At 65.9% G+C, this 230,686-nt stretch carries 189 protein-coding genes and 49 pseudogenes (2 of these 238 running past the window's edge); 117 read left to right on the top strand and 121 right to left on the bottom strand.

Features of this window, described 5'->3' with window-relative positions; genetic code table 11:
- A protein-coding gene (tap, locus tag OG331_RS50425; protein WP_406191017.1) for a telomere-associated protein Tap crosses the window boundary here: on the bottom strand, positions 1–14 show its beginning. Its footprint begins 2,107 nt before the window's first position; 14 of the gene's 2,121 nt are visible here — the first part of the coding sequence; the start codon lies at positions 12–14; its stop codon lies beyond the left edge, outside the window.
- Between the two features lie 266 nt (positions 15–280).
- Here tap and OG331_RS50420 point away from each other — a divergent pair, with 266 nt between their 5' ends.
- The 9 genes from OG331_RS50420 to OG331_RS50380 all read left to right on the top strand — a co-directional run bounded on the left by OG331_RS50420 (position 281) and on the right by OG331_RS50380 (position 9,139).
- A complete protein-coding gene (locus OG331_RS50420) occupies positions 281–976 on the top strand; it encodes a TnsA-like heteromeric transposase endonuclease subunit (RefSeq protein WP_406191019.1) in 696 nt (231 codons plus the stop codon).
- Positions 977–1,297: 321 nt separating this feature from the next.
- Entirely contained in the window at positions 1,298–1,450 is a 153-nt protein-coding gene (locus tag OG331_RS50415; protein ID WP_406191022.1) for a hypothetical protein, read from the top strand.
- 12 nt (positions 1,451–1,462) lie between these two features.
- A complete protein-coding gene (locus OG331_RS50410) occupies positions 1,463–2,128 on the top strand; it encodes a TniB family NTP-binding protein (RefSeq protein ID WP_406209596.1) in 666 nt (221 codons plus the stop codon).
- On the top strand, positions 2,125–3,096 hold the full coding sequence (locus OG331_RS50405) for a hypothetical protein (protein ID WP_406191023.1): 972 nt from the start codon (positions 2,125–2,127) through the stop codon (positions 3,094–3,096). Before OG331_RS50410 ends, OG331_RS50405 begins: the two co-directional genes overlap by 4 nt.
- Positions 3,097–3,703: 607 nt before the next feature.
- A complete protein-coding gene (locus OG331_RS50400; RefSeq protein WP_406209599.1) occupies positions 3,704–4,375 on the top strand; it encodes a TnsA-like heteromeric transposase endonuclease subunit in 672 nt (223 codons plus the stop codon).
- Positions 4,376–4,917: 542 nt separating this feature from the next.
- The gene (locus OG331_RS50395; RefSeq protein ID WP_406209602.1) at positions 4,918–6,468 is read left to right on the top strand and encodes a Mu transposase C-terminal domain-containing protein; all 1,551 of its coding nucleotides are present in this window, start codon (positions 4,918–4,920) and stop codon (positions 6,466–6,468) included.
- Positions 6,462–7,487 (top strand): TniB family NTP-binding protein, encoded by a 1,026-nt coding sequence (locus OG331_RS50390; RefSeq protein WP_406191024.1) that lies wholly within the window; start codon positions 6,462–6,464, stop codon positions 7,485–7,487. Before OG331_RS50395 ends, OG331_RS50390 begins: the two co-directional genes overlap by 7 nt.
- Before the next feature lie 9 nt (positions 7,488–7,496).
- Positions 7,497–8,732 (top strand): TniQ family protein, encoded by a 1,236-nt coding sequence (locus OG331_RS50385; protein WP_406191026.1) that lies wholly within the window; start codon positions 7,497–7,499, stop codon positions 8,730–8,732.
- 191 nt (positions 8,733–8,923) lie between these two features.
- A complete protein-coding gene (locus tag OG331_RS50380; RefSeq protein ID WP_406191029.1) occupies positions 8,924–9,139 on the top strand; it encodes a hypothetical protein in 216 nt (71 codons plus the stop codon).
- Between the two features lie 99 nt (positions 9,140–9,238).
- On the opposite strand, the gene OG331_RS50375 is transcribed toward OG331_RS50380, so the two are convergent.
- Both OG331_RS50375 and OG331_RS50370 read right to left on the bottom strand, forming a co-directional pair.
- Positions 9,239–10,516 carry an IS701 family transposase gene (locus OG331_RS50375; protein WP_406190343.1) on the bottom strand — a complete coding sequence of 426 codons (1,278 nt, stop codon included), beginning with the start codon at positions 10,514–10,516 and terminating at the stop codon, positions 9,239–9,241.
- Between the two features lie 63 nt (positions 10,517–10,579).
- Positions 10,580–11,713, bottom strand: coding sequence for an IS630 family transposase (locus OG331_RS50370; RefSeq protein WP_406191032.1), 1,134 nt, complete (start codon positions 11,711–11,713; stop codon positions 10,580–10,582).
- A gap of 269 nt (positions 11,714–11,982) precedes the next feature.
- Here OG331_RS50370 and OG331_RS50365 point away from each other — a divergent pair, with 269 nt between their 5' ends.
- From OG331_RS50365 to OG331_RS50350, 4 genes are read left to right on the top strand one after another with little or no spacing between them, the layout of a single operon-like run.
- Positions 11,983–12,360, top strand: a complete 378-nt coding sequence (locus tag OG331_RS50365; RefSeq protein ID WP_406191034.1) for a helix-turn-helix domain-containing protein — start codon at positions 11,983–11,985, stop codon at positions 12,358–12,360.
- Complete coding sequence (locus tag OG331_RS50360) at positions 12,345–13,031, top strand: IS630 family transposase (RefSeq protein ID WP_406210861.1); 687 nt, start codon at positions 12,345–12,347, stop codon at positions 13,029–13,031. Before OG331_RS50365 ends, OG331_RS50360 begins: the two co-directional genes overlap by 16 nt.
- Before the next feature lie 17 nt (positions 13,032–13,048).
- Entirely contained in the window at positions 13,049–13,327 is a 279-nt protein-coding gene (locus OG331_RS50355) for a TnsA-like heteromeric transposase endonuclease subunit (protein ID WP_406209608.1), read from the top strand.
- Positions 13,324–13,626 carry a hypothetical protein gene (locus OG331_RS50350; RefSeq protein ID WP_406191036.1) on the top strand — a complete coding sequence of 101 codons (303 nt, stop codon included), beginning with the start codon at positions 13,324–13,326 and terminating at the stop codon, positions 13,624–13,626. The genes OG331_RS50355 and OG331_RS50350 overlap by 4 nt, the downstream gene beginning before the upstream one ends.
- A 21-nt stretch (positions 13,627–13,647) precedes the next feature.
- Here the strand turns inward: OG331_RS50350 and OG331_RS50345 are convergent, their stop codons facing one another.
- From OG331_RS50345 to OG331_RS50330, 4 genes are all read right to left on the bottom strand, one after another.
- Positions 13,648–14,376: a hypothetical protein gene (locus OG331_RS50345; protein ID WP_406191039.1), complete on the bottom strand. Its 729-nt coding sequence runs from the start codon at positions 14,374–14,376 to the stop codon at positions 13,648–13,650.
- Between the two features lie 171 nt (positions 14,377–14,547).
- Positions 14,548–15,117, bottom strand: a complete 570-nt coding sequence (locus OG331_RS50340) for a hypothetical protein (protein ID WP_406191042.1) — start codon at positions 15,115–15,117, stop codon at positions 14,548–14,550.
- Positions 15,118–15,352: 235 nt separating this feature from the next.
- Positions 15,353–16,288, bottom strand: coding sequence for a terpene synthase family protein (locus OG331_RS50335; RefSeq protein ID WP_406191045.1), 936 nt, complete (start codon positions 16,286–16,288; stop codon positions 15,353–15,355).
- Complete coding sequence (locus OG331_RS50330) at positions 16,285–17,646, bottom strand: cytochrome P450 (RefSeq protein WP_406191049.1); 1,362 nt, start codon at positions 17,644–17,646, stop codon at positions 16,285–16,287. The genes OG331_RS50335 and OG331_RS50330 overlap by 4 nt, the downstream gene beginning before the upstream one ends.
- Before the next feature lie 234 nt (positions 17,647–17,880).
- Here OG331_RS50330 and OG331_RS50325 point away from each other — a divergent pair, with 234 nt between their 5' ends.
- From OG331_RS50325 to OG331_RS50310, 4 genes are all read left to right on the top strand, one after another.
- A complete protein-coding gene (locus OG331_RS50325) occupies positions 17,881–19,131 on the top strand; it encodes a cytochrome P450 (protein ID WP_406191052.1) in 1,251 nt (416 codons plus the stop codon).
- A 233-nt stretch (positions 19,132–19,364) separates the two neighbouring features.
- Positions 19,365–20,156 carry a UbiA family prenyltransferase gene (locus OG331_RS50320; RefSeq protein ID WP_406191054.1) on the top strand — a complete coding sequence of 264 codons (792 nt, stop codon included), beginning with the start codon at positions 19,365–19,367 and terminating at the stop codon, positions 20,154–20,156.
- A gap of 101 nt (positions 20,157–20,257) precedes the next feature.
- Complete coding sequence (locus OG331_RS50315) at positions 20,258–21,169, top strand: oxidoreductase (protein WP_406209611.1); 912 nt, start codon at positions 20,258–20,260, stop codon at positions 21,167–21,169.
- A gap of 186 nt (positions 21,170–21,355) precedes the next feature.
- Positions 21,356–22,660 (top strand): glutamyl-tRNA reductase, encoded by a 1,305-nt coding sequence (locus OG331_RS50310; RefSeq protein WP_406191056.1) that lies wholly within the window; start codon positions 21,356–21,358, stop codon positions 22,658–22,660.
- A gap of 247 nt (positions 22,661–22,907) precedes the next feature.
- On the opposite strand, the gene OG331_RS50305 is transcribed toward OG331_RS50310, so the two are convergent.
- Complete coding sequence (locus OG331_RS50305) at positions 22,908–23,111, bottom strand: hypothetical protein (RefSeq protein ID WP_406191059.1); 204 nt, start codon at positions 23,109–23,111, stop codon at positions 22,908–22,910.
- A 33-nt stretch (positions 23,112–23,144) separates the two neighbouring features.
- Between OG331_RS50305 and OG331_RS50300 the strand changes: the two genes are divergently transcribed.
- Complete coding sequence (locus OG331_RS50300) at positions 23,145–23,825, top strand: transposase family protein (RefSeq protein ID WP_406209523.1); 681 nt, start codon at positions 23,145–23,147, stop codon at positions 23,823–23,825.
- Positions 23,826–23,944: 119 nt separating this feature from the next.
- The gene (locus OG331_RS50295) at positions 23,945–24,790 is read left to right on the top strand and encodes a transposase (protein WP_406191061.1); all 846 of its coding nucleotides are present in this window, start codon (positions 23,945–23,947) and stop codon (positions 24,788–24,790) included.
- 194 nt (positions 24,791–24,984) lie between these two features.
- On the opposite strand, the gene OG331_RS50290 is transcribed toward OG331_RS50295, so the two are convergent.
- Positions 24,985–25,218, bottom strand: a complete 234-nt coding sequence (locus tag OG331_RS50290) for an ISAs1 family transposase (protein ID WP_406210858.1) — start codon at positions 25,216–25,218, stop codon at positions 24,985–24,987.
- A 130-nt stretch (positions 25,219–25,348) separates the two neighbouring features.
- Positions 25,349–25,654 (bottom strand): annotated as a pseudogene (locus OG331_RS50285) (transposase family protein); the annotation flags it as partial.
- Between the two features lie 232 nt (positions 25,655–25,886).
- Between OG331_RS50285 and OG331_RS50280 the strand changes: the two are divergent.
- From OG331_RS50280 to carB, 3 genes and pseudogenes are all read left to right on the top strand, one after another.
- Positions 25,887–26,114 (top strand): annotated as a pseudogene (locus tag OG331_RS50280) (IS6 family transposase); the annotation flags it as partial.
- Between the two features lie 356 nt (positions 26,115–26,470).
- Positions 26,471–28,201 (top strand): carbamoyltransferase N-terminal domain-containing protein, encoded by a 1,731-nt coding sequence (locus tag OG331_RS50275; protein WP_406191064.1) that lies wholly within the window; start codon positions 26,471–26,473, stop codon positions 28,199–28,201.
- 265 nt (positions 28,202–28,466) lie between these two features.
- On the top strand, positions 28,467–31,775 hold the full coding sequence (carB, locus tag OG331_RS50270) for a carbamoyl-phosphate synthase large subunit (RefSeq protein ID WP_406191067.1): 3,309 nt from the start codon (positions 28,467–28,469) through the stop codon (positions 31,773–31,775).
- A gap of 4 nt (positions 31,776–31,779) precedes the next feature.
- On the opposite strand, the gene OG331_RS50265 is transcribed toward carB, so the two are convergent.
- The 4 genes from OG331_RS50265 to OG331_RS50250 all read right to left on the bottom strand — a co-directional run bounded on the left by OG331_RS50265 (position 31,780) and on the right by OG331_RS50250 (position 34,719).
- Complete coding sequence (locus tag OG331_RS50265) at positions 31,780–31,923, bottom strand: hypothetical protein (protein ID WP_406191070.1); 144 nt, start codon at positions 31,921–31,923, stop codon at positions 31,780–31,782.
- A 193-nt stretch (positions 31,924–32,116) separates the two neighbouring features.
- Complete coding sequence (locus tag OG331_RS50260) at positions 32,117–33,409, bottom strand: IS701 family transposase (protein ID WP_406191072.1); 1,293 nt, start codon at positions 33,407–33,409, stop codon at positions 32,117–32,119.
- Positions 33,410–33,754: 345 nt separating this feature from the next.
- Entirely contained in the window at positions 33,755–34,471 is a 717-nt protein-coding gene (locus tag OG331_RS50255; protein ID WP_406191074.1) for a transposase, read from the bottom strand.
- Positions 34,468–34,719, bottom strand: coding sequence for a hypothetical protein (locus OG331_RS50250; RefSeq protein WP_406210856.1), 252 nt, complete (start codon positions 34,717–34,719; stop codon positions 34,468–34,470). The genes OG331_RS50255 and OG331_RS50250 overlap by 4 nt, the downstream gene beginning before the upstream one ends.
- On the opposite strand from OG331_RS50250, the pseudogene OG331_RS50245 reads away from it, so the two are divergent.
- Positions 34,642–34,818 (top strand): annotated as a pseudogene (locus OG331_RS50245) (SpoIIE family protein phosphatase); the annotation flags it as partial. The gene OG331_RS50250 and the pseudogene OG331_RS50245 overlap by 78 nt on opposite strands.
- A 14-nt stretch (positions 34,819–34,832) precedes the next feature.
- Here OG331_RS50245 and OG331_RS50240 read toward each other — a convergent pair.
- On the bottom strand, positions 34,833–35,396 hold the full coding sequence (locus OG331_RS50240) for a transposase (protein WP_406191077.1): 564 nt from the start codon (positions 35,394–35,396) through the stop codon (positions 34,833–34,835).
- Between the two features lie 131 nt (positions 35,397–35,527).
- Positions 35,528–35,971, bottom strand: a complete 444-nt coding sequence (locus OG331_RS50235) for a helix-turn-helix domain-containing protein (RefSeq protein WP_406191079.1) — start codon at positions 35,969–35,971, stop codon at positions 35,528–35,530.
- 125 nt (positions 35,972–36,096) lie between these two features.
- On the opposite strand from OG331_RS50235, the gene OG331_RS50230 reads away from it, so the two are divergent.
- From OG331_RS50230 to OG331_RS50220, 3 genes and pseudogenes are all read left to right on the top strand, one after another.
- Positions 36,097–36,663 (top strand): IS5 family transposase, encoded by a 567-nt coding sequence (locus tag OG331_RS50230; protein WP_406191081.1) that lies wholly within the window; start codon positions 36,097–36,099, stop codon positions 36,661–36,663.
- Positions 36,664–36,712: 49 nt separating this feature from the next.
- On the top strand, positions 36,713–38,470 hold the full coding sequence (locus OG331_RS50225; protein ID WP_406191083.1) for a transposase: 1,758 nt from the start codon (positions 36,713–36,715) through the stop codon (positions 38,468–38,470).
- Positions 38,471–38,545: 75 nt separating this feature from the next.
- Positions 38,546–39,142: pseudogene (locus tag OG331_RS50220) on the top strand (transposase); the annotation flags it as partial.
- An 854-nt stretch (positions 39,143–39,996) separates the two neighbouring features.
- Here the strand turns inward: OG331_RS50220 and OG331_RS50215 are convergent.
- Positions 39,997–41,316, bottom strand: coding sequence for a protoporphyrinogen/coproporphyrinogen oxidase (locus OG331_RS50215; protein WP_406210853.1), 1,320 nt, complete (start codon positions 41,314–41,316; stop codon positions 39,997–39,999).
- On the opposite strand from OG331_RS50215, the gene OG331_RS50210 reads away from it, so the two are divergent.
- Positions 41,227–41,433 (top strand): hypothetical protein, encoded by a 207-nt coding sequence (locus OG331_RS50210; protein WP_406210890.1) that lies wholly within the window; start codon positions 41,227–41,229, stop codon positions 41,431–41,433. The genes OG331_RS50215 and OG331_RS50210 overlap by 90 nt on opposite strands.
- A 6-nt stretch (positions 41,434–41,439) precedes the next feature.
- Here OG331_RS50210 and OG331_RS50205 read toward each other — a convergent pair whose 3' ends face one another.
- Positions 41,440–41,670, bottom strand: coding sequence for a hypothetical protein (locus OG331_RS50205; protein WP_406191086.1), 231 nt, complete (start codon positions 41,668–41,670; stop codon positions 41,440–41,442).
- 367 nt (positions 41,671–42,037) lie between these two features.
- On the opposite strand from OG331_RS50205, the gene OG331_RS50200 reads away from it, so the two are divergent.
- From OG331_RS50200 to OG331_RS50155, 10 genes and pseudogenes are all read left to right on the top strand, one after another.
- On the top strand, positions 42,038–42,250 hold the full coding sequence (locus OG331_RS50200) for a winged helix-turn-helix domain-containing protein (RefSeq protein ID WP_406191088.1): 213 nt from the start codon (positions 42,038–42,040) through the stop codon (positions 42,248–42,250).
- Positions 42,251–42,624: 374 nt separating this feature from the next.
- Positions 42,625–42,882 (top strand): transposase, encoded by a 258-nt coding sequence (locus tag OG331_RS50195; protein ID WP_406210850.1) that lies wholly within the window; start codon positions 42,625–42,627, stop codon positions 42,880–42,882.
- 437 nt (positions 42,883–43,319) lie between these two features.
- On the top strand, positions 43,320–44,762 hold the full coding sequence (locus tag OG331_RS50190) for a cytochrome P450 (protein ID WP_406191090.1): 1,443 nt from the start codon (positions 43,320–43,322) through the stop codon (positions 44,760–44,762).
- A gap of 157 nt (positions 44,763–44,919) precedes the next feature.
- Positions 44,920–45,668 (top strand): annotated as a pseudogene (locus tag OG331_RS50185) (transposase family protein).
- Positions 45,669–45,856: 188 nt separating this feature from the next.
- Positions 45,857–46,087: pseudogene (locus OG331_RS50180) on the top strand (IS6 family transposase); the annotation flags it as partial.
- A 385-nt stretch (positions 46,088–46,472) separates the two neighbouring features.
- Positions 46,473–47,687 carry an IS110 family transposase gene (locus OG331_RS50175; RefSeq protein ID WP_406209625.1) on the top strand — a complete coding sequence of 405 codons (1,215 nt, stop codon included), beginning with the start codon at positions 46,473–46,475 and terminating at the stop codon, positions 47,685–47,687.
- A gap of 316 nt (positions 47,688–48,003) precedes the next feature.
- Positions 48,004–48,385 (top strand): annotated as a pseudogene (locus OG331_RS50170) (IS110 family transposase); the annotation flags it as partial.
- Positions 48,386–48,728: 343 nt separating this feature from the next.
- Entirely contained in the window at positions 48,729–49,040 is a 312-nt protein-coding gene (locus OG331_RS50165; RefSeq protein WP_406191092.1) for a polyprenyl synthetase family protein, read from the top strand.
- Between the two features lie 117 nt (positions 49,041–49,157).
- Positions 49,158–49,604: a polyprenyl synthetase family protein gene (locus OG331_RS50160; RefSeq protein WP_406209627.1), complete on the top strand. Its 447-nt coding sequence runs from the start codon at positions 49,158–49,160 to the stop codon at positions 49,602–49,604.
- Complete coding sequence (locus tag OG331_RS50155; RefSeq protein ID WP_406191094.1) at positions 49,537–50,523, top strand: terpene synthase family protein; 987 nt, start codon at positions 49,537–49,539, stop codon at positions 50,521–50,523. Before OG331_RS50160 ends, OG331_RS50155 begins: the two co-directional genes overlap by 68 nt.
- A 223-nt stretch (positions 50,524–50,746) precedes the next feature.
- On the opposite strand, the gene OG331_RS50150 is transcribed toward OG331_RS50155, so the two are convergent.
- Both OG331_RS50150 and OG331_RS50145 read right to left on the bottom strand, forming a co-directional pair.
- Positions 50,747–51,265, bottom strand: coding sequence for a transposase (locus OG331_RS50150; RefSeq protein WP_406191097.1), 519 nt, complete (start codon positions 51,263–51,265; stop codon positions 50,747–50,749).
- Between the two features lie 121 nt (positions 51,266–51,386).
- Positions 51,387–51,710: pseudogene (locus tag OG331_RS50145) on the bottom strand (transposase); the annotation flags it as partial.
- 96 nt (positions 51,711–51,806) lie between these two features.
- On the opposite strand from OG331_RS50145, the gene OG331_RS50140 reads away from it, so the two are divergent.
- Positions 51,807–52,511, top strand: a complete 705-nt coding sequence (locus OG331_RS50140) for an IS3 family transposase (protein WP_406191100.1) — start codon at positions 51,807–51,809, stop codon at positions 52,509–52,511.
- Here the strand turns inward: OG331_RS50140 and OG331_RS50135 are convergent.
- Together OG331_RS50135 and OG331_RS50130 are read right to left on the bottom strand one after the other, a co-directional pair.
- Positions 52,483–53,703, bottom strand: coding sequence for an ISAs1 family transposase (locus OG331_RS50135; RefSeq protein ID WP_406191102.1), 1,221 nt, complete (start codon positions 53,701–53,703; stop codon positions 52,483–52,485). The genes OG331_RS50140 and OG331_RS50135 overlap by 29 nt on opposite strands.
- Positions 53,704–53,924: 221 nt before the next feature.
- On the bottom strand, positions 53,925–54,101 hold the full coding sequence (locus OG331_RS50130) for a transposase (RefSeq protein ID WP_406191104.1): 177 nt from the start codon (positions 54,099–54,101) through the stop codon (positions 53,925–53,927).
- Positions 54,102–54,207: 106 nt separating this feature from the next.
- Between OG331_RS50130 and OG331_RS50125 the strand changes: the two are divergent.
- Positions 54,208–54,675, top strand: a pseudogene (locus OG331_RS50125) (transposase); the annotation flags it as partial.
- Positions 54,676–54,739: 64 nt separating this feature from the next.
- A pseudogene (locus OG331_RS50120) lies at positions 54,740–54,922 on the top strand (transposase family protein); the annotation flags it as partial.
- A gap of 6 nt (positions 54,923–54,928) precedes the next feature.
- Here the strand turns inward: OG331_RS50120 and OG331_RS50115 are convergent.
- Positions 54,929–56,005, bottom strand: a complete 1,077-nt coding sequence (locus tag OG331_RS50115) for a family 2 encapsulin nanocompartment cargo protein polyprenyl transferase (RefSeq protein WP_406191107.1) — start codon at positions 56,003–56,005, stop codon at positions 54,929–54,931.
- 265 nt (positions 56,006–56,270) lie between these two features.
- Between OG331_RS50115 and OG331_RS50110 the strand changes: the two are divergent.
- A pseudogene (locus OG331_RS50110) lies at positions 56,271–57,522 on the top strand (IS256 family transposase).
- On the opposite strand, the gene OG331_RS50105 reads toward OG331_RS50110, so the two are convergent.
- On the bottom strand, positions 57,510–57,953 hold the full coding sequence (locus tag OG331_RS50105; protein ID WP_406191110.1) for a transposase family protein: 444 nt from the start codon (positions 57,951–57,953) through the stop codon (positions 57,510–57,512). The pseudogene OG331_RS50110 and the gene OG331_RS50105 sit on opposite strands and share 13 nt — an antisense overlap.
- Between OG331_RS50105 and OG331_RS50100 the strand changes: the two genes are divergently transcribed.
- Positions 57,931–59,111 (top strand): IS3 family transposase gene (locus OG331_RS50100; RefSeq protein WP_406191112.1). Its coding sequence is split into 2 segments (ribosomal slippage): positions 57,931–58,195 and positions 58,195–59,111, totalling 1,182 coding nucleotides; the frame shifts between segments, so codons are not numbered across the junction. The genes OG331_RS50105 and OG331_RS50100 overlap by 23 nt on opposite strands.
- A 42-nt stretch (positions 59,112–59,153) precedes the next feature.
- Here the strand turns inward: OG331_RS50100 and OG331_RS50095 are convergent.
- Positions 59,154–59,609: pseudogene (locus OG331_RS50095) on the bottom strand (transposase family protein); the annotation flags it as partial.
- A 200-nt stretch (positions 59,610–59,809) separates the two neighbouring features.
- Between OG331_RS50095 and OG331_RS50090 the strand changes: the two are divergent.
- Together OG331_RS50090 and OG331_RS50085 are read left to right on the top strand one after the other, a co-directional pair.
- Positions 59,810–60,560 (top strand): annotated as a pseudogene (locus OG331_RS50090) (transposase family protein).
- A gap of 290 nt (positions 60,561–60,850) precedes the next feature.
- The gene (locus tag OG331_RS50085) at positions 60,851–61,162 is read left to right on the top strand and encodes a winged helix-turn-helix domain-containing protein (RefSeq protein ID WP_406191114.1); all 312 of its coding nucleotides are present in this window, start codon (positions 60,851–60,853) and stop codon (positions 61,160–61,162) included.
- Positions 61,163–61,550: 388 nt separating this feature from the next.
- On the opposite strand, the gene OG331_RS50080 is transcribed toward OG331_RS50085, so the two are convergent.
- The 8 genes and pseudogenes from OG331_RS50080 to leuA all read right to left on the bottom strand — a co-directional run.
- Positions 61,551–62,939, bottom strand: a complete 1,389-nt coding sequence (locus OG331_RS50080) for an IS1380 family transposase (protein ID WP_406191117.1) — start codon at positions 62,937–62,939, stop codon at positions 61,551–61,553.
- 130 nt (positions 62,940–63,069) lie between these two features.
- Entirely contained in the window at positions 63,070–64,311 is a 1,242-nt protein-coding gene (locus tag OG331_RS50075) for a glycosyltransferase (RefSeq protein ID WP_406191119.1), read from the bottom strand.
- 324 nt (positions 64,312–64,635) lie between these two features.
- The gene (locus tag OG331_RS50070; protein ID WP_406191121.1) at positions 64,636–65,661 is read right to left on the bottom strand and encodes a mevalonate kinase; all 1,026 of its coding nucleotides are present in this window, start codon (positions 65,659–65,661) and stop codon (positions 64,636–64,638) included.
- Entirely contained in the window at positions 65,658–66,647 is a 990-nt protein-coding gene (mvaD, locus tag OG331_RS50065; protein ID WP_406191124.1) for a diphosphomevalonate decarboxylase, read from the bottom strand. The genes OG331_RS50070 and mvaD overlap by 4 nt, the downstream gene beginning before the upstream one ends.
- Positions 66,647–66,949, bottom strand: coding sequence for a hypothetical protein (locus OG331_RS50060; protein ID WP_406191126.1), 303 nt, complete (start codon positions 66,947–66,949; stop codon positions 66,647–66,649). The genes mvaD and OG331_RS50060 overlap by 1 nt, the downstream gene beginning before the upstream one ends.
- Before the next feature lie 20 nt (positions 66,950–66,969).
- Positions 66,970–68,145, bottom strand: a complete 1,176-nt coding sequence (gene mvk / locus OG331_RS50055; RefSeq protein ID WP_406191129.1) for a mevalonate kinase — start codon at positions 68,143–68,145, stop codon at positions 66,970–66,972.
- Positions 68,146–68,156: 11 nt separating this feature from the next.
- On the bottom strand, positions 68,157–69,377 hold the full coding sequence (locus tag OG331_RS50050) for a hydroxymethylglutaryl-CoA reductase, degradative (RefSeq protein ID WP_406209630.1): 1,221 nt from the start codon (positions 69,375–69,377) through the stop codon (positions 68,157–68,159).
- 192 nt (positions 69,378–69,569) lie between these two features.
- Positions 69,570–71,354: pseudogene (gene leuA / locus OG331_RS50045) on the bottom strand (2-isopropylmalate synthase); the annotation flags it as partial.
- Between the two features lie 663 nt (positions 71,355–72,017).
- On the opposite strand from leuA, the pseudogene idi reads away from it, so the two are divergent.
- Positions 72,018–72,528 (top strand): annotated as a pseudogene (gene idi / locus OG331_RS50040) (isopentenyl-diphosphate Delta-isomerase).
- Positions 72,529–72,694: 166 nt separating this feature from the next.
- Here idi and OG331_RS50035 read toward each other — a convergent pair.
- The 3 genes from OG331_RS50035 to OG331_RS50025 all read right to left on the bottom strand — a co-directional run bounded on the left by OG331_RS50035 (position 72,695) and on the right by OG331_RS50025 (position 73,824).
- The gene (locus OG331_RS50035; protein WP_406191131.1) at positions 72,695–73,012 is read right to left on the bottom strand and encodes a transposase; all 318 of its coding nucleotides are present in this window, start codon (positions 73,010–73,012) and stop codon (positions 72,695–72,697) included.
- Positions 73,013–73,222: 210 nt separating this feature from the next.
- Entirely contained in the window at positions 73,223–73,450 is a 228-nt protein-coding gene (locus OG331_RS50030; RefSeq protein ID WP_406191134.1) for a hypothetical protein, read from the bottom strand.
- The gene (locus OG331_RS50025; protein WP_406191137.1) at positions 73,447–73,824 is read right to left on the bottom strand and encodes an IS3 family transposase; all 378 of its coding nucleotides are present in this window, start codon (positions 73,822–73,824) and stop codon (positions 73,447–73,449) included. Before OG331_RS50025 ends, OG331_RS50030 begins: the two co-directional genes overlap by 4 nt.
- Before the next feature lie 164 nt (positions 73,825–73,988).
- On the opposite strand from OG331_RS50025, the pseudogene OG331_RS50020 reads away from it, so the two are divergent.
- A pseudogene (locus OG331_RS50020) lies at positions 73,989–74,124 on the top strand (IS6 family transposase); the annotation flags it as partial.
- Between the two features lie 681 nt (positions 74,125–74,805).
- On the opposite strand, the gene OG331_RS50015 reads toward OG331_RS50020, so the two are convergent.
- Positions 74,806–75,270, bottom strand: coding sequence for a hypothetical protein (locus tag OG331_RS50015; protein ID WP_406191139.1), 465 nt, complete (start codon positions 75,268–75,270; stop codon positions 74,806–74,808).
- A gap of 568 nt (positions 75,271–75,838) precedes the next feature.
- Between OG331_RS50015 and OG331_RS50010 the strand changes: the two genes are divergently transcribed.
- On the top strand, positions 75,839–75,979 hold the full coding sequence (locus tag OG331_RS50010) for a hypothetical protein (protein ID WP_406191142.1): 141 nt from the start codon (positions 75,839–75,841) through the stop codon (positions 75,977–75,979).
- A 128-nt stretch (positions 75,980–76,107) separates the two neighbouring features.
- Here OG331_RS50010 and OG331_RS50005 read toward each other — a convergent pair whose 3' ends face one another.
- Positions 76,108–76,563, bottom strand: coding sequence for a hypothetical protein (locus OG331_RS50005; RefSeq protein ID WP_406191144.1), 456 nt, complete (start codon positions 76,561–76,563; stop codon positions 76,108–76,110).
- Between the two features lie 290 nt (positions 76,564–76,853).
- On the opposite strand from OG331_RS50005, the pseudogene OG331_RS50000 reads away from it, so the two are divergent.
- The 6 genes and pseudogenes from OG331_RS50000 to OG331_RS49975 all read left to right on the top strand — a co-directional run.
- A pseudogene (locus OG331_RS50000) lies at positions 76,854–77,111 on the top strand (transposase); the annotation flags it as partial.
- Between the two features lie 24 nt (positions 77,112–77,135).
- Positions 77,136–77,570 carry a group II intron maturase-specific domain-containing protein gene (locus OG331_RS49995; protein ID WP_406210847.1) on the top strand — a complete coding sequence of 145 codons (435 nt, stop codon included), beginning with the start codon at positions 77,136–77,138 and terminating at the stop codon, positions 77,568–77,570.
- Positions 77,571–77,647: 77 nt separating this feature from the next.
- Positions 77,648–77,944 carry a hypothetical protein gene (locus OG331_RS49990; RefSeq protein ID WP_406191146.1) on the top strand — a complete coding sequence of 99 codons (297 nt, stop codon included), beginning with the start codon at positions 77,648–77,650 and terminating at the stop codon, positions 77,942–77,944.
- Positions 77,883–78,409, top strand: a pseudogene (locus OG331_RS49985) (transposase); the annotation flags it as partial. The gene OG331_RS49990 and the pseudogene OG331_RS49985, both read left to right, overlap by 62 nt.
- Before the next feature lie 314 nt (positions 78,410–78,723).
- Positions 78,724–78,954, top strand: a complete 231-nt coding sequence (locus OG331_RS49980) for a FitA-like ribbon-helix-helix domain-containing protein (protein ID WP_128127157.1) — start codon at positions 78,724–78,726, stop codon at positions 78,952–78,954.
- Complete coding sequence (locus OG331_RS49975; protein WP_406191148.1) at positions 78,951–79,373, top strand: type II toxin-antitoxin system VapC family toxin; 423 nt, start codon at positions 78,951–78,953, stop codon at positions 79,371–79,373. The genes OG331_RS49980 and OG331_RS49975 overlap by 4 nt, the downstream gene beginning before the upstream one ends.
- Before the next feature lie 112 nt (positions 79,374–79,485).
- Here the strand turns inward: OG331_RS49975 and OG331_RS49970 are convergent, their stop codons facing one another.
- The 3 genes from OG331_RS49970 to OG331_RS49960 form a co-directional block, all read right to left on the bottom strand.
- Entirely contained in the window at positions 79,486–83,049 is a 3,564-nt protein-coding gene (locus OG331_RS49970) for an Ig-like domain repeat protein (protein WP_406209635.1), read from the bottom strand.
- A gap of 372 nt (positions 83,050–83,421) precedes the next feature.
- On the bottom strand, positions 83,422–83,730 hold the full coding sequence (locus OG331_RS49965; protein WP_406191150.1) for a transposase: 309 nt from the start codon (positions 83,728–83,730) through the stop codon (positions 83,422–83,424).
- 132 nt (positions 83,731–83,862) lie between these two features.
- Positions 83,863–84,111 (bottom strand): transposase, encoded by a 249-nt coding sequence (locus OG331_RS49960; protein ID WP_406191152.1) that lies wholly within the window; start codon positions 84,109–84,111, stop codon positions 83,863–83,865.
- Positions 84,112–84,206: 95 nt separating this feature from the next.
- Here OG331_RS49960 and OG331_RS49955 point away from each other — a divergent pair, with 95 nt between their 5' ends.
- From OG331_RS49955 to OG331_RS49945, 3 genes and pseudogenes are all read left to right on the top strand, one after another.
- A complete protein-coding gene (locus OG331_RS49955; RefSeq protein WP_406191154.1) occupies positions 84,207–85,325 on the top strand; it encodes a hypothetical protein in 1,119 nt (372 codons plus the stop codon).
- A gap of 620 nt (positions 85,326–85,945) precedes the next feature.
- A complete protein-coding gene (locus tag OG331_RS49950; protein ID WP_406210893.1) occupies positions 85,946–86,296 on the top strand; it encodes a hypothetical protein in 351 nt (116 codons plus the stop codon).
- Positions 86,297–86,480: 184 nt separating this feature from the next.
- Positions 86,481–87,141, top strand: a pseudogene (locus OG331_RS49945) (IS6 family transposase).
- 209 nt (positions 87,142–87,350) lie between these two features.
- Here the strand turns inward: OG331_RS49945 and OG331_RS49940 are convergent.
- Together OG331_RS49940 and OG331_RS49935 are read right to left on the bottom strand one after the other, a co-directional pair.
- Complete coding sequence (locus OG331_RS49940; protein WP_406210895.1) at positions 87,351–87,494, bottom strand: hypothetical protein; 144 nt, start codon at positions 87,492–87,494, stop codon at positions 87,351–87,353.
- 75 nt (positions 87,495–87,569) lie between these two features.
- On the bottom strand, positions 87,570–88,541 hold the full coding sequence (locus tag OG331_RS49935) for an endonuclease/exonuclease/phosphatase family protein (protein WP_406191156.1): 972 nt from the start codon (positions 88,539–88,541) through the stop codon (positions 87,570–87,572).
- Between the two features lie 502 nt (positions 88,542–89,043).
- Between OG331_RS49935 and OG331_RS49930 the strand changes: the two genes are divergently transcribed.
- The 6 genes from OG331_RS49930 (at position 89,044) to OG331_RS49905 (ending at position 97,154) form a co-directional block, all read left to right on the top strand.
- Positions 89,044–90,264 carry an ISAs1 family transposase gene (locus OG331_RS49930; RefSeq protein WP_406191102.1) on the top strand — a complete coding sequence of 407 codons (1,221 nt, stop codon included), beginning with the start codon at positions 89,044–89,046 and terminating at the stop codon, positions 90,262–90,264.
- Positions 90,265–90,627: 363 nt separating this feature from the next.
- Positions 90,628–91,119 carry a hypothetical protein gene (locus OG331_RS49925; protein ID WP_406191158.1) on the top strand — a complete coding sequence of 164 codons (492 nt, stop codon included), beginning with the start codon at positions 90,628–90,630 and terminating at the stop codon, positions 91,117–91,119.
- Positions 91,119–93,404: a bifunctional serine/threonine-protein kinase/ABC transporter substrate-binding protein gene (locus OG331_RS49920; protein ID WP_406191160.1), complete on the top strand. Its 2,286-nt coding sequence runs from the start codon at positions 91,119–91,121 to the stop codon at positions 93,402–93,404. The genes OG331_RS49925 and OG331_RS49920 overlap by 1 nt, the downstream gene beginning before the upstream one ends.
- 10 nt (positions 93,405–93,414) lie before the next feature.
- Positions 93,415–95,571 (top strand): ABC transporter substrate-binding protein, encoded by a 2,157-nt coding sequence (locus OG331_RS49915; protein ID WP_406191162.1) that lies wholly within the window; start codon positions 93,415–93,417, stop codon positions 95,569–95,571.
- Positions 95,572–95,832: 261 nt separating this feature from the next.
- The gene (locus tag OG331_RS49910; RefSeq protein ID WP_406209520.1) at positions 95,833–96,117 is read left to right on the top strand and encodes a zinc ribbon domain-containing protein; all 285 of its coding nucleotides are present in this window, start codon (positions 95,833–95,835) and stop codon (positions 96,115–96,117) included.
- A gap of 317 nt (positions 96,118–96,434) precedes the next feature.
- Entirely contained in the window at positions 96,435–97,154 is a 720-nt protein-coding gene (locus tag OG331_RS49905; RefSeq protein WP_406191167.1) for a hypothetical protein, read from the top strand.
- 606 nt (positions 97,155–97,760) lie between these two features.
- Here OG331_RS49905 and OG331_RS49900 read toward each other — a convergent pair.
- From OG331_RS49900 to tnpA (OG331_RS49880), 5 genes and pseudogenes are all read right to left on the bottom strand, one after another.
- Positions 97,761–97,917, bottom strand: a pseudogene (locus OG331_RS49900) (AAA family ATPase); the annotation flags it as partial.
- A 53-nt stretch (positions 97,918–97,970) separates the two neighbouring features.
- Positions 97,971–98,783, bottom strand: coding sequence for an alpha/beta fold hydrolase (locus OG331_RS49895; protein WP_406191170.1), 813 nt, complete (start codon positions 98,781–98,783; stop codon positions 97,971–97,973).
- A gap of 416 nt (positions 98,784–99,199) precedes the next feature.
- The gene (locus tag OG331_RS49890; protein ID WP_406191172.1) at positions 99,200–99,646 is read right to left on the bottom strand and encodes a hypothetical protein; all 447 of its coding nucleotides are present in this window, start codon (positions 99,644–99,646) and stop codon (positions 99,200–99,202) included.
- A 908-nt stretch (positions 99,647–100,554) separates the two neighbouring features.
- Positions 100,555–101,712, bottom strand: coding sequence for a serine hydrolase domain-containing protein (locus tag OG331_RS49885; RefSeq protein ID WP_406191174.1), 1,158 nt, complete (start codon positions 101,710–101,712; stop codon positions 100,555–100,557).
- 533 nt (positions 101,713–102,245) lie between these two features.
- Entirely contained in the window at positions 102,246–102,674 is a 429-nt protein-coding gene (gene tnpA, locus OG331_RS49880; RefSeq protein WP_406191176.1) for an IS200/IS605 family transposase, read from the bottom strand.
- Between the two features lie 25 nt (positions 102,675–102,699).
- Between tnpA (OG331_RS49880) and OG331_RS49875 the strand changes: the two genes are divergently transcribed.
- The gene (locus OG331_RS49875; RefSeq protein ID WP_406191178.1) at positions 102,700–103,527 is read left to right on the top strand and encodes a hypothetical protein; all 828 of its coding nucleotides are present in this window, start codon (positions 102,700–102,702) and stop codon (positions 103,525–103,527) included.
- Here the strand turns inward: OG331_RS49875 and OG331_RS49870 are convergent.
- The 3 genes from OG331_RS49870 to OG331_RS49860 all read right to left on the bottom strand — a co-directional run bounded on the left by OG331_RS49870 (position 103,472) and on the right by OG331_RS49860 (position 106,412).
- Positions 103,472–104,299: an IS3 family transposase gene (locus tag OG331_RS49870; protein WP_406191180.1), complete on the bottom strand. Its 828-nt coding sequence runs from the start codon at positions 104,297–104,299 to the stop codon at positions 103,472–103,474. The genes OG331_RS49875 and OG331_RS49870 overlap by 56 nt on opposite strands.
- 80 nt (positions 104,300–104,379) lie before the next feature.
- The gene (locus tag OG331_RS49865) at positions 104,380–104,688 is read right to left on the bottom strand and encodes a transposase (RefSeq protein ID WP_406191182.1); all 309 of its coding nucleotides are present in this window, start codon (positions 104,686–104,688) and stop codon (positions 104,380–104,382) included.
- An 80-nt stretch (positions 104,689–104,768) separates the two neighbouring features.
- Positions 104,769–106,412, bottom strand: a complete 1,644-nt coding sequence (locus OG331_RS49860) for an IS4 family transposase (RefSeq protein WP_406191184.1) — start codon at positions 106,410–106,412, stop codon at positions 104,769–104,771.
- Positions 106,413–106,546: 134 nt separating this feature from the next.
- Between OG331_RS49860 and OG331_RS49855 the strand changes: the two are divergent.
- Positions 106,547–106,969 (top strand): annotated as a pseudogene (locus OG331_RS49855) (RNA-guided endonuclease InsQ/TnpB family protein); the annotation flags it as partial.
- Positions 106,970–107,031: 62 nt separating this feature from the next.
- On the opposite strand, the pseudogene OG331_RS49850 reads toward OG331_RS49855, so the two are convergent.
- A pseudogene (locus OG331_RS49850) lies at positions 107,032–107,286 on the bottom strand (transposase); the annotation flags it as partial.
- Positions 107,287–107,397: 111 nt separating this feature from the next.
- Positions 107,398–107,628 carry a hypothetical protein gene (locus OG331_RS49845; RefSeq protein WP_406191186.1) on the bottom strand — a complete coding sequence of 77 codons (231 nt, stop codon included), beginning with the start codon at positions 107,626–107,628 and terminating at the stop codon, positions 107,398–107,400.
- A gap of 161 nt (positions 107,629–107,789) precedes the next feature.
- Here OG331_RS49845 and OG331_RS49840 point away from each other — a divergent pair, with 161 nt between their 5' ends.
- Together OG331_RS49840 and OG331_RS49835 are read left to right on the top strand one after the other, a co-directional pair.
- A complete protein-coding gene (locus OG331_RS49840; protein ID WP_406191188.1) occupies positions 107,790–108,452 on the top strand; it encodes a LuxR C-terminal-related transcriptional regulator in 663 nt (220 codons plus the stop codon).
- 336 nt (positions 108,453–108,788) lie between these two features.
- On the top strand, positions 108,789–108,932 hold the full coding sequence (locus OG331_RS49835; RefSeq protein WP_406191190.1) for a hypothetical protein: 144 nt from the start codon (positions 108,789–108,791) through the stop codon (positions 108,930–108,932).
- Positions 108,933–109,334: 402 nt separating this feature from the next.
- Here the strand turns inward: OG331_RS49835 and OG331_RS49830 are convergent.
- Positions 109,335–109,522: pseudogene (locus OG331_RS49830) on the bottom strand (IS5/IS1182 family transposase); the annotation flags it as partial.
- An 862-nt stretch (positions 109,523–110,384) separates the two neighbouring features.
- On the opposite strand from OG331_RS49830, the gene OG331_RS49825 reads away from it, so the two are divergent.
- On the top strand, positions 110,385–111,530 hold the full coding sequence (locus OG331_RS49825; protein ID WP_406191192.1) for an acyl-CoA dehydrogenase family protein: 1,146 nt from the start codon (positions 110,385–110,387) through the stop codon (positions 111,528–111,530).
- A gap of 658 nt (positions 111,531–112,188) precedes the next feature.
- Here OG331_RS49825 and OG331_RS49820 read toward each other — a convergent pair.
- The 3 genes and pseudogenes from OG331_RS49820 to OG331_RS49810 all read right to left on the bottom strand — a co-directional run.
- Positions 112,189–113,106: an IS3 family transposase gene (locus OG331_RS49820; RefSeq protein WP_406191194.1), complete on the bottom strand. Its 918-nt coding sequence runs from the start codon at positions 113,104–113,106 to the stop codon at positions 112,189–112,191.
- Between the two features lie 66 nt (positions 113,107–113,172).
- A pseudogene (locus OG331_RS49815) lies at positions 113,173–113,476 on the bottom strand (integrase core domain-containing protein); the annotation flags it as partial.
- Positions 113,425–113,843 (bottom strand): annotated as a pseudogene (locus OG331_RS49810) (transposase); the annotation flags it as partial. The pseudogenes OG331_RS49810 and OG331_RS49815, both read right to left, overlap by 52 nt.
- A 518-nt stretch (positions 113,844–114,361) precedes the next feature.
- Between OG331_RS49810 and OG331_RS49805 the strand changes: the two are divergent.
- On the top strand, positions 114,362–114,802 hold the full coding sequence (locus tag OG331_RS49805; protein WP_406191196.1) for a hypothetical protein: 441 nt from the start codon (positions 114,362–114,364) through the stop codon (positions 114,800–114,802).
- A 126-nt stretch (positions 114,803–114,928) separates the two neighbouring features.
- Here OG331_RS49805 and OG331_RS49800 read toward each other — a convergent pair.
- A pseudogene (locus tag OG331_RS49800) lies at positions 114,929–116,026 on the bottom strand (RNA-guided endonuclease InsQ/TnpB family protein); the annotation flags it as partial.
- A gap of 83 nt (positions 116,027–116,109) precedes the next feature.
- Here OG331_RS49800 and OG331_RS49795 point away from each other — a divergent pair.
- On the top strand, positions 116,110–117,366 hold the full coding sequence (locus tag OG331_RS49795; protein WP_406209517.1) for an ISAs1 family transposase: 1,257 nt from the start codon (positions 116,110–116,112) through the stop codon (positions 117,364–117,366).
- Between the two features lie 9 nt (positions 117,367–117,375).
- On the opposite strand, the pseudogene OG331_RS49790 reads toward OG331_RS49795, so the two are convergent.
- A pseudogene (locus OG331_RS49790) lies at positions 117,376–117,504 on the bottom strand (helix-turn-helix domain-containing protein); the annotation flags it as partial.
- Between OG331_RS49790 and tnpA (OG331_RS49785) the strand changes: the two are divergent.
- From tnpA (OG331_RS49785) to OG331_RS49775, 3 genes and pseudogenes are all read left to right on the top strand, one after another.
- Complete coding sequence (gene tnpA, locus OG331_RS49785) at positions 117,503–118,006, top strand: IS200/IS605 family transposase (protein ID WP_406209514.1); 504 nt, start codon at positions 117,503–117,505, stop codon at positions 118,004–118,006. The pseudogene OG331_RS49790 and the gene tnpA (OG331_RS49785) sit on opposite strands and share 2 nt — an antisense overlap.
- A 287-nt stretch (positions 118,007–118,293) precedes the next feature.
- The gene (locus OG331_RS49780) at positions 118,294–118,563 is read left to right on the top strand and encodes a hypothetical protein (protein ID WP_406191200.1); all 270 of its coding nucleotides are present in this window, start codon (positions 118,294–118,296) and stop codon (positions 118,561–118,563) included.
- Positions 118,564–118,759: 196 nt separating this feature from the next.
- Positions 118,760–119,162 (top strand): annotated as a pseudogene (locus OG331_RS49775) (IS5/IS1182 family transposase); the annotation flags it as partial.
- 641 nt (positions 119,163–119,803) lie between these two features.
- Here the strand turns inward: OG331_RS49775 and OG331_RS49770 are convergent.
- The 17 genes and pseudogenes from OG331_RS49770 to OG331_RS49690 all read right to left on the bottom strand — a co-directional run bounded on the left by OG331_RS49770 (position 119,804) and on the right by OG331_RS49690 (position 134,749).
- Positions 119,804–120,997, bottom strand: coding sequence for a glycosyltransferase (locus tag OG331_RS49770; protein WP_406209641.1), 1,194 nt, complete (start codon positions 120,995–120,997; stop codon positions 119,804–119,806).
- A 450-nt stretch (positions 120,998–121,447) separates the two neighbouring features.
- The gene (locus OG331_RS49765; protein ID WP_406191202.1) at positions 121,448–121,609 is read right to left on the bottom strand and encodes a hypothetical protein; all 162 of its coding nucleotides are present in this window, start codon (positions 121,607–121,609) and stop codon (positions 121,448–121,450) included.
- Positions 121,610–122,005: 396 nt separating this feature from the next.
- Positions 122,006–122,144, bottom strand: a pseudogene (locus tag OG331_RS49760) (IS5/IS1182 family transposase); the annotation flags it as partial.
- Positions 122,145–122,234: 90 nt separating this feature from the next.
- On the bottom strand, positions 122,235–123,224 hold the full coding sequence (locus tag OG331_RS49755; RefSeq protein ID WP_406191204.1) for a tyrosine-type recombinase/integrase: 990 nt from the start codon (positions 123,222–123,224) through the stop codon (positions 122,235–122,237).
- A complete protein-coding gene (locus tag OG331_RS49750; RefSeq protein WP_406190751.1) occupies positions 123,221–124,150 on the bottom strand; it encodes a tyrosine-type recombinase/integrase in 930 nt (309 codons plus the stop codon). The genes OG331_RS49755 and OG331_RS49750 overlap by 4 nt, the downstream gene beginning before the upstream one ends.
- Positions 124,147–125,355, bottom strand: a complete 1,209-nt coding sequence (locus OG331_RS49745) for a site-specific integrase (protein WP_406191206.1) — start codon at positions 125,353–125,355, stop codon at positions 124,147–124,149. The genes OG331_RS49750 and OG331_RS49745 overlap by 4 nt, the downstream gene beginning before the upstream one ends.
- A 149-nt stretch (positions 125,356–125,504) precedes the next feature.
- Positions 125,505–125,849, bottom strand: a pseudogene (locus OG331_RS49740) (transposase); the annotation flags it as partial.
- Between the two features lie 76 nt (positions 125,850–125,925).
- Entirely contained in the window at positions 125,926–126,366 is a 441-nt protein-coding gene (locus OG331_RS49735) for a DUF6262 family protein (RefSeq protein ID WP_406191208.1), read from the bottom strand.
- Positions 126,356–128,608 (bottom strand): tyrosine-type recombinase/integrase, encoded by a 2,253-nt coding sequence (locus OG331_RS49730; protein ID WP_406190529.1) that lies wholly within the window; start codon positions 128,606–128,608, stop codon positions 126,356–126,358. Before OG331_RS49730 ends, OG331_RS49735 begins: the two co-directional genes overlap by 11 nt.
- Complete coding sequence (locus tag OG331_RS49725) at positions 128,605–129,723, bottom strand: tyrosine-type recombinase/integrase (protein WP_406190526.1); 1,119 nt, start codon at positions 129,721–129,723, stop codon at positions 128,605–128,607. The genes OG331_RS49730 and OG331_RS49725 overlap by 4 nt, the downstream gene beginning before the upstream one ends.
- Positions 129,724–129,840: 117 nt before the next feature.
- Positions 129,841–130,234, bottom strand: a pseudogene (locus tag OG331_RS49720) (transposase); the annotation flags it as partial.
- A 236-nt stretch (positions 130,235–130,470) separates the two neighbouring features.
- Positions 130,471–130,685, bottom strand: a pseudogene (locus OG331_RS49715) (IS5/IS1182 family transposase); the annotation flags it as partial.
- A 142-nt stretch (positions 130,686–130,827) separates the two neighbouring features.
- Entirely contained in the window at positions 130,828–131,394 is a 567-nt protein-coding gene (locus OG331_RS49710; protein ID WP_406191210.1) for a Uma2 family endonuclease, read from the bottom strand.
- 58 nt (positions 131,395–131,452) lie between these two features.
- The gene (locus OG331_RS49705) at positions 131,453–131,617 is read right to left on the bottom strand and encodes a hypothetical protein (RefSeq protein WP_406191212.1); all 165 of its coding nucleotides are present in this window, start codon (positions 131,615–131,617) and stop codon (positions 131,453–131,455) included.
- Between the two features lie 360 nt (positions 131,618–131,977).
- Positions 131,978–133,255: an ABC transporter substrate-binding protein gene (locus tag OG331_RS49700; protein WP_406191214.1), complete on the bottom strand. Its 1,278-nt coding sequence runs from the start codon at positions 133,253–133,255 to the stop codon at positions 131,978–131,980.
- A 196-nt stretch (positions 133,256–133,451) separates the two neighbouring features.
- Positions 133,452–133,607 (bottom strand): annotated as a pseudogene (locus OG331_RS49695) (IS6 family transposase); the annotation flags it as partial.
- Between the two features lie 395 nt (positions 133,608–134,002).
- Entirely contained in the window at positions 134,003–134,749 is a 747-nt protein-coding gene (locus OG331_RS49690; RefSeq protein WP_406191216.1) for a DUF642 domain-containing protein, read from the bottom strand.
- A gap of 454 nt (positions 134,750–135,203) precedes the next feature.
- Between OG331_RS49690 and OG331_RS49685 the strand changes: the two genes are divergently transcribed.
- The 6 genes and pseudogenes from OG331_RS49685 to OG331_RS49660 all read left to right on the top strand — a co-directional run bounded on the left by OG331_RS49685 (position 135,204) and on the right by OG331_RS49660 (position 143,793).
- Positions 135,204–136,502: an IS701 family transposase gene (locus OG331_RS49685; RefSeq protein WP_406191218.1), complete on the top strand. Its 1,299-nt coding sequence runs from the start codon at positions 135,204–135,206 to the stop codon at positions 136,500–136,502.
- Between the two features lie 1,777 nt (positions 136,503–138,279).
- Positions 138,280–141,030, top strand: coding sequence for a hypothetical protein (locus OG331_RS49680; protein WP_406191220.1), 2,751 nt, complete (start codon positions 138,280–138,282; stop codon positions 141,028–141,030).
- A gap of 89 nt (positions 141,031–141,119) precedes the next feature.
- Positions 141,120–141,510: pseudogene (locus OG331_RS49675) on the top strand (transposase); the annotation flags it as partial.
- Between the two features lie 84 nt (positions 141,511–141,594).
- Positions 141,595–141,684 (top strand): annotated as a pseudogene (locus tag OG331_RS49670) (IS5/IS1182 family transposase); the annotation flags it as partial.
- An 84-nt stretch (positions 141,685–141,768) separates the two neighbouring features.
- The gene (locus OG331_RS49665) at positions 141,769–141,909 is read left to right on the top strand and encodes a hypothetical protein (RefSeq protein WP_406210898.1); all 141 of its coding nucleotides are present in this window, start codon (positions 141,769–141,771) and stop codon (positions 141,907–141,909) included.
- A 1,050-nt stretch (positions 141,910–142,959) separates the two neighbouring features.
- Positions 142,960–143,793 (top strand): methyltransferase domain-containing protein, encoded by an 834-nt coding sequence (locus OG331_RS49660; RefSeq protein ID WP_406191222.1) that lies wholly within the window; start codon positions 142,960–142,962, stop codon positions 143,791–143,793.
- Between the two features lie 98 nt (positions 143,794–143,891).
- Here OG331_RS49660 and OG331_RS49655 read toward each other — a convergent pair.
- Positions 143,892–144,023, bottom strand: a pseudogene (locus tag OG331_RS49655) (IS30 family transposase); the annotation flags it as partial.
- A gap of 231 nt (positions 144,024–144,254) precedes the next feature.
- Between OG331_RS49655 and OG331_RS49650 the strand changes: the two are divergent.
- Positions 144,255–144,452 carry a hypothetical protein gene (locus tag OG331_RS49650; protein ID WP_406191224.1) on the top strand — a complete coding sequence of 66 codons (198 nt, stop codon included), beginning with the start codon at positions 144,255–144,257 and terminating at the stop codon, positions 144,450–144,452.
- Between the two features lie 27 nt (positions 144,453–144,479).
- On the opposite strand, the gene OG331_RS49645 is transcribed toward OG331_RS49650, so the two are convergent.
- On the bottom strand, positions 144,480–144,692 hold the full coding sequence (locus OG331_RS49645; RefSeq protein ID WP_406191226.1) for a hypothetical protein: 213 nt from the start codon (positions 144,690–144,692) through the stop codon (positions 144,480–144,482).
- Between OG331_RS49645 and OG331_RS49640 the strand changes: the two genes are divergently transcribed.
- Together OG331_RS49640 and OG331_RS49635 are read left to right on the top strand one after the other, a co-directional pair.
- A complete protein-coding gene (locus OG331_RS49640; RefSeq protein WP_406191228.1) occupies positions 144,691–144,870 on the top strand; it encodes a hypothetical protein in 180 nt (59 codons plus the stop codon). The genes OG331_RS49645 and OG331_RS49640 overlap by 2 nt on opposite strands.
- Before the next feature lie 42 nt (positions 144,871–144,912).
- A pseudogene (locus OG331_RS49635) lies at positions 144,913–145,193 on the top strand (transposase); the annotation flags it as partial.
- A 136-nt stretch (positions 145,194–145,329) separates the two neighbouring features.
- Here the strand turns inward: OG331_RS49635 and OG331_RS49630 are convergent.
- The 3 genes from OG331_RS49630 to OG331_RS49620 form a co-directional block, all read right to left on the bottom strand.
- The gene (locus OG331_RS49630) at positions 145,330–145,956 is read right to left on the bottom strand and encodes a methyltransferase domain-containing protein (RefSeq protein WP_406191230.1); all 627 of its coding nucleotides are present in this window, start codon (positions 145,954–145,956) and stop codon (positions 145,330–145,332) included.
- A 447-nt stretch (positions 145,957–146,403) separates the two neighbouring features.
- Complete coding sequence (locus OG331_RS49625) at positions 146,404–146,724, bottom strand: hypothetical protein (protein ID WP_406191232.1); 321 nt, start codon at positions 146,722–146,724, stop codon at positions 146,404–146,406.
- Complete coding sequence (locus tag OG331_RS49620) at positions 146,721–146,999, bottom strand: hypothetical protein (protein WP_406191234.1); 279 nt, start codon at positions 146,997–146,999, stop codon at positions 146,721–146,723. The genes OG331_RS49625 and OG331_RS49620 overlap by 4 nt, the downstream gene beginning before the upstream one ends.
- A 575-nt stretch (positions 147,000–147,574) precedes the next feature.
- Here OG331_RS49620 and OG331_RS49615 point away from each other — a divergent pair.
- The 4 genes and pseudogenes from OG331_RS49615 to OG331_RS49600 all read left to right on the top strand — a co-directional run.
- Positions 147,575–148,321 carry an isopentenyl transferase family protein gene (locus OG331_RS49615; RefSeq protein ID WP_406191236.1) on the top strand — a complete coding sequence of 249 codons (747 nt, stop codon included), beginning with the start codon at positions 147,575–147,577 and terminating at the stop codon, positions 148,319–148,321.
- A 12-nt stretch (positions 148,322–148,333) separates the two neighbouring features.
- Positions 148,334–150,394: a TIGR00730 family Rossman fold protein gene (locus tag OG331_RS49610; RefSeq protein ID WP_406209511.1), complete on the top strand. Its 2,061-nt coding sequence runs from the start codon at positions 148,334–148,336 to the stop codon at positions 150,392–150,394.
- A gap of 511 nt (positions 150,395–150,905) precedes the next feature.
- The gene (locus tag OG331_RS49605; protein WP_406191238.1) at positions 150,906–151,904 is read left to right on the top strand and encodes a hypothetical protein; all 999 of its coding nucleotides are present in this window, start codon (positions 150,906–150,908) and stop codon (positions 151,902–151,904) included.
- A gap of 93 nt (positions 151,905–151,997) precedes the next feature.
- A pseudogene (locus tag OG331_RS49600) lies at positions 151,998–152,118 on the top strand (IS3 family transposase); the annotation flags it as partial.
- A 195-nt stretch (positions 152,119–152,313) separates the two neighbouring features.
- Here OG331_RS49600 and OG331_RS49595 read toward each other — a convergent pair.
- Complete coding sequence (locus tag OG331_RS49595; protein WP_406191240.1) at positions 152,314–152,499, bottom strand: hypothetical protein; 186 nt, start codon at positions 152,497–152,499, stop codon at positions 152,314–152,316.
- A gap of 981 nt (positions 152,500–153,480) precedes the next feature.
- On the opposite strand from OG331_RS49595, the gene OG331_RS49590 reads away from it, so the two are divergent.
- From OG331_RS49590 to OG331_RS49575, 4 genes are all read left to right on the top strand, one after another.
- Positions 153,481–153,729 carry a hypothetical protein gene (locus OG331_RS49590; RefSeq protein ID WP_406191242.1) on the top strand — a complete coding sequence of 83 codons (249 nt, stop codon included), beginning with the start codon at positions 153,481–153,483 and terminating at the stop codon, positions 153,727–153,729.
- A 585-nt stretch (positions 153,730–154,314) separates the two neighbouring features.
- Complete coding sequence (locus tag OG331_RS49585; protein ID WP_406191244.1) at positions 154,315–154,656, top strand: hypothetical protein; 342 nt, start codon at positions 154,315–154,317, stop codon at positions 154,654–154,656.
- Between the two features lie 425 nt (positions 154,657–155,081).
- The gene (locus tag OG331_RS49580) at positions 155,082–155,501 is read left to right on the top strand and encodes a transposase family protein (protein ID WP_406191246.1); all 420 of its coding nucleotides are present in this window, start codon (positions 155,082–155,084) and stop codon (positions 155,499–155,501) included.
- A gap of 65 nt (positions 155,502–155,566) precedes the next feature.
- Entirely contained in the window at positions 155,567–155,668 is a 102-nt protein-coding gene (locus OG331_RS49575; protein ID WP_406209647.1) for a transposase, read from the top strand.
- On the opposite strand, the pseudogene OG331_RS49570 reads toward OG331_RS49575, so the two are convergent.
- Positions 155,654–156,143: pseudogene (locus tag OG331_RS49570) on the bottom strand (IS6 family transposase); the annotation flags it as partial. The gene OG331_RS49575 and the pseudogene OG331_RS49570 sit on opposite strands and share 15 nt — an antisense overlap.
- A gap of 37 nt (positions 156,144–156,180) precedes the next feature.
- Between OG331_RS49570 and OG331_RS49565 the strand changes: the two are divergent.
- Complete coding sequence (locus tag OG331_RS49565) at positions 156,181–158,976, top strand: helix-turn-helix transcriptional regulator (protein WP_406209650.1); 2,796 nt, start codon at positions 156,181–156,183, stop codon at positions 158,974–158,976.
- 17 nt (positions 158,977–158,993) lie between these two features.
- On the opposite strand, the gene OG331_RS49560 is transcribed toward OG331_RS49565, so the two are convergent.
- Positions 158,994–159,815: a transposase family protein gene (locus tag OG331_RS49560; RefSeq protein WP_406209652.1), complete on the bottom strand. Its 822-nt coding sequence runs from the start codon at positions 159,813–159,815 to the stop codon at positions 158,994–158,996.
- 250 nt (positions 159,816–160,065) lie between these two features.
- Between OG331_RS49560 and OG331_RS49555 the strand changes: the two genes are divergently transcribed.
- From OG331_RS49555 to OG331_RS49540, 4 genes and pseudogenes are all read left to right on the top strand, one after another.
- Complete coding sequence (locus OG331_RS49555) at positions 160,066–160,971, top strand: Fic family protein (protein ID WP_406191247.1); 906 nt, start codon at positions 160,066–160,068, stop codon at positions 160,969–160,971.
- 67 nt (positions 160,972–161,038) lie between these two features.
- Positions 161,039–161,239 (top strand): hypothetical protein, encoded by a 201-nt coding sequence (locus OG331_RS49550; protein WP_406191249.1) that lies wholly within the window; start codon positions 161,039–161,041, stop codon positions 161,237–161,239.
- Positions 161,240–161,603: 364 nt separating this feature from the next.
- The gene (locus OG331_RS49545) at positions 161,604–162,032 is read left to right on the top strand and encodes a subtilase-type protease inhibitor (protein WP_406191251.1); all 429 of its coding nucleotides are present in this window, start codon (positions 161,604–161,606) and stop codon (positions 162,030–162,032) included.
- A gap of 444 nt (positions 162,033–162,476) precedes the next feature.
- Positions 162,477–162,867: pseudogene (locus OG331_RS49540) on the top strand (transposase); the annotation flags it as partial.
- A gap of 159 nt (positions 162,868–163,026) precedes the next feature.
- Here the strand turns inward: OG331_RS49540 and OG331_RS49535 are convergent.
- The 9 genes from OG331_RS49535 to OG331_RS49495 form a co-directional block, all read right to left on the bottom strand.
- Complete coding sequence (locus OG331_RS49535) at positions 163,027–164,286, bottom strand: ABC transporter substrate-binding protein (protein ID WP_406191253.1); 1,260 nt, start codon at positions 164,284–164,286, stop codon at positions 163,027–163,029.
- Between the two features lie 1,173 nt (positions 164,287–165,459).
- Entirely contained in the window at positions 165,460–166,167 is a 708-nt protein-coding gene (locus OG331_RS49530; RefSeq protein ID WP_406191255.1) for a transposase, read from the bottom strand.
- A 140-nt stretch (positions 166,168–166,307) separates the two neighbouring features.
- Positions 166,308–166,535, bottom strand: a complete 228-nt coding sequence (locus OG331_RS49525; protein WP_406191257.1) for a hypothetical protein — start codon at positions 166,533–166,535, stop codon at positions 166,308–166,310.
- Entirely contained in the window at positions 166,471–166,659 is a 189-nt protein-coding gene (locus OG331_RS49520; RefSeq protein WP_406191259.1) for a hypothetical protein, read from the bottom strand. Before OG331_RS49520 ends, OG331_RS49525 begins: the two co-directional genes overlap by 65 nt.
- 225 nt (positions 166,660–166,884) lie before the next feature.
- Positions 166,885–171,363 (bottom strand): putative Ig domain-containing protein, encoded by a 4,479-nt coding sequence (locus OG331_RS49515; protein WP_406191261.1) that lies wholly within the window; start codon positions 171,361–171,363, stop codon positions 166,885–166,887.
- Positions 171,364–171,841: 478 nt separating this feature from the next.
- Positions 171,842–172,027 (bottom strand): hypothetical protein, encoded by a 186-nt coding sequence (locus OG331_RS49510; RefSeq protein ID WP_406191263.1) that lies wholly within the window; start codon positions 172,025–172,027, stop codon positions 171,842–171,844.
- Positions 172,028–172,787: 760 nt separating this feature from the next.
- The gene (locus tag OG331_RS49505) at positions 172,788–174,122 is read right to left on the bottom strand and encodes an LCP family protein (protein ID WP_406191265.1); all 1,335 of its coding nucleotides are present in this window, start codon (positions 174,120–174,122) and stop codon (positions 172,788–172,790) included.
- 80 nt (positions 174,123–174,202) lie between these two features.
- On the bottom strand, positions 174,203–176,323 hold the full coding sequence (locus OG331_RS49500) for a bifunctional polysaccharide deacetylase/glycosyltransferase family 2 protein (RefSeq protein WP_406191267.1): 2,121 nt from the start codon (positions 176,321–176,323) through the stop codon (positions 174,203–174,205).
- Positions 176,320–176,721: a hypothetical protein gene (locus OG331_RS49495; protein WP_406191269.1), complete on the bottom strand. Its 402-nt coding sequence runs from the start codon at positions 176,719–176,721 to the stop codon at positions 176,320–176,322. The genes OG331_RS49500 and OG331_RS49495 overlap by 4 nt, the downstream gene beginning before the upstream one ends.
- Before the next feature lie 490 nt (positions 176,722–177,211).
- Here OG331_RS49495 and OG331_RS49490 point away from each other — a divergent pair, with 490 nt between their 5' ends.
- The gene (locus OG331_RS49490) at positions 177,212–177,838 is read left to right on the top strand and encodes a hypothetical protein (RefSeq protein WP_406191271.1); all 627 of its coding nucleotides are present in this window, start codon (positions 177,212–177,214) and stop codon (positions 177,836–177,838) included.
- A gap of 427 nt (positions 177,839–178,265) precedes the next feature.
- On the opposite strand, the gene OG331_RS49485 is transcribed toward OG331_RS49490, so the two are convergent.
- Positions 178,266–179,108, bottom strand: coding sequence for an endonuclease I family protein (locus tag OG331_RS49485; protein ID WP_406191273.1), 843 nt, complete (start codon positions 179,106–179,108; stop codon positions 178,266–178,268).
- 653 nt (positions 179,109–179,761) lie between these two features.
- On the opposite strand from OG331_RS49485, the gene OG331_RS49480 reads away from it, so the two are divergent.
- Both OG331_RS49480 and tnpB read left to right on the top strand, forming a co-directional pair.
- Positions 179,762–180,613, top strand: coding sequence for an SDR family NAD(P)-dependent oxidoreductase (locus OG331_RS49480; protein ID WP_406191275.1), 852 nt, complete (start codon positions 179,762–179,764; stop codon positions 180,611–180,613).
- Positions 180,614–180,703: 90 nt separating this feature from the next.
- Positions 180,704–182,080 carry an IS607 family element RNA-guided endonuclease TnpB gene (tnpB, locus tag OG331_RS49475; protein ID WP_406191277.1) on the top strand — a complete coding sequence of 459 codons (1,377 nt, stop codon included), beginning with the start codon at positions 180,704–180,706 and terminating at the stop codon, positions 182,078–182,080.
- 30 nt (positions 182,081–182,110) lie between these two features.
- On the opposite strand, the gene OG331_RS49470 is transcribed toward tnpB, so the two are convergent.
- Complete coding sequence (locus OG331_RS49470) at positions 182,111–184,966, bottom strand: LuxR C-terminal-related transcriptional regulator (protein ID WP_406191279.1); 2,856 nt, start codon at positions 184,964–184,966, stop codon at positions 182,111–182,113.
- A 222-nt stretch (positions 184,967–185,188) separates the two neighbouring features.
- Here OG331_RS49470 and OG331_RS49465 point away from each other — a divergent pair.
- A pseudogene (locus tag OG331_RS49465) lies at positions 185,189–185,380 on the top strand (hypothetical protein); the annotation flags it as partial.
- Positions 185,381–185,615: 235 nt separating this feature from the next.
- On the opposite strand, the pseudogene OG331_RS49460 reads toward OG331_RS49465, so the two are convergent.
- The 8 genes and pseudogenes from OG331_RS49460 to OG331_RS49425 form a co-directional block, all read right to left on the bottom strand.
- Positions 185,616–186,002: pseudogene (locus OG331_RS49460) on the bottom strand (dihydrofolate reductase family protein); the annotation flags it as partial.
- A 233-nt stretch (positions 186,003–186,235) separates the two neighbouring features.
- On the bottom strand, positions 186,236–187,555 hold the full coding sequence (locus OG331_RS49455; RefSeq protein ID WP_406191281.1) for a helicase-associated domain-containing protein: 1,320 nt from the start codon (positions 187,553–187,555) through the stop codon (positions 186,236–186,238).
- Entirely contained in the window at positions 187,552–188,280 is a 729-nt protein-coding gene (locus OG331_RS49450; protein ID WP_406191283.1) for a hypothetical protein, read from the bottom strand. The genes OG331_RS49455 and OG331_RS49450 overlap by 4 nt, the downstream gene beginning before the upstream one ends.
- 96 nt (positions 188,281–188,376) lie before the next feature.
- Positions 188,377–188,685 carry a hypothetical protein gene (locus tag OG331_RS49445; RefSeq protein ID WP_406191285.1) on the bottom strand — a complete coding sequence of 103 codons (309 nt, stop codon included), beginning with the start codon at positions 188,683–188,685 and terminating at the stop codon, positions 188,377–188,379.
- Positions 188,686–189,496: 811 nt separating this feature from the next.
- Positions 189,497–190,027 carry a hypothetical protein gene (locus OG331_RS49440; RefSeq protein ID WP_406191287.1) on the bottom strand — a complete coding sequence of 177 codons (531 nt, stop codon included), beginning with the start codon at positions 190,025–190,027 and terminating at the stop codon, positions 189,497–189,499.
- 2,738 nt (positions 190,028–192,765) lie between these two features.
- Positions 192,766–194,075, bottom strand: a pseudogene (locus OG331_RS49435) (transposase).
- A 129-nt stretch (positions 194,076–194,204) separates the two neighbouring features.
- Positions 194,205–194,786, bottom strand: a complete 582-nt coding sequence (locus OG331_RS49430) for a Uma2 family endonuclease (RefSeq protein WP_406191289.1) — start codon at positions 194,784–194,786, stop codon at positions 194,205–194,207.
- 329 nt (positions 194,787–195,115) lie between these two features.
- A complete protein-coding gene (locus OG331_RS49425; protein ID WP_406191291.1) occupies positions 195,116–196,033 on the bottom strand; it encodes an RNA-guided endonuclease TnpB family protein in 918 nt (305 codons plus the stop codon).
- A gap of 165 nt (positions 196,034–196,198) precedes the next feature.
- Here OG331_RS49425 and OG331_RS49420 point away from each other — a divergent pair, with 165 nt between their 5' ends.
- On the top strand, positions 196,199–197,206 hold the full coding sequence (locus OG331_RS49420; RefSeq protein WP_406191293.1) for a hypothetical protein: 1,008 nt from the start codon (positions 196,199–196,201) through the stop codon (positions 197,204–197,206).
- A 493-nt stretch (positions 197,207–197,699) separates the two neighbouring features.
- Here the strand turns inward: OG331_RS49420 and OG331_RS49415 are convergent.
- Positions 197,700–198,110, bottom strand: a pseudogene (locus OG331_RS49415) (transposase); the annotation flags it as partial.
- Positions 198,111–198,279: 169 nt separating this feature from the next.
- Between OG331_RS49415 and OG331_RS49410 the strand changes: the two are divergent.
- The gene (locus tag OG331_RS49410) at positions 198,280–198,501 is read left to right on the top strand and encodes a hypothetical protein (RefSeq protein ID WP_406191295.1); all 222 of its coding nucleotides are present in this window, start codon (positions 198,280–198,282) and stop codon (positions 198,499–198,501) included.
- 651 nt (positions 198,502–199,152) lie between these two features.
- Here the strand turns inward: OG331_RS49410 and OG331_RS49405 are convergent.
- The 3 genes from OG331_RS49405 to OG331_RS49395 form a co-directional block, all read right to left on the bottom strand.
- Positions 199,153–200,580: an IS1380 family transposase gene (locus tag OG331_RS49405; protein ID WP_406191297.1), complete on the bottom strand. Its 1,428-nt coding sequence runs from the start codon at positions 200,578–200,580 to the stop codon at positions 199,153–199,155.
- A 145-nt stretch (positions 200,581–200,725) separates the two neighbouring features.
- Positions 200,726–201,328: a transposase gene (locus OG331_RS49400; RefSeq protein ID WP_406191299.1), complete on the bottom strand. Its 603-nt coding sequence runs from the start codon at positions 201,326–201,328 to the stop codon at positions 200,726–200,728.
- Positions 201,253–201,795, bottom strand: a complete 543-nt coding sequence (locus tag OG331_RS49395; RefSeq protein WP_406190674.1) for a winged helix-turn-helix domain-containing protein — start codon at positions 201,793–201,795, stop codon at positions 201,253–201,255. Before OG331_RS49395 ends, OG331_RS49400 begins: the two co-directional genes overlap by 76 nt.
- A 457-nt stretch (positions 201,796–202,252) precedes the next feature.
- On the opposite strand from OG331_RS49395, the pseudogene OG331_RS49390 reads away from it, so the two are divergent.
- A pseudogene (locus tag OG331_RS49390) lies at positions 202,253–202,951 on the top strand (ISAs1 family transposase); the annotation flags it as partial.
- 137 nt (positions 202,952–203,088) lie between these two features.
- A complete protein-coding gene (locus OG331_RS49385; RefSeq protein WP_406210901.1) occupies positions 203,089–203,508 on the top strand; it encodes a hypothetical protein in 420 nt (139 codons plus the stop codon).
- Between the two features lie 1,150 nt (positions 203,509–204,658).
- Here OG331_RS49385 and OG331_RS49380 read toward each other — a convergent pair.
- The 4 genes and pseudogenes from OG331_RS49380 to OG331_RS49365 form a co-directional block, all read right to left on the bottom strand.
- Positions 204,659–205,000, bottom strand: coding sequence for a hypothetical protein (locus tag OG331_RS49380; RefSeq protein ID WP_406191301.1), 342 nt, complete (start codon positions 204,998–205,000; stop codon positions 204,659–204,661).
- Positions 205,001–205,356: 356 nt separating this feature from the next.
- Entirely contained in the window at positions 205,357–206,127 is a 771-nt protein-coding gene (locus tag OG331_RS49375; RefSeq protein ID WP_406210844.1) for an ISAs1 family transposase, read from the bottom strand.
- A gap of 46 nt (positions 206,128–206,173) precedes the next feature.
- Positions 206,174–206,365, bottom strand: a pseudogene (locus OG331_RS49370) (transposase family protein); the annotation flags it as partial.
- Between the two features lie 310 nt (positions 206,366–206,675).
- Positions 206,676–206,906 (bottom strand): cold-shock protein, encoded by a 231-nt coding sequence (locus tag OG331_RS49365; protein WP_406191303.1) that lies wholly within the window; start codon positions 206,904–206,906, stop codon positions 206,676–206,678.
- A 210-nt stretch (positions 206,907–207,116) separates the two neighbouring features.
- Here OG331_RS49365 and OG331_RS49360 point away from each other — a divergent pair, with 210 nt between their 5' ends.
- Entirely contained in the window at positions 207,117–207,548 is a 432-nt protein-coding gene (locus OG331_RS49360; RefSeq protein ID WP_406191305.1) for a hypothetical protein, read from the top strand.
- 483 nt (positions 207,549–208,031) lie between these two features.
- Positions 208,032–208,430 (top strand): hypothetical protein, encoded by a 399-nt coding sequence (locus OG331_RS49355; protein ID WP_406191307.1) that lies wholly within the window; start codon positions 208,032–208,034, stop codon positions 208,428–208,430.
- A 115-nt stretch (positions 208,431–208,545) separates the two neighbouring features.
- On the opposite strand, the gene OG331_RS49350 is transcribed toward OG331_RS49355, so the two are convergent.
- On the bottom strand, positions 208,546–208,770 hold the full coding sequence (locus tag OG331_RS49350) for a hypothetical protein (RefSeq protein WP_406191309.1): 225 nt from the start codon (positions 208,768–208,770) through the stop codon (positions 208,546–208,548).
- A gap of 223 nt (positions 208,771–208,993) precedes the next feature.
- Here OG331_RS49350 and OG331_RS49345 point away from each other — a divergent pair, with 223 nt between their 5' ends.
- The 3 genes and pseudogenes from OG331_RS49345 to OG331_RS49335 all read left to right on the top strand — a co-directional run.
- Positions 208,994–209,308: an ABC transporter substrate-binding protein gene (locus OG331_RS49345; protein ID WP_406191311.1), complete on the top strand. Its 315-nt coding sequence runs from the start codon at positions 208,994–208,996 to the stop codon at positions 209,306–209,308.
- A 361-nt stretch (positions 209,309–209,669) separates the two neighbouring features.
- Positions 209,670–210,977 carry an ABC transporter substrate-binding protein gene (locus tag OG331_RS49340; protein ID WP_406191313.1) on the top strand — a complete coding sequence of 436 codons (1,308 nt, stop codon included), beginning with the start codon at positions 209,670–209,672 and terminating at the stop codon, positions 210,975–210,977.
- 52 nt (positions 210,978–211,029) lie between these two features.
- Positions 211,030–211,323: pseudogene (locus OG331_RS49335) on the top strand (phosphotyrosine protein phosphatase); the annotation flags it as partial.
- Between the two features lie 146 nt (positions 211,324–211,469).
- On the opposite strand, the gene OG331_RS49330 reads toward OG331_RS49335, so the two are convergent.
- Positions 211,470–212,666: a S8 family serine peptidase gene (locus tag OG331_RS49330; RefSeq protein ID WP_406191315.1), complete on the bottom strand. Its 1,197-nt coding sequence runs from the start codon at positions 212,664–212,666 to the stop codon at positions 211,470–211,472.
- 695 nt (positions 212,667–213,361) lie between these two features.
- Between OG331_RS49330 and OG331_RS49325 the strand changes: the two genes are divergently transcribed.
- A complete protein-coding gene (locus tag OG331_RS49325; protein WP_406191317.1) occupies positions 213,362–213,772 on the top strand; it encodes a hypothetical protein in 411 nt (136 codons plus the stop codon).
- A 186-nt stretch (positions 213,773–213,958) separates the two neighbouring features.
- Here the strand turns inward: OG331_RS49325 and OG331_RS49320 are convergent, their stop codons facing one another.
- The gene (locus OG331_RS49320; protein ID WP_406191319.1) at positions 213,959–214,417 is read right to left on the bottom strand and encodes a hypothetical protein; all 459 of its coding nucleotides are present in this window, start codon (positions 214,415–214,417) and stop codon (positions 213,959–213,961) included.
- Positions 214,418–214,474: 57 nt separating this feature from the next.
- Positions 214,475–214,597 carry a hypothetical protein gene (locus OG331_RS49315; RefSeq protein WP_406191321.1) on the bottom strand — a complete coding sequence of 41 codons (123 nt, stop codon included), beginning with the start codon at positions 214,595–214,597 and terminating at the stop codon, positions 214,475–214,477.
- 63 nt (positions 214,598–214,660) lie between these two features.
- Between OG331_RS49315 and OG331_RS49310 the strand changes: the two genes are divergently transcribed.
- Positions 214,661–214,939 (top strand): hypothetical protein, encoded by a 279-nt coding sequence (locus tag OG331_RS49310; RefSeq protein WP_406191323.1) that lies wholly within the window; start codon positions 214,661–214,663, stop codon positions 214,937–214,939.
- Between the two features lie 116 nt (positions 214,940–215,055).
- Here the strand turns inward: OG331_RS49310 and OG331_RS49305 are convergent, their stop codons facing one another.
- The 4 genes and pseudogenes from OG331_RS49305 to OG331_RS49290 form a co-directional block, all read right to left on the bottom strand.
- Complete coding sequence (locus OG331_RS49305; protein ID WP_406210904.1) at positions 215,056–215,418, bottom strand: hypothetical protein; 363 nt, start codon at positions 215,416–215,418, stop codon at positions 215,056–215,058.
- Between the two features lie 49 nt (positions 215,419–215,467).
- Positions 215,468–215,647, bottom strand: a pseudogene (locus OG331_RS49300) (ISAs1 family transposase); the annotation flags it as partial.
- Between the two features lie 315 nt (positions 215,648–215,962).
- Complete coding sequence (locus OG331_RS49295) at positions 215,963–216,565, bottom strand: transposase (RefSeq protein ID WP_406191324.1); 603 nt, start codon at positions 216,563–216,565, stop codon at positions 215,963–215,965.
- Complete coding sequence (locus OG331_RS49290; protein WP_406190674.1) at positions 216,490–217,032, bottom strand: winged helix-turn-helix domain-containing protein; 543 nt, start codon at positions 217,030–217,032, stop codon at positions 216,490–216,492. The genes OG331_RS49295 and OG331_RS49290 overlap by 76 nt, the downstream gene beginning before the upstream one ends.
- A gap of 306 nt (positions 217,033–217,338) precedes the next feature.
- Between OG331_RS49290 and OG331_RS49285 the strand changes: the two genes are divergently transcribed.
- The 3 genes from OG331_RS49285 (at position 217,339) to OG331_RS49275 (ending at position 219,860) form a co-directional block, all read left to right on the top strand.
- Positions 217,339–217,830, top strand: a complete 492-nt coding sequence (locus OG331_RS49285) for a hypothetical protein (RefSeq protein WP_406191326.1) — start codon at positions 217,339–217,341, stop codon at positions 217,828–217,830.
- A 2-nt stretch (positions 217,831–217,832) separates the two neighbouring features.
- A complete protein-coding gene (locus OG331_RS49280) occupies positions 217,833–218,918 on the top strand; it encodes a hypothetical protein (protein ID WP_406191327.1) in 1,086 nt (361 codons plus the stop codon).
- A gap of 285 nt (positions 218,919–219,203) precedes the next feature.
- Entirely contained in the window at positions 219,204–219,860 is a 657-nt protein-coding gene (locus OG331_RS49275; RefSeq protein ID WP_406191329.1) for a hypothetical protein, read from the top strand.
- A 194-nt stretch (positions 219,861–220,054) separates the two neighbouring features.
- Here OG331_RS49275 and OG331_RS49270 read toward each other — a convergent pair whose 3' ends face one another.
- Together OG331_RS49270 and OG331_RS49265 are read right to left on the bottom strand one after the other, a co-directional pair.
- Complete coding sequence (locus tag OG331_RS49270; protein WP_406191330.1) at positions 220,055–220,204, bottom strand: hypothetical protein; 150 nt, start codon at positions 220,202–220,204, stop codon at positions 220,055–220,057.
- Positions 220,205–220,300: 96 nt separating this feature from the next.
- On the bottom strand, positions 220,301–220,666 hold the full coding sequence (locus OG331_RS49265) for an Hpt domain-containing protein (protein ID WP_406191332.1): 366 nt from the start codon (positions 220,664–220,666) through the stop codon (positions 220,301–220,303).
- 815 nt (positions 220,667–221,481) lie between these two features.
- On the opposite strand from OG331_RS49265, the gene OG331_RS49260 reads away from it, so the two are divergent.
- The 5 genes and pseudogenes from OG331_RS49260 to OG331_RS49240 all read left to right on the top strand — a co-directional run.
- Positions 221,482–222,666, top strand: a complete 1,185-nt coding sequence (locus OG331_RS49260) for an FIST signal transduction protein (RefSeq protein WP_406191334.1) — start codon at positions 221,482–221,484, stop codon at positions 222,664–222,666.
- 57 nt (positions 222,667–222,723) lie between these two features.
- Positions 222,724–225,363 (top strand): response regulator, encoded by a 2,640-nt coding sequence (locus OG331_RS49255; protein WP_406191336.1) that lies wholly within the window; start codon positions 222,724–222,726, stop codon positions 225,361–225,363.
- Between the two features lie 266 nt (positions 225,364–225,629).
- A complete protein-coding gene (locus OG331_RS49250) occupies positions 225,630–227,444 on the top strand; it encodes a flavin-containing monooxygenase (protein WP_406191338.1) in 1,815 nt (604 codons plus the stop codon).
- Positions 227,445–227,805: 361 nt separating this feature from the next.
- Positions 227,806–228,004 (top strand): annotated as a pseudogene (locus OG331_RS49245) (hypothetical protein); the annotation flags it as partial.
- Positions 228,005–228,621: 617 nt separating this feature from the next.
- Positions 228,622–230,686, top strand: the 5' portion of a protein-coding gene (locus tag OG331_RS49240) for an ATP-binding protein (protein ID WP_406191340.1). The gene runs 743 nt beyond the window's last position; the window shows 2,065 of its 2,808 coding nt (coding positions 1–2,065); its start codon is at positions 228,622–228,624; its stop codon lies beyond the right edge, outside the window.

Genomic DNA, 230,686 nt, shown 5'->3' with positions numbered 1-230,686 from the left:
TCCTCTGATGCCATGCGTCTACCTCCACCCCGAACACTAACAGTGTTTATCCGTTTATTTAGCCCGCTTCTTTAACCCTGACTAAGTAGATTTGCGGCGGAGTGTGGACACGGAGCGGGCTGACTGTCGGGTCGCACGTGACCTGACGAATTCGCGTGAGATCTGGCGAAGGCGGTGGGGAGTTCTCATCTGATGTGGCGAGCCTGATCGGGTGACAACTCGATTGCGAAGCGTGGTGGGCGGGGCCCCGGCGAGGGTCGAGGGCTTCGAGGTGGGTTACTTGGGAGGTGACGGGGTGGAACGCCGGGTGCCGCTGGTCAGGGCCGCAGGGGTTCGGTTTGAGGACGGGCGTCCGGTGCGCGAGTTCCCCTCGTACCGCGGGCAGCGGAACTACCCGGGCCTGTATTGGTCTGCGACGGCCGGCATGCACGTCGGGTACGAGTCGTGGCTGGAGCGCGATCACGCGATGGCCCTCGACTTCGACCCGGCTGTGACCGCGTTGACCTCGCAGCCGCTGTGGCTGTTCTGGGCGAACGAACGGGGCAAGTCCCTCTCGCACGCGCCGGACTACTTCGTACGCCGCGCCGACGGCTCGGTGCTGCTGGTGGACTCCCGGCCCGAGAACCGGCGTCCCGCACGGGACTTGGCGAAGTTCGCCGCGACCGAGCGGGCCTACGCCGAGATCGGCTGGAGCTATGCCCTGTGGGGCGAGCTGGACCCGGTGGAGTCCGGGAACCTGCGCTGGCTGGCCGGCTACCGGCACCCGCGCTGCTTCAACGCCGAAGTCGCCGCACGACTGCGGGAGTTCTTCGCGGCCCCGGGACTGCTGATGGAGGGCGCCGAGGAGACCGGCGATCCGATCGCCGTGCTGCCGGTGCTGTTCCACCTGATGTGGCGCCAGGAACTGCTCTGTGACCTGTCGGTTCTGCTCGGTGACCGCACGGTGGTGCACCTCGCGGCGGAGGACATGCGGTGAGGCCGCGTCCGCTGCTGAAGGTCGGGGACCGGGTGGTCTTCGGCGGGCTGGAACACACCGTGGTGGCCGTCGCCGGAACGACGGTGCAGCTGCTGTCGGCCGCTGGTGAGCCCTCGACGGTGCTGGTGGCCTATCTGTTCGCGGCACCGGATTTCGAGGTGATCGGCTCCGCACCGGTGCCGCCGCTGACCTCCCAGGGGTTGCTGGATGGGCTGCCGAAGAAGGTCGCCGAGGCGGCCTGCCGATGGGAACGCCACCTGGTGGAGATCGAGACCGGGCTGCCGCCGGACGCCCCGGCCGGCGCCGTTCCGCGGCCGGAGTATGACCCGGCGTCACGGTCTCTGGCCGAGCAGGGAGAAGGCGAAGGCCGACGAGTTGTCGGCAGCCGGGCAGCGGACGGGCCTGCGCACGATCCAGCGGATGCGCCGACGCTACCGGGAACAGGGGCTGTGGGGTCTGGTCGACGGCCGCTAGCACCAGCTCAAGATCGAACGCACGGCCCCGGTCGACACCTCCGGCGAGCGCATCCCGGTCGTCTACATCGTCACCCCGCCTGCGGTGAAGCCTCGCGACCTGGTGGTCGAACTGGCCGCCTTCCTCGGCCTGCCCTACGCCTCCCGCGAGAGCCCGCAGGCGATCACCCACAACGTGATCTCCGTCCTGCACAAAGTCCGCTGCCGACTGATCGTCGTAGACGAGATCCACAATCTCGACCTCACCACCCGCAACGGTCAGGACGCATCCGACCAGCTGAAATACCTCTTTGAACAGATCCAGGCGACGTTCGTCTACGCAGGCGTCAACGTCACCGAGAACGGCCTGTTCTCCGGCCTGCGCGGCCGCCAGCTCGCCGGACGCTTCATCACCCTCAATACCGGCCCGTTCGAGCACGACACCCCGCAGCAGCGCGAGGACTGGGAACGCGTCGTCCTGACCATGGAATCCACCCTCCGTCTGCACCGGCACACCCCGGGCACCCTCCGCAGGCACGAGCCCTACCTGCACAAACGCACCGGCGGCATGATCGGCAGCCTTGACCAGCTCATCTACGAAGCAGCCAACGACGCTATCGCCGACGGCACCGAAAAGATCACCAAACGGCACCTCGAAGCCGTCGTCCTCGACACCGCTGCCGAGGAGGTCCGCTCATGAAGCGCTGGCAACGCACCGTCCGACCGCTGCCGCTGCGGGCCCGGCCCATGCAGGACGAATCGGTGGTCTCCTTCGTCATGCGGCTCGCCGCCGCGAACGACTTCCCGCCCACGCTCCTGTTCCGCATCATCGGGGACTGCGTCCCCGGCAAGCACGTCCTGCACCGCGACGCCATCCTCAACGCCCCCGCCATAGACCGGCTCGGCATCGTTTCCCGCACCCCGGCCGACCACCTCAGACGAGCACTGCCGGGGCTGAGCCACACCCCCGCATACGTCCCACTCCCGGTCGCGACCCCGACCGTTCGGTTCTTTCGCCTCCCCTATCCGATGCTCGTCTGCCGAACCTGCACGCTTCAGCACGGTCCGGCCACCGCCGTTGCCTGGGAGCACCGCGAGCGCGACTACGCCCGCTACGTCTGCACCACACACCGCCGCTGGATCAACAGCATCCCCCAGTTCCACCTCACCGCGGCCCCCGAGATCGTCACCGCCCAGCACGAGTACGACCACCTCGCCGCCCGCTACGACCAGAGCCAGGCCTTCTCCGGCCTCTTCCAGGCATGGAACGTCACCAGCGGTTGGCTGCAAGAGCGACGTCACACGGCCCTGCTCCAGCGCTGGACGGCCCGCGCCCTGAGCATCGGTGCGACGGGCCCCGGCTCCGCCGCTTCCAGGTTCCCGGAGATGATCCAGCTCGCCGAGCTGCTGGTGGACCCCGACTGGCGGAGCCATGTCGGTCTGTCCGCTGCCTGGCGGCTGCGCGCCGTCTATCGCTACACCGCCCACGCCATCGGCACCGACTACGAAGTCTTAACCGCCGACAACGGCCGTGACGACTCGCTTTGCAAGTGGGTCAAGAATCTGCGCTCCCATTACGCAAGCCGAGCACAGGCACCCACCCGGCGAGCTTGCTCGCTGAGGGGCATCCCGACACCGCCCCTACCCAAAAGTCGCCACCTCGAATGAGAAAGACAACCGATGGAGATCTCACCGCAAATGGCGAGCCCCAGCTCACCGGAGCCACTCGCTCGCCAGCTCAGAAGAGAACCAACAGACTCTGTCGAGTCGCACGTGACCTGACGATTTCGCATGAGATGTCCGGTCTCCGTGATGTCCGGGCAGTCTCAAAGATCTCCGGGCATCTGGCCGGGCGTCCCGCACAAGTCCGGGCACCTCTCGGCATTCGCGCCGGTCGCGAGCGCGGCGACTCTTCCGACCCGACCCACCGCACGAACGACTGCCCGGACTTCTCCGGGACGCAGGGTGCGCTGGGTGTCTCACTCAAGTCCGGGCACCGCAGGTCGAGGAGGCGTTGCACCCGGAGATATCTGCGACCGGACATGAGATCTGGCGAAGGCGGTGGCGAGTTCTCATCTGAGGTGGTGTCCTGTGACAGTCGATCTTCCTCTTTGCCACTGAATCTTGCTCAAGCTCGGCTTGTTGCCACTACGGTTTACTCGATTGGGGGCGAGGTGGCCGGGTGAGCACTGCGGGTGCGTTAGAGCATGACACCGCCGGAGGCGGATTCACGCTCCGGTTCGCCGGTGCTGGAGGCCACGAGCGGGTTGTTCCGTTGGATCAGTGCCATGGGCTGGCGTGGGAGGAAGCGACTCCGGTACGGACGTTTCGCTGGTCGCGCGGACTTGGGCATTTCCCAGGCTGGTGGTGGGCCGCATCGACTGGACGTCATGTGGGGTTCGAGTCGTGGCTGGAACAGGACCGGCTGGTCCTGCTGGACTTCGATCCGGATGTTGTGGGGATCGCTTCGCAGCCGTTCTGGATGCACTGGCATAACGGGAAAGAGAAGCGGCGTCATGCCCCGGACTACTTCGTACGGCTCGCCGACGGCCGTGCTCGCGTGGTCGATGTCCGCGCCGAGGACCAGGTCGACGAGCGGACCGCCGAGGCATTCGCAGCCACCGAGCGGGCCTGTTCGGGGGTCGGCTGGGAGTTCAGGCACGTTGGTGTCCCGGACCCTGCGCTGATGGCGAATCTGCGGTGGCTGGCCCGCTACCGGCATCCGCGCTGCGCCGGCAGACCTGAGATCGCAGCCCGGTTACGGGAGGTGTTCGCAGTGCCGACGCCGTTACTGACGGGAGCCGAGGACGCCGGGGACCGGCTGGCGGTGTTGCCCGTACTGTTTCACCTGATGTGGCGGCAGGAACTGGTGGCCGATCTCGCGCATGAGCGGCTGGGCCCCAGCACACTGGTGCGGGCCGCTGGTTCGGTTGGGGGATCGTGGTGAACGCGGGACATCGGCCGCTGCGGCCTGCCGGAGTGTCGATCGGTGATCGAGTACGAGTGGCCGGGGTCCTGCGCACGGTGATCGCGGTGTCCGGCAAGACCGTGCGTCTGGCGGACACGGACGGCGTGGTCACCGATATCGGCCTGATCGAGTTGTCGGCGGCCGAGGATTTCGAGGTGGTACGCGCGTCGTCGCGGACGCCGGTTCCGCCGGCGACGCCGTTGGAGGGTCTGCCGGAGGCAGTGGCGGCGGAGGCGTTGTGGTGGGAACAGCACATCGTGGAGGTGTTGCGCGGGGTTCCGCCGCAGGCGCCTCCAGGCACGAGGCCGAAGCCGGAGTACGACCCGGCGGTGGTGTCGCTGACCCGCCGTGAGCTGGCGAAGGCGGCGGAACTGACCGCTGCGGGGCGGCCGGTGACGGCGAGTGCGATCGCCAAGCGTCGCCGCCGCTATGAGGCCCGCGGAGTGGTCGGGATGGCCGACCACCGGTCCGGCAAGCCCGTCAGCGCGCACGGCCGGGTGGACCCGCTGGTGGTGGAGGCGATGCAGAGGGCGGTCGCCGAGGCCGCCCAGGGTTCCACCCGGACTGCGACTTATCTGTTCTGGAGGACCGGTCAGATCCTGGAGGCGGATCACGGCCGAGGCTCGGTGGAGTTGCCGTCTCAGCGCAGTCTCTACCGGCTGCTGGAGAAGCTGTCGGCGGGCAAGCACACCACCGGATCGGCCCGCACCCGCCGGTCGCTGGCGGACCGGCCCGACGGGCCGTTCGGCGAACGAAGTGCGGCGGCGCCGGGCGAGTTGATGCAGATGGACTCCACCCCGCTGGACGTGCTGGTCCGCCTGGACGACGGGGTCCCCGCCCGGGTTGATCTGACCGGCATGATCGATGTCGCGACCAGGAGCCTGACCGCAGCGGTGCTGCGGCCGACGACCAAGTCCGTGGACGCCAGCGTGTTGCTGGCCCGCACCGTCACCCCCGAGCCGATGCGGCCCGGCTGGGCACAGGCGCTGGCGATGTCACGCTCGGCGTTGCCGTTCAGGCGGTTGCTGGATATCGACGCGCGTCTGGAGCACGCCGCGGCTCGGCCGGTCATCGTGCCCGAGACCATCGTGGTCGACCAGGGGACGGTGTTCATCTCCCGCAACTTCCGGGCCTCCTGCAACTTCCTGGGCATCAACTTCCAGCCGGTGCACGATGCATCGGGCTGGGAGAAGGGCCACATCGAGCGGATGCTGGGTTCGGTCGGAACTTTGTTCGCCCAGTTCGTGGCCGGTTACACCGGCTTCAACGCCGAGCGCCGTGGCCGGCACGTCGAACAACAGCCGCTCTGGTCCTTGCTGGAGCTGCAGGAACTCCTGGACGAGTGGATCGTGGTCTGGCAGAGCCGGCCCCACGACGGACTGCGCGACCCCCTACACCCGGGGCGGATGTTCAGCCCGAACGAGAAGTACGCCGCTCTCGTCGAGACGGCCGGTTATGTCCCGGTCGCATTGTCGGCTGATGACTACATCGAGCTGCTGCCCGCGACCTGGCGGGCGATCAACGCCTACGGCGTGAAGATCAAACACCGGACCTACGACGACCAGGCCCTCAACCCGCTGCGGCAGCAGCGGTCGGGCGTCAAGGATCGCAAGGATCTGTGGGAGATCCACTACGACCCCTACGACGTGTCCCGCATCTGGGTCCGTGACCATGGCAGGGGCGGCTGGATCACCCTGTTCTGGAAACAACTGCACCGCGTCGCCGCCCCGTTCGGCGAACTGGCCTGGGACCACACCCGCCACACCCTGCCCGGAGCGAGCGAGGAGCAACTCGCCGATGCCGTCGCCGACCTGCTGCGACGCGCCCATCAGGGACCCGCTGACCGCGGTGACACAGGCAGCAGAGCCGGACTCAGCCGCCGGGACCGGCGTGTCGCCGCCCGCACCAAATCCAGTCCGCCATCCACCCCGATCGCGCCCGAGGCACCCCCTGCCGACCGGGTTGCCGACAGAGAAACGGGCCAGGCCGACGACGTTCCCGAGGAGAACATCGCCAAGGTGATACCGATGCCGATCTTCGACCCGTTCACCGAAGCGGACAAGCGGTGGTGAGTCAGGGGCCGGGGCGGGGTGGGGATCCCGCAGATGGGTACGGGCATCTGCAGCTGACCACCCTGCCGGGGTGGCGCGGGTTCGTCACCGAGATACCCGCAGTGCCGGAGCTGCTGCCCGAGGCGGTCTGGTCGGCTCTCGCGGACGACAAACGAGTCTGCTACGACGATGACCGCATCGACCACCATTCACAGTTGCTGGTGGTCCAGACTCCCACGATCCGCCAGGTCATCACCTCGGGCCGCAGCCTGATCCAGATGAACAAGAACGCCCACTACGGACGATGCGGCCTGATGGTGTCCGGCCCCGCCAGAACCGGCAAGACCACCGCGCTCACCCAACTCGGCAAGACCGTCGAGGTGATCCACCGACGGCGGCACCCGAACTCCTCCAGCGACATCCCGGTCATCTACATCACCGTCCCACCCGCCGCCACCCCCAAGATGATCGCCATGGAGTTCGCCCGGTTCTTCGACCTGCCGATCTCCACCAGAAGCAACATCACCGACATCGCCGACGCAGTCTGCGGCGTCAGTACGGACGCCCACGTGACCCTCGTTGCGGTCGACGAACTCCACAACCTCAACACCGCCACACGCGCCGGCGCCGAAGCCTCCGACACCCTGAAGTACTTCTCCGAACGCATCCCGGTCACCTTCGTCTACGCCGGAATCAGCCTGGAACGGACCGGACTGCTCTCCGGCGCCCGCGGAGAACAGATCGCCGGCCGGTTCGGGATGGTCCGCACCGGACCGTTCGGCCAGAACCAGCAGTGGACCGCGCTGATCGCAGCCCTGGAGGACAGTCTTAGGCTCCACCGCCACCGGCCCGGCGCCCTCACCAGACTCGACCGCTACCTGCACCAGCGCACCCACGGGATGATCGGAAGCCTGCTCTGGTTGATCCGCGGCGCGGCCATCAGCGCCGTCCTGGACGGCACCGAGAAGATCACCAAGAAGGCCCTCGACGCCGTCGACGCCGACTTCACTTCCCAGTCCCCGCGGCCACCCGCCGCGTGATCGACACCCATGCTGCCCCGAGAACGAGCCGAGAAGATCCTCACCCTGCACGCAGCCGGATGGCCAGTGCAGGCCATCGCTGACCACATCGGCCACAGCCACCAAACCATCCGCGACTACATCAACGGCCGCAGAACGCCCGGGACTCGGGCCCCACGGCCAAGCCTGCTCACCGAACCCCTCGCCAGCTACTGCCGCCAGCGACTCACCGAGGATCCGCACCTGCGGACCAGTGTCCTGTTCAAAGAAGTAGCCGACCTCGGCTTCCAGGGAAGCCGGGCAACCCTCTACCGCGAACTGGACCGCCGCCTGCTGGTCCTGGCCGACCGCCGCAAGACCAACTCACAGGAGGAGGATCCCCCGGTCCCATCCGAGATGTCCCGCACACTCGCCCGCAGGCACGAGCGGACACCGGTGCTGCCACAGCCAGTCGCCCCGATCGCAGGAGAAACCCTCAACTCCTACCTGGCCCGGATCGCCCAGGCCAACCACCTCACCGTCACCGAGGTACTGGCAGTACTGCCCACCTGGTTCGCCACGAAGACCAACAACATCGACGACCGAGCCCAGCACCACATGCTCGCCCCCGCAGCCACCCAGGCCCTGCACGAACTCGCTCACCTCACCAGCACCACTTCCGCCAGCCTTGCCCACGCGCTCCCCGCCTTCGGCACCGACGAAAGCCCTGTCCGGGCCACGACCGCCTGCCACCGGTGCACTGCCCGCCTCGGCATCCGCCAGCCCGTCCCCGTCCACCTCCCGATTCACCACAAGGTCTGCACACAGCACGGAATCTGGCTCAGCGATCTCGGAGAACCCCACCTCGACCTCTCCATATGCCCTGAGATCACCACCGCCCAACGCCGGGCGAACCGACTCCTACGCCGCTTCACACCCCAGCAACTCACCCTCGCCCACCAAACTGCGGTCGAAGCCGTCCCGCCCTGGCCGGCCTCCCCAGCCGCCGTCCCGCACCACTGGAAATACCGGCTCCTCGCACTGCAGACCCACAATCACCACCGCGGCATCCCGACCGAACTCGACACCTACTCACACGCCGCGATCTACCCCGACGCCATCGAACTCGCCGCAGCAGTACTCGCCAAGCATCCTCACGATCCAGCAAGATCCACTGGCGAAGACTCTCCGCATCTCCGAACGATGGCACCCGCGGTTCACGGCCACTTCGCCACTCAAGATTCCTCGCCGCAGGTCAGAGCGACCGCGTCAGGGACGACTCGGTGACACAGGACAGGTGGCGAGCCCGGTGGGGTGACAACTCGATTGCGAAGTATGAGGGGCGGGGCTCCGGCGAGGGTCGAGGGCTTCGAGGTGGCTTACATACGAGGTGACGGGGTGGAACGCCGGGTGCCGTTGGCCAGGGCCGCAGGGGTGCGGTTCGAGGACGGGCGTCCGGTCTGGAGCGCGATCACGCGATGGCTCTCGACTTCGATCCGGCTGTGACCGCGTTGGCCTCGCAGCCGCTGTGGCTGTTCTGGGAGAACGAGCGGGGCAAGGCCGTCTCGCACGCGCCGGATTACTTCGTGCGTCGCTCTGATGGCTCGGTGCTGCTGGTGGACTCCCGGCCTGAGAACCGGCGTCCGGCACGGGACTTGGCGAAGTTCGCCGCGACCGGTCGGGCCTGCACCTAGTAGGACTCCGTTAGGTTGCTCTGGCTCTGGGGTTTTGGCTGGTGGTGGATGTTCTGGGCAGGGGGCGGTGGCAGGTGGTGCAGGTGCCGGTCCAGCAGTTCAGCAGGTCCTGGATGGCGTCGAGGGTCTGGTAGAGGGTGAGTTGGCTGTATCGGCTTTTGGGGCCAGTCGCTGTTCGGTGAGGAACGCGTGGGCGGCGGTGACCAGGGTGACGTGGTGATGCCAGCCGTTCCAGGAACGTCCCTCGAAGTGGTCCAGGCCGAGGCCGTGCTTGAGTTCCCGGTAGTCGTGCTCGATGCGCCAGCGGATCTTCGCCAGGCGGACCAGTTCGGCGATTGGGGTGTCTGCGGGCAGGTTGGACAGCCAGTAGCCGGTGGGTGCTTCGGCGCCGTCGGGCCATTCGGCCAGCAGTGTGACCTCAGGCAGGACGCCGTCCCAGTGGCCGTGTGAGGCGAGGGCGGCGGCCTGGGCGAGGCGTTTGGATTTGATCCCGGCGGGCCGCACCTGCAGGGACAGGAAGTGTGAGCGCAGCGGTCCGCGGGATCCTTCCCGCCAGGTCACCTCGGTGAAGGCCTGCCGTCCGTGGCCGGCCACCAGCGCGGCCACCGGAGTCGGCCTGTCGCGGTAGCGGGGCTGCGGCTTGCGGCCGTTGCCGGACCAGGTGGGGGCCATGGGCATCGCATCATGCGGGTGGACGGTCACATCCGAGCGGATCGCCACCACGTAGTCGATGCTGCGATGTTCCAGGCCGTCGCGGAAGTCGGCGTTCTGTCCGTAGCCGGCGTCGGCCACCAAAACCGGAGGCACCAGACCCCATCCGGCCAGCTCATCGATGGTGTCCAGGGCCAGACGCCACTTCTCCCGGTGCCCGATCTCGTCGGGCATCCCGGTCTTGCGCCGGCGAACCGGATCGTGCGCCCACTCCTCAGGCACGAACAGGCGCCATTGCAGCGGACAGGACGCCGTGTCGGAGACCGCGTGCACACTCACTGCGACCTGGCAGTTGGCCTGCTTGCCCAGCGCCCCGCAGTACTGGTGGGCGACCGCCACCGACATCTTCCCGTCCTTGGGAAACGACACGTCATCGACCGCCCACGCGTCCGGACCGACCAGCGGCACCATCCGCTGCGCAATCCGCCGCCGCACCGGCAGCGGATCCCACGTCGACTGGTTCACGAACTGCTGCAGATTCTGCTCGTTGCCGTCCGGCAGCCGCTGCGCCATGGCCTGGATGGACTTGCGGCGACCGTCCACCATCAGTCCCCGCAGATAGCAGTCGCTCTTGGCCCGCTGGTCCTTGCGCGGCACCGAGGCGAACACATCAGCCACGAATAACGCCAACTTCGCCCGAGCCCGGTTCACTTCATGTGTATCCACACCTTCAGCGTTCCCCCAAACAGGACCGACAGGCAGACATAACGGAGTCCTACTAGTGCCGTATCAGGCAACGTTCGCCCTGTTGACTACCTTGCGCAGGCGTTCGTCGGCGGCGTGCTTGTTCCGCCAGATGATGTAGCGGCGGATCATGCTGCCCTGCTCCTTGTGGCTGGCATGGTCGGTGCCGTCGAGTGCGAAGTAGCGCAGGGCGGTGAACTGGGCCTCGATGCGGTTGAGCCAGGAGCTGTTGGTCGGGGTGTAGGCGAATTCGACGTTGTTGGCCGTGGCCCAGTCGCCGACGCGGGTGTCCTTCTTGGTGGTCAGGTGCGGGGAGAAGTTGTCGAGCACGATCGCGATCCGGGTCTCGGCCGGGTAGAGGCTGCGCAGGTAGCGGCAGAACTCCAGGAACCTCGTCCGGTTCTTCTTCGGCTTGATGTGGCCGTAGAGCCTGTCCCGGGCCAGGTCATAGGCGGCGAAGAGGTGGCGGACGCCGTGCGGGCGGGTGTAGGTGGCCCGTCGGCGGGGGCGGGGTTCCCGGTCGGGGTCCTTGTGCTTCCCGCCGCGCTCGGTCCACTGCCGGCCGGGGTGAGGCTGGAGGTTGAGCGGGCCGAACTCGTCAAGGCAGAAGACGACTTCTGGTTCGCCATCGTCGGGTATGACCTCGCCGTCGGCGATGGCGTAGAGGTGCTCGACGCGCGCTTTCTTGGCGGCGTAGTCGGGGTCGCGGGAGGTCTTCCAGGTCTTTATGCGTTGAAACGAGACGCCCTCCTCACGGAGCAGAACCCGAAGGCCCTCGTGGCTGATGTCGTCGACCACCCCCTCGGCGACCAGGAAGTCGGCCAGCTTGGCCAGGCTCCAGGTCGAAAACGGCAGGCCGTGCTCGGCGGGCTTGGACTTGGCGGTCTTCTTGATCTCCCGGCGTTCGGGGAGAGTGAAGGTCTTGGGCCGACCGCCCTTGTACTTCGGGTAGAGCGAGTCGAAGCCGTCGGTGTTGAAGTTGTGGATCACGTCCCGGACTCGGTCCGCGCTGGTGAATGTCACCTCGGCGATCTTCGCCACGGGCATGCCCTGCGCGGACAGCAGCACCATCTGGGCCCGCCGCCAGGTCACCACCGACCCCGTGCCTCTACGGATGATCCGCAGCAGGCGCTGCCCCTCGTCGTCATCGATCTCACGGACGCGTACTCGTTCTGCCACCCAGACAGCTTGGCCGACACCGCGCCGTCCGGACCAGCATCCGAACGGCGCGTCACATCACCACAGGGCAAAGGTTCTCTGATGCGGCACTAGTAGGTCGTCGCTGCTTAGTTGTGTCATGTCTGGGAGGCTGGTATCTGTCAGATCCTTCTCGCTTGTCAGACAGGGCTGTTGTTATGGGTTCGCAGAAGAAGCGGCCGGTCAGGCTGACCACGCAGGACCGTGAGGAATTGGTCCGGGTGACCACGACGGGTGTTCGCGGAGCTTCGATGATCATGCGTGCGCGGGTGCTGCTCGCGCTGGACACCTCGGTGGGTGAGGTGGACTCCAAAGAGGCGATCGCGACCCGGCTCGGCGTCTCCGGTGAGACGTTGCGGCTGGTCGCCAAGCGTTTCGCCGAGACCGGTGGCGATGTTCACGCCACGATCGCACGGAAGAAACGCGACCTGCCGCCGGTGCCCTCGCCGGTGACCGGCGAGGTCGAAGCCCGGCTGATCGCGATGGCATGCTCCCAGCCGCCCTCAGGCTATGCGCGGTGGTCGCTGCGACTACTGGAGAAGCACGTCGCACTGGTTGAGGACATCCCCGATCTGGACCACTCCACCATCGGCCGGATCCTAAAAAAACGGAACTGCGCCCTCACCTGAAGAAGTGCTGGACCATCCCACCACGAGCGAACGCACAGTTCGCAGCCCGGATGGAAGACGTCCTCGCCGTCTATGCCCGACCCTACGACCCGGCACGTCCGGTGGTGTGCATGGACGAAAAGCCCTACCAGCTCCTCGACCACGTCCGCGGCCCAATCCCCGCCCGACCCGGCCGCGACGCGTGCCAGGACAGCGAGTACATCCGCTGCGGCACCTGCTCCGTCTTCGTATGGACCGAACCCCTGCGCGGATGGCGTCGAGTTCAGGCACTGACCCGGCGGACCCGGATCGACTGGGCCGGCCAGGTCAAGCAGCTACTGACGGTGGACCACCCCGACGCCGCGACCGTGGTGCTGGTGATGGACAACCTCAACACCCACACCATCGCCTCCCTGTACGAGGCATTCGAACCGGAGGAAGCCTTCGCCCTGGCCCAGCGCCTCGAGATCCACCACACGCCCAAGCACGGCTCCTGGCTCAACATCGCCGAGATCGAACTCTCCGCGCTGACCCGGCAATGCCTCGACCGCCGGATCGGCGACCTCGACACACTCAACACCGAACTCTCGGCCTGGCAGAACGCCACCAACACCGACCAACGCCAAGTGGACTGGCAGTTCACCACCCATGACGCACGCATCAAACTGCGCCACCTTTATCCCAAGAATTAGCCACGACAGTCTACTAGATCGGCTGGAGCTATGCCCCGTGGGGCGAGCTGGACCCGGTGGAGGCCGTGAATCTGCGCTGGCTCGCCGGTTACCGGCATCTGCGCTGCTTCAATGCCGAAGTCGCCGCACGGCTGCGGGAGTTCTTCGCGGCGCCGGGACGGCTCATGGAGGGCGCTGAGGAAGCCGGCGATCCGATCGCCGTGCTGCCGGTGCTCTTTCACCTGATGTGGCGCCAGGAACTTCTCAGCGACTTGTCGGTGCTGCTCGGTGACCGCGCGGCGGAGGACGGGCGGTGAGGCCGCGCCCGCTGCTGAAGGTCGGGGACCGGGTGGTCTTCGTCGGCCTGGAGCACACCGTGGTGGCCGTCGCCGGAACGACGGTGCAGCTGCTGTCGGCTGCTGGTGAGCCGTCGACGGTGCTGGTGGCCTATCTGTTCGCGGCGCCGGATTTCGAGGTGGTCGGCTCAGCGCCGGTGCCGCCGCTGACCTTCCAGGGGCTGCTGGAAGGGCTGCCGAAGAAGGTCGCCGAGGCGGCCTGCCGGTGGGAACACTGCCTGGTGGAGATCGAGACCGGGCTGCCGCCGGAGCGCGAGTAAGTGGCTGGACACGATCACCGCTCAAGCACGCAGCGCCCAGGCGAAGGTGTTCTCCGTGAGCGTGCCGTGAGTCACCCCGCAACTTCGGAACAGGCGCACGAGCACCTGCTGTCCCCAGCGATCGAGGGCATTGAGCGGGAAGGCTGGACGCTGGACAGCATGAGCACGTACAGCGCTTCCTCGGCCTACGAAGGTCCCGCCTTCTGGGCATTGTTGGTCTTCCGCACGGCCTACCGCGGGCACGCCCGTGCACTGCCCCAAGACCGACCTCTGCCTTCCGGACCGGCTGAGCGCGCCCGCTCTCCGGTTCGCCTTCGACCGCAGCCCCTCCAGCTTCGCCGCCACCAGCTCCACCCCCAGCCTCCCGGCAACCTCCTTACAAGCCAGCGGCGTTGACGAAGACGCCAGGACCTCCACAATCCGCTGATACTCCGCGGACAGCACCGTCACCTGACACCCCTCACTAAACGCCGGAACCACCGCGCCCTTCGACGGCGACGGCGACGGCGACGGCGACGGCGACGGGGCAGCGTTCTGTGCGACCGGCACCGCGCCTTCTTCCGCCTGGGCGCCTGCGGTCGGATCAGCGAGAACCTCCACCAGGGCCTCCCGCGCAATCACGAACCGCTCCCAAAAACGCTCCGCATCCCGCAACTCGGCCAGAACCCGGTCGGCTTCCTCACGCAGCACCTCCACCCGCTGCCGAGCCCCGCGCTCCCGTTCCTCCAACAAACCGACGACCGACGCCACCGAGCACCTCCACAACCAGCACGACACGATGAGTCCTGTCTGCCACAGAACCAGCCACACCATGCCTGACCAGCGGAAAGTCAGCGATCAAGTACGGAAAGACAACAGCTTCTGAGCAGGCGCCTGATCTCGAAGGCGGTGAAGCGGACGGGGGCGGGCGGGCTGCTGGGATCAGGCGGGTCCCCCTCTCTCGGCTACGGGCGCTGCCGGCGGGGGCCGGCCGTAGCGGGTCCGGGCCGGCGGGCCGTTCTCGCGGGCGGTGGCTGCGTCGCAGCCGGCCAGGAACGCGGCGGCCAGCTGGGCGAGGGTGACGTGCCGGTACCAGCCGTGGAAGGAGCGGACCTCGTAGTCAGCCATCCCGCAGGCGGACTTCGCCAGCTTGATCGCCTCTTCCACCCGCCGGCGCGCACCCGGCACCAAAACGATCTCCTCGACCGGGGTGTCGGTCGGGCCCCGGCCCAGGTAGTAGTCGCGTTTGCCGGGATCCTCCAGGCGGCGTCGCGCGAGCTGTCCGCGTCCGGCCGCCATCCGCAGGGCCGTCACCGGCCGCTCGGCCCGGTGGTGATCGGCCATGGCCCAGCCGATCACCTCCCGCATCGCGAGATCGATGCAGGACGCCAGATAGGCCTTACCCTCGGCGGTGACGAGCTCGGTCATGTCGCCGACCAGCCGTATCCCGGGGCGCGATGCGGTGAAGTCCCGCCGGACGAGGTCCACGGCGAGCGCTTCCGCCGCCCTCACGCCAGGCCCGATGCCACAGACCGGCCGCCTGCCGGGTCACGCCGAGCACTTCCGCGACCTGACCGGCCGCATTTCTTATTCGAACAAATCCGCTGCCTGCAACCGCCGCCGCTCCAGCTCAGCTGGGCTCCGGCGAGTTCGAGTCCTCATGGATCCGTTATGCCGCACACATACCCGCTGACAAACGGCACCTCAAAGATCAGTACACGTCCGGGCACCGACATTCTGACGCCCATCAATGCGAGGCGTCGATTCTTTGATATATCCGAAGATAGCAGAGTAGTTGCCGTTCCAAAGCTAGCGTTAGCAGGTGGCCGGCTGGGGGAAAATTGTTCAACTTCTCAACGCATCGGTGTGCACATTGTGACAGTAGATGTGCCACGTGGTCAGGCTGCAGACCAAGAGCCAAGGCATTAACAGAACCTTCAACTGTTTCACGGTCGTGTCCTGCTAGATCGTTAGCCAACCGTACGGCCAATGCCGCATCGTCAAGGGCATCCCCCAGTGAAGTTGCTGCTGGGGAGGCGTCTGCGCTCTCGATCGTGGACCAAAGTACAGCTGTCACGAAATGCATTCCGATGCTTCTTGCGCCCTGCTTAAGATATTCTTGAATTGTTGGCAATTCGGCCCCCCCGGTGAGCGCTCGCGCCGCTCGCCGTTCGAAGCTCTGTCCGCTCAAGAACGAATCGGTTGCAGATTGAAAAAAAGAATACAGGCTGGGACCGGCCGGTTGATTCAGAAAACGTTCATGTATTGTTGACAGTGCCAGCGAGAGTGAATGAGTAGGATCTGCATTCTTGATGCTTATTACGGATCTACAGTCCTGCAAGCAGGCTTCGACGGCTCGGTCGGATTCTGATTTGAGATCATCGACGAAGACGTCTATCAGGGCTGTCCAAAGGATCGCCTGCGCGAAGAGGGAGCATTGATCCGATGGAAGCCAGGGAGCAATAAATGCGGCTAGGATGGCTGCGGGCATAATCTGCTCCTGGCGAACCGGCAAGGCAGTGGAACGAACCCACGTCTCAAGTTCTTGGGCAATCGATATCGACATTGCCGCTGCGTCGGCGATTGCCAAAGGATCTAGCGCTGTACACATTCTATCGATATCCCATGACCCTTTCTCCAGCCCTCCCGCCCCAGTGGGGTCATCGAGCTCCTCGATCATCATCGTGCTGGTCCATCCGTATTGGACTGCGCCTGCAGGCGTACCAGCAGATTTCGGGGATGGAGAATGGCCGATCGCGAGGGGCGGAGGTCGGCCTCGGGTTCGGGCCTGAGGCGCCAGCGTGCAATGATGCTGGCGAGGGTGAGTTCGATTAGCATGGCGGCGAATTCGTAGCCGATGCACTTGTTCGGCCCAGCCCCGAACGGGGCGAAGGCACCTCGCGGGAGGCTGCGCTCGTTTTCTGGATTCCAACGGTCAGGGTCGAATACATCAGGGTGTTCGTAAACACCGGGATGGTGCTGGACGACGTAAGGACTGAACACGACAGTCGATCCTCGGGGGATCGCGGTGCCGGCGAGCGTGGCATCGGTTGTAGTTGTTCGGGTGCTGAACCAGGCTGGCGGGTAGAGCCTTAGGGTCTCCTTGACCACCTGCCGGGTAAACGTAAGACGGGGAAGGTCGTCCCCACCGGCGATTCGATCACCGAGGACCGCACGTGCTTCGGCGTGAAGGCGTCGTTCGGCATCGGGATGCAGAGCCAGAAGTGTCACGGCCCAGGCCAGGGCGGCTGGGGTTGCTTCGGCGCCCGCCACCAGCAGGGCGATGCACTCGTCGCGCAGTTCCTTTTCGCTCATGCCGCTGGCCATCAGCGCGGACACGACATTTTCGTGGCCAGGGCGCGACGCGCGGTGTTGAGCGAGCAACTGGTCGATCGCCGCAGTCAATACCGCCATCGCCGCTTCACACCGCCGGTTGGCGGGGATAGGAAGCCTTTTGATGAGAGGTGTCGGCGAGGCATATCGCACGTATACATCGCGCACTACGGCGGCGATGGCGCGCCGCAGCTGCTCGACCGATCCCGGCACATCGTCAGCACCGAATAGCGCACGCAGCGTCGTCTTGAGACTGATTGCGTACATCGCTGGGCCGACTTCTATGGACTGTGCGTTGGTCCACCCACCGATAATCTCCTCGATCGTTGCCGTCATAACCGGAGCGTAGTTTGCCAAATGCTGATGTCTGAACGATGGCTGAAGCCGGCGCCGCTGCCCGCGGTGATCCGCGTGGGTTGAAGTGACGACTGTGTTGCCGAAAACATCCCTCATAGTCTCGAAAACCGGACCACCCTTGTCGAAGGTGCGGTTGTCGAGCAGCATTTCGTGCATGAGCTCAGGATGGCATGGCACGTACATCCTGGCGCGTCCGAACTGAACTTCCACCAGGTCTCCGTGTTGGGCTAGCGACGCGATCCAGCCGAGGGGGTCGCGCAGCAGGGCGAGTGTGTGCCCGAGCAGCGGTATGGCGCCTGGGGCCCGACCGGACTGCAGACCGCTGGTTGTGGTGGATAGGGGGTTGATCATGTTGTCATGCCTCCAGGATCCATGCAGCGATTCGTTTCCGTTCCGTCCATCGTGAGGGGCAGGCCGATGTGCCTGGCGACCCTTTGGGGCACTCCTTGGGGTGCCAGCCCAAGGCGCAGAGGCAGAGAACTACCAAAAGGATTCCGTACCTCGAATCGCACTTATACGCTCCAGTATCGAACTGGTACTGGGTGACTCCGCCCGGCATCACGCTTTGTAATGATGGGAGAGTTCATGCCGGAGAGCAACCGTGTATGTCCGCACGCGAAGCTGTTCGATCCCGCAGGCGTCCATCGTAACGACCCCCACCCGTTCCTGGCGCGCGCACGTCGAGAACAGCCCGTCTTCTACGCGCCGCAATTTGACCGATGGTGTGTCACTCGGTACGACGACATCGTCACGATTCTTCGGGATAAACAGAACTTCTCTGCTCGAGATCACAAACCTGCCCCGCTGAACGCAGAGCTGCCCCCGGATGTGCTTGAAACCCTAGCAACGTGGCGAGGTGACGAGGAGTCGGTAGCAACACGCTGGGATGGACTAGACCATACCAAAATGCGCGCCGTGGCGGGCGCTCAATTCACCCAGCGCGCCCTGTCACCGTTCGAATCCGATATCCGAGGGACGGCAGCCGCGTTGACAGCAAGATTGGTCGCCAGGGGTGACATCGACTTCATCTCTGAATTCGCGATCCCTTTCACATTGAACACCATTCTAAAGATATTGGGAATTCCTGATGAGTTTCAGGATCGGTGTCGACGATGGTCTCAGCATTGGCATGCACTCAAATTGAACCATCCAGATCTCAGCGACAGCGCTTTTGCGCGCCAGGCTGCGCAGAGTCTACGGGAATTTGGTTCTTTCGCGAGAGATATGGTGGCTCAACGGAAGTCCCGGCCACGCGACGACGTCATCAGCCACATGCTGCACAATAGCCAAAGTGAACGAAGCTTGACCGCCACTGAGGTCGTGGCACTTCTACCCACTATTATTTCGGCCGGCCACGAGACATCGGCCCAGGCACTGGCTCTCATCGTGTCCGATCAGTTGGACTCCCCCGGTGGTTGGTCCGAGCTCAGCGGCGGGCACGTTCCTATTGCTGGGATGATCGAGGAAAGTCTGCGTCTTGAGGCGCCCTTGTTCGGTGTGTTCCGCACGGCCAAGCGACCGGTCACGGTAGGAGGAATACAATTGGCGGAAGGAAGCCGGCTGCTGCTCCTGTGCGGTTCTGGCAATCACGACGAGAATAGATATGAGAACCCGACACAGCGCAACGTAGAACGTAAATTCGACTCGCCGCATCTGTCCTTCGGTCTGGGTTCCCACTTCTGTGTCGGTGCTCCGCTCGCTCGCCTCGAACTGACCATTGCCATGGAGGAACTCGCCGCTGGTCTACCTCAGCTCACTTTGGCACCAGAGGCGAGCCGCAGCTATCACCCCATTTTTCCGCTGCGGGCCCTGACCGAATTGAGGCTGCTTACATGACGCGACAGGAAATGCGAAACGGCAGTTTTGGTCCCGCAGGAGCGGTAGCAGGGTCGGATCCGCCTGCCGGCGGACATTCTGTGGCCGATATCGATATCCACCCGTCAGGAGATCGCTGGAGTCGTCTCGCCATTCGGATGTACCGGATCCCGAGTCGGCTCTTGTTCGAAATTGTCATGGCGTGGAGAATAACAGTCGGAGACTTCCCGGCGACGGTAATACCCTATCTGTGCGTGGCGACCAGCACATTCATAGCGGCTGGACTTCCGGCACGCGAGCTTCCTGTAGTCCTACTTAAAATCCTGACCTATGGATTCCTGTACATTTATGCATTCACGACTGTCAACCAGCTTGCCTCCGGCGAAGAGGACGCTGCAAACAAACCTCATCGCCCGCTGGCCAAGGGAATCGTCACGCGGCAATGGATGATTCGACGTGCCGTCGCAACAAATGCCCTGTTCATCACTATTGGGTTTCTCTTTTCGATTCCTTGGCCCACCTTGACGTGGCTGGCCCTTATTCACCTCCATAACATCTTCGACCGGATATATCGGCACTGGTTCTTCAAGAACGTTGTATTCATAAGCCTCGGCGCAGGGGTCGAACTTACCGCCGTTTGGGGACTTACCGCGCCTACCGCGCTGCCATGGGCGTGGATCTGCGTGACGTCGCTGCTGGCTGGAATCGGGTGCAACTGCCAGGACATCCGCGATGTGGTCGGCGATCGGCTGGTCAGACGTAAGACAATGTCTGTCGCGTGGGGTGAGAGAAATGCCCGCGCGGCCGCGGTGCTGATATTGTTCTCCACCCCCGTGATTCAGTACGCGGTGTTGCCATGGCCACCCCCAAGCGCCGCACTATTGATATGCCTCGGGATTCCGTGCGCCTTGATTTGGCTCAGCGCAACGCGGTTTCTTCTCTTCCGGAATCCAAGATCTGACCACTGGAGCTACCAACTCTTCTGCTTCTGGTGGTGTTCGGCACTTCTCCTGCAACCCCTGGTCATCACGGGATACATAGGCTGATGCATTTGAAGACAAACTCTGAGGTGGATCAGAATGAGGGCGGTATGACTAGTCCAACCGCGCCGTACGCGACTTCTCTGGTGGAATCCGGAGAGCCCGCGATGGCCTGGAGCGCGGCCGACGTCCCCACTCAGAACGGGCGGGTGGCCGTCGTCACCGGCGCCAACAGCGGGCTCGGCCTGGAGACAGCCAAGGTGCTGGCCGCCCGCGGCGCCACCGTGGTGCTCGCCTGCCGCGACCCGAAGCGCGCCGCGGCAGCCGCCGGGGTGGTAGGCAAACAGGGCGGCACGGCGGAGCTGCTCGCGCTCGACCTCGCCTCGCTGGACTCGGTGCGCGCTGCCGCCGCGGAGCTGCGCGAGCGCTTCGACCGCGTCGACCTGCTGTTCAACAACGCCGGTGTGATGTTCCCCGCCTACGGGAAGACCGCCGACGGCTTCGAACTCCAGCTCGGCACCAACCACCTGGGCCACTTCGCCTTCACCGGCCTGGTGCTGGACCGGCTGCTGGAGGTGCCTGGCTCGCGCGTCGTGGTCGTCGCCAGCCTAGTCCACCGGTTCGCGCGCGGCGGCATGAACTTCGACGACCTGCAGTCCGAGCGTCGCTACAGCCGGATCGGCGCTTACGGCCAGTCCAAGCTGGCCAACCTGCTTTTTGTTTATGAGTTGCAGCGCCGGCTCGCCGCCGCCGAGGCCCGGACGGTCGCGGTCGCGGCCCACCCCGGCTGCTCCAGCACCGAGCTGACCCGGCATCTGCCCGCCTGGATGCAGCGGGCCAGCCGGGTCCTGGTTGAGCCGCTGCTGGCGCAGCCCGCCGAGCAGGGTGCGCTGCCAAGCTTGCGTGCGGCGACGGATGCCCAGGCGCAGGGCGGCCAGTACTACGGTCCGAGGGGCTTCCAACAGACGCGCGGCGCGCCCCAGCTGGTCCGGTCGACCCCAGTCTCCTACGACACCGCCGCACAGCAGCGACTCTGGACGGTGTCGCAGGAGCTGACGGGGGTCGGCTTCCCGGTCTGAGGCTGACCTGTCGGATCAGCCCGGGGCACTGCCGCTCCTCGCCCAGCACACGGTGGGCGAGGACTTTATCAGTATTGGCGTTGTGCCCGCACGACCCGGCGGGAGGAGGCGGTGGTTCCTATTCCCTCCGTGTCGGTCGGTCGACGTCTCGGCACCGCGCGGCAGAAGTTCGAGGAGGCCGGGAGGATGAGCCTGCTTGTCGTTGGCCTGAGCCACCGCAGCGCGCCAGCCGGTCTGCTGGAGCGCGCCGCCCTAACGGGGCATCAGCCGTCCCGGCTACTGCACGCCTCGGCCTCCGCGCCGGTCGCCGAGTCCACACTGGTCAACACCTGCAACCGGATCGAGCTCTACGCGGAGGTGGACAACTGTCACGCGGGTGTGGAGATCCTGTCCACCCTGCTCGCCGAGCACTCCGGCGTCGGCCTGGACGAACTGACCCCGCACCTCTACGTGCACTACGAAGACCGGGCCGTCCACCACCTCTTCTCGGTGGCCTGCGGTCTGCACTCGATGGTCGTCGGCGAGGGGCAGATCCTCGGCCAACTGCGCGACGCCCTCAACACCGCGCAGGACCAGCACACCGCTGGCCGCTCGCTGAACGAGCTGTTCCAGCAGGCGCTGCGGGTCGGAAAGCGCGCCCACAGCGAGACCGGGATCGACAAGGCCGGGCAGACCCTGGTCATCTTCGGCCTGCAGCAGATCGCCGAGGTCTGCGGCCCGATCGCGGGCAAGCGCGCGCTGGTCGTCGGCGCCGGGTCGATGAGCTCGCTGGCTGCGGCCACCCTGCACGGCGAGGGCGTCGGCGAGCTGGTCGTCGCCAACCGGACCCTGGCCAAGGCCGAGCGTGTCGCGGCGCAGCTGGGCGGCACCGCCGTGCCGTTCACCGAGCTCGGGACCGCGCTGGTCGAAACCGACCTGGTCATCTCCTGTACCGGGGCGGCTGGAATCGTGCTGACCGCCGACGCGATCGAAGCCGCCGCGCAGAAGCGCAGCGCCGTCGCCGCGCCGCTCGCCCTGCTCGACCTGGCCATGCCCCGCGACGTGGACACCGCCGCGCACACGCTGGCCGGCGTCCACGTGGTGTACCTGGAGTCGCTTGCCACCGCGGCCCAGGACGCCGACTCCGGCGCCCTCGACATTGACGCGGTCCGCCGCATCGTCGCCGAGGAGGTCGACGCCTTCGGCGCGGCCCAGCGTGCGGCGGCGACCACCCCCAGCGTCATCGCCCTCAGGGCGATGGCCTCCGCGCTGGTCAATGCCGAGCTCGAGCGCCTGGACGCTCGCCTCCCCGGGCTGGAGGACCACACCAGGGCGGAGATCCAGCAGACCGTCCGCCGCGTGGTGAACAAGCTGCTCCACCAGCCCACCGTTCGCATCAAGCAGCTGGCCGGGGAACCCGGCGGCGCCTCCTATGCGGCGGCGCTGCGCGAACTGTTCGACCTCGATCCCATGGCCATTGAGGCGGTCAGTACCACCAGGACGATCTCATGACAGGTCCGACGAGCATGCAAGGAGATCACCTCCACCGGGTAGCGGTGCTTCTTGTACGACGTCACCACATCCGGCACGACCAGCCCCTCTCCCCAGACGGACAACCCCGAAGATCATCCCAGGCCAACTGACAACGTGACAGCACCGTGCTTCATGATCGGCACGTAGGTCATTTCCGGGGACACCGTCGGGAGCCACGCTGCTTTGCAGACCAAGCAGTTGCCATGACCCGCATGGCCCAGAGTCGTCACTGCCCCACGCAATCCGGATACGGCCGCATGCCGCGCGTCGCAGCCAGGGGGTCTTCCGGGCGGCCACCCAGCACGGTGGATGGAGCTACAGCGGGAGAGGAAGCGAGGAACACGTCCAGCAGCTCCTGCTCGTCCGGCTGGGACGGCGTCTCGACGACGGCCGAACGCTGGTTCTGGATCACTTTCAGTGCCAGGGCCACGGAGGGTCACCGAAACCGCGATCATGAACGGCCGTGAGTGATGTACTCATCCAGGACCTGTGGTTCCACCAGATCGAGGGTGTCGAGGTAGAAAACGCCGTGTCCGAAGGCGAGTTGGTGACCGTCCGGGCCCGGACAGGCGCGGAGCAGGCCGCGTGTCCGGCATGCGGGACCCTGTCGTCCCGGATTCACAGCCGGTACGTACGCCGGCTCGCCGACAGTGCGGTCGGCAGCCGTCGGGTGCTGATCGAGTTACAGGTGCGGCGGTTCCGTTGCCGTGAACGTGCCTGCCGACAGGCAACCTTCGCCGAGCAGGTCGACGGGCTCACCTTCCCCCGAGTTCCGCAGTCGATGGGCACGCGAGAGCCCTGTGGTCCCGCGACCTGCTGGGATACGCCAGGCAGACGTGTGCCTACGAGCCCTTCCTCAGGCTGTGACCTGGGGGATCGAGTGCAGTTTGCTCTTCCAGATTCCCCATCCGGATCGACAGGATCTGACGGTTCGTCCGGGTTATTGACAAATCGTCACATCGCGTCCTGTGATTCGCTGTTGAGAAACCCGCCCCGCCACCCTCATGTGGGCATGCGAGATCGGCGGCGTCGGCGCAGGTCAGCAACTCGGGGTACCGCGTATGCCCACCAACTGTCGAACTCGGGCTTCCGGCACTGGGGCGAAGTGCGGGTCTGCAGAAGGTACTTGAACGCCTCGCGGTGATGCTGGCTGGTCGGGCCGGAGCCCGGTTCTCCGAGGTCCTGACGACCCAGGTGAGCAAGTCGACGCTGCTGCGGCTGATCCGCCGCCTGCCAGAGCCCAAACCAACCACACCGCGCGTCTTGGGAGTAGACGAGTTCGCGCTGCGCAAGGGGCACAACTACGGCACGATCCTGATCGACATCGAGACCCGTCAGCCCATCGACCTGCTGCCGGACCGGACCACGACGACGGTGGCCCGGTGGCTCACCGATCACCCTGGTGTCGAAGTGATCTGCAGAGACCGCTCGACCGCTTTTGCCGAGGCCGGGCGGATCGGCGCCCCCGAAGCGGTCCATGTCGCGGATCGCTGGCACATCTGGTCCAACCTTGCCGAGGCCGTCGAGAAGACCGTCGTCCAGCACCGCGCTCTTCTCCGTCAACCGCACGACTCCGCCGCCACACCCATCAGTGCGGCCATGAAGACGATGGAACTCGAACCGCACGCCGCGCCGGGGCCGCGGACAGCAGGCCGCCTGTGCGACCGAATCCGGGAACAGCACGCGGCCGTCCATGCCCTCCTCTGCAAGGGAGTTGGGCTGCGAGCGATCGGCCGAGACCTCGGACTGGCCCGCAACACCGTTCGTCGCCTCGCCTACTCGGCGAGCCTGGACGAGCTTCTGGTCGGCCAGTGGACCGGCCGCACCAGCATCCTCGACCCCTACAAGCCCCACCTCCACCAGCGGTGGGCCGAGGGATGCACCATCGCCCGCCGTCTGTTCGAGGAAATACGTGCGCGCGGTTACACCGGTGGCGAGAGCGTCGTGAAGAAGTACGTCCACCGGCTGCCGGTCCGTAGCTGGGAGGCGTCCTCGGCGAAGGTGGTGTCGCGGACATGGTGCAGGGCCTCGATCTTCCAGTGGTCGCGGACGAGTTCGGCGAGCTGGCACGCGGTGGCCTGCTCGGCGGTCAGGCTGGTGACGGCGTAGACCGTCTTGACGGCGGTCTTGCCGGTCTTGAGGTCGGTGCGCCGGCGCTTGATCTGGACGGCCTGGCGGGCTCCGGGGAAGAGGAGGCTGTTGACGGTGGCGGCCTTGATCCGGCGGATCTCCGAGCGGCCGTGGCCGATGCCCCGGGTGCGTCCCTGGAGCGGGATGGCCTTCCAGGGAAGTGACTTGAGCTGTCAGCACAGCTTCTTCTGGTTCCCCTTGACGATCACGATGTAGTGGGCGTCCCGGCTGAGGAGGTAGTCGGCGTGCTCGCGCTGGGTATGCATCGCGTCGTTGGTGACGACGGTTCCTGCCAGGTCGGCGACGGTGTCCAGCAGCGGCTGGAAGCAGGTGATCTCGTTCGTCTTCTCGCCGACGTCCAGCTGGGCCAGGACCAGGCCGGTGGTGTGCTCCAGTGCGGCGAGCAGGTGGATCTTGCGGCCCTTCGCCTTGGCCGCGCAGCCCGGTCGCCTTCGGGCGTCGGTCGGCGAGCCGGCGTCCGACCGCCCGGTCCAGCGCGTCGCCGTCGATGCGGGCCAGTAGCCGCCGGACCGTCGTTTCCGCAGGCAGCAACCGCTTCGGAAACAGCGGGCCGAGGCGTATGCCGAGGCGTTGAAGGATGTGCGGCGGGGCGTCGGCGATCCACTCGCTGACTGCCGGCACAGAGGTCGCCCCCGCCAGAACCGCGCACGCGGTCAGCGCGAGGACGGCGACCAGAGCGTGCCGTACGCCGCGCGGGTCTCGCGGGCCGGGGTACCCGGCCAGCTGCTCCAGCAGACGCGGGACCTCGGCGGATACGGCCTCGGGCTGCTCACGGAGCTGGTCAAGGGCAGAGGGGATCAGCGAAGATGCGTCGGCAGGCACGGTCTTCCACTCGGATCACGGGGCGTAGAGAACTCCATGATCCTGGAAGCCGTGCCTGTCACGTTCCGGGGCACCGGCAAGCCGGCAGAACATCACGAACCGGACGTCACGCGACTACGCCGAAGCCCTGGGGGTGGGGTGGAATGCTCGCCGGGTCGGCGTCTGAGGAGGGGGACCCGGTCGTGTCGGACGCGGGCCCTCGTACAAGAAGCACAGCTACCCGGTCGAGGTCATCTCGCACTGCGTGTGGCGGTACTTCCGCTTCCCCTCAGCTACCGAGGTAGAGCCGCTCATCCTGGAGCGCGGCGTCATCGTCTCCCACGAGACCGTCTGCCGCTGGTGCCTGAAGCTCGGGCAGGCCTACGCCAACGCCCTGCGCCGACGGCGCCCGCAGCCCGGTGACAAGTGCCCCGACGAGGTCTTCATCAAGGCCGGCGGGAAGCAGAAGTACCTGTGGCGGCCGCCGACGCCGACGCACGGCATCGGGAAGGCCCGCCTGCCCAGAGGGCTGCCCGAAACGGAGGGAACGGCGAGCCATTCAACGGTAAGACTGACAACAATGCATTGAACGGTCAGCGCGGGCGATTCCGCCACAGCCGAGAGGGACTCTGATATTGGTGGAACGCCGAACCGCCGGTTTGAGGTGTCGTAGCCCAGTGGGCGACTCGGCCGCCTCTGGCCACGCATCGGCCGACACCATACCCAGCCCTTGTCAACCACACCGCCACGTCGCCATGTCCGGCTCGCCTCTCGGCGTGGCTACGTGTATCCAACGCTCTACTCAAAACCCCCATACCGCGCGGAAGGTCAGGGACTATGCTAATTTGCGGACTGAAGATGACACACGATGGCGGAATTGCCGTCATTGACGGGAACCGGCTCATATTTAGTATCGAGATGGAAAAGCTAGAAAACCTACCCCGCTATAGCCCCATCGACAATCTGGCGCGAGTTGAGAGAATCTTGTCCGGCGAAGGCGTCGACCTCGCCGCAATTGACAGATTCGTAGTCGACGGATGGCTCGTCGACCCCATAACGGGACGTACCGAGGTACCTGCGCGAGACGGTGCTCGAGAACTTCGTCTTCCGGTGGCGTCTTATGCCGAAGAGATGCTGGGAAGGAGGACGGAAAACCGCGGTGACCCCACCAGATCCATCGATTTTACGGAGCACAACTTCTCGTCGCACAGCATCGGGTATTCCAGCTACCATCACTCGACCGGCCACGTGCTCGCGTCGTACTGCGCTAGCCCCTTCGCCGCGCGAGGGGAGGACTCGCTCGTATTGACGTGGGACGGTGGCACCACTAGCCGACTCTACCATGCAACTGCCAATCCTCCAGGGCTCCGGCAAGTCGCAACAATCCTTCCCTTCTCAGGGCATCTGTTCTCGGCCATCTGCTGCAACTTTGATCCCTTTCGAATCGAGGGCGCCGCGAGCGCGCTGGAGGACGTAAACGCCAACACCCAGGCCGAGCTGCAGATGCAGATACTTTCAGTTGCTGGAAAGGCTATGGCGTACGCTGCTCTTGGAACGGTTGAGGAGTCTGCATTCCCAGTCCTTCGCGAACTTCTCTCGCAACTCACTCAGTCGAACGACGCAATTGAGCTCGCCGGTCAAGCCATGATGCTTGGCGGAAAAGTAGCTGCGGACCAAGACGCTCTATTCCCGGGAATGTCTAGCGCAGACATAATTGCAACTCTTCAAGCGTATATCGGAAATTTGATACTTGAGCAAGTGACTGCGGTGGTGCAGAAGTACTATAGCGGCTCGTACCCGAACCTCGCCCTCGCGGGTGGCTGCGCTCTAAATATCAAATGGAATACTAAGTTGCGCGCTTCCGGTCTATTCTCTGAAGTGTGGGCGCCTCCATTTCCAAACGACTCGGGAGCGGCTATCGGTGCTGCTTGCTGTGAGATGTTCTCAAAGGCTCGTAATTCTCGCCTCAACTGGAATGTTTATAGCGGCCCCCGCTTGACCGTGGGATCGATCCCGGAGGGATGGTGTTCAGAGGCGTGCGACGAAAGACAGCTTGCAGAGTTGCTTGTCGTTACTGGTGAGCCGGTCGTATTTCTATCCGGTCGAGCTGAGATTGGTCCGAGAGCTCTGGGTGGACGGAGCATACTTGCCCCTGCAACAGATGTCCGGATGAAGGATCGGCTGAATGCGGCGAAAGGACGGGCAGGCTATCGTCCGGTGGCGCCAATCTGTCTCTCCTCTCACGCCCCTGAAGTCTTTTCCCCGGGGACGCCTGACCCTTACATGCTCTTCGAGCATCACATCAGGCCTGAATGGGAGCAGAGAATTCCAGCCGTCGCACATTTGGACGGCACCGCTCGACTCCAGACAGTAGACCCCTCTGACGGGACTCCGATCAGCAAGCTGTTGTCAGAATACGAGCGCCTCAGTGGGATTCCAGTACTGTGCAATACAAGTGCGAACCTGAATGGACGAGGATTCTTTCCCGATGCTGCTACCGCGACCGAATGGGGGCGAATCAATTACGTCTGGTCAGAAGGGACTCTTTTTAGGAGGAGTGACATCTAATCCATCGTGCAACCCGAACGAAAAGAATCACGCTGACGGTGAGAGCAACACCAATGCACTGACCGGCCACAGCCGTCCACTTACATGCGGCGCGCATGCATACCTACGATCTGGGCCCGGCGCGTTGCCGCGCGCCAATCGCGTTCGTCACAGCAGGCGGCCTTGGTGATGCATTGCAGCGGAAGAGTGAGGGCGAGCGACGCGCCGGAACGTGGCATCCATCGCAAGCAGTGCTTGGAACCATCGTCATCCTCGGAGGGCCAGCGTGCCTAAGCGCACCGATATCCAGTCCGTCCTGGTCATCGTCTCCGGCCCGATCGTCATCGGCCAGGCCGCCGAGTTCGACTACTCCGGCACCCAGGCGTGCCGCATCCTGCGCGCCGAGGGCCTGCGGGTCATCCTCGTCAACTCCAACCCGGCGACGATCATGACCGACCCGGAGATCGCCGACGCCACCTACGTCGAGCCGATCACCCCCGAGTTCGTCGAGAAGATCATCGCCAAGGAGCGGCCGGACACGCTGCTGCCCACCCTGGGCGGCCAGACGGCCCTCAACACGGCGATCTCGCTGCACCAGGCGGGGACCCTGGAGAAGTACGGCGTCGAGCTGATCGGCGCCAACGTCGAGGCCATCAACAAGGGCGAGGACCGCGACCTCTTCAAGGACGTCGTCGAGGCCGTCCGCGCCAAGATCGGGCACGGCGAGTCCGCCCGCTCGGTCATCTGCCACTCCATGGACGACGTCCTCGCGGGCGTCGACACGCTCGGCGGCTACCCGGTCGTCGTGCGCCCGTCCTTCACCATGGGCGGCGCCGGCTCCGGCTTCGCCCACGACGAGGAGGAGCTGCGCCGCATCGCCGGCCAGGGCCTGACCCTCTCTCCCACCACCGAGGTGCTCCTGGAGGAGTCCATCCTCGGCTGGAAGGAGTACGAGCTGGAGCTGATGCGCGACAAGCACGACAACGTCGTGGTCGTCTGCTCCATCGAGAACTTCGACCCGATGGGCGTGCACACCGGTGACTCGATCACCGTCGCGCCCGCGATGACGCTGACCGACCGCGAGTACCAGACCCTGCGCGACATCGGCATCGCGGTCATCCGCGAGGTCGGCGTCGACACCGGCGGCTGCAACATCCAGTTCGCGGTGAACCCGGAGGACGGCCGGGTCATCGTCATCGAGATGAACCCGCGTGTGTCGCGTTCATCGGCTCTCGCCTCCAAGGCGACCGGCTTCCCGATCGCCAAGATCGCGGCCAAGCTGGCCGTCGGCTACACGCTCGACGAGATCCCGAACGACATCACGAAGGAGACCCCGGCCTCCTTCGAGCCGACCCTCGACTACGTGGTCGTGAAGGCCCCGCGCTTCGCCTTCGAGAAGTTCCCGCAGGCCGACTCCACGCTGACCACCACCATGAAGTCGGTCGGCGAGGCCATGGCCATCGGCCGCAACTTCACCGAGGCCTTCCAGAAGGCGCTGCGCTCGCTGGAGAAGAAGGGCAGCCAGCTCGACTTCGTCTCCCCGGTGGGCGACAAGGCGAAGCTGCTCGCCAAGGCCGTGCGCCCGACCGACGGCCGCATCAACACCGTCATGGACGCGATCCGCGCCGGCGCCACGGCCGACGAGGTCTTCGAGTCCACGAAGATCGACCCGTGGTTCGTCGACCAGCTCTTCCTGATCAAGGAGATCGCCGAGGAGATCGCCGAGGCCGAGAAACTCGCCCCGGGCCTGCTGCGCCACGCCAAGCGGCACGGCTTCTCCGACCAGCAGATCGGCGAGATCCGCGGCCTGCGCGAGGACGTCGTGCGCGAGGTGCGCCATGCCCTGGGCGTCCGCCCGGTCTACAAGACGGTCGACACCTGCGCCGCCGAGTTCGCCGCGCAGACGCCGTACTTCTACTCCTCCTACGACGAGGAGACGGAGGTCGCCCCCCGCGAGAAGCCCGCTGTCATCATCCTGGGCTCCGGGCCCAACCGCATCGGCCAGGGCATCGAGTTCGACTACTCCTGCGTGCACGCCTCCTTCGCGCTGAGCGACGCCGGGTACGAGACGGTGATGGTCAACTGCAACCCTGAGACCGTCTCCACCGACTACGACACCTCCGACCGGCTGTACTTCGAGCCGCTGACACTCGAGGATGTGCTGGAGATCGTCCACGCCGAGCAGCAGGCCGGTCCGGTCGCGGGCGTGCTGGTCCAGCTGGGCGGCCAGACCTCGCTGGGTCTCGCCCAGGCACTCAAGGACAACGGCGTGCCGATCGTCGGCACCTCACCCGAGGCGATCCACCTCGCTAAGGAGCGCGGCGCGTTCAGCCGGGTGTTGGCCGACGCCGGTCTGCCCGCGCCCAAGCTCGGCACGGCGTCTTCCTTCGAAGAGGCCAAGGCGATCGCCGACGAGATCGGCTACCCGGTGCTGGCCCGCCCCTCGTACGCGCTGGGCGGCCGCGGCATGGAGATCGTCTACGACGAGACCCACCTGAGCGCATTCATTGCTGAGTCAAAGGAAGTCAGCCCGCGACATCCGGTGTTCGTCGACCAGTTCCTGGACAACGCGATCAAACTGACTGTTGACGCCCTCTTCGACGGCGAGGAACTCTACCTCGGCGGCGTCATGGAGCACATCGAGGAGGCCGGCATCCACAGCAGCGACAGCGCCTGCGCGCTGCCCCCGATCACGCTGGGCGGCTACGACATGAACCGCCTGCGCGCGGCCACCGAGGGCATCGCGCGCAGCGTCGGGGTGCGCGGCCTGATCAACGTTCGGTTCGCACTAACCCGCGACCTATACGTCCTGAAGGCTTACCCGTACGCCTCGAATACCATCCCATTCTCCTCGAAGGCCACCGGCATACCCCTGGCCAAGGCGGCCGCCCGGATCTCCCTTGGGGCGACTATCACCGAACTACGGAAGGACGGAATCCTGCCTGATAGAGACGGAGGCAGATTCGCATTGAAAGACCTCACCGCAATCCTGCAGCCCATCATGCCGTGGTTGCGCTTTCGCGGCGACCTTAACATACGCGAACTGCACATGCCCCATAAGATGAGTTCCACTGGCCAAGTCATGGGAATTAGCTCTACCATCGGTAGTGCCTATGCTAAGGCACAGGCGAGCGCGTACTGCGCGTTGCCGACGAGCGGCAGGGTGTTCGTTTCAGTTGCCTGCTGTGACAAGCGCAGATTGGTTCTCCCTACCCGAGCCCTGGCCCGTCTGGGCTTCGAGATCATAGCCCCCAGTGACACCGTCGAGATATTGTGGCGCAATGGCATCTCGGCGACGATCGTGCTTAAGCAAAACAATGGAGAGCATCCCAAGAGCGGGCGAACCGTCGTCGATCTGGTCCGTGAAGGGGAGATTGACCTGGTCCTTAATATTTCAAATAGTCGCAGGGTCGATGAGATCCGCGCGGCGGCTGCCAGTCGTTCCGTTCCCTGTTTCACCACGTTCCGCGCGATGCATGCAGCGGTACAAGCCATCGACGCACTGGTACACAGAAATCTGCAGTGGGTTTCCCTTCAGGAAGCAGCGTCAGGCGGGTGCTGCCACGTTGGCGGCCATGAAAAGATCCTGCCTTGATCGTTCACGTGCGCGCCGGGGGCGTTGTCACGTTCGGGGCGTGCTGACTGAGGGCATTGCGAGGCTGGCGGTGGTCTGTGTTCAGCCCGGTGGCGGACATGCCGGTGGTGCTGGTGATGTGGTTCCAGATGGTGAAGCGGATGGTCATTTCGAGGCGGCACCGGTCGGCTGCCATGAAATACCGTCCGGGCCGGAAGTGAGGTGAGAGGTGCTGATGCCCCTATGGATGTCAAGCGACGGCTCCGGCGGTGTCAGTGCTATTGGCTGAGGTGCTGCTGGGACGATGAGTCGGTAGATCTCTCGTGCGACGTAGCGTTTGACACGGCAGCTGTAGTTCTTGATCACGGCTGGTCGTGGCAGCGGTGTCGTTGCTGGTGGCAGGCGGTTGCGACGGCTTGGTGACGGCGCCTCCAGGCGATCCAGCGCAGGACATGATCACGGTCGCGGGCGGCTGGGGGCAGCACGATGGCCCGCAGGAGACGGATGAGCTCGGGACAGGTCGGCGGGACGAGTCCGGGTTGCCGCTCGGAGCCCTCATGGATGGCTGCGGCCGTGAGAGCGAGGACGACGGCGGCGAACAGGGAGAACAGTGACCAGCGCATCCAGGAGTTCCAGCAGGTCACCTGACCCTGGTCGAGCCCGGTGAAGCCCTTTGTGAGCTGGAACGTTTCCTCGATCCGCCACCTGCGCGAGATCACTTCCATCAGTGTGGCGAGGGCGACGTCGCCGGGTGCCCAGCAGCGGAAGTAGGACACCTCGCCGGTGTAGCGGTGCCGCCGCGCGACCAGCACGCTCGTCCCCGCCCCGGCCGCGTTCTCGTTCTCGTTCTCGTTCTCGTTCTCGTCGGGAGTGTCGTCGGGGCGGACGTCGAGCCAGGCCCAGTCGTACTCGCGGGTGCCCTTGGTGCCGTGTCCGGTCTGCCGGCGCATCCACTGCTCGGGACGCACCTTGTTGATCAGTTTGCGGGCCTCCCACCGGCGGCCGCCCCCGTCGGTGACCTGGTACGTAGCGGCGATGCCGACCGTGTAGCCCAGACCCAGTGAGCGTATGCCCCGGCGCAGTTCACGCCCGCAGTACACCTCGTCGCCCGCGAACCAGCGTGCCTCGATCCCCGTGGCGAGTGCGCCGGTGACCATGGACAGCGCCTGCTGCGGCTTCGTCGCGAACCCGACCTCCTCCGGCACCCCGGCGACCTCGCGGCGTTCCTCGTCCGCGGCCCAGTCCGCCGGGAGATACAGGGCCCGGTCGATGATCACCTTCGTGGTCGCGGAGACCGCCGCCAGATGCACCGCCACCTGACACAGACCGACACCGCCGATCGCACCCGAGTACTGCCGTCCGGCTCCCACACACTCCGTCGAGGACTTCGCATCGCCCGTCTCGTCCACCACCAACACCACGTCCTGCCCGGCGAGTTCACCGGCCACCAGGCGGACGATCTCCTTCCCCGCCCGATCGTGATCGAACCGGGCACGGGACAACAGGTGCTGCAGCCGGTGAGGGCCCGGATGTCCCAACGCCTGCCCGAGCGTCCAGCAGTTCCGCGTGTCCACCTCCAGCAACAGTCCGGCGACCAACTCGGCGGCTGTCGCCCGCGTTTCACGCCGTGTGAAACAGCCCGCGACGGTTGCCATGACCCTCCCGAATGTCTCGCCCCACGTCTGCTCCGCTATCGTGGCCTCCGCGGCCACCGTGTCTTGATACGTCGTCACAAACGTTCATGATCGCGGTGGCCGTCCTCATGCCCGCACGCACCCCCGACAAGACACTGACCAGCCCAGACGCTGGAACTACAGCTGCCGTGTTTGACCTCGATCCGTCAGCGGGGTTTGGTCGCTGAGTGGCTCGGCGGTTCGCCTGAAATGTCCCCTGCCGGTCGGGGGTGGGCCGTCGCGTGACGCTGCGGCTCCGCGGTTCCACGGGCCCGGGGTGGTGGGGGTCTCCTCCGTTCTGGTCTTCGTCGGGACGGAGCCGGTCCGTCAGGTGAGGGCCGGAAGTCCAGTGAGTCGCTGCCGGCAGACGGTGAACGCCTTGGCCCAGGGCCAGGTGGAGTCGATGCGGAGCCAGCGGCAGCGGGCGTGTTTCGTGAGGCGGGCGGGCAGGTGGTAGAGGCGAAAGCGCATGGTGTCGATCTCGGCGTCGGCCAGGTCGTCGACGTCGTGCAGGCCCAGGAGCCTCAGCCAGGCGTCGAGGTCGGCGGCCAGGTTCGCGGCGAGCATCCAGCCGCGGTTCACATCCCAGGACTTGGATGGGAGATTGTGCAGGCCCATCGCCTTGTTCGTCCGCACCCGGTCCTCCACTTCAGCGTGATCACGGTGGAGGACGTCGAGGAATTGAGGCTGGTGGGAGCCGGCGATGCCCCACATCCGGCCGATGTTCGTCGCGGTGATGCTGTAGCGCCAGCCGGTCTTGCGCTCGAAGCCGGTAAGTTTCTTGATCTGCCGGCCCGACGGCTTGACCCGCCGGACGATCAGCCGGGTGCCGTCGGGCCAGCCCTCCCGGGTGTTCAGGCCGGTCAGCTCGGCCACGAAGTAGGCGGCCTGGAGGCCCAGGGCTGCGCGCCGGTCGTAGACCAGCTGACCAAGGTCATGGGCCAGTTCGGCCTCCTCGTACAGGCGGTCGTACTGGGTGTTCTCATCCACTGCTGCGCCGAGGAGCTTGCGGTGGCGGCGGGTCTTCCACTCGGCGTGTTTCATGGCAGTTCCTCCATCGGGCTGTAAAGGTCGTGTTCGGTGGCCGGCGCATGGCTGGCCTCGCATGCGGCCTGGGCGGCGTGAGCGCGGGCCACCTCCGCGGTCTCGCGCATCTTCGTCTTGCGGAAGACGGTGAGCGGAACGACACGACGGTCGGGGGCGAGCCAATAGGTGATGCGCTGGGCGTTGCCCGCTTCGTCACAGGCGCAGAGTCGACAACCGCAGTGACGGCCTTCATCGACTGGGACCACCACACCATCGCCTACAGCAGCGCCGGCCACCCCCCACCCGCCCTGCTCCATCCCGACGGCACCGTGACCTTCCTCGACCAGGCCACCGACCCACCACTAGTAGACTGTCGTGGCTAATTCTTGGGATAAAGGTGGCGCAGTTTGATGCGTGCGTCATGGGTGGTGAACTGCCAGTTCACTTGGCGTTGGTCGGTGTTGGTGGCGTTCTGCCAGGCCGAGAGTTCGGTGTTGAGTGTGTCGAGGTCGCCGATCCGGCGGTCGAGGCATTGCCGGGTCAGCGCGGAGAGTTCGATCTCGGCGATGTTGAGCCAGGAGCCGTGTTTGGGTGTGTGGTGGATCTCGAGGCGCTGGGCCGGGGCGAAGGCCTCTTCTGGTTCGAATGCCTCGTACAGGGAGGCGATGGTGTGGGTGTTGAGGTTGTCCATCACCAGCACCACGGTCGCGGCGTCGGGGTGGTCCACGGTCAGTAGCTGCTTGACCTGGCCGGCCCAGTCGATCCGGGTCCGCCGGGACAGTGCCTGCGTGCGACGCCATCCGCGTAAGGGTTCGGTCCATACGAAGACGGAGCAGGTGCCGCAGCGGATGTACTCGCTGTCCTGGCACGCGTCGCGGCCGGGCCGGGCCCGTGGGGGTCGCGGACATGGGTGAGGAGCTGGTAGGGCTTCTCGTCCATGCACACCACCGGACGTGCCGGGTCATAGGGCCGGGCATGGACGGCCAGTACGTCCTCCATGCGCGCCGCGAACTCGGCGTTCGCTCGGGGCGGGATGGTCCAGCACTTCTTCAGGTGAGGACGCAGTTCCGTTTTTTAAGACCCGGCCGATGGTGGAGTGGTCCAGATCAGGGATGTCGTCGACGAGTGCCACGTGCTTCTCCAGTAGCCGCAAGGACCACCGCGCATGGCCCGGGGGCTCAGGGAGCATGCCATCGCGATCAGTCGGGCTTCGACCTCGCCGGTCACCGGCGAGGGCACCGGCGGCAGGTCGCGTTTCTTCCGTGCGATCGTGGCGTGAACATCGCCACCGGTCTCGGTGAAGCGCTTGGCGACCAGCCGCAATGTCTCACCGGAGACACCGAGCCGGGTCGCGATCACCTCCTTGGAGTCCACCTCACCCACCGAGGTGTCCAGCGCGAGCAACACCCGCGCACGCATGATCATCGAGGCTCTGCGCACACCCGTCGTGGTCACCCGGACCAGCTCCTCGCGATCCCGCGCAGTCAACCTGACCGGATACTTCTTCTGCGAACCCATGACAACAACCCTGTCCGGCAAGGAGGAAAGACCCTGTCGTCACGAACATCCCAGCCAGAAACACCATAGCTAAGCAGCGACACGCTACGGGTCTGTCCAATCATCGGCTGGTGGATCATGGTGGAGTGATACGTCGTCATGAACTCACCGATCAGGAGTGGGAGTTACTCGCTCCGTTGATACCGCGGGCTGCCACAGGCCGGCCTCGCGTGGAGGACCGGCACGTCATCAACGCGATGGTCTACAAGATCCGAACCGGGATCTCGTGGCGCGACCTGCCGGAACGCTACGGACCGTGGAAGACGGTCTACACCCGCTTCCGCCGCTACGCCCTGGACGGCGTGTTCACCCGAGCCCTGCAGACCATCCAGGCCCACGCGGACGCAGCCGACGGCATCGACTGGCTCGTCCAGATCGACTCCACCATCGTCCGCGCCCATCAGCACCCCGCCGCCACCGGCCGAAAAGGGGGGCGGCACCAGCCGGACGAACCGGACGATCACGCCCTCGGCCGATCCCGAGGCGGACTGACCACCAAGGTCCACCGTCGACAGGTGGGAGAAGGCGGCCCAGAACATGCTGCAGTCACACGAACGCCCATCCTTCCAGGCACCCGTGACGCCCAGTCACCGCTCCACAGAGAGGACTCTGGTGCGCAATTCCTGACGCGGGGTCGGCTGAGTACGCGATGATCGCCTGAGCGGTCGCCTTTCCCGTCGTGCGGCCGCGGGGGTGATGTAGATGTCGATGCGGCCCAAGGGCCTGCCACCGGTTCCCGAGCAGACCGCGGCGGTGGCCCGCGCCGCGTTCCCCAAGGGCACCCTGGCGATACGGGTCCGCGACCGGCTCGCGGAAGTCTTCGCCGACGAGCCGTTCGCCGAGGCGTTCGGGGTGCGCGGGGCGCCGGGCCTCTCGCCGGGCGCCTTGTCGCTGGTTACGGTGCTGCAGTTCGCCGAGAACCTCACCGACCGGCAGGCGGCGGCGATGGCGATACGCGCGATCGACTGGAAATACGCCCTCGGGATGGAGCTGGCGGACACCGGCTTCGACCACAGCGTGCTGCCCCGGTTCCGGACGAGGCTGGCCGAGCACGGCCTGGAGCGCACGGTTTTCGACCGGCTGCTGGAGCACTGCAAGGAGGCCGGGCTGGTGGCCGCCGGCGGCAGGCAGCGCACCGACGCCACCCACGTCATCAGCGCGGTCCGGGACCTGAACCGCACCGAGCTGGCCGGCCAGAGCGTGCGGGCGGCCCTGGAGGCACTGGCGGTGGCCACCCCCGCCTGGCTCGCCGAGGCAGTCGACATCGCCGAGTTCGCGCACCGCTACGGGGAGCGGATCAACGGCTGGACGATGCCCACGTCCAAGACCAAGCGTGAACGGCTCGCCCAGGTGTTCGGGCAGGACGCGCTGACACTGTGCCGGGCGGCCTGGGCCGATGCCACCCCGCCGTGGATCCGCGAGATCGAGGCCGTGCAGCTATTGCGGCAGGTGCTGGTGCAGACCTACTACATCCACACCGACAACCGGGGGCGGGAGGTGGTCAGGAAGCGGGAGGCCGACACGGACGGAGTCCCGCCCGGCAGTATCCGCCTGGCCTCGCCCTACGACGCCGATGCGCGCTGGGCGGCCAAGGGCGAGGAACTGTTCTGGCTGGGCTACAAGGTCCATTTGACCGAGTCCTGCCACACTCCCCCCGAAGCCGAAGCCGAAGCCGAAGCCGAAGCCAGGGACAGGGACAGGGAAGGACGCGGGGAGGAGGACGGCGGGCTACTGCCGCCGAACCTGATCACGGATGTGATGACCACCCACGCCGCCGTCCCCGACGTGCAGGCCACCGCACCCATCCAGCAGCGGCTGCGCGAGCACGGCCTGCCGTCCGGCGAGCACTACCTCGACTCCGGCTACCCCTCCGCCGACCTCATCCACGCCGCCGCCAAGCTCGGCACCGAAATGGTGACCCCCGCCCTGCTCGACCACTCCCGGCAGGCCAGGGCCGCCGAGGGCTTCGACAAGAGCGCGTTCTCCATTGACTGGAAGGCCCGCCAGGCGCGCTGCCCGGCCGGACGCACCAGCAGCAATTGGAACCCCGTCCAACAGCACCGCAGGGACGCCATCGTGGTCACCTTCGCCGCCACAACCTGCGGGAGCTGTCCTCTCCGCGACCGGTGCACCACCTCCCGCCAGGGCCGCCGGATGCTCACCCTGCGCCCCCGCGAACTGCACGAGACCCTCGCCGCCGCCCGCGCCGAACAGCAGACCGACGCCTACAAGGCCCGGTACAGGCTGCGGGCCGGCGTGGAAGGCACCATCAACCAGGCCCTCGACGTCACCGGGATGCGCAGAGCCCGCTACCGCGGCCTGCCCAAGGTCCGTCTCCAGCACGCCTTCTCCGCCACCGCGATCAACGTCGTGCGGCTCGACGCCTACTGGAGCGGACACCCGCTCGACCGTACCCGCAGCAGCCGCCTCACCCGGCTCAGCTACCAACTCGCAGGCTGACGCACGAATTGCGCACCAGAGTCAGAGAGTGGATCAAAACCGCTTGTCATGGCCGCCGTCACGCACTCCGAGTAGCAGGACGCCACCGCGACCTGGAAGAAGACCTACGGGCACCAAGCTCTGATGGGGTTCGTCGATCACGGAAGTGGTGGCGGCGCCCAGCCGGTGGCTGGCCTGCTCAGGCCGGGCAACGCAGGCAGCAATACCGCCGCCGACCACATCACCACCGCCCAACTCGCCCTGGCCCAGCTGCACAAGAAATACCGGCGTGGACGTCAGACGCTGATGCGTACCGACTCCGCAGGCGGAACCCACGAGTTGGCCGCCTGGCTCGCGAAGCGGCGCCGGTGACTGTCGTACTCGGTCGGTATGACCATCACCGACGCCATCCACGAGGCCGCCCTCAAGGTCCCGCCCACCGCGTGGACGCCTGCCGTCGAGCCGGGCGGCGAGATCCGCGACGGCGCCTGGGCCGCCGAACTCGACGGCGACGCACTCAAGGGCAGGCCGAATGGAATGCGGCTGATCGTCCGCGAGGAACGGCCCCACCCCGGAGCTCAGTTGCGCTTCACCGGCGCCGACGGACTACGGCTCACCGCCTTCGCCACCAACACCACCGGCGAGGCGTTGTCACATTGTCGGCGGCGCGATCGGTTGACGATGCGTCAGGATGTGTGGGCCGGGAGGGACTCCGTTGTTCAGGCTGTGGTGGGCAGGCTCGTGACGCCGGTGATGTGGTTCCAGATTGGTGAATCGGATGATCATTGGCACTGTCACGTTGTCGGTGGTGGGGTGGGATGATCTTCGCGGTGTGTGTGTCCGGGGAGGGGATCGATGGTGCTGTCACGGTGACGGTTTGCGTGATGTTACCGGTGTGTCTCGGGGAGCCAGGGCGGAGCCATGGACGGATCGCGGCGACGGACCCTGCGATCGATGCGTCTCGCTGGGCTGCCGCCTTGGGCCGGCGGGACCGGCACCGGTCCGCGATGATCTCGCAGGCGCCGGTCTCCTTCCTGGCCTGTCGACCGCCCCGCTCAACGAGCCAACTCCAGCTGGGCAGTCGACACATCACCCCTTCGCCGCACCCGCTCGCGCCCCGCGGAGTGCACCGCGAGGGCCTGGCACTGACGGCTGGGAAGCCCCAGGCCCTCGGCGCGCCGGGGAGGCTCATGCACCATTGCACTGGACGGGCCGGCCGGCCTGCGGGCTCGCGGACGCACTACCTCCCGATCCCCCCGCTGGCGGACAGCACGGCGTAGGCTTGTTCTCGGTCCATCAGGGGCCCTCCTACCCATGAACGGAATCTCTCTTCCTAAACCGGGCATCGTCCGCACCCCGGCCGGAGCGGGAGGCCCCGCTCCTTCATCGCATCACGTTGTCAGTGACGGAGTGGGATGATCTTCGGGTTGGTGTCTGGGAAGCGGAGCCGGTCGTGTCGGACGCCCCGCCGTCGCAGAGGAACCACCGGGTATCCGGTGGAGATCATCTCGCACAGTGTGTGGCTGTACTTCCGCTTCCATGTTCGGTCACCCCATCCGGGAGGCCAGCGTTGCGGTGAGCTGTCGGGCGGCTCGTTCACCGGATGCCAGGCAGCTGTTGGTGCAGAGGAAGGAGAAGTAGTCGCCCGCGAACTGGACCGGGGCGCGGGTGTCCAGACTGGCGAGGAACCGTCGGAGCGCGGCGAAGCTTCCCGGCAGCCAGGCTAGGGCGTAGGGGTTCCAGCGCTGGATGTGGCACATGTCGATGTCGTCACCGATGCCCGGCAGGAACGTTGAGACCGCGTTGACTACGTTGTCCTGGATGGCCTCGTCGGTAGCGTCCCAGTGCTGTTCGTGCCAGTGACGCTGCCAATAGGTGGACAGCAGCGCATGTCCGGCAGGCGCGCGGCCGGGTGCCTTGTTGTGCTCCAGGAGCACGCCAACCAGGTCGGGGTGGGCACCGGTAGGGATGCTCAACCACACGGCAGTTTCGGACGGGACACGGCGCAGTCCCAGGGCGACGGTGATTCCGCGTGAGTAGCGCAGTTCCTGGAGGAACTGGCGTTGATCGTCGTCGAACTGCGGATAAATCGCCAGGGCGTGATGCGCCGGCACGGCGATGATCGCTCCGTCGACCCGCTCCACTTGTTCCGGTTGTCCGGCGCGTTGCCAGCGGACGGCGACGGAGCCGTCGCCGTCGATGGTCACGCTGGTGACACGCGCGGTGAGTTCCACACGCAGCTGGTCGGCCAGGTGGTTCGGCAGGAACTGGATGCCTTGTCGCGAATTGAACAGCCCCTTGCCAGCCATAGCGTGCAGGTAGAAGTACAGGTTGATCACGGATAGTTCCTCGGCCGGCACCAGGTTGAATCCCATGCTGAACGGTTCGATGAATGCGCTCAGGCTCTGTGTGGGGATGCGGCGCCGCCGCAGGTAGGCCGGGATGTTCTCGACGTCGAGTGCGGCGGCCCGAGACGGATCGGTCCAGTCGAGGACGCGACGGTGCCGGACCATATCGATCATGATCTTGGCCATGGCGATCTTCGTCCGGGGCCCGAACAGTCGCGTCGCCAGCAGGTCGCGCCTGGCGTGAGTGCGCAGCCGGTGGATCGCGTCGCCTTGCACAAAGGCGAAGAGGTCGGAGGTCGGCCGGACGTCGTTGGTGAGCGCCAGATCGCGCAGCAGGTCGCACATCTCGTGATAAGACGTGGACAGGAGGCTCGCCGCGACGTCGAGGCGGTAACCGTCCCGGTCGATGGTCCGCATCCGGCCTCCGACATGATCGTCGCGCTCCAGAACGGTGACGTCGAACCCGGCCTGCCGCAGCCGCCATCCAGCGGTCAGGCCGGAGATCCCCGCACCGACCACGATCACCCGCCGCCGGATTCGGTCAGTGCGGCCTTCTTCGGTGGTAATCATCTGCGCGTCACCTGCCGGTGGTCGATGTGGTGGCACTCACGTCTGCCATCAGGTGCACTTCCTTGATCAGGATTACACCATTCTCGCGTTCCAGCCCGGCGTGTGTCCGTGTGCCACGACCTCACCGGCCGTGACCTGGGGCGGTTGGGGAAGCAGGGCGGCGAGGCGTTCCCGTACGAAGTCCCTTGCCCGCTGGGTCGACCCCTCGGCGCCAGCCCGGCGGGTAGGCCAGTGGTGCCGGTGATCTGGGCCCAGCGACACGCCGCCGGCCATCCCGATCGTGTGACCCGTCGTCGTACCCATCAGATGACTCCTCCGAGGAAGGAACCCACCTAATTCATTCATGACACTCCCAGGTTTTCGCTTTGGGTGACGAGGCTGTCGTGGGTGGGTGTATGCCGGTGGGGTGAGGTATCCCGATGGGGGTGGCCTGACCGCGGTGGAGCGGGCCCGGCGGGAACGGGTGCGGTTCCAGGCCGCCGAGGTGTGGGTGGCCGGCATGAAGCCGCCGCAGGTCGCGCGGGTGTTACGGGTGTCACGGGAGTCCGTGTATGCCTGGTGGGAGGCGGCATGGACGCCCTGCGTTCCAGAGGGCTCTCGGGAGTGGCGTCGCGGATGGAGCCGGGCCGGCGGGCCTGGCCGACCAGGCCCGTTGGAGCAGGGACCGGCCGTGCACGGCAGGGCGGAAGACCAGCGGTGGACGCTCGCCCGGGTCTCGCTTCTGGTCGCCCGGCGGTTCCACGTGCGCTTCAGCCGGCCACAACTGTCGAGGATCCTGCGGCAGATGGGCTTTTCCGTCCAGGTTCGGGTGCGTTGTGCGGCGCAGCGGGACGAGGAGCAGATGCGGCTGTGGCGAATAGAGACCTGGGCGCGCGTGGAATGAAAGTGAGGGAGCAGGGCGTGTGGCTGGTGTTCGAGGACGAGTCGGGCCAGGCGCTCCGTCCGCCCAAGGCCCGCACCCGGTCCTGTACGGAGTGCCGCCGCAGGTCAAAGTGTCGGGGAAGGGATCGGGGCGGGTCTCGGTCGCCGGGATGGTCTGCGCGAAGCCGGGCGAGCGGACCCGCCTGATCCACCGGATACTCACCCACCACCCCGGCCGGCGCGGTGAGAGGAACGGCTTCAAAGAACGGGACTTCGCTGACCTGCTGGAGGCCGCTCACCAGCAGCTCGGAGGAAGGATCGTGCTGGTCCGGGACAACTCCACACAGCACAAGGACGCACTGATGCGCGAAGTTACCGGCCGCGCGGGAACGGTGGCTGACCGTCTTCCGGCTGCCGGCCTACGCGCCGGACCTGAACCCGACCGAAGGCGTGTGGGCGAACTTGAAGAACGACCTGGGCAACCAACAGTCCTGGCAAATGACCTGCGCCGATGTGCGACAAAAGGACTTTCCAATCGCCCTGAATGCCCTCTTCTTCTTTGATTCCTCTGCTCAGAATCCCTTCAAGGCATACATCCGGGCAAATGTATCTGCATCATTGCCCGCTATCATTTCCCTGCCCAATTTGCTTTAATTGCCGTCGGGGTCCCCAGCCAGACGTACACCTCGATATCCTGTTCCCCGGAAGGTCGCTGTGAGCTCCCGGGCTTCTCCCATTTTACCCAGCCGGACACTTAGGTGATTCGCTGCAATCACCAACACCTCCTTACGGGTGCTGATGCACAAAAATAAAAGAGGGCAGCATGCAGATAAGACTGTGGCCGCGAACCTTGCTGAGACTCGGCGACTGGGCCACGCAAAATAGGTCGACACTGGCAGCAGTTGCCTGGGGAAATGGCGCAACATCCTGCCTCATGGCACCAGATACAACACCGCACTATCACGACAATCGCGGACCAGCCGCCGATGGCTCCACCTACTCGGTCTCGCCACGTGACCTACTCGATATCACCAGGCGAGAACGCCCCTGGGAACGCAGCAACGACTCTGAGGTGAATCGGTGAATTGCCAATGAACACGACTCCTCCTCCCGGAGGCTCGCCTGCAGCCACAGCACCTGGCCGGTTGCCGTTGGTGGGCCATCTCCCGCAGCTGGTCGGTCCTGCACGGATGTCCTTCATGCAGTCTCTGCGTCTCCACGGCCCCGTGGTGCGCATCTTTGTCGGTCCGAGGCCTGTTTACGTCTTGAATTCCCCCGAGGCTGTTCGCCAGCTCCTGCAGGTACAGACCCGGAAATTCTCGAAAGGGCGCCTGTACAAAAAGATCAGCATGTTCATCGGCAACGGGATCATGTCATCGAACGGAGAACTGCATATGCGCCGGAGGCGCGCAATGCAGCCAGCATATCATCGCAACCAGGTAGCTCAGTATGTCGAGAACATGAGGGAAATCTCGCATCGCCGTATCGCGGCCTGGCCACCAGGCGAGGCGGTCTCGGTGGAGCACGAGATGCGTCACTTGGCGGGGGAGATTCTTTCCGCATCACTGTTCTCGGGCGAGCGTGCACGTGTCCTCGCCTCTGCCGTCGAGGACACGCTTCCCGTGATCATTTCGGGGCTTACGTGGCGAGTGTTTGGATTGGGCGAACTGACGAAATGGATTCCAACCCCTGGAAATCGCCGCTTCGAAGCTGCCCGTGCAAGGCTCCGGCGAACGACCGAGGACCTCATCCACGCGTACCGAACGGACTCAAGCGATCATGGTGACCTCGTCTCCTTGCTGATGGCGACGCCGGATCCAGGCACCGGGATCCAACTGAAGGACGACGAACTGCGGGATGAGATCATCACCGCGTTTATCGCCGGGATCGAGACGGTGTCGACCACCCTGTCATGGGCAATGCATGTCCTTTCCACTCACGCGGATATCGCTCGGCGGCTCGCGGAGGAGGTGGACCACGCACTGAATGGACGACCCATCACGCCCGGGGACTTCGATGCGCTGCCGTACATGCGTGCCTTCATCAACGAGGTACTCAGGCTCCATACGCCGAACCTCTGGCTGATCCGGGAGAGCACGGAGGCGGTCAGCATCGAAGGCACGCCCATCCCGGCCGGGGCGGAGGTCCTGTACAGCCCGGCGATCTTGCACAGAGACCCGGCCTGGTATCCCGATCCCAGTTGCTTCGATCCCGAGCGATGGCTTCAACCTGAGATCGCGGACCTGCCCCGCTGTGCATTCGTTCCATTCGGCCAAGGAAACCGGCGGTGCATCGGAGACACTCTCGCCATGACTGAGATGACCGTCGTTCTCGCCACCCTCGTCGGCCGCTGGCGCGTTGAGCCGACGTCACCCAAGCGGATCAAGGAAGTCCCGAGCGTCGTAGTCCATCCGTCGAAGGGACTGGCCGTGCGCGTGTTCGATCGCCTGCCGGTAAGCGCCGCGGCCCCCGACGCCGCGGCCGACGCCCAGGGCCGCAGCGTCTCCGGGGCAGGCCTGCCACAACTCCCTTGAGCTCCGCACAGTGCTTCGGGGGCCCAGACAGGGAGCGTTTTTCACTTGTAAGGCCTGCGGGTGAGCGTCGGTGAAGTGTTGACGGTGGCGTGCCGAACGGGGCATCCCGCTGGCTTGGAGAGTCGCCAAACATAACCTTCACCTGCGGAGATGCCCCGTGTTCTCCTATCCTGCCGGATGCGATGCCGACCCGGAGCTCCTGGAACTGGTCACGATGGTGATCGCGTCCTGCGAAGCCGGCCGGCGCTGCAGACTGCGTCCGTACGACCGGGCCCGGTGCACCCTGGTCTACCTGCGCAAGCACGACACCCTCGAACAGACCGCCGCAGGCTTCGGCATCAGCACGGCCACCGCCTGGCGCTACGTGAACCACACGATCGGGCAACTTGCGGAGCACGCCGTCGTTGACCGAGGCGCTCACCAGTCATCACACGGACGGCTACGTGCTGCTGGACGGCACCGTCGCGGAGACCGACCGGGTTCAGGCGCCTGGGCACTTCTCCGGCAAGGTCCGCCGCGAGGGCGTGAATCTGCAGGTCATTGCGGCAGAAGACGGCAAACTGCTGTGGATGTCACCCGCCCTTCCGGGCGGCACCCACGATGCCGACCGCCGCCCGCGAGCACGCCATCTTCGACACCTGCGCGCGACTGGACCTCGAGGTCCTCGCGGACAAGGGGTACGTCGGGGCCGGCGGCACTGTGATCACCCCGATCAAACGACGGCCCGGAACCGAACTGCCCGACAAGCACAAAGCGTCGAACAAGGCCCACGCCGCACTGCGTGCTCCCGTCGAGCGAACCATCTCCCGGATCAAGCAATGGCGGATCTTCCGGCATGCCCGCATCAGTCCGAACAGACTCACGTCAGTGGCTGCCGCGATCCTCACCCTCATGATCTACACGTGAAAAAGGCTCAGGGACCTGTCTCGCACCTGTCGATCTGATGGCCATGCCCAACGACATCGCCGAGCGTGTCGAAATCGCGTGTCGCGGTCGACGACCGCGGTCACGAACAGTCCCCTGGGTTCTGTCACGTTTTCGGGTGGGGCATGGGATGATCTTCGGGGTGTTCGTGTCCGGGGAGGGAAGTGGTCGTGTCACCTGTGGTGCCGTCGTGCAGCAACCACCGGTACCCGGTCGAGGTCATCTCGCACTGTGTGTGTGAGTACTTCCGCTTCCCCTTCAGCCCCCGCGAGGTCGAGGAGCTCATGCTTGAGCGGGGTATCGTCGTCTCCTACGAGACCGTGCGCCGCTGGTGTCTGAAGTTCGGCCAGGTCTATGCCAACAGCCTGCGCCAGCGGCGCCCGCAGCCCGGTGACAAGTGGCTCTACCTTCTTGAACGGGTTGGTTCTCCCATTCGTAGGGTGAGGACACCCAGGGGAGCTGGGTGTGACAAGTGGCTGCCGTTCGTGGCTTCAGGTGCCTGGCCCCGTTACCTTTCTCATGGCCCTGCAACGGGGCGCCTGGCCCCCGGGTCCGGTATGGCTGTTTGCCCCCTGTCGAGGTGATGACCTGGGGGGTGTTGCCGCCGGGCTTCGGGGCACCGCTTGACCGCTGATGAGGGGCCTGACGACCGCCCGGGTCCGGTGCAACGCCGGGCCGCTTGCCGGGTGGCATGTCTGCGTAACGTGGTTGCCGGCGTGTGGTGCCGCAGGGACGGCCAGGAACTGCACATCGAGTACGCGTAGAAGGATCTGGGGGCACGTGAGCATGGTCGACACCGTCGATATACGTCTGTTCCTCGGTCTGGACCTGGGCAAGGAGTTCCACCACGCCCATGGTCTGACCGAGCAGGGCAAGACCGTCCACGACAAGCGGCTGCCGAATACCGAGCCGAAGCTGATCGAGCTGTTCACCAAGTTGGTGGCGAAGTTCGGCACCGTTCTGGTCGTGGTCGACCAGGTCGCCAATATCGGTGCCCTGCCGATCACCGCGGCCCGCGCGGCGGGCTGCCGGGTGGCCTACCTGCCCGGACTCTCGATGCGGCGGGCTGCCGACCTGTATCCCGGCGAGGCCAAGACCGATGCCCGCGACGCGTTCGTCATCGCCGACACCGCCCGCACCCTGCCGCACACCCTGCGCGCGATCGACCGCGACGACGAGACGCTGGCCGCGCTGACCATGCTCACCGGCTACGACAACGACCTGGCCGGCGAGGTCAACCGCACCACCAACCGGCTGCGCGGCCTGATCTCCCAGATCCACCCCTCCCTGGAACGCGTCCTGGGCAAGCGCCTGGCCTACCCATATGTCCAGGCCCTCCTGACCCGGCACGGCTCCCCCGCGAAGATCAGGAAGCTGGGCCGGGCCCGCTGCCAGGCCCTACTCACCGCGCATGGCTCGCGCAAGGCCAAGCACCTGACCGAGGAGATCTTCGAGGCACTGGCCGAGCAGACCCTGATCGTCCCGGGCACCGAGACGTCCGCGCTGATCGTGCCCGGCCTGGCCGCCCAGCTCGCCGCCGCCCACAGCCGGCGGCAGGCCACCGAGCGGGAGATCGCCGCCCTGCTGGAGGCCCTCCCTCTTTTCCACCTCCTGACGTCGCTGCCCGGCATGGGCGTCAGGACCACCGCTGCCGTGATCGTCGCGATCGGTGACGGCACCGGCTTCCCCACCGCCGGACACCTCGCCTCCTACGCCGGACTCGCCCCCGCCACCAAGTCCTCGGGCACCTCCATCCGCGGCGAGCACGCACCCCACCGCGGCAACCGGCTCCTCAAACGCGCCTTGTTCCAGGCCGCGTTCGCCGCGATCGGCTGCAAGTCCGATCCGTCCTCGCGGATCTACTACGACCGCCAACGCGCCCGCAACAAGACCCATACACAGGCGATCCTGCGACTGGCCAGGCAACGCGTGAACGTCATCCACGCGATGATCCGCACCGGCACCCTCTACGAACCCCGCACCCTAGGTCTCGCCGCCTGACACCCGCACCACCCCCTACCTGTTCCAGCCCGCTCCACCCCGCCACCGGCACGTCCACCCCTGCCAGGCGGCCACCAGGCTGCCCGCACCGCACCCGATTCACCGGGAACGTCCCGCTTCGCGGAACGTTCCCGAAAACCATCACGAACCCCTACAAGTCAACCCCGCCAGGGTTGACGAAACAGATAGGGGCACCCCCCGGCTCCCCACGACGACTCGGCCGCCGATTGGGAAGTGCGAACAAGTCGCTGAGTAGAGCAATGCCGGCGAGGTCGTCCGTGGTACGCAAGGCAAGTACGACGACAACTGGAGCATGATGAGCCGGATATGGGCGGGGACCGACTGCGGCAAGATCCACCATCATTGCCTGGTACTGGACAGCGAGGGCGACACGTTGCTGTCGCGTCGGGTGGCCAACGACGAGCCGGAACTGCTGAAGCTGATCGGTGATGTCCTGGACCTCGCCGACGGTGGCAGGACAACCTGGGCGCTGGACATGACCGGCGGCGAGCCCGGCCTGCTGATCGCCCTGCTGGTCAGCCATGGCCAGGAAAGACGGACGCCCGCGACGCCCGCGTGATCGCCGATCAGGCCCGGATGCGCCGCGACCTGCAGCCGATCCTCCCGGCGACGAAGCCACGATCGATCTGCGGCTGCTGACTGACCGCCGCGTCGATCTGGTCGCCGACCGCACCCGCACCACCAACCGGCTCAAGGCCCTGCTGAACAGCATGCGGTGAGCCCACCGGCGGCAAGCCGCATCCCGGGGGTGGGTACCTCACCACGGCATACCGCAGGGATCGAGGAACACCCCCATGCGCATATCCAGTTCAACCTGAGTAAGGTTGGTTGGAGGAGGTAGGAGGCTTTGGCTACCTTGACCGACACCCCGGACACGCCCACCGGGAGGACTCGGCATGAACCCCACTCCCGCCCGCACGCATCGTCCCAATACGGGGATCGACTTCGATGCTGTCCATACGTCCGTCGACGAAGTCCTGCATGCCTTCTTGAACCGCAAGGCCATGAGAGCGGCCGACAGTGGACTGCCGGACGAGGCCACCGATCTCTTGGCGGGAGTTCCTGACGGCCAGCGGGAAGCGCCTGCGGCCCTTGCTGTGTGTCACGGGCTGGCATGCTGCCTCCGGCACTCTCGCAACGCCGCCCGCCAGCCTTGTGCGGGCAGCGGCGGCATTGGAAACGTTCCACGCATTCGCACTCGTGCACGACGACGGCATGGACGACTCCGCCACTCGCCGCGGCCGGCCACCCTCCATCGCCAACTCTCCGCCAAGCACCAGGATCGGCAGCGTGCCCAGAGCATGCAGACGGCGCCGATCGCACGGCGTGTAGGAGAAAACTGCGCAATCCTCATTGGGGACATCGCTCTGTGCTGGTCGGACGAGCTCCTGCACACCGCCGGCCTCACACCCGACCAGCTCATGCACGTGTTGCCATTGGTCGACCGTGATGCGGACCGAGTTGATGTACGGCCAGTACCTGGACATCATCCTTGCTCACCAGCCTCACACCGTCTCGGACGCACTGCAGACCATCCGCCACAAGACTGCCAAGTACACGATCGAACGCCCTATTCACCTCGGCGCCACCGTGGCCGACGCCGACGACGCACTGCTGCAGGGGCTTTCCGCGTCTGCTCTGCCGCTGGGCGAAGCCTGCCAGATGCGCGACGACCGCCCCGGAGTCGGGCGGCGATCTACCGGGCACCACGGCTTGTTGAGCACGAAAAAGGTGAGGATCCATGCGTTTGATAAAATCAAGCCAAGCCGATGTGCCAGGGATATACTGCCCGATACCACAATTCAAAACGAGCCCGAGAGCGACCGAATTGGACACCCTCGAATGGCTCGAAGCGTTCGACCTAGCCGCACCGGAACAGCGTCCAGAGTACGCTGAGTCAAGCGCATGGTTTGCAATAGATTCTTTTCCTTTCTCCGACACTCTGGGTCACCAGCTCATGGCGCGATGGTCCGCCATCACATTCATCTTTGATGACGCGTACTGTGAGGGGATCAGCAGCAAGAATGCAAGCAACAGAGACGCTACTTCCTTCGACACCATGGCCCTCGCCCTCATCGAAGCACTGGAAAATCCCGACAGCACCCCTGGGGTCAATGCGCCACTGACGTTGGCGATGCGCGACTTCGCCCATGACGTCATCCGCCACTACCCGCCGGTAGTCATCAATTCCATCGTTGATGGGTGGCGTCAATTTGTGCGCGGCCAGCGCTGGCAAGTCGACCAGCGAGGATCAGTTCCCACGCTCGACACCTTCTTCAAAGGCCGCATCGATAATGTCGCGATTTGGCTCACGACGGTCCTGGCTGCTCCCGGCAGCGGACTCGATCTTGACGAGCCCACCTGGCAAACCAGTCTGGCGCAGGCACTGATACTGTCCGGCTGGTCCCTGCCAATGATATACAACGAATGGGCATCCTATGAAAAGGAACGTGCTGCAGGCACAAGCAACATAAACCTGGTGGAAGTGGTCGAACGCGAATATAATACAAACCTTGATGAAGCCGTCCATGAGACATCGCGTCTGCATGACCAGATCATGACGGTCTTCCTGGCCATAGCTCATAAATGTCGAGAACGAGGCGGATCTTTCGCGCGCTGGGCGGATTTTATCGAGGCTGCAGTTGCAGGAAACATAGTGTTCCACTCTCGCGTAGCCAGATATGCGTGGCCCCCAGACGGGCCACCCGTCCTCTGTGACCAGCCTCGCGCAGACGCGGAAACCGCCCAAATCCCACGTCGGATCCGAGAATGGTGGCGCGAAGCCGGTTTGGCCCCTATGCGCTCCGAGACATAGCCGCAAGCAGCCTTTTTCATGTGCACAGTGGACCACTGAGGCGTTGACCTCGATCCGTCAGCTGGGGCTTGTCGTTTTTCGTCTCGGCGGTTCGCCCGTAATGTCCTCTGCTGTTCGAGGGCGGGGCGTCCCGTGACGCTGCGGGGTGCGCCGGGGTTCCACGTCTGTCTGTCGGGGTGGTGCGCCTCTCCTCCCAGTTCGCGTTGGGGTGGGTGCTGGTGGGTCAGGTGGTGCCTGGGAGGTCGGTCAGCCGCCGCCAGGCGGTGGTGAACGCGTTCGCCCAGGGCCAGGTGGTCTCGATCCGCAGCCATCGGCGGCGGGCGTGGTTCGCGAGGCGGGCCGGGGGGTGGTAGAGCCTGAAACGCATGGTGTCCGGCTCGGCGTCGGCCAGGCCGGGGTGATCGTGGAGGGTGAGCAGACGGAGCCAGGCGTCCAGGTCGGCGGCGAGGTTCGCGCTCAGTATCCATGCCTCGTTGATCTGCCAGGACTTGGAGGGCAGGTTGTGCAGGCCCATCGCCTTGTTCGCTTTCACCTGGTCCTCGACCACGGCGTGGTGGCGGTGCAGGGCATCCAGCCACTGGATCTGACGGGAGCCGGCGATCCGGGCCATCCTGGAGATGTTGGTGGCGGTGATCGAGTACTTCCAGCCGGTCTTCTTCTCGAAGGCGGTGAGGTCCTTCGTGTGCCGGCCGGACGGCTTGACCCTGCGGACGATCAGCCGCATCCCCTTTGATCCAGCCATGCCGGCGGTTCAGCCCGCTCAACTCGGCCGCGAAGTAGCCCTCCTGGAGGCTTCCGTTCTGCTTGAGCGAGGTCTCCCGGGCCCTCTCGGGCAGGCGGGCGATGGCCTTCTCGTCCTCGTCGGTGATGGTCCAGCCTGTGGCGAAGCCGGCCGTGCGCCGCATCGTGTTCAGATCCCGCAGGTGTTCGTGCAGGCCATGGGTGGCGCCCGCGCCGTCCACCCGCACCAGGATCTTCGCCGTCGAGGCTCCGGGGACCTGGGCGAGCGCCTCACGCAGCACCCGGATGTGGTCAGCCACCGTGTTCGAGCCGGCGTTGCCCGCCCGCAGCCACATCGCCAGACACTCGCCGGTGTTCGCATACCACGCGGCCAGGGGATGGAAACCGAACGGCTTCCTCCAGGTCGCCGCGGCACCCTGCTTCTTCGACGCCGCCGTGATGATCATGGCGTCCATGCCGGTCACCACCCAGCCATGCAGCCGCTTTCCGGCGACCGTCAGCCACGGGAACCCGCCCCGCCGCAGATGCAACAGGCTCCAGACATGCCGGCGCACCCGCACCTGAACCGGCAGGGCGTTTCGGTGGCCCGCTGCACCGTCGAACGCCTCATGCGCGACATGGGCATCACCGGCGCGGTCCGTGGCAAGAAGGTGATTACCACGATTCCCGACGTGAGCGCTCAGCGGGCCCCGGACCTGGTGGACCGTGACTTCGTCGCCCCGGCCCCCAACCGCTGCTGGGTCGCCGACTTCACCCACGTCGCCACGTTCGCCGGCGTCGTCTACGTCGCCTTCGTCGTGGACACCTTCTCCCGCCGCATCGTCGGCTGGTCCGCGGCCACGTCGAAGGAAACACGCCTCGTCCTGGACGCTCTCGAGATGGCTCTATGGCAACGAGATCGGGACCAACTCCCCCACCAGAAAGGCCAGTTGATACACCACAGCGACGCCGGGTCGCAGTACACGTCGTTCGCGCTCGCCGAGCACCTCGACCGGGCAGGCATCGCCGCGTCGATCGGATCGGTCGGCGACGCCTACGACAACTCCCTGATGGAGTCCACGATCGGCCTGTTCAAAACTGAGCTGATCAAGCCCCGCCGCCCCTGGAAGACGCTGTCCGAGGTCGAGCTGGCCACCGCCGAGTGGGTCGACTGGTACTGCCACCGCCGACTCCACGGTGAGATCGGGCACATCCCACCCGTCGAATACCAGGGCTTGATCAAGTTCCGTAGGTGTCGCGGTTGTTGATGATGCCCAGGATCGGGAGTGCTCGTTCGGGTTCGTCGCGGATGGCCCGGGTGGTCTTGGCGATGTTGTTGGCTCCGAGGACCTTCAGCACGCCGATGGCGAGGTTGCGGAAGGTCGCCATGGCCCGGGGCGCGGTCCCGGTGTGGACGGTGGAGGCGTCCTCGGCGAAGGTGACGTCTCTGATGTGGTGCGAGGAGTTCTCCACTCCCCAGTGCCCGCGAATCGCGGCGGCCAGGTCGGCCGGGCAGGCCTGGTGGGCGTCCAGGCTGGTCACGGCGTAGACGCTCTCACGACTCTCGCGCCGGCCGGTGAGCTTGCGGCGGCGGTGGATGCGGATGGCCAGGCGGGCGTGGGGAAACGGGATTCCGCCGAGTTCGTCGGCGATTCCGCAGGTTTTGATCGAGCGGGACTCCCGCCGGCCGTGCCCGGTCCCGGAGGCGGTGTGCTGGACGGCGATGTCCCGCCAGGGCAGGGCCGCCAGCCGGCGGTGGGCGGTCGGCTGGTTGGTCTTGATCACGGCGATGTAGTGCGCCTTCTTCGTCTCGACAAGCCAGGAAACGTTCGCCTTGACCGAGTGCAGCGCGTCGAAGGTGACGACAGTGCCGGCCAGGTCCAGCGGCTCCAGCAGCGGGCGGAAGTGGGTGGTCTCGTTCGTCTTCGCGCCGACCTCCACCTGGCCGAGGGTCACGACTGGGCCGTGGGTGACCACCGACAGCAGGTGCCGGCGTGCCGAGGTGAGACGGGCCGAACCCTTGAGCGCTTTGCCGTCAAGGGCAAGGACGCGCAGCCGCCCGGGCGCGGGTGCCGCCGGCTGCCCCGTGGCCCTGGTCGCGGTGCCGGTGACGGCGTGGTGCCGGTCGGTCAGGTAGGCGCCCACCGCCCGGTCCAGGGCATCACCGTCCACGGCGCCCAGCACGCGCCCGATCGTCACGGGCGAGGGGGTGCGCCGCCACCCGAGCAGATGACGGCGGATACCCAGGGCCGCCAGTAGCCTGCCCGAGGCCCTCGCACCCCATTCGGCGAGCTCGTCGATGCTCTTCGCTCCCGAGACGACCGCGCAGGCACACACCAGCAGGATCGACGTCAGCGAGTACCACCGGCCCCGCCGCGAGCGTGGGTCGGGGATGGAGTCGAAGTAGGGACGCAGGTCGGCGACCTGGCCGACGTCCAGCGACCCCAGATTCCCCAGCACGGCAGGGATCGGAGAAGATACAGCGGCAGGCACGGGCCACCTCATGATCATCGGGCGTAAGACACCACAATGATCACGAAGCCCGTGCCTGCACTGCTATCTACCCCTCACGCAACAACTGCCGCGAGCATGGAACTTGAAGCCGCCCTGGTCGAATACGAGACCAACTACTACAACGAGACCGCAAAACACCAGGTCACAGTCAAGATCTAGAGTCTCGATCAAACCCGGAGCGGTTCAATGTTCTCCGGGCCGTGTCCGGTGCGGACTTGGGAGTGGTCCTCGCCGAAGGTGACATCGCGGACGAAGTGCAGCCGGTTCTCGATCACCCAGTGGGATCTCACAAGGCGGGCGGTCCGCTCCGGTGAGGCCTGCCGGCTGGTGAGGTCGGTGATCACGTAGGCGGTCTCGCGGGTCCGTTTTCCCGGTCTTGAGGCTGATGTGGTGCCGGGTGATCCTCGCGACCTGGGCGGCGTACGGGAAGTCCAGGTCATCGACAAGAACCTCACCGCACTGCTCGACCAGCGCAAGGAACTCGCCCTGGACATCGAGAAGTTGCCCAAGTCGCACCCGCACCCTCTTTCCGAGCTCCTGACGTCGATGCCGGGGATAGGCGTCAGGACCGGAGCCAGGATCCTCATCGACGTCGGCGACGGCACCGCCTTCCCCACCGCAGGCCACCTCGCCGCCTATGGCGGACTCGCCCCGGTGACTCGAAGATCTGAGTCCTCGATCCGAGGCGAGAGCCCGTCCCGCCGAGGCAACAAGCACCTCAAACGGGCCTTCTTCCTGGCCGCGTTCGCCGCGCTGTCCAATCCGGCCTTCCGGGCCTACGACGAGCGCAAGAAGGCCGAGGGCAAGCGGCACAAGCAGGCCCTGATGTGCCTCGCTGGCCACCGCGTCGACGTCCTGTTCGCCATGCTCCGCGACGGCACGTTCTTCGAACCTCAAGCCGTCCCCCAAGCCGCCTAAAACATCACTAACCAACCGACCCGCCCCTTGACGAAAGAGATAGGGGGCACCCCCCAGGCGACGGCCGGGCAAGGACCTCACAGTCAAACAGAGGTGCGTCAACCGGGCGCACTCGCATCTGCGGTGGCTCGTCGAGAGATCCATCGTTTCGGTGAAGACCTGGCGTACCCTCCGCAAAGCCTGCTGCAACCCCAGCCGGATGACGTCAATAGTCAAAGCCATCCTCACCCTCGAAACTCATCGCTGAACAAGCTCAGTGGTCCCGGCGGACTACCAACTGAGTCAGCTCGCGCAACTCATCGGCCGCCTGGGCCTCCGGATGGACCGCACGCAAGTGCGAAGCCGCTGTCTGGAGGCGCAGCTCTGCCTCACCAGCGGCCCACCGCCGGCCTCCTGCTGCATCGACCAGTTCAGCCACTCGACTGACTTGGTCGGCTTCCAACGGCCGGCGATCCAGATACACCTGTGCCAGCTCCTCGCTCGCACCGGTCTTGTGCATCAACGCAGCCACTACAGGTAGAGACTTTTTGTGATTGAACAGATCCGAGCAAGCAGGCTTTCCTGTAGCCTTCGGGTCCCCCCAGATGCCCAGCAGGTCATCAACCAGCTGGAATGCCAAACCGAGGTCACGTCCGAAACGCTGCATCGACTCGATCCGCGTCGGCTCCGCGCCGCCGAACAGGGCGCCGAGCCCGCACGCACAACCCAACAGGGAAGCTGTCTTCCCTGATGCCATCGCCATGCACTCGGACAGAGTGACATTGTCGCGCTTCTCGAAAGCCAGGTCCTGCCCCTGCCCCTCGACAAGCTCAAGCACCGCTTCAGTGAGCATCGGCAAACCGCGCCTCCCGCTCGCCACGGCAGCAGAACTGGTGCGTGCATCCGCCTCTGACAGCACGGCGAAGGCCAAGGAAAGCAGCGCGTCCCCGGTCAAAATCGCCTCAGCCGAACCGAATACAGACCACGCCGCCGCACGACCGCGCCGGGTTCGGTCCCCGTCCATCACATCGTCGTGGATCAGCGAGAAGTTGTGCACCAACTCCACAGCAACAGCAGCAGGAACACCCTCGGCCGCAGAACCGCCGACAGCACGGGCCGCGAGCAGCACAAGCGCCGCACGGATCGCCTTGCCCGCATGGCTCTCAGCAGGTTCACCGTGCTGATCCCACCAACCGAAGTGATATCCAGCAATGTGCCGCACCGGCGCTGGCAGTCGGTCCACCGCGTCCCTCAGTGCAGGAGCAACGAGTGTTCGAGCCTCAGAAATAGAACGCAGTTCCTCCACCGGAACAACCGCCATAACATCCACCTGCTTCGGATCGACAAGCAAACGAAAGTCTCATCGTCCACACAACCCAGCTGTCAGAGTAGATCCGGCAGCGCAGCAGAAAGGGCAAAGCATGGAGGGCTGAAACGAGCAGAGAACTCTCGCCAGCCCACCATGCATTTCGAAGGCGCGATGGAACGAAAGAGACCATCGAAAACCCCATCCTTTCCAGGCAGAGAGAGCGTGTCTGAAAGATCGTGTAAGTCCGTAATCTGACAGGCTGGCCGAGGCCGCAGCCTTCGGCCCTGGCCGGCCGGGACGGACGGACATGACGGATGACAAGACCACGGTCGCTGAGGCGGTCGAGGAGAGATTGGTGGATGAGGTCGTCGAGCGGTTGATGGACCGCGTCGACGCCTCAGGGGCGGCGCTGCTCGGTGAAGGGCTGCTGACCGAGGTGACCCGCGCCGTGCTCGAGCGGGCCTTGGACGCGGAGATGACCGAACACCTCGGCTACGAGAAGCACGATCCGGCCGGTCGCGGTTCGGGCAATAGCCGCAACGGCACCTCGGCGAAGACCGTGCTGACCGACGCCGGCGCGGTCACCGTGGCCGTCCCACGAGACCGGGACGGCAGCGAAGCTGGTGCCCAAGCACGCCAGACGGCTCGCGGGCTTCAACGAGCAGATCCTGTCGCTGTACGTCCGTGGCATGAGCGGGCGCGACATCCGCTCCCACCTCGCCGGTATGTACGGCGTGGAGGTCTCAGCGGACCTGATCAGCAAGGTCACCGACGCCGTCGCCGACGAGCTCGCGGCCTGGCAGATGCGGCCGCTGGATGCCATCTGGCCGGTCATCTACATCGACGCCTTGTGGATCAGGATCCGCTCCGGACCGGTCGCTTCGAAGCCGGTCTACCTCGCGGTCGGCGTCGACATGGACGGCTGCAAGGACGTTCTGGGCCTGTGGGTCGGGGATGAGGGCGAAGGCGCCACGACCTGGATGACGGTCCTGTCCGAGCTGCGCAACCGCGGCATCGAGGACGTGTGCATCGTCGCCTGCGACGGGTTGAAGGGCCTGCCCGACGCGATCACCGCGACGTGGCCCAGGGCCACGGTCCACACGTGCGTGATCCACTTGATCCGCGCATCGCTGCGGCCGGCGTCCAAACAGCACCACCCCGCGCTGGTGGCGTCGCTGAAGCAGATCTACACGGCATCGACTGAACAAGCTGCCCAGCAGGCCCTGGAAGACTTCGCCGCGGGCGAGTTGGGTCAACGCTATCCGGCGATCGTGCGGACCTGGCGGGCCGCCTGGAGCGAGTTCACCCCCTACCTCGCCTTCCCGCCGGAGACAAGGAAGGTTGTCAACTCGACAAACCTGATCGAGTCGATCAACGCCCGGCTGCGGAAGGCCACCCGCAACCGCGGGCACTTCCCATCCGAGCAAGCGGCACTGAAGGTGCTCTACCTCGCCGTCCGCGAGCTGATCACCCCCAAGGCGCGCGATGTCAACCACGTCGCCGCACACTGGAAGAAGGCGCTGAACCAGTTCTCACTGAGCCGTTTTCATCCTGAATAGCTGCAGGTCATCAGCGTGTGGACGGCTTGGACGATGGTGCCGATGCGGCGGGTGGAGCATCTGGCCCGCCGGAGCAGTCGCCAGGACTTCAGCTGTGCGAAGGCGCGTTCGCCCGGCGCCCTCAGCCGGGCGTGATCGCGGTTGAACTCCTGGTAGCGCGCGGGTTGTTCGCGGTGGTTCTTGTATGGGGTGCGGACGGTGGCGCCGGCGCCCTGGTAGGCGCGGTCCGCGAGCACGAGGATCTGTCTCGTGAGGCAGGCTTGGATGATGCCGTGAACACGGGCGGCGGTCAGATCGTGGGTGCGTCCTGGCGTGGCCCGGGAGAACCAGAGCGGTGTGCCTGGGATGCCCCGAAGTTTCCGGACAGGCGTCCAATAGGATCGTCTGAACTGGAAACGAGGAATCGAAGTGGCACCACCGAGCAAGTACACGCCTGAGTTCCGTGAGGAAGCCGTCCGGATCGCGCTGGCTTCCAGCAAGACCGTAACCGAGGTCGGCCGTGAACTCGGTATGAACCCCGAAACCCTCCGGGGCTGGGTGAAGAAGCATAAGGAACGGAACGAACCTCCTGCCGGTACCGAGCTGTCCCACGATGAACGCGCTCGCCTGAAGGAACTTGAACGCCGTATCCGTGAAGTCGAGATGGAGAATGCGTTCCTGAAAAAAGCCGCAGCGTACTTCGCGAAGGATCCCCGGTAGCGAGCAAGTACGAGTTCATCGATGAGATGCGACTCGACACAACGGAGTACGCATATCCCGTCGAGTTCATGTGCGAACGACTCGGCGTATCCACATCTGGCTACTACGACTGGCGGGGCCGCCCGAAATCCGCGACGGCGCAGCGACGCGAGGAGTTGAAACTGCTGATCAAGAAAGCATTCGACGATTCCGACAGCACCTACGGCTATCGGCGCATCCACGCCCAGCTCCATCGCTGGGGCCACGCCGCGGGCCCGGAGCTGGTCCGCCGGCTCATGCGGGAGCTGGGACTTGAGCCCTGCCAGCCGAAGCCCAGACGCTTCGGCCTCACCCGAGGCGCGCCCGCCGCCGTGCCCGACCTCGTGGGCCGGAACTTCACCGCCGACGCTCCGGGTGAAAAACTCGTCGGGGACATCACCTACATCTCCACCGGAGAGGGCTGGCTGTATCTCGCGACCGTCATCGACTGCTGCACGAAGGAGGTTGTCGGCTACGCGATGGACGACCATTTTCAAACCCCTCTCATAGCCAGAGCCATCCGTAACGCAGCACGGAACAGGAAACTCGCCAGGAACGCAATATTCCACTCGGACCGCGGAAGCAACTACATGTCGGCCGAGTATGCTGCGGTTCTGGGCGAGCTCGGCCTGCGGCGTTCTGCCGGCCGTACCGGGATCTGCTTCGACAATGCCATGGCCGAATCATTCTTCGGCGCCCTGAAGAACGAGCGCGTTTCGAGGGTGACTTACCTGACCCGCGACATCGCCAGGCAGGACATCACCCGTTACATCGAATTCTGGTACACTCACAAACGCCTTCACTCGGCGGTGGGTTACCGTCCTCCCCGCGAAGTCCACGCCGCGTACCAGAAGTTGCGAATCGTCGCGTGAGTCAATAGTCAGATGCCTGTCCGGAAAACACGAGGCCCCTCAGCCGTCGGGACGTGCGATCACCTGGACGTTCATGCCGTGCTGCTTGTGCTTTTGGGAGGAGTACGGCTCGTCCGCGTGGACGCGGTCGGTGGCGATCAAGGTGCCGTCGACGATGACGAAGTCGCCCTCGCCCAGCCCGGCCAGGGCTTCCTGCAGGCCCGGCGCCCAGGCCGCAAGGACGTCCAGGGTCTCGTCGACGTAGCGCCACGCAGTGGCTGTCGAGACACCGAAGCCTGCCGCCGGCGCGGGTATCGTCTCGTTCTTGCGCAGGTGCACCAGGGCGAGCAAGGCCTGCTTGAAGCAGCCCAGCTTCCGCCACCTCGTACGGCGTTCACACCTTCGTGCGTAGATGAGCCAGGAAACGTGCTCAACCAACTCATGCGGGACGTCGACCGTGGCACGATACGGGACCAAGCGAGGCTCCTCGGGCGATGCGTGGTGCGTAGAGAACACCACCGCAACGACCAGGGGCCTCGACTCGTTACCCACCCCCACTGACCTGCCAGTTCACCCCCCAGAGACAGGATGAAAACGGCTCACTGAGGTTCTTCAGAGTGGCCACTGATCGGGTGACCGGCGGCGGGGCGTAACAGGCGAGGCCCTCGGGCTGTTGAGCGAGATGTCTCACGTCTCGACTCGCCAGCCAGGGGGCCTCGTTGGTGACCTATCCTCGCGCACTCGACCTGCCGCATGCACTGGTGGAGTGGGTGACCATGCTGATCGTCACCCGCGAGGGTGACCGCCGCTGCAAGCTGCGCCCCTCCCAGCGGGCCATGGTGGCCCTGGTGTACCTGCGCGAGCACACCACCCTCGCCAAGATCGCCGCGGGCTTCCGGATCAGCGAAGCCACCGCCCACGCCTATGTACACAGCGTCACCGCGTTGCTGGCGGACATGGCCCCGTCTCTCACCCGCGCACTGCGGCGGGCCAAGCCCGACCACGTCCTCGTGGACGGCACCATCGCCGAGTGCGACCGGGTCGGCGACGGCGAACGCGACTACTCCGGCAAGGCCAGACGGCACGGAGTGAACATCCAGGCCGTCACCGGACCGACCGGCAAGCTGATCTGGTACTCGCCAGCCCTGCCGGGCCGCACGGTGGACATCACCGCCGCCCGCACCCACCGCATCATCACCGTATGTGAACGCCTGAAGATTCCCGTCCTGGCGGACAAAGCCTACGAAGGAGCCGGCGGAAACCTTCTGCACACCATACAAACGGCACCGCGGCCGTGAGCTGACCGCGCACCAGAAGTCCGTCAACCGCGCGCACGCACGGCTCCGCAGCCCGGTCGAGCGGGCCTTCGCCCTACTCAAGTCCTGGCGGATCTTCCGCCGCGCCCGCTGCAGTCCCAACCGCCTGACGTCAATCGCCAAGGCCATCCTCACCCTGGAGAAGCACCGCTGAAGAACCTCACTCTTCTTCGAGGACCGGCTCAACATCCGATGAACGACAAGGACTTACACAAAGTCCCTTACACGCCCGGCAGAGAGGGGTGCTTTCGCCTTTTCGGGTCTGGCAATCCCCTGGGAGCGTGGAGTCTTCGTCTATTGATGTTTATGGTCGTGCTTGACGATCTGTCAGGTCGAGCATAAAGGCAGCATGGGGTCTTCGAATGCAGCGCGTTGGGGGCCGGTTTGTGCGGGAGGCGCGGCGGATGCAGGCTGCCGACCCGTTCGAACAGGGTGTGAGGCAGGGTGGCGCGTGCGAACGGGTCCCGCTCGTATCTGACGCCGCAGCAGGAGCAGGAGTTGCTGCGTGGGTTGTGGCTGGGGGCGTCGGCGCGCGGCTGGGAGGGCCAGGGCTGGAGGCTGTCGCGCATCGCACGGGTGATCGAGGAGAAGTGCGGGGTGCGGTTCTCGGTGCCGGGTGTGTGGTACCTCATGGACCGTCTGGGCTGGTCGTGGCAGGTCCCGAGGACGCAGGCCCTCCAGCGTGATGAGGAGGCGATCGCGCCTGCCCTCGTGGCGGCTGGTCCGCTACGCGGTGACCGTCAAGCGCTGAGATAAAGATCAGTAGATCTTCTCGCCGAGGACGTAGTGGCCGCCGGCTCGCTGCAGGAAGCGGCGGAAATGCTTGGCCATAGATCCAGCTGTCCTCAGAGGGTGTTCGGTAGGGGTATCCCCCTATCCGTCCGATCTGCCGCGAAGCGAGATGGACGCGTCTTCATGATTTCGTAGCGGGCCGCGCTTCGGGGCTGTATTGACTATGTGATGACCGAACGACGTGCGTATCAGCCCGGATCCACCGGCTTGATTGTGGTGTGATCGGTTCGGGGTCGTGGAGGGCGTGTCGGGGCTGAGTTGCGGATTCGGGCGTGGGGTGGCCGCTGGTCTGCCCAGCCTTTCCACTTTTCCGCAGGTCTCTGGCCCTTTCGGGCAGGTCGGTCAGGGAGTGTCAGAGGGCTGGTGGCGCGTGCACGATGCTGAAGAGCTGGGTGAAGTCCGTGCGCCAGGGCCAGCGTTCGGGTAGGTGCAGGGTGAGGCGGCGGGCCGGGCGGGCCAGGCGGGCGGGCACGTTGATCAGGTGGTCACGGATGGTGGCGGTGGTCGCTCTGGCATGGAACGTGCCGGCCAGGGCGCCGGCGGCGCGGGTCAGGTTGTGCGCCAGGGCGGCCAGGGCGAGCCACGTGGCATTGGCCTGGAAATGCCCGGAGGGCGCGTGGGCGAAGGCGCTGTTCTTGACATCCGCGATCACCTGCTCGACGACGGCGTGCCGTCGGTGATCACGCTCGGCGTCCTTCAAGGAGAGCGGGGAGTCGGTGAACGCGGCGTGGTAGCGCCAGGTGTCGAACAGCGTGCCCTGTCCGGCGGGAACGGTGCCAGTGCTCGGGCGTTTGACGCGGCGCACGATCAGACGGGCGGTGACCTGCTGCTTCTTCGGCTTGGAAGTGAAGGCGGTGTAGCCGGTCTCGGCTATCTCGGCGTCGGAGATCCAGCAGTGGCCCTCCTCGTCCCGGGCCGCCTTGGGGTACTTGACCGGCGTCCAGGCGTCCTCGTCGATGCGGGCGATGGCGGCCTTGACGGAGGCGTTCATCCGCACGGTGATGGAGAAGCGTGCGCCCAGCGCCCGGCAGGAGTTGACGACGTCGGCGCTGTAGAACGCGGAGTCCGCGCGCATCACCAGCAGGCCACTGGCGCCGCAGGCCCGGGCGGTGCGGATGGTCTCGGCGACGAACGCTGCCGCCCCGCGCGCGGAGTTCGATGGTCCCTTGCGTAGCCTCGTGGCTGCGATCACCGGGGCGGCCAGGGGTGTGGAGACGATGCCGAGCAGCGCGTTCAGGCCCTTGACCTTGCTGTATCCGTAACCGGCGCCCTGCTTGGCGTAGCCGTAGGTGCGGCGGATGGTGTCATCGATGTCCACGTAGGCGACCTGGTCCGCGCCGGGCAGCAGCGGGGTATGACGGGCCAGTTCGGGAAGGAACCGGCGGGCCACAGCGTGCAGTTGCTTCACATGCCCGTGCGTGAAGGAACGCAGAAACGACCCCAGCGTGGACGGGGCCCGGACCCGTGAGAACAGGCGGCCCATCGCGCCGTGCCGTAGCCGGTGCATGTCGTCGATGCTGTCGGCGCCCGCGACCATGCCGGCCACCAGCGACATCACTTTCGCCGCGGGGAAGGCACCGGTGCCGTCCTTGGAGGCCGGCAGACGGATGTACTCCCCGACCAGTGCGGGCAGACCGCACCGCTCGGCCAACCGCACCACCGGCTCCAGGCCGCCGTACGCGATCAGGTTCGGGTCGTCGAACGCGGATGAGACCGCCGCTGCGGCATGGGAAGATTGCATCTCGGAAGTGCCTTGCTGATCGTGCCTGATGTGGTCCTAGAGAAACCCCATCATCGCAGGTCACAAGGCACTTCTTCGTTCCCGAGCAACTGTCCACAGACATCAAGCCGGTGGATCCGGGCTCAGACGCTCATTCCCTCAAGCGTGAGAATTCGTTGACCCACCGTTCGAGTAGCGTGACTGCTTTCCCCGCGCCGTCCTCTGCTTCCAGTCGGCTTGCGAGAGTGGTGGCGCGGGCGCGGTAGCCGGAGTGCCCGAGCGCTTCAGTGACGGCGTGGGCCAGACGCTCGGCGGTGAGTCGTTCGAACGAGATCGGGGCGGGGCCGACGCCCAGGGCGGCGATGCGGCGGGCCCAGAACGGCTGGTCGGCCATCATCGGAACGGTGACGGCAGGCACTCCCGCGCGCAGGGCGGCCGCCGTGGTGCCTGCGCCCGCGTGGTGGACCACCGCGGCGGTACGGGGGAACAGCAGCGGGTGCGGGAACTCGCCGACCGTAAGGATGTCCCGGCCCACGGCGTTGAGCCCCGCCCAGCCCGCCTGGACGACACCGCGTACCCCGGCGAGCCGCAAAGCGCCCACTGCGATCTCACTCAGCCTTTCGCCCTCTCCGGCGCCCATGCTGCCGAAGCCGATGAAGACCGGGGGCGGTCCAGCCCGAAGGAATTCCTCCAGCTCCTCGGGAAGTCGAGTGTTCGAGGCCCCCTGGGACGGCCACCAGTTGCCAACGACCTCCAGGCCGGGGCGCCAGTCCGCGGGACGCGGCACGACAGCCGCGCTGTAGCCGTACATCACCGGCCAGCAGGCCCGCTCCCGGCGTCGACGCATGGCCCTGACGGATGCTGGCGGCAGCCCGAGCTCGGCGCGCAGCTCCTTGACAGCGGCGGCGTACATCCGGTTATGGAGGACCAAGGTGAGGTAGCCGGCGGCACGGTTGCCCAAACCGCCGAGCGATCGCCCACTGCCAAACGAGGGAGCGAACTCGGCGGTCGGGTGATTCGGTTGCAGGTACGCACCGACAGCCAACGCCCCCGTGGCCTCGGCGAGCTGCCAACCCAGCGGCGCAGTAATCGCGGGACACAAGAGCACATCCGCATCGACCGCAGCCAACGGCATCATGCCGCGCCCCATCTCGTGGATGAAGTCGGCGGCATGGCGGAACAGCTTCAGTTGGTGGACCAGCCCTGCACCAGGAAAGGGGAGGAAGGCGGCGGGCAAGGGGTGGTATTCGATCTCGGCGGCCGTGACGAGGCTGGCGAAGCGTGGTTGGGTCGCGATGGCGAACTGGTGCCCGGCGTTTCGAAGTTGCGTGCCGAGGCCGGTGAAGGGTGCCACGTCACCCCGGGTGCCAACGGCGAGGGCGAGGATCTTCAAGGACGCTCCCTTGTCCGGTGCGGACTGAGACGGTCGGAAGCGTCCGATCCGATCCACAGGCCGGTCTCGTGGAACATCTGCAGCTTCCAGTGGGCTGGTACATCCTCTCTCCGCGTTTGTGGTCCGCTTCTGCGCGGAGAGGCGAGTTTGCGGGCAGGATGAGCAGCACTGGCGTGAACACGCAAGGATCGGCTTGCTGACTCGGTTAGTGGCGCGCCGCAACCACTGATGTCGCCGCGCCGGCGGCAGCTGGCACGTGGCACGGTCCCGGGTTAGCGCGCTCAAGGACGATGCCGGTCACGTGGTCCGTGGCGCAGGCCCCGGTTACGTGTTCGCGGGGGTTGGTGGTGTGGCGGGGGTCAGGGGGCGTACCCCGTGTGGCTCCGGGTTGAGGTCCAGGACCGTGGCTCCGAGCTGGTGCCAGGCGCTGCGCGCGGCGTCGAGCCGGGCGGGGTGGGTGTCGAGTGCGATGACGCAGTCGCCGCCCACGGCGCCGGATCCCTTCGCGGCCACGCCACACTCGGTCGCTGCTTGGACGAGTTCCCTGGTGCGCTTACCGAGGAGGCCGCCGCCCAATTCCCAGGACACGTAGTCCAGGATGCGGCCGTAGGCGGCGACTGCGTCGAGGAGTTGACGCCCGGAGCCGGTCCGGCCGGCTGTCCAGAACCGCTCCAGGGTCGCGCGCATTTGCCCGAGCAGCTCGGGACTGTGTGGGGTGCGCCCGAAATCCGTGAGGCCTGCTGGCGTGTCTACGGTGAAGCCTGTCCAGGCGGTCGCGAGGCGTAGGTCGTCCGGGACGTCCGCGCGCTCGATCCGCGGCCGGGCGTTTGTCAGCGTGTAGGCGAGCCATCCGCCGTAGACGCTGGCGGCTACGTCGATGCCGCTGCCCCGGCCGTTCTGGTGGGCCCGGTGAGTGCGCAGGGCGAGGTCGAACAGGTCGGCGCGAGTGCGGGGGTCTGCGAGGTCGTGCCCGTTGGCCGCGGCGAAGCATCCGAGGATGGCGACGGTGCTGGCCGCGCTGCAGCCCAGGCCGGTCTTGCGTTCCGCGCCGTTGCCGCGGCCGCGCACGGTGAGGTGGTGCGGTGGGGTTTCCGGGAAGGTGGCCGCGCCGGCGGTGGCGGCCGCTGCCAGCAGCCCTGCGCCCGGAGCGTCGGCTGCTTGTGCCAAGGGCGCGTCGACGTCCAGGTCCGGGGCGCTGAGCCACCAGCCTTCGGGGCGAGGGCTGCAATGGCATTCGATGCCCACGTCCACCGCCGTCACCATGGCGCGCTCCGCGTGGAGCACGGCGTACTCGCCGATGACCACCAGCTTCCCGGGCGCGAAGACGAGCCAGCCGTCGTCCGGTGTCACTGCCAGTCTCTCCAGGTCGGGGGCAGCTGGGCCCAGGAGGGCGGGTGTGTGACCACGCGTGGCGCTTGTCCTGGCCGGGAGCGGATCAGGCGTGACACGCCTGGAACCTCGCCGAGCGTTTCAGCCACTTCATCGGCGTGGGTGGGTTCGCACAGGACTTTGACTTGCGGGCCGGCGTCGATGGAGAAGTAGGCGGGGGTTCCGGACTCCCGCAGTCGCCACACCGCGTGGACGACCGCGAGGGTGGCCGGCTCCCAGTACAGCAGCGGCGGGTCGGCGCCGAGCGCGGTGGCGTGCATCCGCATCGCGTTGTGTTCCATGACCGGACCGAGGCTGTCCAGGTTGCGGTGGCGGACCGCTTCGCGGGCGGCTCGCATGTCCTCGGGGTTGGCCGCCAGCCACGCGTCGTAGAACGGTGAAGTTACGGCGGTGCGTCGCATGCCCTCGCGTGAGGAGATCCGCTTGGGCTGCTCGCGGGTGACCGCGACGATCACGCACAGGGGCCAGTGGGCAGGGGGAGCAACCTGCGTCACGTCGCCTTTGCCCGCGCCGGGCTGCCATTCCACGAAACCGGCCAGGAGTGACCGGCAGGCCGAGCCCGAACCGCTGCGCACCAGTGCACTCAGGTCCGCGTCGGGTCGGCCGGCCGCGGCCGCAAGCGCGGTGGCAAGGGCCGCGTAGGCCGAGGCGGAGGAGGCCAGTCCGGCGCCGACCGGGAAATTGGACGTGACCGCGACGTCCAGGGGGTGTCGGATGCCCAGTGCGGTGCGGGCCTGCCCGACGAACCGGGTCAGGTCCTCCACGGGCCCCGGGGGACTCCATGCGGCGCGGTCAATGTCTGCGTCCCGGCGCTCCCGTACGGCCGCCAGGGAGATCAGGCCCTCCAAGGTGACCGAGAGGCTGGCGTTCGCGGCCTGGTTGCCCGGAACATTGCTCTTTCCCCAGTACTTGACCAGGGCGAGGTTCGCGTTGGCCGTCGCCCACATCACAGCGCCCCGACCCGGTCCACGAAGTCCTTGATCGCCCCGTGGAGCCGGGCGGGCTCGTCCGCTGCACAGGACGCCTGCTGTCCGCCCGTGTCGGCCACAAAGGCACGCAGCAGCATGTCGAAGGGCCGGGGAACGGGTGCGGTGCCGGACGGGTCCGCGGCGGGAGCGAGCTCTTCGGCCACCGAGGCGAGCCACAGCGCGCGGAACGCCGCCAGTCCACGGTCGCTCGCGGGGAAGCACTGGGCGATCTGCACGTACTCATCCGCGATCACGCGTTCCACCATGTCTGTCCAGGACATCTCGACCTCCCACGCAAACCTCACCCCGCAACCACTCCACTGTCCCCACCACGACCCGCCCGGCGACCGCCCGAAGGGGCAGCCTCCCGGTTACTGTTCACGAACACAGCCACGGGATTCGTGGCGTCCGTGATCGTGTGATCAAGGGGGATGCGGGCTTCCTCCGGTTGCCGGGTGCGCGGCGGAGCCGTTCCCGGCCCCTGTGCCACCCGGCCCGCTCGAATCCGCCGAAGCGCCGCCGGCCCCTGAAGCCGGTCGGCCGCCGGTGTCAGGGCCGCCCGAGACGGCGTGGGGCGGCGGCCGGAGGCAGCACGCGGCGAGCCGTCGACAGCCCCCTCCGGCACGGGCAGGAGGAGGGCGTCGAACCCGGCGGTGCGCAGAGCGAGAACGACCTGGCGGGCGCGTGCAGAGTCGGGGGCGAGGGCGATGACAGCGCCTCCATGGCCGGCTCCGGTGAGTTTGGCGCCGAGAGCGCCCGCTGCTCGGGCGAGGACGACCATGCGGTCGAGGACAGGTGCCGACACACCCAGGGCGCTCATTTCCTCGTGCGCGCCGTTCATGGCGTGTCCCAAAGTGCTGGTGTCGCCGCTGATCAGTGCGGTGCGGGCCTGGTCGGTGAGTTCGCCCAGCCGCCTCATGGCCACGACGGAGCCCCCGACGGGTGCGAGTGCGCTGACTGGTGCCGCGGTGGATCGCCGCTTGCCGGACAGGGCGACGATGAAGTCGAGGGGCGCGGGAACGGTGAGCGGGGACACCTGGGGCTGGGGGCCTGGCTGGAACCAGATCAGCCCGTGGGAGGCGACTGCATGGATGTCGAGGCCGGAGGAGCAGCCGTGGAAGGTGTGTTCGACCTCGGTGGCCATCCGAAGCAGTTCGGCCTGCTCTATGTCGGCGGTGCACAGCTCGGCAAGCGCGCGGACGAGCGCGACGCTGAGCGCCGCCGAACTGCCCAGCCCTCCCCCGACGGGGAGCTGGGACCGGGTACGGATCTGGATGTGGTGGGGGTCGAGGCCGAAGAACGCCGCCGCGGTGGCGAGCGCGTCGCGCGAGCGCGTGTCATGAAGGCCTGCACGGCCGGGCGGTCCCATCGTGGCGGACAGCGTCAGCTGGAGCGGTATGCGGGTCGCGATCGCCGGCTGGCCGTGAAGGACCGCATGCTCCCCGATCAGGATGATCTTTCCCGGGACATGTTGCACGCTTCGTTCTTTCAACGGACGTCAGCCCCTTGCGCATCGGCGGCGGAAAAGGGCAGGCAGCGCTGGTGCAGGGCCATGTGGCCGCGCTGGATTCCGTCACCAGTGAGGGCGCGCAGGGCGGCGAGGTTCTGCGCGAGGCCGACTGCGGCCATGACTGCGGCGAGTTCCCGGGCGCCGGTGACCTTCAGCAGTCTCAGGGAGAGGGCGGCGCGTGGGTTGGCCCGGATGCGTTCGCCGACCGTGCCGACCGCGAGCGGGGCCTCGAAGCTGCCGTGCAGAAATCCTGCTTCGTGGTGCCAGGTCGCGACGGGCTGGTAGGTGCCGCCGCGAGCGGCGTGGGCGTGCACGCCGGCTTCGATCGCACGCCAGTCCTGCCCGGTGGCGACGGCGACCGCGTCGATGCCGTTCATCACGCCCTTGTTGTGCGTGGTCGCCCGGTGCGGGCTCATCGCCGCCAGCGCGGAGGCCTGCGCGATACGCTCCGCGATCTCCGCGCCGGAGCAGCCGGCGGCCGCCAGCAGCTGTTCGGGGATCTCGACGTCTGCCCGGGCCAGGCGCTGGTCCGCAAGGTTCGACAGGATCCTCACCCCGGCCTCGCCCCCGGTCACGGCCGCCACCTGGGGGGCGAGGGCTTCGAGGAGGGTGTTGACCGCGTTCGCGCCCATCGCGTCGCCCACGTCCGTCAGGACGTGCACCAGCACGCTGCCGTCCGGCAGTGCCCGGGCGCTGACCTCGCGGGTCCCGCCGCCCCGTGCCACCATGCCCGGCTGGAGCCGGCGGGCCTCGCAAACCAGCCGGTCGGCGGCGTCACGGACACGGCCGGCTGCTGTGTCGGCGTCGGGCACGTGGAGGATGTGGATCTGGCCGGTCATCAGCGACGGGTCCGCGTCCGCGCTGATCCCGCCGCACTGCCGGGTCAGCCGGGCCGCGTTGGAGGCGGCGGCGACGACGGAGGGTTCCTCGACGACCATGGGCACCAGCCGGTCACGGCCGTTGACGGTGAAGTTGACCGCGACGCCCTCAGGGAGCCCGAACACCCCGACCGCGTTTTCGATCATCAAATCTGCCTGGGAGAGGGTCAGCGGCGTATCACTCTCCAGCAGCTCCCGATCGCGCGGGCCGAGCCCGGCCGCTTCCGCAACGAGCTGCACCCGCTTGCCCATGGGCAAGCGGTGGAACCCGGGATGACGTGAAATCAGCTCATCCCTCCCCGTGGCCGGGACGGCGGCCACGGGGGCCGTCGTGTGCGGGACCCTCGGTGTGCGCCCGTTTCCCTGGGACGGCAGCGCCCGCGTCCTGCCCGGCTGGGGGTCCTGCCCGGACTGGCCAGGCAGCCCGGCCTCTACGACTCGCGTCGGACTGCCACCCTCCGCGCGCCCGGTGGCACGTGGGCCGGCCGCGCGGTCGGCGGCGTGGGGGCTGAAGGCGCGGTTGGCGGCGGAGACGATGGCTTTGATGCAGGCGCGGGCGGTGACGATGTCGATGCCGACGCCCCAGACAGTCTTGCCGTCCACCTCGCACTCGAAGTATGCGGCGGTGGCCGCGTCGGCGCCTTCACTGAGCGTGTGCTGGGTGTGGTCGAGGATGCGGATGCCGACGCCGATCTGGCCCAGTGCCGCGACAAGCGCATCGGCCGGGCCGTTGCCCGTGCCGCCCAGAGTGATCTCCGCACCGTCGACGACCGCGTCGGCCGTGATGGTCTCGGTGCCGTCCGCTGCCGGGGACGCCTGGTACGAACGCAGCCGGATGCGGCCCCACGGGTTGGCGGAAGTGGGCAGATACTCGTCCTCGAAGACGGCCCAGATCTGCGCCGGGGTGACCTCGCCGCCTTCGCCGTCGGTCCTGGCCTGGATGATCTTCGAGAACTCGGTCTGCATCCGGCGCGGCAGGTCCAGCTTGTGGTCATACTTGAGCACGTAGGAGATGCCGCCCTTGCCGGACTGGCTGTTGACCCGGATGACCGCCTCGTAGGAACGGCCGACGTCCTTGGGGTCGACCGGCAGGTAGGGCATGTCCCAGCTGTAGGCGCAGACGTCGGCGCCGACCGCAGCGGCGCCGACCTCCAGCTGGTCGAAACCCTTCTTGATGGCGTCCTGGTGAGAGCCGGAGAAGGACGTGTAGACCAGGTCGCCCGCATACGGGTGGCGCGGGTGGACCTCCATCTGGTTGCACTGCTCCCAGGTGCGGCGGATCTCGTCGATGTCGGAGAAGTCGATCAGTGGGTCGACGCCCTGCGAGAACAGGTTCATGCCCAGGGTGACCAGGTCGACGTTGCCGGTGCGCTCGCCCTGCCCGAACAGACAGCCCTCGACGCGGTCGGCACCGGCCATGACCGCCAGCTCGGCGGCGGCGACGGCGGTGCCGCGGTCGTTGTGCGGGTGAACGGACAGGCAGACGGACTCGCGGCGGGACAGGCTGCGCGACATCCACTCAATCCTGTCGGCGTAGACGTTGGGGGTGGACCGCTCGACGGTGGCCGGCAGGTTCAGGATGATCTCGCGGCCCTCACCCGGCTGCCAGACGTCCATGACCGCCTCGCAGACCTCCAGCGCGTAGTCCAGTTCGGTGTCGATGAAGATCTCGGGCGAATACTCGTAGCCGAGGACCGTGCCGTCGCCCAGGATCTTCCCGGCGTACTCCATGACCATGCGGGTGCCGTCCACGGCAATGTTCTTCACGTCCTCCTTCGATGCCTTGAACACGACCCGGCGGAACATCGGCGAGGTGGCGTTGTACAGGTGGACCGTTGCCCTGCGGGCGCCGCGCAGCGACTCAACAGTGCGCGCGATCAGGTCCTCGCGGGCCTGCGTCAGCACCGACACGGTCACGTCATCGGGAATGGCAGCCTCGTCCTCGATGATCGAGCGGACAAAATCGAAGTCAGTGGCGCCGGAGGCCGGGAAACCGACCTCGATCTCCTTGTAGCCCAGGCGCACGAGCAGGTCGAACATGGCACGCTTGCGTGCCGGGGACATAGGGTCGGCCAGCGCCTGGTTACCGTCCCGCAGATCGGTCGACAGCCAGCGCGGCGCCCCCGTGATCACCCTGGACGGCCACGCACGGTCCGGCAGATCCACAACAGGGAACGGCCGGTAGCGGCTAAACGGCATCCCGGACGGCCGCTGCGCGACGCTCGCGGCGGTGACCGGGGTGGGGCGCCCCAGCGCCCCCGCCTGCCTCTGCCCGGCACAACCTGCACCCGGCGCCACCGCCCCCACGGCATAGGCACCGTGCCGGCCGGCCGGCTGAACCTCCTGCTCATCCCCCGCCGGCATCATTTCCACCCGCAGCACGTCCGCCTGCTTCTCCAGCTGGGCAGCCACCTGCTGCACACCTGCATCGGCCTGCACAGACAGATTCATCCTCTGCACACCAGCAGAAGACGTCGCACACGTCTCCAGACCACAGATCTGGTACCCGCGGCCGGCGCACAGCGCCGTGATCCTGGCCAGAGCCCGAGGACCGCTATTGAAAATTACAGAAAAGTGATAACGCCTCATCACGAAGCCTCATGACAGATTTACGCGCAGGGCGGCTGGGCCGTAACAGGTACAAACAGTTCAGCCACCCCTACCGATATGGAAGATCCACCATAAGGGCCCTGTCATCGGCAAGACGTGACCGTTTGGGTGGACAAAGATGCAACCACGGTGCCGGACTCTGTGCCTGCCGCGGTCGATACGGGCGGGCCGAGATGGACGATCAGGCAACAGTTACAGTGAGGGGCCAGTCCACGCCGGGCGACTGTTTTATCCTCAATGACACCGCCTGCCGTCCGCTGCCGGGTCTTGTGGTCCGGAAATACATGAGGAGAGAAATCAATAGTGATGCATGAAATAATGCTGGAACTGGTCGACCTCCGGGGAAATACCATCGGCACGGCCGAAAAGCTCTCGGCTCACCGGGAAGGCGGACAGCTCCACCGCGCCTTCTCCGTATTCTTGCTCGACGAGTCAGGGCGCATGCTGCTCCAGCAGCGGGCATCCGGGAAATACCATTCCCCCGGGTGTGTGGTCAAACACCTGCTGCGGGCATCCCCTCCCCGGGGAACCAGCATTCCTCGCCGCCGTCCGGCGCACCATCGAAGAGCTGGGCTGTGCTCCGGCCCTACTCCAAGCGGCCGGCACGGTTGTCTACGATCTCCCCGACCCGCTCACGGATCTGGTCGAGAAGGAATACAACCACCTTTTCATCGGCACGGCCGACCCGGACGCAGTCGACCCGGACCCACTGGAAGCCCTCGACACACGCTTCGTCACCCCCGACCAGCTGCTCTCTCTCAGGCAAAGCCATCCCTTCTCTGCCTGGTTCCCGGTCGTTTTCGAAGCAGCCCTGCCCGCTGTCCACGCGCTCTTCCCCACCAGCAACTGGACAACCGGCTGACGCCGCCCCGGACAGAGCCAGAGCACTTCACCAAGAGCACACCTTCACCGGGGTTCCGCAGCTGTGCGGCGCTCTAGTCCACGAAAAGGCTGTCTGACCTTCTGCAATACACTTCCGCCGACTGTTTCGGCGTGTGTCTATTGATCTTTATCTCAGCGCTTGACGGTCACTCCAGCAACGCAAGCCCGGTTCCGGCAAGGAATCCGCGCAGGAGATGCGGCGCCTTCTTGATCTTCCTGAGCGCTGCTTCGGCGGCCTCCGCCAGCTCACGAATCGAACGGAATACACGGTTCGCGAGGAGATCTTTGACGATCTTCCACAGGAGCTCCACCGGGTTCAGCTCGGGGGCGTGCGGCGGCAGCTGGACGATCCGCAGCCAGCGCTCCTGCCCCTCGGCCCACTCACGCACCTCGGCGCTCGTGTGGCTGGAGCAGATGTCCCATATGAGCGTGACGGGGTGGCCGCCGAGGCGGGCGTGCGGCATGGCTGTGGGGGTGAAGTCGTGTCGCAATCGGACCCGGGTTTCCAGTGGGGTGACGTATCCGAACTCGGGATGTCTTCGGAGTCTGCTGTGGTTGTACTCGACCTCGATGAAGCGGAAGACGTCGGCGCGGGCCGCTGTCCGTGTCGCCCACGTGTTGGTGCCGATCTCGGATTTCAGTAGGGCGAACCGGCTTTCCGCCGCGGCGTTGTCCTAACAGGATCCGACACGGCCCATGGATTGCCGCATTCCCAACTTCCGTATCTCGCTGCGGAATTCGACACTCGTGTATTGTCCGCGTCCGGCCGCCATCCGCAGGGCCGTCACCGGCAGCTCGGCCCGGTGGTGATCGGCCATGGCCCAGCCGATCACCTCCCGCGTCGCGAGATCGATGCAGGACGCCAGGCAGGCCTTGCCCTCGGCGGTGACGAGCTCGGTCATGTCGCCGACCAGCCGTATCCCGGGGCGCGATGCGGGAAGTCCCGCCGGACGAGGTCCGCGGCGAACACCGCCCGCTGCGCCTGCCGCGTCAGGCCGCGCCGGGTGATCCCGGTCACGCGATGCTCGCGCATCAGCCGCTCGATCTTCTTCCGGTTCACCCTGCGTCCTGCCCGCGCCAGGGCCGCATGGATGAGCGGAGCCCCGTGAGCGCCGCGCGAGGCTGCGTGCAACACCCGTATGTCCGCAACGAGTTCATCCTCCGCACGCTGCCGCACCCGCCGCGCGCACGCGCCGGTTCCTTCGACGGCTTCGACGACGGCTGCAGCGAGCAGATCCTCACGCTTCGCCGTCTCGCCGACGATCAATTCGCGCATAGTTCCAGTGTGCGCAGGTCGGGCCCGCCGGGCCCAAGGCGGCAGCCCAGCGAGACGCATCGATCGCAGGGTCCGTCGCCGCGATCCGTCCATGGCTCCGCCCTGGCTCCCCGAGACACACGGGTAACATCACGCAAACCGTCACCGTGACAGCACCGTCGGATGTGCCGCCGTCGTACGCGAACCATCGGTATCCGGTGGAGGTGATCTCGCACTGTGTGTGGTTGTACTTCCGTTTCCCCCTCAGCCTCCGCGAGGAGGAGCTGATGCTCGAGGCGGGGTGTCGTCGTCTCCTACGAGGAGGGAACCCGCCCACCCGTCACGGAGCGTGCACACGATGCACGCAGCCGGACGGAGACACAGCGAACGCGGGAGACCAGCGCATCAAACACCGTTCGGGATGCGCGCAGTTCCCGGAGCCGGCAGCAAATGTCACTCCAGGACACTGGTTAGGAACGGTTGATCGCGCAGTATCAGGTCGTGTGCGTGGACATCCGCGATGGGTCGCTGAGGATGCTGAGGCGGACGAGGCTGGAGTCAGTTCAGGCGAATTCTTGGATGCCGTCGAGAACCTGAACAGCAGCGAGCCGGCGGATCCGGTGAGCGCGGGGGCGCGGGAGCTGCTGAAGTTCTCCAGCCCGCGTGATCCGGCGCAGCTGGCCCGGTTCGTCAGGTTGCGAGTGCTGGAGCCGGAGGGTGAGTACTGGCGGCGCGATGGCCGACTCGCAAATCACCGAAGCTCCGTTGTTTGTAGGCGAGTTGGTAGCTCACCTACATCAACGGAGCTTCGGCCCCCCGGTCCCAGCACAATCACAAGATCAAACCGACCTTGCAAGAGCCCTGCCATACACCCCAACCGGTCACAACCCGACCAGCCGTACGTCCCCGGAACTTGCAACCGCCCTGCCAACGCGCGGCATACAAAGTCCCCATATCGCTCGAATGCCCACTCAGGCAGATCGTCAAGGGCAGCCCTAAAGATCAGTACGACACATAGAAGTTCACAACTCCCGCACCGCCACTGAGGTAGGTGTTCCACCTGCACTGCAGCACAGGTGAAGACTCCATGCAATTTCCGTGGACATAATTCGGCAACCCCCACCCCGTAGTGGCAGCAAATCCGATACGCCCCCTGTGCGTGCCGTCATTATCGACCATGTCGTAGTAGACGTCAGAGCTGGTGATGAGACCACCAGTCGCCGTCGTCCACGTGCCGACGTACCAGCTGTCGGTGCAGTCGCCCGGCCACCAAATTTGCTTCGGCGGCGCCTTCACCATGGCACCGCTGTACGACGTGTTTGCGAGATTGAACTTGTAGGGAGTGCAGTTGAATACGTTGATTGTGGTGGTGTAGTTATAAGACGCGTACGCGGGTTGTGTTGCTGCTACAGCAGTCAGAAGCATGCTTGCCAGACCTGCGACAAGCCCCGACTTGACCAACCCCACGGCAGGCCCCTCTCGTAAATGGACAACTCATGGCTGGCAAATAGTTGATTCCGTGCTGCCAACCGGGCAGCCCAAGCCCATCGAACCGCTGCAGTGCGGTATTTGATCCACGCGGGACACAGCATGGCACTAATCCATTGGGGCACAAGGGCCCTGGACGGCTCGTGCCCTTCCAGTACCGACCAAATCGTCGATACTGCCTGTTTGGACCGTAAGTTCCTTTAATCCTTGACATATGACAGGCAAACAGTCTAACGTTGACCCTTTATGACTATCCGTCAGAACGTGTACGACCGCGTCAACGCGCAAGATGCCCTGCACCTGACCCTTCAGCTGTAGATCGTGATCTTGCCCGTGGTGTGACCGTTGTCCGCGCTCCGCGGGCGGCCCTGGCCGCGGAGAGTCTGCGACTACTCATCCGGCGCAGTCGCCAGTGTCGGATGCGGCGGTCCGTATATCCGCCCCTACCCGCGAGTTGCCGGTTGGCTGCCCGGATGGCGGAGGAAGCTCTGATCCCCACCCACGAGGGCCACTGTGGCTGTCAGCGATCCGCGACGCCTCCCGCCGCGTGGTCGCCTGGGAGACCTCCCACAAGGCGGACGCCGACCTGGTCCTCACCGTGCTGGAGTACGCCCTCGCCTCGGCTGCCCAGCCCCGGGCCCTCACCCTCAATCCGAGTGTCACCAGGCTCGAGCAACCCGAGCGCTGAAGGCCGCGTGAGTCGGACCAGCAGGAACTCGCCGGACTGCTCGGCGGGCCCGCCCCTGATGCCGACAACCGCCAGGCGCTGCTCAGGCCGCTTGATGATGTGGGGTGAGATCGATGGTCAGGTCGGCGTCAAGGGCGCGTGCAGGCATCGCAGGAGCGGGATGGTGGGTACGGTTCCTGGGACAGGCCCAGGGCTGTGCGCCGGTCGTAGACCAGCTGACCAAGGTCATGGGCCAGTTCGGCCTCCTCATACAGGCGGTCGTACTGGGTGTTCTCCTCCACTGCTTCGCCGAGGAGCTTGCGGTGGCGGCGGGTCTTCCACTCAGCGTGTTTGTGGCAGTTCCTCCATCGGGCGGCTGTAAAGGTCGTGTTCGGTGCCGGCGCATGGCTGGCCTCGCATGCGGCCTGGGCGGCGTGAGCGCGGGCCACCTCCGCGGTCTCGCGCATCTTCGTCTCGCGGAAGACGGTGAGCGGAACGACACGACGGTCGGGGGCGAGCCAATAGGTGATGCGCTGGGCGTTGTCCGCTTCGTCACAGGCGCAGAGTCGACAACCGCAGTGACGGCCTTCATCGACTGGGACCACCACACCATCGCCTACAGCAGCGCCGGCCCCGTTATGTTTTTCGCGGTCCTGCAAGAGGGCCGCTGGCCTCCGGGCCCGGCATGACTGTTGCCCCCTGTCGAAGTCGATGACCTGGGGGGTGGTGTCACCGGGCCCGGGAGGTGCCGTCGGAGACGCTGATCAGAGGTCCGGCCGCCACCCGGTCCGGCGCAACGCCGTACAGCTCGCGGATGGCAGGTCTGCATAACGTGGATGCGCGAGTACGACACCGACGCCGAGGCCGGCACGTTCAACACCCTGGGAGGGGCGTCATGTTCGACACCGAAGACGTGGGTGTGTTCCTCGGCCTGGACGTCGGCAAGACCGCTCACCACGGGCACGGCCTGACCCCGGCCGGGAAGAAGGTCTTCGACAAGCAACTGCCCAACAGCGAGCCGAAGCTTCGGGCCGTCTTCGACAAGCTCACCGCGAAGTTCGGCACCGTCCTGGTGATCGTGGACCAGCCCGCCTCCATCGGCGCCCTGCCTCTGACCGTCGCCCGCGACGCGGGCTGCCAGGTCGCCTACCTCGGGTTCGACTTCCTTGGGTTCCGCATCCAGTGGCGCCGCAAGCGGGGAACGGACAAGTGGCACGTCTACACCTTCATCGCTGACCGGCCCATCCGGCAGCTGAAGGACAAGATCCGCGCCCTGACGAACAGAACGTCGCAGCAGAACCCCAGGGACGTGCTGATCAGGCTCAACCAGATCATGCGCGGTTGGGCCAACTACTTCAAGCACGCAGTCTGCAAAGCCACCCTGAGTTCCCTGGCCAGTTTCACCTGGCACCGGGTGATCAGCTGGTGGATGGCACTGCACCGCTGGAAGTGGAAGGACGTCCGCCGACGCCTCACCGACCACACCGGACGGTGGCAAAGGCCCTCGGCAGACGGGATCGAACTGTTCGACCTCCAAGCGGTGGCGGTCACCCGCTACCGCTACAGAGGCAACACGATCCCCAACCCCTGGACCCGCCCCAACCACGCCTGAACGGCAGAGTCCGTGGAGAGCCCGGTACTCGGAGACGGGTACGCCGGGTTCGGCGAGCGGCACGGAGAAACGGACCGGTGGCAACACCGGCACCGCGCTCCGTGCCGACTCAACAGGCACCCCCCCTGGCTTTCCTGGCTGCTCACGGCACCGTTGCCGCCGTCGGCGTGGAGGGCACGTCTTCCTACGGATCGGGGTTTACGCACCCGGCCCGCGAGGCCGGTCTGACCGTGGTCGAGGTCAACCGGCCAGACAAGGCCGAGCGTCGCAGGATCGGCAAGTCCGATCCGATCGACGCCTATGCGCCGCTGATGTCTGAAGTTCGGCCAGGTCTACGCCAACAGCCTGCGCCGGCGGCGCCCGCAGCCCGGTGACACGTGACACTTGGACGAGGTCTTCATCAAGATCAACGGCGAGCGGAAGTACCTGTGGCGGGCCGTCGACCAGGACGGGATGGTCCTGGACATCCTCGTCCAGAACCGGCGTGACAAGGCTGCGGCCGGGCGTTTCTTCCGCCGGCTCCTCACTACCACTGGGCAGGTGCCGAGGGTGGTTGTCACGGCGCGACTCACCGTGAGTGATGCCCTCGGTCGAGCATGGTTCCCACAAAAGGACTGAACAACCGGGCGGAGAACTCCCACCAGCCGACGAGGCAGAGCGACGCGCGATGAAAGGATTCCGGTCCGTCGGATCATCACAACGGTTCCTGTCCGCGTTCACCGGGATCTCACCCCACTTCCGCCCCCCACCGCCACCTCATGACAGCCGGCCGTTACCGCTTCGAGATGATCATCCGCTTCATCATCTGGAACCACATCACCAGCGTCACGAGCCTGCCACCACAGCCTGAACAACGGCGCCCTCCCGGCCCAACACATCCAGACGCATCGTCAACCGATCGTGCCGCCGACAATGTGACAACGCCGTGACAACGCCCCTTGCGACAAGTCGGCAACCGCCTCGTCGGCATCCTCCACGGCTGCCTCAAGACCCACACCCACTACGACGAAGCCACCGCCTGGGCCCACCACGCCCAACCTCAACCCACGTCCGCTTGACACGAGAAAAAGAAGAGATGTCTGACAACGCCCCCAAAGGATCAGCCTCGCAGCACCTTGCTGCATATCGCCTGCACTGCTGCTAAAATGTCGGCATGACCGCGATCACGATCCGGGATGTCCCGGACGACACAGTCAACGCTCTGAAGGTCCGCGCCGCACAGGCGGGCAAGTCGTTGCAGGCGTACACCCTAGACCTGCTCTCCCGGGAAGCTGCCAAGCCCACCCTCGCGGAGATGGCCACACGCCTGGAGCGTGAAACCCGCACCGAGCTCAGTACGACCGACATCCTCGACGCCATCGAGGACGGGCGGGATCGACGTTGATCGTCGTTGACTGCTCAAGCCTTGTGCACTTCCTCCTCGACCACGGCAAGACCGGAACCGCGATCCGTGAGCGCTTGGGCCGCGCCGACACTCTCGCAGCGCCGGGCCTGCTGGACTACGAAATCACCTCGGCCGCCTTCGGGCTGGCCCGCGGCCGGCGAGGGGGCAAGCCAAAGATCACGGAAAAGGAGGTACTGAAGGCGATCACCGACTACCAGGCCCTCGCTCTCGAACTGCACCCAACGCTGGTCCTGTGGCAGCGCGTACGCCAGCTGTCGAAAAACCTCTCCGTCTACGACGCGCATTACGTGGCCCTCGCCGAGAGCCTCGGCGTTCCGTTGATCACCAGCGACGCCAGAATCGAGCGCAGCGGGGCAGCGCGCTGCACCATTGAGACCTTCGCGGCCTCCAGCACCTGACCCCCAGCGACACCAACATGCAGGGGTTAGCCTCGATGGGTCTGTCCAATCAACGGCGGGTCTGTAAAGCGTAATTCATGACACTCCCGACAGGGCCGTTGATTCACGCCCCCTATTTCTTGATGGTGATGGTGGTTTTGCTGGTGTTGTTGGTGGTTGTGGTGTCGGTTTGGGGGTTGGCTGGGGCGGCGGTCGCGGTGGTGGTCAGTTTGGTTTTGGCCTTGCCGGTGGCGGTTGCTTTGATGGTGATGGTGATGGTTTGCCTGGGGGTGAGGTCGCTGAGATTCCAGGCGGTGGGGTAGGTGGTGCCGTTGATGGTGGTGGGGGTGCCGGTGGTCTGCCGGTCGGTGTTCTTGATGGTGATACCGGGTGCGGGGTTGAGGCCGGCCTGGACGGCGTGGGCGGTGTCGGGTCCGTTGTTGGTGACGGTCAGGGTGTAGGTGAGGCTGCCGCCGGAGGTGAGGCTGGTGGGGTTGGCGGTGAGGGTGGTTTTCACGTCCGAGCGCACTACCCGCTGGGTGAAGGCGTCGGCGGTGGAGCCGGTGTTGCGGCTGTCACCGGAGTAGACGGCGGTGATCTTGTGCTCGCCGCGGGTCAGGGTCTTGAGGAGGCTGGCCTGGCCTCTGTTGTTGAGTGGGATGGTGCCGATCGTGGTGGTGCCGTCCTTGAACGTCACCCTCCCGGTCGGGCTCGTGCCGGTGACCGTGGCGGTCAGGGTGATCTTCTGGCTGGGTCCTGCCGGGTTCGCCGAGCTGGAGATCTTGGTGCTGGTGGTGGCCTTGTCCACTGTGATCGAGACCTGGTGCGGTGCGGACTGCTGCTGCATTGCTCCTGTCCCGTTGTCGCTTACCAGGAGCGCGAAGGAGGTGGTGCCGGCGGCGGTGGGGGTGCCGGAGATCTTTCCGGTGGTCTTGTCGAGGGTGAGGCCTGGGGCCAGTGTGCCGGTGGCGAGGCTGTAGGTGTAGGAGGTGGTGCCGTCGGGGTTGGGGCTGCCGCCGCTGGGTGAGGCCACCTTGGTGTCCGGGTAGGACTGGCCGACGGTGCCGGCCGGTAGGTCTGCCCAGGTGACGTCCAGTGCTGGGACGATGATCTGGGAAAGTGTGGCGGCTGGAGCGCCGGGCGGGTTTTCCGGGTCGCCGTCATAGGAGGCGGTGATGAGGTGGGTTCCCGCTGCGAGGGTGACGGGCAGTTTCGCGAGACCGGCGGCGTCCGGGGTGGCCGTGCCGATCAGGGCCGTCTGCGGCCCGGCGCCATCAGGGTCTTCGGTGTAGGCGAAGGTGACGGTGCCGGTCGGTGGGTGAGCGCCGGTGGTCGTGACCTGGGCGACAAGGTTGATTTCCCGGCCGGCGATGGCCGGGTTCTGCGAGGCCGACAACGTGGTCACGGTGCCGTTTATGAGCAGCTCGTAGTCCTTGGGTGCGGACTGTTGGGGCGATCCGTTACTGCTGACGGTGAGGGTGAAGGTGCTCTCCCCGGTGGTGGTGGGGGTGCCGGAGATGATGCCGGTGGTCTTGTCGAGGGTGAGGCCTGGGGGCAGTGTGCCGGTGGCGAGGCTGTAGGTGTAGGAGGTGGTGCCGTCGGGGTTGGGGCTGCCGCCGCTGGGTGAGGCCACCTTGGTGTCCGGGTAGGACTGGCCTGCGGTGCCGGCCGGTAGGTCTGCCCAGGTGACGTCCAGTGCGGGCACAGTCTTGACCGTCAGACGGGCCGTGTCCGAGGGGAAGTTGTTGGTGTCGCCGTTGTAGCGGGCCTCGAACATCGTGTACGGCGTCTTGCCGGGGGTGTAGGAGATTTCGGCCATGCCGTGGCTGTCCACGGCGATGGGGTCGAGGAACGTGAAGTCGACACCGTCGGCGCTTGTGGCGAAGTTGATGGTGCCGGTCGGGACGGCGGTCCCGCCGTTCTTCTCCGTCACATGGGCCGTAACAGTCAACTTCTGGCCGGCGACAGCCGGGCTCCGGGACGGCTCCAGCACGACCTGCGTCTCGGCCAGGCCGACGTTGAACAGTATCTGGCGGGTTCCTGCCCCCGGTCGGGGGTCGGAACCGCCGAGGGAGTCGGTGACCATGAACGTCGTCGAGAAGTCGGTTCCGACGGCGGTCGGGGTTCCGGAGATGACGCCGGTGGACTCATTCAGCTCCAGTCCCGCCGCAAGCGAGGTGCCCTCGACCAGACGCCACGTGTAGGGCGGCGTGCCGCCCCCGGCGGTGAGCTGCTGGGAGTACGGGGAACCGAACCGGGCGGACGGCAACGATCCCGTCGTGATCACCGGCAGAGAGTGCACCGTCAACGGCACCGGATCCGACACCGACGGCTCGTGGGTGCGATCACCGCTGTAGGAGACGACGACTTTGAACGAACCGATTTCCGTGATGTCCTTCGTCACCGAGGCGTGTCCGTCGCCGTCCAATGTGACAGTCCCCAGGTCAGGTGACGCCGTCCTGTCGTCATCATTGACCGCACGGAAACTCACCGTCCCGCCAAGAGGTTTCCCCTCACTGTCCGTGACGTCCGCATCAACCCTGATTCTCTGTCCCTTGTCGATCGTGACCCGACCATCAGAACCGACCACGTCCCCTGCAGCCGTGACGCGGGACACCGTAACCGCTGCCTTACTGGCAGCACCCGCCACACGCAAATTCAACGTCTTCGACGCCGTCCGCGCCGGCTCCTGCGCATCCGTCACCTTCACCGTCACACTCGCGTCAGCCCTCTCCACCGGGGTTCCGGTGATCTCCCCCGATTCACTGAACGTCATCCCCTCCGGCAGACCCGACACAGAAAATGTGTAGTGCCCAGAGCCTCCCGACCCGGTGAGTTCATGACGGTACTCGCTCCCCACAGTGGCGCCTGGCAGCCCGCTAGTGGTGACTGACAACGGATTTACTGATCCCACCGTCAGTGGCATCGGGACAGATGTCGACATCGGGTGGCTCGCGTCACCTAGGAAGATTGCCCATACCTTCACATTTCCGGCGCTGCCACTCAATGCTTTCGACGCCACCGAAGCTTTCCCGTCAGAAGCAATAGAGGCACTCGCGAAGGACCCCTCGACACTATCCGATGTCGAGAAGAAAACACGCCCCGTCGGCATTTGATCGCTATTCGGGAAGGTGGCGGTGTAGATAGATTCCTCGCCCACCGAGGCAGAATTTGGGGATATATTCAGTATTGGATACTTGGGGCCTGCTTTAGCAGTGAAAGTCAATTCCATGGGCGAAACACACGGGCAAAGATGCCCGCCCGTATATGACCATCGCACGGTGATTTCATGGGAATCGGCTGACATGTCCTTCAAAATCCCGGAACCTCTGAGCCCGAAGGAGTAGCTACTGCCACCACTTTCCGGTGTGCCCATGTCAACCAAAATCTGTTGACCATCGCTCTCCACTGACGCATATCTGCTGACGCTGCCAGGACCGCCATACCAAGGGTGCAAATAACCTGCCGACACGGTGACCTTGATCTCCCCCGCCAAACTTTCCGCGGTCGCGCTTAGAGTCGTTTCATCCGGATTGCTGGTAGTGAAGGATTCAGCTTCGGCCGGAGACGCTACGACGATCAAGGAAAGCGTGGCTGCCGCGACAACTATCGCGGCAGTCAGCCACGAAGAGATGAAGTGCGGGAAATTCACCGCACGAATCATTTGGCACAGGGGAAGGATCTTCTTTGATCGCATGAACAACTTGCCAATTCTCGTGAAAAATCAGCCGCGCGACCAGCTGCTCCAAATGACGCAAGGCAAGCCGCCTGACCAGTGTCGACGGAGCGCCAAGAACAACACTGACGTATTCAACATAAACCACAGATAAATCACCGCCCTTCCCTATTGGGCAAGTTTCTGGGCCAAGTCGAGCCTGTTGCCGGCGTATGCATGAGCAGAATCCGTCGCCGATCTTCATGGGGGTATGGTCCCGTTCTGAGGAGGTCCAGATTTGAAGGAGCTCGAGTCGGACTCGGCCGTGTAAGCATCCACCGCAGTCGCGTTGCGTGACGGTCTCAGGTGCGGGGTGACGGCCGGTGACCGTGGTGGTTGTCGGCTGGCGGGGTGTCAGGCGTGGGCTGCGGGAGCCAGGTAGTTCCGGTGAAGGCGTCGCGGAGCACGGTGAGGGGGTTGACCGCGTGCTTGACCACGGTGGAGCACGCCGCGCATGAGGTAGCGGTCCCTGGCCCGGTCGGGGTTAGGGAGCCAGCCGGAGACCTTCTCCTGGATCTTGGCCAGTCGCAGGTCGCGTTCTGCCTGGTTGGAGGTGGGCGGGATCCTGAGGTCAGTGGTGAAGCGCAAGAAGTCGTCCTCGCGCTGGTGGAAGGCTTTCAGCGGCAGGCGGGCCTTGCGGACGCCGGGCCGGTGATCATCCATGTGCTCGGTGTGCCCCAGGCCAATCCGCACAGCGGCCCGCAGGCCGCGTACGCATAGGTCCTTGATCCACTGGGGCAGCGCGATCTCGCCGCGCGTGCGGGCCTGGTTGGCACGGTGGATCAGTTCCCGCAGTTAGCCGGCGAGCTGGGTGGGCCAGGTGTCGTCGAGGTAGAGCTCGGCCGCTGACGCGAGGCCACGCAGGACGTGCGCCAGGCACAGCTGGTGGTTCAGGCTGCCCAGTTGGGTGCCGTCGTAGTTGTGGTAGCGGTCGTAGACGGCGACCGCCCCGGTGCAGTGGACGTGCAGGTAGCACTTGGCTTCCCAGGTAGGCGGCGTAGGCCCGCAGGTTCGGCCCGTACTCCGCCCGGCCCGTCCTGGCACCCTCCGGCCGGGCGGCGGTGTGGACTCGCCCGCAGGCACAGGCTGCCGGACCCCACACTCCCTGACCACCACCACTGTTGTGCGAGCCTTACCACATGATTCCGAAGCTAACTTTGACCAGCCCGCGTTGGCGTGACCTTGACGGTGTAGCAGTCGAGGAAGTGAAGGTACTTCTGGAGGAGATGGCCTCCACTACTGCCTCCGATACCAACGAGGCATGGAGTAAGACCTGGAGTTTCGTGGCCGACGGCCTGATACACCAGGGAACCGTCTCCAACGGGGCCTATGCGGCCCTGCCTCATCTCGTCGAGGCGGCAGCGGCGTTGCCTCCGGGGCAGTCCGCGGATTTCTGGGTGGACATGGGGCTCATCGTGACCGCGGAGGACAGACCTCCTGTCCCTGCCGATCTCGAGGCGGGGTTCATCGCCGCACTCCGCCTGGCCGAGCGGGCGGCTGCCCGGAGCTTCCTTACCCCTGGCACTCCTGCAACGCTCTGCGCCAGTCTTGCACTCAGCTGTGTCGCCTTCGCCGGTCATCACGCTGCCGCAACGCTGTGGCAGTTCTTCGATTCCCGGGAAAGTCACGTCATGCTGTTGTGCCCCGGCTGCGGCATCGACACGGAGATCCCCGAGTTCTTCGTGGACCCGGTGCGTCCCCCCTTCGAGGCCCCCCGGCTGCCTGATCCCGCCCAAGTCCGTGAGGGAGAGCATCCCTGGGGTGAAGTCGCCGCAGTATTGCATGAAGAGGCACTCGGGGAAGGGTGGGAGCCCTTCCTACGGGTGGCACGTGCCGTCGCGGTGGCAGGAGTACCCGCCCAAACGCCCGGACAGGCCGTCCTGAGTCTGGTCGCCGGCATGGTCGCGGCCAAGGGCACCCCGACGTGGGCGGGGAGGGAATGGGCCCGGAAACTGACGCTGCTGACGGGATACTTTCGTTGCCCGGACTGCGAGCAGACATGGACGATCGTCGACGGCTTGGTGGAAGACCCGGACGGTGCGCGGCGCCAGAGTCATGACGTGCAGGTGCGGACAGCCGCCGATGGGCCGGCCACCCCGGTGGGGTCGGTGGCCGACCCAGCCGGTGAAGCAACGACCCGGCTCCGGCGGGAGGGGAGCGCTCTACTCGCGCCGACCCAGCCGGTGAAGCAACGACCCGGCTCCGGCGGGAGGGGAGCGCTCTACTCGCGGCCGACGGCACACCATGGGGCGACGTAACACCCTTTACCGATGCCCCGCCCGGTTCACCTGACGGCGTCAACGCGCTGGCGGTCATCACCCGGCCCGGCCGCCCCACGCTTGTGGCTGGCGCTGGGGACAGCGGCAGGGTGTGCCTGTGGGATGTGGCCGACGGCCGACTCGTCCATGGCCTGCTGCCCAGACACCCTGACCGTATCTCGTCAATGACCGTCCTGCCCATGCCCAACGGGCACACCGTCCTGGCCAGTGGAGGCGACAGCGGGACGATCGCCCTGTGGGACCCGGTCAGAGGGCGGCCGATCCGCGAACCGGAGGGAAACTGGCTCGGCGGAGTGAGCGGGATGTGTACCGCGACCATGCCGGACGGCCGGACCCTACTCGTCACAGCCACCCCCCGAGGCGCGGTCCGGTTGCGTGATCCGGCCACGGGTGAATCGATTGCACGCCTCAACCCCCATGCTCATCCGATCGCATCGATCGCCACCATTCCAATCTCTGCCGGTCATACCTTGATCGCGGCCTCGGACGCACAGGGCGGCGTTCATGTGTGGGATCCGGCCGTCGACGATCCCTGGGAGTCAGGCGCGGCCGTCCCTCTCAGCCACCGTGTACTCGCAGCCATCGGCCACCGTGTGGCAGTGGTGGTGGCTGTGCCCGTGCAGGGCCGTACCTTGCTGGCCACCGGAGACCGCAACGGCGTAGTCATGCTGTGGGACCCCTCAACTGGTGCCCCCGTCGGCGACGGACTCCCCGCCGACATCACCGGCAGCCTCCTCACCACCATGACTGCCACCACACTCCATGGCGGGCGCACAGTCCTCGTCATCGGCAGCAATCAGGGGCGGGGCCTGCGGATATGGGAACCGAAGACCGATACGCTGCGGCACATCGCCCTGGACGTGGCGGTCACCTCCCTGGCCACTGCTGGTTCCGACGTGATCGTCGGACACGACTGCGGGGTCCTCGGACTCCCGCTCACCGAGCAGTGAACCGTTCTGCGAGACAGCTGCACGGCGCCGTCGGGCCCCGCACATGGCGGGAAATCCGCGGCCGTCGGGGTGGTGTTTGGCGGGATCCGACCACACTCGTCGCGCCATCGCCTCCAACGGTGCTGTCACCTTGGCCGTGGGGTGGGATGAACTTCAGGTTGATCACGCTGGGGAGGGCTTGTTCGTGTCGGCCACTTCACCGTCGTACAAGGGCCATTGGTACCCGGTGGAGGTCATCTCGCTCTGCGTGTGGCTGTATTTCCGGTTCCCCGCTCAGCTTCCGCGAGGTCGAGGAGCTGATGCTGGGCCGCGGCGTGGTGGTCTCCTACGAGACGGTCCGCCGGTGGTGTCTGAAGTTCGGCCAGGCTACGCCAACAGCCTGCGCCGCAGGCGTCCACGGCCTGGTGACAAGTGGTATCTCGGCGAGGTCTTCCTCAAGTCAACGGTGAGAAGTACCTGTGGCGGGCCGTCGACGCCGACGGCAACGTCCTCGACATCCTCGTGCAGGCCTGTCGTGACAAGGCTGCGGCCAGCGTTTCTCCAGCCAGCTGATCAAGAAGACCGGGTCGGTGCCCCGGGTGATCGTCACGGACAAGCTCCGTTCCTAGCAGTGCCGCCCACCGAGAGGCAACGCCCTCGGTGGAGCATCGCTCCACCGAGGGACTGAACAACCGCGCGGAGAACTCCCACCAACCGACGAGGCAGCGTGAACGCGCGATGAGGGTTCCGCTCGGCCGGCGGGACGCATGCGGTTCCTGTCCGCGTTCGCCGGGATCTCACCCCTCTTCCGGCCCGGACGCCACCTCATGACCACCGGCAACACCAGCCTGCCCGTCACGGCCTGAATAACAGACCACCCCGGCCTGGCACGTCCTGATGCATCCTCAGACGACCACGCCTCCGGCAACGTGACAGCACCCCCTGGCTCAACCAGGTCGAGCGGTGGTTCGGCCTCCTGCCGACAAAAGAGCAGAGCGTCGTGATGGTAGCCGTCGACGCTCTCCTGAATGTCAACCCCTCTGGACCGACCTGTTCGGGGTGCTGTCCTGCCTGATCAGAAGTAGCCCTCGCGGGCGACGTACCGCTTGAGACAACGGATGATCTCCATCTTCGACTTGCCTTCGCTGGTGCGGCGTTCGACGTACTTCTGAGTGGCCTCGTCGTAGTCGTGCTCTTGGTGAAGCCTCTCCTCAGCCACAACCTCTCCCCTCGGCCTCACACGGCCAGACAATCCAGGGATGACTCCCGCTTCCACCTGCGGGCCATGAAAAAATCACCACAGCAGATCAATGACAACAGGCCGGTGATCCGACACCGGCATCTGCGGCGCGCCTGTGCCGACCGGGATGCACCGGCATGTCCCCGCCGCGAGCACGTGGTCGAATTGCACCACAGGACGGTGCGAGGGATACGTCGCAACTCGGGCCAGGTCCCGCCAGCCACCCAGCATCGATGGCCGAATGGGCTGCGCGACAACCCCGCCAAGCGGGCACGACCCGGCGCACAGCGCCGCCCCCTCCTGCCCGCCGAGCCGCCCTCGCCACGCCCGAGCAGTCACAGGGGCGACGAACTCGGCCGCACTGAGCACGACCCTGGGGACCGGGCCGATCAGGTTGAAGTCACCCAGCAGGATGTACGGCCGAGGCAGGTCGGCGATCCAGTCGCGGATCGCGAGCAACTGCCGGATGTTCCACCCAGGGACGAACGAAAGATGAACCGCCACCACCGTGAACAGCTCCTGCCTACCTGCTATCACGGCGGCAAGAGCAGGGCGCGGCTGGTCGCGGACCAGGGTCAGTCCGGGCCTCCCAGCCACGCGCAGCGGCAGGCCGAAGGGAGCCGGGGTGAACCGCCTGGCCCTCCATTCCCGCACGGGAAGTCTAGACAGCAACGCGATGCCGTGCGAGGGAATCTCCCCCTGTGCCGCCGCATCCTGCAGGCCGTACACCCGCAGCCCCGCCTCGGCTGGGTCGAGCATCCACCCCTTGCCAGGCACCGCCCTTCCATGGACCGCCGACGCATACCGCCAATCCCATGCCCCTACTGCTTGGGCCGCGACGCGCGCCTGATCCACGAAACCAGACCGTTGTTGGAGGCGGTCGACCTCCTGCAGCGCCAAGACGTCGGCACCCAGCGACGCGACGGCCTCAGCCAGCGCAAGCCCGACATCCGAGGACGGGACGGAAACAGGCTTGCCCTCCTGGAGCGTCCGGCCGTGCAGCACATTGAAGGTCGCAAACCGCATCGGAGCACGATACGTCAAGTACGGCACGGCTCCGTATCCGTGGCATTACGCAATGAACTACGGGAACACTGCGACGGCCCAGCCTGGTCTTCTGAGTCAGGAATTCTTTCAGCTGGCCGGCGAGGCGTTCGAGGATCTCTTGGGGTCGGTATTACATGCGGCGGCGCCTGTGCGTTCCGGGCTCTTGGTCATGCAGCGGCAGGCTCCAGGGCCGTCCCTTGCGACCAAACGGTATTCCCCCACTGCAACGTCGCGCTCCAGCAGGAGCGTTGCCCCTTCGGGCAGTCATTCGGCAGACTCTGGCACGGTACTTACCTGGTGTCTAGGCTCCGACTCGGTAGGCACGAAACGGCAGGGCGGCTTCAAGTTCCATGCTCGCGGCAGTTGTTGCGTGAGGGGTAGATAGCAGTGCAGGCACGGGCTTCGTGATCATTGTGGTGTCTTACGCCCGATGATCATGAGGTGGCCCGTGCCTGCCGCTGTATCTTCTCCGATCCCTGCCGTGCTGGGGAATCTGGGGTCGCTGGACGTCGGCCAGGTCGCCGACCTGCGTCCCTACTTCGACTCCATCCCCGACCCACGCTCGCGGCGGGGCCGGTGGTACTCGCTGACGTCGATCCTGCTGGTGTGTGCCTGCGCGGTCGTCTCGGGAGCGAAGAGCATCGACGAGCTCGCCGAATGGGGTGCGAGGGCCTCGGGCAGGCTACTGGCGGCCCTGGGTATCCGCCGTCATCTGCTCGGGTGGCGGCGCACCCCCTCGCCCGTGACGATCGGGCGCGTGCTGGGCGCCGTGGACGGTGATGCCCTGGACCGGGCGGTGGGCGCCTACCTGACCGACCGGCACCACGCCGTCACCGGCACCGCGACCAGGGCCACGGGGCAGCCGGCGGCACCCGCGCCCGGGCGGCTGCGCGTCCTTGCCCTTGACGGCAAAGCGCTCAAGGGTTCGGCCCGTCTCACCTCGGCACGCCGGCACCTGCTGTCGGTGGTCACCCACGGCCCAGTCGTGACCCTCGGCCAGGTGGAGGTCGGCGCGAAGACGAACGAGACCACCCACTTCCGCCCGCTGCTGGAGCCGCTGGACCTGGCCGGCACTGTCGTCACCTTCGACGCGCTGCACTCGGTCAAGGCGAACGTTTCCTGGCTTGTCGAGACGAAGAAGGCGCACTACATCGCCGTGATCAAGACCAACCAGCCGACCGCCCACCGCCGGCTGGCGGCCCTGCCCTGGCGGGACATCGCCGTCCAGCACACCGCCTCCGGGACCGGGCACGGCCGGCGGGAGTCCCGCTCGATCAAAACCTGCGGAATCGCCGACGAACTCGGCGGAATCCCGTTTCCCCACGCCCGCCTGGCCATCCGCATCCACCGCCGCCGCAAGCTCACCGGCCGGCGCGAGAGTCGTGAGAGCGTCTACGCCGTGACCAGCCTGGACGCCCACCAGGCCTGCCCGGCCGACCTGGCCGCCGCGATTCGCGGGCACTGGGGAGTGGAGAACTCCTCGCACCACATCAGAGACGTCACCTTCGCCGAGGACGCCTCCACCGTCCACACCGGGACCGCGCCCCGGGCCATGGCGACCTTCCGCAACCTCGCCATCGGCGTGCTGAAGGTCCTCGGAGCCAACAACATCGCCAAGACCACCCGGGCCATCCGCGACGAACCCGAACGAGCACTCCCGATCCTGGGCATCATCAACAACCGCGACACCTACGGAACTTGATCAAGCCCTGACGAAACGGGTCGAGGGGACTGAGTGACAGGCAACGTCCATAGGCTGCGGGGCGTTTGGGCGACACTGCTCGTTGTGGGGCTGGCAGCCACTGGGTGCTCGGTTCAGCGAGGCCCCGATGGGGTGCCCCAGCGAAGCGAATCGCCTTCGACTGGGGCTTCATCAACGGCTAGACCGGCCCAGTCGGACAACTCGCCCGCCTCGCCTCCCGTCTTCACGCCCGACGACTCCCTCGTCCCCCGGACTTCGAGGGAGGGACGCCGCCTGGCGGAGTCCGTTGTGTTCACCCCAGACGACTGGGGCCGCGGCTTTGTCGCCCAGACGCCTGCCCGAAGCGCCCCGGGGACCTGGGCCGTGCTGAAAAAGAGCTGCCGCTGGGAACGGGAGGCGCTTTCGCCCGGAGTTCTGGCGAGCACCTCCCGCTACAGCCTGCTGCCGGCCGGCAAAGGCAAGGGTGCGGTCGAGGTGACAGCCGTGGCCACTGTGCACGCTTCCGTGCTCAGCGCGGACGAGCAGCTGAGCACAACGCTCGAAGAGGTGTTGCGCTGCCCGGAGCAGGGACGACGCTCCGATGAACGGATCACAGGACTGATGTCGCTCGGCACTCCCTTCGGTGCCCGCGAGCAGCAATACGCCGATGACTCTGTGCTCGAGGCCGGCGAGCTCGTCGGGAACGGCGGTGACGCACAGCCGTACCGGTGGATGGTCGCCCGGCTTGGCACGGTCGTCGTGGCCGTCTCGGTCACAGGCGGCGCCGGGAACACCGAGCAGGAACTCAACGAACTTGGCAGCAGGGCCGTCGCTCAGATGTTGGAACGCATCAAGCAGCAGCTGAGGGAGAAGTGATGGAACCGCTGCGCACGTCTGACCCTGCCAGGCTGGCGGGCTACCGGCTACTCGGACGGCTCGGCGCGGGTGGCATGGGCGTGGTGTACCTGGCCCGCTCGGACGGTGCGGCCGTGGTCGCGCTGAAGGTGATCCAAGCCGAGTACGCGGAGGATAGCTCTTTCCGGGAGCGTTTTCGGCGTGAGGCGGACACGGCCCGCCGGATGACCGGCCCGTGGGTGGCCGCAGTGGTGGACGCGGACTCCGAGGCGGCCCAGCCTTGGCTCGCGACCGCCTTCGTTCCCGGCCCCTCACTCGCCGAGGCCGTCGCTGCGCACGGGCCGCTGCCCGTGCGCAGTGTGCAGGTGCTGGGAGCGCGGCTCGCTGAGGCGCTTAAGGAGCTGCACTCCGCCGGACTTGTGCACCGCGATGTCAAGCCTGCCAATGTGCTACTGGCGCTCGACGGACCACGGCTGATCGACTTCGGTGTGGCCCGCGATCCGCAGGACACCTCACTCACCTCGACCGGCGTGGTAGTGGGCACGCCGGGTTTCCTGCCACCGGAGCAGGCGACGGGAGGGCAGACTCCGGGGCGGGCTGGTGACGTCTTCTCGCTGGGCTGTGTCCTGGCCTTCTCGGCCACCGGCCGGCCCCCGTTCGGTTACGGGTCGCTCGAGGCACTGCTGTACCGCACCGTGCACGAGGTGCCGGACCTCGACGGTCTTGCGCCGGAGCTCACCGAGATGGTGAGCAACTGCCTGAACAAGGACCCACAGCTGAGGCCACCCGCCGAGACACTCGCCGACGCCCTTGCCGCCACGGTATGGGCCCCGGGGCCCGACCCGCGGGAGGCTCTTCGAGCGACACCTCCGATGAGGCCCGAGGAGTCTGCTCCCGGCGAACCGGGACAGCTGCCCGACGCGAAGGAGCAGGCCCGCGCTGACGAGGCATGGTTGCCTGAACCGCTGATACGGCTGATCGCTGAGCGGTCGGCCGCGGGGCTCGCTCTGGCCTCGGTCGAGGCCACCGAGGTCTCCCCCGCTCCTTTCGACAACCCAACTGCAGACGCCGAGATGGCCGTGTCGTCCGACCGCGCTGTCAGCAGACGCCGCCTTCTCCTGGCCGGGGGCGCGGCGGTCGTCGCAGCCGGGGGCGGGCTGGCCACGTGGGCGGCGCTCGGCCGCGGCGACAACAACCAAAGCCCCGGTCAGGCGGCCACCGGCGCCGTGTACACCCTCGGCCTGCACGGCGACCTGACCGGTGATCACAAGGCGGTCGGCCGGGCCCAGGAGCGCGGGCTGCGACTGGCGGTTGAACAGTTCAACGCCCGTGCCAGCAAGCCCTTCACACTCGCCGTGAAGACGGTGGACGACGGTGGTGACTCGGCCAGGGCACCGCAAGCGGCCAAGGAGATGGCCGCCGACCGTTCCGTGCTGGCCGTGATCGGTCCCACCACGGACGCCACCGCCCTGACTACGCTGGCCACGTACGACGCGGCCGCGCTGCCCTTGATCGCAGTGTCGCCCGGCGCCACCGCATTGGGCGTGATGGGCAGCCGAACCCTTCTGCACGCCCGGGTGACAGACACGGTCCTTTCGTTCTACCTCGACGCCTACCTGCGCGGCACCACGTCACGCACGGTCGGGATCGTCGACGACCGGGCGGCAGACGCTTACGCATGGGAGATCAGCAGCACTCTCGCCAACATCCTGCGGGATCAGCGACGTCCCGCCGTACCGAAGGTGGTCAGTGCTCTTCGCACCGACTTCGCACCGGTCCTGGACGCCTTGCTGCACGGCGGCGCGGATTCGGTAGTGTTCGCCGGCCAGCACGACCGTGCTGCGCTGATGGCCCGGGAACTGAGCCGCCGTGGCTTTTCCGGCGCCCGGGCCGGCGCCCAAGGGGTGCTCGACGCGCGGTTTTTGTCAGCGGCCAGTGCCGCAGCCGACGGCTGGGTGATCGTCGCCCCGGTCATGGACGCCGTCGCTGCGCCCACGGCGAAAGCGTTCACGGCCGCCTACCGCAAGCATTTCGACGCAGAACCGGAGCGGTACGCCGTTGAGGCGTACGACGTGGCGCAGCTGGCCGTGAGGACCCTTCGCTCGCTGACGGCCGCTCGCCGCACGCGGCAGAACCTGACGGCGGCGCTGCGTTCGGCCACACATCAGGGCATCAGCAGAAACCTGGCGTTCGACAAGAAGACCGGGACGCTGGTCATCGACGGCAGCGGGGTCTACCTGTGGAAGGTCGACGGCGGCCGATTCGTATACCAGGGCGCCGCGTCCTACCAGTCCTCGTCCAACTGAGGGGACGCGGATGGAGCCTTTGCGCGGCGCCGACCCGGCCAGGATCGCCGGATACCGGTTGCTGAGCCGACTGGGTGCGGGCGGCATGGGCGTGGTGTACCTGGCCCGATCCCCCAAGGGCGCACTCGCCGCGGTGAAGGTGATTCGCAGTGCATACGTGGACGACGCAGGATTCCGGGCCCGTTTCCGCCGGGAGGTGCAGACTGCGGGCAGGGTCGCCAGCCCGTGGGTGGTACCGCTGCTCGACGCCGACCCCGATGCGGACGCGCCGTGGCTTGCCACGCCGTTCGTGCCAGGGCCATCCCTGTCACAAGCCGTGGAGGAATGCGGTCCCCTGCCGTACGCAAGCGTCCGTGCGCTGGGGACGCGGCTGGCCGAGGCCCTCGATGCGGTGCACGGGGCCGGCCTCGTCCACCGGGACATCAAGCCCGGCAACGTGTTGCTCGGCGTCGACGGCCCGCGGGTGATCGACTTCGGTATCGCCCGGATACCTCAGGACACTGCGCTCACCGCCAGCGGCATGGTCGTGGGTTCGCCCGGGTTCCTCTCTCCCGAACAGGCCCAGGGCAAAGGGCGGGAGATCGGGCCGGCCAGTGACGTCTTCTCACTCGGCTGCCTGCTGGCGTATGCCGTATCAGGCGGGCGTCCCTTCGGGCGGGGCTCCGCGGCAGCGACCCTCATGCACACAGTTCACGACGAGCCGGATCTGGACGGCGTACCTCACTCGCTGCTGCCGCTGCTCAAGGCGTGCCTGGCGAAGGCGCCCGGCTCCCGGCCCGCCGTGGCTGAGGTGTTGCGCGCCCTACATGGTGCGCACGAGGACGGGGGCTGGCTGCCCGAGCCCGTCACCCGGATGATCGCGCGCCGCACGGCAGACGTCCTCGCCCTCCCCGCCGTCGATGCGACCGAGGTGTCCGCGAAGCCAGCAGCCGCGGCACCGCTTGACGGTGTAACGGCCGCGGGTACGGACAGCATGACGCGCCGCCGCTTGCTGGTCCTCGGCTCGTCCACCGGGGTGCTGGCGGCCGGAGGAGCGGCGCTGTGGTGGACCGCCTGCAGTCCTGCCCGGCCGGGCAGTATCCGGCTACCCCAGCTGGTCCTCGGCCTGCACGCCGACTTGAGCGGCAGCAGCCGCACGGTGGGCCGGGCCCAGGAGAACGGCGTACGGCTCGCTGTCGATCGCTTCAACTCCCGTCAGGGCCGCAGCTTCGAGCTGCAGCTCAGCGTGCACGACGACGAGGGCAGCCCCAGTCAAGCGCGACAGGTCGCCCATCGGCTGGCGGCCAACCACCGGATCCGGGCTGTGCTCGGACCGACCACAGACGCCTGCGCCAAGGCCGCCCTCGGCCTCTACCAACAAGCCTTGCTGGCGATGGTCACCGTGTCGGTCGGACTGGACGATGTGTCCCCCACCGCCTACCGCGTCTACGCAGCCACCCGTCCCAGTGACCTGACCCTGGCTGCGCCGATCGTCGCCTACCTCGTCCACACCGCCAAGGCCCACAAGGCGATGCTGATCGACGACGCCGCCGAAGGCGACGTCAGCTGGCGTCTGTGCGCAGGCGTAGAGGAGGCCCTACGCTCAGGGCGGCACAGCACCATCCGACACACTCTCGCCGCCAAGGACCGCTCAACCGACGCCTTTCGTGCCCTTGCCCGGACAGTGATGGATGCGGGGGCGGACGCGGTGTTGTTCGCGGGACAAGACACGCGGGCCGCGCAACTCGCCCAAGCGCTGCGCTCCGCCGGCTACACCGGTGCGCGGCTAGCCACCCAGCATTCCCTCACCCCCCACTTCCTCACCTCAGCCGAGGACGCCGCTGAGGGCTGGGTGTTCGCCACCGCCTTCCTCGATCCGACGAAGGCGACGGCAGCGCAGTCGTTCGTCACCTCCTACCGCGCCCGCTTCGGCACCGTCCCGCCTTGGTACTCCGCCGAGGCCTACGACGCGACGCTGTTCGTCGCGCGCACCCTGACGGCTCTTGGCTCCTCCCGCCCCGAGCGGCACGCAATCGTGGGCCGATTGCACGAAACGGACTACCACGGCATCGCCAAACGGCTGAACTATGACCCGTCCAGCTACCGCTACACAGACGCGATGTACCTGTTCCGGGTGACGGGGGGCACCTACAGCTGTCTGGGCGACTACCGAAACATCACAGCGTGAGCCATGCCACCTACCTCAACTGCGGGAGTTCACTTCTCGGCATCGCGATAGGTCTGCGGTCCGGGCGGTGCTGTCACGTTGTCGGCGGCGTGATCGGGTGATGATGCGTCAGGACGTGGCGAGGCCGCGAGTGATCCCTGGTTCAGACCGTGGCGGGCGCGCCGGCAACGCCGGTGACGTGGCTCCAGATCACGAAGCGGTTCGCGTACGACGGCACCCTGGACGACACCACGGGACCCCTCCCACCTCAACGCCGCCGGAATGCTCCGCAACCGGCGACTCGCCCGCCACGTCGCCGACGCCGGGTTCGGAAAAGATCCGCCGCCAACTGCTCTACAAGGGCCGGCGCAACGCCTGCCCCACCATCGTGGCCGACCACTGGTACCCCAGCTCAAAACCTGCTCGGACTGCGGCGCGACGAAAGCCAAACTGCCGCTGCACGTCCGAGTCTTCACCTGCGATCTCTGCAGCCTGGTCATCGACCGGGACGAGAACGCAGCCCGCAACCTGGCCGCCCTCGCAGCAGCCCGCACGACTGGTCCCTGAGTGGCCGGAGACCAGGACACGCCCCGCGTGTCGAAACCCCGTGGAGCCGACCGTGAGACCCGTCGCCAACACCCCGGCCCAAACACCGGCCGGGGCGGACGGGCAGATGGCGCGAACCTGCCGCACCAGCGGCAAAAGGAAACGGGAGACCGCCGTCAGGACACCGAAGCACAACCCACGCAGGGGTGACACCGACACGGACCATCCAGACGGAAACGTCTGGAAAGCTGAGAGTCACTGAGACTCTGAGCAACGGAAGAACGGGAACCTCGCCAGCCCCAGGAGCGTTCTTCTGCGGGCGAAGGGGGAGCCGGGGAGTGGACGAGAGTCAGTCTGCGGTTGCGGAGCCGACGCGGTTTGTCCGCTTCCTCCGCGAGCGTGGTTACGCCTTCAGTAGCGAACCTGGCCTTGCCACCGCTTCGGGCCCTGGCTGTCTGATCAGCGCCGCAGGCCACACCGTGGCCTGCGCCGTGATGACAGTGGAACAGACCTTCAACCTCTATGCGTTCCTGGACGGATTCGAGGAGGCGGCAGACCGACTGGGGAGTCTGCGCAACCAAGGTCTGCCCCTTGTGGTCGTTGTGGAGAGCGACCCGGACAGCTTGTTCTTCCCCACGCCAGGCGATCGGCTGCTCGATACGCTGTTGCACGGCGACGTGCCCAGAGAGTTGTACGACGACCCGCCCCAAAGTCCTTGGTCGCCCCGCGGTGACGAGCGGCCGGAGCGAAGGCTGGTGGACGCCCACCCCCACATCAGTGCGGTCGCGGTGGTGGTCCACAACAGCCATGCCCACCAGTGGCTTCGAGACCGGTTCGAGGCCCGTCCGGAGAGTTTCGATTCGACCCGGGAAGGGATGGACGCCATGGTGGCGGAGATTCTTGAAGCCCCGCAGGGCGGCTCTCGCTCCCTGCACATCTTCGAAACCTTGGGAGGTACCGCCTTGCTCCTGCCCCGTGAGGTCTTCGACGGACCCATGGACCGCCGATGGATCCCGAACACCGACCGCACCCGCCTCCTTCCCCCTGACGAGAGCTGAGCGATCCCGCGCATGCAAGCGGCCCGGTCACGGCATCAACCTGACTGCCGGGTATCTGCAGTCGTCGAGGTGCGCCGCCAGTGGCCGTCAGGGCTTCAGCTGAGGGATCCCGTGCCGGTCCAGGAAGTCCTGGAAGACGGTCGGTGGCTGGGGCGGGGTTGCTTCGCCGGTCGGCACAGACAGCTGAGGCGCACGATGTTCACGGCGATGGCCGTGCAGACGCATTGCGGTGGGTCTTCGACTGCCCCGGTAGCGGCAGCGGCGCTTGCCGTGTTCGTGAGCGAACTCGGTGGCGGTGCCCTCCACCCATGCTTACTTCGCTTACTTCGGCGGCTCTTCGTGGTCCTGGTCACCTGGAGGCAGCACCATGTCTCTTTGGCTCCATGCCACTTCATCGGCGGCACGCGTCCGTATGAGGTTGAACACCACACAGACAAACACCACCCCGGCTGACACGAGGACTGCGCCGACACCGATGGCCCATCCGGCTATCTTTGACAAGACGGGTCTCTTCCTCTGCTCTTGTTCGTGGTCTTGTCCACGACGCCGGGCTGCCACGGTACTCCAGGACGGACATCGTCGTGAGGGCAGCGGGAACGCTGGTGGTCAGTGGTCAGCCTGCGGCACCCGGGCGACCCGGGTGCCGGCGAGTCGGTAGGACTCGGTACCGGTCTCGATGATGTTCCGCCGAAGGTGAGGCGGTCGCGCAGAGCCGCGGATCGGTGAACGTCCTGGCCCACCCGCCGAACGACTCGTTGGAGGCGCCGGCGCAGTCCGGCACGTCAGCCGCGTCTCCCGATCATTTCCCTCGGGTCGTTACTTTCCGGCAGTGGCCTGGGCGGCGTTGGTGATGACGCGGGTGACTTCGACCGGGTGGGAGACGGCTACAGCGTGGGAGGAGCCCACCTCGGTGGTGCGGGCGCCTGCGCGGTCGGCCATGTGGCGCTGGGCGGCCGGGGGGATGGTCTGGTCGTCGGCGGCGACCAGGTACCAGGACGGGACGGAGTGCCAGGCTGCGTTCTCGGACTTGGCTTCCAGGCTGGAGGCGTCGATGGGGCGCTGGGCCGCGGCCATGACGGCGGTGTCGGAGGAGGGGACGTCGGCGGCGAACACGGCGCGAAACTTGTCGGGCTTGACGTAGAGGTCAGTGCCCTCGCCACCGCTGGGCGCGGGGTAGGTGACGGGGTTGAGCGCCTCGGGGAGCCGGCTGCCGGGGAATTTACTGAGGATGTCATTGGCGCTCTCGCCCTTCTCCGGGGCAATGGCGGCCGCGTAGACAAGTGCCTTGACCTGCGGGTTCGATGCTGCTGCGTTGGTGATGACCTCGCCACCGTAGGAGTGGCCGACCAGGACGACGGGGCCCTGGATGGTCTTGAGGACGTGGGCGAGGTAGGCGGAGTCGCTCTCCAGGCCGCGCAGCGGGTTGGCCGGGACCACGACTCGGTAGCCGGAGGCTTGGAGCTTCTTCGTCACCAGGGTCCAGCTGGATCCGTCGGCGAAGGCACCGTGTACCAGGACGATCGTGGGCTTTGCAGTGTCCTTGGAGGCCTGGGCGGAGGCGGAGGCGGAGGTCGTGACGGCGGCCACGGCGACGGTGAGTGCCGACAAGGCCAGGGCGGTCTTCTTCACGGTGTGTTGCTCGATTCGATAAGGAGGGCGCCGTCCGGCTTGTCCGGTTCTGAGGCGACACCTCGGGAAGGGTGTTGCAGGGAGCGCCCGGGCTGCCGCGGCGCGGTCGGGCCGGAACTCGACGACAGGCTCGACGAGGATGTTGCCGCGGGTGGCCTTGGAGCAGGGACAGACGAAGACATCGCCGGTGGTGACCTCGGCCCGACGGCCTTCCAGGCCAAGCACGCCGGCGTGTGCGCAGTTCAGCCAGCATTTTGCGAGTACCAGACGCGATCCTCGACCGTGGAATTCGGGACCGAACGGCGATGGGAAACCATCGCCCTCAACGTCCGCTGCCCCGCGCGCCGCACCTGAACTTGCCGCGGACACCCGCCCCCGCACGCCCCCGCGTCCGATGACCTACCGGCGGACGCTCTTTACTGGCTGATCCAGCCGTTGGTAACACTGCCGACGACCTGGGCTGCGGCGGGGTCCTGAAGGCTCCCGTACCGCACCTCGGTGCGGCGGTGGTCCAGGGCGGGCGCGAAGATGGCGCCAGGCCACTCGCTCACGGTGCTGACATGGACGTCGTCACCGACGGAAAACTTGCCCGAAACGGACGACGCATCGGGGTCGTACAGGAAGTAGACGCCGCCGGGCTCGACGTCCGGGTCGCTGCTGACGCGGAGCATCCAGGTGGTCCCGCCGCCCATGGTGCGCACCGGGGTCCAGCGGAGGTTGTCGAGCTCGGCTCCCTGGGCGGCGGCTGCGGGCGCGGAGGCGTGGGCGGCGTCCGGTGCGGCGAGCGCGGCAGGAGCGGAGATGCCGCCGGCAATGAACGCGGCAGCCGCTGCCGCCATGATGTATCGCTTGGGTAAAGCCATGTCAGTCTCTTTCGAATCGTTGCCTGTTTGCCTGTTCCAGCGGAGAGTCTGCAGCGACCCGGTGATCCAACCTGCTGATCCTCTGTCCCGCCTACCGTGCAGCGAGTAACCCCCCGCACGCCAGTTCCATCGGCGGGATCTGGCCACAGGGCAGCTGAGAGGCCGTCGAGGGGGGAAGACTGCTCCGGCCTGCCTCAATACGGAAGAAGCGGTTCCGCACCGGTACCGGCAACCGGTACGGCTTGCCGAGGTCTCGGCGTGAGGGACCGGCGACCGCGCCCGGGGGCTCCACCGACGGGAACGCGTCCCCAGCTGTAACAGCGCGCACCCCGAGCGCACCCCGTTCGGGCCGCGAGCGAAGTGGTACGGCGCTCCCGCCAGTTAAGCGGCACCTGCCGCCTCACCGGGCACGCCAGTGATCACACTTGACTCAATTTTGATCGTGGGGGGTGCTGTCACGTTGTCGGAGGCGTGGTCGTCTGAGGGTGCATCAGGACGTGCCAGGGCCGGGGCGGTTTGTTATTCAGGCCGTGACGGGCAGGCTGGTGCTCCCGGGATCTGGTTCCAGATCGTGAATCTGATGGTCATGTCGAGGCGGTGGCATCCGGCGGTCATCAGGTGGCGGTGGGGTCGGAAGTGGAACGCTGGCTCACCGAGCAGTTCCCCAGCATCCAGCCGCGCCACCTAATTCTCCAGCGCAAGGGCAACACCTTAGGCACCAAGCCGGTGCGGCTCACAGGCCCACTGCGAGAACCTCGAACTCCGCCGCGAACTCACTCGCCGAGGACGGACCGGCCCAACCGAAGCGCAGTGAACAACGCTCCGACGAGATTCGCCCCATCGATCTGAGCAGCAAAGACACGATCGATCTAGCTGAACCCGCCGATAACTTTAGGGCGGGGAGTACGTCAATTCCTGCAGAACTCCCCTTCGATCACTGTGTCGGTGTCTCCCGACCAGTCCCCGTTGAAGTTGAAGGCGAGGGAGTGACGGCCGTCCGCTGTCGTGACGGCCTCCGATATGGAGCCGGGGACGCCGCCGCTGTGGCCCCAGACGTGTACGCCGCAGGAAAGCTTGCGGTCGATCAGGCCCAGGCCGTAGCCGGCATTGGGCATGGCCTCGACTGTCACCGTGGTCTTCATCTCCTTGAGCTGTTCGGCCGGGAGCAGTATGCCGCGGAGCAGTGCGGTGTAGAAGCGGTTCAGATCGGCCGAGCTGGAGATCATCTCGCCTGCGGAGGAGGCGAGCCCTGGGGTCCAGTTCGTGACGTCGTACGTGGGACCCGTGGTCGTCTCCGCCAACTTGGAGTAGGCGCGGCTGCTGGGTTGTGGCATGGTGACACGGTTGCCGGGGACCGACGTGGCGGTCAGGTGCAGGGGTTCTATGATTCTCTGGCGGATCTCGGTGGCGAACGAACGGCCCGTGACGCTCTTGATCACCATGCCAGCCAGGATGTAATTGGTGTTGGAGTAGTTCCAGGATGTGCCTGGCGCGAAGTCTGGTTCGTGGGACATGGAGATCGCGACGAGCTGGTCGGGCGTCAGCCGGTCGTAGCGGTGCTCGAAGAAGCCGTCTTTGAGAAGGTACGTTTGAACGTAGGTCTCGTCGTCGGTGAAGTTGTGGATGCCGCTGGTGTGGTTGAGGAGCTGGCGGACGGTGACGCGGCGGCCGTCATGGCCGTGGCCGCGGACGGCACCCGGCAGCCACTTCTCCACGGTGTCGTCGAGAGACAGTCGGTCCTCCGCCTCCAGCTGGAGCAGCACCGTGGCCACGAAGGTCTTGGTGATGCTGCCCGCGCGGTAACGGTCGTGAGGCGAACGCGGCTCGTCCGTCCTGATGTTTCCGACTCCCGTGGTCGTCGACCACGTGCCGCGTCTGTCCTTGGCCGTGGCGGTCACTCCGGGCACGCCGTCTTCGATGGCGGCCGCGATCGCCCGGCGGGTCGCGTCGTGGGTGCCTTTCTCGGCCCGGGCCGCCGCGGACGCCGGGACCGCCACAACGGCGGACAGCGTTAGGGCCGCCGTCGCCACCAGGGTCGCGACCACACGGGATGTACGTACAGTCATGGCTTCCTACTTTCTTCGGTGTGCTCACTGTTGAGCCGGTCCAGGGACGGGGATCGCCGCGGCTCCACACAGGGCGGTCGACAGCCCACATGCGATGGTGCGGTGTCGCCAACCCCCTGTGGGACGACTCGGCGCAGCGCCGGCGGCAGCCGCCGGTATGTCGCCAGTGCTGGCTTGGCCGGCGAGGGCCCGAGCGTGACGTCGGTCGCCGTGACAATGTGCACGATCTTGTTTTCTCTGTCGGGCGACTTGCTCGGGCAGCCCAACTGTCGCCGACACGGCATTTCCCCGGCCATCCGGCTGCCCGGTTGATCGGGGGTGGGGCCAGCCCCCCCGAGGCTGCTATTTCGCGTCAAGCTGTTCGGAGGATTTCGCCGGGGTTCGATCTGAGCGTTCAAGGATCTTGAAACGCTGACGGGCGACGGCTCGTTTCAGCATGATCTAGCGAGGAACCCCGTGCGTTCACGCCCGGGAGGAATCGCTTCTCAAGATAGGTGTGACCCGCACAGGCGCACGGGTCTGCGCTGTTGACCTCAGTCGGGACGCTTCTGGTTCTCGATGTACTCCTTGATGATCGCCAACGGCGCTCCGCCGCAGGATGCTGCGAAGTAGGACGGGGACCAGAAGTGATCACCCCACAGGTACGTGCGAATGTGGCCGGGGAACTCCTGGCGCAGCCTGCGGGCGGACACGCCTTTGAGGGAGCCGACCAGCCGGGAGACGGCGACCTTGGGCGGGTAGTGCACCAGCAGGTGTACGTGATCGCGTTCGCCGTTGAACTCCACCAACTCGGTTTCGAAGTCCGCGCACACGGCCCGCATGATCTCTTCGCAGCGCGTGAGGATCTCGTCGGTGAACGGTCCGCGCCGGTACTTGGGCGTGAAGACCAAATGGGTGTGGAGGGTGTGGACGACCGTACGACCCCTGCGAATATTGGGGTTTGGCTCCCAGCGTGGTGACATAGATCAACTGTAGTACGATGAGCGCATGAAGATCGTGACGCAGGTGAAGCTGATGCCGGAGGCCGACCAGGCCGCCGCGCTGCGCTCCACGCTGCGTACGGTCAATGAGCCGGCGTGCTGGGTGTCCGAGGTGGCGTTCGCCAACGGTGTGCCGCGTGAGTACGAACTGCGCAAGCACACCTACGCGCACCTCAAGGCCGAAGGGCTCGGAGCGCAGGCAGCGCAGCACGTGATCAAGAAGGTGCGCGACGCGTACACGACGCTGCATGCCAACATTCGCGCCGGAAACCTGGGCAAGCCGAAGTCGAAGCGCCGGACCAAGGCCGTCTCGAAGCCGATCACGTTCCGTCCCACTGCCGCGCAGCCGTATGACGATCGCTGCCTGTCATGGCAGTACGACGCACAGACCGTGTCCATCTGGACCACCGCCGGACGCATCAAGAACGTCCGCTTCGCCTGCTCCACCGACGCGCTCAGGACACTGCGCGAGTACCGCAAGGGCGAGGCGGATCTGATCGAACGTGACGGCGACTTCTATCCGATCGCCACGTGCGACGTTGTCGAAGCGGAGACCTACGAGCCGGGCGGCTTCATCGGCGTGGATCTCGGCATCGTCAACGTCGCCACCACGTCCACCGGCTACATGGCCGCCGGGCGCGGCCTGAATCGGTACCGCAAGCGTCAACTTGCCCTGCGGGCCAAGCTCCAGACCAAGCGCACCAAGTCCGCCAAGCGCAGGCTCAAGGAGCGTTCTCGCCGTGAACTGAAGTTCCCCCCTGATCTTGGACAGCGGGTGCTTACGCTGCAGGGGCGAAGTCTTGTCGTAGCCTGGCTCGTGTTTCGAGTGGGGTGAGGTACCCGAACTCGGGGTGCTTGCGGAGCCTGGTGCGGTTGTACTCGACCTCGATGAAGCGGAAGATGTCGGCACGGGCCGCTTCGCGGCTCTCCCAGACGGTAGTGCCGATCTCTGCTTTCAGCAGGCCGAAGAAGCTCTCGGCCGCGGCGTTATCGTAACATATACCGGTTCGCCCCATGCTCTGCCTCAGGTTCAACTTCCTTGTCTCCCAGCGGAATTCGGCGCTCGTGTACTCGCTGCCGCGGTCGGTGTGCATGATGCAGCCGGGCTGCAGGTCCCCACGGCCGGCGGCCATCCGCAGGGCGTCGGTGACCAGTTCGGCGCGGTGATGTTCGGCCATCGCGTAACCGATCACCTCGCGGGTGGCCAGGTCTATAACGGTCGCGAGGTACCACCAGCCCTCGAGGGTCGGCAGATACGTGATGTCCCCGACGAGTTTCGTGCCCGGCCTGTCGGCGGTGAAGTCGCGGCCGACCAGGTCCGGGGCCGGGGCGGCCTTGGTGTCCTGCTTCGTGAGATGGCGGCGCTTGCGGCGGGTGATACCGCGGATGTCGCGTTCCCGCATGATCCGCTCGACCTTCTTCCGGTTGATCGCATGCCCCTTGCGGCGGAGCTCGGCATGCACGCGCGGGGCCCCGTAGGCGCCCCGGGACTTCGCGTGGATGGCGCGGATCCGTCCGGCCAACTCCTCCTCGGCACACTGCCGTTCGACGGCGTCGGGCCGCGACGCGAGCCACGCGTAGTAGGTGGAGCGGTTGATGCCCAGCACGCGGCACAACCGCGCCACGCTGTAGCCATCGGGGTTGTCCTCGGTGGCCTTCTCCGCATCGATGAAGAGGCAGGCATCACCTACTTCACGATCTCCTTCGCGAAGAAGGCCGCGGCTTTTACCAAGATCTCGTTCGCCTTCTTGACCTCGGCCAGCTCGCGGCGCAGGCGCCGAAGCTCGTCGCGCTCATCGCTGGTCAGGGCGCCCGCGGGCCCCTCACCCCGATCGATCTCTGCCTGCTTGACCCAGCCGCGAAGTCCTTCGGGGCTGACCCCCAGTTCCCGGGCGATCTCGGTGACGTTCCGATGCGGCGACGAACGGACGAGCGCGATCGCGTCGCGCTTGAACTCGGCCGTATACCGCTTGCTCATATTGCTCTTGCCACTCAACCTGAACTGCTTCCTCCGGGACCCAACCGTCCCAGTATCAACCTGTCCAGATCAACGGGGGAACTTCCAAGGCCGGGTAGTTAGCGTTTTTGCAGGTCACGCAAGGGGGTCCTTTCCGGTGCGACTGCCGTGTAGCGTCCCGTGCGAACCCTCTTGATCATTCCCTTCTCGGTCCAGCGGGCGAGTTGTCGGTAGGTGGCGACGAGGGTGACGTCGCCGAGTAGTTCGGCGATCTCCCTTGAGCGCCAGAGCCGTTCGGGTTCTGCCTGCAGGATGGCCAGGACGCGTGTCATTCGGTTGCTGGTCTGGCCGGGGCCGACGTACTGGGGGACCGTGGTCGTGGGCAGTGTGGGCTCCGGCGTCGGCGGCGGCAGGAGAGTGATCACCGTCGAGGTCACGGCCTTGCCGGCGTCGGGGCGGCCGTCCAGTTTCCTTTCCGCGTAGCGGGAGATGGGGGACTTCACCTTGCGGGTACTGACGCGGCCCCGGCGTGCGGGCGACAGCGCTGACAGGACGCGCCGGCCGATCTCTCCAATGCCCTGCTCGAAGACTCCTTCTGCACCTACCAGCAGGTCACGGGCGGTCTGGAGGGCGACGGTGAAGCCGCAGCGGTCGGGATCGGTACCCGGCCGGGACTCCGCCGCCTGGACCATGGTGCGGCGCAGGAGTTGGTAGAGGGTGAGCAGGGCCCACATCTCCTGCTCGACGCCGGCCGGGTCGTGCGAGCGCAGGACACGTCCGTGCAGGATGGTGTGGCGCAAGGCGTAGTAGGCGCTCTCGTGCTCCCAACGCTCGTGATACAGGTGCACGAGGCGGTCGGCGGGGTGGCGGCGGGCGTCCAGGAGCGTGGTCACCAGACGGTAAGAGCCCTCGAAGTTGCTGCCATCGGTGCAGGTGATACTCACCTGGGCTTCGATGATGCGCACCGGGACGCCGCCGATGACCGAGAGATAGGAGAAGTCGGCGAGAGTTTGAAGGACTGGTGGGCGGCGGCGCCGGCGGATGCGGCCCAGGACCTGTGCGCCGGTGGCGTGCACGGCGGAGAGGAAGTCGTTGCCGTCGAAGCCCCGGTCCCACAGCACCAGCATCTCGGGGCCCAGATGGTGCAACAGCCTGGTGGCGTAGGAGGTTTCGCCCTCCCGGGTGGGACCGAAGACCGCCGCGATGACGGCCCGGGTGCCGGTCTCGACGAGCGTCATCAGCTCGACCTGGGGATACCCACCGTGCGGGCACCGCCCCAGCCAGCCCCGGTTGCGTTCGCTGTCAGGCACCTTGATCGAGCTGCAGCCGTCGAACGACACCGTCCGATACGGGCCGAACCGCACCCCCGGCATGGTCGGCCGGGCCAATGGCCCGGCCAACACCTCGAACAACGCACGCACCGGCGCGACTCCGAGCCGCCGGCGCAGGTCACGCAATGCCTTCCCGGTCGGGCAGACCACCGCCATCCCGGACAGGCCGGCTGTCAGCTTGGCCCACACGAGCCGGTAGCCGACTTCGGGGAACATGCACATCGCGAACAAGAAGTAGACCCCGACCCGCGAGGGCAGATCACGCAGCCGCCGCTGCACGACCCTCGTCTCCGACAAGACCGCGTCAACCAGCTCGAACGGCACGATCGCCGTCAGCTCCCCCAGATGACCCGGCGCGAACCGGCCCGCGGCCACAGTGACCGTACGGGTGATGGTCGCCAGTGGCGACGGCAGGACACAATGACCGGGCAACGGAGCTCCTTCGGGAACAAGCTGTCTTGGACGACTGCCTGTACCAACGAGCTCCGTTGCTCCGTGTCAGGACTTCCTCAACTCCCTTGCGTGACCTGCAAAAACGCTAACTACCCGGCCTTGGGGGAACTTCACAACAGCGGCACGTCAAGAACACCAACCACATCATCGCGAAGACGATCGTGACCCAGGCTGAACGCACCTTTGCCGGACTCTGCCTGGAAGAACTCAAGGGAATCCGGCAGAGGGTACGGCTCCGCAAGCCCCAACGGGTCGCACTCCATTCCTGGGCCTTCGCCCAGCTCGGAGACTTCATCGTCTACAAGGCCAGGCGGGCCGGGGTGCCCCTGGTCTTCGTCGATCCCGCGTACACGTCGCAGACGTGCGCCGAGTGCGGCCACGTCGACAAGCGCAACCGTGTCGACCAGGGGCTTTTCATCTGCCGGGGGTGCGGGGTCGTTGCCCACGCCGACCGGAACGCTTCCCACAACATCGCCGCACGTGGCGAGAGCGTGTGGAATGCGGGGCGTGAGTCACGCGTCCCTGCCACCCAGTAAGGGTGTCCGGACGGAGGAGCCAACCCAGCAGCCAGTTGGGCGCTACCTCCAAGCCCGGCCCTTTAGGCCCGGGTCAAGTTGACGCAACGCTGTGCGTCGTGGGAGGTCTTGCCCTCGCTGATCCTGCGGGCGATGTATGTCTTCGTGGCGGGGTCCAGCCGCATGTGGATGTGCGTGTTGGTGTGCAGAGCTCGGTTCAGCTGCCGGTCACCGCTGCGGTTGATCCGGTGGCGGTTCGTGGGCCCGGAAGAGGCCGGGATCGGCGAGACACCGGCGAAGGATGCGAAGGCGGCCTCGGAGCGAAAGCGGCCGGGGTGCGACCAGCTGACGCGTAGATACCGACTTGGTCGCTGACCTGCGGTGGGCCGACCGGGCCGACACGATTCGCGCCCAACACCGCCTGAGACACACGCGCGTGACGGAACGTCTCAGCCGACCGGGTACTCCCATCTGTTGGCCTTGTTCCCGCCGCCGCTGGTGATCCAGGCCAGCCACTCCTTCGTGAGCCGGCCCTGTTGGCGCGGAAGGGGGCCTTGCGTCTGCGGCGGGTGGACGGCTGCCGCGCTGCCGCCGTGGATGTCGATGTGGTCACTCGCGGTGTCCGCCCCGGCCCCGGTCGACAGTCGTGTGCCCGGATGTAGGGCCGATGGGGCCGTCATTTGAGGCTGGCTCGCGGGAATGCTGGGGTCCTGCTACGTGAAGGCGGAGGGGGCGAAACGGGCAATTCTCATCTTTTTCGCCGGCGCGTCGAGGGGTCCACAGTTATGACTGCAGCGAGGGCAGCGGGCCCGAAGAGCTTGGACGAGAGGTGGCGCCGGGGATGGTGCGGGTGGTCATTGCCGAGGACTCGGTGCTGCTCAGGGAGGGGCTGACCCGGCTGCTGACCGACCGTGGGCACGAAGTCGTGGCGGGGGTCGGGGACGGCGAGGCGCTGATCAAGACCGTCACGGACCTGGACTCACAGGGCGAGCTGCCGGACGTGGTGGTGACGGACGTTCGGATGCCGCCGACGCACACCGACGAAGGCGTGCGCGCGGCCGTGCAGCTGCGTAAATCACACCCCGGACTCGGGGTCCTCGTCCTCTCGCATTACGTGGAGGAGCGGTACGCCACGGAGCTGCTGGCCGGCTCCAGCCGCGGGGTCGGCTATCTGCTCAAGGACCGCGTCGCGGAGGTCAGCGAATTCGTGAATGCGGTGGTACGGGTGACCCAGGGCGGCACGGCCCTCGACCCGGAGGTCGTGGCCCAGCTGCTGGGCCGCAGCCGCAAGCAGGACGTGCTGGCGGGGCTCACTCCGCGGGAGCGGGAGGTGCTGGGACTGATGGCCGAGGGGCGGACCAACTCCGCGATCGCCCGTCAGCTGGTGGTGAGCAACGGCGCCGTCGAGAAGCACATCAGCAACATCTTCCTCAGGCTCGGGCTGTCCCGGAGCGGTGGCGATCACCGGCGCGTTCTCGCGGTTCTCACGTACTTGAACTCCTGACGGGCTGACACCGAGTCAGTCAAATGAGCGTCGCTCCCACGACGCCCACCCACCGGGCGCGGACACGGCTGCCTATACACCCGGACTTCGCAGGTCGTCGCTTCAGGTCTGTGGCCGGCAGGTTCTCGTGATGTCTGTTCCAAGAAGGTCGAGGAGGCGGAGTTGGATGCCGCGGGTGATCTGCAGGTGGGCGGATCGGTGGAGCTACCGATCCGCAGAGTGAGTTCGCTGAGGTGGTAGAAGATCATGCGATCGGTGGGGCGGACCCGGCGCTGGTCCGGGTAGAGGCCGACCATGGTCTGTTCGGCCCCCAGAGCGCGTCTGACCTGTCGCTCGATGAGCTTCTTTCATCGCGCCGCTGACCTCGGCCGCACCCCCGTCGAAGACACGGCAGTGGACGGGGACGGCGCCGTCGCCGGACACCGCAAGCCCAGCCTGGACCTGCTTCAGGTCCACCCGCCGGTCCTGGGACGTCCGTAACTGATGACCGGATACTGCTCGTCCTGGTCCTCGACGGGGAAGGAACCATGGACAGACATGCTGGTCATGTCCCAGTGCAGCCTGGACACGTCGATCCCCGAACTCGGTGATCGCCCGCGCGCCGACCGTCCCCGCGATCCTCTCCAATGCCGGCGCGATCGTGTCCAGGGCCCGGGCCGGGCGGTCGTCGTTGAGCAGAGCCGGCTCGATACCGAACACCTCTGCCACCGCCCCGGTGCGGCCCAGTCTCCGCCCCACACCAGCGGCGCGGGGCGAGGTGAACCGATCCCCACTCGGAGAACCGCACACCGTCACGGCACAAGACAACAGAGACCGAGACACACTGATGGATTACTCAACAGCTGCCAGCCCCACAGTCCCCCAGTCCGGGTTTCGGAGTTACTGGACCAGCCTCTCGTACCCGCGGGTATGCCGGCGGACGTTCATCATCCAGGCCGTTCGTTCCACGCCCCGGCGGCGGGGCAGAGGACGAAGCCGGAAGTGTCCTTGGGACGGGCGACCGTCTTGCTCGTGAGCTTCAGGGGCTTCTTTGCCCAGGTCACGAGCTTGCCTGCGTAGGCTCGTTCGCTCCCGCCGTCTGACATCAAGGCCCCCACCCCGCATTCAGAGGGTGCGGGGTGCGCAGTGTCGCCACGCGAGCGGTGTCTGGGAGGCTTTCGACTGGGCCGGCTGGTCCCCTGCGTCCTGCTCTGTGCTGGCGTTGGGCTGGGGTGGGCGGCCTGCGGCGGACCTTTTCTGCCGACCATCTTGTGGACTGACTAATTAGTTAGTTAGTCTGGAGTTGCGTCAGCGTCACGGTGATGCGCCGTACGGCTCCACGACGCTGATTGACGCCGGGGCGGGACCACCCTCTCCCGGATGTCTCGCGACGTCACCCCGGCAGCGGAGTGCTGGACGGTGTGCCGTTTGTCGGCTGGTATGCGGTGACCGGGCAAGCTATGCCGGCCACATCCCCCTTGTCTGCCGGAGGCACGCATGAGCGGTCGTCGGAGTCTGGTACGGACCGGGTCCGCCCCCCACAGCCGGGGTATGCACGTCGCCCGCGGGTCGCATCGCTGGTGTGCAGCTCGTGGTAACCGCCCCTCCGTATGTGCGGCCACTGAACGCAGCATGTTGGGGCACGAGCGCGGCCGTTCGGTTGGGTCTCTTCGCCACGGTTGCTGCTTGGGGGATGGCTGCGGCTAACAGCTCCGGTGCCGGGTGACCGGCAGGCGGGCATGGTGCAGCAGCGGGCGGCCATCGGGCCCTGAATGCGGTGCAGGCGCCATGCAGTGTCGTCGGTGATTGCTGTCCCGACGACTCCGATACCACGTCACGTGCCAGGGCCAGCCCCTGTCCCAGCGGTGTACCGCCTCCAACGGAGGCTGTGCTGCCCGCAGCCGTTAGATGTCCCTCTCCTTTTCTCTCTTCCCTCGATCCTGGAGGATCGTCATGGACTTTCCCTGCACACCTGAGCAGGCAGCCCTCAAAGCCAGGGCAGCCACCTACGTCCAACAGTTGATGCAGTACGAGGACCAAGCTGCACAAGCGGGCGGATTGCTTCCTGCCCCCCTTCGTGAACTAGCGCGCGCTGCCATCGGCGCCAGCCTCTACGCGATCAATATGCCCGCCGAGTGGGGCGGGCTAGGCCTATCTCTCCTGGACCAGGTCATAGTCGAAGAGGAATTCGGAACGGTGCACAGCGGCCTATGGGACTTGTGCTGGCGGCCCGCCAGCGTTCTGGCGTACTGCACGAAGGCGCAGCGGGAGAAGTACCTGTTGCCCGTGATCCGTGGTGAGCGCTTCGAGGCGTTCGCGGCGGCTGAACCAGGCGCACGGCGCAACTCTGGCTCAGCCACCACCGCGGAACGCACGGCGGGTGGCTGGCTGCTGAAGGGAAAGAAGTGGTTCGTGACGCGCGGCCACGTCGCCGACTTCCTGATCGTGCAGGCCGATGCGGGACCGCAGCGGACGTCGGCTCTGTTCTTCGTGGATATCCACGCACCGGGTGTTCAGAGCGAGCGCATGCCCCGCTCGCCGCACGCGACAGCCAACGGGACGAGTGAGTTTTGCTTCACCGAAGTTTTCGTGTCCGACGATGACGTGCTCGGCGGCATCGGCAACGGCAACGACCTCATCCAAGAATGGCTTACCGCCGAGCGACTGATGATCGCAGCCCGAGCCACCGGCGGTGCACAACGTGCGTTGGAGCATGCCCGTACCTGGGCTGGCGAACGAGGCCAATCTGGCTCCGCCGCGGACCTTCGCCGTGTGCAGGCCATGCTCGCCGACTGCGCCGTCGACGTCGCCGCCAACCGCGCATATACCCGCAAAATTGCTTGGGAGGCCGATCAGTCACGCGCTTATGACCGCCCCGATCTGCCCGCCAGGCAGGTGATGGGAAAGCCCTGGACGAACACGGCGGGCAGTCAGATCGTCTCCGGCCGCGGCCATGAGCGCACCGTGCGCGACGAGTGTCTTGCTCACGAACTACGCGTCGACCGTATTTGGGAGGGCGCCTGCGCCATCCAACGCCTGATCACCGCGAGCGAGCTACTCAAGCGCGGCTCGCAGGCCCTCGCCTCGCCCCGTCCCTAATAGGGTCGGGGACCGGCGCGGTTGCTGACGCTCCGTTTCCAGTCCCCGCCGCTTCAAGCCGTGCGCGCAATTCTGCCGCACACGGCTTTCCGATACCCTTCACCGACTGGCATGCGCTGTCGCCCTGCGTACGTTTCCGGTAAAGCGGTAGACACCGAGCCGGGGTGATCCCTCCCCCGGCGAGGCATGCCCGGCCGACTCCGCGACCTGGGGCGTCCTGGGACGCGGATGCTGGCTGGAGAAACACCAGGTCCGCTATGTGCTGGCGATCCCGAAGAACGAGGTGGAGGTCAGCGTCAACATTCCTACGCACCACGGCGGCTCCGGGCGGGGCCGGCAGCCCGGCCCCGGCTGGCCTGTGCTGTCCGCCAGCCGAGGGACGAGGAGGAAGCGTGTCCGCGCGCCCAAATGGCCGGCCAGCCCATCCAATGCAATGGTGCATGAGCCTCCCCGGCGCGCCGAGGGCCTGGCTTCCCAGCCGTCAGTGCCAGGCCCTCGCAGTGCACGAACGGTGCGGCGAATGGGAGGAAGTGTTCCATCAGCCAGGCTGCCATGATCGCTCCGGCGTCCACGTGTCCTAGCCGTGCTCTCGACCACCGCCACCAACGGCGTGCGTGTGCGGATCATTGAGGTTCCCCCGTCATGTGGGAGGTGCTGATCAGCTGGTCAGCAGGGGTTGATGGGTGTTCAGATTCGTTGGTTCGGCCGTCGCCTGCTCGGCGTAGTGCTTCTCCTCGAACTCGATCGGGCTGAGGAAGCCGAGCCGTTCCTGGATGCGGCGGGAGTTATAGAAGCCGTCGATGTATTCGAAGAGCGCGAGGTTGGCCTCGGCCCTCGTGGTGAAGGTGCGGCCGCGGATGCATTCGGTTTTGATGAGCATCCAGAGGTTCTCCGCGAGGGCGTTGTCGTACGAGTCCCCGACGGACCCCATGGATGCTTCACCTCCCGCTCGCAGCAGCCGAGTTGTGAGCTTGATGGATGTGTACTGCCAGCCGTGGTCGGCGTGATGGATGAGCTTGCCGGGCTCGACCTCACGGGACGCGAGCGCGTACTCCAGGGTGGTCAGGACCAGGTCGGCGTCCGCGTGGGCAGAGGTCTCCCACGCGACCACCCGGCGGGAGAAGGCGTCACGGATCGCCGAGAGCCACAACGGTCCCTCGCCGGTGGAGATCATCGTCAGGTCGGTGACCCACAGCCGGTTCGGCGCCGGTGCGGTGAAGTCCCGGTTGACCAGGTCCGGGGCGAGCGTGGCCTTGGGATCGCGGCGCGTGAAGCCCTTCCGCCGCGGGCCGACGCCCGCGATGTCGGCCTCGCGCATCAGCCGCTCGACCCGCTTGCGGCCCACCCGCGTGCCCTCGCGTCTGAGGACGGCGTGCACGCGCGGCGAGCCGTAATTGCCGCCGGACTCCGCGTGGATCTCCTTGATCCGCTCGGTCAGCTCGACGTCGCGGCGCCGCCGTTCGCACGGCTCCTTCTCCGCGCGGCGCCAGCGGTAGTAGGTGGAGGAGGCGATGTGCAGTTCCCGCAGGACGCACTCGACTCCCAGGCGGGGATGCTCGTCGACGAGCGCCGTCACCTGGGCCGGGTCGGGTCGAGCTGAACCGCTCCGGGTTTGATCGAGACTCTAGATCTTGACTGTGACCTAGTGTTTTGCGGTCTCGTTGTAGTAGTTGGTCTCGTATTCGACGGGTGGGATGTGCCCGATCTCACCGTGGAGTCGGCGGTGGCAGTACCAGTCGACCCACTCGGCGGTGGCCAGCTCGACCTCGGACAGCGTCTTCCAGGGGGCGGCGGGGCTTGATCAGCTCAGTTTTGAACAGGCCGATCGTGGATTCCATCAGGGAGTTGTCGTAGGCGTCGCCGACCGATCCGATCGACGCGGCGATGCCTGCCCGGTCGAGGTGCTCGGCGAGCGCGAACGACGTGTACTGCGATCCGGCATCGGCTCGACGCCGCCGAAGCGGTCCTTGTGCTCGTCGATGAACGCTACGAGCGTGTGTGTGGCCGGTCGAGCTCGGCCGCGAAGAAAGACGCCGCGGCTTTGAGGATGTCGTTGGCCCGTTTCAGCTCGGCGTTCTCCTTCTTCAGCCGCTTCAGCTCGGCCGACTCCTCGCTCGTCGTTCCTGGCCGGGAGCCGGTGTCGATCTGGCCCTGCCGCACCCACTTGCGCAGCGTCTCGGTCGTGCCGATGCCCAGCTTCTGGGCGACCGCTTTCATCGCGGCCCACTCGGTGTCGTACTCCGGCCGCACCTCGGCGACCATCCGCACCGCACGACGGCGCAGCTCAAGCGGGTACTGGGAAGGACGTGCCATAACTCGATCCTCTCAAACGATCGAGTCTCTACCGAATCCGGAGCGGTTCAAACAGACGAACCACGCCTAATTCGTTATGGACCCCTGACTGCCTCACCAACGGTCGCAAGTCGGTTGAACATTCTTCGACTGGCTGAATTAGATCATGATGGTTTGGCGTCTCACGTAGCGCGTGCCACTCTGGTGGCGATCAGTGGCGGCGGAGGGTTCTGAGTTCAACGAACCGCGAGGATTGAAGGGTTGATAGGTGGAGCACCCTCATACGGTGTCTTGACTCTTATGCGATCGCGCATTCAGGTAGCTGGCACTCGACCAGCGCCGGTAGGTCCGTCATGGTGCCCCGTCCTGTGGGCTGCAGCCTTCGATGACCTGCGCCTCCAGCCACCGAATCGTCCATGGCTCGTTTCCCGAAGCGGGACTGATCACGCCTTTCACGAGTGGAATGCGCCGCCTTTGTCCAGACGCGGCACCCGTGTCGGCACCAAGTGAAAGCACACCAAACAAAAAGGCAAAGGAAAATGATGAAGCGTTACGTTACGGCCGTACTGGCCGCCGCAGCCGTTCTGACTGGAATATCTGCGCCTGCTGCTTCCGCCGACTCGCCTGGAATCTCGACGCCGAGGCAGAGCGCCACCGGGCGGCAGCTGAACAACCTCATGTGGACACCGACGCTGTCCATGAGCGGCACGACCATCTGGATGCTGCGTATGCAGGAAGAGCCGGCCGTCGAGCCGGGCGGGGTCTACTTCCTGTGGAACCCCGACACTGCTTCCCCCGCCGGGCGCTTCTCGGTGGGAGACGATGTCCAGGTGAGCACCGTCAGCAGCTGGAGGGGGGCCATCTTCTCTCCTGACCTGGCCGCGCAACACATCGAGGTCCGCTACGGCAACGTCACCAAGCCCGAAGAAGCCGCAGTGGTCGCCAGCTCGACTACGTGCCCGCCGCATTTGACCTGCTGATTCTGCGGAGAGACGGCTGCCGTCTACGCGGCAGGCGCCGCGCAGGCACTTGCCGTCCACCGCGATGGCCCGACGGTGTGTTCGGACGGTCTCGGCCCGGTTGACTTCCGCTCCCCTCCCTAAAGACTAAAGGGAGGGGATTCCTACCACGGTCGGCTGACCGTCTCGGTGGGTTCCTGCTTCTTCGCGCTGTGCCGGGACACGTCCCGGTCTTACCCGCGCTCGACAGGCTGATACCGCAAGTCCTGCGGCCTTGGCGATGTTGACCGCCGCGTTGATGTCCCGATCGACCCAGGCCCCACACGCTCCGCATTCCCATACGCGGACGTGGAGGGGCTTGGGTCCGTCCTTGACGCCGCACTGCGAGCACGCCTGTGAGGTTGGCTCGAAGCGCCCGATGCGTACGAGGGTGCGCCCGTACCGGGCGGCCTTGTACTCCAGCATCGTGACGAACGCTGACCATCCGGCGTCGTGGACGGACTTCGCGAGGCGCGTACGGGCGAGTCCCTTGACCGACAGGTCTTCCACTGCGACCGCTTGGTTTTCGCGGATCAGCTTGGTGGAGAGCTGGTGGTGGAACTCGCGCCGCGCGTCGGCGACCTGCGCGTGAGCGCGGGCGACCTTGAGCCGGGCCTTCGTCCTGTTGCTGGAGCCTTTCGCCTTACGGGACAGGCGGCGCTGTTCCCGCTTCAGCTTCTTCTCGGCCCGGCGCAGAAAGCGGGGGCTGTCGATCTTCGTGCCGTCGGAAAGGATCGCGAAATGCGTCACCCCCAGGTCGATCCCGACCTGTCCGGCCGCCTTGGGCAGCGTCTCGTCCTCGCTGGTCTCCACCACGAACGAGGCGAAGTACCGGCCGGCGGCGTCCTTGACGACCGTGCCGGTGGACGGTACAGACGGCAGGGTGCGGGACCACTTGACCCGCACGTCACCGATCTTCGGCAACGACAGATCCCTGCCGGGCGTGATCTTCCACCGCGCGTTCGCGGTGAACCGGACGGACTGCCGGTTGTCCTTGCGGCTCTTGAACCGGGGCGCACCCATGCGCGGGCGCTTTCCCTTCAACCCGTCGAAGAAGTTCCGATAGGCGGTGTCCAGGTCGCGAAGGGACTGCTGGAGTACGACCGCCGAGACTTCACCGAGCCAGGCTCGTTCCTCGGTCTTCTTCGCGGCCGTGACCTGCTTCGACAACTCGGCCGAGGTCACGAACGGCAGCCCTGCCGTGCGGCAGGGCGGTTGCAAGTTCCGGGATCGAGTGGATCGTCCGCCCCAGCGGGAGTTGACGGGGCAACAGCATAGGCACGAGACCGGTGATCATCAGGGTGTCTACGCCTGCTGATCACATCAAGGTCCCGTGCCTGCCGCTCCGTCCTCCACGATCCCTGCCGTCCTGGCGAAACTGGGCCCCCTTTCACCAGTGCGACACCGGCCGTCTGCGCACCCACCTCCAGCGCCTCCCCGACCCCCGTTCGCGTCGCGGGCGGTGGTATCCCCTGGCCGGCTTGCTGCTGATCTGCGCCTGCGCAGTCGTCTCCGGCGCCCGGACCATCACCGAGATCACCGAGTGGGGACAGCGCGCCAGCACCACGGTGCTGGAACAGCTCGGCATCCGCCGCCACCTGCCCGGACGTCGACGCGCCCCATCCCATGCCACCCTCACCCGGCTCCTGGCCGCCCTCGACGGCGATGCCCTGGACGCCGTGATCGGCGCCTACCTGGCCGAACACGACCACACCGATGTCGGCGGCACCGGCTCGGTGCCGCGGCCGGCGATCGCGGTGGACGGCAAGGCGCTGTCCGGCTCCGCGCACCGACAGCAGCGCCACCGGCCCCTGTTGTCCGCCGTCACCCACGCCCCCACCGTCACCCTGGCCCAGCGGGAGGTGGGGGCCAAGACCAACGAGACGGCCGCTGCTGGAACCCTCGATCTGGCCGGTGCCGTGGTCACCTTCGACGCCCTGCACAGTGTCAAGGACCAGGTGCGCTGGCTGGTGGAGGAGAAGAAAGCCCACTGCATCGCCGTGATCAAAGGAAACCAGCCGACCGCGTCCGCCCAGGTCAAAGCCCTGCCATGGGAGCAGGTGCCGATAGCGCACACCGTCTCCGGGACGGGCACGGGCGGCGGGAGTCCCGCTCGGTCGAGGCGATGGCTATCGCGGCGAACCTGGGCGGGATCGCTTTTCCGGAAGCACGGCTGGCCTTGTGTATCCACGGGCGCCGCCGGGACAGCGGCAAGCGGCAGACCCGGGAGACGGTCTACGCCGTCACCAGCCTCGATACCCACCAGGCCAGCCCTGCTGACCTGGGCGGATACGTCCGCGGGCACTGGGGGAATCGAGAATTCCAGCCACCATGTCAGAGATGTGGTGTTCGTCGAGGACGCCTCCACCGTCCACACCGGCAGCGCGCCGCGAGCGATGGCGGCCTTGCGGAATCTGGCCATCGGCAGGCTGCGGCTGCTGGGAGCGGACAACATCGCCAAGACCACCCGAGCGATCCGGGACGCACCCGAACACGCCATCTGGATCTGGGGCATCACCGACAGCCCACTCCTACCGGGAACCTGAAGCCGCCCTGGCCGTGCGGGCGGTCTCACGAGCGCGGAGCGCATCGTTGTAGACGACCCGCGAGCACCCGAACGCCCTGGCCAGCGCGGAACGCTGGGGACCGTTCGGGTACATCCGGAAGGAGTACCTGAGCTGCATGATCAGCACCGTACCATGTTGGTTTATGGCCGACATGCAGCAGATTCGTACAGGCAGGCACTGCACCTTCGCCCTCCATGCCCACTTGGTTTTCGTGACGAAGTTCCGTCACAAGGTCTTCACTGACGCCCACCTCCGCCGGATGGAGGAGATTATGCGGGACGTGGCGAAGGACTTCGAGTGCAAGATCGTGGAGTTCAACGGCGAGAACAACCACGTCCACCTGCTCGTGAACTTCCCTCCGAAGGTCGCCCTGTCCAAGCTGGTCAACTCGCTCAAGGGCGTCAGCTCACGCCGACTCCGCCAGGAATACCCGGAGCTGGTGCGGCACTACTGGCGGGCGCAACGGCTCTGGTCCGGCTCCTCCGACAATCAGCTTCGAAGTCAACCCCCGAAGGACTTACGACGCAGACCACTTAGGCCCGCATCGACCATCTCGAACGGGACGATCCGGGTGAGTTCCCGAGAAGCCCGGGGGCGAACAGGCCCTTGGCTACCGTGATTTCACTCGTGATGACACCCTGATCGGACAGCGGAGCCTCCGGTGCTATGAACGGCTGTCTTGGTCAACTGCCAGTTCTACCGGGGCTCCGCTTCTATCCGGCCCGATCCCGCAGATCCGGTTCTGTAGACACCGACCCATCAACCCATAACTTCACGGCCTTGCCCCAAAGGGAGGGACTCCTGGTGTGGCGCTCTGGCCTTTTGACCCGTCAAAGACTTCAGCTGACTCGCGATACTTGTCCCTCACCGCCCACTCGATACTATGGCACTGCTAGGGATGAACGTATGGAAAACAACACCGTCAAGGCGACCGTCATGTTTTTTAACGCCAGCCCTACAGAAGCTGGGAACATGTCCTGGACTGGATTTTGCGATCCCGATGCAGGAGGGGAAGACGAGGTCTGGGTGCACTTCCCGGAGGGGATTCCTTCGCAAATTGCGAATCTGAATAGCAACTTCAGCATCTATTTGAATGACGATTTGAGTAGCTTTATCGGGGCGGCATGCCATGCTTGCGATTGGGAGAATAGTAACGTAGTGTTCCTACGCTTCTGAACAGGTAGGCAGGCCGCCAGAGTCTATGGGGTCGCACCTCAAAGGGGAAAGGTGAACGCCGTCTACGAATGGACGGCTAAGCTCGGTTCCCTACTCTACGTCCACAAACCCACTGAACCTCTTTCATCCTGTCTCGTGGGAGTGAAAGGGCCTGGTCAGAGCGTGTGGTGACAAGGCAGGGCCCCTCATCGTTGGCGTGGTGATACCACTCATCACACCGGTGACCGGAGGGGCCCTGTCCTGTTGGTTCCGCATTCTGCATGCTCGATGTCCCGTATGAGCTTGTTGAGCATGTCGCCTGGCTGCTCTACGCCCGGCGACAAGAGATCAACTCGCCTTGGCGCCGCCCGGGTTGTTTTTGGCAAGCCCTCCTCACGCTCGCGCATCTACCCAAGAATGAGACGTTCGCGCAGGTGAGGGCGGGTTCGGGGTCACAGGCCACGGCCTGACGGTATATGGACGAGACCCTCGAGGCCCTGGCTTCCTGGGTGCCTGGCCCGCACGAGACCCTCGTCGGGTTGAGCGAGGGCGACTTCGTCATCGTCGACGGGACGCTGATCCCTACCGACCGGAGCGAGACGGACGAGCCGTACCACTCGGTGGCGGCCCCATGACGGTGGTCTGACGGTCTCATGGCGGTCCCCGTGGCTGCCTGTCCACCTAGGTCACCGTGCACCCCGTCCAAGATCGACCAACAAAGTGAGCAGCAAGGTCGCGGCGCAGGGCCGCAAGCGCGCACGTGTGTTGCCTGGTCTCATTCCGCACCGTACGCGTCGGTGGGCGTACGAGGTGTTCGGCCACCGCGGCGACGTCGTCCGGGGCTGCGAAGACCCGGTGCAGCGCGGGGAGCGGCTGGGTCGGGGTCGCGATGGACGGGCTGGCCCCGAGCAGCGCGTAGGACCAGCCGCTGTCTTCCTCCTAGTTGAAGCGGAGGCCGCCCACGCGCCGGTGCCGCTGACGTCCCACCGAGCACGAGGTACATCGTGTCGCCGTGTCGGGGGTAGGTGCGGTCGGTGCGGACGGCGCCGGGAGGGATGCCCCGCCCGATGAGGGCTTCGTCGACGGCCTGGGCATAGGGCCAGTGCGGCAGCCGCTGTGCCGAACCGGCCCCGAGCCCGGGCGGGTTGAGGATCACGGCTCACCTCAGGCCGCAGCACGACCCCTGGCCGGGGCGGCCAGCGCCGCCGTCGCCGGCCTGCTGTCCCCAACTTGCCGCCTGGTCCTGTGCCGGGCGGGTCTGTCATCGGCCGAGTGGCTGGGATCGTACCGGCCGGTCGGCGGCTGCGGCGACCTGGTCGAGGAGGGCTGCGTAGGAGGCGGTCATGCGGGTGCGGCTGAAGCGTTCGCGGCTTGCGGTGAGGGCCGGGGTGAGGGTGTCGCGGGCTGCCGTCGCCGTGGTCCAGGCCCTGGCTATGGCCTGCGGGTCGGGCGGGGTGACGATGCCGCTGCCGCGGACGATCGCCGCGCTGTCGCCGACGTCGGTGGCCACCGGGACCGCGCCGCACATCATGCCCTCGATGAGGCAGAGGGGGGCCGCCTCGCCCCAGGAGGAGGTGAGAGCGACGACATCGGCGGCCGCGTACACCGTCTCCATGTCGCGGCGCACCCCGAGCAGATGCAGACGGGAGGACAGATCGCCGCGGTGATGACCGAACGCGGCCGTGATGTCCGCGTCCAGGCCTGGGTTCGCCGGTGTCATGCCCGCGCCGCACATCAGGACGTGGCTGTCCGGCACCCCGGCGAGCCAGGCCCGGGCCGCCCGCAGGAACAGCGGCACGTTCTTCATGCCGTCGTAGCGGGCCGCGAAGACGACCACCGGGGCGGGCGGGGTGATGCCGAGGCAGGTGCGCAGGGCCAGACGCCCGGCCGCATCGGGGCGGAAACGGGCCAGGTCGACGCCGTTGGGGATGTCGTGCAGGAGAGCTGGGGGTATCCCGGCGTTCTCGTAGGCGGCCCGGGTGGACTCGGCGCAGCACACGCAGGCCACGACCGTGCCGGCGGCGATCGCCGACTTGAGATCCTCCAGGGCGCGGGGCTGGTTGTGCGGGTCGGAGCGGTGCAGACAGACCACGACCGGGCGGCGCGGCAGTCCCGGCTGGGAGAGGAGGGCCAGGGGCTGTTCCTTGAGGGAGAGGACGACGTCCGCGCCGGCCATCGCGCGGGCAGTGTCGGCCAGCTCGCGGCCGGTGAAGGCAGCTGGCCCCATGCCCCCGGTGTCGAACGTGCGGCCGAGTGAGGTGACGCTCACGCCCGCCGCGGTCAGCGTCCGGTAGCAGGTGTCGTCCTCCATCCGCTGGCGGGCGGCCTCCCGGTACACCTCCCTGTGCACGCTCAGCACCTGGTGCTGCTGGCCGCCCTCCCGCAGTCCCAGCACCACATCACTGTGCAGGATCCGGGCCCCTCCGCAGAAGAACCCCTCATAGACCGACAGCACTCGAAGCCCGCGCCCCATACCCACTCCATCACTCGCTTTACGCCCATAGCCATTCGCACCGGAGAAATCCGGATTAGCGGACATGAGGCTATACAGCTGCTTCGCGCAATGAACTGCGTGTTTTGCTCTGCCTCATCGGGCTGACAGCAGTCCCGGGCCCGGCACGGATCCCGGGCAGCGCGTGAGAAGCCGGCAGCCGCACGGACACGCCGGCCCGCGGCGCGGCCTGTACCTGTCGTTTCGCTGGCGGCCGGCCCGCACCGGAGTGGAGAAGGTGCAGGCCGGCCCGGCTGCGTTCCAGGAAAGGAGCCCGGGGCCCTGGAACAGCAGCTGGGAGGTTCCGGCGGGGCGAGTGGGGCCGGCACTGGCAGCCCTGCCGGACCTCGCGACGTGAACGAGCGAGGCGGTCAGGCAGTCACGCCTGTACGCCTGAGTGAGCCGTCGGTTCTGTCACCAGCGGGCGGCGGAGGCGGACTGGGCCATGGCCTGCAGTTCGTCCAGGAGGAGAAGGCGGCAGCCGGCAAGGGCGTCATGAGGCTCACCCAGCGGCCGGCTGTACCAGGTGCCGAGCCGGGCCGACCACAGGCCGTGCCATGCCGCACAGGGCGTCATGGCATCGTGCCAGCGGATGCGGCCGAGCCAGTCCCGTGCGGCACACCTGTCGGCGAGGGGCGGTGCAGTTCCCTCTCGAACACGCCCCCGCCGAGGGCGGCGTCGTAGGCCACCACGGCACGGCCGTGCAGGAACACAGCCAGCCGCGGCAGCAGCCGGGCCGAAGACGGCCGCCTGCGCGACGCGGTGAGGGTGATGCCGTGTACGGCTACAGCCCACGGCTCGATGGCCGCGTGCGGCGCAGAAATTCGTTGAACACGACGCCGCCGGTGCGGTCGGTCACCGCGATCTGCACCGCAGGGAGGTCTGCTGGGTCCGCGCCTGGGGCGGTGCGCCGGGGGACCCGTGCGGTATGGCGAAAGCTTGACTTCCTTAAGATCGCTTTCTCCCACTGTTTCATCCAGTGATGGGTAGTTGATTCGCATTTGCCGGGTCGCGCCAGGAGACGGTGCTCTCGCCGGTGAGGCGGCGGGCCATGAGGTCGGTCATGGCCAGGTGGATCATGGCTTTCGGATCGGGCGGGCAGGGTTTCGTACTATTCCGCGCTTTGAGTTATCCCGAGCTGACACCGACCGTGCAGGTCAGCGGAGTTGCGAGGTGCTGGTGCTCGGCATAACGGGCGCGGTCAGAGGCTGTCGAGGAAGGCGAGGACGGGGTCGGGGGCGGTGTAGCGGCCCGGCTTGCTGTCGGGTGGTGTGGTGCGGGCGAGGGCTCGTTCCTTGAGCGTCATGTCGGCGTGGAGGTAGATCATCGAGGTTTCCTGCGACTCGTGGCCGAGCCAGAGGGCGATCACGGAGGTGTCGGCCCCTGCGTGCAGCAGGGACATCGCCGCGGTGTGCCGAAGGGTGTGGGGCGTGACGTTCTTGGTGCGGAGAGACGCGCAGGCCACGGACGCGGCGGCGGTGTGCTTGGCGACGAGGCGGGCGACGGCATCCGGGCTGAGCCGGCCACCGCGGTGGGTGCAGAACAGCGGGTCGGTGGGGTCTCCGCCGCGTTCGGCGAGCCAGCCGCGCAGGACGGTGACCGTGTGGCGAGTGAGCGGGGTGGCGCGGTCCTTGCGGCCCTTGCCGTGGCAAAGGACGCGCGGGCCGCGTCCCAGGTAGATGTCCTGGAGTTGGACGCCGGTGAGTTCGCAAACGCGCAGACCGGTCTGGACGGCCAGGTGCAAAAGGGTGTGGTCGCGGCGCCCCCACCAGGTGCTGAGGTCGGGTGCGGCCGGCAGGGCCTCGATCTCGTCCCGGGTGAGGTAGCAGACGTCGCGTCGCTCGGTGCGTTTGGAGGGGATGGCCAGCACCTGCTGGATCAGGGCGGAGTACTCAGGGGACCGGAAGGCCGCGTATCGGAACAGCGAGTGGATCGCGGCCGGTCGCGCGTTGCGGGTGGTGGTGCCGTTGCCCCGCGTGTTCTCCAGGTGTGTGAGGAACGCGCCGATCAGGGCGGCGTCGAGGTCGGCGAGGTCGAGGTCGGTGGGCTGTTTGCCGGTCTGCTGGCTCGCATAGCGAAACAGCAGACGGATGGTGTCGCGGTAGGCGACGACGGTGTGGCCGCTTGCCTGGCGCTGGTGGGCGAGCCGGTCGGTGAAGAAGCCCTGGACGAGGGGTGCCGGTGAGCTCATGGGAGATCTCCGAGGAAGGCGTCGAGCCGGCCTGCGGCCAGGGCGAGCAGTTCGGGGGCCGCCTGGAGATACCAGTAGGTCGAGACCGGATCGACATGGCCCAAGTAGGTGGACAGCAGTGGAAGTTGTGCCTGGACGTCCGTGCCGGTGCGGTACCAGTTGAGCATTGTGGCGATGCAGAAGGTGTGCCGCAGGTCGTGGATGCGGGGCTTCCGGCCGCCCGCCGCTGGACGGATGCCGGCAGCGTCGCGGAGCCGGGCGAAGGTCTCGGGGACGTGATGGGCGTCCAGGCGATCCCCGCGGGTGTTGACGAAGAACGCCGGGGTCGACACCACGGGCTGGAGCAGGTCGCGCCGCTGGTCGTGGACGTGCAGCGCCTGCATCGTGCTGGGGTGCACGGGGACCTCGCGGGCCTTGCCGAGTTTCCCCGCCCGGATAGTGAGCACCCCGGCGTCCCAGTCGACGTCGGAGCGGTCGAGTCCGCAGGCTTCACCGACGCGCATGCCAGTGGCGGCCAGCAGACCGATCAGGGTGGCGTAGTTGAGCGCCCGCAGCGGATGGCGGAGCCCGGTGGCGGCCGCCATCAGTGCGACGATCTCGTCCGGGGCGAACAGGTGCGGGGCGATGCGGCGATAGCGCAGGGGCATCAGATCCGGGTGCGGAATCTCGGTGGCCGGGTCGAGGGCCTGCAGATGCCGGGCGAAGATCCGTGCCACGGTGAGTCGCTTGTTCCAGGAAGCCGGGTTCACGCCGGGCGCGGTCCGCGTAGCCCAGGCCACCGCCAGGTCGGTGGTGATGGTGATGGCGCCGACGCCTTCGAGGTAGCTGATGAAGTCCATCAGCATCCTGCCGTGGCCCTCCAGCGTGAACCCCAGGTTCCGCCGCATGGTCAGGTAGTCCCCCGCGTGCTCGCGCAGACTGGTCATGACGCCTCCCCGGGCCAGGGCCGGGCCAATTCCCGCAGCCGTACTCGGTCGACCTTGACGTAGATCGCCGTGGACAACTGGGACCGGTGCCGCAGGACTTGGCCGACTTCGGGCAGGGGTGCTCCGGCGGCCAGCAAGTCACTGGCCACCGTGTGCCGCAGCCGATGGGCGCCCAGCCGCGGCAGGCCGGTCCGCTTGCAGCCACGGGCGACGAGGGCACGGATGCCGCTGGCGGTGACGGACTGGCGAGGGGCACGCCCGGAGAGAAACAGGCGGCTGGTGGAAGAGTCGGAGGGACGGCCGTGCATCAGGTAGTCAGCCAGGGCCTCGCCGACGTCGGCCGGCAGCGGGAGGCGGTCGGTGAGCCCGCCCTTGCCGCGGATGGTCAGTTCACCGGACCGCCAGTCGACATCGTTGATCTCGATCGCGGCGGCCTCGCAGGCACGCAGCCCGAGCCGCGACAGGACGGTCAGGACCGCGAAGTCGCGCCGCCCGGCAGGGGTGCTCCGGTCGCATCCGGACAAAAGCGTGTTCACCTCGTCGGCTGTCAAGCGGCCCGGCAACGTGGCGAGTCTCCGGTTCGCCACCGTGGGCACCGCCCCCGCCAGCGGCCTGCTGATGCGGCCCGTGACGAACAAGAACCGCAGCAGTGACCGCAGACCGGTCACCATCTTCTTGGCATCGGCGGTGCTGCGGCACGCAGCCCCCTCCAGGACGAACCGGGTGACGTGCTCGGCGGTCAGACCGGCCAGGCCCTGCGCCAGCGGCACCGTGGACAAGAACGCCCGTACCGGCGGCAGATAGCGGCGGACCGAAACCTCAACCACCCCACGCTCGTCCCGCAGGTACTGCCGGTACTCGCTCAGCAACACCCCCACCTCGCTGTCGTCGACGGGCACCAGGGCCTCCGGCACTGCCCCGACCGAGCGCAGATGGGCGAGGAGAGGAACGAGAGCACGCGAGCTCGTTCGCTTCCGGTAGTCCCGCCGACGAACGGCGAGGAACTCCGCGATCACCGGCCCTGCCAAGGCTTCCGGCTCCACGCCCCGGGCACCCATCCACCGGCTCAAGTGGGCCGTGAGTTGCATCAGCTCACAGGAAGACTTGGGGGTGTAGCCCTGGTGCAGCACCGCGGCACACAAGCCGACCGCGTACGGAGCCAGCGGCCCCGTCACCACTACTCGCGACGGATCACGCTCATACATGACCGCCCTCCAGACTGGGCTCCCAACCAGTCAGGCAGTCCAAGCCGCAGAACGCGACCCCTGCATTATTCCGACCGCCCCGTACCCGTTCACCGCCTCAGCCTGCGCGGTTCGTGTCAGGTCGGGATAACGCGAAGCGCGGAATAGTACGAATTACTCCGAGCTCGGAGTAACTCGTAGTCGCGGGCCAGTCGGCGGTGCATCATGATCCAGCCGATACTCCGCTCCACTACCCAGCGTTTCGGGATCGGGGTGAATCCCCTGGTCCCGGGAGTGCGGACGGTGATTTCCATGTCGATGCCGAGGGTGGCGGCATGCTCGACGAAGTGTTTGCGGTAGCCGCCATCGACCCAGGCCCTTGCGGATGCCGGGCTGGTCGGCGGCCACCTGGTCGAGCAGTTGGGCGCCGGCCACGGAGTCCTGCACGCCGGCGGCGGTGACCAGCACCGCGAGGAGAGGCCGAGTGTGTCGGTCACGATGCTCCGCTTGCGGCCGTTATCTTGAGCTCGCTCGACTCGCGTGCTGCTGACCTGGCGTGATGTGTGGTGGACGGTGTCCTCAACGTGTTCGTCAGCATGGTCCGATGACGGCGGAAGATTTCTTCCTCGGTGTGTCGCCGCGGCGGTCTGGCAGGTCGGCGGTGCGTCGTTCCCCGAGCGCGAGGGCGAGCGCCTGCCGCAACTCCCGGTTCTCTTCCTCCAGTTGACGGTTGCGCTGGGTGGCTGCTTCGAGACGTCGCAGCAGGGAGGCGTCGGATGCCCGCTGCCGGTCAGGAACGGACCGGGCCCCAGGAACACGGTGGCGGGCCCGGAGGCGTTCGATCTCGGCTCTGAGGTCGGGCTGGTTGTAGAGCCAGGACCGGGAGACGCCCGCTTCGCGGGCGACGGTCTCGAATGTGATCGCGCCGCCGGTGGTGTCCAGCCGCCGCAAGGCGGAGACCGCGCGTCGGCGGGTTGCTGCGGCCCGTCGACGGGCCGCAGTGACGATCAGGTGGGAGTTGTCAGCCGGCATCTGCGGCCCCCTCGTCCTGGCAGTCTCCCAGCTCGCCGATCATGCGGTCGAGGTTGTCGGCGACCTGCTGGTTCATCTCGGCAATACGGGTGTGGCCGCAGCCCTTCGCATTGTCGATCAACGTCAGGGTGCGGGTGTGCTGTTCCCGCAGCTCGGGCAGGAACTCGGGTCCGGTCAGGAAGACCGGGCAGGTCAGGCAGGCATTCGCGTGAGGGCAGGTCTTCTGGACGGGCAGCCCGCAGTAGCCGTTGGGCAGGGTCTGGGTGGCGAGGCCGTAGCGGGTCTTGGCCCATTGGGCCTGCCCGAGCGGCCCGTCGGCGTCGAGCGTGACGCGCTCGCCCTTGATGTTGACCTTCATCGCCGCTTCCCAGCGGCGCCGGACGGTCTGATCGGTGATCCGCGCGTAATGGGCGGTCATCCGGGACGATTCGTGGTCGAGGAGAACGCGTACGACTTCCTGCGGGACGTCGCGGTTGATCAGCCGGCAGGCGAAGGTGTGTCTCCACTGATGGGGCGTCAAACGGACGGGCTGGCCGTGTTCGTCGCGGATGTCGCAGGTCGCCAGCCAGCGGCGGAGCATCTGCCGGTAGCTGCCGTCGGCGATCCGCAGCCGTCCCGACGCGTTCGCGTGCGGTCGCGGGAAGAGGACGCCGGTGCCCTGGGGCCAGCGTTCAAGGACGCGCTGCTGGTGGTCGCGGATGGCCTGTTCGAGTTCTTCGTCGATCGGGACGGCCGCCTCACGTTTCATCTTGGTGTTGAAATACCGCAGGTAGGGGGCTTTTTGGCCGTCGTGGAGGAGGCAGTCGAAATCCAGGCAGATGACGCTGGAGATCCGCAGTCCGCCGCGGATGAGGATGAGCGTGATCAGGCGGCCGGACGGGTTGTCCCAGCGGTCCAGGTTCGCCTCGGACTCGACCTGGGCCATGACGTGCTCGGCCAGCCGCCGGGAGACCGTGGCGGCCGGCTCCGGCGGGATGTCGCCGGGGTAGAACGCGGCGGTGCCCGACAGGGAGTCGTCCCAGCGGTGTTGCCGGATGGCCTGGAAGAACAGGTTCAGGTTGCTGATCCGGCCCTTCTTCAGTCCGTGCCCGCCAGGCACTGAGGCGACGTGGGCGAGGTGCCGTTCCAGGAGCGGACGGTCGATGTCGGCGAGCCGGTCGACGCCGACGTGCACGAGGAAGTCGCCGAAGCAGACCAGCGCGTCCAGGCCGGTGTGGGCCGCGGTGATGCTCAGCCCGCTGGTCAGCCTCAGCCGCAGCCATCGTTTGGCCAGGTCACGCAGCCACGGTTGAGTGATCCGCTCAAGATGGAGGCGAACGCGGGGTCGGGGGACGGTGGCGGTGGCCGGGGTGGTGATGCCCGGCAGCCGCTCCAGCCGCCACACGTCCCGCGGGTATTCGCTCTCCCAGCCCGCGCCGTCGCGCAGGACCTCGACGGCGTCCCGGACCTCGATCAGGAAGAGCCCCGGCTCACGGACGCGGCCCGAGGACGCGTCGTGCCGCCACTGCTCTTCGGTGAGGTCGAGCAGGGAGGACACCCCGAGGGCCCGGGTGAGCCGGACAGCTTGCGCCACGACGCGAGGCGGCGTCGTGCGGCGGTGGGCATCGGACCGGCACTGTAGCCCGTACTGGAATTCCAGCGTCAGCTGACGGGGCAGGTCACGCAGATCTATGTGGGCGGTGCCGGTCAACTCGGCGTCCAGGGCGAACCGTTCGGCATCCGGGCGGCCGGCGTTCGCCCACCGCTCATGGTGGCTGCGGCAGAACAACATCTGCGGGCCCTCCGCCCGCAGGGTGCAGAACGACAGTCGGCACTCGGCCTGGTCGTCACCGGGCTGCACCAGATTCGGCGCATCCCAAAGGTCCAGGCCGGGCCGTCCGGCCCGGACCCACCGGTCGTAGTGCTTGGCGCACAAGCCCTTCCCGGAGTTCCCGTAGCGGCAACCGGTGATCGTGCAGACCGTCAGGGCCTGGCGCCCGCGAACGGGCAGGCCGGGATCCGCGAGGAACTCCTCCATCGCCGGGCGTCCGCGGTGGCGCCAGCGGATCACGTGTCCGTTGCAGAGCCCCCGCATGCTGACGATGCGGTCGCAGTCGGCAACGGCGCAGGCCGGGGCGACGAACACCGGGTCGTCGGGGGCCGGGCGGTAGATCTCGGTGCGGAACTCGGCCCGGACCGTGGCCAGGAGCTTCTCCAGCAGTCCGGCTCGGCCGTGTCCGGCAGGCAGGGCATGAGGTGTCACAGCCGGACCTCCCGTCCGGTGAACCAACCCGCGTCCTCCAGGGTGCGGCGGGCGTCCTCGACGGTCAGGTGACCGTAGGTGTCGATCGTGGTGCTGATCGAGGCATGTCCCAGGAGTTCCTTGACGTTCTCCATGCCCGCCCCGCGACGCAGCAGCCAGGTCGCGTAGGTGTGCCGGTACTGGTGGGGCTCGAACGCGATCCCGGTGGTCTTCCGCAGCCGTCTGACCAGGTCATAGACGGCCGGATAGGCCCAGGGACGGCCGTGCGGTTCGGCGAAGAGGTTCACGAAGACGTAGTCGGAGTCCAGGGCGCCGTATTCGCGGTGCAGGTAGTCGGAGTACAACCGCATCAACTCCGCACTCGCCGGGACGGCCCGCGTGCGGCCGGCCTTAGCGCGGGCACGGTTGTCGTTCTGCCGTGGCACCACCGTCACCTGCTTCTCGGCGATCTCGATGTCGTCATGCCGCATCCCCAGGGCCTCACCGATACGGACCCCCGTGTCCAGCAGCAGGGCGAACAGCAGCCGGTCCCGCAGATGCTTGCAGGCATCCAGAATCTTCTGGGCCTGGACGGCGGTCAGGACACGGGGACGTTTCCGCCCGGACTTGAGCTTGATGGTCCTGGTCCGCTCGGGCCTGCCAGAGGCGATGTGCTGCAGGAACGGCTTGTAGGAGGTGGCCGACGCGCAGTGCCGCCCGGCCGGACGCATCGTCACCAGCAGGCCGGCGACCTCAACACCGCTGCGGGCGTGGAACTCGTAGAACGTACTGACCGCGGCAAGCTTGCGGTTCACGCTGGAGGCCGTGCAGTGGTGCTCGGCCGTCGGCAGCACGGCCACCACCCCGTTCCGGGCCATGGGCGGCAGCCGCAGCCAGGCCACGAACGCGGCCGCCGCCTCCAGATCGATCGTCTTCCAGTCGAGGCTGCGGCCGTTGAGGTAGGTCCACCAGTCCTTGAGGTCGTGGGCGTACGCCTTGATGGTGTTCGGTGACCGCTCGATCGCCGTCAGGTAGGCCAGGAACGACTCGACCGGATCGACCGGCCGCAGATCATCCCCCAGCAGCGTCCACGACTCCGCCGCCGACCCGGGTGCCAGCACCCTCTGTACACGCACTACGCATCCGGCCCTTCCGTGTTGGACGGCGGCAGATAACCGCATCCACGACGGAAGTTGGGGGAACTTCAGAGTGCTTCACACACATGAAGGACACGCTCGTACTGGCTCAAGATAACGGCCCACGATCTTCTTGGCGTTGTCCGTGCCCCTGCCTCGTGGCGGGAACGCTGGTGGAGGTCTTCACGCTCTGCGCGTCGATCACGCAGGCCGACGGCTTCGCGTTCCGCCCCTCCTGTTGTCGCACCAACTCCCGCAGCAGGCCGTTGAGCTGGGTAAAGATGCCGTCGGACTGCCACTTGGCGAAGTAGCCGTAGACCGTGTTCCAGTTCGGGAAGTCATGCGGCAGGTAGCGCCACTGCACCCCGGTGCGGTCCACATACAAAATCGCATTCATGATCTCGCGCAGGTCATGCTCGGGCGGTCGGCCAAACCCCAGGGCCCGGCCGTGGCGCTCATAGCGCCACGCGGACAGCACAGGCTCGACCAACTCCCAGCGGGCATCCGACAGATCACTCGGATACGCACGTCAGTCGGTCATGACCTGGGGATACCGCCGTGCGGGGGCGTGCGCCCAGGCGCGCGTTCGGCCGGTCGAGGCACGGGACGGAACCGGACGTCCTGGAATGAGACAGGCGCAAGCCGACCTCTGCCCCAGACGCCACACTACCTCCTGCCTCAGCATTAATTCTCGGCCCGCTAGCCCCAGCAACACCAGACCGCCAGCCGGACCAATAAGACACCGCTTCACTTGGTGAGTCGTCGGTAGTTGATGAGGCTGGTGGCGATGGCGGTGAACGCGAGGAAGTGCTCGGGCTTGCATTCGTAGCGGCGGTGCAGGCGGCGGCAGCCGGCGAGCCAGGACGCTCGACCACCCAGCGGTGTCGGCCCAGTCTTTGTGAGGTGTCGGTGCCGCGGCGGGCGATGCGGGGTGTGACGTCTCGCTCGCGGAGCCCTTTCCGATTCCCCAACGGACCGCCCCGGCCCTGGCACGTCCTGATGCATCCTCAGACGACCACGCCTCCGACAACTGACAGCACCCTGGACGCATGCCTTGGCGTCCTTCTTGCTGATGCCCATCCCCGCGCAGCGTAACGGCGCCGGTCAGTTCGCGCTGAGGTCGATCTCAACAGGGAATGGCACGGCAGACTTCACCACGCCAGGGAAGATGTCTCCGCCGCGGTAGACCCTGTTCGCAGGATCGAGGATATAGGTGTACACGAGGGGGACTCCGGTAGCGGCTTGTTCAACCCGCCAGTAGAAGGAGATCCCGGCTTTGGCGTACTGGTCCACCTTTACGATTCGGTCGGTGGTCTCCGAGCCCGGTGAGACGACCTCGACGACCAGCAACACATGCTCGGGACGGGTGGGCATGATGTCGATCGTGTCGGCACGGTAGACGATCACGTCTGGACGGCGGTTGGTGAGCGGTACATCCTGCAGACGGACATCGAAGTCTGTATCTGCATTCCACTCCGGGCCGGCGGCGGTGTCGAGAGCATTCGCCAGGATCCGGGCCAGGCGATTGTGCCGCTTGGACGCGCTGGGGCTCACAACGACCATCCCGTCCACGATCTCGATACCCGCGCACTGCTCCTCGGACCAGGAGTTGTACTCTTCCGCAGAAACCTGCGCATGCATCCACGCGGGCGTGACCATCTCGGCGGTCATGGCATACCTCCCCGAGTCTGCTCAAGCTGAAGTGCAGCCTACTGCCTCACACTGGCTTTCAGCTGACCTCGATCTTCATGGTCTCCTCCAGGCGCCCGAGCCGCTGGTTGGCGTCGCGTGAGGCGTTCGCCTCCATCGGTGAGCCGTCCACGGCCACCGCCGAAGGATCGACCAGGCCACGTCGGCCGCACAGCGACAACACCTGCACGAACAGCGAGTTCAAGGCGGCACGGTGGCGTCGTACGAACGGCGCAACGGTGGGAGTGGTCCACTCGGCGGTTCGCGGTTCGGCCCCACCAGCCAAGCTTGCGATGCCTCCCTGATCCTCGGAACCGAACAACGAATCGCTCTTGCCCTTCACCCGGCAGGAGCCGTGCGACAGCCTCCGGCCCGTCCGGCGGCCGCACCGAGACCGTCCCGGCCAGGGCTTGGACGGCTTGTCGGCTCGATGAAACACACACCGGGCCAGGCACCACGACGTCGGTAAGACGGCCAAACGCGCCGAGTCGATCAAGGAACACCAAGCCCGCCCACGCTAAACGCCAAGCTGAGGGTGTTCCGGCGGGCGTCCATATCCGCTGGGTCAGGGGGGCGGGAGGCCATTGGCAGGTGCCTGGGCAGGCGGGGAGGTGTAGGGAACGATGGGCCCGTCACCGGCGTCGGTGGTCATCGGCGGACCCTCCAGGACGAGGCCATTGCCCTTGATGATTCCGATCTGGGCACCGGTGTAGCCCGCGTGTGAGGTGGGACTGTACTCGAGCGGCGTCAGTCCGGGGCCAGGTGAGAATTTCCCCCGCTCCAAGGCTTCGACCAGGGATTCGCGGGTCGGGTGCTTCCCGGCGCGCTGAAGCGCCTGGACGAATGTGTAGGCCGTGGCCACTCCGTACATGACAGAAAAATTCAGCGGCCGGGACCGCAGGTATCGGTCATGAATCTTCTTCGCCAGAGCGACCCAGCCGTTCGAGGTCGCGGTGAGCGGCGTCAAGTAGGTACTGGCGATGATGCCTTGGATCAGCGGGTTTCCCTGACCGCTTGTGCCGGGGGGCGGCAGCAAGCCGGACAGTGTCGGCGGATCGGATCCACCAACGTAGACGACCAGTTTCGCGGCGTTGCCGGTCTTCTGCTGGGCCAGCCGAAGAAGTGCCGTGTACGCGGCCGGCGCGAAGGAGACGATGACGTCGGCCTTGGCTCTGGCGATGGCCTCCATCTGCGGGACGACGTCGTTGTAGCCTGGTTGGTACGACTGCCGGGCCACCACTTGGGAGGCCGGGATCTGCTTGTCCAGGCCGATGACAGCGTCCTCGCCGATGTCGTCTTGGTAGAAGTACGCGACTTTCTTGTCGGGGAAGGACTTGGCGACATAGGCGCCAAGGATCTTGCCCTCACGGATGTAGTCGGTCTGCCAGCCAAAGGTGTAAGGCAGTTTGGTCGGGTTGTTCCAGCAGGGGCATCCGGACGAGGGGAACAGGTCCGGAACTTTCTGAGCGTTGAGGTAGCCAACGACGGCCTGATGGGTGTGAGTGCCGAAGCCGTTGAAGATGGCAAACACCTTGTCCTGCTCAACCAGCCGGCGGACGATCTTGACGGTATTGGAGGGGATGAAGGCGTCGTCCCTGTAGGAATAGATGATCTTACGGCCATGAACGCCGCCATGGTCGTTGACGTAGTCGAAGTACGCCTCTGCTGCGGGTGCACTCCCGCTGTATGCGGCAGCCGGCCCGGTCAGAGGCTGGTGGCTGCCGATGGTGACCGTAGTGTCCGTCACCCCCGGCACGGTGGTGCTGTCTGTGTCGGTGCTGCAGCCCGCTGCTGCGAAGACCAGGGCGGCCAGTGCTGCGATGAAGCGAAAGGCCTTGTTCATGACGAGCGGGCTCCGATCTTCATCAGGGCCATGATCGGCTTCGGCGGTCTGGCGTGTCGTTCCAATGAGCAGTAGTCCAGGGAAGCTGTCACGTTGTGAACCGGGGCGGGAGCTGCCACGTTAGCGGAGGCATGGTCGCCTGAGGATGCATCAGGACGTGCCAGGGCCGGGGTGGTCTGTAATTCAGGCCGTGACCGGGCGGGTCGGTGTTGCCGGTGATCCGGCTCCAGATGGCGAGGCGGATGATCATCTCGAGGCGGTGACGGCCGGCGGTCATAAGGGGGCGTCCGGGCCGGAAGTGGGGTGAGATCCCGGTGAACGTGGACAGGAACCGCTGCGCCCCGCCGGCCGAGCCACCGGCTCCCGTCCCACACGATCAACCTGAAGATCATCCCACTGCGGCACCGACAACGTGGCAGTCCCAGCCCTGGTTTCTGGGGGTTGACACTCGAGGCAAGCACCATCGTGACCAGTTCCAGGACATCGTCGTCGACATCGCATCCTGCAGGATAGGAGAACACGGGACATCTCCGCAGGTGAGGCTTGTTTGCCCTCCGAACCAGCGGGATGCCCCGTTCGACACGCCACCGTCAGCACGCCGCCGGCGCCCCACCCGCCAGCCGTACAAGTGAAAGAGGCTCCTGGTGGCCCCGCACCACCAGGCCGTCATTGACGTCGTCCAGCCCTGGCGCAGGGCTCCAGCTCAACGACCCTGCTCTGGTGGAGTTCTCACGTCGTGGCAAAACGTCACTTCTTGAGATGGAGGCGCTGGACCTTCACATCGTCGACGAGGGGACCACTGGGTGTGGGATGCACCGCATCTCCGGTCGTGCTGGCCAATGTCAGAGTCGTGGCCTTGCCAACGGCTACAAAGGTGACGCGCTGTTCCTCCCACCCCATGTTGGTGGCGCTCTTCCCAGTCGCGTCAACGGCGAAGGTCTGCACCTTCTGATTATTGATGAGCACTTCTCCGGTCTTGACAGTCGGTCCGCGCTGGAAGTTCGCAGCAAGTTTGAATGTCACCGAATACGCGGCTCCCGTCTTTGTGGCGAACCGCTGCGATATTGCCCCTGGCTGAGTCTTGTTAAGGTCGTCTGGGTTGGTTCCGTTCAGATCCACAATTTGATGGGATCCGTCGGGAGCCGGCCATCCGTCGTGGACCAGGTCAACCGTCCTTTGCGTCACTTCCCATGGCCCGATCGAATTTCGACACGGGTTGCTGGGGCTCGCGCAATTGTTGAACTCCAGGTCCGCGTCCACAAAGGTCTCGGAGGCGAGCAGTTGCGGACTCTCGAAGCTGCCGTTTGAAAATGCCTTGGCCTGAGTCCGCCAGTTCCAGATCGAATTATGCGCACCAACGCCGGATGCAGCTGCTGTAGTGGAAGCTGCGCACAGAAGAACGGCCGCGGAAATGATGCCGACACGAATAGGTGATGTCACGCTATACCCTTTCAGACAGGCGACCACGCCGATCGGGCGCGGCTGCACTTCCATCGCCTGGCGAACAAGCCAGTTGGTCTGCCTCCATCCTCGCGTGGGCCCGGTTCCCCCACCCATAACCGCCAGGGCCGGCTTTGGGGCGGCTCAATGTGCGCCATAGGGACTGTCACGTTGTCGGTGCCCGAGTGGGATGTCTTCAGGTTGATCGTGTGGGAGGGGAGCGCCGGTGGCGCAGTCCGGGGTGCGTCGTACAGGAACCACCTGTATCCGGTGGAGATCATCTCGCACTGCGTGTGGCGGCTGTACCCCTCTCAGCTTCCGCGAGGTCGAGGAGCTGACACGGCAGCTGTAGTTCCAGCGTCTGGGCTGGTCAGTGTCTTGTCGGGGGTGCGTGCGGGCATGAGGACGGCCACCGCGATCATGAACGTTTGTGACGACGTATCAAGACACGGTGGCCGCGGAGGCCACGATAGCGGAGCAGACGTGGGGCGAGACATTCGGGAGGGTCATGGCAACCGTCGCGGGCTGTTTCACACGGCGTGAAACGCGGGCGACAGCCGCCGAGTTGGTCGCCGGACTGTTGCTGGAGGTGGACACGCGGAACTGCTGGACGCTCGGGCAGGCGTTGGGACATCCGGGCCCTCACCGGCTGCAGCACCTGTTGTCCCGTGCCCGGTTCGATCACGATCGGGCGGGGAAGGAGATCGTCCGCCTGGTGGCCGGTGAACTCGCCGGGCAGGACGTGGTGTTGGTGGTGGACGAGACGGGCGATGCGAAGTCCTCGACGGAGTGTGTGGGAGCCGGACGGCAGTACTCGGGTGCGATCGGCGGTGTCGGTCTGTGTCAGGTGGCGGTGCATCTGGCGGCGGTCTCCGCGACCACGAAGGTGATCATCGACCGGGCCCTGTATCTCCCGGCGGACTGGGCCGCGGACGAGGAACGCCGCGAGGTCGCCGGGGTGCCGGAGGAGGTCGGGTTCGCGACGAAGCCGCAGCAGGCGCTGTCCATGGTCACCGGCGCACTCGCCACGGGGATCGAGGCACGCTGGTTCGCGGGCGACGAGGTGTACTGCGGGCGTGAACTGCGCCGGGGCATACGCTCACTGGGTCTGGGCTACACGGTCGGCATCGCCGCTACGTACCAGGTCACCGACGGGGGCGGCCGCCGGTGGGAGGCCCGCAAACTGATCAACAAGGTGCGTCCCGAGCAGTGGATGCGCCGGCAGACCGGACACGGCACCAAGGGCACCCGCGAGTACGACTGGGCCTGGCTCGACGTCCGCCCCGACGACACTCCCGACGAGAACGAGAACGAGAACGAGAACGAGAACGAGAACGCGGCCGGGGCGGGGACGAGCGTGCTGGTCGCGCGGCGGCACCGCTACACCGGCGAGGTGTCCTACTTCCGCTGCTGGGCACCCGGCGACGTCGCCCTCGCCACACTGATGGAAGTGATCTCGCGCAGGTGGCGGATCGAGGAAACGTTCCAGCTCACAAAGGGCTTCACCGGGCTCGACCAGGGTCAGGTGACCTGCTGGAACTCCTGGATGCGCTGGTCACTGTTCTCCCTGTTCGCCGCCGTCGTCCTCGCTCTCACGGCCGCAGCCATCCATGAGGGCTCCGAGCGGCAACCCGGACTCGTCCCGCCGACCTGTCCCGAGCTCATCCGTCTCCTGCGGGCCATCGTGCTGCCCCCAGCCGCCCGCGACCGTGATCATGTCCTGCGCTGGATCGCCTGGAGGCGCCGTCACCAAGCCGTCGCAACCGCCTGCCACCAGCAACGACACCGCTGCCACGACCAGCCGTGATCAAGAACTACAGCTGCCGTGGCTGATTCGCGGCGCGTGCGGCCCGGCCCTTGGTGTGGACGAGGCGGCCGGGCTCCTGCGACTTCAGCTACGAGGCTGCCGCGTTCGAGCCGAGTACGTCGGTCACGGCTGGACGGTGCTGTCCTCCAACCGGGGGACGAGGAGGAACGGCCTCCGCGCGCCGTAGGCCAGCCAGCTCGTCCAGTGCCATGGTGCATGAGCCATCCCCGGCGCACCGAGGGCCTGGCTCCCCGCCATCGCGCCAGGCCCTCGTGGTGTGCTCCGCGGTGCACGGAGCAGTGCGGCGAATGAGTGATGTGCCGACTGCCCAGCCGGGCTTGGGTCGTTGAGCGAGTTGTGGAAGCCTGCGGAAACTACGCGAATCCGGACCCCAATTCTCGATCGGCCACCTTGGAACAGGACACGTGCGCATGGTGTGCCACTGGTGGGAGGGGACGCGCAGGCACCAGCGTTGGAAGTGGAGGGGAAACGTTCGCCCTCACCGGGGAGGGTGCCGTGTGGGCTGAGCGCTCGTCAGGCCGAGGCCCGGCCGGTGATAGCAGCGAGAACGGCGATGGTCGTGCTGGCTGCCTTTACGGTTGTCGCCGCGGCAGCGTCGGTCGTTTGCCGACGTGACCAGGCCGGGGGCTCGACGGGGCATCGAGCGGCCACCGCGCGAAACTGAAGCGGGGACCGGCCCTGCAAGGGCCCAGGGTGGTGGGAGGTGTTCCACCAGGCCACCCAGTCCGACAGGCGGGTGGTGAAGTCCTCGAAGTCGTCCAGGAGCACTTCGTCCGCCGCCGCGCCCGGCGCCGGCCCGACCGGGGCTGGCGTACACAGCCGGGCAGCGCGGCAAGGAACATCGACTCCACCGCCCGGTTCAGCCCCTCCACCGCGCCTTTCAGGTGCGGCGTGTACGGGGGCAGGTCCTCGACGGTGACGTCGAGAGCGTTGAACGCGGCGGTCACCGTCCTCGGTAGGAAGTCCTTGCCCTGGTCCATGCGGACCTTTTCGGGCAGGCCGCCCGGGGGCCGGAACGGCTCCTGGCGCGCCACCGCAGCGCGCAGCGCAGCGTCGGGATCGACGGGGGCGGACCACCCTCGCCGCGTGAGCGGTCAGCTCACGGTGGACAGCGGCAAATTTTCCCCTTCCCCAGCCCGAGCAGAGCCCTCACTTCCACGGTGACGGTGAACCGCCCTGGATACGCAGACCGCTCCCCCGGTGCCCGGACTACACCCTCGTCCTGTTCAGCCGCGGCCAGCCACCGCCACACTGCCCGCTCTCGCACACTCAAGGCGTCCGCCGCCACCCTCTCACGTGGTGGTGAGCTTCCCCTCCCGGCGCAGAGCCAGCAGGCGTCGAGAGGCGTACCGCCTGTCCCCGCAACGCCCGGACCGACACAGCCGGCAAAGCGGCTTGGGCACCAGCACCCGCCACAGCCGGGTCCCACGCTTCCTGGTCCACCCCCACGATCACACCAATCCCCACCCGGCCCATGGATCAGAACTCACGAAACTGACAGCGTCACACACCCCCGAGACAGCGATCCTCTACCGATCTCTCAAGACCAAGACGGTGATCCCAGACCCGAAAAAAAACCTGCCCGGCCAGAACACGCCAGAGCCCACTGTCTCGTACACCACCACCCTCTAACCGAGACATCGCAACCACCCCCTCAGCCCCGAAGGCTGCCCTTTCAAGACTGCTCACCTCGGCCGTCCGGGAACAGACTTGAGCCGACCACGGTCGAGGGCAGCCGAACCCAGGAGGTTCCACCATGGAGATGATCAAACCGGTCCGCCAATCCAGCCCGCCAAAAATCACCGTAGACAATCAGGAGTGGATCAGAGCGGAAACCGAAAACAAGACATGGAGTTTTTACAAGGCGGAGAACAAACCTTTTCACATCTCCGTCGAAAATAAATCCGGGAAAGCGCACGCTTCTCCTGATGGGATCGACAACGTCCTGTCGGGCAAGACTCTGCACGTTTACGAGGCCGGGCCGGTGGTGAATTATGTGGCCACAGGGCTGCAGGAGCAGGTTGGCGAGTGGCTGGCCGATGAAGACGAGATGCGCAAAATCTGCAGGCTTTTCCGGGAGGAATGGCCGGACGCCATGGAAAAGATGCATGCCACACACCAGACCGAGCTTCAACAGTACAACGAGTGGCTGACCGAACAGAAGAATAACTGGCCCAAGACGAAAGAAGAGGAAGCGGCGGAGGCGCTGAAGGAGAGCGAGAGGAGGAGAAGCCTGGCAAGAATTCTAAAGAATACATCGGAGGTGGGGCAGGTCGAGAGAGTGACCCCCACCGCCTGGATGGTCAGGTATGGGGAGCACCTGTACGCGCTTCCTGCTTCAGCAATCAACACCGCCATGATCAAAGGGAAGTGGACAGAAAAGGCGTTCTCCATGGCGGCGCACGGAGATTTCATCGTCATCAAACGGCACACCGTGCCGTTCATTGTCGCGAAACGGCGACTGAAAAAAGAACTGATTGTCGATGAAATCCTCCAGCGAATACTGGAGCTACCCGAGGCGGAACTTTCCTACGGCATGCTGCGCACACCCGGACAGAACTACAGAGTCACACCCATGCAGAAGAAAATACTCATCAGTATTTCGCGGGAGATTTCACGGAATTTCGATCCCGCCCAGACACCGGCGGTCTTCAGGGTCGAGATACGAAACAAAACATACGTGGTGCAGCCCACGCATCCAAAACTTGGGCTTCAGACCGAAGCACAATGGAATGACTGGATCAAGAGTCTTCCCGAGGCCGAACTGAAAGGCGAGGTCGTAACCCTGCCGAGCGGGCAACAATACATTTGGAAGGGGGTATGGCCGGACGAGCCCACCGAGAAGGGGCCCGGATACCACAGAATCCTTGCATCCGACGGCGTCTTCATTGCCCAAATCGACAAACCCGACTTTTTCATCAAGGTGCACCCGAAAAAGGGGCTGGCTCACACCTGGATGGACACGCTACCCAAGGCGGTCGGAAGGCTGCTTCCCCACGGCACGCTGACCCTGAACGTCGGCGAGGGTAAAGAGATGTACGTGGTCGCCCGAGGTTATCACGAAAAACTCCTGCAGCTGTCACAGCGCACCCTTCCGGGAACCCCGGGATGTTTCAAGTTCGACCCATCGAACATAGGCGTCAGTCTGCCCCCGGTGGCCATCGATCCTGCCGCGCACCCCGATCTGCTGAGAACAAAGACGAGATGGGAAGAAATCCTTAAAAGTATCCCGTCCGTGAAAATGGACAATACATCCATCTCCATAAATCTCGGATCCGAAGGCTGCGAGATGCATTTTGCACTACCAAAAAAACTACCCGAGCACGACCTGACGCGGAATTTGTCAGAGTGCTACACCATGAAAAAGGGAGGGGAAACTCTGATCGTCGATCCGCGCAGCCAGAAAAAGGAATTCGGAGTGAGCTTCATATTGACCTCACCGAAAGTGAAGAAGTGGATCGAAGGTCTTCCGCGTGCCGCATACTCATCGCGAACGGCCACCGTACGGTTCGGCTCCGAAACCATTTCATACACGATGACCGAGGCTACCTGGATAAAGATAGCCAGGCAGTCCGAGGCCGAGGTAATCGCGGTAGGCACTCCGGGATGCTTCGTAGTGACAGTGAAAGGCGTGATGACAGGGCTCGCCGTCAACCGACGCAATCCCTTGCTGGTGTCGTCGGCCGCCTGGAATGCATGGGTCACGGGACTACCGAGGGCCGAAATGATCAACTCCATCTCGGGCGATCTGTGTATCTACGCTGTCGGTCACGGACCGGCGACGCAGGTGTTCGAAGTCGACATGTCGCTGTACAAGGAGCCCCCATGCGGTTCGGTCGACTGCTTCGTCGTGGGCTCCGAAGACAATCCCCGTCCCGTCTCGAAGCGTGCCGCGTTTGCGAGAGAGCTGGATCCGGCTTCCAGGGAGCTGACGAGCCTCCCGGCAATCCGGGAGCGCATGTCGATGTTCTCCGAGGAGTCCCATGCCTATGTGAGGGAGCAGCGGGAACTCAACCGGCAGGGCTTCACGCTCCCCACGGACGGAACCGGCGACAGCCTGTTCTCCGAGGAGACCCACGCCTACGTGAGGGAGCAGCGGGAACTCAACCAGCAGAACCTCACGCTCCCCGCGGACGGAACCGGCGACAGCCTGAGCATGACGCATGTCTCCCTGCACAACGACGCTCTCCTGCAGGATGCGCCCTTCAACGGAGTGGACGATGGGGGCAGCCCTTCAGGAAACCCTCTGTGGGCCTACTTCACCGGAACCATGTTGGTGATGTACGGAGACACCAGTTTCTACAACAGCGCGGATCTGTACAGTCGCTTCCAGAACAGCAACGGCCAGTGGGTCCAAGTTTTCCTCTACAAGGTGGCGGACGAAAACCAGGCAGGCTACAGACTCATGGTCGGCGACCTACCCGCCGAGCATGAGCAGACCTTCCGGGACTACATGACGGACCATATGACGAACTACGCCCCCGACGTCCGGATCGACTTCATGTGACCCGCACATGGCTCGCCCGGTGCTCGACCCCAGGCGCCTTTGCGGGGGTGTCTAATCAACGGCGGATCCGATGATCAAGAAGACGCCTCGTGAGCGAGACCATTGTGGAAAACGAGGCCATCGAGGAGCCGGTCGTCGAGTCGGCTGCGGAGGCGGTGTCGCACGAGCAGTTGGTTGGTCGCGATGCCGGTCGACCGAGCCCGCAGTGACGGGCTGCCGCTGACCGGTGAGGGTGGGCTGCAGCAGCAGCTGACCAAGCGGTCCCGGAGTCCGCCCTGGAGGGCGAGGTCACCGGCCAAGCGCGGAGCGACAAGCCCGACGCGACGGACCGGAACACTGGCAAACAGCCGCAAGAGCACGCGGACGAAGACCGTGCTCACCGACTTCGGCCCGGTCGAGCTGAAGGAGCCGCGGGACGTGGCTGGCCCGTTCGAGCCGCAGATCGTCAACAAGCGGCAACGCTGCCTAACCGGGGAGGATCCCCGTTCTCGCGGACAAGGCCTACCAGGGAGCCGGTGCAACGTCGCGACACCAGTCAAACGCCGGCCGCGCCGTGAACTCACCATCAAGCAGAAGCCCGTCAACCGGGCACACGCCCGACTGCGCTCACCAGCAGAGCGATCCTTCGCGAGACTCAAGACCTGGCGGATCTTCCGCATAGCCCGCGTCAGCCCCAACCACCTCACGTCAAGGGTCAAAGCCGTCCTCACCCTGGAGAAGCAACGCTGAAGAAGCTCAATGTCCGCGAAGGGCCTCACCCACGGTGAGATATCCGCATATCTGGCCGAGGTGTACGGAGCCGACGTTTCCCAGCAGACCTACACCACGAAGTGGGACGCCATCGGCGGCAGGGGTCTCCACCCCTGCCCGGTTATGTAGTGGTGCCTCGTTGCGCACGAGTCCGGTATTCCACACCGCACGGCAGATGTTCCCAAACTCCTCACACATTGCAGCTGCTCGGCAGTGAGCTCGTGCCGGTACCTGCGGCTGGAAGGCACCAGGACACCCCCTCTCGAAACAACGTGATCACCATAGTGGGAGGCCACTGACAACTCAGTGAACTCCGCCTCTGCGCGGCTCCGTTACAAGAATGAGCCCCCCTGAAGGACGGGGCCTGCGCTCAAGAAAACCGATCATCGAAGCTCCGTTGTTTGCAGGCGAGTTGGTAGCTCACCTACACCAACGGAGCTTCGGCGTACCCGGTCACTCCCCCGTCGACCAGCACGTTCACAAGATCACGACGACCTTTACAAGAGCTCTGACCTGCACCTGCCTCACCCCCTGTCCGAGCAGCGGCAGCCTGCATCCGCCGCGCCTCTCGCTCAGCCGGCCCGCAACGCGCTGCATTCGATTTCCCCATACCGCCCTCATGCGCCCTGACAGATCGTCAAGAACAGCCTTAAAGATCAGCAGCCGCGACTCAGCGAGTTCAACCTGAGTACGTTCAAGCATAGAAAATCGCCGTCCAAGATCAAGGCTGAACGTACCGCGTTCGTGCACTTCCGAGTGCCCGATCGCCTGCTCGAACTGGGAGTGACACCCGCACGCCTCCGGAAGTGTAATGGCAGGACCGGTCCGGGCGGTCCCGTTGTCCGAAGCGAAAGAGATTGCCGCGGAAAAGCCAAGCCGGTACCAGTGCACGGGGAAACGTCAAACGGTTTAACAACAAAGGACTACGGCCGCATCTCGCAGAAAGAGGTGGCGCTCATATTATCGCGCGCTTCATCGCCATTCTTGGTAAGGGGTCGCGCCGGACCTTGAAACATCCTCGGATTTAATCACGCCTGTGTCCGTACCGATGCGGGTCGCCATCCACTGCAGGAGCGCCAGACGCCTCCCCAGCCGCCCGCTGGTGTGTGGATCGCCTGGCGCCACGCACTGATAAGCGCACCGCAAGTGACGGTGCACCGAAAAGTAGGGAATCTGATTGTGGGACAGTTTAACGATTTGCGCGATGTTGCACAGCTGTACGACGAGAAAACCCGCGGCTCCAACAGCGCGATGAACCTGGCGCTTGCCTCCCAGGATGGACTGTTCTTCAACCACAACGGGCTGCATGGCGGGGAGATCGGTGACGTACCCAAGATCGCTGACGACGAAGGGCGGCTGCAGCTGGTACATGCAATGGAGCTCGAGTTGGTGCGCGTCGGCCAGGAATACCTAGGCGATATAGGGCCGGGCGCGGTCGTGCTCGACGCAGGGTGCGGCGCCGGCGGCGGCGCGATCGTCATGCACAAGAACTACGGGTGCGCCGTCGAGGGCGTGACGCTGTCCCTCGAGCAAGCGCGGTTCGGCCAGGAGGCGGCGGCCGCGCATGGGGTTAGCGCCCACGTCCAGTTCACGGTCGGCGACATGGGCGGGTACGCCGAAGCGGCGGGACCGTTCGATGCCGTGTGGGCGTGCGAGTCAACCGAACATGTCGATGACCTGGAGAAGCTGTTCCGGTCGTTCCGCCGCGCACTGAAGCCGCGCGGCCGCATCGTGGTGATCGCGTGGTGCGCGGGGAGCGGAGCCGAAGCCGACAAAATGAAGGAGACGGTCGACCGGCACTACCTGACGAACATCAGCCCACCGGCGGAGTACCGGCGCGCTGCTACGGCGGCCGGGCTGACGGTGACCAACGAGGTCGACCTGACGGCGCCATGCGTGCCCTATTGGCAAGTGCGGTCGACGTCAGACAAGGCGACCGGGAGCGAGAAGTTCATGCTGCCGGCGTTCTCGTCGAGCCTGCTGACGTACAATTTGTTCGTGCTGGAGGCATGACCTCTCGCGCCCGCGGTGGCCGCCCCATATAGCCGCTTGGCCGCGATCCTTCGCTGAACGGCAGATTCCAGGGGTCGTTGCAACACGTATCGTGTTGATCAAGCTGTGATCAGTTTATGCAGGCGCTCGGCCGGGGTTTCCCAGTCGAGCGTTTTGCGTGGGCGGCCGTTGATCTCGGCAGTCACGGCATCAAGATGCTCTGGGGTGTGAACGCTCAGGTCGGTGCTCTTGCGACGGCCGGTGACCCGGCCCATGATCTTGGGCACTTCCGTTGCTTAAAGTTTCAGTGACTCTCAGCTTTCCAGACGCTTCCGTCTGGAAGGTCCGTGTCGGTGTCACCCCTGCGTGGGGTGCGCTTCGGTGTCCTGACGAAGGTCTCCCGTTTCTCTTTGCCGCTGCTGCGGCAGGCTCGCGCCACCTGCCCGCCCGCTGGACGTCGGCGAGAAGACCAACGAGATCATGTGCTCCAGCCGCTGCTGGACACCGTCGCCGACCTGGCCGGCGCCGTAGTCACCAGCGACGCGATGCACCCCCAGCGCGAGCATGCCGACTACCTCCTCGCCAAGGGCGCCCACTACATCGCGATCGTCAAAGGCAACCAGAAGAAGCTGCACCGCCGCCTCAAGTCCCTTCCCTGGAAGGACATCCCGCTTCAGTGACGCACCCGGGGCATCGGCCACGGCCACTCAGGGATCCGCCGGATCAAGGTCGCCACCGTGAACAGCTCCCCGGGGGCCCGGCGGGCCGTCCAGATCAAGCGCCGGCGCACCGACCTCAAGACCGGCAAGACCGCCGTCAAGACGGTCTACGCCGTCACCAACCTGACCGCCGAGCAGGCCACCACGTCCCAGGTCGCCGAACTCGTCCGCGACCACTGGAAGATCGAGGCCCTGCACCATGCCCGCGACACCACCGTCGCTGGACGCCTCCCAGCTACGGACCGGCAACACGCCCCGCGCGATGGCCACCTGGCGCAACCTCACCATCGGAGCCCTCCGCACGGCCGGAGTGGAGAACATCACGGCCGGCCTCCGCCGCAACACCCGCCGCACCCTCGCACTACCGGGCCTCGGATGATCACGAACCGGACGTCATCACGCAACTACGCCGAAGCCCTGCGCCTGGGCCCAGTTCATCCCCTTCCTTCAATTCGACACCGAAATAAGGCGAGCTATATGCGCGACCAACGCCATCGAGCCGGTGAACGCGCCCATCCGCACGGCTGTCCTCGCTCGTGGGCACTTCCGAACAAGCAGACAGCGATCAAGTGCATCTACATGGCCATCATGAGCCTGGACCCCACCAGGCAGGGACGCAAGCGCTGGTCACAGCGCTGGAAGGCCGCTCTCAACGCCTTCGAGATCACCTTCGACGGTCGGCTCTCCCTCGCCTGCCTCTGAATCCCCAACAACTCCAGAAACACCGTTCACGGGACAGACCCTCACCAACAGTCACATTCCATCTGAATTACACACAATCGAATCCTGCTCAAGAATTCGAGGCCAACTACAGGAACATATCGAGCCAAGGACACCACTAATGAAATATCCACCCCAACCCATTCAAATAGATCGACGTCTCCCGAGCGGACTGAATTTCCGGCAAGAAGTACGCGACCTTGAACCTGAGTCGACCATCAATGAAAATACTTTCAAGTTCGTGAGGACCGAACTCGCCAAGCGTCTCAATGTCGAAATACCTCGGAATGCGCATGACGATGTTAGACGTAACCCTCTTACGGGTCAGCAGTACCATTTGCCGCAGGCTAGGCTGCATTTTGTCGATATCTATCGCATGAGCGGATTTCTCGACCACCTCCGTCGACCAGTCCGGATCAAGAATGGCAATATCGGCCGTGATGGAATTCAGCAATTCTTCGTCCAGCACGTCTCCGGCTATGAATTCAATTCTATCTTCTACACCATACGTCTCGGCGTTTCGCTTGGCGCATTCCAGGCGGCGAGGGTCAATGTCTACGCCTGTGACTCTTGGAATGAATCGTGCGACCTGGATTGCCAATGCGCCTACGGCTGTACACAGCTCCACGCATGATTGATAACGTGCGAGGCGCTTGGCTATGTGAAGGGCAGCAACTTCTTGAACACTCATATAGAGAGCAACGTTGTCGCCCAACATTGTCTTAGAGAATTTCTTTTCTTGCATGATTGCAGTATACGGTTGTTCCGCCGCATCAGCCACGTCAGGGGTTCCCGAAGTCACCTGATCTCGGATTGTCATGATCAGGTGAGGTTCAGGAGGTCAGGGCGACTCCGTTGCATAATTCGTGTGCTTAGGCTGTGAGTTGGTACCGGTAGTTCGTTTAACCCGGCAGTAGAGTTGGCTTTCTCCCCATCCTGAAGGGCAGGGGGAGGAAGTCAACGTCTTATTCCGGTCCCGCGGCGCCAGCAGCCCGGTCAGATACTCACGAAGCCCCCGCGCTGGGCCAGGCTGACGAAGAGGTCATCGAACCGGGCCGCGTGCCCCTTCACCGGACGGTCCCGGTGCAGGCGGACACGGACGGCGGGTAGTCATCTTCAGCCCCCATCATGGCAATTGACTCGCTACCACCAGTTCCACTCCAAAGTAGACTCTCTCTGACGTTTCCGCTGGTCATCGGGGGATGCCGAGGAGGTCGAGCGGGGCGCTGAAGGGCTCGTAGGACAGGTCACGGACGGCTCCGGTCGTGCTCGTGGCACCGGCGGCACGTAGCCGTTCGAGGGTGGTGTTGCGCAGGGTCGCCATGTTCTCGGGGCTGTGGCCGGTGCGGATCTGGGAACGGTCTTCGCGACAGAGAGTGTCGCGCACATAGTGGATCTTGTTTTCGATGTGCCGGTGGCCGCGCAGGCCCAGGGCGATGTCGTAGGGTTTCGCCCGGCGTGCGGACAGGCCAGTGATGACGTGGAAGGTCTCGTGGGTGCGCCTGCCCGTCACGTGTCCATCCGGTGCCGGGTGATCCGGGCGGCCTGGCGGGCATCGGGGAAGTCCAGGTGGGAGACGGAAAGTACCTGCACGACCCGGGTCTCCTTCCGGCCGTGGCCCTCGGTGCGGTCACAGTACTTCGCGGTGGCCTTGTCCCAGGGCAGGCGGCGGCAACTGGCGCAGAAAATGCGCTGGTTGAGCTTGACGGTGAGCAGGTAGCGGGTCTTCTTGTCCTGGACCGGGAACCGCACGGTGTCCGTCTGGGTGTGCAGTGCGTCCACGCCCACGCACACGCCTTCATGTCGAGCGATGCCGAGCACGTCGCGCAGGCAGGGAATCCCGTTGGTCTTGTCATGGATCCGCAGCCGGGCGCTGACCTGGTCATCCTGGTCGATGACAGCCAGCAGATGAGCCGCGGTCCGGGCCCGGGTGCGCGAGCCCCGGGCACTCTTGCCGTCCGCCGCAACCGCACGGGGCGGGCCTGCTCCGCATCGGCGGGCCGCGACAGCGCGGCCACACCGCCGGAGTGAAGCTGCCCGATGATGCGGCGGACAATGTCCATCGACGCGGCCGGCCGCACCCCCCAGCGCCGCGGACCGGTAAGCCCAGCCGGCCAGGCCGTCCTGGAACCGGCCCTACGGCCAACCCGCACTGTCGTCAACCCAAATACCGACGAGTTCGATGAACTACCGGCACGTACCTCTCTGTGCAATATCGGCTGCCCTGAAGAGCGGCCTAAGGGGATTATCTAAGCTTTTCCCATGTGATCAACTAGGCGCCAATCGACATCTGCTCCCGCATCTCTCGCAGGACCCAGCACTAATAATCGATAAAACTGGATCGACCGAAAGGCATCTCTAACATGTCCAACTTTCGCGTCTTTATGCTGATCGGACCAACGGGAGTAGGGAAAACGCGGCGCTCCGTAGCCCTTGGGCAGCAACACCGTTCGCCAGTCGTAGCGCTTGATCGCCTGCAGTGCCACCCGGACTTGGCGGTGGGATCCGGTCGACCAGAAGCCGCCGGCCTGGCGGGGACTGAACGCATCTACCTGGACGACAATCGTCCGGTAGGTGTCGGACTCCTTCCTCCCGAGGCAGCAGTAGAACGAGTTGCGGCCCTGGTGCATCACCATCGCAGCTCTGGGGGTGAACATCTGATCTTCGAGGGAGGCTCAATATCGATATTGCAGGAACTCGCCAAGCGTGATGATTGGTCAGCTGGAATAGACCTTCATGTTTCACTACTCCTGGAGAAGAGCTACATAGAATATGACAGAAATATGCAGACGCGCATCGGAGAAATGCTTGGGTATACAGGCGATGCACCCACCCTTATTGGAGAGCTGCGAGCGCTGTGGCTCGACTCTGCAGCCATGTCGGTACTGAGAAAACTAATGACGTATAGCGCAATCATTGATTTCTGCGAGAGGGAAGGATTGGACCTTACTGAGATGAACAGCACAGCCGAGGCTGCATTTCGCTTTACCTTCTTCCGGATCATTTATCGCGAATTCATGAACCATGCTGAACGGCAGCGCTGCGAGATAGCTGCAGTTTTGGACACATTCGCCGAACGTGGATGCGGTGTGGATAACATCCTTATGTAGCTGAGAAATTTGATGATTGCAGATTTCGCCGATTCCGAAAGAGAGCCACCGATGAACGATTGCGGAAATGGGATTGTCCCTCTAGATTCCGAAGTAATGTGCTCGGTATCCGACGGCAGCTCGGCTCGCCACCGACGGGTAAGTCGCCAAGAAGATCTGCTGGCGCTCTTGTCTGCGTGCGATGCCGTGGTACCGCAAATTCCCAATCTCACCTGGATCGGGGATCTGCAACAGGGGGATGGGGGTAAGGGCGCCATGGTAGATCGGCTAGCGCCCTTTCATCACATCATCGTGCGCGTTCAGGGAGGAGAAAATGCAGGGCACACAACCTCGTTCATCAACGAGAAGAATGAGACTGTTGTACTGAAAAACCATCTCATCCCTTCCGGTCTCCGACACCCTGGAACGGTGGGAGTCATTACCGGGGGCGTCCTCGTTAATCCCGAGAAGCTCCTCACCGAGATTGATGAAATGGACTCCGAAGGGTTTGATGTTTCGGGTAGAATTTTTCTTAGCGACCGCGCTCACCTGGTCCTTCCAATGCACCGTCTTGTTGACCATCTGCAAGAGGCAAATCGGGGTCAAGAAGGGGCAATCGGGACCACCAAACGGGGAATCGGCCCGGCGAACGTCAGCAGGGCCAATCGGACTGGGGTACGGGTTTGCGATCTTGAGGACATGGAAACTGTCCGTCTCCGATTGCAAGAAAATGCCCGTCTTTTTGGGCTGCCGTCCGGCTCTGTGCATGAAAATTACGCATGGTTGTCGACGTTTCGGGATAAAGTGCTCGCGATCGCCGTCGACTCGGTCCGCCTTCTGGAAGTCGCCACAGAAGAAGGATATTCGATTCTATTTGAGGGTGCGCAGGGTCCGCTTATTGACATAGACCACGGAAACTACCCCTTTGTGACTACGTGTCCAACCACATTTCATGCCGTAGGGAGCAGCACGGGAATCGACTCCTCGCAAATCCATCACAGGATAGGGGTCCTCAAGACGTATCAAACGATGGTGGGGAATGGCGCGTTCGTAACTGAGGACACCGGAGCCCTAGGTGACAGGCTACGGACGGTAGGCAAGGAGAGCGGGACGACCACAGGCCGGCCGCGCCGCTGCGGATGGCTCGATCTCCCCCATGCGCTCTGGGCCTCCAGACGCAATAAGTGTACAAGTGTCGCCCTGACAAAGCTCGACGTGCTGGATGAATTCTCCAGCATTGGAGTTTGTACTGGCTACGCTTACCACGGGGAAGAGGATCTGGAATTCAGGCCGGACGAAAAGTACCTAAGTGAATGCACTCCGATCTATCGATTCTTTCCCGGATGGCTCACTTCGACAAACGGTGTAGCCCGGTATAGCGAGTTGCCGGTGCAAGCACAGAATCTAGTTGACTATATCTCGGACTACCTGAATTTGCCTGTCAGTTCGGTCACTACAGGTCCACGAGATCAGGATATACTTGTTCGGCCTGGGGGAGAAATTGAGACCATCTACTCCTCCAGAAGTTCCCGGAGAGATATCCCGGTGAAGGAACGAGTAGTAGTTTTTTGCGGAGCGGCCGAAGGCGGGCGTCCTGAGTTCCAGCAGATGGCGGCTGAGCTGGGTATCGAGTGTGCGAAGCAAGGAATATCAGTCGTGTACGGCGGAGGTGGTTCGGGGATCATGGGATCTTTGGCCGACGCTGTCCTGGCAGCAGAAGGGGAGATCATTGGAGTGACTTTGGATGAGCCCATAGTTCGAGAGCTTACACGGTCGGGCCTAAGTGAGCTGATAAGTGTCCCCGATATGCACGACCGCGGCCTTCGTATGCAGAGTCTGGCAGATGCATTTATCGTGCTTCCGGGAGGCTACGGTACATTTCAGGAACTTCTCTACACCATAACATCGGCCCAGCTAGGTCTGCATAGAAAGCCTATCGTGCTCTTGGATGATACCGGTTATTTTGAACCATTCTTCGCCCTCCTCGAGCATGTTCGCTGCAATGGTTTCATTGACGCAGGCAGTCAATTGGCGGTCCGTGCGACGACAGTGAAGGACGCTCTGCGTATTGCCTGTCAATCTAGTAACTCCTAGTGGCCCCGTGATCCGGTTTATGCTGGCTCGCGCTATTGTTGACGAGTTTCCTTAGTTCGTCTGGACGACGCAGACCCTGACGAGGATCTCGCCGGGCCGGCAGTCACGGTCCAGATGAAGGGTTTGGCGTTCACGTTCCACGAGTCGATATAATCGCGGATCTTTGTTCAGAACATGGACGCTGGAGAAGGTCCCGCGGCGGATTACCTGTCGAGTGATGATCTCGAATTGAATCTCATTCTGGTTCAGCGATGGGGGCGAAGTGTCCGCAGCGGCATCATGTGCCTTCCCGCTGCCGCAGGTCGGCCGGTTCGGCAATGCCCTTGCGGCGACGCCCTCGCCAGCCACAACATAATGCGGGCCCGAAGGGCCACATCGGTCCAAGCATGCCGATCCGCCTCCAACTTCCGCATCCACGGCCTGTTCAGAGGAGAGGTCATCCATGTCAGGCTCAATGAGACGAAGAGCTTCAGCTGACACCAACGAATCACGGGAAACTAATGTCGCACTAGTGGAGAAACCGGCTTTTGCTCACGTTTTGGCCGTCGACGGGATATCACGAAGTCTTGCCCGCCTATGGTCACCACAGCATAAAGTGATAGCAGAGAGGCTCTTCTGGGTCGAACTTCTGCGTGCCCAGCAGGAAGCAGGTCTTCTGGTTCCAAATGCCGTCATACGTGAGTACGAGAAAAACATCTTCCAGGTCGATCTTGACTCAATTGACAGGCGTGAGCGTATCTGCCGGCATGATGTCAAGGCTCGCATTGAAGAGTTCAACGCTCTTGCTGGCCACGAGTACATCCATAACGGTCTTACAGGACGTGATCTGGACGATAATATCGAGCAAGCTCAGATTCGCTCGAGTTTGCAGATATCTCGCACGCGAAGTGCTGATATATGTCGCATACTCGACGCGTGCCTTCACTCGGCGGGTTCCGAAAATTGGCCGAATTCCCTTGATGAGTCAAGGATTCGCGGCATACAGAGTGAAGTGGCTCAGGCGCAACTGCGAATCGATAATTTTCTCACCAGATACCCATTGCGTGGAATCAAAGGACCTGCAGGGACTTCGCAAGACATGCTGGATCTCCTCGGCGGAGACAGAGGCAAGCTAACAAATATGGAGAACCGCTTGGCCGCCTTTCTGGGCTTTACAAGGGTGCTAACCAGCACGGGTCAGGTCTACCCACGGTCACTCGATCTGGAAGCCCTCACGCTGCTGGTCCAGCTAGCCAAGATTCCGGCTAGGGTGGCGGATATTTTGCTACGTTATGTGGCTCCACGGGCCAGTTCGGAGGGGATAACTTTTGATCAACATGCCGCGCTTGAGGTTGTAGACCTCGGCATACTCCTACGCGGTTACACAAATATGATCAGCCAACTCGCGGGTGATCAATGGAACGAGGGTGACGTTTCCTGTTCGGTCGTGAGGCGAGTTGCCATCCCAGGCGCATTCTTCGCATTCGATCGAAGTGTAACGATGTTTAGCATGATCGTCAGCGAATCCTGATCGCGGTCGCGTCCCATTAGCCTCGGCACTTCATGACGGTCCGTTGGATCTCTTGAGTTCTATCGGTAGTTCGTTAAACCCGGCCAGGGCGGCAAACGCGACTTCACCACCGACGCGCCCCCGGCGAAAAATGGTCGGCGACATCACCTACATTCCCACCTGGGAGGGCTGGGTACTCCTTGCCGCCGTCATCGACTGCTACACCAAGGCCGTGACGTGAGTCCGAGGGGCGCCAGCGGCCGAGCCGTGTCTCGCCCGTGATGGCGCAGGCCCTCGGCGATGTTGTCCCGTTCCGCCCGGGCGGAGCGTGCCGATCGCCGGGTTCCGCAGGGAAGCCGTCGCCCGCAGCTCACTGCCGGTCCGCACACACGCGGTGTCCTCCCCAAACGTGACGTTGCTGACGTGGTGCTCACGATTCTCGATTGCCCAGTGCCGGCGGACGCGTTTCCGCCGGGTCAGCGGCTGTTGCCTGGTGAACCGCCAGGCTGGTGACCGCGTGGACGCGCTGGAGCGTCACCGTCCCGCTGCGCGCCGTGCGCCGCCGGCGGACGATCTGCAGCGCCTGGTCGACGTGCGGGAACGGCAGCCTGGGCACGGTGACGGCCTTCAGGCAGCGGACGGTGTGCTTTTTGGTTCCTCGGCGCCTTCTGGTCCTTCCGCAGCATCGCCTCGATGAAGCCCTTCACCGGCCCCAACACGCTCTGCCTTGGCGGCGGCTTCGGCCCTGACCCAACGGCACCCGGCGTTCCACCCCGTCACCTCCCATGTAACCCACCTGGAAGCCCTCGACCCTCGCCGGAGCCCCCGCCCTTCTCGACCGGATTCTTGAGCCGCTCGCGGGTGAGCATGACTTCGAGCAGGCGTCGTACTCCACGGCTCGGGACTATGTCCGCAGGCGCCGCCCGCAGCTGGAGCTGGAGTCCAAGGAAGGACGCCGGCATCTCGAAGGGATGGTGCCGCAGGAGAAACGGCCCGGCGAGGAGGCGGAGGTCGACTGCGCGGACGTGTGGCTGGATCCGGCCGGGCAGTGTCGCAAGTGCGTGCTGTTCACGTGCAGATGTCCTACTCGGGCAGGACTGTGCTCCGGGTCTATGCGACGGCCTCGCAGGAGGCGTTTCTAGAGGGGCATGTCGAGACCTCGGACTGACTTGACGAACCCGGACACAAGATCACCCCTCAAAGACCCTGCGTTGATCAGCACGTCACGAACGGCTTCACGGAAATCCTGGCTGAGCCCACGTCCGCACCGCCGCCCGGGAGCGACGCGATCTGTGCCCGACATGCTGTCCGCCCGGAACGCGGGGGCGGGGCTGCGCCGCATTAGGTTACGGGGAAACGGCTCATCCGGCCGGCTGAGGATGCAAAGAGCGCGAGAGGTGCAACGTGGAGAAAGTTTTCGTGGACCTCCTGAAGTGTCCTGGTCGACCGGCATCGATGGATAGAAAGCGCTGCGGTCAGAACCCTTTGGTTTCATGACTGGCCTTTGATCCAAGAGTGAGATAGGCGCTGGCCGGGATACTCATCACACCTCGGCGCTCCGAACAGCAGAAAATATCAGCGAGAAAAGGACGAAAGCATGCGAGTGACGGTTATACGCAATGACGATCCTGGCCATACTGGCTGGCAGGGCGAGATGGATCCGAACGCATCCGACGGAACCTGGGTGCAATTCGACGAGTCTCTTCCTGATGCAATTGCGAGTTTCATGGAAGAGTCCAATGAAATAACATACGATATTCGCAGCACGGACGACAATGGAACATTGCGCATGGGTCTTGCCGTGCTCCAAATACAGGACCGGTGGGTCCAGTTTGGGCAATGGTAGCTGCCCGGAAAGCGCGCCCGCTGGTGGACAGCACCGGTAGCCAGGGGTCGATCACCACAGAGCGCAGCCTCCGGTCACGGCGATGCTTCCGGCGGGGGATCGGCCGGCGCCAGGATCCAGGGGGCCGCTGCCGGCCGCGGGTTCACGGGGTGCGGGCGGGGCGCTCCCGTCCCGTATGCCATCGACCCAGGCCAAGCCGAGCAGACACAGCCCATGGCGTCCAGGTCGTACGTCCGGCAGGGCGCTCCACCTGGACGCCATGGCTCCACATACGTGTGGGTCGACGGCGTACGGGACGGGAGCCGGGTGGGCGCTGCGCTCAGGCCGTCCGGGCAGGTAGGCGCAGAGGGGGGAACTGAGGCCGGCCTCATGGACCGTGAACGGGCCGGCCGTTGCACGAAGGGCCGACGAGTGAGGCCAGTGCGCTGCCCTGGCGGACTTCGGGCGGCCGAGGCATACGGGCTACTGTCCTTTTGCAAGGCTGACTTGGCAGTACAATTCCGCGGCGACTGAGCCGAAGGCACCAGGGCCGCATGAATGACACGCGGAGGCAAAATGCCATATATATACACCTTCAGCATCCCCATGGCCACTGCCCTTACCAATGAGGCAGATAACTGTCTGCAGATTTGCGGCGACGGCACCGGCATCCCCGGCGCCTACGATTACGTTCCCGGCAACGGCCACGACCAAGCCTATTGGTGGGCTTACCTTCAGCAGGCTACCGCTTACCGGAATCTCCCGCAGAACGGGAATCTTATGGCGTCTGACATAGACAACTTCAAGGCGTTCCTGGGGAATCCCACTTTTGACACGCCGAACCAAACGGACGACCCCGGCCGTGAAGCGCGCTTGATCTCCTGCCTGCAGGGTATATTGGGCATCCTCGAATCGGCTGGCCACGCCGCACCACACGGCACGACCTGACCATCGCACCCGTCGCGGCCGTCGTTACCCCCGAAACCGGGATATGCCGATCATAAGGCTGGCGAAGACGAAGGCAGTACCGCAACGAGGTACAGCAACCGTCAATGACTCATGGCCACTCTCAGGGGTCGAACGGCAGCCTATATGACCCCCGTTGACCGATCTATGTAGAGCTACGGATCCGAAGTTGCCCGTGCCCCTGCCGTGGGAACACCGGGCAGTTGCGGTTGCCGGACATGAGAAGGGCCCCTGACCAAAAACCCAGTTCAGGGGCCCTTCTCAGTCAGGGCTCTTGCAAGGTCGGTTTGATCTTGTGATTGTGCTGGTCGGCTGGGGTGTGACCGGAAGCGCCGAAGCTCCGTTGATGTAGGTGAGCTACCAACTCGCCTATAAACAACGGAGCTTCGGTGATTCGTGAGTCTGCCATGCCCGCGTCCGTGCTGTCGTGTTCTGTCGCCCCGTCGGGTGATGGTGAGGCGGAGAGCGTTGATCCGCGCGATCGCCGTGGGCTGCGGTATCCGCTGGTCGCGTTGGTCAGGGCGGCGGCCTGCGCGGTGGCGGCCGGAGCACGTTCTTATGCGGCGGTGGGTCACTGGCTGCGTCGGGCGCCCCAGGACGCTCTGGCCCGGCTGGGGTTTCCGGTCCGTGGTGCGCTGGGGGTGCGGCCGGCCGCGTCGATGGACACAGTCCGCCGGGTGATCGAGCAGTTGCATCCCGCCGGCCTCGCCGTGCTGTTGCGGCCTGCCAGTACAGATCGTGACCGTCCTGTGCGACTGGTGGCGGACGGCAAGAGCGCTAGGGTCTGTCGTCAATGTGATCTTGATTGGTGGATCATGGTCGGGTGATACGTCGCCATGAACTGACCGATGCCGAGTGGGACTTCGTGCGGCCGTTGCTGCCCCGGACGTCGATGGGGCGGCCTCGGCTGGATGACCGGACGATGCTCAACGGGATCGTGTGGAAGTTCCGGGCCGGGGTGGCCTGGCGGGATGTGCCCGAGCGGCTGGTGTGAATTCTCGGCCCGGTTGTTGATCCCTTTGTGGGAGCAGTGCTCGACCGAGGGCATCACCTCACGGTGCGCGGCATCGTAGGAGCGGGCGCTTGTCGGTGACGATCACCCTGGGCACCTGTCTTCAGGAGCCGGCGGAAGAAATGCATGGCCGCAGCCTTGTCACGCCGGTTGGGGACCAGGACGTCGAGAACCATCCCGTCCCTGGTCAACGGCCCGTCACAGGTACTTCTGCACGCCGTTGGTCTTGATGACGTCCTCGTCCAAGTGACCCTTATCCGCCGGGCTGCGGGCGTCGTTGGCGTAGCGCGTTGGCATAGGCCTGGCCGAACTTCGGGCACCACCGCCGGACCGTTTCATAGGAGACGACTACGTCGCGCGCCAGCATCAGCTCCTCGGCCTCGCGGAAGCTAAGGGAGAAGCGGAAGTACAACCACACCACACGACGACCCCCTCCCCGGACGGACAGCCCAAAGATCGTCCCAGCCCCGCCCGGACAGCATCCTTGCTTGCAGGTGCTCGAAAGCGGGAGTTTGATGGAACGAGGAGGTGATTGCAGAGTGTTCGTCGGCCGTGCAGATCCGCTCGCCCAGCTGAGTAACTGTGTGCGAGAAGTGGCCGCAGGTCGGAAGCAGACGGTGCTGCTGGAGGGACTCGCCGGCGTGGGCAAAAGCGCGTTGGTGCAGCAGTGGCTCTCGGACCCGACTGTCGAGCAATTTTCGTCGATCCGCGCATTTTGCGACACAACTGAACAAGACTGGGCATTCGGGGTGGCCGATCAGCTAGCCCGGAGGATTGAACCATACGTCCGGCAAAAAATTCCGTTCCTAGCGGGCGGCATGGCCGGGGCATCACCCGTGGAGATTGGCGCACAGTTGCTGACCGCGCTGGATGATCTTCAGAGTGCCGGCCCGGTGGCGATGGTGATCGAGGATTCGCAGTGGGCGGACGAGGAATCGCTAAAAGCACTGGGATACGTGCTCCGGCGGTTGGAAGCCGATGCAGTGCTGACCGTGATGGTGCTTCGTTCGGGCGAGCGAGACGCTGAAGAACGCGTGGATCAGGTCCGGCGCCTGGCCGGCGCTCAGCAAGGGTGCCACCTGCGGCTCGACGGACTGGGCCGATCGGAGGTGAGGCAGCTCGCGACCCAGATGACCGGGGGGCGCGAGATAACACAGATTGTCGCGGAGCGCCTGTACCGCCACACCGCTGGAAACCCGTTGTATCTGCAGACACTGCTGGCCGAGCTATCGGTCGAGCAGTTGGCTAACGAGCACGAGGCGCTGCCCGTCCCGCCCGGTCTGGATTCGGCGATCCGCTTGCAGCTGAGCGGCCTGCCCGAACCCGCTCGATTCCTGGCCGAGGCCGCTGCGATCCTTGATGCCCGTCTGCCCTTGGCACTTGCTGCCGCCGTCGCCCGCCTGAGCGATCCTGCAGCGGCCCTGGAGCCGTGCCTGGCCGCGGGACTGCTGCGTTGGTGGCCCGACGAGCCCACCACCCCTGTGACGGTCTCGCACGCTCTCCAACGCGACGCGATCCTGGGGGCGATCAGCCCCACTCGTCGCCGCGAACTACACGCCAATGCGGTGCCATTGGTGGCTCGGGATGCCTCTTGGCGGCACAGGGTGGCCGCCGTAGACGGCTTCGACCCCAAGCTCGCGAGCTCCCTGGAGGACGAAGCCGCACAGCTGCTCACCGACCGCCAGGCCGAACGGGCGGCAACGCTTTTGCTCTGGGCATCGGACTTGGCGAGCGGGCAGGCCGAACGAGAACGGCTCCTTCTCCTCGCTGGTGCACACCTGATCTGGGCCGAGAGACTCGCCCGCTTCCGGCCACTACTGGAGAAAGCCGCGCTGTGTGAGCCCACGCCTACCCGTGATCTTGTCCTAGGATCAAGCAAACTCTTGCAGGGAGAATTGACCGAGGGAGAATCTCTGCTGATCCGAGCAGTGCAGGCCACTGAAAGGCTACCTAGCCAGCAATGGATCGCTTCAATGGCAAGCTACTGGCTGGGTATTTCATACATCGCAACAGCAGATGGCCCGAAGTGCGTAGACTCGCAAAAGCGAGCATTGGACTTCAAAGCGTCAGCCGCGGACTACGGATCCCAGCATAAGTCATATTTCGCCTACGGCTGCGGAATGACAGGTGGAGCGGCGGCAGCCGAGCGTGCCCTGCAAGAGATAGCACCGCTGCCGGAAGCTGGGAGCGTGGCACCCTCCGACGCCTTCATTCTCTCATATCGTGGCCTCTTTCGGTCCTACGGCGGGAAGCTCACTCAGGGATCCGATGATCTTTGGGTTGCCCTGCAACTCGCACGGGAGCATTCCATTCCCATCTGGGCGCAGGATGCACATCTCGTGCTCGCCATGGATCAATACCTGCTCGGCGCGTGGGACGATTCCTTGCTTCAGGTAGAGCGTGGCCGCACCATCTCCGTGATGGAGGACAAGCCTTGGGGCATTGCGATGGCTTGCGCTTTCGGGAGTCTTGTCCCTGCTGGACGCGGCGAATGGGAAACAGCCGACGAGCTGCTACGTCAGGGCGAAGAGCTGGCCCAATTCATACCGAATTACTCGATTCCCTGGCAGTCCATCGGCCGTGCCACATTGGCTCAGGCTCGCGGCGACTACGCGGCTATGTATACGGCACTCGAGCCAATGTTCCGACTCCCGGGCCAGGGAATCGTCGAGATGTCCTCAATGTACTGGCAGCCACTGCTCACTGAGGCGTTGATCGGCATAGGCGATTTCGATTCCGCAGAAACAGCACTTGCCCGCCTGGTGAAACTTGCCGAAAATGCGCCCTGCCTGCAAGTCGTATGCGCATTCCTGCGTGGGCAACTCGCCGAGGCTCGAAGTGACACCGATACAGCGCAAATCAGCTACGATCATGGAGTTATGCTCTCCGCCACGACGACCAATATCCCCTTCCACCGCAGCCGTCTCGAGCATGCATACAGTCGTCTGCTTATGAATCTTGGGAAGGACCAAGCGGCCGAGGCCTTGCGGTCGAGCGCCACCAGGCTGTTCGCCAAGCTGGGCGCGAAACCGTTCCTGCAGCGATGCGAAGGCTCACTGAATAATGGGACCGATGCCGGCTTCTCGCCGAGGGCCACTGCTCCCAATCCACTGACGGATCGCGAACACGATATCGCCCGACTTGCCGCCGACGGTCTGACCAACAGGGAGATCGCCAGTCGCCTTTTCGTCAGCACTAAAACCGTTGAATTCCACCTCAGTCACGTTTTCGCCAAACTCGGCATCACAGGTCGTCGAGAGCTCCGCCATCACGAGGCTATACAGCAGTGAGGTTTTCTCAACGAAACTCATCGCCATGCGTTGTTGAGGACGAGGGCGGCCTTGGCGATTGCGCCGATCCGACCGGGGCTGAGCGTGATGCGCTTGAGCGTGCGCCATCGTTCTTTGAGCTCGGCCGCGGCTCGTTCGCCCAACGCGCGCACGCTACGCAGGAGGGCGTTGCGAGTGCGAGTGTCGGGATGAATCCGCAGGTGGGAGCTGCCACGAGGCTTCTTGAACGGGTGGTGGATGCCGATGCCGGCGCCCTGGTAGCCGGCGTCAGCGAGGGTGGGAAGGCCGTCGGCGGCCGCCTTGTACAGGGCGGGCAGGCAATGCGAGCGGGCAGCAGTGATGTCCGGTACCGAACCGGGCTCCCCATCCGACACCCATAACGGAGTGCCGTCCGGAGCGGACACGAACTGCACGTTCGCCCCGAATGCCTTGTGCTTCGCGGAGTACCAGGTGTCCACTTCCTTGCCCGCGGCGTTCAGGTGGACACCGGCGACGCGGTCGGACTCAATCAGCGTGCCGTCCAGGATCAAGTGGTTCATGCCCTGCTGCCGGCACTCGGCGAGAACTCGATGCAGATCCGGGGCCTGCCCGGCCAGGACGTCCACTCCTTCGTGCAGGTAGCGGTAACCGGTGGCCTGCGAGATGCCCGCATCGCGCGCCAGGCAGTGCACGCACGACCCCTCGCGGAACCAGCGCAAGACCAGTACCGCCTGGCGGAACGGTCCCAGTGCCCGCGAGCTTTTCGGCGTGCCGATCCGGCGGCGGTGACCGGCCGGCAAGCGGGCGAGGAACTCCACGACGTGGCGCGGGACATCGAGCATGGCAGCATAGGAAACCAACGTGAAGCCTCTGGAAGTCACGGACAAGATCTTGTGGTGAGACCTGTCCTACCAGGGGCTTCACGCCTGTTCGCAGCCGCCCTCACGCCACGGCGACGGCGACGGCGACGGCGACGGCGACGGCGACGGCGACGGCGACGGCGACGGCGACGGCGACGGCGACGGCGAGATCATTTCGTTGAGAAAACCTCAGTAAGCATTCACATAGGTCGACGTCGAGGATCTTCTAGAGGGCGAGCGGGATGTCGATGTGTCCGAGGAGGACCGTGAGGAGACGCTTGCCTACCAGCGGATGATGACGTACATCCAGACGCTGCACGATGTCCCGGACTTCCGTTACGGCAAGGGGTTTCTCAATGCGCTCCACTGGATGCTGCAGGGGCACCGCAACACCCCGCAGCAGCCGGCGGGGCAGTGGCGACGCGGAGCCGTGTACGTGACGAATGCCCGCGACCCCAGTATCGCGGCGTACACGGCGCCGGACGCGGCTGATGTGCCTGCGTTGACGGGTGAACTTGTCGAGTGGCTGAACACGGACGACGGCAGCCACCCGCTAGTGCGGGCTGCCATGGCGCATCTGCACCTCGTTTCCATCCACCCGTGGGCGGATGGAAACGGCCGCATGTCCCGGTCCCTCCAAACACTCATGATCGCGCGAGAGGGAGAACTGGCCCCCGAGTTCTCCTCGATCGAGGCATGGCTGGGGCGCCCCGGTAACACCTGGGAGTACTACCGCGAGCTGCAGCGTCGAGGAGCCACCTACCGCCCCGACCAGGACGTCTCCGAATGGGTCCGTTTCAACCTCACCGCATACCACCAGCAGGCGCAGACCGTACGCAGCCGCCTGGACCGTTCGAGTCGGGTGTGGCTTCTGCTCGGTGAGTTCGCAGAGGCCCGGGGGCTAGAGGAGAGGGTGGTTTCCGCTCTGCATGACGTGGCGATGTCCGGGAGGGTGCGTCGTACACGCTACGAACGAGCGGAGGACCTGAGCCTGCAGCGGGCCCAACGCGACCTGCGGGACCTAGGCGCGGTTGACGTTCTGACACCAATCGGCCGTACCCGTGCCCGCTTCTACACCGCCGGCCCCGCCTTTCCCGAGTCAGCTCTGGAAGCGGCTCGGACGCCGCTGCCGCTGACCGATCCGTACATCCGCTGAAAGGCGTCTCGCTGACAGCCCCACCGTCCAGTCCCGCTTCATCCGCGACAACCGCCTGGCCGACGCCTTGCAGAACCAAGCGTTCGCCGCCCTGCGCGTCTCCCCCGGCGCCCGCCGCTACTACGACAAGCAACGAGACCGTGAGGACCCCGCCCTCCGCCAGGCCGGCAACCGGCTCGTCGGCATCCTCCACGGATGCCTCAAGACCCGCGCCCACAACGATGAAGCGATCGCCTGGTCACACCACGCTCACCCCCACGCCGCGTGACCTCAAACGACATGGGGTGTCTGAACCACGGATCACTCGCGGCCTCGCCACGTCCTGACCCATCATCACCCGATCACGCCACCGACAACGTGACAGCACCTGTGGGTGGGATCGGAAGGTTTAGGCCAATTGAGGAGCATGGGGAATCTAGCCAGATGAAGTGATCTTACGTCTGGAGAACAGGCGGTTTGTTGTTGGATCATTCGGAATCTGACAGTTCAGGCCAAAGATTCGACACACAAGGCTTTCTGGAACCGGTGGCATCGATGTGAGATTCCGCGGCGGCATCGGCAGACTTTCGCCCGCCGACCCAGTCACGATCTGACCGGGCGGCGTCCTTGAATCACACGGAAAGAAGCACACAATGCGGAACACCGCTCGCTGGTCGGCAATCCTCGGCCTGACCGTCGCCACCTGCGCACCCCTCTCTGGGGCCGCCCTCGCCGCTCCGGCGGCCCCCGCCTCGCTCGTCGCCCCGTCTGCCCTGGTCCTGACTGTGGGTCACGGAGACAGTCTTGCCAGTGCCACCCCGGAACGTGCCGTCACCCTCGACTGTGCCACGACGCCCACCGGCACCCATCCTGCCGTTGCCGAGGCGTGCGCTGAACTGCGTGGTGTCAGCGGTGACTTCGCTGCCCTGACAGCTGGGAACGACGTGCTGTGCGCCAAGATCTGGAAGCCCGTCGTGGTCACCGCCCAGGGCGTCTGGCAGGGCAAGCGCGTCTCCTACGAACACACCTTTGCCAATGAGTGCGTGAAGACGGCCTCTGCAACGAGCGTCTTCGGGTTCTGACGGACCGGGACGTGTAGTTTCCCTGCGCACCTGAAGAGCCCCGCAGCCGGGGCCGGTGCCCTCGTCGCCTGACAGCGCGTCCGAGCGCGGCGCCCTGAGGGGTGTCATCAGCCAGGACTTGCGCGAGATTGCGAGAGCCAGGGCGGATGCCCCAAGATCCCTAAGGCGTTACGGAGTTTGGGGTGCAGACACGTTTGTTGTCCGCGGGCAACAAACGTGGGTGGACCCGCAACGCAGCACGTACGTCCCAGCAATCCGGGATGGCTCCGCCTTCGGTGGCGGCGCACCATCCTCGTCGCTGATGGTCCCGCCCCCTCAGTCAGCGATGCAAGGGCTTGGCTCCTCCCTGTTCCGGGAGGAGCCAAGCCCTTCTGTTGGTGCTGTCATGTTGCCGGAGGCGTGGTCGTCTGAGGATGCATCAGGACGTGCCAGGGCCGGGGCGTCCCCGCGCCGCTCGCCCGGATGCTCCTCACCAGACCCGACACCCTCACGACCGAATATCACGACCTCTTGACCAAGCTCACCGCCGCTTGCCCTGAGGTGCCCCAACTGGCCGTCGGTATCGGTGGCCTCGCCCGGCTCCTGAGGCCTCGCGCAGGAAGTGCAGGACGTGCTCTCGGCCTGGATGCCCCAGGTCCGCGCAGTGGACCTGCCCCACCTGTATGCCGTCACCCGAGGCGTGGAGGAGACTGCGATGGCGTGAACGCCGCGCTCCCGCTTCCGTACAGCAGCGGCCCCCACCGAGGGAGTCAACACCAAGACCAAGCGGATCGCCCGCCAACTGCACGGACGAGCAGGCCTCACCCTCCTCCGCCACCGCATCCTCCCCGGATAACGGCACTCTCCGTTATCACCGAAACTGAGACAGGGCCGTCGTTTGACAGACCCGCTACCTGCGGCGATCTGGCGCAACGACCAGGCCGACCAGTCAGTGAAGCGATCACTGATCGCTTACGACTACTGACCGCAATAACAATCCCTTGGACTCATTCATCTAGGGTGCGGGGATTCCGTCGGCGGGGGCTGGGGGCTGTGGTGCGGTGTAGGGGACGACGGGCCCGTTGCCGTCGTCGGTGGTCATCGGTCGGCCCTCGAGGGCGATGGTGTTTCCTTTGATGACACCGATCTGGGCGCCGCTGTAGCCGGCGTGCGAGGTGCGGCTGTAGTCCAGGGGGACCAGCCCGAAGCCGGGGACGGGGCCGCCTTGTTCCAATGCGGTGACAAGTGACTGGCGGGTCAGGTTCTTCCCGGCACGCTGCAGAGCTTCCACGAAGGAGTAGGCGTTGGCCACGCCGTACAGGAAGTTCTGGCCGAAGGGGGCGTTCGGCAGGTAGCGGTCGTGGATCCTCTTCGCCAGGGCCACCCAGCTGTTGGAGGTGTCGGTGACCTGCGGCAGGTAGACGTCAGTGATGATGCCCTGCATCAGTGCGGGCCCCATCAAGCGGGAGAGATTCGTGGGGTCGGAGGCGTTGGAGTTGATGACCAACTGGGCAGTGTTGCCGATCTGCTCCTGGGCCCTACGCAGCAGGGCCCAGTAGGCCGGGACGATGGCCCCGATGATCACGTCGGCCTTGGCTTGGGCGATGGCTCTTACCTGGGCGTTGATGCCGTCGTAGGTGGGCTGGGCTGCCTCGCGCGCGACGACCTGGGAGGCTGGAATGACCGTGTCCAGGCCCGCGACAAAGTCCTTGCCGGAGGCTGTGCCCTGGTAGAAGTAGGCGATCTTCTTCCCGGGGAACGTCTTTTCGACGTACGTCGCGAGGATCTTGGCTTCGGCGCGGTAGGAGAGCGCCCAGGCGAAGGTATATGGGAGCTTGGCGGGGTCGTTCCAGCCGGACCAGCCCGTACTCGGGAAGAGGTCGGGGACTTTCTGGGCGTTGAGGTAGCCGGCGACGGCCTGGTGGGGAGCGGTGCCGGCACCATTGAAGATGGCAAAGACCTTGTTCTGCTCGACGAGCTGCTGCACCACCGTGAGGGCGTTGGCGGGTCTGTAATTGTCGTCCCGGTAGTCGTAGATGATCTTGCGTCCGTAGACCCCGCCGTGATCGTTGACGTAGTCGAAGTAAGCCTTGGCCGCAGGCGGGATCTCTTTAAGTCCAGGGGAACTCACGCCGGTCAAGTCAGCGTGACTGCCGATGGTGATGGTGGCGGCGGTCACGCCGGGGGTCGGCCGTTCGCCGGCGCCGGCGCTGCACCCCGCCACGGTCAGAGCGAACGCGACCAGCACCGCGGACACTCTCCGACGTCTGTTCATGAAGGTCAAGACCCCCTTGCCGGTGCGTCTGTCAGTCTAGCCCTGGATAGATTCGTCAGCATGTCCGTCTGGTTCGGGCGGCTTCCACAGCGTGGGACGCGGCTTCGCTCAACCCGCGGTCGCCACCAAGCGTTCCGGCGCCTGCATCGACTGCCTCAGTGAGCCTCTTCAGAGCGGCCACCAATCGGGTGACATGCCTGACCGATTTGCCCAGGTCGGCGGCGGCTTCCTTCCTCCTCGAAGTTCCGAGTTGAAAAGGCTCAGTGGCGCGGCCTTCCGAGGTGGCAGGCTCGGCAAAGGAGGCGGCGAACGCTTCGGAACGATCTGCCAGGGCTGACCGGCGTGCCCAGTCAGCCCCATCCCGCCGATGGACGGTCCTCACCGGCTCCAGAACAGCTTCGTCAATCTCCTCATGCCGAAGGCGGGTGACGGTCTGCTGCCTGGCACGCCGCAACGCGAGACAGTGCTGCGGGTCCGGGCCTGGCATCGCTCGTTCGATTCTTTGCACTCCCGGCTCCCGGCTTCATCAGAGGCAGGCACACGTGATCGGCGGATTCGCGGGGTGACCTGGGAGAATGGCATGCGGAGTTGCCGGAGGCGTGTGTCCACGGCTCCGGCGGCTGTTTTCCCAGCTCAGGGGCAATTCGGAGGTCTGGACGCCGCTCATCTTTGGTGGAGGCGGCACGCCGCAGTCCTTGAAGAGTTTCGCCTGGGCGTCGGTGATGCGGGTGGTCTGCTGCAGGCGGCCGGCGGGGCCCGGCGAGGGTGGCCTGGTGGATGCGGCCGATTTCGTTCCTGATGGTGTGCCAGGTGGTACGGGCGCGGCGTTCGGCGACGCGGATCGGCAGCAGGGGCCGGCCGGCACAGCAGCGCGTGGGCGCGTATCCGCTCGTCCAGGCGGTGGTAGACAGGCCGCAGGTAGAGCGTGGACTTCATCGTGCAAGGGAACGCTCCGTTCCAGCACGTTCTTGTACCCAGGTGCGGCGTCCTCGGCGGGCAGGTCCGGGTCGGAGGTGGCTAGTAGGTACTTGGCGTCGCGCCTGGCCTCGGCTGCGACCTGGGACCGGTCGGCGGACAGCCGCCCGGTGGCCGGGGGCTGCGTGAGCCATCGCCTCAGGGTGGGATGGTCACGCAGTGTGCACTCGGCCTTGCGGTGGACGGCGTCGTTCGGCTTCACGGCGCGCTTGGCGGCCTTGGCCGCCTTGTCCTGGCCTTCTTCGCATCCGAGGACCGGGCCTGAGGAATCCTCTCCAACTCATCGACTATCACGCTGAGTTGTTCATCGCGGCGGGCTTGTTCGCGGGCGGCCTCGACGGGGTTGTGGTAGATGATCCAGCGGCGGCCGGGGTCGTCGTCGAGTTGGACCTCCTTGACCCGCAGGTTGTCGCGCAGCTCCTGGTAGCGGCCCTGCCGGGCCAGGGCGGCGGCCGCCTTCTTGCTGGTCTCGCGTATCTTCAGGCCGGTGATGTAGTGGCCGCCGGCGCGGGTGAGGTAGGCCAGGTTGGCCTCGGAGGAGTATCCGGAGTCGGCGACGGTCACCACGCGGCCCAGCCGCCAGGACAGCAGATCGTCCTTGCCCTGCCCGATCACGGTGGTGTCGGAGGTGTTGCCGGGCCAGACCCAGCAGCGGACCCGGATGCTCTCGCGGGTGACCGTGAACTCGATGTCGATCTGCGGCAGGTCCTTGCGGTGGTCCTTGGAGTGCCCCGGACCGGCGAAGCGCCTCATCACCCGCCTCTGCGTCCTCGCGGTCGCGCTCGAACAGGTGCTGGTGGTGTCGGAGAAGATCAAGTCGACTTCGGGGTTGAGCAGGTGGGCGGCGGCGAAGAACACCGCTTCCTGCACGGCGCCTTGCGCGTCGCCCTCGATGGGCAGGTCCATCGCGCGCAGGGCCTGGTTGTTGCCGTCGAGTTCGGGCAGGCCCGTGTGGCGACGTCGCGGCCGGCCCTTTCGCCGGCGGCGAGTTTCGAGCCCGGAGTGATCGCGCGGTTAGCGACCGGAGTGAACAGCATCGCTCGACGTCAGTGCGGAATCGGCGTCCATCCAGCGCCTGGGGCGAGCGCGGTATCAATGCCGAGCAGCTTCCACAGCTGATCCAGCACCCAGACCGCGCCGATCGGACGGGAGGACTCCACCTGCAGCGGGCCGGCCTCGGCGCCCAGCGGCGCCGCGACATCGTCGTCCTCACCGAGGTAGCGGTTCGATCGAGGCGACCAGCCGACGCAGAGCGTCCAGGTCGAGGCGGTCATGGCGGCCCAGGTTGACCAGTACCTCGGCCTGCGTCTGCCCGTCCATCCGCCGGTTGTTGGCGAGTTGGACGTACCGCACGACGCTGGCGTCCTTGTTCCGGCGGCGGGTCTTCCGCAAGTACACGCCCGCACACTTACACAGACAAGCAGTCCACGGCTGGACCAGAGCAAAATATCGTGTGCCCGCGCTTCCACGGCTTCCCAGCGGGCCGTGCCGCGCTGACTTGTTACGACACCGCCTCGGAACGGCTCATGTGCCCGTCAACTGATGAACTCGGGGACACGGCCGAGGAGAAGACACAGACGTGGCAGACGAAGTACGCCCTGCGCGCGGGAGTTGAGGGCACCGTCAACCAGCGGTGCGAAGGAGTGGCGTGTGGAGCGGCTGCCCGACGGCACCGAACACCGGACTGGGGTGTGGATCGCCAACCATAGACAACGCCGCGAACGCCTCGCCCGAGCACAGCTCACCGCACTCGCCGGACTCGGAGTCGAGTGGGCGCGGCGCTGATGGTGATGAGGACTGTGCTGGCCACGGGCTTGTGAGTCCGCGTTGCCAGTCGGCAGCCGTGACGTGCTGGCGTCCGCCGCTCAGATCAGCGATCGCGGGGCTCTTCGGGAGTGTCACGTGGTAACCGTCCAACGCTGCTATTGCCGGAAGTGAGCCCGAGCTGTTCGCCCCGAGTCCTGTGTTGGGTGCGCCTTTGGGTATTTCACTGACTTGTGCGGAGTCGGAGGTGGAGGGGCTGGGTGTGGGGCTTTCGCTGGTGGTCGGGGTGCTGGTGGTCGGGGTGCTGGTGGTGAGGGTGTAGTCGTGGGTGTCGGTCTGTCCGGCGGAGTCGGTGACTGTTGCGGTGAAGTCGGTGGTTCCCGCGGTGGTGGGGGTGCCGGTGATGTTGCCGCTACCGGTGTCCAGGGACAGTCCGTCGGGGAGTGCACCTGTGGTGATCTCCCAGGTGTAGGGGGGAGTACCGCCCTTGGCAGTGAGAGTCTGCTGATAGGCGGTGCCCGTGGTGGCGCCGGTGAGAGTGGTAGTGGTGATGCTGGGTTGAGGCGGGGCATCGGTGACGGTAATACCCAGCCCGGCGCTGCCACTGAGGGCGGGCTCGGAGCCATCGGTGGCGGTCACCGTGAAGGTGGCATCCCCCGCCTTCTCGGGGGTTCCGCTGATGATGCCGGTCTCGGGGTCGAGGTTCAGACCGGCGGGCAGGTCACCCTCGACCGCCCACGTGTAGGGGGCGGTACCGCCCTCGGCGGTGAGAGTCTGCTTGTACGCAACACCGACGACGGCCGGATCGAGATTGTTCGTGGAGACGAAGACCGTGCCGGGCTCGTGGACGTCTATAGCAATGTCGGCGGTAATCTGCTGGCTGGGTACAGCGCTGTCGGTTGCCTGCACGCTGACCGTGTAGGAGCCGGGCTCCGTGCCCGCGGGAGGCGTACCCGAGATCGTGCCATCGTCAGCCACTGCTGCCCAGGTCGCCGCCTGGGCACCAACAACCTCGGGCGTGGCACTCTCGCTGGGCTCGACAATCTCCCAGTGGTAGTCGGGGGTGCCGCCGGAAGCCTCCAGCATCGCGGTGAACGGCTGGCCGGCGACGGCGTCGACCGAGGTGGTGACGACCGTGAGCGGGATCGGCGCTACGACCTGGAGTGTTACGGCCTCGGCGGTGCTGCTTTCCAGGTTGTTGGGGTCGCCGCCGTATGTGGCGGTGATGGAGTGTTCGCCAGGGCTGCCGGCGGACCAGGTCAGGGAGGCCTGGCCCTCGTCGTTCACATCGGCCGTGCCCAGGGCGGTGGTCTCGCCGTCGAAGAGGTCGAAGAAGGTGACACTCTCGCCGGGATTGTAGCCAGACACCTCGGCAACGAGTGTCACATCGGCTCCGGGCAGCACCGGACTGTCTATGGGCAAGACCTTCGTCGTCGTGACGGCCTTGTTCACAGTAAGGCTGAACTCCTTGCTTGCGGACTGCTGCAGGGCGCCGGAGCCGGAGTCCGTGACTGTAATGGTGAAAGTGCTGCCACCCGCGGCAGTGGCGGCGGTGGGCGTGCCGGTCAACTCCCCTGCCTCGCTCAGGGACAGCCCCGCCGGCAGACTGCCCGGGGGGACGCTGTACTTGTAAGGCCCGCTCCCGCCCGCGGCGGCAAGGGTGACTCCGTTCCCGTCTGCGTAAGGGCTGTTCACCGTGCCCGCAGGGAGATCCCTCCCGCTGGTGATCGCGAGTTGCTTCAGGACTTGGAGTGTTACGGCCTCGGCGGGGCTTTCCAGGTTGTTGGGGTCGCCGCCGTATGTGGCGGTGATGGAGTGTTCGCCAGGGCTGCCGGCGGACCAGGTCAGGGAGGCCCGGCCCTCATCGTTCACATCGGCCGTGCCCAGGGCGGTGGTCTCGCCGTCGAAGAGGTCGAAGAAGGTGACACTCTCGCCGGGATTGTAGCCAGACACCTCGGCAACGAGTGTCACATCGGCTCCGGGCAGCACCGGACTGTCTATGGGCAAGACCTTCGTCGTCGTGACGGCCTTGTTCACAGTAAGGCTGAACTCCTTGCTTGCGGACTGCTGCGGGGCGCCGAGGCCGGAGTCCGTGACTGTAATGGTGAAAGTGCTACCACCCGCGGCAGTGGCGGCGGTGGGCGTGCCGGTCAACTCCCCTGCCTCGCTCAGGGACAGCCCCGCCGGCAGACTGCCCGGGGGGACGCTGTACTTGTAAGACCCGCTCCCGCCCGCGGCGGCAAGAGTGACTCCGCTCCCGTCTGCGTAAGGGCTGTTCACCGTGCCCGCAGGGAGATCCCTCCCGCTGGTGATCTTGATTTTCGCAAAAACCTGGAGCGTGAACTCCTTGCTTTCGGAATCCTTCAGGGTGCCGGAGCCGGAGTCGGTGACCGTAATGGTGAAGGTGAAGGGGCCGTTACCCACGGTGGGGGGCATGCCGGTGAGCTTCCCGGTGCTCTCGTTCAGGGACAGCCCTTCCGGCAGACTGCCCTTGGTGACCCTGTACGTGTAGTCAGGGCTGCCCCCTCCAGGGGAAGCCACTTCGGTGGCAGGGTAGTCCTGCCCCACCACTGCATCGGGCAGCGAATCCGGAAACGACACCGCCAGCGGCCCCGCCACGAGCACCAGATTATGGCTGGAGGCGGCCAGAGCCGTGACCCTGCTCAGCCCCTCTGGGACACTGTCGTTGTCGCCCCAGGGGACGACGGTGCCATCCGCCCTCAACGCCAGAATTTGGTTCTCGCCGGCGGCGATGGCGGTGACCCCGCTCAGCCCCTCTGGGACACTGTCGTTGTCGCCCCAGGTGACGACGGTGCCATCCGCCTTCAACGCCACACTGAGGAAACGGCCGGCGGCGATGGCTGTGACCTTCGCAGTCGCGGCATTCTTCAGGCCATCCGGCACATCCGACTGCCCGCTACCGTTGTCGCCCCAGGCGACGACGGTGCCATCCGCCTTCAACGCCAAACTGTGCTTTGTGCCGGCGGCGATAGCGACGACCCCACTTGCGGCTTCCTCCGGGACCTCATCCTGGGCGCCGTTGGCGCCCCAACTGGCGATGGTGCCGTCCACCTTCAACGCCATACTGATGTAGAGACCAGCGGCGATGGCGGTGGCCCCACTCAGTCCCCCAGGCACATCCGCCTGATGGCCAATGTTGTCACCCCACGCGACGACGGTGCCGTCCGACTTCAACGCCAGACTGTGGTTGATGCTGGCGGCGATGGCGGTGACCCTGCTCAGCCCTGCTGGCATGGCCCACTGCCCGTCATTGTCGTAGCCCCAGGCGGCGACGGTGCCATCCGCCTTCAACGCCAAACTGTGGGTGCTGCCGGCGGCGATGGCGGTGACCCCGCTCGCGGCTTCCTCCGGCACGGTCGCCTGCCCGGCGCTGTTGCTGCCCCAGGCGGCGACCTTCGTGCTGGCTTTCAGCGCCAGGCTGTGTCCGCCGCCGGCGGCGATGGCCGTGACCCCACTCAACCGCTCTGGCACAGCCGTCCGCCCATAGACGTCGTTCCCCCAGGCGACGACGGTGCCGTCCGACTTCAACGCCAAACTGTGCTGTGCGCCGGCGGCGATGGCGGTGACCTTCGCAGTCGCGGCATTCTTCAGGTCGGCCGGCACGGCCCACTGCCCGTCATTGTCGTTCCCCCAGGGGACGACGGTGCCATCCGCCTTCAACGCCAAACTGTGGTCAAGGCCGGCGGCGATGGCGGTGACCTTCGCAGTCGCGGCATTCTTCAGGCCATCCGGCACAGCCGACTGCCCGCTACCGTTGTCGCCCCAGGCGACGACGGTGCCATCCGCCTTCAACGCCAAACTGTGGTGCACGCCGGCGGCAATGGCGATGACCTTTGCGGTGCCGGCGTCCTTGAGGTCGGCCGGCACATCGCTGCCATCGCCCCAGGCGACGACGGTGCCGTCCGCCTTCAACGCCAAACTGTGCTCTACGCCGGCGGCGATGGCGGTGACCTTCGCAGTCGCGGCATTCTTCAGGTCGGCCGGCACGGCCCACTGCCCGTGATTGTCGTAGCCCCAGGCGACGACGGTGCCATCCGCCTTCAACGCCAAACTGTGGTCGTAGCCGGCGGCGATGGCGGTGACCTTCGCAGTCGCGGCATTCTTCAGGTCGGCCGGCACAGCCGACTGCCCCTGGTCGTTCCAGCCCCAAGCGACGACGGTGCCATCCGCCTTCAACGCCAAACTGTGGTGCACGCCGGCCGCGATGGTCGTGGCATCGCTCAGCCCCGCCAGCACATCCGTCTGCCCCTTGTCGTTGAGGCCCCAGGCGACGACAGGGCTGGCCGGTGCAGCCGAGGCGACGGGGGCTGCGCCCACGACCAAGCCGGACACGGACAGGACAACGGCCAGGAACAGAGCAAGAAGCCTTCCCGGCCCCGCGGGGACGGGCGGGGGTCGGAGCTGAGGACCGCGAGACCGGCCCGGCGCCCTGTCCGGAGAGGAAGACCCAGGACACATCACGCCAGTGCGTGCGGCCGAAACCCCACGGCGCTGCGACGCCCCACGGCCTTCTCTGGATGTCCAGCCGGTTTTCATCATTGTCAGCCAAACTTTCTTGCAAATTGACCTGACTGGCCATGCCGCAGGACCGCGCTCGTGCAACGGAACTCCCCAGGCGATGCTCGATCACTCCGGGCCCCCAGAATTCCCTACCGCCCTCCCCCTGCATCTGCCCTCCCGGCCCACACGCCAGGCACACTTGCTGCCCGCCCACTCGCCCGGGCGTGAGTGGTTACGGCTCGGGTGACCGGGGGGTGACGTTTCCCCAAGGCCGGGTGGTTAGCGTTTCCGCAGGTCACGCCATGGTTTCGCCATCTGGGTGTTGGCTGTGGAGCGGCCCATGCGGACGATTCCTCTCCCGGCGGCGAGCGAGTTGCCGATAGGCGGCGACGAAGGTGATGTCGTCGAGGAGTGCGGCGATCTCCCTTGAGCGCCACTGGCGTTCGGGGTCTGCCGGCAGGATGGCCAGGACTCGTGCCATGCGGCTGCCGGTCCTGCCGTTGCCGGTGTTCTCCCGGACGGTCGTCGCGGGCAGCGCGGGCAGCGCGGGCTCCGGCGACGGGGGGCGGCAGGAGAGTGATCGTCGTCGAGGTCACGCCCTGGCTGCCGTCGGGGCGGCCGTCAGGTTTCCTTTCCGCGTAGCGGGAGACGGGTGACTTCACTTTGCGGGTGCTGACGCGGGTCTCCGCCGTGCAGGCGCAAGGGCCGACAGGACTCGGCGGCCGATCTCCCCGATGCCCTACTCGAAGAGTCCTTGCGCACATACCCAGCAGGTCACGTGTGGTTTGGAGGGCGAGGGTGAAGCCGGGAGCGGCCGGCGGTGCCCGGCACGGGCTCCGCCGCCTCGACCATGGTGCGGCGCAGGAGCCGGGAGAAGGGGTGAGCAGGGCCCACAATCTCCTGCTCGACGCCGACCGGGTCGTGCGAGCGCAGGACACGTCCGTGCAGGATGGTGTGCCGTAAGGTGTAGTAGGCGCTCTCTTGCTCCCGCCAGTTCGGGCCCGATCCTTCTCCGTGGGCATCGTGAGCCCCCGTTTCTCTCGCAAAGCTGCGGACGGCTCCCAATTTGATCGCCGCGCCCCACCTCGGATTCGTGGTAGAGACGTACGAGACGGTCGGCGGGGAGATCCGCAGCAGGAGTCGCGTCTCCTGTCGGCCTTGTCTTCTCCGAACTGCGGGCTGCGGTCAGCAGCCCGGACCTCGACCGATTTTTGCGGGCTGATGGCGCGCGAGTCGTCCTGCTATCGGGACGTCTTCCCCGTCGCCTTCACCGGTCGGTCGTGGCGCAGATCGTCGAAGAGTTCGGCCGACTTCTTGGCGTCCCACTTCAGTACGTTGCCCTTTGGCGTGGGGACGCCGAAGCCGGACACCGGCACGTTGATCTGCTTGCCGTGTCCGCCCGAAACGCTCTGCACGGCGCGGAACATCCTGCTGAGATCGCGCAGGCTCATGTCCTTGTCGACGATGAGCGTATCGAGCCCGGCCTGTATGGCCGGACCGACTTCCCGCGGGTCGAAGAGGGTGCCGGGCCGGGCGGCCTGGTGGGCGAGGGTCGACAGGAACTTCTGCTGGTTCCTTGACCGGCCCAGATCGCCCTCCTTCTCCTGGTGCCGCTGGCGGACGAAGGCGAGCGCCTGCTTGCCGTTCAGGGTGTGACAGCCCTTGCGCAGGTCGGCGCCTGACTTCTTGTCCTTGATGTCCCGGTCCAGGCACATCCGAACGCCGCCGATTGCGTTGACGATGTTCACGAATCCGGCGAAGCCGATCTCCGCATAGTGGTCGATGCGCAGCTTGGTGTTCTTCTCGACGGTGTGCACCAGCAGTTCGGGGCCGCCGTAGGAGAATGCGGCGTTCAGTTTGTCTCCCTCGGGCTGCTTGGTCTTGCCCGTCGTGGTGTCGAGGCGGCCGGGCACGGTGATCCAGGAGTCGCGCGGCAGGCTGACCAGGCTGGTGCCGTGGGCCCCCGTGTGCAGCAGCATCATCGAGTCGGTGCGCCGCCCGCCGCCTCCGCCGGCGTGCAGGTTCTTCACGTCGTCCAGGGAAAGCCCGTCGCGGCTGTCCGAGCCCACGATGAGGTAGTTGGTGCCCTCGCCGGGCGGCGGGCGGTCCCCGTACGCGCCGAGGTCGACGTCACGCTGGAGCTGTGTGTCGGCCCAGCCGTACGTGCCGCCTGCCGCGACGACCGCAACGGCTATCAGGGCGAGCATCGCCCGCCGCAGTTTCCTGCGTTTCTTCGGCTGCCGGGCGTGGGCGCGCCGGGGTCCGTAGCGGGAGCTGGGGCGTTGGGCGAACCGCCCACGCACGGCGGAGGCTTCCGGTGCCGCGTAGGGGCCCTGGCCGGCGTACGGTTCCAGATCGGCGTACGGCTCCGGGGCGAGGTGCGGCCACCGGCCGGCGTACGGAGCCGAGGTCTGGCCGGGTGTCGGCTCCCGGCCAGACCTCGGTTCCGAGCGCCACAGTTCGCCCGTCATCTGGACCGGCTCCCGGTGCAGGGGACGGCTCCCGGCGTCGCCGTTCCAGCCGTGCTCCCCCGTGGGCATGGTGCGTCCGGCCCGCTGGTCAAGCGGGTCTGTCATGGTCAACTCCCTTGGTCACCTTCCAGGTCCGACTCGCGCGGCCGCTCGCCGGTTCCCGTCCGTCCCTTGCCGCCCCTGGATCACTTCGGCGACAGGCTCCCTCGCGGGGGCGGCTCGTCGAGCGGCTCTGCGGGCCTGTGTGCGGGCGGCGCTTGGAGCAGATACGGGTCTGCGGTTCCGGTGCGCTGCATGCTGTGCCACTTCAGGCGGGTGCCGAGCAGCGCCGTGGTCACGGAGTGGATGACCACCAGGTACATCAACTGCCGGTAGACGAACTGCTGGAGCGGCAGCACCCACAGCACGCGCAGCCGTTCGCGGTCCAGCCGCAGCGCGTACGCGGCGGTGACCAACTGCACGGCGAGGAAGGCGAACCAGACGAGGGCGGCCTCCACGGGGTCCCGGAACAGTGCCCCGAACAGGGCGAACATGTCCACGACCGGTGCGCACAGCGGCAGCACGATCTGGAACAGCGTGACGTAGAGCAGCACGCGACGGCCGAAGCGTCCGGCGGGGCCGACCTCCGTCACCGCGTGACGGTGCTTCCACATCGACTGGAGGGTGCCGTAGCACCAGCGGTAGCGCTGGTGCCACAACTGCCGCACGGTGCTGGGCACTTCGGTCCAGGCAACTGCCGACTCCTCGTAGACGACGCGCCAGCCGGCCCGCCAGAGCGCCATCGTGAGGTCGGTGTCCTCGGCCAGGGTTTCGTCGCTGACGCCGCCGACGCCCATCAGCGCGTCCCTGCGGAAGGCGCCGATCGCCCCCGGCACCGTCGGCATGCACTCCAGGACCTCGAACATCCGCCGGTCGAGGTTGAAGCCGAGGACGTACTCCAGGTGCTGCCATTTACCCAGCAGGCGGCGCCGGTTGCCGACCTTGGTGTTGCCGCTGACCGCGCCGACCGCCGGATGGGCGAGCGGCTGGACCAGCCGGGCCAGCGCCTCGGGTTCGAAGATGGTGTCCGCGTCGACCATGACGACGATGTCGTGCCGGGCGTGTGCCAGGCCGGTGTTGAGGGCGCTGGGCTTGCCGCCGTTGGGCTGCCGGATCACCGTCACCCGCGGGTCGTCGATGTCCTCGGCGATGTCGGCGGTGGCGTCGCTCGAGCCGTCGTCGATCACGATGATCTGCACATGCGGGTGGGTGGAGGCGAGCAGCGAGTACACGGTGGAGGCGATGCCTGCCTCCTCGTTGTACGCGGGCACCAGGACCGTCACCGGGTCCCGCACCTCGCGCAGCCGTGGGGTGCCGGGCCGGTACCGGTGCAGCCTGCGCACGTGAATCCGGGCGAACATCGCGAACAGGAGCATCCGCAGGACGCCGAGCGCGCCCGTGAGGGTCAGCGTCCACACCATCACGGTGAGGAAGGCGTGCCCGAGCCGCTGCGACCAGATCAGGCCCTCGCCCTTGAGCTCCTGGGCGACCGTGACCTCATCAAGGAAGGAGGGACGTTCCAGCCCGCCGCTGACGGTGGTGAACCGTTTCACCCGGCGGTCTTGCAGAAGATCCTTGGCCTCGTGGTAGCCCAGGTCGGTCTGGCTGTGCTGCGTCACCACTCCCCGCCACGGCTTGCGGGCCTTGTGGTCCGAGGCGACCACCAGGTACCCCTGCGCCGCCGCGCGCTGCGCGGCCGGCCACTGGGCGCCGCAGAGCGTGTCCGCGGCCGTGGTGTGCGGCAGCCGCAGCAAGGTGGTGTGAATGCCGGCCGCACCGGCGAGAGCGCTCTGGGTGAGCGACAGCTCCAGCCGCGCGCGCAGCGGCGAGGCGACACCGAGGTCGCCGCCGCTGTAGGTGTACGAGCCGATCTCGTGGCCCTCGCGCAGGATCCGCCGCATCAGCTTCGGGTGCCGGGCCGCGTCCTTCCCGTAGACGAAGAAGGTCGCCCGCGCGTGGTGCCTGCGCAGAAGGTCGAGCAGGCGCGGCGTCCACACCGGGTCGGGCCCGCCGTCGAAGGTGAGCGCGACGGTCCCCGGCGGCATGGCCGCGGTGGCGACCCCCGTCGGACCGAACCGCAGCAGCGGCTTCCCGTCGTCCGCCTCGCGCGGGATGGGCTGGGTGCACGGCGGCTTGGCGCGCGCGGCGTCGACTTGGTGGGTCGTCCAGCCCTCGAAGAGGAGGGTGACGGCGACCACCAGGAGGACCAGCAGGAGGACGAGCCAGTGTCCGCGCGGCGGGCGGCGGACATCGGCGTGCCGGCTCACTGCTCAAGGCCTCCGGCCGACGGGGCGGATCTACCGGCCGGCGGGTCATGGTCGCCGCGGTCCGCGTGGACACTGCCCGGCGGCCGGGAGGCCTCGGCTCGGGCCGGTGCGCCGCGACCGTGCAGCTCCTCGCCGCGGTCCGGGCCGGAAGCCGCCCGCCCTCCAGTACTCGGCGGATGTGTGCCGACGGGCTGCCTAAGTCCGCTGATCAGCATGCCGACGAACAGTAAGTACCCGAGGCAGGCGCAGCCCAAGACCAGCGCCACGCCTTGCAGCGTCCGCCGGCGCCAGCCCGACTCGTCGATGAAGACGGGCAGTTGGGAGGCGGCGGCCTGGGGACGCCGTGCCTGCGGGGTCACGGGAGGCACGGCCCCCCGGTGCGGCATGCGCTGCGGCATGTCCCGCCCTGGGTGCTGCGCCCTGCGTGCAGGGGGCATGGACGGCAATCGCCCGTCATGCGGAGTGCTGGCTATGTGGGGGATGCCCTGCACTGATGCTCCTGATCTGAGGCCGCGCACGCGCGACTCTTTGTGGGTGGGGGGTACGGGCCCGGAGGTCCGCTGTGCTGCCCGTGAGACGTCCAGGCCCCATCCCGGTGCCGGCGGGCACGAAGGGTTCCCGTACACGCACATGCCCTGCGCCTGTCCTGGGTTGCGCCAGGAAGGCACGTACGCATGCGCCCTCACAAGGGCCGGCAGGCCCGGGGTGCAGCCGTCAGCCGACATGCAGCCCCTCGACCCTACTCGGGCACCCGGGTGGCACGGCAACAGGCCGCTTGTTGCACAAAAGGGCAGTTGAGGCGTCTGCCCCTTGATGGGGCAGGGCTTGATCCACATAGTTGCCGGTCGGTAGCGATGTCGGTGCCCGCACCGGCCGAAGGGGGTCCGCATGACCGAGCACGCCCGCTCAGCGCTTGAACACCTGCGGGACGCGAGTCAGTTTCAGTGGTACGTCATTGCCCTCCTGCTGCTGGTCATCTATGTCTACGCCGCCGAGGTAGAGCGCCGGAACTGGAACGTCTTCTTTGCCGGCCTTGCGCTGTGGGGCATGGACTGGTTCAACGAAACCTGGAATGCCCTCGTGCTCCACTTCACCGGCCGGGCGCCGGTCTGGGGAGCGACCGGACCGAGCGCGTATCAGATCCTTGTCGGGCTCAACATCGAGATCTGCCTGATGTTCGCGGTCATGGGGGTAGTGGCTGCCAAGCTTCTCCCTCCGAAGCAGACACGCATCCTGGGGATGCCCAACAGACCAGTGTTCGTGCTGGCGAACTCGCTCGCCTGTGTGGGTGTGGAGCTCCTGCTGCATCGGATGGGCGTGCTGACCTGGGACTGGTCCTGGTGGCAGGCCGACTTCCCCCTCCTGATCCTGCTGTTGGGCTATGCCCCGTTCTTCGTCGTCGTCGCTCTGGTCCACGACCTGCCCCGCGTGCGCACCAAGGCCGTGGTCGTCGCCGCCCTCTTCGCCTTCGACGCGGTATGCCTGGCGACGTTCGGCCTGCTCGGGTGGCTGTAGGAGTAGGGGCCCCGGGGAGCATCGGCGATCGGCGCGCGACGGTGGGCGCCCGGCAGGGCACCGCCCGCCAGCGACGGCCTGCATGCTGCTGTGGCAGCAGCCGACGGCATCCTCCGGCTTTCGTGCATGCAACCCCGTGTCTTCTTCAGCCTGAACCTGCGCTGACCGCAACGGGCAGTCACACCGCACCCGGGGCCCGGTCGTCCGACGGGAGGCCGGCCCCTGCACCACAGCCGGGTAACGGACAGGGCCCGGGGCGCGGCTGGCTGGACTGGCCTCCGTACACGACGGTGGCCGGGGCTGGTCGCAGTCATGCATGGTGACTGCGGACCAGCATGGTCGGTTCCCGGCGGGCGCGTCGCCCGCCGGGAGGAGTTCCCCGCCACCAGTGAGCGCTCGCGCCTTCTCACCGTGGGCCGCAGATACGTTACTTCCAGATCGCGGTGACCCATTCAGGGTGGTCTATGAACGGGTTCCGGTTCTTCTGTATGCCGTAGATCTTGTCGTTGCGGGCCTTCTCGAACGCGTCGGGCGGGTCGGCCTTATGCCACTGCTTCAGCACGGACAGCCGGCCCATGGCCGGGGCACTGCCGTTGCCGACCTGGTCGTTGGGCTCCAGGTTCGGGAAGCTGTCTGTACCGTCGTAGCGGACGGCCATGTAGAGGATCATGCGGGCGACATCGCCCTTGACGGCGTCCCGGGGTTCGAAGGAGTCGCTGTCGGAGCGGCTGCCGGGGGCTTGGTCGACGGGGTCGCCGCCGTTGTCGAAGTCGAGGTTTCCGCGGGTGGAGTTGACGGAGGAGTCCTCCGGCCGCAGGTGGTGGATGTCGGTGCCCGGTCCGGTGCTGGTGCCGAAGTCGCCGTGGCTCTTGGCCCATACGTGCTCGCGGTTCCAGTCGTTGGCACCCGAGCCGTGTGCGCCCTTGGCCTGGGAGCGGCCGCTGTAGATCAGAATGACGTTGTTCGGGTTGTCCGGGTCCTCGTCGGTGGTCTCCAGCGCATCCCATACCTCGTCGTAGGAGAGCTTGGTCTGTTCGCTGATGATCGGGTGCAGTGCTGATTTGAGTTCGTCGCCGGTCTTGCCGACGGCGTCCTTGTAGTAGGCGTCGCCCTGGGGCCTGTCCGCCGGGGCAGCCGGGCGACCGGCTCCGCGAGCGTCAAACGGGGCGCTGTCGGTGGCGAACGCTGCGGCCGGGGCGGCAACGGCAGCCGCTGCTACGGCGGCCAGGACGGGGCGGCGCCACGGGTGGCGCAGACGGTGAGCGGACATGAAGTGGGGGGGTGTCCTCTCTTACGTGGGCGGGCCCGCCGCAGGATCGCTGCGGCTTCAGTCCCGCCCGGCCGACGGCGGGGCGGGTGCCCAACAGGCGGATACTGGTGGGTAGTTCGAAGCAAGGAGCTTGCCACCAACCAGAGAGCGGTAAGTGGATACCCTGCGCCCGTCTGGTACCGAGACGGTGAAGGCCGCAGCTCGGCGTAGGCTCAGCAAGCCCTACGACCGCCGGCAGGCCCCCATCAGCGTTAAGCCCTGCCCCCTGACGGTCGCCCGGGACGCCGGCTGGAAGGTCCCGACCTGCCCGGACTTCACCCGGCACCTGACGGGCCGTCCACATCACCGGCACTGCCGGGCGGTGTTGATGCACCGGACATCTCCGGCTGCAGTACCGGGCAGGTGAGATGAACCACAAAAACTGGCCGCCTTGGCTCGCCGATGGCAGTCCATCTACGCGGCCTCATCCGCCAGTTGCTGCTCAACCCTCCAGCCTCAACCTCTGCCTGCATTTCCGCCCTAAGAGGCAGAAGGGAAGGAAGCAGCCCCACAGGCGCCACGCCGCGAGCCCGAAACGATGATCTGATGTTCCGTCAAAAATGATCACCTGTAGTTAAGTTGCGCTCAGGAACACCAACTTGGGAAGGCTCACCATGTCCGCCACCACTCGCACCGTTCTCATCACCGGAACCTCTTCCGGAATCGGCCTCGCCGTCGCCGTCGCCGCCGCCCGAGCTGGCTGGCGTTCGATTGCCACCCTTCGCGACACCACCCGCGCCGACGCGCTGCGTGAAGCCGCTGCAGAAGCAGGCATCGAGCTCGACATCCGTGCACTTGATGTAACCGACGAGACGTCCGTCGCTGCCGCTGTTGACGGGGTGATCGCCGATCATGGCCGCCTGGACGCCGTCGTGAACAACGCGGGGGCCGGACATTTGGGCACTCTGGAGAACGACTCCCTCGCAGACATTCGCGACGTGATGGAAGTCAACTTCTTCGGTGTGCTGAGCGTCTCCAAGGCCGCGCTTCCCCACCTGCGGACCACCGGCGGCCGCTTGATCACTGTCACCAGCGTCGGGGGTGTCGTCGGACAGCCCTTCAACGAGGCATATTGTGCCGCGAAGTTCGCCGTCGAAGGCTACATGGAGAGCCTGGCACCCGTCGCGCGGACACAAGGCGTACATGTGTCCGTCGTGGAACCCGGAGCTGTGGACAGCAAGTTCGTGAGCAATATCGGCATCGACCTCGATGCCGACGTTTCCGTCGCCGCCGATCCCTACTCTGACACGCTGCGCCATTACATCAACCGCACCGCAGACCAGTTCCTGGACGGAAGCGCCCAGACACCGGCGGCAGCGGCCGAGGCCGTGATGGAGGTTCTCAACGCCGACCGGCCCAAGTTCAGGGTCCAGACCTCCGACTGGGCTCGCACCTTCGTCAGCACCAAGCTGGCGGACCTCGACGGCTCCGCAGTTCACGGAGTCACCGATGCCTGGGTCGGCTGACCGCCGAACGGCAGCAAGCTTCGTCAGGTTCTCTTGATCGTTGGGGTTGCTGGTGTCGGGTTGTCAGCGGGGGCAGGTACGGTTCTTGGGGTGATCACGACGCACGCCTACCGGTTTGCGCTGGACCCGACGCCGCGTCAGGCCGGTGCGATGTTCCGGCATGCCGGCGCGGCTCGTGTCGCCTACAACTGGGGTCTGGCCGTGGTGAAGGCGAACTTGTCCCGGCGTGAGGCGGAACGCTCCTACGGCATTGCCGAGGCGGAGTTGACGCCTACGGTGTCGTGGTCGATGTACTGGCTGCGCAAGGCGTGGAACCAGGCAAAGGACGCCGTTGCCCCCTGGTGGGCGGTGTGCTCGAAGGAGGCGTACGCCACCGGTCTTGACCGGCTCGCGTCTGCGTTGAAGAACTGGGCCGATTCCAAGCGGGGCAGGCGCAGGGGCCCGCGGATGGGTTTCCCGCGCTTCAAGTCGAAGCGGAAGGCCACGCCTTCGGTCAGGTTCACCACGGGTGTGATCCGGCTGGACGGGCGTATGCATGTGGTGCTGCCCGTGCTGGGGCGGATCAGGACACACGAGTCCACATGCAAGCTCGGCCGCCTCATCGAGGCGGGGAGCGCGCGGATCAAGTCCGCGACCGTCGGGCAGGAGGCCGAACGCTGGTTCGTCTCCTTCATCGTGGAAGTCCAGCGCGCGGAGCGTACGCCCACCCGGCCGGATGCGGTGATCGGCGTCGATCTCGGGGTGAAGACCCTCGCGGTGTTCTCCGACGGGCGCCCGGCCACCGAGAACCCGAAGCACCTGGCCGAAGCACAGCGGAAGCTGGGCCGCCTGTCCCGTACGGTCTCCCGCCGCCGAGGGCCCGACCGGCGCACCGGACAGCAGCCCTCGAACCGGTGGAAGCGCGCCGACGCCCAGCGCAACCGCGTGCACCACCGCGTCACCGCGCTGCGCCGGGACGGCATACACAAGCTCACCACCTCCCTGGCTGGGGAGTACGGCACCGTGGTGGTGGAAGACCTCAACGTCGCCGGCATGGTGAAGAACCGGAAGCCGGCCCGCTCGATCGCGGATACCGGGTTCGGTGAGATCCGCCCGCAACTCGCCTACAAGACCGCCTGGAACAGCGGACGGCTCGAAGTCGCCGACCGCTGGTTCCCCAGCTCGAAAACGTGCAGTGCCTGCGGCAACGTGAAACCCAAGCTGCCGCTGCGGGTACGCACCTACATCTGCGAAGACTGCGGACTGGTCCTGGACCGGGATGAGAATGCCGCACTCAACCTCGCCGCACTCGTGAAGCGGCACGTCGCCGGGAGTGGCCCGGAGACAGTAAACGGACGTGGAGCCGACCGTAAGACCCCGCCTGGCCGGGCAGGTGGCCATGAAGCGTCTACCCCGCACCGGGCGACCCCTGCCCGGGTAAGACGGGGACCTTCGTCCAGCAATGGGCGAATCACTGCGATTCACTGAGAATCCAGCGAACGGATTGCCACTCCGGTCTCACCCTCCGACGGCGGCGGATTGCAGGGCGGTGCGGAGCTGGCGGCGGCCGGTGAGGTGAAGCTTGGTGTAGACGTTGCCGAGGTGATACTCGACGGTCTTGGGGCTGACGAAGAGCTCGCGGGCGATCTCCTGGTTGGTCAGGCCCCGGCTGGCAAGGTGGGCGACTTCGTGTTCGCGTTCGGTCAGGGTGTCGGCCGGGCCGGGTACATCGGCCGGTATGCCGGCGGGGTGGAGCGGAGCGAGGTCGTGGGCGGCGCGCCGGGCGTGAGGGGTGGCGCCGAGGGTGGTGTAGGTGTGGTGGGCCTGCTGGAGGTGGTGGGCAGCCTCGTCGGGCCGGCCGGTGGCCTGGAGGTGGCGGGCGAGGTGGTGGTGGAGGAAGGCGCGGTGCAGGGGAATGTCGTCGCCGTCGCGAGCCGGAGTGGCCAGACCCTCGCGGTAGTGGTGCAGGGCGGTGTGGGTGTCGCCGTGGGCGGTGGCGAGGCGGCCGTGCAGCCAGTGGCTGGTGGCGGTGAGGGCGGGCACGTGCTCGGCGAGTCGGTCGAAGGCGTGCAGGGCGTCCTCGGCATGGCGGAGGTCGTCGGCGGTGGGTCGGTGGTCGGGGGCGGTGAGGGCCTCGATGTACAGCGGAGCCCACAGCACCAGCAGGGCGGTGCGCGCTCCAGGGGTGATGGCGTTGGGGTCGTCCAGCAGCCGGATGGCCTCGCGGATGGCCGGCCGGTCGGCGTGGGCCTGTGCCAGTACCGCCGTGGCTAGCACCGGGAAGATGCAGTTCCGCTCCGGGAAGAGCGCGGCCGCCTCGCGGCAGGCGGCCAGGTCGGTTTCGGCCTGGCCGCGGTGGCCCTGCTGCGCGTGCACCATGGCGGCGACCGTGTGGCCGGCAGCTAGGCCGTAGGGCAGTGCCAGGGTGTCGGCGACCAGCAGGGCGTGGCCGGCGCTGATGGCGGCATCCGGCCATTGGCCGGTGAGGTAGCGGCCGAAGCCGAGCATGTAGTGGACGGAGGGCGTGACGGCGAGATTGCCGTCGGCGCGCATGCGGGCGGCGAGGGTGGCCAGGTCGTCGACCCCGGCCCCGAGCTGTCCGGCCAGCACCCGCAAGCCGCCCCGGTGGTTCAGCAAGAAGCTGTCTTTGTGGGCGACCCGGTCGGCGTGCTCGGGCAGGCCGGTCTCGGCCATCACTGCCAGCCCGGCCGGGGCCCCGTCGGCATACCCGACCGCCCATGCGAGGTCGCCGTAGACCTCGTAGGTCGCCGGGCTCGGCGGCATCCGGTCCACGACCGGGCGCAGGACGGCAACCGCCCGGGGGCCGTCGGCCCGCAGGAGGTGCATGACGCCGAGCCAGGTGGCGGCCCTCAGGCGGGTGGCCAGGTCGCCGGCCGAGGCCGTGAGGGGCGCGAGGAGCCGCTCGGCGGCGCCGAGGTCGCCGCCGAGGCCGGCCAGGGAGCCGAGGGCGGCGTCGCGGGCCGGGCTGGGGGCGCAGTGTTCGAGGGCCGGGTGCAGGGTACGGGCGCGGGCGATGGCCCAGCTGGCGAGGAGGTGGGTGACGGCAGTGATCAGGTGGTGTTCGTGCTGTTCGCGGGTGGGGGCGAGGTCGGCGGCCCACAGCTGGAGCGTGGCGGCGCGGTGGTGACGGCCCTCTCCTGCCTGCCGGGTGGCCTCGTCGGCCAGCCGGCCCGCCAGTTCCGGGTCGGTGGTGACGGCGGCGGCCACCCGGTGGTCCCAGGCCCGGTCCGGGCCGACCAGGGTGGCAGCGGCGGCGTGCAGGGCGTGGCGGCGGCTGGGAGTGATGGCCTGGTAGACGGCGTCGCGCTGGAGCTGGTGGTGCATACGCAGCGGGGTGGTGGGCTCGTCCGGCTGCCACTGCACCAGGCCTCCGGCCAGAGCCGCATCCAGGGCGGCGGCAGCATCGGACAGGCCGGCCAGCCGGGCGGCGGTGGCCAGCGGGGTGGCGGCGTCCAGGACAGCGAGAGCCTCAGTAAGGCGGCGGGCCTGCGCCGGCAGGCGGTCCAGGATGTGGCGGACCAGCTCGTCCAGGGTGGACGGCACCGGCAGCGGCACAGCCAGGTCCGCCAGCGCCCCGGGACCGGCCTCGCCAAGCAGCGACCGCAGATACAAGGGATGCCCGGCGGTGTGTTCCCACAGCCTGTCAACAGCCTGGCGGCTCAGTGTCCCGGCGCCGGCGACGGCAATCATCTGGGCCGTCTCCTCCACGCTCAGGCCCGTCAGCTTCAGCGGCAGCACCCGGGCCGCACCCCGGACAACCGTGTGCCAATCCCCCGCCGCGGCCGCCACGCCGTCAGAGGTCTCGGCGTCGTGGATCCGGGCCGTGAGTACCGTCAGAACGGGTTCGCTGTACAGGCGGCGCAGCACGAACGACAGCGCCTTGAGGGACTCGTCGTCCGCCCAGGGAATGTCGTCGATCACCACCGCCAGCGCGCCGGACTCGGCAGCGACGGCCAGAGCCGCCAGCAGATCCGCGCCTACAGCGAGCGGGGACCCCGTGGGCGCCGCCACCGGCTCCCCGATCCCGGACTTCGTCGCAGGCAGTCGGCGTAGCAGCTGCTCGACGACCCCGTAGGGGTAGTCCTGCTCGAAGAGGTCGCACGTACACCAGCACACCCGCATCCCGTCCGGTCCCGCCGCCAGCGCACGCCGCGCAAGCGCGGTCTTCCCGATCCCCGGCTCGCCCTCGATCACCACCACCCACGGCGCCCCCGCCACCGCCTCGGCCCGGCACTGTCCGATCGCCGCAAGCTCCTGTGCCCGGCCCGCGAAATCCCCCTCCGCCCCCGGCACAACCGCCGGCTCCCAGGCACCCGCCGCCGCGTAGGACATATCCCGCGACTCGGTATTCATGCCTGGCCACCAGCTTCCGCCACCTGCCGCAACTCGCTTTTCCAGGGTACGTCCTACCGACGGCGAGATCACCGCGACCGCCAGAACGTCGTGAGCGGCGGCGCGCCTACCGTCCGGGCTGTGGCCGTTGGCAGTGGGGGCACGCCACGAGGCAGCTGCCGTCGGCGACGGTTCCCCAGCCGTTGCACAGCGGGCAGTGCCTAGCGCGGGCGATGCCGACGGGTCGGTGCGATGCCGCTCTTGGACGACCAGCAGTTCCTCACGGCGATGGAGCAGCACAAGCAGGTCGACCCGGCAATGGAGCAGCACAAGCAGGTCGACCCGGCAATGGCCGCCGTGCTCGCCGCCATCAAGGCAACAGTGAAGGGCGGCCTCGGGAAGCTGCGGGAGCGCCCGCAGGGCAAGTCCTACAAGGGGGTCTGTACGGTCAACGGTGGATCTTCGAAACGGAGTACCACCTGATGACAGACATGACCGTGTCGGCTGAGGCCGGGACCGCCTCCGGGTGCGAGAGGAACCCTGTCGCCCTCCACCGCGCCACGACCTGGACCGGGCGCCCTGACGTTGGCCGTTCGCCCTCTATTAGGTCTTGCTCCGCGCCCGCTGGCGCCGGCCTGGCGGCCCGTCCAGACCGGCGGACGGGGCGACGTCACGCAGGGACGTGAAGCGGCGGGTGCTCGAGCACGCGGGGCTTGTACTCGACCAGCTGGATGCGGCCGTCGAAGGTGCGGTGCTCGATCATCTCGAGGGCAACGTCCGGATAGCCGTCGTAGATGCGTTCCTCGCCCGTGGCCCCGGTGATCACCGGGAACATCACGACCCGGAAGCGGTCGACGAGTCCGGCTCGTAGCAGGGACCGGCACAGGCTGAGGCTGCCGATCGTGCTGAGGAGCCCCGAGCCACTCGACTTCATGGCGCGGACCGCCTCGACGGCGTCGTCGCGGACGAGCGTGGAGTTGGCCCACGTCAGTGGCTCCTCGAGTGAGGAGGAGAACACCACCTTGGACGCCTGCGTGAGCTCGTCGACGGACGCCTCACGGCGCAGCCCACCCCGGACCGTCCCGACGGCGCGCTCATCGCCACCACCGCCCCGCACCGCTGGGCAGGAGAGCCCGTCCGTGTACTGGACCTCACTCCCTGACCACAACAGCAGACAATGCGGCCCCGCCGATCCGGCGGGGCGGGTCTATCACGAATCATGACACTCCCGGCGATGAGTGAGGTCGCTTGTGGGAGGAATGGCTGGGGAGTTGGCGGGGTGAGTGGCTTTCAGGTGACGGGGTGTCCGAGGCTGAGGGCGGCTTTGCGGAAGCGGTCGAGTTTGTCGACGGGGACGGAAAGGTGGCGGCCGCCGAGGCGGGTGGCGAGCGCGCGGATGCGCCGGTCGCTGGCCAGCAGCGCGCAGGTGGCGACGTCTGCGCACTCGATGAGGTGGACGGGTCCGAGATCGCGGGCCTGGCCGACGCGCCGCTCGGCGTCGGCCAGGAGCGTGGCGACTGTGTCCGGTAGGGCGGTGACGTGGTTGAGGTAGGTGCGTAGTTCGGCGAGGTTGCGTCCGGCGTGCACAGCGGCCAGGAGGGAGGCGGGGCTCACGGTCCAGGTCCAGTCGCCGGTGCGGGTGGCGAAGGCGTCCAGGAGCAGGGCCTGGGCCGGGGGGAGGCCGTCGAGGGCGACCAGGTCGTGGTTGGCTAGGACCTTCAGCCCTGTGGCGCCTCCGGCGGTGGCCGGTTCGGGGGCCGGCCCGGGGAGGTAGGCGGGCGTCTGGCCGGTGGCGTAGGCGCCGAGGGGGGTGAGGCGGATGGCTTGCAGGCCGTCGTAGCGGCTGAGGCGCTCCAGCCAGTCGCCGCCCCAGTTGTGCTGGTAGTCGTCGCGTGCCCCGGCCGGGTCCACGTACTCGACGTCGATCAGTCCCAGCGGTGCGGCGTACTCGAACAGCACGGCCATGGTGTAGCGGCCTTGGAGCAGCGTCCAGGGGTGGTGGCTGTCGTAGCCGAGGCTGCCGTACTCGGGGTCTTCCAGGTAGAGCTTCCACAGGGCGCGTTCGGAGCGTGCGACCGAGGGATTGTGCCCCGCCTTGCGCATGGTGGTGAAGAGCTGGTCGACGGTGGTCCACTCGCCGGCGATCAGGGCAGCCAGCGCGGCGCCGACGTGGCCGCGCCGCGGCTTGAGTGCGCTGAGCACGTTCGCGGCGCGCTGCCCTTTGATTGCTTCGATGCGGGAGAACTCGTCCAGGATCGTGCTGGAAAGCCAGCGTTGCCACAGGCCGGCCAGCACCTGGTTTGCGGGTTGAGTGAGGGCCTGCCGGCCGCGCGCGGTCAGCGCGAGCTTACCGGCAGCCAGCTGGGCCAGGCCGCCGGCCTGCAGGAGCAGGGGCCAGGCGAAGGCGGCTATCGGCTCATCGGGATAGAAGTCGCCTGCGTCCAGCATCTCGGCCACCTGGACGAGGGTTGCGGCGGACGGGCGCAGTGTCTTGGCACTGCACTTCACCCGGCCTGCGGCGCACAGTTGCAGCAGTGTCCGCAGATCGGCCTGGGCGCGGTGTTCGGTCAGGCGGATCTGCGATGTCTCGGTGTTGTGCGGGTGGGTCACATCGGCCCCGAGGCGAGGATGTAGTGGTAGTTGCCCGCGCCGCGGGTGCGCTCCAAGGTGGCCAGCACCGCGCGGGCGTCATCGCGGGGACCGTTCAGATAGAAAGGCATCCCCTGGTTCCCGAAGCCGATCTGCGCTAGCGCGCCGGCTGGTTCCCCCAGCACTGCGGCTGCTTGCGTGAAGCCGGGGGCCGGCTCGAATCCGAGCTCACGGGCGTAGGCCACGGCCCCGTAGACGATGGCCTGCGCCTGCTCGATACCGATCGGCAGGGAGGGTTCCTGGAACGCGCTGTAGTAGGAGCGCCGGTAGGCCTTCAGCGAACCCGCACCCATGGTGCGGGGCTCGATCACGTTCTTGATGCCCAGGCAGTACACGTCTACCAGCACACCGGTCACCGTCACCCGGCTTGCCCGTTCCCGGCGTGCCACCAGCAGCTGCGCGAACCCCGCCCCGGTTGCTTCCTCACCCGCCGAGGAGTCCTGGGCCGCCCACCCAGGGCAGGCCGACAGGTCCAGCCCGCTGCTCCAGCCCGGACTCACCCAGCAGCCCACCACCGGCCGGTCTCCCGGTTCCACCGCCTGGTCGGCTGCTGCGGCCCGCCGCAGCAGCGCCCCCGCTTGCCCGGGGCGAAGCCCCAACGCCCGCGCCACCTGCTTGGGGCCACTGCCGGCTGCCCGCAACGCCCGTACCCGTTCCAGCAGTTCTGTGTCATCGTCTTCGCGCACTGCGCCAGTGTGCCCGACCAGCCCGAACCCCGTCGCTGCCGACCGCGGGCCCCCCGCGGCGCCTGGTACCGTGCCCGGGCACAACCTGGCAGGGTGTCAGCCCGCCCAGTGGCGGTAGGCCTCGATCCATTGCGTGCCGCTCGGTGCGGGAGTGCGCAGCGGCAGATCGAGAAGCCCGATGGGCTGCCGCTGTTCGCCGCGGGTGCAGATCGCCACGATCCCACTCTCGGTGAGGTCGACGCCGATGACGCTCACTTCCACTCCCAGGACCGTCGTGGCGAACGGCATGGCCAGATGTTCCTCGATCATCGTGAACAGGCCCGTGATTTCCTCGTCCTCGCCGTAGGCGTCGACGGTGGCCTCCTCGACCAGCCTGTCCAACTGGGCCCTGCTCCATGTCCCCATCCCGGGCACGATACCGGCCGCGCCCGGCCCCTCATGGAGCGCGGGGCGAGGGCGGTACACAACCCAGTCGTGGACGGGCTGTCATAGTGCACCGGACTCCTGACACAGGCCCAGGCTGCCTGGCAGCCGTTGTCTCGCGGTAACAGTCGGTCCGCACCGAGCAGAGGAAGCGCGGACCGACTGCACCATGGCCGTCTTCCAGAGGTGTGACGTCCTCGTAGCGACGAGCCGGAGAGTCCGGCGGGGTGGTGAGTCGGCGTCCCGATCCGGAATCTCGCAGGTATGAACGAGCGAGGTGATCAAGCAGTTACGGCAAAGAGCCTGGCCGTGGCCGTCACCAGCGGGTGGCGGCAGAGCGAACCGGAACGCCTGCACCACACAGCCGGGCCGCGGCCGGAACTTCCCGCTCACTCGACAGCCCCACCCCAAGCCCCGAAGACCTCCCACCACACCCAACGAAAACCACACCCAAAGGTCACACATTCGATGAAGGAACCCTCGTTCCCCTCCGGGAAACAAAGATCCGGAGTCTCGTACCAGACAGGACACGCCATCAGACACCGATCCCCACTCGGAGCACCGCACACCGTCACGGCACAAGACAACAGAGACCGAGAGACGCTGATGGATTACTCAACAGCTGCCAGCCCCTCGAACTGATCCCGCAGCCGCTCGGGGTATGGCCCGTACTCGCCTATCGGCAGGAACGGCTCGATCAACTTCCACTTCTCGTCAGTGAGTTGCCTGCGAGTCACGACCGTCTTCCAACCAGATCCCCCCAAGGGACCCGGATCGACAAAGATTGATCACATCACACAGGCCCTAGTGGGTCGCTGGGAGGAGCGAGCCCTGCCTGGTGCAGGTCGTCGGCAAGGGTGCGGTCATCCGCATGGCGTTCCAGCGACCGGAGCAGGGCGCGGGCCAGATCGATGTTGGGCCAGGCGTCGGTGGGAACCGGGCCCAACAGGTAACCGATGATCCACAGGCGGGCCAGCATCTCGGCCGTAGCGTCCCGCAGCACCTCGAAGAAGTGCGGGTCTGCAGCTGTCTCGAAGCCGGACGGTGTAGGAGGCAGAGCCTGCAACAGCTCCCATGCCGCAGTGAACAAATCCTCGGCGCTGTAGCCGGTGTCGGCGAACTGGCAGGCAAGGTCGTCCGACCAGGCCGCGGTCACGGTGGCGCACGCGTGCACCAGCGCACGTACCTCGTCCGTCTCGTCCGGACACGCGACCAGCTTGGCGCGCATGGCGCGCAGCCTGCCCATCAGCACATCGATGTCTTCGACCGTACGCAGGCGCATCACACCAGCACGAGAGACCTGCTTGTCACCCTTGCGGAGCATAGGACCAGGATGCGCCCCGATACTCCGCCAACGCACCTCAGGCGTGCAATCAACAGCACCCCTACAAGATTCACTTTCGGGAGTGCACCCTGACCAGAGGGGAAGATCCGCCTAACCATGACTCCCGGCACGCCTCCATCCGCTCACTTGAGCGATACGCCCTCCCGTGCGTCGACGCCGTCGCCAGGCACGTCGCCGCCCGGGACCCGGCCGCCCGCCGCAGCGGCTGACCCACGGTGCGGCGGCTCTCGCCGGACACCAATGCCGCCGGGAGCGGGGCACCCGCTCTGCCCGACCGGGTGCAGAGATCTGCCCGTCATGACGGTTCAACAGGAGGCTGGGACACGTCGGAGCACGGCACAGTTGCCGACACGACGGGCGTCCGCGCTTCATGGAAACCTGCCCCTGGACCGGGCTGCACAACGTTGAGATGGGAGCTGCTCCTTGAACCCGGGCCACGCCATGGGTTCGACCTCAAGCGCCCTTTCGATGAACGCTTCGGGAGCGACCGCCCTCTGCACTACCCGGCCCGGCAAGGCGTGAGCCTGCGCGTTCGATGGATACGGGGCCGCTTCGGACTCCTGGGGGGTCGTACCCCCTTCCCTGCCGGGCGAGGCGTCATCGTCACAGGGCGGCATAAGCAGCGGACCTTCAATGACAAGGGCAGCGCCGCACGGTCGTCGAGATCGACGCCGAAGACGTCGCTGCCTCCCTCCGCGTTCCGGTGGACCTTGGTGACGGACGCCATTACAACAGGTGCATCCGCTCCCACCGCGGGCAGTCCGGCGCCGCCCCGTGTAAGGCGGACGCGCACCCGTTCTGAGCGCGAGCCCATGAGGCATAAGCGCGTTCCAAAAGCTGGGTGCATACGCCCCGCTCCCTTCCCTTCGCTGAGGTCAGCAGGGAGAGGGCAGCGCTGCGGGACACCTTCCATGGCCGTGCCGTGGTGGCGTCCAACCGCCTTCGACCGGGCGGTGTTCGAGAGGGCACTGCGCCGTCACGGCGACGCGTGTGCCACCCGGGCCTGCCTCGGCAGCACCCGTCGGCACGACGCGATGGTGCCCTACGCGGGATGGCGCGGCCTGTGGTCGGCCGAAACGCGACACCTGCCGCAAACCAGTCCCTCGGCGGGCCCCCGACGCCGTCGCCGGCTGCCTCCCCCTCCTCCTGGACAGGCTCCAGGCCATGGCCCAGTCAGCTGCCGCAACCCGCTGGTGACCGCCACGGTCGGGCTCTTGCAGCCGTAACTGCTTGATGCCTTCGCTCGTTCAGCACCGCGAGATTCCGGTGGGATGCCGACTTCACCCCCCACTGGAATCTCCGGCTGCCGCTTCGAGGACGTCACATCCCTGGAAGACAGCCGTGGTACAGGCGGCCCGCGCCCTCTCTGCTCTGTGCGGGCCGCCTGCTGTACATCCACAATTGCCTGCCAGGCCCTCACTCACGGCCCGGTGCCTGGGTCAGGCCGTGGCGCGTGACCTCCTGGCGGCGGTTGCGTTGTACCGGCAGACACGTGCACGTCCCCCGCGACGATCGTGTCTGTGACGGCCCCCGACTCCACGCCCGGCAGCCGGGGGCCGCCCAGCTTGATCGTGCGGATCACGTGTCGCCGGGTCGATGACCGTGGCCGGATACCACCAGCCGTCGAGCGTGGGCAGATATGTGATGCCCGAGACCAAGACCCAGGACGAGCCCCGTCACAAGATCTCCGACTGTAGTACTGGCCGGCGTCCACAGCCGCCAATCCTTGAACATGGCGCGTTTGCTTGCCCTTCCGGCCCAGACAGCACCGGGTGTCTGGCAGCAATACTGATGTGCTCCTCACGGCTCCGCTCCAAGGTCGGATCATCGAAAGGACTGAAGACATGGAATCCTTCGACACTGAAGTCGTAATCGTGTACGCAGGTACAAATCCAAACACGGGACAGGGTGCCTCCTGGCAAGGGTTTGTCGACCGTCAGGAGGCCAGTATGGGAGCCGTCAGCATTACAGTGTGGTTCCCGGAGGGTATTCCGCACACGCTACGGCAACTGGGAAATGCTCGATTCGACCTGTACGCACCTGCAGCTCGTCTCGGCCCTGGTCTTGGTGGACAAGACGTATCCGTGATGGACCGATGGGATGACCAGAACCACACTGCCCTGTTTTCTTAGAGCCTGGAAATGAACAACACGCTCAACCCTGTTGGTCGCTGTGATCGTGTCAGGGCCCCGGAGTGTTCCCTCAATGTCCGGTATGACCTCATAGGGGGCGCTCGGGCATGAAACGGGCACGGCATTTATGGAGTTCTTCACGCTTCACGATCTGCAAGGGTGCCGTGCTCGTTGCTCCATCTCCTCCTGTTCCCGTTGTGCCTGCATACTCCCCGGCCACATCCGCAAGTACCTGTGGGGTGAGCACGTCTGGTGCGCAGGACGTGAAGGTCATGTCGTTCCCTGACGATCCCGGCCTGTCGCCGTGTCCCGCCACCGAGCGGTCCTCGGTCGTGGGCCAGCGCTCATATGTTGACCTGCACCCCAGTGAGCTGCTTCCGTGCCGGAAAGATTTGGCCTGCGGGTGCCGGAAGCAAAACGGTCACCCTTGCTAACCTCGCCGTTTCGGTTGGGGCGATGAGGCGTCGTTGAGGGGCAACTGTCGGGTGGCCGAACCGATTTCGGTGTTCGGACATGGTGGAGACCCGGCGCGGTGGTCGGGTTCTCCAGGGCCTTTCAGGTCGTGGGGGGTTAGGGGTTTGCCGGTCAGCCGGCGGGACGGGGCAGTGCGGCGAGGCGATGGAAGGCCGTGGCCAGCTCGTTTCTCCAGGGCCAGGTCGTCGATATCCGCAAGCGCAGGCGTCGGCCGCCGCGGGTGAGGCGAGCGGCGACGTGTGGCAGCCGGTAGCGGAGCTTCTTCGGCTCGGCAGTAGCCAGTTCCCCGTCCAGCAGCAGGACGCGCGTCCAGACCAGCAGATCGATCGCCGCGAGGCTGAGTTCGAGCCAGACGGCGTTGACGGCGAAGTCGCGGGAGGGGAAGCGGCCGAAGCCGGTGGTCTTGCCGCACCGGATGTGGTCCTCGACGCATGCGTGCGCGCGGTGACGGGCCTCCAGGAACTGGGCGGATCCGCCTGCGGAGTACGGGGTGTCGGTGAGGAACACCTGATGCCGCAGGCCCTCGTCCTGATCGAACAGGGACAGCTGGGCTCCGGGGTGCGGCCGCTCCCGGCGCACAATGATGCGGGTGCCGGTCGGATAGCCGTCCAGATCGACCAGGCCAAGAAGGTACGAATTCCTCGTTTCCGCAGGTCGCGGACGTGGCCGAGGAAGGCTTTCGCGGATCCGGCACTGTCGGCGCGGATGAGGATCTCGGTGCCGAGCCGGTGAGCGTCGGGGATCTGCGCGAGCGCCTGGTCGAGCACCGCGATGTGATCGGCGGCGGTGTTGGCTCCGGAGTTCGAGGGCCGCAGCCGCCCGAACACGGCCTCGCCGGTGTTCGCGAGGAAACACAGCAGCGGGTGGAAGCCGAAGCCGCCCTTATGGGTGGGTGCGGCCGCCTCCTTCTCGGAGTGGCAGGTGACCAGCGTGGCATCGAAGTCCAGAATCAGGCCGGGAAGTTCTCGTCCGCCGGCCCGAGCAGCAGGTATGCCCTCGCCGATCTCGGCGGCCTGTATCCAGGCGACTTCCCGGGCTGAACCGCGGGCCGCTCGCAGCGAAGCGAGTGCAGCCTCGTCGGTGTCAGCGAGCAACCGCCAAGCGGTGGGCGTGGAGGCGACTGGGCCGAACACCCCTGCCTGGTCCCGCAGCACGGCCAGATCCGCGATCGCCTCACCACCATCGGCGAGCATCACCGCCAGGTCGGTGGCGACCCGGCCCGGATCATGCCCGGTCCCGCGCGGCCGAAGCGACCTGAGAGCGGCGGAGTACGCGGCGGTCAGCCCGGTGGCATCAGCGAGATCCGCCAGCAACCGTGCCCCGGCATGCCCGACCACTCCCGAACCATCGGCACTGACATGGACCTTGGGACGCAACCCGATAGCCTGCACGTAGAAAGTGCCCTCCGCGTGGACCGACAGAACCCCTCAGCAAGGTTCATCGTCCCAGGTCAGGAAGGCACTTTCGCGTTTCCGCCCCAAAGCCAGCCGTACCCAAGTGCAACAGCGAGGCTAAGGAGCCAAGGTCCGGTCGCCGACAAGCCCTGCTGATCAGCGCACGAGACGGGTCAGGTCGATGTCGATAACGAACGGAACCGCGATCTTCATGCGTGCGCGGTAAATGCCGGTGGCGACGTATGCGCGGGTGGTGTCGTCCAGCTCGTACGTGTGGACGACGGGGAGCCCGTTTTCCTCCTCGATGCGCCAGTAGTGCGAGATACCCGCCTGCGCGTACTTGACCGGCTTCAGTGACCGATCCCGGTCTGCGGACTCGTCTGAGACGACTTCAACCGCAAGGGCGACCTGATCGGGAAGATAGCGCGTACGGTCCGGGTCATATGGGACCGTGACAGCAAGGACGTCAGGTTCAGGCCGGTTCTTCGCGTTCAGCTTGACCGTCATTTCCCGGTCGATGACGAATCCGTCGGGTGCCCTGTCCTCCAGTGCGGTCGTAAGCCGGGTGACGACGCGAGCGTGCCAGGATCGCTGCGGGGACATCATGAAGATCAGCGCTCCATCGATCAGCTCGGTGTGCCGGGGGAGATCCGGGGCATTGTCGAGGTCATCGGCCTCCCACCCGCTAGGTCGGGGCGGCAGCATCCAAGGCGGGAGCGCATCCCATGCGGTCGTCATCGTGTCCTCCTTCGGGCGCCCAGGCCAGCCTATCCGCCAGCCGTACGTGTGTCGGTGGTGCGAGTTGCGGAGCAGCGACGGCGGGCTGTCACGCAGTCGCAAGGCCCCCATGCGGCTGACCGAGGCAGAGCGCGCTGGCCCAGGCCGACAACCGGCGCGACGCCGTGGGCGGTTACGACGAGGCCGCCTACCACTTCCACGAGGCACACGTCAGGTGGTCACTCAAGGACGGGCCGGGCAGCATCAAGGCCCTGCGCCGCTCGAACGCCGCCCGCAGTCCTCAGCCCTCAGGAACGTCAGGGCCGTGTGCACTGCCGTTCGCTGGATTCTCAGTGAATCGCAGTGATTCGCCCATTACTGGACGAAGGTCCCCGTCTTACCCGGGCAGGGGTCGCCCGGTGCGGGGTAGACGCTTCATGGCCACCTGCCCGGCCAGGCGGGGTCTTACGGTCGGCTCCACGTCCGTTTACTGTCTCCGGGCCACTCCCGGCGACGTGTCGCTTCACGAGTGCGGCGAGGTTGAGTGCGGCATTCTCATCCCGGTCCAGGACCAATCCGCAGTCTTCGCAGATGTAGGTGCGTACCCGCAGCGGCAGCTTGGGTTTCACGTTGCCGCAGGCACTGCACGTTTTCGAGCTGGGGAACCAGCGGTCGGCGACTTCGAGCCGTCCGCTGTTCCAGGCGGTCTTGTAGGCGAGTTGCCGGCGGATCTCACCGAACCCGGTATCCGCGATCGAGCGAGCCGACTTCCGGTTCTTCACCATGCCGGCGACGTTGAGGTCTTCCACCACCACGGTGCCGTACTCCCCAGCCAGGGAGGTGGTGAGCTTGTGTATGCCGTCCCGGCGCAGCGCGGTGACGCGGTGGTGCACGCGGTTGCGCTGGGCGTCGGCGCGCTTCCACCGGTTCGAGGGCTGCTGTCCGGTGCGCCGGTCGGGCCCTCGGCGGCGGGAGACCGTACGGGACAGGCGGCCCAGCTTCCGCTGTGCTTCGGCCAGGTGCTTCGGGTTCTCGGTGGCCGGGCGCCCGTCGGAGAACACCGCGAGGGTCTTCACCCCGAGATCGACGCCGATCACCGCATCCGGCCGGGTGGGCGTACGCTCCGCGCGCTGGACTTCCACGATGAAGGAGACGAACCAGCGTTCGGCCTCCTGCCCGACGGTCGCGGACTTGATCCGCGCGCTCCCCGCCTCGATGAGGCGGCCGAGCTTGCATGTGGACGGCTCCGGCGGGCGATCGGCCGACATCGGGATTGAGAAAGCACCGTTCCAGAGCGCGGGTCCGTCGCGGAAGCAGGGGGCAGTGGTGGGCCGGGTCAGTAAGGACGGCTGCCGGTGCCGACATGTCGCGGGCGGAATGAGGTGGGCGGCCGGCGGCGGCTGGAGGCGATCTGTGCCCGCCCTGCTGTCTACATGGGCACCGAGGAGCGTAGCGCGCGCAACTACGGTTCGGACACGGTGGCCCGACTCGACCGGGGAGCGGGCGTGCAAGCAGGGAGGTTTGCGGTGGAGATGTGGACCGATGAGGATGAGCAGCAGCTGGGCGCGCTCATCAAGGCCTGCAGGAGCGGGGCCGTCACGGCCACCGTGGACGCTATCGCTGCCCAATGGGGCATGCCCACCCAGAACGTCATCGACTGGCTGCAGACGGCAGCCTGGTACTCCCCTGGCGTTCAGGGGGCCAGTCAGGGCGTGTCCGTCACCGAAAACGACCCGGCCGTCTGGAACGACTGGCTACAGGACGTATGTCTCAGCGACAGCTATCAGATGCCGGCGGTCCGGCAGGGCCACACGGTCCCGTACCCGGCCCCCGGGCGCCCTGCGGCGGGCTCCGGAGCCCATGCCCCCCAGTACGTTCAGTATCCCGGCCACACAGGGGCACCCAACTCCCTCCCGCAACAGCCCGCACCCACCGGTCAGCCGCCCACTTACCCGGCAAATGCGTGGACCTGGGTCGAAGAGCGGCCTCAGGACGATTACGAAGTCACGCAACCGGCCCACCATGCCCACACGGCTCAGCAGGCATACCCAGCGGTGTCAGACCCGGCCGGGCCGGCGCCCTCAAAGCCGCACCCCACTACAAAGGGAAAGCAAGACAACCGGCAGGCCCAAACTTCAGCCCCGACACGCAAAAAGCAGAAGCACCAACCCGTGCACCAACCCGTCACAGGTTTCAAAATAGGGAGCGACGAAACCTTCATCGCTTGCATGAAGCGCCTACGAAACTACAGGGGGCTGAGCCAGTGGGACGTCGGTTTCGGATCAAGCGTTGGCAACTGGGAGACGGGCAGCGTACCTCCCAAGTGGCGTGTTGCGCGGAGGTGGGTTGAGGCTCTGACGGGCGGAGAACACCCGACTGAAGAGGAGCGCAACCTCCGCGAGCAGCTGTTTGACCTGCACAGCTCGCAGAACCCGAGATGAGATGAGGATCCGAGCCCGGACGGGCCCGGAGACAGCACCGGTTCACCCGGGGCCGTCTCCGGGCCGTGCAAGAGTGCTCAACGACGATCAGCGCTGACAACCAGCAGCAGCCACGTCGCAGTTCGCAGCGTTGACCGCATATAAAGTCGCAGTCAGTCGCGGGGCAGCCGCCGCGCACTTGAAGGGAAAGAACACGACCACCCCGCCTCCGGGACCGCGCCACCACGTTGACCCAAGGATGATCACCGGTTCGGGCGCTGGCCACCACGAGCCGATACACCGGACCGACCCTGATACCCCGCCTGCCAGGCCTCACCTGGCCGAGTGAGGCCGAAGACCGCTGCGATCACGGCCCGGGTGCCCGTTTCGACCAGCGTCATCAGCTCGACCTGGGGATCGCGGCCGTGCGGGCACCGCCCCAGCCAGCCCCGGTTGCGCTCACTGAGCCCTTTCATCCTGCATCGCGCACCGAAGGCGCGCTGGATTGCTGTCCGGAAACATCGGGGCGCCTCATCCCGCTGTCCCCGCCCAGGGCCTTGACCAGGTCATCGACCGAGCGGGTGGAGACCCCGTGAACGTAGGCCTCCATGATCACGGCATACAGAGCCTGATCTATACGCCGCCGGCGTTCCAGCAGGCTGGGGAAGAAGCTGCCGGTCCGGAGCTTGGGAATCTCCAGGTCCAGGTCGCCGGCTGGCGTGGTCAGGGTCTTGTCCCGGTGGCCGTTGCGTAAGGCCGTCCGTGATGCGGTGTGCTCGTTCCAGCCGGCACCGATGTGCGCGCTCACCTCGGCCTCGATCAGTTCCTGCAGCATCCGCTCGGCCACACTGCGGACAAGCTCGATTCCATCAGACGAGCGTAGTGACTCCAGCAGCCGTATCAGGTCAGACTGGGACAGGGCCATCGCGTACTCCTCATGGTTGAACTGGGCGTTCACCAAGGAGAGTTACGTGATGGCCCGCCTCGCGTCAGGGAGCGGCAGGCACCAACAGAAGTGCGCCCCGAGCACCCGCCCGCGCACGCCCGCACCTTGATCGGCTACACCACAACAAGGGACGCCATCCGATCTTCCAGTGGTCGCGGACGAGTTCGGCGACCTGGGACGCGGTGGCCTGCTCGGTGGTCAGGTTGGTGACGGCGTAGACCGTCTTGACGGCGGTCTTGCCGGTCTTGAGGTCGGTGCGCCGGCGCTTGATCTGGACGGCCCGCCGGGCCCCCGGGGGCTGTTCACGGTGGCGACCTTGATCCGGCGGATCCCTGAATGGCCGTGGCCGATGCCCCGGGTGCGTCACTGAAGCGGGATGTCCTTCCAGAGAAGGGATTTGAGCCGGCAGCGCAGCTTCTTCCGGTTCGGCGCCCGCTCCTATGTCGCGATCTTTGCAATCGCCCTGGTGGTATTCCAGCGGTGCCCTTTCGGGATCCCGATAGGCCCTGCGTAAACAGCCTCATCGCCTCTACCTTCGGTTTACCCGTCTCCTCGAAGTGGGGAATTGCAATGGAACACCCCGATGCCGATTACCGGAGCGCTTGCAGGTGCCTGAACAGTCTTCAAAAGCGTCTCAACTGCGATTCCTTCGGCCGATGTCTGACGCCAACAGCAGTGAATCGGGCCGGACGAAGACAGGACGGCGGAGCCTGCCCCACGACCCTGCCCCCTCCAGCAATTACCAAGAGGGAAGAGCAAAAGTGATTGGTCTATTCCTCCGAGCGGGGCAACGCTGGGCGCGAGTCGTGTCCAGCAACGTGGGTATTGATCCTGGATACTCAGCTTGACCTCGATTCTTCGGTGGGGTTTGGTCGTTGAGTGGCCTGGTGGTTCGCCCGTAATGTCCCTCGCCGTGTGAGGGTGGGCCGTCGCGTCTCGCTGCGGGGTGCGCCGGGTTCCACGGACCCGGAGGCTGCTGGCCTTCCTCCTCTCGGTGTGCGTTGGGGCAAGGGGCTGGTCGTCAGGTGGCGACCGTCAGGTTGTTGATCCGCTTCCAGCTGGTCGTGAATGTCTCGGCCCAGGGCCAGGTCCGTTCGATGCGCAGGTGGCGGCGGCGTGCGTGGTGGGCGAGGCGGGCGGGCAGGTGGTAGAGGCGGAAGCGGATCGTGTCCGGCTCGGCGTCGGCGAGGTCCGCTTGGTCGTGGAGGGCCAGCAGCCGCATCCAGGCGTCGAGATCGGCGGCGAGGTTCGCGGTGAGCATCCAGCTCGCGTTCGTTTCCCAGGACTTGGACGGCAGGTTCGCCAGTCCCATCGCCTTGTTGGTGCGCACGCGGTCTTCGACCTCGGCGTGATCGCGGTGGAGGACGTCGAGGAACTGCACTTGGTGGGTGCCGGCGATGTGACCCATGTGCCGGATGTTCGTTGCAGTGATCGAGTAGCGCCAGCCGGTCTTCTGCTCAAACGCCGTCAGCTTCCCCAGGTGCCGGCGGGAGGGCTTGACGCGGCGGACGATCAGCCGCATGCCCTTGGGCCAGCCCTCACGAGTGTTCAACCCGGTCAACTCGGCGACGAAGTAGCCCTCTTGGACCTCGCCGTCCTGTCGCAGGGAGGTTTCCCAGGCGGCTTCGGGGAGGCGGGCGATGGCGCGTTCGTCCTCGGGCGTGATCGTCCAGCCGACGGTGTAGCGGACCGTGCGCCGCGTGGTGTTCAGCGCCTGAAGGCGCTTGAGCAGGCCGTGCGTGGCACCGGCGCCGTCGACCCGCACCAGGATCTTGGCCTGGGAGGAGCGGGGTATCTGCGCGAGCGCGGCATCCAGCACCCGCAGGTGATCGGCGACGGTGTTCGCGCCGGCGTTGCCCTCCCTCAGCTCCATCGCCAGGCACTCGTCGGTGTTGGCCAGCCACGCGGCCAACGGGTGGAAGCCGAAGGTGCCCTTGAACGTGCCGGCGGCGCCCTGTTTCCTGGAGGCCGCGGTGATGACCGTGGCGTCCATGTCGAGCACGATCCAGCCCTTCAGATGCCGCCCCGCGACGGTCAGATACGGGAAGCCGCCGGGCCGCAGGTGCAGCAGCGTCCAGACGTGGCGACGCACCCGCTGTCGTACCTTCGCGATCTGCGCGCGCGTCGTCTCGTCCGTCGTGGACAGCAGCCGGTGCAGCGTGGAGTCCGACACTGCCGGTCCGAACAGCGGGCCGTGGTGGAGCTGGAGTTGCTCGGCCTCCAGCAGATTCGTGGCGCCGAGCGTGATCGCGACGACGAGGCCGACGAGCGCGGTGGCCCGGTCCCGCCACGACGAGGTCGTGCCCGATGGAAGCACTCCCGCCAGTGCGTCGGTCAGGCCCACGCGGTCGGCGAGCCTGCGCAACAGCACTGCCCCGGCATGCCCGACCAGCCCTTTCCCGTCGGCCGTCACAGACAGACCGCGGTCCCACCCTGTACGCTCACTCACCAGAAAGGTGCCCTGACTCCTGCGCCGGATTCGATCTAGACACTCGCATCCTTGCAGGTCGGCGGCACCTTTCTGCCGTCAGGGCGTCAGATCGACCAATTCCGCTGAAGAGCCGGGGTTGAACTCGTAGACGCCAGCTGGTGGATCACGGTGGTTCGATCACCAGGCCGGTCTCGGTGAGGCAGCCGTTGATCAGGTCGGGCCGGTACTGGATCTTCTTGAGCTTGCGCTTGACGATGCGGACGAGGCCGCCCAGGCCGGCGGCGACGAAGTTGGCGATGGAGCGTTTCAGGAGTGACCAGACGCCCTCGGTGGGGTTCAGCTCGGGTGCATACGCGGGCATCTGGACCACACGCAGCCACTCCTGGTGTTCGTCGGCGAACTCCTTCATCTGTGCACACAGGTGCACGTTCAGGTTGTCCCAGCACCACACGAGCGGCGCGTGCAGCTGCTGGTGAACGGCGAGGATCAGTTCGCGGTACTCGTGCCAGGCGAAGCTCTTGGGCTCGCCCTTGCGCCCGTGACAGACGTGCAGCCGGTAGAAGAAGTGCGGGCGCTCGCCGGGGCGGAAGCAGACCGCGCCGGCCACGTTGACCCGGCCGGAACCTCTGCCACGCACCCTCACCACGGGCCGTGCCCCGCGCGGGGCCCATGTGCGGCCCTTCGGCGGCCTCAGGCCCTGCCCCGCCTCGTCCTCGAAGCAGATGTAGGCGCCCAGGTCCGCCGCACTGGTTTTACCTGCGGCCACACCTCCTGCTTCCACACCTCGATGGCCTCCTCGTCCCGCTCGACGGCCCGGCGCACCGGGACCTGGCACGACCAGCCGTGGCGCCGCATCAGCTTCCACACGCCCTGCACCGTGTAGCCCACATGGAACAGCCGCCCGATCAGCGCCTTGATCCGCTTCAGCGTCCACCGCTGGTCGTCGGCGAATCCGTGCGCCGGCGGGCCGCGCCGCAGTTCTGCTTCCAGACGCGCGAACTGCCGCGCCGACAGACGCTCCGGCGACACCGGTCCCCTGGAACGCAGGGCCTGCACCCCGCCCTCGCGCCACCGCTGACGCCACAGCCGCACAGTGCGCGGCGCTACCCGTAACTCCGCCGCGACCGCACCAGAACTCTCGCCCTGCTCAAATAACTCAGCGGCCTTCAGCCGCAGTTGTTCACGTCGTTCCTGCTCGGCAGGCGTATACCCGCCCCTCTGCGCATACCGCATGAACCTGCCATACCGCAGGGATCAAGGACCGTCACGCCCTCTCGGCGTCTACGAGTTCAAGCTGAGTACTTGCGGTGGACCGACACCCTGCCGGACTGACACGCCGTCACTAGTACGGCACGGTCGTGGTCGAAGACCTCAACGCCGCCGGAATGCTCCGCAACCGGCGGCTCGCCCGCCACGTCGCCGATGCCGGGTTCGGAAAAGGTCCGCTGCCAACTGCTCTACAAGGGCCGACGCAACGCGTGTCCCACCATCGTGGCCGACCGCTGGTACCCCAGCTCAAAACCTGCTCGGACTGCGGCGCGACGAAAGCCAAACTGCCGCTGCACGTCCGAGTCTTCACCTGCGATCTCTGCAGCCTGGTCATCGACCAGGGCGGTTGCAAGTTCCGGGATCGAGTGGATCGTCCGCGTGGGGTGGGAGTTGACGGGGCAACAGCATAGGCACGAGACCGGTGATCATCAGGGTGTCTACGCCTGCTGATCACATCGAGGTCCCGTGCCTGCCGCTCCGTCCTCCACGATCCCTGCCGTCCTGGCGAAACTGGGCCCCCTTTCACCAGTGCGACACCGGCCGTCTGCGCACCCACCTCCAGCGCCTCCCCGACCCCCGTTCGCGTCGCGGGCGGTGGTATCCCCTGGCCGGCTTGCTGCTGATCTGCGCCTGCGCAGTCGTCTCCGGCGCCCGGACCATCACTGAGATCACCGAGTGGGGACAGCGCGCCAGCACCACGGTGCTGGAACAGCTCGGCATCCGCCGCCACCTGCCCGGACGTCGACGCGCCCCATCCCATGCCACCCTCACCCGGCTCCTGGCCGCCCTCGACGGCGATGCCCTGGACGCCGTGATCGGCGCCTACCTGGCCGAACACGACCACACCGATGTCGGCGGCACCGGCTCGGTGCCGCGGCCGGCGATCGCGGTGGACGGCAAGGCGCTGTCCGGCTCCGCGCACCGACAGCAGCGCCACCGGCCCCTGTTGTCCGCCGTCACCCACGCCCCCACCGTCACCCTGGCCCAGCGGGAGGTGGGGGCCAAGACCAACGAGACGGCCGCTGCTGGAACCCTCGATCTGGCCGGTGCCGTGGTCACCTTCGACGCCCTGCACAGTGTCAAGGACCAGGTGCGCTGGCTGGTGGAGGAGAAGAAAGCCCACTGCATCGCCGTGATCAAAGGAAACCAGCCGACCGCGTCCGCCCAGGTCAAAGCCCTGCCATGGGAGCAGGTGCCGATAGCGCACACCGTCTCCGGGACGGGCACGGGCGGCGGGAGTCCCGCTCGGTCGAGGCGATGGCTATCGCGGCGAACCTGGGCGGGATCGCTTTTCCGGAAGCACGGCTGGCCTTGTGTATCCACGGGCGCCGCCGGGACAGCGGCAAGCGGCAGACCCGGGAGACGGTCTACGCCGTCACCAGCCTCGATACCCACCAGGCCAGCCCTGCTGACCTGGGCGGATACGTCCGCGGGCACTGGGGAATCGAGAATTCCAGCCACCATGTCAGAGATGTGGTGTTCGTCGAGGACGCCTCCACCGTCCACACCGGCAGCGCGCCGCGAGCGATGGCGGCCTTGCGGAATCTGGCCATCGGCAGGCTGCGGCTGCTGGGAGCGGACAACATCGCCAAGACCACCCGAGCGATCCGGGACGCACCCGAACACGCCATCTGGATCTGGGGCATCACCGACAGCCCACTCCTACCGGGAACCTGAAGCCGCCCTGGCCATCGACCGGGACGAGAACGCAGCCCGCAACCTGGCCGCCCTCGCGGCGGCCCGCACGACAGGTACCGGAGTGGCCGGAGACCAGGACACGCCCCGCGTGTCGAAACCCCGTGGAGCCGACCGTGAGACCCGTCGCCAACACCCCGGCCCAAACACCGGCCGGGGCGGACGGGCAGATGGCGCGAGCCTGCCGCACCAGCGGCAAAAGGAAACGGGAGACCGCCGTCAGGACACCGAAGCACAACCCACGCAGGGGTGACACCGACACGGACCTCCAGACAGAAACATCTGGAAAGCTGAGACTCGGTACAGTCTGCCGGATGGCTCGGCGGACCGTCACACCAGGAGCCAGGAAGAGGTTACTCCCAGCACTGGGCTTTCACAGTGGCGACCCCTGTATAGATCCAGGTGTTGGGTACAATTCCAGGGCGCTTCATCCACGCGTCCTTACTCTCGATTTCTTCACAGCCTCCACTAATTTCAGACCCGTAATCATTCATCATTTTCCGGGCCCCAATGAGGGCAGTATAGGGGTCTCCCGCATAGGCGGTGAAAGTCCGATCAGAAGATTCGAGACCGACCGGGGGTGCCGCCACGGCCGGTACGGCTGAACCGAAAATGACTGCCGCTGCGACTGCGGCCCCAGCGATGATCCGACGCATCACGTTTTCCTTTCAGGTTTCTTCTGCACCTGCCGCAACCCTATCGACTAATCTGCCACCATAGATGATTTCAAGCCGGGATATTTAAATTTATTTGTGCATTAAAATTTTCCGAAATGTTCGATTGGTCATTGTTCGTGGGTGAGTTCAGCGTCGCTCTCTCCGTCTGACTCGGCAATGAAATCTGCCGCACGGCATAGTCCACGGGCCCGCATCGAAGCGGGAGTCGTCTCCTCATACATCCACGGCACTCGGTCTCGCGCCGCGGCCTCTTCCAGACCAGAGCGATGCCGAAACGAGGTAGAAACGGGCCGGAATTGCATCTTCATGGACGGGACGCTTGAGCTCTGGCCCGGCCAGGGCTCTGTGGTGCGAGGAGTTCTCCACTCCCCAGTGCCCGCGCATCGCAGTGGCCAGGTCGGAGGGGCCGGCTTGGTGGGCGTCGAGGCTGGTGACGGCGTAGACACTCTCACGGCTCACGCCGGCCGGTGGGCTTGCGGCGGCGGTGGACGCCGATGGCCAGGCGTGCGCGGGGAAAGGCGATTCCGTCGAGTCCGTCCGCGACGGCGCAGGTCTTGATCGAGCGGGACTCGCGCCTGCCGTGTCCGCAGGCGGAGGCGGTGGTGCTGGACGGCGATGTCCCGCCGGGGCAGGGCCGCGAGCTGGCTGTGGGCGGTCGGCTGGTTGGTCTTGATCACGGCGATGGAGTGGGCCTTCTTGGTCTCGACCAGCCAGGAGACGTTCGCCTTGACCGAGTGCAGCGCGTCGAAGGCAGGGCGAGGGTGACGCAGATCCCGAGCCCGACAGGTTGCCGTCACCGGGCGGGTCTGTCAGCCAGCAGCCGGGGCGACCCTCTCGTTCGGCAAACTTTGCTGCACCGATCAGGGCGTCGAGGCTGTCGTGCGTGCCAGCCAGACTGTCGTGCACAGATCCGCGATCATGGCACCGCCCCCATTCCGTTTCGATTACTCGTTGGCGGAATCCGTCGGTGCTGTCGCCTGACGACCGGCACCAGCCCCGACGAAGACCAGAACGGAAGACACCCGCAACATTCCGGGCCCGTGGAACCCGGCGCGCCCGCAGCGTCACTCGACGGCCCACCTCGACGGACACGAGAACATTACAGGCGAACCGCCGAGTCGATCAGAGCTCGAACCTCAAGGGCGATGCGTTCTCAGGTTGTGAGTCGGGGCATGGCTGTTGCGTGCTGGGGGCGTGACCGGTAGTGATCGGCTGTGGCGGCGATGTTGGTCCAGCCTGCTTGGCGCATGAGTCCGATGGCCAGGTTGTGCAGGGTGGCCATGGCGCGGGGTGCGGAGCCGGTGCGTATGCGCGAGGCGTCCTGGCCGAACGTCACGTCTCTGCCGTGGTGCAGGGCCTCAACTGACCAGTGATTCTGGACGAGTTCGGCGAGTTGTGTCGGGCTGGCCTGTTCGGGCGGGAGGCTGGTGATGGCGTGGACGGTCTTCGTTTCGGCCTTGCCGGTCTTGCGGTGGGTGCGGCGGCGCTTGACCTCCATGGCCTGGACGGCGTGCGGGAAGAGTAGGCCGGGACGGACGGTGCAGACCTTCAGACGGCGGACCTCGCGGCGGCCGTGCCCGGCACCGGTGGTGCGGGCCTGCAGGGGAATCTGCTTCCAGGGCAGGCGCTGCAGCTGCTTGCGGAGCTTCTTCTGGTTCCCGTTGACCACCAGGACGTAGTGGCCGCCGGCGGCCATGACGTGCTCGGCGTGGGCGCGCTGGGTGTGCATCGCATCGGCGGTGACGACGGCGCCGCGCAGGTCGATCCGGTCCAGCAGTGGGGCGAGGGCGGGTATGTCGTTGCTCTTCGCGGTGATCCGGCGCTGGGCGATCACGGTCTGGCAGGCGTGGAACGCGGCGGTGAGCAGGTGGACGGCCGTGCCGTCGGCGCGGGATCCGCGCACGGCCGTGCCGTCGACGGCCAGGCCGGCCAGGGCGTCGCCGTTCAGGGCCGGGGAGGCGTCCCGGTGTGGAGGCGTTCGGCGTGCTGGAGGTCAGCCCGAGTTGTTCGCGCAGGCCGTAGTCGGTATCGGCGGCGAAGCGGGCGATGGCGGCCAGGGACGTGGCTCCGCCGAGGACGGCGACCAGGCACAGCCCAAGCAGGGAGCCCAGGCGGTAGCGGCGGCCCCGGACCCGGCGGGGATCGGGTATCCGCCCCAGCACTTCGGCCAGGGAGGTGAACTGCTGCGGATCCGGGCAGGCAGAGTCGATGTCCTCGCAGTGGCTGCAGGACACCGATCAGGAAAGATGGCACGCGAACGCGACCCCTGTTCGTGATCAAAGGCTTCGACAACCTTGATCATCAGGGGTCGCGTCTCTCGTTGCCGAACCGGGCGAACCGCACGCAGCGGCCCGTACACAGGCGATCAGCTCATCTCGCCAGCTGAGAACACATCAGCCCTGGCTCGAACCTCGCTGAAGGATCGAGGCCAGCCACGATGAGCACAGGCAGAGCTATCTGCAGCTGCCGTATTTAGAGCCTCGGCTTTACGGGCAGGACAGTCACGTTCACGGCCTGCGGCCCCTTGTCGCCCTGCTTGCGCTCGTAGCTCACCCGGTCCGCCTCAGCGAGGCTCTTGTAACCGTGCCCGTTGATGGCGCTGTAGTGAACGAAAACATCGGGACCCTTGGCATCCGGCGCAATGAACCCGAAGCCCTTTTCGCTGTTAAACCACTTGACCGTACCAGTTACTACTTCTGACATTTACTTCTCCGTGCCGAGTATCCATTGAACCGGAATGACTGAAACGGTCACCACCGGGCGCTGACGCTCCTTAAGTGAATACCTAGGAGTCGACTGCACCCATCTCCTTCGGGCGGCCAAAGAGGCAACGTGATGGGTGGGGATAGCTGCCTTGCCAGCCCTACAGCGCAAGGCCGCCATACCGGATCATGGAAAACCAACCCTGCTTCGGTGGCTAGCAGGATGACAACTCCTAAGGACCGAGAGAGGGCAGCGCAGTGCAGACAGATGTTTGTGATGCTGTACAGCATTGACGCAATCGTTGGCCCGTACCGTGCCGCAGAGCTGGTGAACGAGTACAGGCGACGTCTCCTGCAGGAAGACGGCCTCCCGGATAGGGCAGCCCTCGCTGTGGCATGCACAGCCTACGCCTTCAGTGACGTGTACGTTCTGGCCGCTGCAGGGCAGGTTTGGGAATCGTATGCACCCCACGACAGGGATGAGAAAGAACGCATCTCCATAGTGGAGAAGCTTCACGACGACACATCCGGGCACTGTGTGAAGGTCTTGACGGCATGCGGAATTATCGATTTCATACCGCTGGATCGACTCGCGAAAGAGTACTTTCTTTTCTCTTGGCCTGAGGAGCAGCAGGCGGGTTAACCTCATTACAGTGAAGGTGTCTCAAAGCACGATGGCGTCCACATGATCTGAGCATTGCTCGCCTTCCTCGCCGAGCTCTGCCGGTGGCTTCATCCTCAACCAGCTCGGCCCTGGCTTGGATCGGTTCTGACGAATACAAGTGTCACAAAGCCAGCGTGGTGTGAGGGAACGGCTGGGTACAGGGGCACGACTGACCTTCGGGTTGCAGCAGCTGCGCGGTGTGGTGTGCTGGGAGAGGTGAGGCGCCGGGACGCAGCTGATCTTTTTGGAAGCATGAGCCCGTGTCATGGACGTGGAGATTTGAAGGTCCGGGGGGCAGAAATGTCTCCGGAGGTGGCTGAGACGGTATTTTCAGTGCAAGGAGACGCGGAGAGCCGGATCGGCGAACTGGGGGCATCTACTGGAGCAGGATGTCGCGCACGCAAGTGACTCTCCTGATGGAGGGGAAAGAAATGACTTCGAGCCTGAGCATGGAGATTGCCGATGCAGCTGGGGCCGAGGCGCGCAATGGAAAATGACCATTTCGGAGGTGGCCTGGCCTCATCACCTCAGAACCGGCTACGCAAGGTGGCACGCGCACTCGTAGCCGCCTCAGCCCAGCAAAAGCCCCTGCCTGAGGCAAGCCGCAGGCACGTAGTCAGCACGTCCAATGCTCTTGAAGCGATCCTCCTCCTGGCCAGCTCCATCGACAGCATGGCGCTGAAAGGCCAGATGCGGACGATCGACGCCGAGATGATCATTTCACTGCTTATGGTTGTCCGCGATCACATCGACCCGTTGCCCGGCGGCGGTGAGCGACCCGATAGCGATCCCATAGCCCGTGACCTCGAAGCGATCATCACCATGCTCATTCACGGAGAACTCGAAGCCAGGAACTCCTGATCGCCGACTGCCCGTTGACCCCTCGCTCACGGCAGGTTCATCCAGCAGGTCCGGCTCACCTCCAGCGGCGAACTTGGGCCCTGTCCGGGCAGGGAGCGCCGTCGAAGTGGCTGGTCTACGCATCCTCGGCGAACATGCGGTCCAGGAAGCGGTCAGGGCGGTTGACGAACGCGCCGGTCAAAGCGACAGGTTCGGCCTGCTCATATTCCACCTGCTCGATGGTGCCGCCCCTTTCGATCTGCAGGATCCGTGCGCCGGGCATGGCCAGCAGGATCGACGAATATGTGGCCACCACGAACTGGCACCCTTGTTGGAGGAGTTGCCGGATCCGGACCGTCATCGCCAGGCATCCGTGCAACGAAAGGGCTGCTGGGTGGTTCACTCACGCCGACGGCCGAGGCAGACAACCAGCCCGTGACCATCACCGTGACCGATGCCGGCACCGGCAGCCTGAAACAGTCCGTCACGTCGCAGGACGTCAGAACTTGCCCGGCCCGTTGTGTGGGAGCACGGTGGTGTTGTCAGGCCCACCGGCTGCCGAGCATCTGCCGAGGAGAGGCATCATGGCAAGGCGTTCGTGGCTCGCCTGCGCACTGGCATTCCTACTCGTCGCCGCGGCGGCGTGCAGCCGTCCCAGCGACGAGTCCGCGACACCGGGAGTAACCGACACGACCGTCACGATCGGCAGCCACCAACCGTTGACCGGCCCGGTGGCCCCCGGCTTCGGCCGTGTAGCGCCTGCGGCCAAGGCGTACTTCGACCATGTCAACGCGAACGGCGGTGTCCACGGCCGAAAGATCATCTTCACGTACCGGGACGACGCCTACCGTCCGAACAACACCATGAAGGTGGTACGCAGACTAAGGCTTGTCCCGTAACTCCTGGTCAGGGATGAGATGATCTTGGTGTGGACGAGACGGCGTCGGATTGTCTGCGCCGCCGGCGGGCCGACGTGTGACCTGGCCGGGACATGTGCCGACCTCGCTGCTGCCGCCTGGCTCAGCTTTCTTGAGCATGCCAAACCGACCCTGACTCGCCCGGCGGGCAGGGCCTGACGCGGATGCGACGTTGGGGGCGATTTGCGGTTGCTGTGCGGGGGGAGGACGGTAATGGTGTGAGCGTGACTGCAGCTGTTCGCACGGGATTGCACGCCACGGCCACGAGGGCAGCGGCGGCCGCGAGCCCAGCTGGCCCGGCTGGACGACGCTCGCGTCGGCTGACATAAGCCGTGGAGATCGCATGAACAGGCTTCTACGCATCCCAGGCCTGGCTGCCCTGGCGGCCCTCCTCCTCGTCGTCGCGGGCTGCAGTTCTCCGGCAGAGGTCAGCAACGAGGACTCCGCACCCGGCATCACCGACACCGCGATCACGATCGGCAGCCATCAGCCGCTGACCGGGCCGGCGTCTGCCGGCTTCAGCCACTTCGCACCGGCAGCCAGGGCATATTTTGACTATGTCAACGCCAACGGGGGCATCCACGGCCGCAAGATCTACTTCAATTACCGGGACGACGCCTACAGCCCGGACAACGCCACCCAGGTGGTGCGCAGGCTGGTGGAACAGGACAAGATATTCGCCCTCTTCTCAGGGTTGGGTACCGCTACCCACCGGGCAGTCGTCGACTATCTCAATGCCGAGAACGTCCCTGACCTGTTCCCGGCCTCCGGCTGCCCCTGCTGGAACAATCCGAAAAAACTTCCCTACACCTTTGCCCTGCAGACGGATTACACCAGGGAGGGCAAGATTCTCGGCGACCACGTCAACAAGACCTTCCCCGGAAAGAAGGTGGCCTACTTCTACCAGGACGACGATCTGGGCAGGAGCGGCGTCGCAGGCCTGGACAAGGTCATCCCGCGTTCATCAGTGGTCGCCCGCGAGAGCTACCAGCCCGGCTTCAACGACGTCTCCGAGCAGATGCAGGCGATCGCCAGAGCCAGAGCCGACGTCATCGTCAGCTTCTCCGTCCCCAGTCATACGGTCCTGCTGCGCCTGGCCCAACAGAAGTCCGGCAACACCGCGAAGCTGGTGGTCAACTACTCCGGATCCGATCCGACAACCCTGTCCGACCTCCTCGAGTCCGCCGCCCCCCACAACGGCACGTCCAGCGGCGCCAACCCCCTTATCCAAGGAATCATCACGGACAACTATCTGCCGCCACTCACCGACACCTCGAACAAGTGGATCCAGCTAGTGAGAATGATCCACAGCCGCTATCTGCCGGCACAGCCCCTGAGCCGGTACACCGAGCTCGGCGTACTGACCGCGTACCTATTCGTCCAAGTACTGCAGCAAACAGGCAGAGACCTAACCCGACAATCACTCGTGGACACCCTAAAAAAGGGCGACTTCCCCGGGCCGGGAGTGACCCCGCTGCGCTACAACCGCACCTCGCACGCCGGCTACACCGGCACCCAGATCGGCGTCATCAAGGGCAATGCCATCGTGCTGCAGGGCAAGCCCATGACCACCGACGGCGCAGACGGCCCCGTGCAACCCCACACCGCTACGTCCCCCCAGCCCCCCGCCAACGGCATCCCCAGACCCTGACCCTGCAGTGCTCGCACCGCCAGGATTGCCTCCTCCTGACGACCGGGGAGTGATGGCCGCCGGATTCCTCTCCCATCTCGCGGGCGACCGGATCAGGTCCGCTCCGCCGACTCCATCCCCAGCGACCAGGTCAACCCGGCCGCCGTCGAAGCCATGAACGAGGTCGGCATCGACATCTCCGCGGCCAGACCGAAGATCCTCACCACCGAAGCCGACCAGGCGTCCGACTACGCCATCACCACAGGCTGCGACGACGCCTGCCCCATCCTCCCCGGCAAGAAGTACCTCGCCTACTGCAGGTTATAGCCAGGGCTCCGCTCAGGACCCGGCGGGCAAGGGCGTCGACTGTTCGGGAGAAGGCGGACCCCACGAGCTGGAGTTGCGGCCGATTGGGCTGCGACGAGTTTTTGCCTGGTCGGCCCACGGCTCGTGCCACCCGCCGCGCCGTGCGGGCCGTGGTCTGCCTCGGGGCGCGGCGGGTGCGAGGGGGTGTTACTCGGTGATCTTCAGGAGCTTGTTGGGTGTGCCCGCGCCTGGGCTGGTGATCTTGTCGGGGGTGGCGCTCTTGGTCAGGGCGGTGGCGACGTCCGCCGGGGTAGCGTCCTTGTGGCCGGCGAGGTAGACCGCGGCGGCGCCGACGACATGGGGGGTGGCCATCGAGGTGCCGGAGAGGACCTTGGTGCCCTCGTCGCTGTCGTTCCACGCGGAGGTGATGTCCGAGCCCGGCGCGTAGATGTCCACTACCTCACCGAAGTTGGAGAAGTCGGACTGGGCGTCGTCCTTGGTGGACGAGGCGACGGTGAGGGCCTCCTTGACGCGGGCCGGGGAGCCCTTGCCGGCGTCGGCGGAGTCGTTGCCGGCTGCGACAGCGAAGGTGACGCCCGCGGCGATGGCCTTGCGAACGGCCTCATCGAGGGCCTCGTCGGCGCCGCCGCCCAGGCTCATGTTGGCGACGGAGGGCCCCTGGTGGTGCTGGGTGACCCAGTCGATGCCGGCGACGACCTGCTCCGTGGTGCCGGAGCCGTTGTCGTCGAGGACTCTCACGGCAACGATCTTCGCCTTCTTGGCGATGCCGTACGTGGCACCGGCTATGGTGCCGGCGACGTGGGTGCCGTGACCGTTGCCGTCGTCGGCGCTGTCGTCGTTGTCGATCGCGTCGAAGCCGTGCGTGGCGCGGCCTTCGAAGTCCTTGTGCGAGATGCGGACGCCGGTGTCGATCACGTAGGCGGTGACGCCCTCGCCGGCGGAGTCGGGGTAGGTGTATTTGCTGTCTCCGGCGGTGTCGGCCTGGTCGATGCGGTCCAGGCCCCATGAGGGCGGGTTCTGCTGCTCCGCGTTGATGGTGAACTTCTTGTTCTGCACGACCTTGGCGACGGCCGGGTCGGCGGCCAGGCGCTTGGCCTCGGTCTGTGAAAGGCCGCCGGCCGAGAAGCCGTTGATGGCGGAGCGGTAGGTGCGCTTCAGTGTGCCGCCGTACTCGTTGGCCAACTCCTGCTTGTCGGCCTGCTGGTCGAGCATGACGATGAAGCTGCCCGCGACGGCGCCGTCGGCGTTCGCTCCGTAGATCTTGCCCTCGGCGGGCGCCGCGGCGCCGGCGGAGAACGGGTTCAGCAGCGTGACGCCTGCCGCGGCGGCCGCGACGGTGACGGCGGTGAGCCGGATCCGGTTCGAGCGCTTGTGAGTTGCCATGAAGAGGGGTCTCCTCGCCGGTCTTTGTGGGGGGTTGAGTGTTCAACCGCAAAATCTCCGGTGATCTGCGGCGAAAGCCGTGACTCATTGATGTGCTCATGCAGTGGATTCCATGCACTCGCGACCCGATCAGCCGCGGGTCAACGCGGGAACCGGACAGAACCGGGCCCCGCCGCGACACGCCCGGCTCTCCTTCGCATGTATGGGGCTTCCGTCGAGAAAACGTGAACCTTCCCTGCGTCCCCGTGTCGAACCGGACGGGCAGGGCAGACGCGCGCGCTGCGCGCGCCGAGCGTGAAAGCCCTGCGGAAAACGTGGGCGCCGTGAGGAGGCGCAGCAGTCAGAGAAGAACTCGCAGGTATCGAATCGGCTTGAATGATCTGGGTGTTGAGCTTCCGCTTCGCTCACCTCACCCTGATTCGTGTACTTGCACAGAGTGTGTCCCCCGATGAGCTCGATGGGAGGGTACGGGGCCTGCATCTGGTCCCCATGGGGCCGCGGCCTGGGAGGCACGTGCCCGGCCGCACGAGCGTCGGACATCTGGACCTAGTCGGACGAACGGGCCCAACCGGTGCGCTGGTCGAGGCGGGCGAAGAGCGGGCCGTTTCGTTGCCGATCACCTCGACGGCCTGCAGGACGAACCGCGCACCGGTTCGCTGCCCTCGACCCTGCTCAACCAGGTCGAGGACGTCACCGTGGCGACCCTGGTGTCCGCGCCGGGCAAAGACACCCCCTGGGCGCGTGCCTCGATGGCCGCCCGCACCGGACTGTCGAAGTCCACCATCGTCCGGATCTGGAAGAAACCACACCTGCAGGACTCATTCTCCCTCTCCACCTACCCGCAGTTCGTGGAGAAGGTCGTCGACGTCGTCGGCCTCCATCGCAACCCGCCGGAGAAGGCGCTGATGTTAGGCGTGGATGAAGCCCACAGATCCAGGCGCTGGACCCGGTCACAGCCGGTGCTGCCGGGCATGCCAGAACGGCGCACCCACAACTGTCTGCGGCACGACATCACCAGCCTGTTCGCCGCCTTCAACATCGCTGATGACACGTCGTCGGTGACCTCCACCGCCGCCACCGGACAGTGGAGGTCAAGAAAGTACTGACCGCCATGGACATGGCCGTGCCTGCGGGCCTCGACGTGCACCTGCCGAGCAGCCGAGGGGACTTGCCCCCGGGCTCTCACAGAGTGAAGTAGGCCGCCGACGAGGTTCCTCTGGTTGAGGTCCTTTTCCGGCGGCCCCTTCCCGAACCGGGCAGGCGAGATTTCCCCGCACCCGGCTCTCCAGTAATCAATTCCGGACTGAGGCCGTACTCCGTCCCGCGTGGATGTCCTGGTGACAGCGTTCGCAGACCACGAGGGTCTTGCGCTTTCGCATAGCCATCAGGTGCACCCACGACGGCCGTTCGGGCCGTCCTGGCCTGTTGAGATCAGCAAGTTTGCGGACATGGTAGACCTGTAGCCCAGCGTGTCCCGCGCAGATCTCGCACTGCCCGGCAAGGAGACGGTGAATCAGCTCGTTTCGCCGGGTAGTTGCCATGACGGGCTGGCGGTCGATGATGACGACGGTGCGCTGACACTTGAGCGGAATCCCGCCGAAGCGGGCGACCAGCGGCTTCTCTCCCTTCTCTCGCCGCACTGTGACCTGGAACCAGGTCCGCCGGCCGTCAGGAGTGTCGATGCTCGCCTTGTATCTGCGGGCCATCTTCGTGACGGCCGACTTGTGCTTCCCTGCCAGGGTCTTGAGCATCGAGGTCTCCATGACCCAGGGCTTCGGCGTAGTCGCATGACGTCCGGTTTGTGATCGTCAGAGGCCGCGGAGTGCGAGGGGGCGGCGAGGGTCGCGGGCGTTGCGGCGGAGGCCGGCCGCGATGTTCTTCACTCCGGCCGTGCGGAGGGCTCCGATGGCGAGGTTGCTCCAGGTAGCCATCGCGCGGGGCGTGTTGCCCGTCCGTAGCTGGGAGGCGTCCTCGGCGACGGTGGTGTCGCGGACATGGCGCAGGGCCTCGATCTTCCAGTGGTCGCGGACGAGTTCGGCGAGCTGGCACGCGGTGGCCTGCTCGGCGGTCAGGCTGGTGACGGCGTAGACCGTCTTGACGGCGGTCTTGCCGGTCTTGAAGTCGGTGCGCCGGCGCTTGATCTGGACGGCCTGGCGGGCTCCGGGGAAGAGGAGGCTGTTGACGGTGGCGGCCTTGATCCGGCGGATCTCCGAGCGGCCGTGGCCGATGCCCCGGGTGCGTCCCTGGAGCGGGATGGCCTTCCAGGGAAGTGACTTGAGCTGTCAGCACAGCTTCTTCTGGTTCCCCTTGACGATCACGATGTAGTGGGCGTCCCGGCTGAGGAGGTAGTCGGCATGCTCGCGCTGGGGGTGCATCGCGTCGCTGGTGACTACGGCGCCGGAGGTCGGCGACGGTGTCCAGCAGCGGCTGGAAGCACATGATCTCGTTCGTCTTCTCGCCGACGTCCAGCTGGGCCAAGGCTGGTGGTGTGCTCCAGTGCGGCGAGCAGGTGGATCTTGCGGCCCTTCGCCTTGGCCGCGCCGCGCAGGCTTTTGCCGTCCACTGCGAGGCCGCGCAGCCCGGTCGCCTTCGGGCGTCGGTCGGCGAGCCGGCGTCCGACCGCCCGGTCCAGCGCGTCGCCGTCGATGCGGGCCAGTAGCCGCCGGACCGTCGTTTCCGCAGGCAGCAACCGCTTCGGGAACAGCGGGCCGAGGCGTATGCCGAGGCGTTGAAGGATGTGCGGGCGGGGCATCGGCGATCCACTCGCTGACTGCCGGCACAGAGGTCGCCCCCGCCAGAACCGCGCACGCGGTCAGCGCGAGGACGGCGACCAGAGCGTGCCGTACGCCGCGCGGATCTCGCGGGCCGGATACCCCGGCCAGCTGCTCCAGCAGACGCGGGACCTCGGCGGATACGACCTCGGGCTGCTCACGGAGCTGGTCAAGGGCAGAGGGGATCAGCGAAGATGCGTCGGCAGGCACGGTCTTCCACTCGGATCACGGGGCGTAGAGAACTCCATGATCCTGGAAGCCGTGCCTGTCACGTTCCGGGGCACCGGCAAGCCGGTAGAACATCACGAACCGGACGTCACGCGACTACGCCGAAGCCCTGCGCCCACCCCAGGTGCCAGCCAGACCATCACGTCATCACAAAGAAGCATGCGCGGAGGACGGGTTTGGAGTCCCATACCGCTCATATACCCACCCTGACAGATCGTCAAGGGCGGCCCTAAGGATCAGCAGCCGCACCCTTCTGAATGCTTACTCAGCTTGAACTCGTAGACGCCGGCTGGTGGATCACGGTGGTTCGATCACCAGGCCGGTCTCGGTGAGGCAGCCGTTGATCAGGTCGGGCCGGTACTGGATCTTCTTGAGCTTGCGCTTGACGATGCGGACGAGGCCGCCCAGGTCGGCGGCGACGAAGTTGGCGATGGAGCGTTTCAGGAGTGACCAGACGCCCTCGGTGGGGTTCAGCTCGGGTGCATACGCGGGCATCTGGACCACACGCAGCCACTCCTGGTGTTCGTCGGCGAACTCCTTCATCTGTGCACACAGGTGCACGTTCAGGTTGTCCCAGCACCACACGAGCGGCGCGTGCAGCTGCCGGTGAACGGCGAGGATCAGTTCGCGGTACTCGTGCCAGGCGAAGCTCTTGGGCTCGCCCTTGCGCCCGTGACAGACGTGCAGCCGGCAGAAGAAGTGCGGGCGCTCGCCGGGGCGGAAGCAGACCGCGCCGGCCACGTTGACCCGGCCGGAACCTCTGCCACGCACCCTCACCACGGGCCGTGCCCCGCGCGGGGCCCATGTGCGGCCCTTCGGCGGCCTCAGGCCCTGCCCCGCCTCGTCCTCGAAGCAGATGTAGGCGCCCAGGTCCGCCGCACTGGTTTTACCTGCGGCCACACCTCCTGCTTCCACACCTCGATGGCCTCCTCGTCCCGCTCGACGGCCCGGCGCACCGGGACCTGGCACGACCAGCCGTGGCGCCGCATCAGCTTCCACACGCCCTGCACCGTGTAGCCCACATGGAACAGCCGCCCGATCAGCGCCTTGATCCGCTTCAGCGTCCACCGCTGGTCGTCGGCGAATCCGTGCGCCGGCGGGCCGCGCCGCAGTTCTGCTTCCAGACGCGCGAACTGCCGCGCCGACAGACGCTCCGGCGACACCGGTCCCCTGGAACGCAGGGCCTGCACCCCGCCCTCGCGCCACCGCTGACGCCACAGCCGCACAGTGCGCGGCGCTACCCGTAACTCCGCCGCGACCGCACCAGAACTCTCGCCCTGCTCAAATAACTCAGCGGCCTTCAGCCGCAGTTGTTCACGTCGTTCCTGCTCGGCAGGCGTATACCCGCCCCTCTGCGCATACCGCATGAACCTGCCATACCGCAGGGATCAAGGACCGTCACGCCCTCTCGGCGTCTACGAGTTCAAGCTGAGTACCACAAGACCGCGACCCACCGAGTCAACCTGGGGCAGTTGTTCCTTTCGTGTGCGCATGCCTCCTGCGGGTGTGGTGGACGCATAGTTGGTGACCCCACTTCCCTTACACGCATTATAAGTGCCCGATCAAGTGTCCGATAGGCACTAGAAGCCAGGGCAGTGAGGTGGTTTCTTAAAGAGCGCGCTCTTTGACGGGCGGGCATTCTATATGTACCTGCGCTTTGGGAGCCATCAGGAATGACTGATACTGACCTGGTCAAAAAGTACGCCATGTGGCTGATCGATTACGTAACCAAAGGAGAATGGTGCGCCGAGCTGTATGACGACATTTACGCAACGCTACGTGATGTGATCTTTCCGCCTCAGGCATTCCTTGGAATGGCTACAGATTGGGCACAAAGCCAGGATCCCGATGTTGTAAATCTTTTCCGTATGCTCGAGAGCGCAAAAGTCTACCCGCAAGAATTGGAAGCCGCCATAATTCCCCTGTACTTCGCGCCTGAGGACGACGGGGAGGGGTACGACGACGGCCCCCAGGACGAAGCGGTATTGAGTCAGCAGGCGCCGGCTCTTCCCACGCTTGACGAGTATCCCACGCTGAAGGCCTTGACGGAAATGTGCAATGGCAATGAGGCGGGAGCGGAGCAGTTTTTGGCCCAGATGGATATCGATGATGCTCTCGTTGCCAGATTTGCCGAGTTTGAGCAACTTGTCGACGAAAGGGACTGACCGTGGAGAACGATAATCTCGGATACAAGCACAAGCCCAAGCCCAAGCCCAAGTCCAGGCGAAAAATTGTTAACACAGGTGGGGGGGACGAGCCACAAAAGGGTGCGGAGGAGGATCTGGATACCCAACAGACGCACGCGTTGGGAGACATCATGAACGCAATCCGGGAGCAGGTGAATCATGCGAAATTGATGCACGGCACAATCGCTTTTGCGCCAGGGTACCAACCGATTCCCAATCATCAGTTTGTCACCGACACAATGCTTTTCATCCAACAGAAATACCCGCATTTGAGCCCTGTCGAGATCAGTTCGATCGAGGATTACACTTGGGTGACTCTCCAAGCGAAGCTCAAGCGGCGGAGTGACCTGCGTAGAAAAGCCGATAAGTCCATGAAAAAGGAGTCCATTTCACGCGTCCGCGGTCGGACCAGCGGGGAGCGTGTACAACTATATGGGGCGGTGGCCCTTATCACTACCGGCCTGGGGTCCCTCGGTGGTGCGGGCCTGATGCTTATTCAGGCTCCGGGCTGGAGCACGCTTTCTGCAAATGCACCACCCGATCAGAATCTCACAATGAGTGGCGGTCGGGACCCAGCTTGGGCTACCGGGCAGTGGCAGGGGGCAGTGTCTACCGGAAACTACACGGGTGGTGCCGTGGCTTTGACAAGTGGGATTGCTGCCATAGGCATGGGTATCGGACTACTCAGGGCTTACATGGGATGGTGTACTCAAAAATACGACACTATTCATCGACAGGACATCGATCGCGAAAATGCAGCGGATGGAGCCGCTCCTCACGACGAGGAGCTGGACAAGATAGCGGATGATGACAAGGAAGCCGCCAAGGAATGGGCCAAGCTTCACAGTGAGACCTACAAGCTGCGGGACGAAATATTTCTTGCTTCCAGTTATTCACGCACCGAAGACGAGTCCAAGACCCTGGAACGCGTGACAAAGCTGAAGCAGGTGAGATCCGACCTCGCGAAGCTTGAGGCGTTGGTGGCCATTTTGGAAAGGCTCCGTGCGGAAGCCGAACAGGCACAAGCGGCCTACTACGATACTTATCGGGCTAATCATCCGGTGTAAGGATATTCCTCGGTGCTTCCAGTGTGGGGACCGCTGAGTGAGCCTCGATTGATTCCCTAAAGGTCATTTCGCGCCGGCTTCCTTGTCTAATCTTAGGCATGCCGGAGTCTGTCCCACGTGTGCCAGGCAGGACAATATACGACACCATCCTCACGCCTCGCCTGTTTCTGGCCGCCGACTTTCCATCAAACACTAATTTGCCCCATTGTCACTGAACGCGAGAACGTCATGCAGCATTCGCCTTTCATACCTCCGCCTCCCAACGCAGCGGGGTCTGGTCAAAAAATGACGCTGCCGGACACTTCGAAAATGACATCCACGGAAAAGTACCTCCTCTACGAAAATCTTGCTGTCCGGCGAGGCGCGGCCCGGGCGGAGCGCGAGCTCGCCGAGGGCAGGCGCATCATTTTGGGAATAAGAGTTATCACCAACACCCATGCCAATGACGGTCTGGGCCTGTACGACGATCGCTTCGTGGTGCTGTGGCGCGACACGGCAGGGAAGCATGCTGCGGAATTCCAGGGCAACACCGAGCCCGCGGCCTTCTATGAAGATGTAGGCGACGCCAGGACCAGCCGGAATGGGACTGCTGTGGGTGTCGATGTCGACGGCGACGGCCGTCGAGATTTGGGATGCATCCCGGTCGGCGTCTACACTTACTATAAAAGCCAGTCGAAGAAGTTCGGCGACGTCCTGCGTTCACGGGGAGCAATTACATCGCTCCGCGACTCTAATCATGATGGATTCTTCGACGCACGGGACTCAGTACACCCCGATTTGCAGAATGGGCTCGACGTGAATGACTTCCTATTTCATGCCGGGCTACCCGACCGCACCGGCTCGGCCGGCTGTCAAACTTTCCCGCCCGATGAATATCGCAGATTTTGGGGCGTTTTGGAGGGACAGGAAGAATTTCTTTACGTACTGATTGATGCGTCTTGACCTAGGAAGTCTGTCGGCCGAAACGCGGCCGGTCGCTGATCTGCGGGGACAGTTGTCCGGCAACCCGACTCCACAAGAACCGGGGCCCCACTCGATTCCCTGAGAGATCCGTGTCATGGCATATCTGTCCCTCAATCCTTGCAAGCTTCGTGGGTGTGCGGTTTCGGAGATCAAACGTCTGCGGGCCGAGAACGTCAAACTGCGGCGGCCGACGACGTCTTGAAGGCGGCGTCGACTTTCTTCGCGGCCGAACTCGACCGGCCATCGAAACGCTCGTAGCGTTCATCTATGAGTTCAAGAAGGTCTTCGGCGTCAAGCCGATCTGCCGTGTCCTCTCCGGCCACGGACTGAAGAGCGCAACCAGCACCTACTACGTCGCGGACCCAGCACCCGGGTGACTTCCGTCTCGGATAACTCACGACGACCACCCGAGTTCAAGCTCAGTAGGCCCTGAGAGATTCTCGGAGGTCTCTGAGGGCATTCTGCGCAAGCCGGTAGGCGTCCTGGACTTCGTTGGAAGTATCTGAGGCGTGGTCGGGTAATTCGCTTCCTGCGGCGAGCGTTTCCAGTTTTTGACACAGGGGCGCCAGTTGCTCCAAGCCGAATGTCTTGCTTTGTGACTTCAGTGTGTGGGCAGCCCGCTGCACTACCTCTGCGTCATTGTTCTGAATCCCCTGCTGCATTTGGTGGACCAGCTGGAGCGAATCCTCCAGGAACGCTTCGATGAGCTCCAGCACGATGGCGGCATCGAACGTCTCCACCAGATCCTGCACGGCCTGCGGATTCAGCACCTGTACGGCTGGCATGTCTGTCGTCACCTTTCGGCCGGACCTGGGGCTGCGGGGCCGCCCGCGATCGGTGGCCGGCGCCGGCTGACGCCCGCCCGACGGAGGGGCTGTACGGGCCGAGCCTCTCCCCCATGCCAGTCGCGCACGCTGATGCCGTGTCGCCAAACCCCTGGCGGCACTTGCAGGCCCGCGAGTCCGCCAGGCGGACAGGAAGGGGTTCAGCACCAGGCGACGGTGAAGTACTCAAGGGGGCGCCGGCACCTGACACCGTCCAACTCCTCCCCTGGAAAGGGTGAGGCTGTCATTCTACCGACCGACCAGATAGACCGCCTGCCAGGGGCAGACGCAAAAAGAATGGCAGTAGCGCACTGCTTGTCGCATCCGGTGCCGCTGGGCCTGTTATGGGTCCCTATTCCGGAACATTCCGGAGGATGCCGCATCGCACCGGCCACAGGCGCGGGTGGGCGAGGGAAGGAACTGCGTTGTTCCTACCTCAGGCGTTGTTCCTACCTCAGGATCGAGATTGCCGTTGGCAGGAGGCCGAGCGGAGGCGGCGATGCAGGCCGGCGCGGGGCCGGCTTTGCTGTCTGTGGCTGTGGGACTGTTCTGCGGACGAGGGCGTCGCGCCTGATGACGCTGATCTGGGTGGCCGTGTAGCCGGGCGTGCACGGTGCGGCATGACCGACCCGTCAACCGAAATCAAAGATCACCAGTGTCCGACCCCGCTGCCGCGTGCTAACGTTATTTAAAAGTCAGACTACTTTCGGATCATGGACTAACCCGGATCCATAGATCTGATCGTGGCTCCCGCCCTGATCTCCAGGAGTCAGGCCATGTCCACGATATTTGGCACCGGTATGAGCCGTCAGCGCAATCCGGAGGCCGCCGCACAGGAAGTTGTCGACCAGGCACTCCGTACCGGTCCTATCGATGAGCCAGATTTTGCTTTTTTGTTCGCCTCGGTCGGATATGATCAGGCCGCTCTTGTCGAGAGCGTATGGGAAGCTGCAGGGCGCATTCCCCTCGTGGGCTGTTCAGGCGAAGGAATTATTGTCGGCGACGAACCGGACGAGTCGAACTTCGCCGTTGCGCTGCTACTCGGACAGTCCGACTCCGTATCGTTCCGTCACGGCCTGGTGAGCGGCCTCAAAGAAAATTGCGGAAGTGCTGGACGGACTCTTGCGGATCAGGTCGCTCCGCTCACCGCCGATGATCGCCTGCTCTTCCTATTCCCCGACGGAATGACCGTCACTGCAGACGAGCTGCTGGCCGGGTTCGACGAGGGACTGGAAGAGGTCGGTCATCTCCCGGTCCTTGGAGGGACGGCCGCAGATAACAATACATACGAACAAAGCTATCAGTACTACGACGGCAAGGTGGCGCAGGATGGGGCAGCCTGGGCTGTCCTTTCGGGTGCGGTCCAGGTTGTACCTGTGGTCGGCCACGGCTGCGTTCCAATCGGACTGGACCTTACCCTCACCGACGTCGATCGTCAGACGGTGAAAGAAATCGACGGCAAACCGGCGATAGAGGTATTTCGCGATTACCTGTCATCGGATGAGCTGACGGACTGGCAGCCGGTCATCTTGAGCCTTCCGTTCGGATTCCCCGCAGTCGGCGCTGATGGTGTTGAAGGCTATGTCCCCTACGTTTCGCTGTCACAGAATGCCGAAACCGGGGCAATTAGGCTGCCGATTCTCGCCAGCGAGGGAACGCGCGTCCGGCTGATGCGGAGAGATATCGATCTGCTCCTCACGAGCGCCGACGAGATCGCTCGGAAGGTCAACGAGGATCTAGGCCATCGGACGCCCGACCTTATCATGCATTTTGAATGCGCAGGCCGGGGGCGGCACTTCCTTCGAGAAGAGCCGACCCGGCAACTTTTTAGGCGGCTGCAGAGCCAGCTCCCTAGCGTTCCGAGGATCGGATTCTACGGATATGGCGAGCTCTGTCCGGTATCGGGGCGAAACCGTGTGCATCAATTCACCTCGGTTGTCGCCGCGCTCGTTTGTTCCTGACGGTGGTCTGCCATGGTCCAGCAGCGAAGGGAAAGCTTCCTTGGGGAGCTGCTGCGCATGGCGGAGCAGAATCGACAGCTCAGCGACCAAGTGAAGCGCATGCTTCGAACCGAGGTAAGCTTGCGCGCTTCCCAAGAACGCCTGGACAATCAGGTCCGCCTTTACCGGCAGCTATACGAACTTGGCCGGAGATTCAACGCGGCGAACGATATCGAGGCTATTCTTGAACGCGTCATGCATTTCTGCGTGTACGAACTCAATTTTAGTCGGTGTGTAATCCTCGTCCGGTCACAGGATAAGCCGGAGCTGACGGTCCGCATGGCTGACGGATATTATGAGAAGAGGGATCGGCAGCGGATCCACGAGCTCCGGCTCCCGCTTGCTGAAGCGGCGCTCGAACCGGTTCTGTCACGGGGGGAGCAAGTTGTATGCCCTGCCTCGTGCGTGGACGCATCACTTACTGCATTGGGGGGCAAAATTGGGATGGGCGAGTATGTCGTTGTTCCCTTGGGAGGTGAGCCGAATACCCCCAGCGGACTGCTTGCCGTAGGTAACGGGGAAGAGCGCGTTCGCTATTTCACTCGGATCGTGGCAGAAGGCGACGCACTCGTCGGGTTGGCCAATATGGCCGGCCAGGCAACTTCCGCCATCAAGAATGTTCATTCCTACCAGGTGATGAGCGCAAGCGAGCAGAAGTATCGCAGGCTTTTCGAGAGCTCACGTGACGCGCATTTCATCAGCACGTCCAATGGCGAGCTTCTTGATGCCAATCAGGCCCTGCTTGATCTTTTTGGATACAGTCGGGAAGAAATACTGACCATTGAGGTGGATCAGCACTACGTCCACCCAGCGGAGCGGCTGAGGTTTCAGGAAGAGCTCGAGCGGGCTGGTTCAGTCCGTGACTTCGAGGCGACTCTGGAGACCAAGAGCGGCGTGATGATGGACTGTCTGCTGACGTCCACGGCTGAGGTAGCAGCTGACGGAAGGCCACTCACCTATCACGGAATAATTCGTGACATCACCGAACGAAAGCGGGCCGAGAGACTGCTTGCCGACTACAGTAAGACTCTGGAACGGGAGGTGTCGGAGCGTACTCAAGAGCTTCGTGCTACTCGTGAACAGGCCGTTGCTGCAAATGAGGCGAAAACCGCCTTCGTGGCTTCCATGAGCCACGAAATCCGTACGCCAATGAACGGAATAATTGGCATGACTGGGCTCTTGCTCGGTACGGATCTTTCGCCGAGTCAGCGCGAGTTTGCAGAAGTCATCCGAGGTAGCGCCGAATCGCTGTTGACTCTCATTAATGACATCCTCGATTACACCAAGATTGAATCAGGAAAGCTGGATCTTGAGCTGGACTCGTTCGATCTCCGGCAATGCATCGAGAGCGCACTTGACCTGGTTGCCACAAAATCCGAAGAGAAGCAGATAGATCTGGCCTACTTCCTGGACAAAAACGTCCCGCCGGGCATCGTGGGTGATCTGACAAGACTGCGCCAGATTCTGCTTAACCTGCTCTCGAATGCCGTGAAGTTTACCGATTCCGGCGGAGTCCTTCTCACTGTGGCCAGTGATCAGGACCCCGGTCGAGACGGGCGACGTGGCCGTCATCTCCACTTCGCTGTATGCGATACCGGCATCGGCATACCGTCGGACCGCGTGGACCGCCTGTTCCAGTCCTTCTCCCAGTTGGATTCGTCCACGACTCGGAAGTACGGTGGCACCGGTCTGGGCCTCGCGATCAGCAGGCGATTGGTCAACCTGATGGGGGGCGAGATCTGGGTCGAAAGTGATGGCATACCTGACCAGGGAAGCGTCTTCCACTTCACCATCCCCCTCCAGCCGGCAACATTGGAGAAGGAGAGGAGTTACCTGACAGAGGTCCAATCGTCGCTGGAGGGAAAACGTGCGTTGATAGTCGAGCACCATTCTGCCAGTCGAGGCATCTTGCGGCGCCTGCTCACGACTTGGGGCCTCAAGACACGTGATACCAAGTCGCTGGCGAAAGCTCTCGAGTGGCTGCAGGAGGGCGAGACGTTCGATGTCGCGGTCCTTGACGCTCCGACCGGTGGGGCAAGAGGATCCCTCTCCGCGACGGAAATCCAAAAAATTCATGCCACAGGGATCCCATCGATCCTCTTTTCGTCAGCGTTGAGGCGAAACCCAGATCTCAGGAAGATGAAATTTTCAGCTACTCTGACCAAGCCGATCAAGCCGTCGCAGCTTTTCGACGCGCTGATGGGCGTCATCCTTGGAGATACGGTTTCTGATGTTCACGCCGAATCACAGCGCCAGAAGAAGTCCGTATTTTCCGGGCCGCCTCTCAGAATTCTACTCGTCGAAGATAATCAGGTGAACCAAAAACTTGGCCTCCTTTTGCTTGAAAAGCTCGGTTACCGTGCCGACATGGCAGCGGACGGCCTGGAAGCAGTAGCTGCCGTAGAACGTCAGCCGTATGACGTCGTCTTTATGGATGTGCAAATGCCCGAACTCGACGGCCTGGAAGCCACGCGGCGCATCAGGGCCAGCCACGCCATCGCATCACGTCCTCGGATTATCGCTATGACGGCCAATGCCATGGAAGGAGACCGAGAGCGTTGCCTGGATGCCGGAATGGACGACTACATAACGAAACCGATCCGCCAAGAGGAGCTGGCCTCCGCCTTGAGAAGGTGTTGGGAACAAGAGTTGCTGTAACCAGCCTCGATTCTCATCATGGTCGAATGAGGTCCGCGTAGAAACCGCGACGCTTCAGACCGTCTCGAGGCCGGGTGTGCCTGCGGGCGACGCTACGCAGAGGGCCGTCGGATTCGAGGGCGGGTGAAATGCCGCTGAAGTCCAAGGCCGAGAGGCCAAGGCCCGGACTCGCCGCGACGGGCGTCACCATGGGAATCCCGTCGACTCGTCGCCTCGGTAGTCCGGAACCTGGGCATCGGTGACGGACGATGGCACAGGGAGGCGCCATGGCCCAGACACGTGAACTGCACGGCGCGACCACCGTTCGGCGGCTGGTCGATGCGTGGCTCTCGTCGTTCGAGGCGGCGCTCGCCGCCCGTGACGCGGAGGCGGGCGCTGATCTGTTTGCCGCCACGTCGTTCTGGCGTGACCTGGTCGCGTTCACCTGGAACATCACCACGGTCGAGAACCGTGACGGGGTGGCGGATCTGTTGCGCGCCACCATGGCGACGACCGACGCGCACCACTTCCACGTGACCGAGGAACCCACCGAGAGCGAGGGCGTGACCGAGGCGTGGCTCGGGTTCGAGACCGCAGCCGGCCGGGGCACGGGACACCTGCGGCTCACGCCTGAAGGCGCGTTCACTCTGCTCACCACGTTGTTCGAACTGAAGGGCCACGAGGAGCCGAGGGACGCGAACCGGCCGAACGGCGTCGAGCACGGCGTCAACCGTGAGCGGGTGACGTGGGCCGAGGCACGCACGGCGGAACAGGTGGAGCTGGGCAGAACACGTCAGCCGTATGTGCTCGTGGTCGGCGGCGGGCAGGCCGGCATCGCGCTCGGCGCGCGGCTGCGTCAGCTCGGGGTGCCGCATGTGGTCATCGACCGGCACGCACGTCCCGGCGACCAGTGGCGCGGCCGGTACAAGTCGCTGTGCCTGCACGACCCCGTCTGGTACGACCACCTGCCCCACCTGCCGTTCCCCCGCAACTGGCCGGTATTCTCGCCGAAGGACAAGATCGGCGACTGGCTGGAGATGTACACGCAGGTGATGGAGGTGAATTACTGGCCCTCGACGCTGTGTCGGCACGCCCGATACGACTCCGGCGCCCAGGAGTGGCACGTGAGCGTGGACCGTCACGGCGAGGAGCTGGTTCTGCGGCCGAAGCAGCTCGTGTTGGCCACCGGCATGAGCGGCAAGCCGAATATCCCGGTCCTGCCCGGGCAGGACCGCTTCCGCGGCGAGCAGCACCACAGCTCCGCCCACCCCGGCCCTGACGCATATCGCGGTAAGCGGATCGTAGTCATCGGCTCGAACAACTCGGCCTTCGACATCTGCGGTGCGCTGTGGGAAACGGGCGCGGATGTGACGATGGTCCAGCGCAGCTCGACCCACATCGTGAAGTCCGAGTCCTTGATGGACCTCGGTCTCGGCGACCTGTACTCGGAACGCGCGCTTGCGGCGGGGATCACGACGGAGAGAGCGGACCTGACGTTCGCTTCCGTGCCATACCGGATCATGCATACCGCCCAGCAACCGGTCTACGCCGCGATCAGGGAACGCGACCAGGAGTTCTATGACCGCCTCGAGGCCGCCGGCTTCCAGCACGACTGGGGCGACGACGACTCCGGACTGTTCATGAAGTACCTGCGGCGCGGGTCGGGTTACTACATCGACGTCGGCGCCGCAGACCTCGTGCTCGACGGCCGGGTGAAGCTCGCACACGGACAGGTCGTAGCGCTGACTGAATCCGCCGTACGACTGCAAGACGGGACGGAACTGCCCGCCGACCTGGTCGTGTACGCCACAGGCTACGGCTCGATGAACGGCTGGGCCGCGGATCTCATCGGCCAGGACGTCGCCGACCGGGTCGGCAAGGTGTGGGGACTCGGATCCGACACCACGAAGGACCCCGGCCCGTGGGAGGGCGAGGAACGCAACATGTGGAAACCCACACAGCAGCCGGGATTGTGGTTCCACGGCGGGAACCTGCACCAGTCGCGGCATTACTCGCTGTACCTGGCGTTGCAGCTGAAGGCACGTGCGGAGGGCATCCCGACACCGGTGTACGGCCTCCCAGAGGTGCACCACCTGTCCTGATATGCCGGGCATCCCCGACTGCTGCGAGGCGTCCAAAGCACCCACGCCGAGGCTGTTGACCTCGGTGTCTTCGCGGCCGAACGCAACCCAGTCACCTGGTCTACGTCACCCAAAAGCTGCTGCCGCGTTGACTGTTGAGGGGTGGTCTCGGGCTGGTTTCATGGGTGAGTCGAGGATGGACTGAGGGCCCTTGTCCGCGTCGTGTTCCGCAGCTCGAGACGCGAAGGACGGGGAGGAAGATGACCTGCCCCGTGTGGCCATGACGTCCAGACCCTTGGACGGTGTTTCGGTCACCGCTTCACTTCACCGCAGGAGGCGCCGGTGGGGGCGCCGGAGCCGAGGAACGGCCACGGAGCCCACTTGGGCTGTCGAGCAGACCTACGGGATCCTGACACTGCACCGGCGCCCGGCCCGTGACCACGAGCACCGCCCCTCCGCCTCCCGCCTCCCGCCTCCCGCCTCCCGCCTCCCGCCTCCCGCCTCCCGCCTCCCGCCTCTACAGGGCGATGACCCACGTCATGACCCGACGCCTCACCGGCGCGAACGCCACCGTCTGGCGCGCGGGCATGGCGGTGGCAGCGTGGACATCCGGCCCCTGCTCGACGCCCTGGACTCCGGGAAGACTCCGCCCGGGCCCTGGCCCACGACCTCCGCGCACAGATCGACGACCTGCAGACCCGGTTGTGGGAGGCCGCGATGCACCTGGAGCACCTCACACACGTCATGGCCTCGCCGACCGGCTCCCCGGCCGTCGCGCCGGACCTGCCCGAGCACCCGGACTACCCCGCATCCTCGCCGCCTTCAACCACGCGACCGGGCCGCTACGGGCCAAGGACGTCGAGAGGCCCTCGGCCACGAAATGCTGCCGAGGAACGTCGAAGGCACCCACGCCAGGCTGAAACGCCTGGTCAAACTCGGGATCCATACCGAGGCCGACACCGGCAACCCTCGCCAGGAAGTGATGGCCGGCAGAACCTCCACCAGCGTCCTTGATCCCACTCCAACCAGAACGGACGTCACCTCACGAACCGCCCACGGATAACTCGGCACCAGAGTGATCGCATGTGCCTGTTTTATGATGAAATAGGCTTGTACTGCCAATTGCTTGGTCGTGGTAATGCGTACAGCAGCCGGAGGCGAAGGGAGGCCTGCCTGGGACGGCAAGCCTCCCAAAGAGATGCAGACCGGCAGATTTTCGGGGCGCGAGACATTCCTGTCCGCGATTGATCGATGCCGCGCCCAGGTCGCTGCCGGTGACGCCTGGGCCGTGGTGATCGAGGGGGAAGCAGGCATCGGGAAAACCGCTCTGGCGCGTCAGGCGGTGGGCAGAGCCAATGGGTGGTGGGTGTGCTGGGCGGGATGCGATCCTCTGGAGCAGGACCTTCCGTTCGGCCTCATCGACCAGATCCTCCGCCGTCTGCCCTCCGAAATACCTGGCGCCGGGGACCTCATGCGGGTTCTCACCCCCAAGGCATCTCCCCTGGCGGTCGGTGGCGATCTGCTGATGATCCTTGCGGCTGCTGCCGACCGCACCCCGACAGCCATCGTGATCGATGATGTTCCGTGGGCAGACGATTACTCAGTGAATGCGCTGGGATTCGTGCTGCGCCGTTTGTTTAACGATCGGCTGCTGGTGATCTTTACTGCCCGTTCTCATGATTCCAGCGATCAGACTGCGTCTGGCGCGGACTGGCGTGCCTTGCCCCGAGCCGGGGCGCGCGTCCTGCCGGTGCAGCTGGCCGGGCTGACCGTGGACGAGACCACGCAAATGGCTGCGGATGCGGGCGGCGAGGCTCTGGGGCGCGTTGCTGTTGAGCGACTGCACCAACGTACGGCAGGTCACCCCTTGCATCTGCGATCTGTATTCAACCAGATCCCGGTCAGTGAGATCGCCGACCTCACCCAACCGCTCCCCCTGCCGGCCACGCTTCAGGCTCTCGTCCGCCAGACCCTGGCCGGGCTGCCGCAGGACGCGCGCCGCCTGGTCGAAGCCCTGGCGGTGCTCGATGGCACCACCCCACTGGCCACCGCCGCGCACCTCGCCGAGATCTCCGACCCAAGCGTTGCCCTTGCCTCCGTGCTGGCCAGCGGCCTGGCCCACTGGGAGCCCACGCAGCCTACCGCCCCGGTGCGGATCCATCACTCCCTGCAGCGTGATGCGGTCTATGAGGCGATGAGGCCCAGCCGTCGGCAGGCCCTGCACGCGCGCGCCGCCACGTTGGTGGGTGTGGAGATGGCATGGGCCCATCGCGTTGCTGCCACCGCCCGCAGCGACCCCGATCTTGTGAGAGAGCTTGCTGATGAAGCCCAGCGGCAGGCAGCCCAGGGCTGCTTCGGCCGCGCTGCCACCTTGCAGCTGTGGGCAATGGACATGTCACCGAGCCGTGAGCAACACGACCTTTTCCTCCTCGCCGCCGCTATCGGCCTGATAAACGGGCGCCTGTATCGCCGAGCCCAGGTCCTGCGTGGTGCCATCTGCCAGTGTGCTCCAAGCCCACGCCGAGATGCCGTCCTGGGCTTCCTTGCCGCTACCGCGGGAGAAGAACCGCACGAAGCCGAGAGGCTCCTCACTCGCGCCCGGGACACCGCCACTGATCCGGCTCTGCGCCTGCTCGCCGGTCGCTGGCTGGGGGCGACTCTGCTCCTGCGGGCGGACGGCCCTAAAGCCATGGCCACTTTGCATCCCGTCGTCAACGCCATATCCCCCGGCCCTGCTCGCAGTCTCGCCGTCGGGCTGCTCGCCGAGGCCACCGCTTACGCCGACGGCCCGCTGGCGGCCCTGAGAGGCATGGCCGAGGCCGGGCTGCCCGACCAGGCCACGCAAGTCCCCCAGCACGACAGCAGCTTGCTGCTCTACCGCGGCATGATCCGGGCAGAGGCAGGCCATCTGGCAGCAGCCACAGAGGATCTGACCACTCTCATCGCGCGCAAACGCACTGACCTCGAGATTCCCTCCCCGCCCGGCGAGCACGCCATCCTTGCTCTGACCCAGTACCTCACCGGCCGGTGGGCGGATGCCGCCATCAACGCCGAACAAGCACTCCTCATGGCCGAAACCCAGGCGGTGGCCTGGGCCTTTCCCATAGCGCATGCGGCCGCCGGTCTTCCTCTCGCTCAGCAAGGGAAAGGGGATGGCGCGCAGCAGCATCTCGACGCCTGCCGCCGCTTCCCCCTCTTCCCGGAGCGCACCTCTATGTACGCAATGCTGCTGCAGGCCGTGCTGGCACAGGCAGCAGCCAACC

The sequence above is a fragment of the Streptomyces sp. NBC_01017 genome (assembly GCF_045162795.1).
In the GTDB taxonomy this organism is placed as follows: Bacteria; Actinomycetota; Actinomycetes; order Streptomycetales; family Streptomycetaceae; genus Streptomyces; species Streptomyces machairae.
This window is presented reverse-complemented; position numbering and strand designations above follow the sequence as displayed.

What these genes read in the sequence shown, in the direction of transcription:
- OG331_RS50415 (WP_406191022.1), top strand. Translation starts at nt 1,298, where the DNA reads ATGACCCGGCGTCACGGTCTCTGGCCGAGCAGGGAGAAGGCGAAGGCC.
- OG331_RS50405 (WP_406191023.1), top strand. Translation starts at nt 2,125, where the DNA reads ATGAAGCGCTGGCAACGCACCGTCCGACCGCTGCCGCTGCGGGCCCGG.
- OG331_RS50395 (WP_406209602.1), top strand. Translation starts at nt 4,918, where the DNA reads ATGCAGAGGGCGGTCGCCGAGGCCGCCCAGGGTTCCACCCGGACTGCG.
- OG331_RS50385 (WP_406191026.1), top strand. Translation starts at nt 7,497, where the DNA reads ATGCTGCCCCGAGAACGAGCCGAGAAGATCCTCACCCTGCACGCAGCC.
- OG331_RS50380 (WP_406191029.1), top strand. Translation starts at nt 8,924, where the DNA reads ATGGCTCTCGACTTCGATCCGGCTGTGACCGCGTTGGCCTCGCAGCCG.
- OG331_RS50365 (WP_406191034.1), top strand. Translation starts at nt 11,983, where the DNA reads ATGATCATGCGTGCGCGGGTGCTGCTCGCGCTGGACACCTCGGTGGGT.
- OG331_RS50335 (WP_406191045.1), bottom strand. Translation starts at nt 16,288, where the DNA reads ATGATGATCGAGGAGCTCGATGACCCCACTGGGGCGGGAGGGCTGGAG.
- OG331_RS50330 (WP_406191049.1), bottom strand. Translation starts at nt 17,646, where the DNA reads ATGATCAACCCCCTATCCACCACAACCAGCGGTCTGCAGTCCGGTCGG.
- OG331_RS50325 (WP_406191052.1), top strand. Translation starts at nt 17,881, where the DNA reads ATGCCGGAGAGCAACCGTGTATGTCCGCACGCGAAGCTGTTCGATCCC.
- OG331_RS50315 (WP_406209611.1), top strand. Translation starts at nt 20,258, where the DNA reads ATGGCCTGGAGCGCGGCCGACGTCCCCACTCAGAACGGGCGGGTGGCC.
- OG331_RS50310 (WP_406191056.1), top strand. Translation starts at nt 21,356, where the DNA reads ATGAGCCTGCTTGTCGTTGGCCTGAGCCACCGCAGCGCGCCAGCCGGT.
- OG331_RS50275 (WP_406191064.1), top strand. Translation starts at nt 26,471, where the DNA reads ATGCTAATTTGCGGACTGAAGATGACACACGATGGCGGAATTGCCGTC.
- OG331_RS50265 (WP_406191070.1), bottom strand. Translation starts at nt 31,923, where the DNA reads ATGACCATCCGCTTCACCATCTGGAACCACATCACCAGCACCACCGGC.
- OG331_RS50260 (WP_406191072.1), bottom strand. Translation starts at nt 33,409, where the DNA reads ATGGCAACCGTCGCGGGCTGTTTCACACGGCGTGAAACGCGGGCGACA.
- OG331_RS50255 (WP_406191074.1), bottom strand. Translation starts at nt 34,471, where the DNA reads ATGAAACACGCCGAGTGGAAGACCCGCCGCCACCGCAAGCTCCTCGGC.
- OG331_RS50235 (WP_406191079.1), bottom strand. Translation starts at nt 35,971, where the DNA reads ATGGGTTCGCAGAAGAAGTATCCGGTCAGGTTGACTGCGCGGGATCGC.
- OG331_RS50225 (WP_406191083.1), top strand. Translation starts at nt 36,713, where the DNA reads ATGTCGATGCGGCCCAAGGGCCTGCCACCGGTTCCCGAGCAGACCGCG.
- OG331_RS50210 (WP_406210890.1), top strand. Translation starts at nt 41,227, where the DNA reads ATGATCGTCGCGCTCCAGAACGGTGACGTCGAACCCGGCCTGCCGCAG.
- OG331_RS50205 (WP_406191086.1), bottom strand. Translation starts at nt 41,670, where the DNA reads ATGGGTACGACGACGGGTCACACGATCGGGATGGCCGGCGGCGTGTCG.
- OG331_RS50190 (WP_406191090.1), top strand. Translation starts at nt 43,320, where the DNA reads ATGAACACGACTCCTCCTCCCGGAGGCTCGCCTGCAGCCACAGCACCT.
- OG331_RS50175 (WP_406209625.1), top strand. Translation starts at nt 46,473, where the DNA reads ATGGTCGACACCGTCGATATACGTCTGTTCCTCGGTCTGGACCTGGGC.
- OG331_RS50160 (WP_406209627.1), top strand. Translation starts at nt 49,158, where the DNA reads ATGCGGACCGAGTTGATGTACGGCCAGTACCTGGACATCATCCTTGCT.
- OG331_RS50150 (WP_406191097.1), bottom strand. Translation starts at nt 51,265, where the DNA reads ATGGCTGGATCAAAGGGGATGCGGCTGATCGTCCGCAGGGTCAAGCCG.
- OG331_RS50140 (WP_406191100.1), top strand. Translation starts at nt 51,807, where the DNA reads ATGCCGGCGCACCCGCACCTGAACCGGCAGGGCGTTTCGGTGGCCCGC.
- OG331_RS50080 (WP_406191117.1), bottom strand. Translation starts at nt 62,939, where the DNA reads ATGCAATCTTCCCATGCCGCAGCGGCGGTCTCATCCGCGTTCGACGAC.
- mvaD (WP_406191124.1), bottom strand. Translation starts at nt 66,647, where the DNA reads ATGTGGGCGACGGCCAACGCGAACCTCGCCCTGGTCAAGTACTGGGGA.
- OG331_RS50060 (WP_406191126.1), bottom strand. Translation starts at nt 66,949, where the DNA reads ATGTCCTGGACAGACATGGTGGAACGCGTGATCGCGGATGAGTACGTG.
- OG331_RS50035 (WP_406191131.1), bottom strand. Translation starts at nt 73,012, where the DNA reads ATGCCGCACGCCCGCCTCGGCGGCCACCCCGTCACGCTCATATGGGAC.
- OG331_RS50030 (WP_406191134.1), bottom strand. Translation starts at nt 73,450, where the DNA reads ATGACCGAGCTCGTCACCGCCGAGGGCAAGGCCTGCCTGGCGTCCTGC.
- OG331_RS50025 (WP_406191137.1), bottom strand. Translation starts at nt 73,824, where the DNA reads ATGCGCGAATTGATCGTCGGCGAGACGGCGAAGCGTGAGGATCTGCTC.
- OG331_RS49980 (WP_128127157.1), top strand. Translation starts at nt 78,724, where the DNA reads ATGACCGCGATCACGATCCGGGATGTCCCGGACGACACAGTCAACGCT.
- OG331_RS49970 (WP_406209635.1), bottom strand. Translation starts at nt 83,049, where the DNA reads ATGCGATCAAAGAAGATCCTTCCCCTGTGCCAAATGATTCGTGCGGTG.
- OG331_RS49965 (WP_406191150.1), bottom strand. Translation starts at nt 83,730, where the DNA reads ATGGATGATCACCGGCCCGGCGTCCGCAAGGCCCGCCTGCCGCTGAAA.
- OG331_RS49955 (WP_406191154.1), top strand. Translation starts at nt 84,207, where the DNA reads ATGATTCCGAAGCTAACTTTGACCAGCCCGCGTTGGCGTGACCTTGAC.
- OG331_RS49935 (WP_406191156.1), bottom strand. Translation starts at nt 88,541, where the DNA reads ATGCGGTTTGCGACCTTCAATGTGCTGCACGGCCGGACGCTCCAGGAG.
- OG331_RS49920 (WP_406191160.1), top strand. Translation starts at nt 91,119, where the DNA reads ATGGAACCGCTGCGCACGTCTGACCCTGCCAGGCTGGCGGGCTACCGG.
- OG331_RS49915 (WP_406191162.1), top strand. Translation starts at nt 93,415, where the DNA reads ATGGAGCCTTTGCGCGGCGCCGACCCGGCCAGGATCGCCGGATACCGG.
- OG331_RS49910 (WP_406209520.1), top strand. Translation starts at nt 95,833, where the DNA reads ATGCTCCGCAACCGGCGACTCGCCCGCCACGTCGCCGACGCCGGGTTC.
- OG331_RS49890 (WP_406191172.1), bottom strand. Translation starts at nt 99,646, where the DNA reads ATGGCTTTACCCAAGCGATACATCATGGCGGCAGCGGCTGCCGCGTTC.
- OG331_RS49885 (WP_406191174.1), bottom strand. Translation starts at nt 101,712, where the DNA reads ATGACTGTACGTACATCCCGTGTGGTCGCGACCCTGGTGGCGACGGCG.
- tnpA (WP_406191176.1), bottom strand. Translation starts at nt 102,674, where the DNA reads ATGTCACCACGCTGGGAGCCAAACCCCAATATTCGCAGGGGTCGTACG.
- OG331_RS49875 (WP_406191178.1), top strand. Translation starts at nt 102,700, where the DNA reads ATGAAGATCGTGACGCAGGTGAAGCTGATGCCGGAGGCCGACCAGGCC.
- OG331_RS49845 (WP_406191186.1), bottom strand. Translation starts at nt 107,628, where the DNA reads ATGACGGCCCCATCGGCCCTACATCCGGGCACACGACTGTCGACCGGG.
- OG331_RS49840 (WP_406191188.1), top strand. Translation starts at nt 107,790, where the DNA reads ATGGTGCGGGTGGTCATTGCCGAGGACTCGGTGCTGCTCAGGGAGGGG.
- OG331_RS49835 (WP_406191190.1), top strand. Translation starts at nt 108,789, where the DNA reads ATGAGCTTCTTTCATCGCGCCGCTGACCTCGGCCGCACCCCCGTCGAA.
- OG331_RS49825 (WP_406191192.1), top strand. Translation starts at nt 110,385, where the DNA reads ATGGACTTTCCCTGCACACCTGAGCAGGCAGCCCTCAAAGCCAGGGCA.
- OG331_RS49805 (WP_406191196.1), top strand. Translation starts at nt 114,362, where the DNA reads ATGATGAAGCGTTACGTTACGGCCGTACTGGCCGCCGCAGCCGTTCTG.
- tnpA (WP_406209514.1), top strand. Translation starts at nt 117,503, where the DNA reads ATGATCAGCACCGTACCATGTTGGTTTATGGCCGACATGCAGCAGATT.
- OG331_RS49780 (WP_406191200.1), top strand. Translation starts at nt 118,294, where the DNA reads ATGGAAAACAACACCGTCAAGGCGACCGTCATGTTTTTTAACGCCAGC.
- OG331_RS49765 (WP_406191202.1), bottom strand. Translation starts at nt 121,609, where the DNA reads ATGACGCCCTGTGCGGCATGGCACGGCCTGTGGTCGGCCCGGCTCGGC.
- OG331_RS49755 (WP_406191204.1), bottom strand. Translation starts at nt 123,224, where the DNA reads ATGAGCTCACCGGCACCCCTCGTCCAGGGCTTCTTCACCGACCGGCTC.
- OG331_RS49750 (WP_406190751.1), bottom strand. Translation starts at nt 124,150, where the DNA reads ATGACCAGTCTGCGCGAGCACGCGGGGGACTACCTGACCATGCGGCGG.
- OG331_RS49745 (WP_406191206.1), bottom strand. Translation starts at nt 125,355, where the DNA reads ATGTATGAGCGTGATCCGTCGCGAGTAGTGGTGACGGGGCCGCTGGCT.
- OG331_RS49735 (WP_406191208.1), bottom strand. Translation starts at nt 126,366, where the DNA reads ATGCCGGCTGACAACTCCCACCTGATCGTCACTGCGGCCCGTCGACGG.
- OG331_RS49710 (WP_406191210.1), bottom strand. Translation starts at nt 131,394, where the DNA reads ATGACCGCCGAGATGGTCACGCCCGCGTGGATGCATGCGCAGGTTTCT.
- OG331_RS49700 (WP_406191214.1), bottom strand. Translation starts at nt 133,255, where the DNA reads ATGAACAAGGCCTTTCGCTTCATCGCAGCACTGGCCGCCCTGGTCTTC.
- OG331_RS49690 (WP_406191216.1), bottom strand. Translation starts at nt 134,749, where the DNA reads ATGGAAGTGCAGCCGCGCCCGATCGGCGTGGTCGCCTGTCTGAAAGGG.
- OG331_RS49685 (WP_406191218.1), top strand. Translation starts at nt 135,204, where the DNA reads ATGGCAACCGTCGCGGGCTGTTTCACACGGCGTGAAACGCGGGCGACA.
- OG331_RS49680 (WP_406191220.1), top strand. Translation starts at nt 138,280, where the DNA reads ATGGAGATGATCAAACCGGTCCGCCAATCCAGCCCGCCAAAAATCACC.
- OG331_RS49665 (WP_406210898.1), top strand. Translation starts at nt 141,769, where the DNA reads ATGTCCGCGAAGGGCCTCACCCACGGTGAGATATCCGCATATCTGGCC.
- OG331_RS49640 (WP_406191228.1), top strand. Translation starts at nt 144,691, where the DNA reads ATGCCCGCGACACCACCGTCGCTGGACGCCTCCCAGCTACGGACCGGC.
- OG331_RS49645 (WP_406191226.1), bottom strand. Translation starts at nt 144,692, where the DNA reads ATGGTGCAGGGCCTCGATCTTCCAGTGGTCGCGGACGAGTTCGGCGAC.
- OG331_RS49630 (WP_406191230.1), bottom strand. Translation starts at nt 145,956, where the DNA reads ATGCAAGAAAAGAAATTCTCTAAGACAATGTTGGGCGACAACGTTGCT.
- OG331_RS49615 (WP_406191236.1), top strand. Translation starts at nt 147,575, where the DNA reads ATGTCCAACTTTCGCGTCTTTATGCTGATCGGACCAACGGGAGTAGGG.
- OG331_RS49610 (WP_406209511.1), top strand. Translation starts at nt 148,334, where the DNA reads ATGATTGCAGATTTCGCCGATTCCGAAAGAGAGCCACCGATGAACGAT.
- OG331_RS49590 (WP_406191242.1), top strand. Translation starts at nt 153,481, where the DNA reads ATGCGAGTGACGGTTATACGCAATGACGATCCTGGCCATACTGGCTGG.
- OG331_RS49585 (WP_406191244.1), top strand. Translation starts at nt 154,315, where the DNA reads ATGGCCACTGCCCTTACCAATGAGGCAGATAACTGTCTGCAGATTTGC.
- OG331_RS49580 (WP_406191246.1), top strand. Translation starts at nt 155,082, where the DNA reads ATGCCCGCGTCCGTGCTGTCGTGTTCTGTCGCCCCGTCGGGTGATGGT.
- OG331_RS49575 (WP_406209647.1), top strand. Translation starts at nt 155,567, where the DNA reads ATGGGGCGGCCTCGGCTGGATGACCGGACGATGCTCAACGGGATCGTG.
- OG331_RS49545 (WP_406191251.1), top strand. Translation starts at nt 161,604, where the DNA reads ATGCGGAACACCGCTCGCTGGTCGGCAATCCTCGGCCTGACCGTCGCC.
- OG331_RS49535 (WP_406191253.1), bottom strand. Translation starts at nt 164,286, where the DNA reads ATGAACAGACGTCGGAGAGTGTCCGCGGTGCTGGTCGCGTTCGCTCTG.
- OG331_RS49530 (WP_406191255.1), bottom strand. Translation starts at nt 166,167, where the DNA reads ATGGACCTGCCCATCGAGGGCGACGCGCAAGGCGCCGTGCAGGAAGCG.
- OG331_RS49525 (WP_406191257.1), bottom strand. Translation starts at nt 166,535, where the DNA reads ATGACCGCCTCGACCTGGACGCTCTGCGTCGGCTGGTCGCCTCGATCG.
- OG331_RS49510 (WP_406191263.1), bottom strand. Translation starts at nt 172,027, where the DNA reads ATGGCACGAGTCCTGGCCATCCTGCCGGCAGACCCCGAACGCCAGTGG.
- OG331_RS49505 (WP_406191265.1), bottom strand. Translation starts at nt 174,122, where the DNA reads ATGACAGACCCGCTTGACCAGCGGGCCGGACGCACCATGCCCACGGGG.
- OG331_RS49495 (WP_406191269.1), bottom strand. Translation starts at nt 176,721, where the DNA reads ATGCCGCAGCGCATGCCGCACCGGGGGGCCGTGCCTCCCGTGACCCCG.
- OG331_RS49490 (WP_406191271.1), top strand. Translation starts at nt 177,212, where the DNA reads ATGACCGAGCACGCCCGCTCAGCGCTTGAACACCTGCGGGACGCGAGT.
- OG331_RS49485 (WP_406191273.1), bottom strand. Translation starts at nt 179,108, where the DNA reads ATGTCCGCTCACCGTCTGCGCCACCCGTGGCGCCGCCCCGTCCTGGCC.
- OG331_RS49480 (WP_406191275.1), top strand. Translation starts at nt 179,762, where the DNA reads ATGTCCGCCACCACTCGCACCGTTCTCATCACCGGAACCTCTTCCGGA.
- OG331_RS49470 (WP_406191279.1), bottom strand. Translation starts at nt 184,966, where the DNA reads ATGAATACCGAGTCGCGGGATATGTCCTACGCGGCGGCGGGTGCCTGG.
- OG331_RS49445 (WP_406191285.1), bottom strand. Translation starts at nt 188,685, where the DNA reads ATGGGGACATGGAGCAGGGCCCAGTTGGACAGGCTGGTCGAGGAGGCC.
- OG331_RS49440 (WP_406191287.1), bottom strand. Translation starts at nt 190,027, where the DNA reads ATGCTCCGCAAGGGTGACAAGCAGGTCTCTCGTGCTGGTGTGATGCGC.
- OG331_RS49430 (WP_406191289.1), bottom strand. Translation starts at nt 194,786, where the DNA reads ATGACGACCGCATGGGATGCGCTCCCGCCTTGGATGCTGCCGCCCCGA.
- OG331_RS49425 (WP_406191291.1), bottom strand. Translation starts at nt 196,033, where the DNA reads ATGTCGGCCGATCGCCCGCCGGAGCCGTCCACATGCAAGCTCGGCCGC.
- OG331_RS49420 (WP_406191293.1), top strand. Translation starts at nt 196,199, where the DNA reads ATGGGCACCGAGGAGCGTAGCGCGCGCAACTACGGTTCGGACACGGTG.
- OG331_RS49395 (WP_406190674.1), bottom strand. Translation starts at nt 201,795, where the DNA reads ATGCGGTATGCGCAGAGGGGCGGGTATACGCCTGCCGAGCAGGAACGA.
- OG331_RS49385 (WP_406210901.1), top strand. Translation starts at nt 203,089, where the DNA reads ATGGCTATCGCGGCGAACCTGGGCGGGATCGCTTTTCCGGAAGCACGG.
- OG331_RS49365 (WP_406191303.1), bottom strand. Translation starts at nt 206,906, where the DNA reads ATGTCAGAAGTAGTAACTGGTACGGTCAAGTGGTTTAACAGCGAAAAG.
- OG331_RS49355 (WP_406191307.1), top strand. Translation starts at nt 208,032, where the DNA reads ATGCAGCTGGGGCCGAGGCGCGCAATGGAAAATGACCATTTCGGAGGT.
- OG331_RS49350 (WP_406191309.1), bottom strand. Translation starts at nt 208,770, where the DNA reads ATGACGGTCCGGATCCGGCAACTCCTCCAACAAGGGTGCCAGTTCGTG.
- OG331_RS49345 (WP_406191311.1), top strand. Translation starts at nt 208,994, where the DNA reads ATGGCAAGGCGTTCGTGGCTCGCCTGCGCACTGGCATTCCTACTCGTC.
- OG331_RS49340 (WP_406191313.1), top strand. Translation starts at nt 209,670, where the DNA reads ATGAACAGGCTTCTACGCATCCCAGGCCTGGCTGCCCTGGCGGCCCTC.
- OG331_RS49330 (WP_406191315.1), bottom strand. Translation starts at nt 212,666, where the DNA reads ATGGCAACTCACAAGCGCTCGAACCGGATCCGGCTCACCGCCGTCACC.
- OG331_RS49320 (WP_406191319.1), bottom strand. Translation starts at nt 214,417, where the DNA reads ATGCTCAAGACCCTGGCAGGGAAGCACAAGTCGGCCGTCACGAAGATG.
- OG331_RS49315 (WP_406191321.1), bottom strand. Translation starts at nt 214,597, where the DNA reads ATGGCTACCTGGAGCAACCTCGCCATCGGAGCCCTCCGCACGGCCGGA.
- OG331_RS49310 (WP_406191323.1), top strand. Translation starts at nt 214,661, where the DNA reads ATGGCGCAGGGCCTCGATCTTCCAGTGGTCGCGGACGAGTTCGGCGAG.
- OG331_RS49305 (WP_406210904.1), bottom strand. Translation starts at nt 215,418, where the DNA reads ATGCCCCGCCCGCACATCCTTCAACGCCTCGGCATACGCCTCGGCCCG.
- OG331_RS49290 (WP_406190674.1), bottom strand. Translation starts at nt 217,032, where the DNA reads ATGCGGTATGCGCAGAGGGGCGGGTATACGCCTGCCGAGCAGGAACGA.
- OG331_RS49285 (WP_406191326.1), top strand. Translation starts at nt 217,339, where the DNA reads ATGACTGATACTGACCTGGTCAAAAAGTACGCCATGTGGCTGATCGAT.
- OG331_RS49275 (WP_406191329.1), top strand. Translation starts at nt 219,204, where the DNA reads ATGACGCTGCCGGACACTTCGAAAATGACATCCACGGAAAAGTACCTC.
- OG331_RS49265 (WP_406191332.1), bottom strand. Translation starts at nt 220,666, where the DNA reads ATGCCAGCCGTACAGGTGCTGAATCCGCAGGCCGTGCAGGATCTGGTG.
- OG331_RS49260 (WP_406191334.1), top strand. Translation starts at nt 221,482, where the DNA reads ATGTCCACGATATTTGGCACCGGTATGAGCCGTCAGCGCAATCCGGAG.
- OG331_RS49255 (WP_406191336.1), top strand. Translation starts at nt 222,724, where the DNA reads ATGGCGGAGCAGAATCGACAGCTCAGCGACCAAGTGAAGCGCATGCTT.
- OG331_RS49250 (WP_406191338.1), top strand. Translation starts at nt 225,630, where the DNA reads ATGGCCCAGACACGTGAACTGCACGGCGCGACCACCGTTCGGCGGCTG.